We start from the raw sequence: 227,408 nt of genomic DNA on the forward strand, positions 1-227,408 counted from the left end.
CAGGACTGGGGCAGCCGCCCGTCACAGGACTGGGGCAGCCGCCCGTCACAGGACTGGGGCAGCCGCCCGTCACAGGACTGGGGCAGCCGCCCGTCACAGGACTGGGGCAGCCGCCCGTCGGTCAGTCGTCGGCCGTCAGGACCAGCCCCGAGGTGGGCACCCCGGTGCCGGCCGTCACCAGGGTCCGTCTCACGCCCGGTATCTGGTTGACCGCCGTGCCCCGCAGCTGGCGCACCGCCTCCGCCATGCCGTTCATCCCGTGCAGATAGGCCTCCCCGAGCTGGCCCCCGTGGGTGTTGAGCGGCAGCCGCTCCTCGGCCACGAAGTCCGCCGCCTCCCCCCTTCCGCAGAACCCGAACTCCTCCAGTTGCATCAGCACGAACGGGGTGAAGTGGTCGTAGAGAATCCCCACATCGATGTCGGCCGGGCCGAGTCCGGACGACCGCCACAACCGGCCGGCCACCGCGCCCATCTCCGGCAGGCCGGTCAGATCGTCCCGGTAGAAGCTGGTCATCTGCTCCTGCGCCCGGCCGGCGCCCTGGGCGGCCGCCGCGATCACAGCCGGGGAATGCGGCAGGTCCCGGGCCCGCTCCACCGACGTGACGACCAGCGCCTGACCGCCGTCGGTCTCCTGGCAGCAGTCCAGCAGCCGCAGCGGCTCCACGATCCAGCGGGACGTCGCGTGGTCCGCGAGCGTGATCGGGCGGCCGTGGAAGTACGCCGCCGGGTTGGTCGCCGCGTACGTGCGGTCCATCACGGCCACATGCCCGAACACCTCCGGCGTCAGCCCGTACGCGTGCAGATACCGCTGGGCCGCCATCGCCACCCAGGAGGCCGGGGTGAGCAGCCCGAACGGCAGCACCCAGCCGAGCGCCGCACCCTCCGCCGACGGCTCCCGGCGCTGCACTCCGGCACCGAACCTCCGGCCCGAGCGTTCGTTGAAGGCGCGGTAGCAGACCACGACATCCGCCACGCCCGTCGCCACCGCGAGCGCCGCCTGGAGCACGGTCGCGCAGGCCGCACCGCCGCCGTAGTGCACCCGGGAGAAGAAGGACAGCTCGCCCATCCCACAGGCCTGGGCCACCGTGATCTCCGGGCTGGTGTCCATGGTGAACGTCACCATTCCGTCCACGTCCGCCGGAGACAGCCCCGCGTCGTCCAGCGCGGCCCGCACCGCCTCCACGGCCAGCCGCAGCTCGCTGCGCCCGGAGTCCTTGGAGAACTCGGTGGCCCCGATCCCGGCGATCGCGGCGCGGCCGGCCAGGGTGTCGCGGGCCCGGACGCTCCGGCCACTCATGAGCGGGCCTCCACGTCCGGGTCCGGGTCCGGGTCCGTCGGGACCGTGATCGTCACCGTGCCCGTGACATGTCTGCCGAGGGCGTTGGCGCCGACGACCCGTACGGTGGCGGTGTCGCCGTCGACCGCCTCGATCGTGCCGGTCAGCACCATCGTGTCTCCCGGATAGTTGGGCGCCCCGAGCCTGATGGCGACTTTGCGGAGCGTCACCGTCGGGCCGAAGTGGTCCGTGATGTATCTGCCGACCAGGCCGTTCGTCGTCAGGATGTTCATGAAGACGTCCGGTGAGCCCTTCTGCCTGGCCGACTCGGCGTCGTGGTGCACGTCCTGGTAGTCCCGCGACGCGATCGCCCCCGCCACGATCAGCGTCCGCGTGACCGGGATCTCCAGCGGGGGCAGCTCGGCGCCCGCCGTCAGTGCCGTCGTCGGCGCCGTCCTCATGGCTCACTCCCCACTCGCAATCAACTCCCCCAGTTCTTGGAGCAGTTCGGCCTCACAGCCCAGATGGGCGTCCAGCTGTCTGCCCCACAGGAAGCGCCGGTGCACCGGATGGTCGAGATCGGCTCCCGCCCCGCCGTGCGGATGCCGACCGGTGTGCACCACCCTCTGCCTCGCCTCCTTGAGGCGTTCGTGGGTGGGAGGTCGCCGAAGATCCGCGCGGCCGGGTCACGGGCCTCGGCCTGGGCCTCGGTGGGCGTGCAGTCCATGTCAGGCCCCGCCCTCGCCGTGGCCGTCGACGACCCGGAAGACCGGGAGGACCTGCGCGCCCTCCGCGTCCTCGTAGGTGCGGAACTCCACCTGGACGGGCAACCCGATGCGCACCTTGTCGTACGGCACCCCGATCACATTGCTCACCATCCGCACGCCCTCGGCGAGTTCGATGAGGCCGACCGCGTAGGGAGGATCAAAGGCCGGGAAGGGCGGGTGGTGCATCACCACGTACGAGTGGACCGTCCCCGCGCCGCTCGCTTCGACCGTGTCCCAGTCCAGGCAGCCGCACGCGTTGCAGCCCGGCAGCCAGGGGTGGCGCAGGGTGCCGCAGTCCGCGCAGCGCTGGATGAGGAGTTTGTGATCGGCCACGCCCTGCCAGAACCCGGCGTTGTCCCGGTTGACCACCGGGCGGGGACGGGGGGCCGGGGGTTTCCGGTGGGCCGGGGCGTACTTGAGGATGCGGAAGCGGTGGGTGCCCACGAGATCGCCGTCGACGCGGATGTCCGTGCGGGTCGTGACGAAGTAGCCGGTGCCCAGCTTTGTCGTCTTGCGGTCGGAGACCGACTCGATCACCGAGTCGAAGGTGACCTGGTCACCCGGGCGCAGGGGCCGTGGATACTCCTGCTCGCAGTCGGTGGCCACCACGGCCGTACAGCCCGAGGAGTCGAGGAGGGACAGCAGTTCGTCGTAGGCACCCGTGCGGCCCTCGTGCCCCGACAGGCCCCCCATCGTCCAGGCCTGCAGCATGGTGGGCGGGGCGATGGCGTCCGGCCCGGAGTAGGCCGGGTTGGTGTCGCCCATGGCCTCGCACCAGTGCCGGATCATCGGCGCGTTCACCGGGTCCTTGCCCTTCCCGGCGACGGCGGCCGGCCGCCCCTCGTACGCCTTGAGCCGCGCGCCGAGCGGGTCGTGATCCCTCTCCGCCGTGCTCATCGCCGCCCCCTCGTCATCCCGAGCCACATCGTTTCTGACTGTCCGTCAGATTCTGTGGGGTGTCAAGGTCGCGGCGGGCGCCAAGGTCGCGGCCGGCGCGGAACGGGCGCGGGAAAACGCCTGCGCGGCGGCACCGAAGTACCGCCGCGCGGACGTGTTACGACCCCGAAGCACACCCCACGAGGCCCCTTACCGGGAGGGACCTCGCCCGAGGCTCACCACAGGCGGGTGAAGTGGATGGCCACGTTCTCGTTGCCCTGCTGGACGGCCGTCCAGACGGAGCCGTTGACCTGGGCGGTATTGCTCTGGTTCGAGGCACCGTTGCCGACCGCGTTCTGCTGCGTGGTCGACGAGTTGCCGTTGTTGTTGTGGCCGACTCCGCTGCCGATGATGCCCGCCACACCGGTGTTGGCGCTCGATCCGTTGTCCGCGAAGGAGCCGTTGTCGGCGGCCGCGACGCCGCTGAACAGGGCGACTGCGAGCGGGAGCGCGGCGACTGCGGCGAGAACGCGGGCGGTACGGATGCTTGCCATGTTGTTCCTCCAGAACCGAGAACTCTGCGGCCCTAGGGCCGGAAGTACGTGAAGTACGCCTTGCGTCAGGGCAGTTGGCCGACCGCTCTGACTGTCGTGGACGACGTCGCGAGATCAGAGTTGCCCACCGGATCCCCCGCGAACCACCCCGGAAGATCTGATTCGCACGCAAGCGTGATGACAAGTCGATAAACCCCTATCGCCCTCTTTCGTCACTTCACCTCCCATGAGGGATCAGGCGGTGCTTTCCCTCACCAAGTGACACAAGTGATGAATCGTTCCGCCACATATCCGGCCAATCGCCCCCGCCCCGGCGCGCCGCCACCGGCCCCCTTCCCTTTTTCGAACGTACGTACGAACATGAAGGCATGGCCTACACCGACCGGCAGGCCACGACGCTGGCCCTCGCACACGCTCTGTCAGCCGCCGAACGCGGACTGGCCGTCATCCCCCTGTCCCGGACGAAGCTCCCGGCTCTGCGCTCCCCCCACCGCGACGACCCCGACCCGGCCGGACCCCGCTGCCACGGCGAGTGCGGGCGCCTCGGCCACGGCGTGTACGACGCCTCGACCGACCCCGTCCGCATCCGCGAGCTGTTCGCCGCCGCGCCCTGGGCCACCGGCTACGGCATCGCCTGCGGGTTGCCGCCGTACCACCTGATCGGCGTCGACCTGGACACCAAGTCCGGCACGAACTCCTCGACCGCACTGCGCGAACTGGCCCTGCGCCATCTGTTCACCATTCCGGAGACGGTCGTCGTCCGCACCCCGAGCGGCGGGCGTCACCTGTGGCTCACCGGCCCGCCGGACGTCGTCGTACCGAACTCCGCCGGGCGTCTCGCCCCCGGCATCGACATCCGCGGCGCCGGCGGCTACCTCGTCGGCCCCGGCTCCCGCACCGACCACGGCGTGTACACGACCGCCCCCGGCACCGCGCACCTGACGCCCGCCCCCTGTCCGCCGTCCCTGCTGCGCCTGCTGGTGCCGCCACCCCGGCCCCCGGATCCGCATCCTGCGGTCCCCGGCGACCACGGCCGCGGCCTGGTCCAGTTCGTCCTCTCCGCGCACGAGGGCCAGCGCAACACCCGCCTCTTCTGGGCGGCCTGCCGCGCCTACGAGAACGGCATCGGCCCCGCCCTGGCCGACCCCCTGACCGAGGCCGCCCGCCACACCGGCCTGTCCGAACGCGAGGCCCGCGCGACGATCGCCTCGGCAGCACGGATGACGGGACACCGACCGTGACGGCGGGAAGCCGACGCAGCACGTGAAAGGGGCGCCCCCTGAGGAGGGCGCCCCTTTGCAACATCCGCGGTGGGTGTGGGATTTGAACCCACGGTGACTCGCGCCACGACGGTTTTCAAGAGCGTCGTGTTGCACAAGGGCACAGGGCTCTGACCTGCCTGTTTGTCACAACTTCCCGTCTTGCCAACCACCCTGGCCCACAGATGGCCCATGGCATCCCGGACCGCAGACGCCGTGCCGGTACTCAGCCGGCCGAGACCGCTCAGTCCCATTGAAGGCCCCTGCTGGCCGCTACGGAGGTAACGCCCCGCAGTAGGAGTCAGATTGGAGACTGCTGCCGCACAGGTCAACCCGACAAAGTCCCGACAAGTAGTCCGTGAACGGCGATCTGGACGCCAACGTCGACACCCGCCACCATGGAGTCCTCGTGTTGGGGACGGGCTGGGGGGCCCGCTGGGGGAGGACGGCACGCATGGACTGGACCGAGGTGTACACCGTCGATCAGACGGTACTGCCCGCGACGGGGTACGCGGTGTCCGACAGCGAAGCCCTGAATGCGGCTCCCACAATTCAAGGGCTGCTTGCTGACTCGAAGGGTGTCGAGGAAGTCCGCAAGTCGCTTGAGTCGATCACCCGGACAGAGTTTGACAGGACTCGACTGGAAGAAGTCCTAAATTCAGAGAGCGAATCCGAAGCGTGGCGAGTTGGGGAAGCTCTAGCCGAATACCATTTGACATCTCAATGCTTCTGCTTCTTCCCTTGGCCATCGGGCCGCGATCTAAAAAATCCGGGCACAAGCTCGGGTGGCGTTGATTTGATCGGGTTCGAAATAAGAGAGTCTGGCGAGACGGCTCTCGCTCTAGCCGAAGTTAAAACGAGTAAGCAGGAGAAAAGCCCTCCAGATTTGATGCAGGGTCGACACGGCATGAAGGGGCAACTGGAAGGCCTGCGCTCCGGAGACAATCGGAAGCTTTGGGCGATTAAATATCTGAGCATGCACGCACAGGGCAAAGCATGGTTTCAGACTTTCCAAAAGTCCATGGTAAGATACTTTGCCGACCCAACAGACATTCGTCTATACGGGACACTGGTTCGCACAGTTAGTCCAAACGTTGCCGACCTCCGCGCCCGAGCGAGATCTCTTGCAATGGACTGTCCAAGTAATACTAAGATCACTCTTGCGGCTATTTATGTGACTCCACAAGGTATGGATGTTCTGGCAGGCGCTCAAGTCACATGGGAGACCTCGCCATGACGGTAAGCAAGGCAGCGATTGACAAGCTGTCCGAACACTGGGCGGTCGCGGCCCTGGGGCCCGACCGGATCCGCACGGCGACTTCTCTTGCTTCGCGCCTATACGTAGAACGGAACGTGGGCTCCTTCATTCACGGCGCCCAGGTCGCGGAAAGCGAAGACGAGATTGTCCGTCGCGCCGCCTTGGCATACGAGATGGTTGCGGCAGAGGGAATCCCGAGTCTGTTTCGTGTCCAGCGGGGCGTAACAGACGAGCAGGCCAAGATTTCCGAGGCTGCCGCTTACAAGGCTTTCGAGCTCCGGCGATCCCTGCCACTCGAAGATACAGATCTTCGAGATTTTACCTATCAAATCCTTCAGCTAGGGTCGCTTGCCTACACCGCAGATCGCTGGGCGGAATTCCGAGCTTGGCTCCGTGACCGGGACGTAAATCCAGAGCAATTGCCCGGGGTCACTGAAGACTGGGAAGGAGAAATTCTCCGCACCCTAGCTGAGATCTGGATCAGGCTGCTGCGAAAAGAAGGATGGGCGGATCTAACTGCTGTCTGCCAGTCTGTAGTACGCCTTCGGGAGCTTCAAAGCGAAAATGAAGAAAGCTACCTAGCGGCCGCCCATGGAGATGGAACCGCAAAACCGAAGGCATGGCGCCTCATCTCCCTGTACCACTGGGCGCGTTCCAGTGAGCTCTTGGCGCAGTATCTCATGCAGGGTACTCCAGTTTCTATCCGCGCAGAACTGGACTACCACTTCGAGAGGGCTATTGAAGCGGCCGAGACAGCCCTCGATGCCCCATCTGAGGTCACACTTCGATGGCTACACCTGTTGGCAACTCGCATGACAGCAGGGTCCCTCTGGGCACTCGCTGCCGCTGGTGGAGAGACTCGGAAACTGGTCGAAGAAAAGACTAGGAATTCGCTTTTCGAATTCCTTCCACCGCAGCGATCCGCTCTCCTGGAGCAGGGCCTATTGGATCAGGCTTCCACTGCTGTAGTTGTTGATCTACCAACAAGTGCCGGAAAGACAGTCCTCGCGGAATTTAAAATCGTGCAGGCACTCGGGCAATTCCATCTGGATCGAGGCTGGGTCGCTTACGTAGCCCCCACACGTGCGCTTGTTTCACAAATTACGCGTCGGCTGCGCAAGGATCTAGGACCACTCAATCTGCGTGTCGAGCAGCTATCCGCCGCTGTGGAACTCGACGACATAGAACAGCGAATGGTCAGCGACACGAGCGCGCCCTTCGACGTTTTGGTCGCCACGCCAGAAAAACTGCACTTGCTAATTAGGAATTCATCAGTACACCGGCCGCTCTCTCTGCTGATCCTCGACGAGGCTCAGAACATCGAAGACAAGACGCGCGGCGTAAGAATCGAGTTGCTTCTTGCAACAGTGAAGCAGGATTGCCCTAGCGCCAACTTTCTACTCCTCATGCCATATGTCCCCAATGCTGACGACCTGGCTAGGTGGCTATCTCCAGAGAGTGGCAAGAGCATTAGCCTTGGCGCTACAGCTTGGCAGCCAAATGACAGAATGATCGGACTCGTCAAAGTTGCCGATCCACCAGGGTCGAACCGTAGAGCCTGGACGCTAAATTACAAGACTCTCCTAACAAGTGCCGACACGCTCGTCGTTGACCAGCTTATGCAGATTGGTAGTTCCGCGCCACTCGATCTCACACATTCAAAGGTCAAGAGTAATCTCGGGCTAATTGCTGCGGCTGCGGCACGGGCAATGTGCGCGCGAGGCACGAGCATTGTTATGGCGAGCACCATTCCGAACGCTTGGTCCATTGCGCGGACTTTGAGCGAGAGCTTCACAGAACAGGAAGTCTCGGAAAATGTCGCATTGGTACAGCGCTTCCTAGCGACCGAAGTCAGCCCAGATTTCGAGTTGATCGGTTTGCTGAAATCGGGAATCGGTGTCCACCATGCCGGCCTGTCCGATGAGGCTCGCAGCATGATGGAATGGCTGGCGGAGACAGGCGAGCTCAAGATTCTTGTCGCCACAACGGGAATTGCGCAAGGCTTGAATTTCCCGGTCTCATCGCTGTTCATTGCCAATAGGCAGATCCCGTATAAAGATCACCAGGAAGAAATGCCCATGCGCAGTTTCTGGAACCTGGTTGGTCGAGCTGGGCGAGTGGACCACGACAGCATCGGAGTGGTCGGCCTTGCCTGTCGGGACAACGGTGCAGACGAACTAGATCTCTCTCGCTATGTACAACACGCAGCCGGTTCTCTTGCCTCGCGACTGGTGACGCTGCTGAAGGATCTGTCAGCCAACGGTCTCCTCCTCCAGCTCGACAATATGATCTATTCTGAGCAGTGGGCTGACTTTCGCAGCTACGTGGCTCATCTATATAATCAGAGCGCATCCCTAGATGAAGTTCTCTCCAAAGCTGAACTGCTCTTGCGTAACACGTTCGGTTACACCTCATTGTCCGAAGGCGGAACAGTCGAACAACAGCAAGGGCGCGCTCTCCTCAAGGCTACGAGGACCTATGCGGAGTCACTGTCAGAGCATCCCGAGAATGCACGCCTAGCCGATAGTACTGGCTTCGCACCGGAATCAGTTCGCTCGGCAGCGATTGAGCTTAGAAGAATTGATGGCGGACTTTCCCTTGAGGATTGGAAACCGCAGAGCCTCTTTAGAAATGGGCCCGATAGTTCACTGCCAGAGCTCATGGGCGTACTCATGAAAGTGGATCAAGTTAAGGATGATATTGAAGCCCTAGCCCCAGGAAGGGCAGACGGGGGGACTAGGGCGGCAGAGATCGCTGCTGACTGGGTAAATGGCGTCTCAATTAAAGAGATCGCCGAACGCTACTTCCAGAAAACTGGCTCGGACGCTGTGACGAAGTCTCTGTCAGAAGCTTGTAAGTTGATCTACAAGAACCTAGCCACGGCTGGAACCTGGGGCCTCTCTGCACTAAGCAAGATGCCGACTTCCGGACTTAATTTCGATGAGATGGCTCCAGATGATGCCCGGCAGGTGAATCTGCTGGGCGCCATGCTGTATCACGGTGTTTCCACTGAGGGCGGGGTCATCATGAGAATGGCCTCAGCTCCGCGCTCAGTCGCAGAATCACTCGGTTCATCACTACTCTCGCGATCGGATGTGGTCCCCAACGCGGGTCAAGCTCGCGAGTTCTTGAGCTCACTACCTGCTTCTGACTGGGAGAGTCATCGGCCGGCAGGAGCCGCGATGTCTGGCGAGGATTACAGGCGTGCTTGGCAAGTCTTGTCTGGCGAGCCAATTGACCGATAGGCAAGCGTCAAGCATGCAGAACTAAAGCCGTGGTGACCGGCCTTTTCGGTACCGGTAAGGGACCCTCTGGCCCACACATGGCCATGGGCCCCGAAAACGGGGCCCATGCCGTCACCTCTTGCCGGGTGTCATCTGCTCCGGCGACGCCACGCACCGGAACCCTGTGTCGTCGTCGTGCATCATGTCGTTCGCGTCATTGGGAACGGACGGCACACCCCGAAAGAGAGGGCTCGTGAAGGCGCTGCCGCGGAGTTCGTACCGCCCTGGCGTGGTCGGCGTGGCAAGCCACTCCCACACGTTGCCCACCATGTCGTAGACCCCGTAGGGCGAGACACCGCTGTGGTACCGCGACACGGACGTCGTGCGCTCCACTCCGGTCTCTCTGACATTGCACTTGGCAGCAGTCTTCTGGTCACCCCACGGGAAGGTGCGGCCAGTGGTTCCGCGCGCAGCTTTCTCCCACTGGTCTGCTGTGGGCAGTGACTTCCCCGCCCAAGTCGCGTACGCGTTCGCGTCTCGCCACGTCACGTGCACAACGGGGTGGTCGTACAGTTCACGCGGACAACGGCCGTTCTCCCAGTACTCGGGCACTGGGTGCCTAGTGGCAGCACAGAATCGCGCGTAGTCGGCGTTCGTGGTCGGGAAGGTGTCGATGTGGAATTCATCCACCCACACCGGATCGTCGTCCTCTCCGGATAGGAAGATCCCTTCCGGCACGTGCGCCATGAGCTTTCCGTCACCCGGATGCTTCACGTACTCGCCGCTGCTCGTCTGGTCTTCATCGGGCTCGATGACGGCTCGGGTGGGTACGTCGTCCGCCGCGAGGATGCCGACGAAGCGGCCCTGGGCGTCCTGGTCGGCCTTGGCGAGCAGAGTGTCCAAGGCCGCTTGGTTCACCATGCGCAGGGTGGCTTGCTCGCCGTCCCCTTCCCACCGCGACACGATGCGGTCGGACACGCCGAGTTTCTCGGCGAACTCCATGAGACTCATCCGTACGGCTTCACGCAGTGCCTTAACTTCACGGCCGGTCCATTTCGTAACGAGTGGCATGGGCTACCTCTGTCGTGAATCGCCGTCCGAAGGGCCGGCGGATCGCACTTACAGTCGGTCGCCGGGAATCCCGACGTAGCCGACGCGCAGCGCTTCGAGCACGGGGTGATCCTGCGGGAACTGCACGTCGTCGATCGCGCTCACGGAGCGCACGCCGATCGTTGTGTTCGTGGCAAAAGCGGCGGCCATGTTGGGAAGGTCGGCGAGCTGTACCGGGGCTGTGACCTGCTTGGGAGCGTCCAAGCTCTGGAGAAGGAGCATCGTCGTACCGGGGAGGACAGGGGCGTCCGGCCAAATGACCGTCCCGTCCTGGTCGACGAAGCCCAGGTTCCACGTGCCGCCCTCAGAGACGCGACCGTCCGGTTCGACGAACACCGCATCGTCGAAACCGGCGAGCTGCGCATCGCGCCGAATCCGGAGCTGCGAGTGAAGACCGATGTGCTTCACCGCCGCACTGTCCCGCGTGAAGGTGTAGGACTTGGCGGTGAGCGGGGGCGGGGGCATGGCGCCCGCCGGCCGCAAGTTCACGAGAATATGGGGGTCCTTGGCGTCACTGGGACGCCCCATGTCGATCCCAGGGTCGAAGACTGTGACTCGGAGACCGGCAATCCCGGTGACGCCCTGCGCTGCCTTACGGATGTAGCTCAGCGTCCGTTCGCGGTCCAACTCCACCCCGAAGACGATGCGGCAGTCCCGCACCAGCCGATCGAGGTGAAGCGACAGACCACGAATGGTGCCGTCCTCCATGCGCATGGAGGTGAAGTGGCCGTAGTTCGTGAGGGCAAGGCTCTGGAGTTCGTCCAGGGTGACGGGTTTCCCGTTCAGTTCTGCCATGGGGCCAGTCTTACAGCCCCTGACGGGCCGCCAACACCCGGCTAAGCAGCCAAAGTTCGGATTAGTTCGGTGCGGCGGCGGCAAGAGTGCGTACTCACGGAGCCCTCGCCAGGACACGCTATGAGCATGATGGCGAACACACCGCGAGAGACGCTAAGCGTCGGGCCCCTCCTTGGCGGGACCCACGACCGCTTCAAGCTGTTTGACGCGCTCGACAAGGCCAGCCAGTTCGGTCGAGACGCGCGCGACCTCAGCTTGCAGCTCGGTCAGGCGCTGTGCGGCCTCACGGGGCGCCTGCTCGCCGGGAGCGGGGTCGCGGACGTAGGTGCCGCTCCCCGTGCGCCCTTCGACCAACCCCTCTTCCTGGAGTTGCGCATAGGCGTTCTGCACGGTCATCAGGGCTACACCGAGCTTCTTGGCGTAGGCCCGAGCGCCAGGGAGGCGGTCCCCAGGGCCGAACGTCCCTGCGGCGATCTCGTCTCGGACCCTGGCTGCAATTTCGCGGGCGTTGAGCTTCCTCTTCGGCTGTGAGTCCACCCCGAAAGCGTACTTGACCTAGGTCGTTTGCAATCAGGTCGCCAGACCGCTTGACGCATCAAAGCGACCTAGGTAGCTTTCACATCAACGGCAAGCGACCTAGGTCGCTTCGCCTTCAGGGTCATTTGACCTGCATAAACAGCGCCCGGATGCAGGGCCCGGAACCAGCGCTGCGAAGAACTCAACAGAGTGCCGACCCAGCCGCATGAACACGTGTGGTCGATGGGTGCGGGTCACCACCCCGACCGTCCATGTCGGGCCGGGTGACCTGCCCGGATCCGCCTTTCGGGGTGGTGACTGGCATTGCGTGATGTGACATCCGCAGAACCTTCGCGGGGCGTTCGACGCCCTGTCTGAGCACCAGTGCTCACGGTCCCCGACATCTCTGCCGTAGGCGGTGTGAGGTGCCGGGGAGCCGCGGTCGCTCGTGTTTCGCGAGAGGACCTGTCCCGTACGGCGGGCGGCTCCCGGGGTGCCTCCCGGGAGCCGCTGTTCGGGCCGTACCTACTGCTAGGGAGACACGACCCATGAAGCTCATCGTTGCTGTTCAGGAGGCCGTTACCGATGGCCTGCCCGACGCGGAACCGTCCTGGCGGGACCTTCACGCCATCGAGTTGGAGCGTCCGCTGATCGATGCGGAGATGGACTTGCTGGACGTCCAGATCAGCCTGTTGGACCGGCCGGCGTCGGAGCTGGATCAGCGTCGTCTGCGCCGGGCCGCGAACAAGGTCTTGGCCGCCCGCCGCACGGTCGCCAACCGGCTCGGGACGGGGGAAGCCGCATGACCGGCACTCCCGTGACGACGTCGCCGCGCAAGCTGACCCGAGGCCAAGCGCTCGTGTTGACCGCGGCGTTCGTGCCGATGGTCGCGACCGGCGGGTTCGGTGCGATCGGCACGTTCTCCAACATCAGCCACATGTACGGCAAGGGCACCGCGGCCGGTGCGGTCGCGGCCGGCGAGGGCGCCACCGCGGTACTCGCACTGGTCCTGCTCGGTCTGACGATGCTGGGCCAGGCGTCCCCGTGGCCCGTGCGCGCCGGACTGTGGGCCCTGCCGGCCGCAGCGTCGGCGATGTCGGCGATGGCCGCCCCGGATGCGAGCCGCGTGGTCATCTACGCGCTGACCCCGATGGGCATGTCCGTGTCCGCCGAGGGGGCCGCGTTCCTCGCGCGCCGCATCGTCGTCCACCGCGATGGCCGCGATCCGGAGGCCGAGCGCAAAACGGCTGAGCTTGTTCAGGCTCTCGCCTATCACCGGGCCCGTGCCGCCAACCACCCCGACGCCAAGGTGCAGGCCGAGTCGGAGCGGGAGTCCTGGAAGCTCGCGGAGAAGGTCGGCGTCGGTGACGTCACGCTCGGGGCACGGCTGGTGGACGTGCAGCGCGAGCGCGTCACCGAGGGCGCGGATGCCGCGCTGGCCGCCATGTTCGGCACGCCCGTGACGCCGACCGTCACGCCCCTGGAATCCGCCTCCGCGACTGCCCCGGCCCTGCCCCCCTCGGACACCGCCCGGGACGCGGAAGACACGCAGTTCAACGCCCTGCCGCCCGGCCCGCACAGTGAGTGTGACGACGGGCGTGACGCCACTGTGACGCCGGACGTCGAACCGCCCGCCGAGGACACCGAGCCGTCACGGGATGAGGAGATTCGTCTCCCGGCCGTGACGCTCGCGGACGTGGCGATGGTCGCGGGTGTGACGGTCCCCGAGCCGGGGGCCACGCTCTCGGACGCTCAGCTGGTCGTGGTGCTGCGGTTCCTGCGGCACTCGCAGAACCCGCCGCTGTCGTATCGGCAGGCCGCGACAGAGTTCCGCGGGCAGGGCTTCAAGGGCGCCGAGGACCGGGTGCGTGAGGCATGGACCACGCTCATGGCCGCCGAGAGCACGTCGTGACCCTGCCCGTCTACCGCTGGCGCCTGGCCCCTGAGGGCTACGCGACCTACCGGCAACTGCGCGCCCTGGGTCTGCGGCCCGGCGGGCAGGACGTCGCCGCCCAGCTCGAACGCCCGCGGCGCCGGCGTGGCCCGCTGGTCGCCTACCTGTACCGCATCGACCAGGCCAAGCCGGTGCGTCCGATGACCCCGGGTCGGTGGGCGGCTCTGGCCAAGGCCAACGCCGCCCGCCGCGTCTGCCCCGAGTGCCGGCGCGACGTCGGCTACGTCGTCCCGCCCTCGCTGGGCATGTGCGGCTCTTGTGCCGCCCCCGAGGAACAGTGCGCCGCCTGAAATCCCCCTGTCTGAACAGCGCATCCCCCATACAGGCGCAGGACCCGAACGCACCTTCTCACCAGCTCGTTCGGGTCCTGCTTTTCACTCCGGAAGGAGTGCCTTCAGCATGACCGACATCAGTACGGAAGCGGTAGTGGCCCTCGCCACCATCGACACCCCGCCCGCCCCAGCTCCTGCACAGGCTGTGGATAAGGCGGATGAGCAGAAGCACAGCCAGGTAGAGGACGCTCCGGGTGGTTGGCCGGTCGCGCCGCTGGCCCTGTCCGGGGCCAACGCCACGGTCTCCACGATCGCGGCGGCGGGGCTGGCCGGTGGGCCGATCGCCGCGGTGGTCGCCGCGACCGGCATGGTCGTGTTCGGCACCCTCGCGTCCTACCACAGCCGCAACCCGCGCCCGAAGCAGGCCGCACGCCGGGCCGCCGCGCGTACCGCGGCCCGCCAGCACGCCGCCCGACACCGCTCCGGCGGCCTCAACACCGCCGGACGCAGGACCAGTTCAGGCGGCGGTCGCACGGCTGGCGGGTCGGGCAAGGTCCCCGGTCAGAAGCGGCGCGGACCGGGCTCCGGTCTAGGGCGTGGCGCGGCTGGTCAGGGCCGGTCCGGGGCGGCCAAGCACAGTGCTCCGGTCTCCCTGAACAAGCCCGCCGGGCTCAAGAGCGGTGGTCGTGGCGGTGCGGCGGGTGCGCTGTCCAAGGTGGGGCAGGTCAGGGCGCTGCGGAAGGCGCAGAAGCAGGCCGGAGCGTCCCGCGCGCAGAGGCGGGAGCAGACCTCCGCGGCCCGGCGCGCGGTGGCCGACGCTCGCCGCAACGTCCCCAAGCCCCACAAGGCGCGGGCACGGTCGGGTGGTCTGGCGGGCCGGATGCTCGGGGGTGCGGGCCGTAAGGCGCGTGCGGTGACGCAGGCGGCCATCGCCAAGCAGCGGGCGCGCCGGGACGCGGCCACCGCGCGGAAGGTGGCCGGCGGGCGTTCGAGCCTGCGCAAGGCGCCCGCCCGGCAGGCCGCGAGGAAGGCCCTGCGCCGCTCTGCAGCGCGCTTCCACGGGCGTCGCGCCCTGGCCGCACTACTCGCGCTCCCGATCGGTCTCCTCGGGTTCCTGGCCAGCCCGTTGGGTCGGAAGTTGGGCCTGCCCTGGCTGGTCCACCCCGGCCGGCGCCTGTACCGACGGCTGACCGGCGCGGCCCGCGAGCAGCGCGCCGAGCGCGATGCGGCGATCCGTGAGGAGCAGGCCGCCGCGGAGGACGCGGCAGAGCAGGAGGCCGCCAAGGACGTCACCGACGGGCTTGGGGACCGGGTGGAGCGCCCGGCCGGGCCCGTCCCGAACAACACCGAACCCACGTCAACCAGTGAAGGAGAGCACGTGTCCGGGTTCCAGTTCGAAGAGCACGCCGCCGAGATGGAGCAGGCCGCACAGGCCTACGACCCCGAAGACGCCATGGAGATCCTCGCCATGGTCGAAAGCCTCCCCGCCGCGCTGACCAGCGTCGCGAACGTGATGAAGATCCTCGCCGAGCGCGCGGACAGCGAGTTCCCGCTGGAGAAGGAGGTGGCGGACGGCTTCAACGACATCTTCGGCGCCCTGATGAGCGCCGTCGCGGTCGCCGAGGACATGGGCCCGCTGTTCCGGCAGGCCCACGAGCAGGACATCGCCCGTCACGAGGACCCCCGCAACGGCCCGGAGGCCGAGAAGGGCTGGAACGTCTGACATGAGTGCCACCACTGCCGCGAACAAGAAGAAGCAGGCGGACAGTGGCCCGGTGCTGGACTGGAGTGCCGGTCACGGACCCGTGACCGGCGCCCTGTCCGCGACCACCGGAGCCCTCGCCGTCGCCACTACCGGCGCCGCGACCGGCATGCCGCCCCTGTGGGCGCTCGCCGTCGGTGGTGCCGGCGCCCTCGGTCACACCGTGGCCGGGCTCAAGGTCCGCAACGCGGGCCGCACCCTCGCGTTCAAGGCCGCGTCCTGGCTGGTCGGCGCCGGGTGGACCACCTGGGCCATGGCCACCGGCCCCCTGTCCTGGGCCGCCCTCGGCTCCCTCGCCACGATCGGCGTCGGGATGGGCGCCGGGGCCCGCTCCGTCGCCCTGTACGAAGAGGCCCGCGAGGAAGAGGCCCTGGCCGCGGAGCGGCGCCAGATCGCGCAGGAGATGAGTGCGGAGCGACGCCAGATCGCCGCGGAGTGGGTGGAGCGGATCCGCCGGATCTGCAACATCACCGTGCGCGTGCTGGCCGTGGAGATGTGGGAGACCGGCAACGGCTACTCCCTCGATCTCGAACCGCAGGGCGGCACCACCTACGACCGCATCGCCCAGTACGCCGCGGCCCTGTCGGCGGACGCGAAGCTGCCCCACGGCTGCACCGCCGCGGTCGGCCCCGGCGTACACCAGGGCCGGGCGATCGTGGACGTCACCACCCGCAACGTGCTTGCCGAAGCCCGCACCTACCCCGAGGACTACACACCTCTGTCGATCCTGACCGGCATCCCCTGGGGTTTCCGCACCAACGGTGACGACGTGCTCGCCTACCTGCGCGAGCAGTGCGCGCTGGTCGTCGGGCCGACCGGATCGGGCAAGACGAACATGCTGCACACGATCCTGGCCGGACTCGCCCGCGCCGAAGACGTCCTCACGTGGGTGATCGACCTGAACGCCGGATCCGCCGGCCTGCCCTGGGTGCGCCCCGCCCTGAGTGGCGAACTCAAGCAGGCGGACGGGAATCCGGTGCGGCCCGGCGTGGACTGGCTCGCCGGCACCTACGAGGAGGCGCTGAAGCTGCTGGACGCGGCGATCGCGGTCGGTCTGCACCGCAAGCGCGCGTATCAGGAGCTGATGGCCAAGCACGACACCGATCTCCTGCCGGTGAGCGCGAAGATTCCCCAGATCATGCTGGTCATCGACGAGGGCGCGGAGATCCTGGTCAGCACCGACCGGCGGATGAAGGAACTCGCCAAGCGGATCTATGAGTTCATCCGCATGCACCGCTCGATGGGCGGACGCACGATCATCACCGCGCTCGGGGCGACCGGCAGCGTGCTGGGCAACCTCCTCATCCGCCGTGAGGCCAAGGTCCGCGTTGCTTTGACCGGTGGCGAGACCGAGGGCATGGATCTCTCCAAGATGTTCCCCGGTCGGCGCGGGCTGCGGGTGGATCAGGCATCGTTCAAGGGTGCTGGCTTCATGGGCACCCCGGAGTCGCCGGGCGCGCTGTTCAAGGCGTGGCGGATCAAGCCCTCCCAGATCCGGGACATCACCGTCGCCACCAGCGACCGGCACCCGCGTCTGGACGCGGTGTCCGCGAATGCCGCGGGCGCCGACTACGCGCGGCGGTGGGACGCGGAGCGCACGGCGTGGATGCGTGACGTCACCCCGGAAGCGACCGGCACCGAGCAGTCGGCCCCCGGTGCCGGGGGTGGGCTGAACCTGTCCGCACTGCGCACCGACCGCGCCGGGACGCCGGGCGGGGACGACGACCTGCTGCGCCGGTTCCGCGAGGAGATCGACGCCCAGTTCGCCACCGCCCCCGACCCCGACACCCCGCCGCCCGCATCCTCGGGGCTGAACCTGTCCGCACTGCGCAAGGAGCAAGAGCAGGACAGCCCCGCGCAGCGCGCCGCGCTCGCCGCGCTCCTCGCCGCGGGCCCGGAAGGAACGGGCGCGTCTGCCATCGCTCGTGCACTGGCGGACGCGTACGGCACGACGCGGCAAACGGTCGTGGGCTGGCTCAAGACGTGGGCCGACGAGGGCACCGCGGTGCGGGTCGGGGAAGGCACCAAAGCCCGCTACGTCCACCGCGACCACGCCCCCGAGCCGCCCTCGGGCGACTAGTGCTTGTCGCTTGTCACCCGTCCCGCACGCACACCCCCCTCTCGGGGTGTCGTGGGGGTCGGAAACGGCTTGTGACCTGCAAGGCGACAAGCGACAAGACAAGCAAGGCGACAAGACAAGCGACAAGCCACACGACAAGTCAGACGACAAGCCATCGGCGGGCAGCACCCGGGGTCGGATGCTGCCCGCCGGCCGTTGCCCAAGGGGGCTCCTCGTGATCGTGACTCTGTCCGCCGTCGCCCTCTTCGGGCTCCTCACGTTCGTCCTCATCCGCACCCGCTACGTCGGCCCGGCCGCCGCGCTCGCGGTGTTCCTGTTCGGATTCTTCACCGCGGACACCGGTGCCTCCACCGCCATCCGCGCCGCCATACAGGCCCTCATCAACGCCGCATCCACCATCGCCTGACCCACTGGAAGGAGGCACCTGCTGTGAGTGAGACCAACACCCCGGCCGACTGGTGGCCGCGCATGAGCGACGAGGCGGCCAACGCCGAAGCCCGCCGCATCATCGACGACGTCTACCGGCCCACCCCGCCCCCGACGCCGATCCTGACGTCCTACCGCGACGACACCGAGCCCCCGAGCGTCGGGGACGCGCCGCCGGCCTGGCAGGACGACCGCCGGATCGTGCCCGCCTGGGCCGCCGGAACCGCGGTCGCCTCCATCGGCATCGGCGCCGGCACCACCGGCATCGGCTGCGGCATCTGGCTCGTGCTGAAGGGATTCGCCTCCATGAGCGTCACCGGCGTCGTCTGCATGGGCGTCCTCTTCTCCGGCATCGCGTTCGCGGCACTGTCCATCGGCGCCGCGTTCTCCCGCGCCAGGCGCTCCGTCTCCCGCGCCGTCTACACCGGGCCGGTCACCAAGAACACCCACGTCACCACCCACACCCGGGGCGCGTTCGCCCGCTCCCACACCCACTTGCACAACTGACAGGAGCCTGCCATGAGTACCGAGACCATGAAGGCCGCCGCCCTGGCCGACCAGGCCGCCGAGGCGATCCGCGGCATCAACCACACCACTCGTACGCCGGGCGAGGGGTGGCAGTACCCCGGTGACGCCTACACCCTCATCGGAACGCTCGCCCACCTGTCCCGCATGCTTCCGCAGGCCATCACCCAGGCCATCCAGCCCGTGACCGACGCGCATCAGGCCGACCGGCTCACCGTCGATGACGGCGCCGATCCCGATCAGGCCGCATCACGGGCCGTGCAGGCCACCCGCATCGCCATCAGCCGCGCCATGCACCTGTCGCAAGCCCTGGACGCCGTGCACTCCGCCCTGGCTCCCCTCGGTTGCCGGGTGGATGACGAGCCGGAGGAAGAGCCGTGCGGGGATGGCATGTGCCAGTGCTACTGCGTCGGTCTGCGGCACCCGTGCGGCTGCGACTGCCCCCACGACGACGACTGCGACTGCGACTTCTGCGACGCCCGCGACCAGTACTAGCTACGCCAAGGGCGGCCCCCGTCGTCTCGCCAAAGCCGCGGGGCCGCCCTTGTCCACCTGCCCACAACAGAGCTGTGGAGGACTCCAGCATGACCCAACAGCCCCCCTCTCGGGGAGAGCACCTGCGTACCGCATTGGCCCTGGCAGCCTCCGGCGTGCCCGCAATGCCGTTACGAGCGGGGAAGGTCCCATTCGGCAACTGCCGCCGCTGCGCGGACAACGCGTGTGGTGGGCGGCCGAACATGAAGAGCCCGGGGCCGTGCGCCTGCCCCGGACCCTGCCACGCATGGGCCGCCGCGACCACCGACCCGGACGTCATCAGCTCCGGCCCGTGGCGCCGCGCATGGATGCGTGCGAGCGCGGTTGCCTACCACCCGGGCGGGGCCGGGCTAACGGTCGTGGACCTCGACAACGCCGACGCCATCGCATGGGCCCGCAAAAACCTGCCCGCCACGCAGACCGTGCCCACCACCCGGGGTGAGCACTGGCTATACCTCGGGGCCATGCAGTCCGCGAACGCGGTCCGTCCAGGCGTGGACATCAAGTCGACCATGGCCTACGCCCGCTGGCTCGGGTTCGGCACCGGCACCATGACCACCCTGCCGGACGCCGTGCGCGCACTGGCTGCGAGCAAGCCCGCCCCCGTCGGGCCCGCGCTCCCGACCGCCACGGCGCCCGCGCCGGCCGATGGCGGTGAGTGCCGTCACCGCACGCCCGCCTTCCTGGAACGGGGCATCGCGATGGCAGAGCAGCGCATCACCGGGGCGAGCGAGGCGGTGCACACAACCGTCTACCGCACGTTCCTGGCCGTGCTCTCCACGCACGGCCGGTGCGGCTGCCTCACCGACGCTCATGTCGCGCGCCTGTTCACCGCCGCGCAGGCCAAGGGCGAAACCACCCGGCACTGCACCGACGCATGGACCAACGCCCGTACCAGGTTGGGACTGTGAGCATGGCTGACGACGAGAAGAACCCCGCTCGCGAAGTCATCACCGACTACGCCCGGGCTCACTTCAGGTACTTCCGCACCGCCGACGGCACCGTGTACGCGCAAAGGAACGGCCACCCCGTGGCCCGCCCGATGCGCTCCCAGGGCACCACGGGCAGCCATCGGCAGGAACTCATGGTCGGCCTGTTCAAGGACGGGTACGGCGTGTTCAACGGGACCGCGCTCAAGGAGGCGTTGGACCTGATCGAGGCGCTGGCGCTGAGTGAGGACGTGCAGTCCGTCCATATCCGCGTTGCCCCGGGTTTTGACGGGGCGACGTGGCTGGACCTGGGGCGCGATGACGGGCAGTCCGTGCGTATCCACCCCACCGGCTGGGAGATCGCCGTTCCCGACCCGCGTGAGGTGTGCTGGCGACGCACGCAGCTCACTGGGGAACTTCCCCTGCCGGCCAAGGACACCAACGGCAAGGGCATCGACCTGTTGATGAGGCTGTGCAACTTCGCCAACGCGGAGACCGAGTGCCTGGCCATCGCCTGGCTGATCGGCTGCCTCGGTCCCTCCGTTCCCGTGCCCGCGCCGTTCCTCACCGGGCCGCAGGGAGCGGGCAAGTCCACCGGCGGGCGCATGCTCGTGCGGATCGTGGAAGGCATGAGCGGTGACCTGCGCCGCGCGCCGAAGGATGAGGAGAACCTGCTCGCGGCGGTCGCGGCCGGGTGGGTCACCGCGCTGGACAACCTGTCCCACATGACGCCGGACCTGTCCGACGCCATGTGCTGCATCGTCACCGGAGGCGAGAACGTCAAGCGCGCTCTCTTCACGGACGGGGACGTGTTCCGCGTCGGCTTCCGCCGCCCCCTGCTCCTGACCGGTATCGACGTCGGCGTCATCCGGCCCGACCTGGCAGAACGGCTCCTGCCGCTGCGTCTGGAGCGACCGAAAGTCCGTCGCACCGAAGCGGAGCTCTGGGCGGAGTACGCGGAGGTTCTGCCAGTCGTTCTCGGCTCGCTCCTGGACCTCACGGTGAAGGTCCGCGCGGCCGAGGCGGAGACGCCGACTGACCTGCGAATGGCGGACTTCGCCCACCTGTGCGCGCAGCTCGATGTCGCGACCGGGCTCGGGGCGCTCACCGCGTACCGGGCCAGTCTGGACGACCTGAACGACGACGTGATCGAGGGCGATCTGCTCGCGCAGACCGTCCTCAGGCACGCCGACACGATCGCCCCGGGCGCGGACCAGCGGATGACGTCCACCGAGTGGCTCCACCTCCTCAGCGCCCTCTACAGCAGTGATGAGGTGCGGCCCCTGCCGAAGGGGTGGCCGACCACGGGCAAAGTCCTCTCCGACCGGCTCAAGCGCCTCCAGCCGACCCTGGCCGCCCGTGGCGTCCTCATCGACTCGGGGCGCACCAGCGCGGGCCGCTACCTCGAAATGACCCGCCTGGCCGCCCCGCCCCCACACGAGCAGCCCCGGCTGCACTGACCTGCGACCGCGCCCGCCCGGACAAGCAAGAAGAGCACCACCGGCCGGGCGTGCTCCTCTTGCTGTTCGGCGCAACGCGCCGCCCCAAGGACGCGCCGCGCAGCGGCTCCTTCTTCACGCTGTAAGGCGCGCACCACAACAGACACCCACCCCCTCTTTTGTCCTAAGAGGGAAGACGCTGCGTCATCTGCGTCACACGGGCCAAAAAGCAGCCCCTGACCTGCGGCGAAAGCCATGACGCAGACTCCAGTCGCTGCGTCATCCTGCGTCATCTGCGTCATCCGATGACGGACCCCGTGACGGGCCGATGACGCACACCCCAATCACCGCGTCACGGAAAATCGCAGGTCAGAAGCACAGATGACGCCGATGACGCAATGACGCAGAAATCCGCACCTCGGACAGCCGCGAGCCCCGTCGGGTCAACAGCCCGTCATGACCGAAGCCTCCAAGGAGTCGACCGTGGCACGCCCCCAGATGCTCAAACTCCCCGAAGTCCTCGACGAGATCGGCATGAGTCGTGCCGCCTTCTACCGCATGCGCGCCCGCGGCCAAGCCCCCCGACTCCGCAAGCTCCCCAACGGCCAGGTCCGCGTCAGCCGCGCCGACCTCGACGCGTGGTGGGAGCGCTGCGAGCAGCAAGCCGCATAAATCAGACCGCTTCACCGGGGCCCGCGCTCAGCGCGGGCCCCTCGTTCTGCCTGGAGAGACATGCTTACGTACGACGTCGATATCTGGTCCATCCGCAAGCGCGCGGACCGCCCGAAGCCGTGGGAACTGCGGTGGCGAGTGGGCGAGCGGCCGCATTCGCGGAGCTTCAAGCTCAAGCCGCAAGCGGACGGGCGGCGGGCAGAGTTGATGGCCGCTTTGCGAGAGCGGCAGCAATTCGACGAGGAAACCGGCCTGCCTGCACGTGAGTTGATGGCGCTCACCTCTCCAACCTGGTACGACCACGTGACGGAGTACGTACTCATGAAGTGGCCGCGCGCCGCCGCGAAGCACCGAGCGAGCATCGCTGAATCGCTGGCCGTGGTGACGCCCGCGCTCGTCACCAGCAAGCGGGGAGCACCCCGCCCCGCGGTACTGCGCGCCGCTCTCTACCAGTGGGCGTTCCGAGCAGTTCGTGGGCCGGAAGGGGCGTGGGTACCGCGCCACCTTGCCGAGGAGCCCCCCGCTGAAATCCTCGCCGCGCTGGAATGGGTCTCTGCTCACTCGATCAAGGTCAAGGACTTGGAGGATCCCGCCCTTCTCCGTCCAGCCCTGGAAGCCATCTCGCTCCGTCTGGACGGAGGGAAGGCCGCCGAGAACACTGCCCGACGCAAGCGCATGGTCCTGAGCAACGTGCTGCGCTACACGGTCGAGGAGAAAGGGCTACTCGCGGCCAATCCGCTTCCCCGTGTGGACTGGACGCCGCCTGAGAGCGATGACGAAATCGACTTCCGGTACGTACCGGACCCGCGTCTGGCAAGGTCCCTGCTCGGAGCCGTCCGCGATTCTGGGCCGCGCGGGCAGCACCTGCACGCGTTCTTCGGTTGCCTTTACTACGCAGCCATGCGCCCGGGTGAGATCGTCGCACTCACGGAATCGGACTGCACCCTGCCACCCAATTCACGTGAATCCGTGAAGGACTGGGGCGAACTGCTGCTCGGAGAGAGCCGTCCCGAAGTGGGCGGCGGGTGGACGGACGACGGCACGTCTTACGAGAAGCGCGGCCTTAAGAGGCGTAAGCGCGGTGCGACGCGGACCGTGCCCATCCCGCCTGTTCTCGTGCATCTGCTCCGTGAGCACATCGCCCGATACGGCACGGCTGACGACGGCCGATTGTTCCGGGCTGCGCGGGGTGGGCGCGTCCCCTCCACCGAGTACTGCGACGTCTGGGAGAGAGCGCGGAAGGCGGTGCTGTCGCCCCGTGAGGTGAAATCGGAGCTCGCCGCCGTGCCGTACTCACTCCGCCATGCCGGCGTCTCCCTCTGGATCAAATCCGGGGTGGACCCCGCCGAGGTCGCCGCGCGTGCCGGCCACAGCATCGCAGTGCTGTACCGCTTCTACGCAAAGATCCTGAAGGGTGGCCAGGAGCACTCCAACGACCTGATCTCCCGCGCGCTCGATGAGGGCGACGGGGCCTGATCCTGGCCCACAGATGGCCCATACGTACTGGTCAACGCTGGGATACCCCCGAGAAAGGGTGAGACAGGTCGAACGTGAAAGGGGTGCTCCGGAGACCGGGGCACCCCTTCTGACCAGCACCTAAGCTGACCTGCGTGCGGTGGGTGTGGGATTTGAACCCACGGTGACTCGCGCCACGACGGTTTTCAAGACCGTTCCCTTAGGCCGCTCGGGCAACCCACCTCGCTCGCGCCCACCTGGGACGGAGCGGGTACAGCGTACCGGGATCGAACGTCCGGCGGGTGGTGTGGTCCGTTGCGGAGCCCCGGGGGCCGGTACGGAACCCAGGGTGGCCGCGTGGTGACAGGTGATCGGCGTCCGAGCCGGCGCGCGTGGCCCGGCGCGGCGAGGGGCGCCGCTCTGGTGAGAGGCGCCCCCACGCGTGCGTGCGGTCGTCGGGCTTCAGTTGTCGCCGACGCGGGAGCCCAGGGTCAGGTCGGTCGTGTGTTCCTGGCCGCCGCGCTTGTAGGTGATCGTGACCTTGTCGCCGGGCTTGTGGGTCCAGATCTCGCCGATCAGGGTCGGGCCGCTGTCGATCACCATGTCGTCCAGCTTGGTGATCACGTCACCCGGCTTGAGGCCGGCCTTCTCGGCGGGGCCGCCGGACTCGACCGCGGCAGAGCCGCCCGCGCCCTGGTCGGTGATCTTCGCGCCGCCGGTGGAGTCCTCCAGCGAGACGGCGGCGCCGATCTTGGCGTACACCGGCTTGCCGGTCTTGATCAGCTGCTGGGCGACGTACTTGGCCTGGTTGATCGGGATGGCGAAGCCCAGGCCGATCGAGCCGGACTGGCCGGAGCCGAAGCCGCCGCTGCCGGTCGACTGGATCGCCGAGTTGATGCCGATGACCGCGCCGGCGGCGTCCAGCAGCGGGCCGCCGGAGTTGCCCGGGTTGATCGACGCGTCGGTCTGCAGCGCGCTCATGTACGACGCCTTGCTGGTGGAGCTGCCGTCACTGGAGGCCACCGGACGGTTCTTGGCGCTGATGATGCCGGTCGTCACCGTGTTGGACAGGCCGAAGGGCGCGCCGATGGCGATCGTCTCGTCGCCCACGGCCACCTTGTCGGAGTCGCCGAGGGCGAGGGGCTTGAGGTCGGACGGGGGGTTCTTGAGCTTGATGACCGCCACGTCGTAGCCCTGGGCGTGGCCCACGACCTCGGCGTCGTACTTCCTGCCGTTCGGGAACGTCGCGGTCAGCTTGCCGCCGTCGAGCGCGTCCGCCACCACGTGGTTGTTGGTGACGATGTGGCCCTGCGTGTCGAAGACGAACCCGGTGCCCGTGCCGCCCTCGCCGTTGGTGCTCTCGGCCTCGATGGTGACGGTGCTGGGCAGCGCCCTGGCGGCCACGTTGGCGATTGTGCCGGGCGCGCGCTTGACCTGGGTGGCGCCGTTGTCGGAGGCGGAGACGGTGGTGGAGCCGCTGTTGTCGTTGTCCTTGGCCAGGGTGTAGCCGAGGCCGCCGCCCAGGCCACCCGCGACCAGCGCCGCCACCAGGACGGCGGCCACCAGACCGCCGCGCCCGCTGCGCGGCTTGGGGGCGGGCTGCTGGTACGACGCTCCCCAGCCGCCGGCGCCGCCCGCTCCACCGAAGCCGTCGGCGGCACCGGCACCGCCGTCACCGTAGGACGCGCCCTCGCCGTAGGGCGGGTTGGCGGGCGGCGGAGGCGGCCAGGAGCCGTCGGGGGCCGAACCAGGGGCAGACGGGCCGGAGGCGTGCAGGGCGGAAGGGTGCGCGGCGGGCCCGCCTGGCCGGGGTTCGGCCACGGCGGGAGACTCCTGGGGTACTGGCGGGAGGGGAGCCGTCGGCTCGTTCCCCCCGGGAGCGCCCTGCGGGGATGTGGCGGGAGAGGCCACCGGCACAGGAGGTGCGGACGGGGCCTGGGGTACCTCGTTGCCCTCGTTCTCGGTGCTCACAGCTCTTCTCCTCGGTCCACGGCTGTTGTGTTCGGTCGCACTCGGTCACGCTCGGCAGCTGTGCATGGTGTTGTGGTCAGTCTTCACTGGTTCCGTTTGTATGCAGTCAGCTTTTCCCACGGGCCGTCAGAGCACCATAAGCGGTGGCTGTGGTTCTCCGACCAGTCTTTATATGGTGCCTTACCGGCAAAAGTTACATAAACGGGCACCTTGTGCCTCCCGAGCCGCCCCGCGCACCCCCGGACGGTGGCACCATGACGCGGTGACCCAAGCACTACAGCGCTCCGTCCAGGTCGTCGCCCACCGGGGCGCCTCCGAGGACGCGCCCGAACACACCCTGGCCGCCTACAAGAAGGCGATCGAGGACGGCGCCGACGCCCTCGAGTGCGACGTACGGCTGACCGCCGACGGCCATCTGGTCTGCGTCCACGACCGGCGCGTGAACCGGACCTCCAACGGCCGCGGCGCCGTCTCCGCGCTGGAACTGGCCGATCTCGCCGCCCTCGACTTCGGTTCCTGGAAGACGCGCGAGAGCTGGCACGGACGGGTCGAGGAACCCGACTGGGAACACCGGCCGGAGGACCGCGAGGAGACCTCGGTACTCACCCTGGAGCGGCTGCTGGAGCTGGTCGCGGACGCCGGACGGCGGGTGGAGCTGGCCATCGAGACCAAGCACCCCACGCGCTGGGCCGGCCAGGTCGAGGAGCGGCTGCTGACGCTGCTGAAGCGGTTCGGCCTGGACGCCCCGACCTCCGCCGCCGAGTCCCAGGTCCGGATCATGAGCTTCTCGGCGCGCTCGCTGCACCGCGTGCGTGCCGCCGCGCCGACGCTGCCGACGGTCTACCTTGTGCAGTTCCTCACACCGCGGCTGCGCGACGGACGGCTGCCCGCGGGCGTGCGGATCGCGGGACCCTCGATCCGTATCGTGCGCAACAACCCCGCCTATGTGGAGCGACTGCAGCGGGCCGGTCACCGGGTGCACGTGTGGACCGTGAACGAGCCCGAGGACGTCGATCTCTGCGTGGAGCTGGGCATCGACGCCGTCATCACCAACCGCCCGCACGCGGTCCTGCGTCACTTGGGACGGGTGTGACCTCAAGAGGCCGGTAAGGAGCTGTGCCCGTCCCTTGACCCCGCTGTGCGGCTGCTGAATTCTCCCGTCTCGGCCACACCAATGAAATCCAGCCATGCGACGACCACGGGAAAGACCTTCGTCACAAGGAGTGCTCCGGCGCGTTCGTTCCGTGCAGAGCTGTTGCGAATGCGTCACCGGAAGGGGATTGGCCGGTTTCCGGTACAGGCCAATGGGGCATCCACACCGTGGCGTGGGGCAAAGGAGGTCTCGGGGGTGGCGTTGGTGGTGGCACAGGAGGTGCCCACGTCGTCGAGCATGGCCGTACCCCATGGCCCTGCGGGCGTGGGGAAGGCGAGACACCGGATGCGTTCGCAGTTGCGCAGCGGTGGCGTGTCCGAATCGGTCATCGACGATGCCGTACTGATCCTTTCCGAACTGCTGAGCAATGCCTGCAAACACGGGCGGCCCCTGGGCGACGCGCCGGCCGGCGACGGCGATGTGCGCGCCGCGTGGCGGGTCGACGGGCGGGGTCGGCTCATCGTCGAGGTGACGGACGGCGGCGGTCCGACCCGCCCGGCGCCGGCCACCCCGTCGGTGACCGCGCACGGCGGCCGCGGGCTGAACATCATCACGGCGCTCGCCGACGACTGGGGCGTACGGGACGACATCCACGGCGAGGTGACGGTCTGGGTAGTGGTCCACAGGGACGTCCACGATCCCGATGCCGGGTGCCACCGAAACGGTCTCGCTACGCGCGTCACCTCCCCCGCGATCCCGCACCTGCCCGACCTGGACTTCGCGGACGCGTTCGAGGACTTGGACTGACGGACACGGCACGAGGGCCTGGGCTGATGGACACGGTCGAGGGGTCCGGACTGCTGGACACGATCGAGGACCCGGGACCGACGGACACGGCACGAAGGCCTGGGCTGATGGACATCCCGAGCAGCTGAGTCGGCGGCGTGATCGAGCGCCTGAGTCACGCAGTGACTGACACCGGCCGGCGGACGCGGGCACGGAACTGGAGCCGACGGAGATCGAGGACCAGAGCCACGCGCTGGTCGCCCCGCCGACGGACACAGCCGTTGACCTGGCCGGCGGAGGGAACCCTGGGGCTGCACCGGTGGACGGAGGCAGCGAGCCTGCCTGGGCGGACGGAGGCCGAGAGCCGCACAGGCGGACGGAGGCCGGGATCCTGGCCCCGCGGACGGAACGTGAGGCCCCGGACTGTCGGACGAAGGCCCAGTTCCAGCGCCGGCAGTCATGGACCGTACCGGCAGTCGTGGACCGTACCTGCCATCGCGCGCCCATACGTGCCGTCGCGCGCCCGTACCTGCCGTCGAGGGCCATACCGACAGGAGTGGACCGCACCGGCAGGCGTGGGCCGGACCAGCCGTCGCCCCCCCGTCGGCAAGACCTCGGCCACGCCGCAGGACGCCCCGAAGTTGTCCACAGGTTCACACCGTTGGAGTCGAGCGGGCGTGCGTTGTCCACAGGTTCCAGCCGGTCATGGCCTGAACGGCTAGGCTCCCGCCGTACGAGAAGAGCCGTAACCGGGAGACACCCACGATGGCCAAGAAGCGACCCCAGACGAAGGCCGAGCGGCCGCAGCTCAGCGATGCGGAGGTCCCGGTTGTCGGCGCCCGCGAGCCCTGCCCCTGCGGCAGCGGCCGGCGCTACAAGGCGTGCCACGGCCGGGCCGCGGCGCACGCGGCGACCGAGCTGGTGCACCGCCCGTTCGAGGGGCTGCCCGGCGAGTGCGACTGGGTGGCGCTGCGCGAGCTGGTGCCGGCGGCGACGGTCGAGCTGACCCTCAAGGACGGCCTGCCCAAGGACGTCCCGTCGGTCACGCTGGCCACGGTGCTGCCGATGGCCTGGCCCGCGCTGCGCCGAGACGACGGGTCGATCCTGCTCGGCCTGCAGAACGACACGGCGTCGGGTGACCTCAGCCGCGACCTCGCCGACACCCTCCAGCGCGCCCTCCAGGCCGCGCCCGGCACCCCGGTGCAGGGCCGCCGCGCCCCGGCCGGCGGTCCGCGGCTGCAGGATCTGCTCGACCTACAGGCACCGTTCGAGCCGGAGGTGCAGAGCGGCTTCGAGTTCTGGGTGCCGGACGCGGAGAACGCCACGCCCGAGGTGACCGCCTCCCTGGAGCGGGCCAACGCCGCCGCCATCCCGACGGCGAGGCTGAGCGGGGTGGACGCCGCGTACTGGTGCGAGACCCCGGAGAAGAACCATCTGCGCTGGGTGATGCCGCATCCGGAGGAGCAGCTTCTGGACGCTCTCGCGCGGCTGCACGCGGCGGGCCGTTCCCACCTCGGCGAGGGCACCCGGCTCGTGGGCTCCTTCCGTGCTCACGGTCTCACCGTGCCGGTCTGGGACCTGCCGAGCGGGGTCACGGCGGACGACGTGGAGAAGCCGGCCGCCGAGTTCGCCGAGCGGCTCGCCGCCGCCCTGGCCGCCACCGAGCCGCTCACGCCGGACGAGCGCCGGGCGCGCGGCGGCCTGACCAACCGGCAGGTCACGCTCAGCTGACGCCGTCGCGCGCGTCCGAGGACTGAACGGTTGGTAAGGCGCGCGCACGGCCTGCGGAACAGGTGACTCCTGTCACAACTCGCCCTTGGCGACAGGGAAATCGGTGGCCGAATGCCCCAGAGGGAATTTGCGAACCGCCGATCTCTTGTTACCGTTCCAGTAGCCCGGTTGCTGGTGCATCCCCCGTCGCCAGCAACCGGGTCTTTCCATGTCCGCGTACGGTGTACGGCACGCTGTGGAGCGTCAACTCCCGTCGACGGAGGGGGAGTTGCCGTCGGCGTCCGCCGAGTTGCTGCCCGAGCGCAGCAGCAGCGCACCGTCGGCCCCGTGCGCGGCGAACTCGGTGACGGCCGTGTAGGCGTCCATGCCGCCCCGGCTGTGCTCACGGGGTGTCTCGCAGGTGGCGGGCTCGTCGTCGACGCCGGTGACACAGCGCGTCTCCAGGCTGTGGCCGCCCGGACCCATCAGACTGAGCGCGGAGTCCAGCGACTTTCCGGAGGAGTTGCGGTAGTAGGTGCGGGCCCAGGTGTCGGTGCCCTCGGCCAGCACACAGGTCTGCGCCTCGATGCCGTCGGGGGAGGTGAGCTGGGGGCCGCACCGCGTGGCGGTGGCCAGGCCCAGCCCGAGCAGCCGAGGGGCCCCGTCGAGCGAGGACAGCTTGCCGTCCTCGTGCCCGGAGCCCTCGTCAGGCCGGCCTGAGTCCCCGTCGCTCCCTGAAGCGTCCTGCCGCCCTGAGGCCCGTACGGCGTCCGATGCCTTCCCGGCCACCACGTGCCGGACCGCCTTGCCCACCTGTCCCGCGGACGCCGCGGCCAGCGGCAGCACGACCGCGGCCGTCACGGCGGCCACGAGCGCGAGCATCCGCAGCGTTCGAGAGTCCGGTCGGCGCACGCCCACCAGCAGCACACCCGCCGACCGCACACCTGCCAGCCGCACACTCGCCGGCCACACACCTGCCGGCCGCACACCGGTCGGCCGTACGTCCGCCGACGGCGCACCCGGCGATGGCGCACCCGCCGCCCGCGCCGGCCGCGCCGCGCCCCGTGCCGATCGGCGGCCGTGCCGCCCGGAAGGCCTCCCGGAGAACCGAGTGCCCTGTCCCCCAGAATTTCGCAGCATGTGCGGAACATAACGAGCCGGCGGGGCTCGCGGCCCTGCCCGCGCCCGACACCCCTACAACTCGGGCGCGCTCACACCCGTACGAGTGAGGGCGTCGACCACGGCGTCCACCACGGCCTCCACGTCGGGCACCCAGGGCGCGGCCGAACCCGGCAGCGGTGCGCGCTCCCAGCGGACGGCGCCCTGGCCGGTCTCGGACGGGGGCAGGGCGAGATAGCCGCCCTCGCCGTGGAAGCGCAGCGAGCCGGGGACGAAGTCCTTGGCGTAGAGCAGTTCACCCAACTGCTCCATGGAGTACGGCTTCACCAGCAGCGCCCAGCGGGTCGGGGAGGCGATCACCGGGCCGAGGCGCATGCCCCGCCGGTCGAGCAGGGCGAGGGCGCGGGAGGCGGCGAGCGCCGGCAGGCTGACCGCGCAGGGCGCCTTGCCCCCGGTGGCCAGGACGACCGGCGCGCTCGGCCGGTTGGTCCACCACCAGCGCACCATCCGGGCGTCGGTCGTGGCGGCGAGCAGGCCGGGATCGAAGGGGTGCGCACCGGGCACTGTGCACTCGGGGTCGGGGCAGGCGCAGCGGGCCCGGCCCTGCGGGTCCGGGGCCACGCCCGGGAGCACCGGCCACTGCCACTCGGTCGCGAAGGTCAGGGCCGCGCCGATCAGCTCAGGCCTCTCGTCGTTCCGCCCGGGCCTCCCGTCGTTCCGCCTGGACAGGAGCCTGCGTCGCCTTCCGAGGATCTCGCGCATGAGCGCTCGTTCCTTTCCGTTGCACCGCTGGCAACACCGTGGTCCACATCACACCATGTGTCGATCACTTCACTGTGCGTACCTGTTGGCGCATCACACCCCTGCGCACGGCAGGGGGAACCCCAAGGGGTCGAGCATGGGCCGCGTCCGCGTACATAGTGCGTCTGACAAAAGCGCGGGTGCGGCGCGGGGGTGGCGAAGTATGGCGTTTTGCCGTCGCGCGTGGTTCTCTCCGCCTCCGCCGCGGGAGGATGGGGCTCGGCCGTCGGTGGTTATGACGCCCGGGTCCGTCGCCAGGTTCCGGGTGGCCCCCAACCACCCCTGGCCTTCACCGAGTACGTACCCATCACGACCGCTGTGACGCTCCGTGGAGCAAGGCCAGTCGACCGCAATGGACCGATACCTGGTGCAGTTTTCAGCCAACTTGGCGGTAAGGCAAGGGGTTCAGGGGAAACCTCGTACGGCTCATGGACACCAGGAATCCCTGCAGGACAATGCTGGACATCCCCTTACGAGTGCGTGTACATGTGGAGACACTGCTAGCGGCGCAGAATGCCATGGGGGTTCGCGATGCTTTTCAGCAATACGCACCGGTCCGAGAGCCGGACGCCATGAACGCCCCGCACCCTCCGAAAGTGGCTGGAATCGATCCAACGGTTCCGACGCCCGCACACACTGTCGCGCCCACTCCCCCCGCCGCCGGCCCCGGTCCCTCCCCCGACCCCGCTCCCGTCCCCGCGCCGAACACCCCCGCGCCCGGCACCCTCCTCCAGGACCGGCTGGCCGGCTGGGTCTCGGACCTGACGACCCTCCACGAACTCACCGAGCGTCTGTCCCGTACGAACGCACTGGAACCGGCCCTCCACGAACTCCTGCGCGCCGGAGCCGCCCTCGTCGGCGCCCGACGTGGCCTGGTCGCCCTGGAACCCGACGACGGACTCGGCCCCCGCACCACCCTCGGCCTCGGCCTCGGCCGCGCCGACCTCGGCCACATGGAGACCGTCCCACGCGGCGCGCTGCCGTACGACACCGGCACGGCCGCCGAGATCGTCCATCCCGACCTGCTCGCCGAGGCCGGCCTCGACCCACGGCACCGTGAGGTGGCCGCCCGCCTCGGCTACGCCGCCAGCTACGCCCTGCCCCTCGCGAGCGAGGCCGCCGGCCGCCTCGGCGCCGCCGTCTGGTTCTACGACGAACCGGCCGAACCCCACGAGCGGCAGCGCCACCTCGCCGGCCTCTACGTCCGGCATGCCACCGAGCACCTCGCCCGGCTGCTGGAGGTGGAACGCGCCCGCGCGCACATGGCGACCATCACGGAGGAACTGCTCCCCACCCGGCTGCCCCGCGTCCCAGGCGTCCAGCTCGCCGCCCGGCACCGCACCGGCCCGCGCGGCGGGGGTGACTGGTACGACGCACTGCCGCTGCCGGAGGCCGCGCTCGGCCTGTCCGTCGGCTCGGTCACCGGCTCCGGCCCGAGCGCCGTGGCCGCGATGGGCCGGCTGCGCGCCAGCTTGCGCGCGTACGCCGTGATGGAGGGCGAGGACCCGGTCGCCGTCCTGTCCGACCTGGAGCTGCTGCTGCGGCTGACCGAGCCCGCCCGCTCGGCCACCGCGCTGTTCGCCTACTGCGAGCCCGCCCTGGGCAAGATCACCCTGGCCGGCGCCGGACACAGCCCGCCGCTGCTGATCGGCGAGCGGCGCACCGAGTTCGCCGAGACCTCCGTCTCCGCTCCGCTCGGCATGCTCGCCTGCTGGGAGGCGCCGAGCGTCGAGATCGAGGCGGAGGCCGGGGAGACGGTCCTGCTCTACACCGACGGGCTGCTGCACCGTACCGGCGACCCGATGGACCGCGCCTTCGCCCACCTGCACGCGGCCGCCGCGAGCACCCCGCGCGCGCTGCGCCAGGACCCCGGCGCCATCGCCGACCACGTCCTGCGCACGGTCCTGCCGGACGGCCTGGACGCGGCCGACAGCGAGGAGGACGTGGTGCTGCTGGCGGCCCGCTTCGACTGAGCACCACCCCGCTGCGGCCAGCCCGCTTCCACAGACCACCACCCCGCTGCGGCCGGCCCGCTACGACCGACCACCACCCCGCAACCGACGCCCCACTTCCACAGACCACCACCCCGCAGCGGCCGGCCCGCTACGACCGACCACCACCCCGCAACCGACGCCCCACTTCCACAGACCACCACCCCGCAGCCGACAGCCCGCCTCGACCCAGCACCGACCCGCTGTCGCTTCGACCGAGCACCGGAATGCATGACCGGGCATAACAGGTCATCCGACCCGGGTCCGCCCACGGTACGAACGTACGATGATGGAGGCCCCCGCTCCGACACGATCGCGAGCAGCGCGGGCCGCCGGGGGAGATCACACGCCGTACCGAGGAGGAACACGTGTCCGACGAGCTCAACCCGGAGACCCCGGAGACTGAGTCCGAGGAGCCCATCAAGCAGCGGAAGAACGGCCTGTACCCGGGCGTCTCCGACGAGCTGGCCGAGAACATGAAGTCCGGCTGGGCCGACACGGAGCTGCGTGACCTGGAGCCGATCCCGCAGGCCGCCGAGACCGCCCGCCGCCGCGCCGCGCTCTCCGCCCGCTTCCCGGGCGAGCGCCTGGTGATCCCGGCGGGCAACCTGAAGACCCGCTCGAACGACACCGAGTACCCCTTCCGCTCCTGCGTCGAGTACGCGTACCTCACCGGCAACCAGACCGAGGACGGCGTCCTCGTCCTGGAGCCGAAGGACGGCGGCCACGAGGAGACGATCTACCTCCTGCCCCGCTCCGACCGCGAGAACGGCGAGTTCTGGCTCTCCGGCCAGGGCGAGCTGTGGGTCGGCCGCCGCCACTCGCTCGCCGAGTCCGAGGCGCTGTACGGCATCCCGGCCGCCGATGTGCGCGAGCTGGCCGGCAAGCTGCGCGAGGCCACCGGCCCGGTGCGCGTGGTGCGCGGCTACGACGCCGGCATCGAGGCCGCGCTGACCGACAAGGTCACCGCCGAGCGGGACGAGGAGCTGCGCGTCTTCCTGTCCGAGGCCCGGCTGGTCAAGGACGAGTTCGAGATCGGCGAGCTGCAGAAGGCCGTCGACTCCACGGTCCGCGGCTTCGAGGACGTGGTGAAGGTCCTCGACAAGGCCGAGGCCACGAGCGAGCGCTACATCGAGGGCACGTTCTTCCTCCGCGCGCGCGTGGAGGGCAACGACGTCGGCTACGGCTCCATCTGCGCCTCCGGCCCGCACGCCTGCACCCTGCACTGGGTCCGCAACGACGGCCCGGTCCGCTCCGGCGACCTGCTCCTGCTGGACGCGGGCGTGGAGACCCACACGCTGTACACCGCCGACGTCACGCGCACGCTGCCGGTCAACGGCACGTACAGCGAGATCCAGAAGAAGATCTACGACGCCGTGTACGAGGCCCAGGAGGCCGGTATCGCGGCGGTCAAGCCGGGCGCCAAGTACCGGGACTTCCACGACGCCGCCCAGCGCGTGCTCGCCGAGAGGCTCGTCGAGTGGGGCCTGGTCGAGGGCCCGGTCGAGCGCGTCCTGGAGCTCGGCCTGCAGCGCCGCTGGACCCTGCACGGCACCGGCCACATGCTCGGCATGGACGTCCACGACTGCGCCGCCGCGCGCACCGAGACGTACGTGGACGGCACGCTGGAGCCGGGCATGGTGCTCACCGTCGAGCCGGGACTGTACTTCCAGGCCGACGACCTGACCGTGCCGGAGGAGTACCGGGGCATCGGCGTCCGCATCGAGGACGACATCCTCGTCACCGAGGACGGCAACAGGAACCTCTCGGCGGGCCTGCCGCGCCGCAGCGACGAGGTCGAGGCGTGGATGGCCGCGCTCAAGGGCTGATCTGCGTTTCAATGGCCGGGGACCGGGAAGGTGCCCGGCCATTCGCGTGCCTGGGGGGGAAGGTTCTCGTGAACGACTTCTGGTCCGGTGTCGGTGTCGATCTGCATCTGGAGCCGGACTCGGCGGACGGGCGCCGGATCGGACTGGAGCGGGCCCTGCGGGACGCCGTACGGGACGGGCGGCTCGTGCCCGGGACCCGGTTGCCGGCCACCCGGCGGCTCGCCACCGAGCTCGGCATCTCACGCGGCACCGCCAAGGCCGCCTACGACCAGCTCGTGGCCGAGGGATATCTGACGGCGCGCCAGGGCTCGGGCACCCGGGTCGCCGAACTGCCGCCCGTCGCCTCGGCGGAGCCCGGCACGGCGGCACGCACGCGTGCCCCGCGTTTCGATCTGCGCCCCGGCAGCCCGGACGTCGGCGCGTTCCCGGCGGCGGCCTGGCTGCGCGCGCTGCGCCGGGCCATAGCGACGGCGCCCTCACTGGCGTACGACTACGGCGACCCGCGCGGCCGGATCGAGCTGCGCACGGCGCTCTCCGGCTATCTGGGCCGGGCGCGCGGGGTGCTGGCGCCGCCGGAGCGGATCGTGATCACCTCCGGGTACGTCCAGGGTCTCGCGCTGCTCACGCGCGTGCTGGACGGCGCCGCCGTCGCCATGGAGGACCCCGGGCTGCCGTTCCACCGGGAGGTCGTGCGGCGGGGTGGCGGAACGGTCCTGCCGGCGCCGGTCGACGCGCGCGGGGTGCGCCCCGAGGACCTCGGCGAGGCCGCCGCCGTGGTGGTCACACCGGCGCACCAGTACCCGACCGGGGTGACCCTGCACCCGGAGCGGCGGCGGGCGCTCGGCGACTGGGCACGCGCGCGTGGCGGGCTGATCGTCGAGGACGACTACGACGGGGAGTTCCGCTACGACCGCCAGCCGGTGGGCGCGTTGCAGGGCATGGCACCCGGCCAGGTGGTGTATCTCGGCACCGCCTCCAAGACGCTCGGCCCCGCGCTCCGCCTCGGCTGGATGGTGCTGCCGCCGCACCTGGTCGACGCGGTCGCCGACGCCAAGCTGCACAGTGACCACCACACCGAGACCATCGGCCAGCTGGCGCTCGCCGAGCTGATCGACAGCCACGCCTACGACCGGCACGTGCGCGCGTGCCGGCTGCGCTACCGGCGCCGCCGGGACCAGTTGCTGCACCGGCTGGGCGCGGGCCGGAGCGTGCACGGGATCGCGGCCGGTCTGCACGCGCTGATCGACGTGCCCGACGAGGCGGAGGTGCTGGCCCGCGCGGAGGCGGAGGGCCTAGCGCTCGGCGCCCTCGGCGACCACTGGCAGGTACCCGGCGGGCGCGAGGGCCGGCCGCAGGGCCTGGTCGTCGGCTACGGCACGCCCCGCGAGCGGGTGTATCCGGAGGCGCTGGAGGTGCTGGCGAAGGTGCTGGACGCCTGAGAGGGGCCCCTCACCAGCGCCTCACAAGGCGGGATCGTGGTCGTGCAGGATCCGCTGGAACAGCCGGCAGTCCCGCCACTGCCCGTCGATGTGCAGGTACTTCGGGGCCATGCCGATCGGTTCGAACCCGCATTTCGTCAGCACCCGCTGCGAGCCGGTGTTCCCGAGCAGCGTGGAGGCCTCGATCCGGTGCAGCCCCACCGTGTCGCGCGCGATCCGGCAGACCCGCTCCACCGCGGCCGTGGCCAGACCGCGCTTCTGCTGGTCGGCGGCCACCCAGTAACCGAGGGAGGAACTGCGGAAGGGCCCCTGGACGATCCCGGTCAGGGTGATCGTCCCGACGATCCGCCCGTCCGCCGCCTGGAACACGAGGGGAACCGCCCGGCCCTCGGAGAACACCCGCAGCAGCCCGTCGATCCGCTCCCGCTGCCCCGCCTCGGTGAAGAAGGACTCGGGCCGGCGCGGCTCCCACGGCCGCAGATGATCACGGTTGTCCACGTAGGCCGCGCTCAGCGCACCCGCGTCGGTCCGGGTCAGAAGCCGCAGCGTGACCCCGGCCGCTATGTCGCCGCTCTCGATCTCCATGCCCTCACTATGCCGTCAGCAGCGAGGGATCCTTGGTCCATTTGAGGATCTTGTCGAAGCTGACCACCGTGCCGCCCCGGCCGGGCTTGGCGCCGATGTGGACGTGGTCGGCGAGTTCCCGGATGAGACACAGGCCGCGACCGTGCTCGGCGTCCGCGCGGGCGGGCCGGATCTCCTGGGCACGGGAGAACCCCGGTCCGGAATCGGCCACTTCGATACGGCACTTCTCGCCGTCGAGATACGCGGTCACCCGGTACGCCTCCGAGACGCCGCCGTGCGACGCGTTCCCGCCGTGCTCGACGGCGTTCGCGCAGGCCTCCGACAGTGCGACGGACAGGTCGAAGGAGACCTCCGGGTCGACGCCCGCCGTCTCCATGGTGCCGATCAACAGCCTCCGGGCGAGCGGCACGCTCGCGGCCTCGCGGCGCAGATGGAGTGACCACCAGATGCTCATGCTCCAGCCTCCTGGCCGCGGCTCGACATACCGATACGTATTGCCGCCCGTAGGGGGCCGTAAGCACACAGTCGACGTGACTCCGCCCATACAGCCGATGCGCCGAGGGAGGAATCGGTGTATGAGGGACGTTTTCCCGGCCCTGCCGTGGGAGGCCCGTGAGCGCAGTGCGATGATGAGGCCGCCATGACTGCCCCCCACCCACGCACGGCGCGTCCCGGAGCCGGGCTCCGGATCCTGCGGGCCGCGGTGTTCGCCGCGGTCTGCGTCGCGCTGGCCGCGTGCGGGCACACCCTCGCCTCCTGTGCGGGCGTGCCCCTGTGGACGCTGGGCGCGGGCTTCCTCGGCTGTCTGCTGCTCGTGGTGCCGCTCGCCGGGCGGGCCCGCTCGCTGCCGGGCATCGCCGCGCTCCTCGCACTCGGCCAGACCGCGCTGCACACGCTGTTCGGGCTGGCCCAGCACGGCACCGCCATGGTCTCCGGCGGGGCGGCGACGGGGTCGATGGGGTCGATGAACTCCACCGGCTCGACGGGCTCCTCGCTCAGCGACACCGCGCTGGTCGAGCAGGCCACGCGGCTGCTGTGCGGATCGAGCCCGGCCGCCCTGACCCCGGGGCACGCCTTCCACCTGCTGGTCGCCGCGCACCTCGTCGACCGTTCGGGCCGGCCCGCGGCGGTCATGGGCGGCATGCACCACCCGTACGACGCCACCGGCGCCTCTGCCGCGCTGCTGCCCTCGCTGCCGATGCTGCTCGGCCACGTCCTCGCGGCCGTCGCTGCGGGCTGGCTGCTGCGCCGCGGCGATCTGGCGCTGCTGCGGCTGATCGACCTGTCGGCGCACGGAGTCGCGGAGGGGGCGCTCGTACGATCCCTGCGCGCCGCACTCGCGCTGGCGCGCGCCCTGTGCGCCGGACTGCCCGCCGCCGAGCCCCTCATGCGCGGCCGTCGTACCGCCCGGGACGAGGCACCCGACCCGCATACCACCGCGCTCCAGCACACGGTGATCCGGCGCGGCCCGCCCGCCGCCGGCTTCCGTCTCGCCGCCTGACGCGACGCGCGCACCACTGCACCGATCCGGTGATCCGGAGCAGAGGGCTGCCGCCGTCGCGCGGCACGCGCGCGTGCGCACCGTGAACCCACCGAAGGGCACGGCCACGCGCACGCGTACCTCTCTTCGTCACCAGAACTCTCAGAGTGGAGTGCTCCTGCCATGCAGGCTTCTCGTATCGCTTCCCGTGCCCTCGCCGCCGGCGCCGTCGCGGGCACGGCCGTACTGGCGCTGTCCGTCCCCGCCTTCGCACACGTCTCCGTGCAGCCGGAGGGCACCGCGGCCAAGGGCGGTTACGCGGTCGTCGACTTCAAGGTCCCCAACGAGCGCGACAACGCCTCGACCACCAAGGTCGAGGTCGGCTTCCCGGCCGACCACCCGCTCGCCTCGGTCATGCCCGAGTCGGTCGCCGGCTGGAACGTGCAGGTCACCAAGTCCAAGCTGGACAAGCCGCTGACCGTGCACGGCGAGAAGATCGACGAGGCCGTCACCAAGGTCACCTGGACCGCCGCCGACGGCAAGGGCATCCGGCCCGGCTACTTCCAGAAGTTCCCGCTCTCCCTCGGCGCCCTGCCCGAGAACACCGACCAGCTCGTCTTCAAGGCGGTCCAGACGTACTCCAACAAGGAGGTCGTGCGCTGGATCGAGGTGCCGCAGGCCGGCCAGGACGAGCCGGAGAACCCGGCGCCCGTGCTGCAGCTGTCCGCCGCGACCGACGACCACCACGGCACGGCGGACGCCGAGGACGCCTCCGACAGGACCGCGACCGCGGCCGCCGCCGACTCCGGCTACCACGACACCGACACCACCGCGCGCGTGCTCGCCGTGGTCGGCATCGTCGTCGGCGTCGCGGGCGTCGCCTACGGCGTCCTCGCCGGTCGCCGCCGGACCGCCTAGGCCCTTCCGGACCGCGCACCGGGGGAGCGTGCGGCGCGTGCGACGCTGTCGTGGCTGTCGTACGACCCCCGGTGCGCGCCGGATTACTCACATCTGGGACATTTTTCTATGCGCAAGAAGACGTTCGCCGCGGCCGCGCTGCTCGCCGCCGCCGCCCTGACCCTCTCCGCCTGCGGCGGCGGGAGCGACGGCAAGTCGCCGGTCTCCGTGGTCTCGGAGGAGTCCGACTCGGGCAAGGCCGCCACCGTCCTCGACCAGCCCTTCCAGAAGCCGGACCTGGTCCTCACCGACACGCACGGCAAGAAGTACGACCTCCGCCAGGAGACCCAGGGCCACCCGACCCTGCTGTACTTCGGCTACACCCACTGCCCCGACATCTGCCCGACGACGATGAGCAACATCGCCGTCGCCAAGAAGGCGCTGCCCAAGGCCGAGCAGAACGACCTGCGGGTCGTGTTCGTCACCACCGACCCCGGCCGTGACACTCCGGCCGAGCTGGGCAAGTGGCTCAAGGGCATCGACCCGCAGTTCATCGGCCTGACCGGGGACTTCGCCACAGTCCAGGCCGGTGCCCGCTCCGTCGGCATCTCCGTGGAGCCGACGACGAAGGACAAGAACGGCAAGCTCGTCTCCGTCCACGGCACCCAGGTCATCGCCTTCTCCCCGAAGACGAACGGCGGGTACGTCCTCTACGGCGAGGACGCCACGGTCGACGACTACACCAAGGACCTGCCCAAGCTCGTCAAGGGGGCGACTCCGTGAGGCGCCGCCCCGCCCTCGTGACCGCGGCCGCCGCACTCGCCGGTGCGCTGTCCCTCGCCGGCTGCTCGGGCTCGTCCGGCTCCGGCTCTTCCCAGGCCGAACTGTCGGTGAGCGGGCCGTACATGCCGCAGCCGGTCTCCGCCGACATGGCCGCCGGCTTTCTGACGATCACCAACAAGGGCGGCGCCGAGGACGAGCTGACCGCGGTGACCAGTGACGCCGCCGGCCAGGTCACCATGCACAGCACCATGGGCGGCGCCATGCAGGAGAAGAGCTCCTTCGCCATACCCGCCCATGGTCAACTCGTGTTCAAAAGCGGCGGCAACCATCTGATGTTCGAGAAGCTGAAGCGCAAGCCGAAGCAGGGCCAGACGGTCGCCGTGAAGCTCACCTTCGCCAGGTCCGGGCCCCTCACCGTCGAGATGCCGGTGAAGTCCGCCACGTACAACCCGTCGACCGGCCACTGAGGGAGGGACCGACCACCGTGACGCGGACCATCACCCCCACGGGACACCGGGGCAGCCTGCGCACCCTGGTGCTGCTGCTCCTCGCCGTGATCGGCGCACTGCTCGCGAGTGCCGGACCGGCCTCCGCGCATGCGGCGCTGACCGGCAGCGACCCCGCACAGGGGGTGGTGGTCAAGCAGGCGCCCAGCCAGGTGTCGCTCACCTTCTCCGAGAAGGTGGCGATGAACGACGACTCCCTGCGCGTCCTCGACCCCCGGGGCAAGCCGGTCCAGACCGGCACACCGGGCAACCTGAGCGGTACGACGTACGCCGTGAAGCTCAAGAGCGGCCTGGGCAAGGGCACCTACACGGTGACCTACCAGGTCGTCTCGGCCGACAGCCACCCCGTCTCCGGCGCCTACACCTTCTCCATCGGGGCGCCCTCGCCGACCGTGGTCTCCGGCACCGGGCCGGTCGCGGGCGGTGGAACCGTGGGCGCTCTCTACGCGTTCGGCCGCTATGCCTCGTACGCCGGGTTCATCGTGCTCGCCGGCGGCGCGGCCTTCGTGCTCGCCTGCTGGCAGCGCGGCGCGGGCGTACGGGCCCTGCAGCGGCTGGTCGTCGGCGGCTGGCTCACGCTCACCGCGGCCACCCTGTGGCTGCTGCTCCTGCGCGGCTCATACACCACCTCCGGGAAGTTCGCCGACGTCTTCGACCTCGGTCTGCTGGGCCAGGTGCTGCAGACCAAGACCGGCGCGGCGCTGGTCTCCCGGCTGCTGCTGCTCGCCGCCGCCGCGCTGTTCATCGCCGTCCTCTTCGGCGCCTTCACCAAGCGCGACGAGGGCGAGGAGAAGCGCGATCTGACCTTCGGGCTCGCCATCGGCGGTGTGGTCGTCGCGGCGGGGCTCGCCAGCAGCTGGGCCATGGCCGAGCATGCCTCGGTCGGGCTTCAGCCGGGCATCGCCATGCCCGTCGACGTCGTCCACCTGCTCGCCGTCGCCACCTGGCTGGGCGGGCTCACCGCCCTGCTGGTCGCCCTGTACCGGGCGCCCGCCGAGACACCGGTGGAGGCCGCCGCCGTCCGCCGCTTCTCCCGGTCGGCCTTCGGCTCCGTGGTCGTGCTCGTCGCCACCGGTGTCTACCAGTCATGGCGGCAGCTGGGCTCCTGGTCGGCGTTCACCGACACCCGGTACGGGCAGTTGCTGCTGGTCAAGATCGGGCTGGTAGCGCTGCTGATCGGCATCGCCTCGATATCGCGACGGTGGACGGGGCAGCTCGCCGACAACGCCGCCATGGTCGATGCCGACGCGGAGGCCGAGAAGGAGCGCGTCACCGCGGCGAAGGCGCCCGGAAAGCACACCGGCTCCGGCGACTCCCAGCGCGCCGCCCAGCTCGCGCGGCAGCGGGCCGCGATGGTCGCCGCCCGGCAGAAGCGGCTGCGGGACGGCGACGCGAACCGCTTCGGGCTGCGCCGTACGGTGCTCGCCGAGGCCGGTGTCGCGGTCGTGCTGCTTGCCGTCACCACCTGGCTGACCCAGACCGAGCCGGGCCGCACCGAGCTGGACGCCAAGGCGGCCTCCTCGTCCTCCTCCGCCTCGGCCACGGCGCCCTCGAACGGCGCGCTGACCCTGGACATGCCCTTCGACACCGGCGGCACGGACGGCAAGGGCGTCGTCAGCATCGACCTCGACCCCGCGCGCGTGGGCGGCAACGAGATGCATGTGTACGTCCAGCGGCCGGGCGGCCGGGCCTTCGACATCCCCGAGGTGAAGGTGGCCTTCACCCTGGAGGCGAAGAAGATCGGCCCGCTTCCCGTGACCCCCGACCACATCACCACCGGCCACTGGTCGGCGAGCGGAGTGCAGATCCCCATGGCCGGCGACTGGAAGATCGCCGTCACCGTGCGGACCTCCGACATCGACCAGGTGACCGTCTCCAAGAACGCGCAGATCGGCTGACCGACACCATGCCCGACCAGTCCATCCCTCAGGCCCGTACCGCCGCCGAGGTGTCCGAGCCGGCCGAGTCCGCGGGCAGCCACGGCATCTCCCGGCGCGCCCTGCTCGGCACCGCCGGCGCCACCGGGCTCGTGCTCGGCGCGGCCGGCGGGGCCGCGGGCTATGCCGCCGCGCCCGCCCCGGCCACCCCACTGACCTCGGTGGGCTCCGACCGGGCGATGTTTCACGGGAAACATCAGCCCGGCATCACCGAGGGGCTCCAGGCGCGCGGTCATCTCGTCGCCTTCGATCTGGCGGCGGGCGCCGGGCGCAAGGAGGCCGCGGCCCTGCTGCGCCGCTGGTCGACGACGGCCGAGCGGCTGATGGCGGGCGAGGCCGCGCCGCACGACGACACCGATGTGGCCCGCGACGCCGGGCCCTGCTCGCTGACGCTCACCTTCGGCTTCGGGCACTCCTTCTTCGGCAGGACCGGTCTGGACAAGGAGCGGCCGAGCGCACTGGACCCGCTGCCGGACTTCTCCTCCGACCACCTCGACAAGACGCGCAGCGACGGCGACCTGTGGGTGCAGATCGGCGCGAACGACGCCCTGGTCGCCTTCCACGCCCTGCGCGCGATCCAGAAGGACGCGGGCGGCGCGGCCCGCCTGCGCTGGCAGATGAACGGCTTCAACCGCACCCCGGGCGCCACCGCGCACCCCATGACCGCCCGCAACCTCATGGGTCAGCTGGACGGCACCCGCAATCCGAAGCCGGCCGACCCCGACTTCAACCGGCGGATCTTCGTGCCCGCCTCGGGCGAGCCGGCCTGGATGGCGAACGGTTCCTACGCCGTCGTACGCCGCATCCGCATGCTCCTCGACGACTGGGAGAAGCTGTCGGTACCGGCCCAGGAGGCGGTCATCGGCCGCCGGAAGTCCAACGGGGCGCCGCTGTCCGGAGGCGACGAGACGACCCCGATGGACCTGGAGAAGACCGACGCCAAGGGCGAGTACGTCGTCCCCCTCAACGCCCACGCCCGGATCACCCGGCCCGACAAGAACGGCGGTGCGGCCATGCTGCGACGCCCCTTCTCCTACCACGACGGCTTCGACGCGGACGGCACGCCCGACGCCGGTCTGCTCTTCGTCTGCTGGCAGGCCGACCCGCTGCGTGGCTTCGTCCCGGTGCAGCGCAAGCTCGACCGCGGCGACGCGTTGTCGCAGTTCATCCGGCACGAGGCGAGCGGACTGTTCGCGGTGCCGGGTGGGGCGGCGGAGGGGGAGTACGTGGGGCAGCGACTGCTGGAGGCCTGATCAGCAGGAACCGGCCCTTTCGTGGATTTCCCGGTTTCAAACCACTCGGTCGAGTGGCATTCCTGAGACGCATACGACGGGCTCCCGAACGGCCATTAGGGTGAGGACATGCCAGCGAGCTATGCGTATCTCGGCCCCGAGGGCACCTTCACCGAAGTGGCCCTCCGGACGCTCCCGGAGTCGGCCACCCGGGAGCTCGTCCCGTATGTGTCGGTGCAGTCCGCGCTGGACGCGGTGCGGGCCGGCGAGGCCGAGGCCGCGTTCGTGCCGATCGAGAACTCCGTCGAGGGCGGCATCACCACCACCCTGGACGAGCTGGTCGCGGGCGAACCGCTGACGATCTACCGCGAGGTGCTGCTGTCGATCACCTTCGCGCTGCTGGTCCGGCCCGGCACCGCGCTCACGGACATCAAGACGGTCTCCGCCCACCCGGCGGCCCAGCCCCAGGTGCGCAACTGGATGCGCAAGCACCTCCCGGACGCGCACTGGGAGTCGGCCGCCTCCAACGCGGACGCCGCCCGCCTGGTCCAGGAGGGCCGCTACGACGCCGCCTTCGCGGGCGAGTTCGCCGCCTCGCGGTACGGCCTCGAGGCCCTGGAGACCGGGATCCACGACTTCCCGGAGACCGCGCAGACCCGGTTCGTGCTGGTCGGCCGGCCGGCCCGGCCCGCCGCGCCGACCGGTGCCGACAAGACCTCGGTGGTGCTGTGGCAGCGCGACGACCACCCCGGTGCGCTCCGCGACCTGCTCGGTGAGTTCGCCTCGCGCGGCATCAACCTCATGCTGCTGCAGTCCCGGCCGACCGGCGCCGGCATCGGCAACTACTGCTTCTGCATCGACGCCGAGGGCCATATCTCCGACCGGCGGATGGCGGAGGCGCTCATGGGCCTGAAGCGGATCTGTCTGCAGGTGCGCTTCCTCGGCTCCTATCCGCGTGCGGACATCGGGCCGGCCGAGGCTCCGGCGACCCGGCAGGGGACCTCGGACGAGGAGTTCATGGCGGCGGCGGACTGGGTGGCGCGCTGCCAGGACGGCCGGTTCTGAGGCGGCCGTAGACGGCTTTCGGCCAGTACTACCTGCGTATCTTCGTTATCCACAGAAGTTATCCACAGGTCCGCTTCTCGACCTGGGGACAAGTCGACAAGGGCGTGTGAGTCGGTCGACAAATCGTCCCTCGTGCCCCCGATGCGGCCACCATCCCGCACCTCACCCTTCGTCCACTCGTTTCCGTTGATTCATCTTTTGGAGCGACCCCTTTCCACTCAAAAGTGGGCGTGAACCGGGTTTGTCCTGGGAATTCTCCCGTCCGCCACGATGTTCCGGAATGATCAATTCCGAAATCCACAGACCTTCCACACAGCCTGTGGATAACTCTGCGGAGGGGTGTGGATCGCTGTGGACAGCGGGCTCACGAAGTGCCGTTCTCCACAAGGAAATCCGGTCAACCCAGCGCCAGGACGCTGCCCCGCCCCAGGGAGTGAGACACTTTTCCTTGACAGGTTCCGACGACTGTTTCGGTACGTTCCGACACGTTCCGCAATTTGCACATAGCGGAACGTAAGCGACAAGCGGGGGCGAATCGGAGCACCAGGGAATAGGGATTCGTGAGCGGCAAGCCCGCACCGGTAGCCTTGGCCTCGTGATTGACCTTCGCCTGCTCCGTGAGGACCCCGACCGTGTGCGCGCGTCCCAGCGCGCCCGTGGAGAGGACGTCGCGCTCGTCGACTCCCTCCTGTCTGCCGACGAGCGGCGCAGGTCCTCCGGCGTCCGCTTCGACGAGCTGCGTGCCGAGCAGAAGCAGCTCGGCAAGCTCATCCCCAAGGCCACCGGCGACGAGAAGGCCGAGCTGCTGAAGCGGGCGAGCCAGCTCGCCGCCGACGTGAAGGCCGCCGACGCCGAGCGCGACGCGGCCGACGCCGAGACCCAGGAACTGCTGCTCCAGCTCGGCAACCTCGTCCACCCCGACGTCCCCGTCGGCGGCGAGGAGGACTTCGCCACGCTGGAGACGCACGGCACGATCCGTGACTTCGGCGCCGAGGGCTTCGAGCCCAAGGACCACCTGGAGCTCGGCCAGCTGCTCGGCGCCATCGACGTCGAGCGCGGCGCCAAGGTCTCCGGCTCCCGCTTCTACTTCCTCACCGGCGTCGGCGCCCTGCTGGAGCTGGCCCTGGTGAACGCGGCGATGGCCCAGGCCACCGCGGCCGGCTTCACCCCGATGCTGACCCCGGCGCTGGTCCGCCCGCAGTCCATGGCGGGCACCGGCTTCCTCGGCCAGGCGGCCCAGGACGTCTACCACCTCGACAAGGACGACCTGTACCTGGTCGGCACCTCCGAGGTGCCGCTGGCGGCCTACCACATGGACGAGATCCTCGACGCCGACAAGCTGCCGCTGCGGTACGCCGGCTTCTCGCCCTGCTTCCGCCGCGAGGCCGGCTCGCACGGCAAGGACACGCGGGGCATCTTCCGTGTGCACCAGTTCGACAAGGTCGAGATGTTCTCCTACGTCGCGCCCGAGGACTCCCAGGCCGAGCACCAGCGGCTGCTGGAGTGGGAGAAGCAGTGGCTGACCTCGCTGGAGCTGCCGTTCCGCGTCATCGACGTCGCCTCCGGTGACCTCGGCGCCTCGGCCGCCCGCAAGTTCGACTGCGAGGCGTGGATCCCGACCCAGGGCAAGTACCGCGAGCTGACCTCGACCTCGGACTGCACCGAGTTCCAGTCCCGCCGCCTGTCGATCCGCGTCCGCGACGGCAAGCAGGTCAAGCCGCTCGCCACCCTGAACGGCACGCTGTGCGCGGTACCGCGCACGATCGTGGCGATCCTGGAGAACCACCAGCAGGCCGACGGCTCCGTCCGCGTCCCCGAGGTGCTGCGCCCGTACCTGGGCGGCCGGGAGGTCCTGGAGCCGGTCGCCAAGTGACCGGATTTCCCTACCGATTGATCGCGACCGACCTCGACGGAACGCTCCTGCGCTCCGACGAGTCGGTCTCGCAGCGCACCCGAGACGCGCTCGCCGCGGCCACCGCGGCGGGCGCGGCCCACATCGTCGTCACCGGCCGCGGGGTCCCGTGGACCCGCCACATCCTGGACGACCTCGGCTACGAGGGCCTCGCCGTCTGCGGCCAGGGCGCGCAGGTCTACGACGCCGGGGCGCACCGCCTGCTGACGTCGGTGACCCTGGACCGGCAGCTGGCGGGCGTGGCCCTGGCGAAGATCGAGTCCGAGGTGGGCCCGCTGTACCTGGCGGCCAGCCGCGACGGCCTCGACGGCGAGGTGCTGGTCGGCCCGGGCTACGCCGTCACGGGCACCCTCCCCGCCACTCCCTTCACGGACGCGTCCGACCTCTGGACGGCTCCGCTGACCAAGATCTACATCCAGCATCCGACGATGGGCGACGACGAGCTGGCGGAGGCCGCCAGGCAGGCCGCCGGCGGCTTCGTCACCGTGGCCTTGGCGGGCACGGGCATCGTGGAACTCCTTCCGCTGGGCCTGTCCAAGGCCACGGGGCTGTCTCTCGCCGCCCGCCGTCTCGGCCTGAAGGCCGCGGACACCATCGCCTTCGGCGACATGCCCAACGACATCCCGATGTTCGCCTGGGCCTCCCGGGGCGTGGCCATGGCCAACGCCCACGAGGAGCTGCGCGCGGTGGCCGACGAGGTGACCTCCTCCAACGAGGAGGACGGGATCGCGGTGGTGCTGGAACGGTGGCTGAGCTGAGCCTTTTCAGCTTCTTCTGCGGAGGATGCACGAATCGAACGTGCGCGGGCTTTCCAGGCCCGACCACGGCTGCTTTTGATCAAACACAGTGCAAACCGGTGCCTTACCACTCGGCCAATCCTCCGGGTGGGCGGCCCACGCGAGAGCGACATCGCGTGCTCGAAGCGGCCGCCCCGGGCTGCCCCTCGGGCTCCTCGGTGGGGTAACTACACCGGAGCCGGCCTCGGGCTGCCCTGTCGGGAGCGGGGCGTACTGCCGTGCATGGACATCGCCCAGCTCCTCTCCCAGATCGTGGAGCCGGGACGATCCCGGCGGATGGGGCACAACCACTCTGCCCCGCCGCCGGGTTGAACGCCACTGAATTACCGGCGGCGCCACCTGCGCCTGCGCGCCTTGCTGAAGAACCAGCCCGCCGGCGGCTCGTCCGAGCGCCAGGGCTGCGGCTGCGGCCCCTCGGCCCGCCAGCGGGCGGCGAGCATCCGGGCCCGCGCGGACGGCTCGGAGGTCTCGGCGCTCCGTATGAAGGCCTCGTCCAGGACCAGTTCGTCCAAGCCGTCCCAGACGTCGCCCTCGGAGCGCGCGTGCCCGTCGTTTCCCGGTATCTCCTCTGTCATCGACGGCCTCCCAGTCATACATGCGCTCTGTCCAGTGTGCCCGGACCGGTGTGAGGTCCCCGTCAAGCCGCCGGAGGCCTACTCCTCGCCCGCCAGCTTCAGCGTCCGCAGCTTCTGCCCGGCGTACCAGGTGGCCAGCACGGTCACCGCCACCAGCAGCACCGTGGCCGTCGGCAGGCCCACCTGCGAGGTCACCAGGTCACCGCCGGCGACCTTGTGGGCGACGGCCAGCGACCACTGCTGGACGCTGAGCGTGCGCGCGCCGGGCACCAGCGAGCCGAACAGCGCCTCCCAGACCAGCGCATAGACGAGCCCGAAGACCACCGCGTGCCGGGAGACCGTGCCGAGCAGCAGGAACAACGCCGAGTAGGCGATGGAGGAGACCAGCGCGGCGACCGTGTAGGCGACGGCGACCTGCTGGCCGTTGCCGTTGAGGATCAGGCCCGCGACCAGGGTCGGTACCGCCGAGAAGACCATGGTCACGGCGATGGCGACGATCAGCTTGGTGAAGATGATCGTGGGCCGTTTCAGCGGCTTGGACAGCAGATAGACGACGGAGCCGTCGTCGATCTCCGGTCCGATCGCGCCGGTGCCCGCGATGACGCCGATGATCGGCACCATCGTGGCGATCGCGAAACCGCCGAGCACGTCGGAGGCGGTCTGGTCGTCGGCTCCGGTCAGGCCGCGTACGGCCACGGAGATGACGATCAACAGCAGCGGCAGCGCGCCGAGGATGAGGGCCCGGCGGCGGCCGAGCAGGGCCCGGTAGGTGAGCCGGGCGACGGTGGGGTCGTACATCTTCGGCCTCCTACGCCGCGACCAGATACGAGAAGACGGACTCCAGGGACTCGTCGGACGGCGAGACCGTGAGCAGCCGGATGCCGTGGTCCCGGGCGACGCGCGGCAGCAGGGCGGTGAAGCGGCCGAAGTCGACGGCCTGGACGCGCAGCGCGCCCTCGGTCAGGTCGACCTCGATGCCGGCCGTCGAAGGGTCGGCGATCAGCGCGGCCGCGAGGGCGCGGTCGTCGCTGGAACGGACCAGGTAGCGGTGCGGGCGGTCGGTCATCAGCCGGCGGATCTTGCGGAAGTCGCCGCTGGCCGCGTGCCTGCCGGCGACGACGACCTCGATGTGCCGGGCGAGCTGTTCGACCTCTTCGAGGATGTGCGAGGAGAACAGCACCGTGCGGCCCTCGTCGCCCATATTCCGCAGCAGGTCCATCAGTTGCATGCGCTGGCGCGGGTCCATGCCGTTGAACGGCTCGTCCAGCAGGAGCAGCGACGGCTCGTGGACCAGCGCGCTGGCCATCTTCACGCGCTGCCGCATGCCCTTGGAGTACGTGGAGATCCGCCGGTCCTGCGCGTACTCCATCTCGACCGTCGCGAGGGCGCGTTGGGCGGCCTTGGCGCCGAGACCGTGCAACTCGGCGTTGGCGACCACGAATTCACGGCCGGTGAGGAAGTCGTACATCGCCTCGCGCTCGGGGACGATGCCGATGTGCCGGTAGATCTGCTCGTTGCGCCACACCGGCTGTCCGTCGAGGGTGACCGTGCCGGTGGAGGGGGCGAGGAAGCCGCCCATCATGTTGATCAGGGTGGACTTTCCGGCGCCGTTGGGTCCGAGCAGGCCGGTGACGCCGGGGCCGATGGTCATGGTGATGTCGTTGACGGCGACCACGTTGCCGAACCAACGCGAGACGTGGTCGATGCTGAGCGTGGTCACAGTCCCACCTTCTTGTAGCGGCGCATCAGCAGGCCGTAGCTGCCGGCGATCAGGGCGAGCACGACCAGGACGTAGACCATGCCCTGCCCGGTCGAGGGGCTGACCGCTCCGGGGTTGCGGGCGGTCGCGCCCAGGAAGGCCGACTGGACGCCGTCGATGAGGGTGATGGGCGAGAACAGGCCGATCCAGGGGATGGCGGAGGTGTGGTTCTGCACATCGGCGATGGCCTGGAGCGTGGAGACCGCGCCGTAGGAGATGATCAGTACGGCGATCACGGCGGCGATGCCGAAGCCGCGCCGCGGGGTGACGGCGGCGATGACCAGGCCGATGCCGGCGAAGAGCAGGGAGAGCAGGGCCACGGAGACCAGTCCCTCGGCGAATTCCTTCGTCTGGTGGGCGAAGCCCAGTTTGGCCAGCAGCGCGCCCACGTACATCACGAGCAGGGGAGCGGCGGTCAGGATGAAGACCGCCGAGGCGAGCGCGGCGAACTTGGCGCGTACGTAGTCGGCGGTCTCGATGGGCCGCGAGAAGTACAGCGGTACGGTCTTGAAGCGCAGGTCGCGGGAGACGGCCTGGGGTGCCTGCGCGGCGACGTACAGGCTGATCACGGCCTGCAGCATGATCGCGTAGCGGGTGTAGGCCACCGGCAGTTCGTGCGCCTTGGTGAAGACCGCGACGGCCACCATGATGGCCGCGGGCACGCACATCACGGCGAACAGCAGCATCGGCAGCACCTTGGTCTTGGCCGAGCGGCCGAGGCCGTAGGCGCCGCGCAGGGACTGTGCGTACAGGGAGCGGCGGGCGTAGGCACGGCCGAGCCGGGGGCCGTCGTAGCCGCGGTAGCCGATGTCGTGGATGCGGGTCTGGTCGCCCGCGGGTGAGGTCAGGGGCTGCACGGGGTGCTCAACGTCCATGGCCGACGGCCTCCTTCCGCTGGTCGTCGCCGCTGTGTTCGGCGCTGCTGGTGAACACCTCGGAGATGTGGTGCCGGCGCTGCTCCATGCGGACCAGGCCGAGGCCGAGGTCGGCGACGACGTCCCGGACCAGGTCGTACGTCTCCTCGCCCTGGGCGGTCAGCAGCAGGATGTGTCCGGCGCCGGGCAGTCCGGCGCCCTCGTTCTCGGTCTCCACCCCGCGCGCGTGGAGCTCGTCGCGGACCGCGCGGGTGCCGTCGGGGTGCGTGTCGCTGTCGGTGACCTCGATCGCGAGCGTGGTCGTGGTCTGGGTGAAGTCGGTCGTGGAGCTGGAGCGCAGGAGCTTGCCGCCGTCGATGACGACGACGTGGTCGCAGGTGCGCTCCAACTCGCCGAGGAGGTGGGAGGTGACCAGGACCGAGATGCCGAACTCGGTGTGGATGCGCCGGATCAGGCCGAGCATCTCGTCCCGGCCGACCGGGTCGAGGCCGTTGGTCGGCTCGTCCAGGAACACCAGCTTCGGGTCGTGCACCAGTGCCTGGGCGAGCTTGACCCGCTGCTTCATGCCGGTCGAGTAACCGCCGATGGGGCGGTAGCGCTCCTCGTACAGACCCACATGGCGCAGGGTGTCCGCGGTGCGCTCGCGGGCGGCGGTGGGCGGCAGGCCGGACATGCGCGCCATGTGGACGACGAACTCGGTGGCCGAGACGTCGGGCGGCAGGCAGTCGTGCTCCGGCATGTAGCCGACGCGCTCGCGGATGGCGCCGCCCTTGGAGGCGACGTCGAGGCCGAGCACCTCGGCGCGGCCCTCCGTGGCGGGGGACAGACCCAGCAGGATCTTGATCAGGGTGGACTTGCCGGCGCCGTTGGCTCCGACGAGTCCGGTCACACCGGGCCCGATGTCCACGGACAGCCGGTCGAGCGCGGTCACCCGGGGGAACCGCTTGCTCAGGCTTTCGGTCGCGATCACAGTCACGGCTACGACGGTAGTGATTCAGGCCACGCCGGTCGTCAGACCTCAGAGCCGTATTGGCGTCAGACCCAGGTATTACGGGGCCCTAGGGGACGCCACGCCTAAGGGTTACCCCGGGTTCTCCACAGCCCGTCATCCATCCTATTGACGCTGTCTCTAACAACTGTCACATTCACCAGTGTCAAGTTACGGACGAGTACGGCGGTCCACAGACGAGTCGGCGCATCGACGGGACAAGTCGACGACGCGACGGGACGGGGCGGCATGACGACGGCAGTGAGCAGTGAACTCCCCGTGGACTTGCGGGGGTTCAGGCGGGTGCAGCGCCTCGCCTACGAGTGCGCGGAGGCGGTCGCGACGCGGCTGGAGCCGGGCGTGACCGAGCGCGAGGCGGCGCGGATGCAGCGGGAGTGGCTGCGCGAGCGCGGGGTACGGGACTGGTTCCACCTGCCCTTCGCCTGGTTCGGCGACCGCACGGCGTTCGTGAACTTCCGCATACCCCTGCAGTTCTTCCCCACCGACCGCGCCCTGGCGCCCGGGATGCCGTTCATCCTGGACATGGCCCCGGTGTACGAGGGATACACGGCGGACATCGGCTACTCGGGCTCGCTCGGCGTCAATCCGGTGCAGGACCGGCTGATGGCCGACCTGGAGGCGCATCGTGAGCTGATCCTGCGCGAGGTGCGCGAGCGACGGCCGCTGCGCGAGATCTACGAGGACGTGGACCGGCTCATGGTCCGCCAGGGTTACGCCAACCGGCATCGCGCGTACCCGTTCGGCGTGATCGCCCACAAGGTGGACCGCGTGAAACAGCGCCGCTTCTCCCCCCACCTGTTCGGGTTCGGCACGCAGTCCCTGAAGGGTCTGGCCGCCGACGCGCTGCACGGCCACCGCGAGGGCTGGTCACCGCTGTGGTCGCCGTACCGCTTCTCCGACCATCCGCCGCAGCCGGGCCTGTGGGCGGTGGAACCGCATCTCGGCTTCCGGGGCACGGGCGCGAAGTTCGAGGAGATCCTCGTGGTCACCGACTCGAAGGACCCCGAGCAGAGCGCGTTCTGGCTGGACGACGATCTGCCGCACGTGCGGCGCTGGGCGGAGGAGAAGTGACGGCGGACGTGATGCTGAGGGGCGCGCGGGAGCGCCGGGTGGCGACCGGCGGGGTCGAGCTGTGCGTGGCCGAGCTGGGCGATCCGGAGCAGCCCACGGTGGTGCTGGTGCACGGCTATCCGGACAGCAAGGAGGTCTGGTCCGAAGTCGCCGTCCGCCTTGCCGACCGCTTCCATGTGGTCCTGTACGACGTCCGGGGCCACGGCCGTTCGACGGCGCCCAAGCCGCTGCGCGGCGGCTTCACACTGGCCAAGCTCACCGACGACTTCCTGGCCGTCGTGGACGCGGTGAGCCCGGACCGCCCGGCGCACCTGGTCGGGCACGACTGGGGTTCGGTGCAGTCCTGGGAGTTCGTCACGGTCGGCCGCACCGAGGGCCGTATCGCCTCCTTCACCTCGATCTCCGGCCCGTCCCTGGACCACTTCGGGCACTGGATCAACGCGCGCGTGCAGCGTCCGACGCCCCGCCGGCTGGGCCAGCTCCTCGGCCAGGGTGCCAAGTCCTGGTACGTGTATCTGCTGCACACTCCGGCCCTGCCGGAACTGGCCTGGCGCGGCCCGCTCGGCAAGCGCTGGCCGAAGATCCTCCAGCGGGTGGAGAAGGTCCCCTCCGGCGACTATCCGACCTCCTCGCTGCCCTCCGACGCGGCACACGGCGCCTGGCTGTACCGGGACAACGTCCGCGCCCGGCTGCTCAGGCCGCGCCCGGACGCGTACGCGCACGCGCCCGTGCAGCTCATCACGCCCCAGCAGGACGCGTTCCTCTCGGAGCGCCTGTACGACGACCTGGAGCGGTGGGTGCCCCGACTGACCCGCCGTACGCTCCCGGCCAAGCACTGGGTCCCGCGCAGCCGGCCCGATCAGCTCGCCTCCTGGATCGAGGAGTTCATCGTGTCCGTGGACGGCGGCCGCCCCGAACCGAAGGCCACCGGCCGCCATGCCGACCGGTTCGGCGGCCAGTTGGTCCTGATCACCGGGGCCGGCAGCGGCATCGGCCGGGCCACGGCGTTCGCGTTCGCGGAGGCCGGCGCGCGCGTGGTGGCCGTCGACCGCGACGCCGAGTCCGCCGCCCGCACCGCAGAGCTGTCCCGGCTGATCGGCGCGCCCGAGGCCTGGGCGGAGACGGCCGACGTCTCCGACGAGCAGGCGATGGAGAAGCTCGCGGAGAAGGTGCACCGCGAGTACGGCGTGCTGGACGTGCTGGTCAACAACGCGGGCATCGGACTGTCGGGCTCGTTCTTCGCCACCACCTCCGAGGACTGGCGCAAGGTCCTGGACGTCAATCTCTGGGGTGTGATCCACGGCTGCCGGCTCTTCGGCGCACGGATGGCCGAGCGTGGCCAGGGCGGCCATATCGTCAACATCGCCTCGGCGGCCGCGTTCCAGCCCTCGCGAGCTCTGCCCGCGTACAGCACCTCCAAGGCGGCGGTGCTGATGCTCTCCGAGTGCCTGCGCGCCGAACTCGCCGGGCAGGGCATCGGGGTGAGCGCGATCTGCCCCGGCATCGTCAACACGAACATCACCACGACGGCCCGCTTCGCCGGAGTGGACGAGGCGGAGGAGCGCCGCCGCCAGAAGAACTCCGCCCGCCTGTACGGCCTGCGCAACTACCCGCCGGAGAAGGTCGCCGAGTCGATCCTGGACGCCGTTGCCCGCAACCGGGCGGTCGTCCCGGTGACCCCGGAGGCACGGGGCGCGCATCTGTTGTCGCGCGTCATGCCCGGGGCGCTGCGGCGACTCGCGCGCGTGGAACCGAAGTTGTAAGAGCCGTCGAGGGGTGCGGGACCGTCGCCGGTGCCGGTGCCGGTGCCGGTCCGGGTCCGGCCGGTCGCGCTCCCCGTGCCCTTCGGGGCTTTCCACAGCCCCACCCCGGTCACCTGCCGGGGAACCCCAACGTGTCCGACATTCCACCCAGAAGGCCTATCGCATAGAGGGCTTGGCCCACCAGACCCGCACCACCGTGAGAACCATCCGCGCCTACCAGGACCGCGGCCTTCTCCCCCGCCCCGAACGCCGGGGCCGCGCGAATCTCTACTCCGAGGCGAACATCACCCGGCTCCACCAGATCGCCCACCTCCTCGACCGGGGCTACACCCTGGCATCGATCAAGGAGCTGCTGGACGCCTGGGACACCGGCCGTGGCCTGGGCGGGGTCCTCGGCCTGGTCACCGAGGTGGAGGGGCCGTGGACGGACGAGCGCCCCGACCGCATCACCCGCGCTGAACTGGACGCCCGCTTCGGCGGCGCACCCGACGCCGCCTCCGTGACCGGGGCGGTCGAACTCGGCGTACTGGTGCGGATCGACGGGACCCGGACGCGTTCCTCGTGCCGAGCCCCAAGAGCTCTCCGTGGCGGTCGAGTTGCACGCGGCAGGTGTATTGCTCTCTGCGATCGCCGGTCACCTAAGGGAGTTGAGAGGGCAAGTCGAGCACATCGCCGCCCGTTTCCTGGAGTTCACCACCGAGCACGTCTTCGCCCGTTACCTGGAAGACCCCGGCCACCGTACGGACACGCACGCGGCGGAAGCCGCAGCGCTGGGGCGCCGGCTACGCCCGCTGGCGCAGCGGACGGTGGACGCCGAACTTGTCCGTGCCATGCGTGCATTGGCCACTCGGCATCTGCGCACACATGTGGTTGCGGGGCCACCCGCGCAAGACCCCTCCGGGAGCCGTCCCGTCGCGCTGCCCGCTGAGACGATAGGCGCTGTGGAAGGGCTTGTTGGACGTGCAGCTGTCTCCGAGTTCCCCGCGCTTGCAGCCGAACGCGAGGTGGGGGCCCGCGCCTTGGACCGTCTCGCCTCAAACTCTGTGTACGGAAGGGAACTTCGCGAATCACCCTAATCGGCATGCGCCTTGTCCACAGACCCATCAACTTAGCTGTGGATAACACTACTTGGTTGTGGATCAAACCTGCGAAGGAAAACAACCTGCGTGATCCATGTCTCTCCCGCAGTCTGGACACATGGACGAAAGACGCACCGTGAAGGTGTCGAAGTATCTCTCCAAACACCTGCGCCACCAACCGGAGCGCATCGGGCTCACCCTGGATCCGGGCGGCTGGGTGGAGATCGACACCCTGATCGCCGCGGCCGCCGCCCACGGCTTCCGGTTCACGCGCGAGGAACTGGACCACGTGGTGGCCGCCAACGACAAACAGCGCTTCGCGATCGAGGGCAGCCGGATCCGCGCCAGCCAGGGCCACAGCGTCGAGGTCGACCTCGGCCTGCCCCCGTCGACCCCGCCGCCGTATCTCTACCACGGGACCGTCGCCGGCAACCTGGACGCGATCCGGGCGGACGGGCTCAGGCCCATGAGCCGGCACGACGTCCACCTCTCCGCCGACCGCGAGACCGCCACCCGGGTCGGCGCCCGGCGCGGCCGCCCCGTCGTGCTCACCGTCGACGCCGGAGCCATGCACCGCGACGGCCACATCTTCCACGTCAGCGCCAACGGCGTCTGGCTGACGAAGGCCGTACCCCCGCGCTACCTGCGCTTTCCGGGCCCGCGCTGAACGTGCGACCCCGCGGTCGACGGCCCCCAGGCCTACACGGGCACCGTCCCGCCGTCATGATCCGTGGCATTGACCAAAGTCCGAGCCCACGCGCCAGTCCGTGGCTGAGCAGCCGCGTACGGTGACCGTTTGGTCCGTTGTCGGCGGGTCCCCGTACTCTCGGACGCATGAGTCTGCGTCTGAGCACCGTGATCCTGCCGTACCGCCGCTGGAGCGAGGGCGGCCGTTCGGCCTGGGTGCGGGCCGAGCAGCTCGGCTTCCACACCGCGTACACCTACGACCATCTGTCCTGGCGCAGCTTCCGTGACGGCCCGTGGTTCGGCGCGGTCCCGACGCTGACCGCCGCCGCTGCCGCCACCGAGCGGCTGCGCCTCGGCACGCTGGTGACCTCGCCGAACTTCCGGCACCCGGTGACCCTCGCGAAGGAGCTGATCTCCCTCGACGACATCTCCGGCGGCCGGATCACGCTCGGCATCGGCGCCGGCGGCACCGGCTTCGACGCGACGGCGCTGGGCCAGGAGCCGTGGAGCCCGCGCGAGCGCGCCGACCGGTTCGCCGAGTTCGTGCCGCTGCTGGACCGGCTCCTCACCGAGGACGCGGTGTCGCACGAGGGCCGCTTCTACTCGGCGCACGAGGCCCGGAACATCCCGGGCTGTGTGCAGCGGCCCCGGCTGCCGTTCGCGGTGGCGGCCACTGGCCCGCGCGGCCTCAAGCTCGCCGCGCGGCACGGCCAGGCGTGGGTGACCACCGGCGACCCGAAGCTGTACGAGAACGGCACCCCGGAGCAGTCCGTCGAGGCCCTGCGCGGCCAGCTCGCCAAGCTGTCCGAGGCCTGCGCGGACGCCGGGCGGGACGTGGCCGGCTTGGACAAGATCCTGCTCACGGGCTTCACCCCGGACCGCGCCCGGCCGCTTCGCTCCCTGGACGCCTTCGTGGACTTCGCCGGCCGGCACCGGGAACTCGGCTTCACCGAGATCGTGATCCACTGGCCCATCCCGGACTCCGACTTCGCCGCGGACCAGAAGGTCTTCGAGCAGATCGCCATGGAGGCCACCGCCCAGCTGGACTGACCGGTACAGCGGCGAGGGCCGGGCGTCATCTGTGTCTCATCTGTGCGGAGTTCCGCACGGCCGTGCGGGCATATGCGCGAGAATGACCGGGTGACCTCAGCGACGACCAGACAGCCCGGGACCCCGTCCGCCGCCGTACGGCCGCGGCTGATCGCCACCGACCTCGACGGCACCCTGCTGCGCGACGACAAGTCGGTCTCCCCGCGGACCGTGGCCGCGCTGGCCGCCGCCGAGGATGCGGGCGTCGAGGTCTTCTTCGTCACCGGCCGCCCGGCCCGCTGGATGGACGTCGTCAGCGACCACGTCCACGGTCACGGCCTGGCGATCTGCGGCAACGGCGCCGCCGTGGTCGACCTGCACGGCGGCCCCGGCGCCCACCGCTTCGTGAAGGTGCGCGAACTGGCGCGCCACAACGCCCTGGACGCCGTACGGCTGCTGCGCGAGGCGGCGCCCGGCACGGTGTTCGCGGTGGAGCAGACGTACGGCTTCCACCAGGAGCCGGACTACCCCAAGCTGCACATGGAGACACCGGACAACCTCCTGCCCGCCGAGCGCCTCCTCGCCCCCGACGGCCCGGACGCCGACCAGCCCGTGCTCAAGATCCTGGCCTACCACCCGGATCTCGACCCGGACGCCTTCCTTACCCTCGCCCGGCTCGCGATCGGCGGCCGCGCCAACGTCACCCGCTCCAGCCCCAGCGCCCTGCTGGAACTGAGCGGCCCCGACGTCTCCAAGGCCAGCACGCTCGCCCTGTGCTGCGCCGAGCGCGGTATCTCGCACGAGGAGGTCGTCGCCTTCGGCGACATGCCCAACGACGTCGAGATGCTGACCTGGGCCGGCCAGTCGTACGCGATGGGCAACGCCCACCCGGACGTCGTCGCCGCCGCGTCGGGCCGAACGGTCGCCAACAACGAGGACGGCGTCGCCGTGGTGATCGAGCAACTGCTCGCCGACCACTTCTGAAACGCCCCCTTCAACACGGCCAGTAGGGCGGATACGGCCACACGGGTCACCGCGCCCCGACCAGTGACTCCGTCTCCGCCTCCCGCCGCGCGAGCGCCCGCAGCGGCCCGTCCACCGCGAGAAGCTCCGCGTAGGTTCCCCGCTGCACCACCCGGCCCGCGTCGAGCACGATCACCTCGTCCACCGCCTCCAGCCCCGCCAGTCGGTGCGTGATCAACAGCGTCGTACGGCCCTCGGTGGCGGCCAGCAGATCCGCGGTCAGCGCGTCGGCCGTCGGCAGGTCCAGATGCTCGGCGGGCTCGTCGAGGACCAGGACGGGGAAGTCGGCCAGCAGGGCGCGCGCCAGCGCCAGCCGCTGCCGCTGACCGCCGGACAGACGGGCCCCGTGCTCACCGACCAGCGTGTCCAGACCGTCGGGCAGCCTGTCCACCCAGTCCAGCAGCCGGGCCCGGTCCAGCGCGCGGCGCAGATCGGCCTCGTCGGCGTCCTTCCTGGCCAGCAGCAGGTTCTCGCGCACCGAGCTGTCGAAGAGATGCGCGTCCTGCGCACACAGCCCGACGAGCCGCCGTACGTCGTCACCGGCCAACGCGTACGCGTCCACACCGGCGAGCGTGTACGAGCCGTCCATCGGGTCGAGGAAGCGCAGCAGCACCTGGGCGAGGGTCGTCTTCCCGGCACCGGACGCCCCGACCACCGCGACCCGCCGCCCCTCCTCCAGCGTGAGATCGAAGCCGGCCAGTGCCTCCCGCCGCTGCCCCTCGTACCGCGCGGCAAGTCCCTTGACCACCACCGGGAACGGCGATGCAGGCGCCTGCCGGGGCCGCTCGGGTTCGCGCACGGGCTCGGGAGCGTCCAGTACCTCGTGCACACGCTCCGCGCTCTGCCGCACCCGCTGCCGGTGGCGCACGGCGAGCGGCAGCCCCAGTACGGCCTCGAAGGCGGCCAGGGGGGTGAGGACGACCACGGCCATCGCCACGCCGCCGAGCCGGCCCGCGGCCACCGCCTGGGCGCCGAGCAGGGCGGCTGCCGTGACGGTCAGGCCGGAGATCAGCGCGGTGAGCCCATCGCCGAGCGCCGTCACGGCGGCGGTACGGGAGGCGATCCGGGTGAGGGTGCCGTCGGCGCGCCGGGCCGCGTCCGTACGGGCGGGCAGCGCCCCGGCGACGGTCAGCTCGGCGGTGCCGGTGAGCACGTCGGTGACGCGGGTGGCGAGGGCGCCCCGGGCCGGGGCCAGCCGGCGCTCGGTCCGCCGGGCCACGGTCGCGGTGACGAGCGGGACACCGGCGCCGGCCGCCACGAGACCCGCGGCGAGGGCGGCGCCGGCCTCGGGGAGCAGCCAGACCGTGAAGCCCACGGAGGCGGCGGAGACGACGACGGCGACGGATGCGGGCAGCAACCAGCGCAGCCAGTAGTCCTGCAGCTCGTCGACGTCCGCGACCAGCCGGGTGAGCAGATCGCCGCGCCGGGCGGACCGCAGCCCCGCAGGCGCGAGCCGCTCCAGGCGCCGGTACACGGCGACCCGGGTGTCGGCCAGCATCCGCAGCACGGCGTCATGCGACACCAGCCGCTCGGCGTACCGGAACACGGCCCGCCCGATCCCGAAGGCCCGCGTGGCCGTCACCGCCACCATCAGATACAGCACCGGAGGCTGCTGCGACGCTCGCGAGATGAGCCATCCCGAGGTCGCCATCAGCCCGACGGCACTACCGAGCGCGAGGCTGCCGAGCACCGCCGCCCACATCAGCCGCCCCCGCCGCGGCCCGGCAAGCGCCCGAACCCGCGCCAGCACACGCCGGGACCGGGCCGAGGCCACCTGCCCGCGCAGGACCGCCGCCGACCCAATCCCCACCTGCCCCAGCCGATCCCGCTCCGGCTCACCGACCCCGAAGTCCTGCGAGCCACCATCCAGCTGGCCGAACCCGGGACCTTGCGGTCCCTCTTCCAGCCCACCGAGGCGACCGGCCTCCAGGTCACCATCCAGCCCATCGAAGCGACCGGCCTGCAGGTCACCATCCAGCCCACTGAGCCCAGCGAGCGAGGGTCCACTCTCCACCCCACTGAGCCCGGACACCGACGGACCACTCTCCAGGCCACCGGGCCCGGACACCGAAGGGCCACCTTCCAGCTCACCGAGTCGGGTGGCGGGTGGGCGAGGACGGGGGTCCAGGAGGCGGAGCCCCCTGGCAGGCCGGCCGCAGCTCCGGGCACTCGACACCTCCGCGCTCAACAGCCCCGCGCTCGACACCTCCGCGCTCGACAACCCGCCGCTCTCCAGCCGCACCACCCGATCCGCAACCTCCAGCAAGGCCGGCCGGTGCACCACCACCAGCACCGTTCGGCCCACCGAAAGCTTCCGTACCGCCGCCACGACCTCCGCCTCCGTCCCCCCGTCCAGCGAGGCCGTCGGCTCGTCCAACAACAGCATGGGCCGGTCGGCGAGAAAGGCGCGGGCAAGAGCCAGCCGCTGCCGCTGCCCCGCCGACAGCCCGGCCCCGTCCTCCCCGAGCACGGTCTCTGCCCCGTCAGGCAACGCATCCACGAACTCCAGCGCACCGGCATCCCGCAGCGCCTGCCGTACGGCTCGGTCGTCCGCCTCGGGCCGCGCCAGCCGTACGTTCTCCGCGATGGTCCCGGCATACAGATGCGGCCGCTGCGGCACCCACGCGATCCGCGACCGCCACTCCTCCAGATCGAGGTCCGCAAGATCGACTCCCCCCACCCGCACTCGACCCTCGCTGGGGGAGACGAACCCGAGCAGTACGTTGAGCAGCGTCGACTTACCCACTCCGCTCGGCCCCACCAAAGCGACCGTCTCACCGGGCTCGACGCTGAACGACACCTCCGTCACGGCGTCCGCCGAACGACCGGAGTAGCGAACAGTGACCCCCTCGAAGGCCACGGCGCCAGACGCGACCGCACCCGTGCCGGACGCCGGAACCGGCGTCTGCAGCACGCTGAAGATCTCCTCCGCCGCAGCCAGCCCCTCCGCGGCCGCGTGGTACTGCGCGCCGACCTGCCGCAACGGAAGGTACGCCTCGGGCGCCAGCACGAGGATCACCAGGCCGATGTACAGATCCATGTCACCGTGCACGAGCCGCATGCCGATCGTCACCGCGACCAGGGCGACCGACAGCGTGGAGAGCAACTCCAGCGCGAAGGAGGAGAGGAAGGCGATTCGCAGGGTCCGCATAGTGGCCTGCCGGTACTCGCCAGTGATCCGGCGGATGGACTCGGCCTGCGCCTTGGCCCGGCCGAACACCTTCAGTGTGGGCAGTCCGGCGACCACGTCCAGGAAGTGCCCGGACAACCGCGACAGCAGCCGCCACTGACGGTCCATCCGGGACTGGGTGGCCCAGCCGATCAACATCATGAACAGCGGGATGAGAGGCAGGGTGCCGACGATGATCGCCGCCGACACCCAATCCTCGGTGACGATCCGCGCCAGCACCGCCACCGGTACGACCACCGCGAGCCCCAACTGCGGCAGATAGCGCGAGAAATAGTCATCGAGGGCGTCGACCCCGCGCGTGGCCAGCGTGACCAGCGAACCGGTGCGCTGCCCCGCCAGCCACCCGGGACCGAGCGCCGCCGCCCGGTCGAGGAGCCGCCCCCGCAGTTCGGACTTCACCGCCGCACTCGCCCGATGGGCGGCGAGTTCGGTGAGCCACGCGACAACCGACCGGCCCACGGCCACGACGGCCAACAGCACCAGGGGAGTGCACAGCTCAGCGACTGACTGCCCGTGCTGGAACGCACCGACGACGACCTCGGCGATGAGCATCGCCTGGCCGATGACCAGCCCCGCACCGACGGCTCCCAGACCGACGACCGCCACGAGGAAGAAGCGCGTGGCGCGGGCGTACCGCAGCAGACGTGGATCGATTGGTTTCACGTGAAACGTGCCCTTCGGCCCAGAGGGTGTGTTTCACGTGAAACACACCCTCGACGGACTCAGTGCGCGGTGCCGGCCGCAGCCTCGGGAGCGATGTGCTGCGTGCCGATCCGCTTGCGGAAGACCCAGTAGGTCCAGCCCTGATAGAGCACCACCAGAGGCGTGGCGACGGCCGCCAGCCACGTCATGATCTTCAGGGTGTAGGGGCTCGACGAGGCGTTGGTGACCGTGAGGCTCCAGTCCCCGTTGAGCGTGGACGGCATGACGTTCGGGAAGAGCGAAAGGAAGAGCATGGCCACGGCGGCCACGATGGTGACGCCGGACAGCGTGAACGCCCATCCCTCACGCCCGAACTGGTTGGCCACCAGTGCGGACACCAGGGCGGCGACCGCCACGACAAGCGCCACCAGGCTCTTGCCGTCACCGCTGTGGGCCTGCGTCCACAGCAGGAAGGCGAGCGCCACGACGGCCGTGACGAGACCGACCCACAGCGCCAGCTTCCGTGCCCGCACCCGGATGTCTCCCACGGTCTTGAGCGCGGTGAAGACCGCCCCGTGGAAGGTGAACAGCGTGAGCGTGACCAGTCCGCCGAGCAAGGCGTAGGGGTTGAGCAGGTCCCCGACGCTGCCGACGTACTCGAAGTGCTGGTCGATCTTCACTCCCCGCACGATGTTCCCGAAGGCCACGCCCCACAGGAACGCCGGGATCAGCGAGGTCCAGAAGATCGCCGTCTCCCAGTTGCGCTGCCAGTTCTCCTCGGGCCGCTTGGCCCGGTACTCGAAGGCGACACCCCGGACGATCAGGCAGACCAGGATGACCAGCAGCGGCAGATAGAAGCCGGAGAAGAGGGTGGCGTACCACTCCGGGAACGCGGCGAAGGTCGCGCCGCCGGCCGTGAGCAGCCACACCTCGTTGCCGTCCCAGACGGGCCCGATGGTATTGATCAGCACCCGCCGCTCCGGCCGGTTGCGGGCCAGCAGCTTGGTGAGGATGCCGACCCCGAAGTCGAAGCCCTCCAGGAAGAAGTAGCCGGTCCACAGGACGGCGATCAGGACGAACCAGACGTCGTGAAGTTCCATGACTGTTCCCTCGGCCTAATACGAGAAGGCCATCGGCTTGTCGGCGTCACGGGTGTCGCCGCCGATCTTCGTGGGCGGGTTGAGCTCGGCCTCGGTCAGCTCGGGCGGGCCGGCCTTGACGTACTTCGCGAGCAGCTTGACCTCGACCACCGCGAGGATCGCGTACAGCGAGGTGAAGACGATCATCGAGGTGAGGACCTCGGCCTGGGAGACACCGGGGGAGACCGCGTGCCGGGTCTGCAGGACGCCGTAGACGACCCACGGCTGGCGGCCCATCTCGGTGAAGATCCAGCCCCAGGAGTTGGCGATCAGCGGGAAGGCCAGGGTCCAGGTCGCGATGCGCCAGTACCAGGGCGTGAGCTTGGGGCTGAGCGCCTTGTTCTTGAAGAGCACCAGATGCGGCACCTCGTCCTCGCCGACCCGCAGATGCTGCGGCAGCATGAACTTCTTACGCGTCAGCCACAGTCCGGCCAGGCCGATGGCGAAGGAGGCCATGCCGAAGCCGATCATCCAGCGGAAGCCCCAGAAGGCGACCGGGATGTTGGGCCGGTAGTCGCCCGGGCCGAACTTCTGCTGCTCAGCCTTGTTGATGTCGTTGATGCCGGGGACGTACGAGGTGAAGGAGTCGTCGGCGAGGAAGGACAGCAGCCCCGGGATCTCGATGGCCACCGTGTTGTGGCCCTTCTCCACATCGCCGTAGGCGAAGATCGAGAAGGGTGCCGGCTTCTGGCCGTCCCAGAGGGCCTCGGCCGCCGCCATCTTCATCGGCTGCTGCTTGAACATGACCTTGCCGAGGGTGTCACCACTGACCGCGGTGAGCAGACCGGCGATCACCACAGTGACCAGGCCGAGCCGGAGCGAGGTCTTCATCTCACGGATGTGCTTCTTGCGTGCCAGGTGGTAGGCGGCTATGCCCACCATGAAGGCGCCACCGGTCAGGAAGGCCGCGGACAGGGTGTGGAAGGCCTGGCTGAGGGCGGTGTTCTGGGTGAGCACGGCCCAGAAGTCGGTCAGTTCGGCCCGGCCCTTCGCCTTGTCGATCTTGTAGCCGACCGGGTGCTGCATCCAGGAGTTGGCCGCGAGGATGAAGTACGCCGACAGGATTGTGCCGATCGAAACCATCCAGATGCAGGCCAGATGGATCTTCTTGGGCAGCTTGTCCCAGCCGAAGATCCACAGGCCGATGAAGGTGGACTCGAAGAAGAACGCGATCAGCGCCTCGAAGGCGAGCGGCGCACCGAAGATGTCACCGACGAAGCGCGAGTAGTCGGACCAGTTCATGCCGAACTGGAACTCCTGCACGATGCCCGTGACGACACCCATGGCGATGTTGATCAGGAAGAGCTTGCCCCAGAACTTCGTCGCCCTGAGGTACTTCTCCTTCTCCGTGCGCACCCAGGCCGTCTGCAGCCCGGCCGTGAGGGCGGCCAGGGAGATGGTCAGCGGGACGAACAGGAAGTGGTAGACGGTGGTGATGCCGAACTGCCAGCGCGCCAGAGTCTCCGGCGCCAAAGCCAGGTCCACGTCGTCACTCTCCTTACCGGCGTGGTACAGCGGCGGTTTGCCCTGTTTATCGCGCACATACAGGACAATCGCGCCGCGCTTGTGAACGCGTTCACATTCACAAGCCATTATGACTCACTGATTTTCGGCAACCAAGGGGGGGTCCCCCTTCGCCTCCGCGTCAAGGCCTTGGCAGTGACTTCAACATCTTGTTGAATTGCGCGCCATGCAGATACGTATCTCCTGGCCCGCGGGCAACATCACCGCGACCCTCGACGCAGACACCCCGACCGCCCAGGCCCTCGCCAAGGCACTGCCGCTCACCTCCAGCGCCTGCACATGGGGCGAGGAGGTCTATTTCGACACAGGTGTCTCTGTTTCACGTGAAACGGACGCACGGCAGGTCGTGGAGCCGGGCACGGTGGCCTTCTGGACGGACGGCGACGCGCTCGCCCTCCCCTACGGCCCGACACCGATCTCGCGAGGCGCCGAGTGCCGCCTCGCGAGCCCGTGCAACGTCCTGGGAAGTCTGGATGGGGACGCCCGCGTTCTGGCGACCGTACGAGCCGGCGACCCCATCCGTGTGGAACTGATCGACGAGTAGAGCCCGGGCCGGACTACAACTCCTTACGGAACGCCTCCGCCACCTTCAGGAAGATGTCGTTCGCCTCGGTCTCGCCGACCGTCACCCGCACACCCTCGCCCGGGAACGGCCGGACCACCACACCGTGCTGCTCACAAGCCTGAGCGAACGCGACCGTACGCTCCCCCAGCCGCAGCCAGACGAAGTTCGCCTGCGTCTCCGGCACCGTCCAGCCCTGGGCGCGCAGCGCGTCGACCACGCGCGTGCGCTCGCACACCAGCGAGCCGACCCGGCCGAGCAACTCGTCCTCGGCCCGCAGCGAGGCGATCGCCGCCTCCTGTGCGAGCTGGCTGACGCCGAAGGGCACCGCCGTCTTGCGCAGCGCCGCCGCGACCGGCTCATGGGCGATCGCGAAACCGACGCGCAGCCCGGCGAGCCCGTACGCCTTGGAGAACGTACGCAGAACACAGACGTTGGGCCGGTTCCGGTACAGCTCGACGCCATCGGGCACCTCGGGGTCGCGGATGAACTCGCGGTAGGCCTCGTCCAGCACCACCAGGACATCGCCGGGCACCCGGTCGAGGAACCGATCCAGCTCGGCCCGCCGCACCACCGTGCCGGTCGGGTTGTTGGGATTGCAGACGAAGATCAGACGCGTCCGGTCGGTGATCGCGTCCGCCATCGCGTCCAGGTCGTGCACATCGCCGGGCGTGAGCGGCACCTGCACCGACCGGGCGCCGCTGATCTGCGTGATGATCGGGTACGCCTCGAAGGACCGCCAGGCGTAGATCACCTCGTCGCCGGGACCGCTGGTGGCCTGGATGAGCTGCTGGGCGACACCCACCGAGCCGGTGCCGGTGGCCAGGTGGGAGAGCGGGACGCCGAAGCGCTCCGACAGCTCGGCCATCAGCCCGGTGCACGCCATGTCCGGGTAGCGGTTGAAGTCGCAGGCGGCCGCCGTCACGCTCTCCATCACGCCGGGCAGCGGCGGGTACGGGTTCTCGTTGGAGGACAGCTTGTAGGCGACCGGCCCGCCGACCGCGGCAGGCTTGCCCGGCTTGTAGGTGGGGATACCCTCCAGCTCGGCGCGCAGCTTGGGGCTCGTCTCGCTCACCGCAGTCCTCCTCGCGACCACCGGCGGACCGTCGACGCCGCCGGCTTCCAATACTCCTCACCTTATGAGGATTCGGCCTCGGTGCGTACAGCTTGCGGCCCTGCAAAACGTGAACCGCATCCGTCCCGGCGCCATCCCGGGTCATCACCGTACGAAGGCGTACGATTCAGGGGGCGCGCCGTACATATATCTATGCGCCGGTGGCTTGCGCCGTGGCGCGCATCACCCGTGCAGGTGAGTTGAGACCTCTTCGAGACATCGGGCACTTGGCAGGTCCATACGCGTCGCCACGTCACGTCTTGCTGCAGGATCGTTCAACTGGCTTTGTTTCTAATGGCGTTGACCCAGTACGACCATGCAGAAACGTGCCTGTCAACTCGTGCATATGCGTCCGCACTACCCCACCGCATGAGCCCTACTATCGGCTCGCCATGACAGCAGCAGGGAAGCACCAGGTGAGCCGCGCGGAAACCTCACGTCGAGGCAGCCGGCCGGGCCGGGCGGGCATCAGAGACGTGGCCGCCGCCGCCGGAGTCTCCATCACGACCGTCTCCGACGCCCTCAACGGCAAGGGTCGGCTCCCGGATGCCACCCGGCGCCATGTCCGCGAGGTCGCCGACCGGCTGGGATACCGTCCCTCCGCCGCCGCCCGCACCCTCCGTACCGGCAAGTCGGGCCTGATCGGCCTGACCGTGACGACGTACGGGGATGAACCTTTCACCTTCACGGAGTTCGCGTACTTCGCCGAGATGGCACGGGCCGCCACCTCGGCCGCGCTCGCCCGCGGCTACGCCCTCGTGATCCTGCCCGCGACGTCCCGCCACGACGTGTGGTCCAACGTCGCGCTCGATGGCACCGTTGTCATCGACCCCTCCGACCAGGACCCGGTGGTGACCGAACTCGTCCGGCAGGGCCTGCCCGTCGTCTCCGACGGCCGTCCGGCCGGCTCGCTGCCGGTCACCGCCTGGGTCGACAACGACCACGAGGCCGCCGTACTCGGCATCCTCGACCACCTCGCCGCCGCCGGCGCCCGCCGCATCGGCCTGCTCACGGGCACGACGACCGACACGTACACCCACCTGTCCACCACCGCCTACCTGCGCTGGTGCGAGCGGGTCGACCAGGACCCGGTCTACGAGGCCTACCCGGCGCATGACCCGTGCGCGGGCGCCGTCGCCGCTGACCGGCTGCTCGCCCGCCCCGACCGGCCCGACGCGGTCTACGGCCTGTTCGACCCCAACGGCACCGACCTGCTGGCCGCCGCCCGGCGCTACGGGCTCCGCGTCCCCGAGGACCTGCTGCTCGTGTGCTGCAGCGAGTCCATGGTGTACGCCAGCACCGAGCCGCCCATCACCACGCTCTCCCTGAAGCCCCGCCGCATCGGCACGGCGGTGGTCCAGCTCCTCATCGACGCCATCGAGGGCGTGGAGTCGGACCAGCCGGTCGAGCAGGTGATACCGACCGAGCTGATCGTGCGCACCTCCTCGCAGCGGCGCCCGCCGCGTACGACGGTCAGCCCGCCGCGGACGCCGGACGAGAAATAGCGCCGGAAAGCGGGGCGCTCACCCCGAACGCGCGCCCGCCGAGCGAGGGGGGCTCGGCGGGCCGGTGACCGGCGGGCCGGGTGTTCGGCCGGTGCGGAGCCGGCCGAACACCTGCCCAAACGGGGCGAAAGCCGCGGTGAACTGGAGTCTTGTTCCGATTCACCACCCCTGGGTCATCACACGGCGCGATGCGCATTCCTATGATGGGCCCACGACACCGCGGACCGCTGCGACCAGGCAGTCCGAAGGGGTGCAGATGCGGCGCGATGGTGGAGGGGTCTGATGACTCAGGGGGCCGGTCAGGGACCCGAAGTGGAGCGGACGGCAACGCTGCGCGACTTCCGGGTACCTGCGTACGTCCACGAGACCGGACCGTACGTCAGCACCGCCCACCCGGGCGACACCGCACCGCCCGCCGACCAGGCGTTCCCCGACGACTACACACCCACCCGGCGCGACCTCCCGGTCATCAACCGCACGGAGCCGGTCCAGGTCCCCGTCGAGACGGCACCCGCGGCCCCGGCCCCGCAGCCCGCGACCGGGCCCGGACCGCTGTTCGTCGTCGGGGACGTCCACGGGTACCTCGACGAACTGATGGCCGCACTGCAGGAGCAGGGGCTGATCGACGCCTCGGGCCAGTGGTGCGCCGGCACCACCCGGCTGTGGTTCCTCGGCGACTTCACCGACCGCGGACCCGACGGCATCGGCGTCATCGATCTCGTGATGCGGCTGTCCGCCGAGGCCGCGGCGGCCGGCGGTTACTGCAAGGCCCTCATGGGCAACCACGAGCTGCTGCTGCTCGGCGCCAAGCGGTTCGGCGACACCCCGGTCAACTCCGGCGCGGGCACCGCCACCTTCCAGGCGGCCTGGCTGCTCAACGGCGGCCAGAAGACCGACATGGACCGCCTCCAGGACCACCATCTGCAGTGGATGGCCCGCCTGGACGCCGTCGAGGAGGTCGACGGCTATCTGCTCGTGCACTCGGACACCACCGCCTACCTCGACTACGGCGACTCCATCGAGGCGGTCAACGACACTGTCCGCGAGACCCTCACCCGCAACGACGCGGACGAGTGCTGGGATCTGTTCCGCAAGTTCACCAAGCGCTTCTCCTTCCGCGACGAGGGCGGCGCCGACGCCGTGCGCTCCCTCCTCGATACGTACGGCGGCACCCGCATCGTTCACGGGCACAGCCCGATCCCCTACCTCCTCGGCGAGGTCGGCTCCGAGGACGGCGAGGACAGCACCGGCCCGGTCGTGGAGGGCCCGCACGTCTACGCCGACGGGCTCGCCATCGCGATGGACGGCGGGGTGACCATGGCCGGAAAGCTACTGGTCCGGCAACTCCCCCTGCCAACCTGACCGTTCGGCGGGCCGACTTCCCCGGCGGAGTACTCGCAGGCCGGAGGGCAATTTCCGGCAACCCCCTGTCACCGTGTGCCGTCACGGCTCTACCATCGGCTTATCCGTAGCAGGCTCCCCTCCGTTTCTGCCCGACGGCTCGCCGGCGTGCGAGCCCCAAGCCCTACGGAGCATCGGGGGATGCACATGAACAGCGTTCCGCAGCACCTGCAGAGCGAGGACCGCCAGGAATTCGAGCGGCTCCTCGATGAGGCGCTGCGCTCCGCACCACGGCGACCGGAACTGGCCGCTGTCGGACAGCGGCTCAATCCCGAACAACTGCGCACCATGGCGCTCGACGCCACCGCACTGATAACGGCCGCCGCCGCGGCCGAATACCAGCACTTTGTGAAGATCCGCCAGGAACTGCGCCAGCCGGCGATGACCCCCTCGGCCTCCGGTGACTCCGCTCCCGCGGACCGGAGTTCGGCCACCACCGAGATCGTGACCACCTTGGGCGAGGCGGCCGAGAGCACCGGCGCGGGCGCCGTCGCGGTCATCGCCGTACTGGCTCCCGTCCTCTCCGGAACCGCCGCGGTGATCTTCCTGCTCTTCGGCTACATCCTGAGGACACTGAGCCCCGGACAGGCCTTCGCCCAGACCATGCTCACCGCCGGCTGGGTGTTCGGCGCGGTCACCGCGGCCACGGTCCTCGTCGCCGCCGTCGGCCTGCTCCTCACCGCCCTGCGCAACGGCAACTCGCCGCAGGCCCAGGCACTGGACGCGGCGCACCGGGAACTGGACAGCGCCAGAGAGGCCTGGCGGGACGCCCTGCTGGAGCGCGGCATCCTGCCGTTCCTCACGGAGGCGCTCGCCGAGCCCCGACCGGCCGCCCCCGTGCACCGCACGACCCCGCCCGCCCCCCGCGGCCGTATGCCCCGCCTGGGGTACGACCGCCCCGGTTTCAGCAGCCCCGACGACGGCACGCAGTCGGGCCGGCCGAGCTTCACCAGCCCGGACTACACGAGCCCCGACTTCGGCGGCCCGGAGCACCAGCCCGAGTAACCCCACCGGCAGCCCGGCCACGGCTCGCGCCCCGAGCGACGTGGGCCCGACCGGGCGGCCCACCGGTGCGCCACCGCCGACCTCTGGAGGGCCGTGGCTCCGGTGGACGCAGCACTGACCGGACGCCAAGCGGAGTCCGCGCCTCACGTGGTGCCTCACGGCGGCTCGGAAACGCGGACCGCTTGCTCCTGGCCCTCAGTCCGCGATCGGCAGATACACCCGGTTCCCCGCCTCGGCGAACTCCTTCGACTTCTGGAGCATCCCCGCGGCGATCTCCTCCTGTGACGCACCCTCGGCCGCCGCACCACCGAACCGCTCTGTGATGGTTTGACTGATCTTCATGCTGCAGAACTTCGGCCCGCACATGGAGCAGAAGTGGGCGGTCTTGGCGGGCTCGGCCGGCAGGGTCTCGTCGTGGAACTCCCGTGCCGTGTCCGGGTCCAGGGCGAGGTTGAACTGGTCCTCCCAACGGAACTCGAAGCGGGCGTCGGACAGTGCGTCGTCCCACTCCTGGGCGCCCGGGTGCCCCTTGGCCAGGTCGGCCGCATGCGCGGCGATCTTGTAGGTGATGACGCCGGTCTTGACGTCGTCACGGTTGGGCAGGCCCAGGTGCTCCTTGGGCGTGACGTAGCAGAGCATCGCGGTGCCCCACCAGGCGATCATCGCGGCGCCGATACCGGAGGTGATGTGGTCGTACGCCGGCGCGATGTCCGTGGTCAGCGGGCCGAGCGTATAGAACGGAGCTTCATCGCAGATCTCCTGCTGAAGGTCGATGTTCTCCTTGATCTTGTGCATCGGGACGTGTCCCGGGCCCTCGATCATCGTCTGTACGTTGAAACGCCTGGCGATCCGGTTGAGTTCCCCGAGCGTCCTCAACTCCGCGAACTGCGCCTCGTCGTTGGCGTCCGCGATCGACCCCGGCCGGAGGCCGTCGCCCAGCGAGTACGTGACGTCGTAGGCGGCGAGGATCTCGCAGAGTTCCTCGAAGTTCTCGTACAGGAACGACTCCTTGTGGTGCGCCAGGCACCACGCGGCCATGATCGAGCCGCCGCGCGAGACGATTCCCGTCTTGCGGTTGGCGGTGAGCGGCACGTACGGCAGCCGGACGCCCGCGTGGACGGTCATGTAGTCCACGCCCTGCTCGGCCTGCTCGATGACCGTGTCCTTGTAGATCTCCCAGGTCAGTTCCTCGGCCTTGCCGTCGACCTTCTCCAGGGCCTGGTAGAGCGGCACCGTGCCGATGGGGACGGGGGAGTTGCGCAGCACCCACTCGCGCGTGGTGTGGATGTTGCGGCCGGTGGACAGGTCCATGACCGTGTCGGCGCCCCAGCGGGTCGCCCAGGTCATCTTCTCCACCTCCTCCTCGATGGAGGAGGTCACCGCCGAGTTGCCGATGTTGGCGTTGACCTTCACCAGGAACCGCTTGCCGATGATCATCGGCTCGATCTCCGGGTGGTTGACGTTGGCCGGCAGCACCGCCCGACCCGCCGCGATCTCCTCGCGGACCACCTCCGGGGAAACGTTCTCCCGGATGGCCACGTACTCCATCTCCGGGGTGATCTCACCCCGGCGGGCGTACGCGAGCTGCGTCACCGCCTCGCCGCCGCGGCCCCGGCGCGGCTGGCGCGGCCGTCCGGGGAAGACCGCGTCCAGGTTGCGCAGCCCGCCGCGCGGCGAGGTGTGCTTGATCCCGTCGTCCTCGGGACGGACGGGACGGCCCGCGTACTCCTCGGTGTCACCGCGGGCGATGATCCAGTTCTCCCGCAACGGCGGCAGGCCCCTGCGGACATCGGTGTCGACGAGCGGATCGGTGTACGGGCCCGATGTGTCGTACAGCGTGACCGACTGCCCGTTGGTGAGGTGCACCTGACGGACCGGCACGCGCAGATCGGGGCGCGAACCCTCGACGTACGCCTTGTGCCATCCGGTGGACTTCCCGGCCTCCTGGGACTTCTCGTCCTGGACGGAGGCAGGCGTGCGTGCGTCCTTGTTGGTCATGAGACCTACTCCCTACGCCGGCATTACCCGGTAACAGGTTCGGCGGTCGACGCAGCGGTTTCCGTCTGGCGGCATTCCGTGCGGAACATCACTTGTTCCACGTGAAACATCGCGTGTACGGAGGTCAGCGCCCTCTCAGCCCGGTGCTCCGAGCTCCCGCGTGTGCAAAGGTGCCTCCACGCTAGCGTCATATGTGGCGCGGTGAACAGTGGGCCCCTGCCGTTGTTGCGATGATCGGGCGGTGACCAGGATGCAGCAGTACCCATATCGGCCGCCCGAGCCGCACCGCTCACCGGCCTCAGGGCAGGGTCACGACCACGCCCCCGAGCAAGAGGGCAGCCGGGACGACGGCCGTGGTCATGGCCACCGGCAGGCACACGGTCACGGCCACAGGCAGAGCCATGGGCACGACCGTGAGCACGACCACGGGCAGGACCATGGCCATGGGCACGGCCACAGCCACAGCCATGGGCCCGCCGCCCCGGTCTCCAAGCACCTGCGCAAGGTCATCGCCGCGATCCTGGTCCCCTTCACCGTGGCGGTCGTCGTCGGCCTGGTGGTGCTCTGGCCCGGGGGAGCCCCGCCCCATAAACGCAGCGGCGTCGGCTTCGACCGGGAGACCCAGCAGGCCACGGTCACCAAGGTCGTCGAGGTGAGCTGCAAGTCGGTGAACGCCGCCGGTGGCGCCCTCACCGGTGACACCTCCACCGCCTCGGGCACCTCGGCGGATCAGGGGGCGAAGGGAAGCTGCAAGAAGGCGACCGTCCGGGTCGACACCGGTAAGGACCGGGGCCGCACGTTCATCGAGATCGTGCAGCCGGACCAGAGCCGGCAGCTGCACCAGGGCGAGCAGGTGGTGGCCGCCTACGAGCCCTCGGCGCCGAAGGACCTGCAGTACTCGGTGACCGATGTGAACCGGAAGTTCCCGATGACGCTGCTCGCGGGCATCTTCGCGCTCGCCGTCGTGGTGGTCGGCAGGCTGCGTGGCGTGATGGCACTCGTCGCCCTGGCCGTGAGCTTCCTGGTGCTGACCCAGTTCATCCTGCCCGCGATCCTCCAGGGTTCGAACCCGCTGCTCGTGGCGGTCGTCGGGGCGAGCACCATCATGCTGCTCGCCCTGTACATGTGCCACGGCCTGTCGGCCCGCACCTCGGTGGCGGTGCTCGGCACCCTTGCCTCGCTGCTGCTGATCGGCTTCCTCGGATCGCAGTTCATCGGCTGGGCCGAACTCACCGGCAACACGGACGACAGCACCGGCCTGATCCACGGTCTGTATCCGTCGATCGACATGAGCGGTCTGCTGCTGGCCGGTGTCATCATCGGCTCGCTCGGCGTCCTGGACGACGTGACCGTGACGCAGACGTCGGCCGTCTGGGAGCTGCACGAGGCCAACCCGACGATGGGCTGGCGCGGGCTGTACCGGGCCGGCATCCGGATCGGCCGCGACCACATCGCCTCCGTGGTCAACACCCTCGTCCTCGCCTACGCCGGTGCCGCGCTGCCGTTGCTGCTTCTGTTCTCGATCGCGCAGAGCAGCGTCGGGACCGTGGCCAACAGCGAGTTGGTGGCCGAGGAGATCGTGCGCACGCTGGTGGGCTCGATCGGTCTGGTCGCCTCGGTCCCGGTCACCACCGCGCTCGCCGCCCTCGTGGTCTCGGCCGACCGCCCCGGCCCGAACATCCCGGCACAGGCAGGGACACAGCCCCTCCCGGCACGCGGCGGCAGGGGGCGGCGCCGGAAGAGGTAGGTCCGCCGGGCCGTCACGCGGGACCGGCGCGCTGGGACGCACGGGCCCGCCCCTTCACCCCAACGCAGAAGCGTTCCTGCACGCCTCCGTGCGGCGCTGCGGAGCATCCGGCGCCCCGTGCCGTAACGCTTCAGCCGGCGCTCTGTTCCTCGGCCAGGATGCGGTCCAGGGCCTCTTCCAGATGCGCGTCGAAGTCGGCCAGCGCGCCCTCCTGGCCGAGCGGCACGAGCTTGTCCGTGCGGTCGAGGAAGGCCACGAGCGGCGGCGCGGAGGAGCGGAACAGCGCCTGATCGCCGCCGACCTGAAGCCTGATCAGTACCTCGCCCAGCACCTCGGGGTCGACGGGAGCGATGTGCACATCCCCTTCCCCGCACGGCCGGCCGACGCCGTCGATCAGCAGCTCGCGTCCGAACGCCCAGGTCACCGGGGCGTCACCGGGCAGATGGAAGGTGAGCCGCACGGCATAGGGATCACTGGTCTCGTAGCGCAACTCCACGGGGATGCGGAAGGAGAGCTCCTCCGACACGAGAAAGCTCATCATGACTTCTGCCTGTACGGACTCGCGCATCGTCTACCCCGTCATATGGACGTCGACTGGCCGGGATTGATCCCTGTAACCGTGGTCAAATCTTGCTGAACGTACACAGCAGATCACAAGGAGTAAGTTTTCACATACTGATAGAGAGAGTGAGCGTCCCCAGATGCCGCCCGATCTCCGTCTGCAGCCGGCGCGCCGCCGGCAGCAGCCGGTCGGCCTGGTGGACGGGCAGCGACATGGCCACCGTGGCCACGGTGGTGCCGACCGTGATCGGCACCGCCGCGCACACCGTCCCGAGCGCGTACTCCTGACGCTCCACGACCGGCTCCATGCGCGGCATCCGGGCCAGCCGCCGCAACAGGGCGTCGTTGTCGCGGACCGTGTACGGCGTGATGGACTGCACGGGGTAGCGCGCGAGATGGTCGCGGCGGGCGTCCTCGTCCAGCTGGGAGAGCAGACACTGCCCGATGGCGTGCGCGTGGCCGGTCTCGCGGAAGTCGGCCCATTCCTCGACCGCCGGCGCCTCGGGGGAGTCGGAGACGCACATGACGTCGATATCGCCGTCCTGGTACATCGCGTAGTACACCGGCACACCGATGGAATCGCGCCAGTGCGCGAGCGTGTCCGCCACCGCGCTGCGACGTTTCTGCTGGGCTCCGCTGCTGCCCAGCCGTTCGGCCGCCTCGCCGAGGAAGAACAGCCCCTTCTCACGCCGGAGATAGCCCTCGTGCACCAGGGTGCGCAGCAGGTGGTACGTCGTCGGGAGGGCGAGGCCGGTCTCGCGGGCGAGTTGTTTGGCGGGGGCGCCGTACATATGTGCTGCTACGGACTCCAGCAGGCGCATGGCGCGCTGGACGGATCCGATGAGCGTCGCGGCGGCCGGGGACCCGTGGGCGTCCGTGGGGTGCGGTGGGCCAGGGGCGCCGGCGGCGCGCGGTGGCCCGGAGACGTCGGTGGGGTGCGGTTGTTCGGGGACCGCGATGGAAGGCGGCCGCTGGGTGGGCGGGGCGCAGGAACGCGGTGGGTCGGGGGGTGCGTGCGGTACTGCCGGTGGGGTGTCAACCGTGGCCAAGGGTCACTCCGGGAGCGGGAGGGGCAGCCCGTGCCGGGGAGAGCACGGAGGGGTCTGCGCCGTCCGCGGGGCCGGACCCCGCGGGATCTCCGGACTCTAATCCTGCGCCGCCGCATACTGACGGCCGCACGGGGAAACTTCCCTCGCCCGAGGGAAGCCACGGGTTCACCTTGCCGGGAGCCGGTGATCCCGTTGCCGCACACCGGACCCCGGGTCGGTCACCAGTCGCCGCGCGACGAGGAGTTCGACATGAACTTGCGCACGACGTAGATGAGTCCGCCGACCAGGGCGACGAAGACCAGCGCCTTGAACAGCAGGCCGATCACGATCTGGACCACGGTCGCTATCAGGCTGCCGAAGACGACCAGGGCGATGACCGGCACCGCGACCCACTTCACCCACCACGGCAGTCCCGCGAAAATCTCTCGCATCGCCCTCGTCCTTTGCCTTCTCGTACGTCCGAGTGCTCGTACGCGCTTGTCACGTACGGCCTTGATGTTCTGCACTCGATGCTAGGGCCGACAAGGGGGTCCGCGGGGGCCTCGCGCCCCTTGTCCTCCCCTGACCCGTCCCCTAGGGAACCCCGGGGTCCGGTCTCACGCCTCGGGCGGAGAGAAGACGACGAGAACCCTGAGGTCCTCGCTGATGTGGTGGAACTTGTGCGCGACCCCGGCCGGCACGTACACCACGCTGCCCCTCGCCACCTCGGTCGTCTCCAGTCCCACCGTGATGGACGCCCGGCCGCTGACGACGAAGTACACCTCGTCCTGCTTGTGCGGCGTCTGCGGGTCGTGCTCACCTGCATTGAGGGCGTACAGGCCGACGGACATGTTCCGCTCCCGCAGGAACTGAAGGTAGGCCCCCTCGTTGGCGGCGCGCTCCGCCTCCAGTTCGTCCAGCCGGAATGCCTTCATCGCCGCTGTCGCCCTCGCCTCTGCTCTGTTCCGATCCTGTCTGCCACGATCAGACACATGAAGAATTTCGTAGTCAAGACGATCGCCAACGCGGGCGCCCTGGCGGTTGCCGTGTGGCTGTTGGACAAGATCACTCTGACGGGTGACAGCACGGCCAAGAAGGCCGGCACGCTGATCGTCGTCGCCCTGATCTTCGGCCTGGTGAACTGGCTGGTCAAGCCGATCGTGAAGGTGCTCACCTTCCCGCTGTTCATCCTGACCCTGGGCCTGATCACCCTGGTCGTGAACGCGCTGATGCTGCTGCTGACCTCCTGGGTCTGCGGCAAGCTCGACCTGAGCTTCCACGTACAGGGCTTCTGGACGGCCGTCATCGGCGGCCTGATCGTCTCCGTCGTCTCCTGGGCGCTGCACGTCGTCCTGCCCGACGAGGACTGAGCGCACCATGACCTACCGCGTCTGCTTCGTGTGCACCGGCAACATTTGCCGCTCCCCGATGGCCGAGTCCGTCTTCCGCGCGCGCGTTGCTCGGGCCGGCCTCGAGGACCGGGTGGCGGTCGACAGCGCCGGCACCGGCGGCTGGCACGAGGGCGAGCCCGCCGACCCGCGGACCGTCTCGATCCTCGAGGAGCACGCCTATGACAGCGATCACGTCGCGCGCCAGTTCCAGTCGTCGTGGTTCTCCCGCCTCGACCTGGTGATCGCCCTCGACGCCGGTCATCTCAAGGCCCTGCGCCGCCTCGCGCCGACGGAGGAGGACGCGCGCAAGGTCCGCCTGCTGCGTTCGTACGATCCCACCGCCGGTGACGACCTGGACGTGCCGGATCCGTACTACGGACACCGCGACGGCTTCGAGGAGTGCCTTGAGATGGTGGAGGCGGCGAGCGTCGGTCTGCTCGCCGCCGTTCGCGAGCAGCTGGAAGGACGGGCCGCATGAGCGACACCCCCGAGGACCCGGGCCGTACCGGCGACGGCACGCGCGCGGTACGCGCCGGACTGCCCGAACCGGTCAAGCACGAGCCGACCCTGCCCGGACCGGTGTTCGCGGCACATTTCCATCTGCCCGGCGAGGCGACGGGCCCGTATCTGTACGGCCGTGACGAGAACCCGACCTGGACGCTGCTGGAGCGGGCCATCGGCGAGCTGGAGGCGCCCGGGCGGGACGACATCGAGACGCTGGTCTTCGCCTCCGGCATGGCGGCGATCTCCTCCGTGCTGTTCTCCCAGCTGCGCGCCGGGGACGCGGTCGTGCTGCCCTCCGACGGCTATCAGGTGCTTCCGCTGGTCCGCGCCCAGCTGGAGGCGTACGGCGTCGAGGTGCGCACCGCCCCCACCGGCGGCGATGCCCAGTTGGAGGTGCTCGAGGGCGCCCGACTGCTGTGGATCGAGTCACCGTCGAACCCGGGGCTCGACGTGTGCGACATCCGGCGGCTGGCGGCGGCGGCCCATGCGCAGGGCACCCTGGTGGCCGTCGACAACACCCTCGCCACCCCGCTCGGGCAGCGCCCGCTGGAGCTGGGCGCCGACTTCTCCGTGGCCAGCGGCACCAAGCAGCTCACCGGCCACGGTGACGTGCTGCTGGGCTATGTCGCCGGCCACGGTGCGGAGGCCATGGCCGCCGTACGGCGCTGGCGCAAGATCGTCGGCGCGATCTCCGGCCCCATGGAGGCCTGGCTCGCGCACCGGTCCATCGCCACGCTCCAGCTGCGCGTCGACCGGCAGAACGCCACCGCCCTCGCGGTCGCCGAGGCGCTGAAGCAGCGGCCCGAGGTGTCCGGTCTGCGCTATCCCGGACTGCCCGACGACCCCTCGCACAAGAACGCCGCGCAGCAGATGCGCCGCTACGGCTGCGTGGTCTCCTTCACGCTGCCCACGCGCGCGCGTGCCGAGCGTTTCCTCGATGCCCTGCGCCTGGTGGAGGACGCCACGAGCTTCGGCGGGGTGCGTTCCACGGCCGAGCGCCGTCGCCGCTGGGGCGGGGACGCGGTACCGGAAGGCTTCATCCGTATGTCCGTCGGCGCCGAGGACCCCGAGGACCTGATCGCCGACCTGCTGCGGGCCCTGGACGAGTCCGCCGAGTGAGCCGGTGGCCGTCCGGCCGACGGCGCACGACGGTCCGAGCCTCCCCCCTCGTGGCTCGGACCGTCTTCGGTTCCTGCGCGCGAAGAACCGCGCGAACAAGGCTAGTTGACTCTCCGTCAGTGTCCAATCACGCTAACGACAGAGACCTATCGACTTATTTATAGTTGGGGCCTGCCTAGGGGGCCACAGGAGGCAGAGATAGGGGAGGGCACACCATGGACCTGGCCTTGTTGCGCACCTTCGTCACTGTGCACCGGGCTGGTTCCTTCACTCGCGCCGCCGCTCTGCTCGGCCTCTCCCAGCCGGCCGTCACCTCGCAGATCCGCACGCTGGAACGGCAGCTCGGCAAGCCTCTCTTCCTCCGCCAGGCGCGCGGGGTGACCCCGACGACCATCGGCGACGAACTCGCACACAAGGCCGCTCCCCATCTCGATGCCCTGGTGGAGATAGCCGAGAGCGGCCTGGACGACGAGTCCTCACTCAGAACCCTGCACCTCGCCGGCCCGCCCGAGTTCACCGCCGAACGCGCCCTGCCGGCCCTGACGGAGCTGACCGGCGACGACGGCCAGGGATTCGCGCTCCGCGCCTCCTTCGGCACGGCGGAGGAAACACTGGAGGGGCTGGCCTCCGGACACCATGATCTGGCCATCAGTACGGCCCGTCCGCGCGGCGCCCTGCTGACCGCGACTCCGCTGTGCGACGAGGAACACGTACTGGTCGCCGCGCCTCGCTGGGTCGAGCGGATCGGTGCGGAGGCGCTGCGGCTGAAGGGGGCGCCCGCGCTGGAGGATCTCCCCGTCGTCGAGGTCCACGAGTCGCTGCCCTTCGTCTCGCGCTACTGGGCCTCCGTCTTCGATTCCCGTCCGGCCGCCTCGGGCACGGTCATCGTCCCAGATCTACGCGCGGTGCTCGCATGCACCATCGCCGGTGCGGGGCTCGCCGTGCTTCCCCGCTATCTGTGTGCCGCGGCCTTCGACGACGGCACGATCGCGACGCTGCACGATCCCGCGGTGCCGCCGCTGCGCACGTATTTCCTGGTGGTGCGCACCGGCACCCTCGCCATGCCCCATATCGCGCGGGCCCACGAGTGGCTTCAGCGGGCGGCCACGACCTGGTGCTGAGGCCCTCCGACACAGCAGCCACGCGCGGCGATCGCATGGTGACTCTTTGCGATGTTTCACGTGGAACCAGCCGGGCCACATTTCTCCCATGACCGTCCGACCCGTGGTCAAGCGCACCGCCCGTGCCGTTCTCCTCGACGGTGACGACCTGATCCTGATCAAGCGCACCAAGCCTGGCGTCGATCCCTACTGGGTCACTCCCGGTGGCGGGGTCGAGCCCGGGGACCCGACCGTCGTGGATGCCCTGCACCGGGAGGTGTCAGAGGAACTCGGCGCCAAGATCACCGATGTGGTTCCGTGCTTCGTGGACACCGTCGAGCACATCGGTGAGGACGGCGGCGCGACCGGTGTGAAGGTGCAGCACTTCTTCGTCTGCCGGCTGGATTCCATGGACCCGGCGCTGCGGCACGGCCCCGAAGTGGACGAGCCGGCCGGCGAGTACGAGATCGTCCGCGTCCCGTTCACCCGCGTCGGCATCGCCTCCGTCCACCTGGTCCCGCTGTCGCTGCGCCACTATCTGGACGGCAACATCGAGGGGGTGCGCGCCATGCACGCTCCCGACCTCGGTTAGCGCGCTCAGTTCCCGACGACGAGCAGGTCCTCCACCGAGTCATGCCGTATGCGGCTCGATGGAACACCGATGTCCCGGAGCGTGTCGATGCTGCTGCGGACCATTCCGGGCGGGCCCGAGAGATAGGCGTCGTACTCGTTCCAGGGGCCATAGTCGCGCACGGCATCGGGGAGCTGGATGTGGGCCCGCTGGTCTATGACCGCCCGTACCGACAGCCAGGGATGGCTCTGTTGGAGCCGCAGCATGGTGTCGATGTCGTAGAGGTCGTGGTCGGTGCGGGCGCCGTAGAACACCTCGACGGGCCGACGCTCTCCACGCTCGGCGACGTCCTCGACCAGAGCCTTGATGGGCGCTATGCCGGTGCCGCCGCCCAGACAGAGCAGTCCGCTGTTGGTCGTATGGTCGACGGTCATGGAGCCGCTCGGCGGCCCGAGGCGAATGACGTCTCCGGGCCGGGCGCGGTGCACCAGCGCATTGGAGACCCAGCCGGCCGGTACGGCCTTCACGTGAAACGTCAGCAGACCGTCCGAGCGGGGCGCGGACGCGAATGAGTAGTGCCGCCACACCCGTGGCCACCAGGGCGTCTCCACGCTCGTGTACTGGCCTGCGAGGAAAGGATAGGGCTGGTCGGGGCGGACGGTGAGGACCGCGACGTCGGGGGTTCTGAGGTCGTGGGAGACGATCTGGGCGTACCACCAGGCCGGAGAACGCAGTTCGTCCGCCGCCGCGGCGTCGATCATGATCTGGGAGATCGTCGTGTACGCCCGCACCCAGGCCGCCTCGGCCTCCGGGCTCCAGACGGTGGCGGCGTACCTGCTCAACGCGCCGATCAGGCATTCCCCGACGGCCGGATAGTGCTCGGCGCGCGTCCCGTACTTGCGGTGTCCACGGCCCAGGCTCTGCAGGTAGTCGACGAGGACCGATGTGTTGTCCAGATGCTCGGCCGCGGTGAGCAACGCCTTCAGCAGACGCTCCCGCTGGAGGTCCATCGCGGCCGGGAACAGCGCCCGCAGCTCGGGGTGGCGGACGAACAGCAGCGCATAGAAGTAAGAAGTGACCTTGTCGGCGATCGGTGCTATCTCGGCCATCGTGCGGCGTATGAGGATGGCGTCCGGGGACCCTTCCTGGACGGCCGGTGCCGGCCGCTGAGCCGGAATGGGCTCGGGGCTGTCCGGCGGGGGTGCCGACGATGCAGTGAGCGGAGTGAACCAGCCGCCTCCGCCCGGCGTGCCGTTCTCCCCCGACGTGGTGGTCGGAGCGTCCATGGTGTGCCTCGCCTCGAACGTCTTGCGGTCGGTCTGCGCACCTCCTCCTCTTGGAGAAGGTGCATGCTTTCCCCCGGCGGGCGGCCAGCCGTAGCACCCCGCAGCGTTGCATCCCGATCGGCTGCCGCGGTCACATACCCGGAAACACGGATCTCGCGCCCTTTGTCCCGTTAGGCTGCTTGCCCTTTGCTCTCGGCCCGCACGGGATCTGTGGATTCCATCCCGGACATGAACCGGAGTCGACCCTACCGGCCGTCGCCGCACACACAAGTCCCCCCCTGCTTCCTCACGAATCGGGCAAGAGTACGAACCGCGAAGTCCGACAACTACCGGGCAGGTCGAACCAATTCATAGGCATCCCACAGATCCCGCCCCGTGTAGGAGTGCGTTGCGAGTCCTGCCAGGCGGGCGTCCGCATTGACCGCCACGGAAACCGGTACGACAGCAAACAGGTCCTTGTCCGACATCGAGTCGCCGTACGCCACACAATCCGCCCGGGCCACGCCGAACTCCTCGCAGAGCCGATCTGCGATGGCCACCTTGGCCGCGGCACTGAGCACCCCGGACGGATCCACGGGCTCGGTGAACGGAACGGCCGGGAAGCGGGATCCATGCGCCGCATGAGCGCCCCAGCCAAGAAGGCGTTCGACGAAGAAGGACGGCGAGAGCGACACCACCGCGCAGTATTCGCCCGCGTCTCTGATCTCTGCCCAGACCTCACGGATGCGGTCCAGCCAGGGAGCCGCCTCGAATGCGGCGCTCACATGCACCTCGGTCAGACCGGACCACAGGTCGTATGCCTGTGCCGAATACTCCGGCGGACCGATCCGGCCCTCCGCGATCGCCCGGTCCAGGGCCACGGTCTCCGCTTCCAGCCCCAACTGGCGGGAAATCTCCACGGGAGCCGTACTGCCGTGCAGCAATGTGCCGTCAAGATCGAAGAGATGAAGTCTTGCCATGGCCCCCGAGGCTAACCGGCTGTCGATGTTTCACGTGAAACGCTTCCCGCTGTCCGCAGGCTGTGCATTGGGTCGCGACATGACCAAAAGCACGTGTGCCCGCGTGGAAACGGGTGGACGTCGGGGGTGCCGGTCGGACAGCCTGACCTGCGTGTCGACTCCTTCCCTCGCCGCTCTGCCCATCCGTCGTCTGACGCTTCGTGATCTCACCGCCTGCGCCGACTTGTCCGAGGACCGGGGGTGGCCACGCGAGGAACACAAGTGGGGATTCCTGCTCACCGCCGGAAAGGGCTTCGGTATCGACGACCCAGAGGGTGGTCTCGTCGCCGCATGCGTCATCACGGAGTACGGCCCGTGGGGGCGCCCGGATCTCGGGGCCGTCGGCATGGTCCTGGTGGCCGGACGCCATGCCCGTCAAGGAGTCGGGCGCCGCCTGATGCGCCATGTCGTGTCGACCATGGGGACCACTCCCCTCACCCTGCACGCCACACCCAACGGCCGCCCCCTGTACGAGGAACTGGGCTTCAAGGTGACGGGGCGGGCGGAGATGTTGAAAGGCCGCTTCACTCCCGGCGGGCCGGAATCGGGTGTGTTCACCCGTGCCGCCGCCGCTGAGGATCTGCCCGCGATCCTGCGTCTCGACGAGGAGGTGTTCGGCGCCGATCGCACTCCCCTGATCACCCGGCTGCCGGCCTTCGCCGACCAGTTGCGGGTGGCCGAGGAGGACGGCCGGATCATCGGCTACGCAACCGCGTGGCCCAACATGGACACCCATGTCGTCGGCCCCCTGGTGGCCCGGGACGCGGAGACGGCCAAGGCCCTGATCAGTTCGCTGGCGGCCCATACGGACCGTCCCCTGCGCACCGACATCGATGTGCGCCATGAGGCCCTGCTGACCTGGGCGAAGGCGCGGGGGCTTGCCTCCGTGGCCTTCAACGCCGTGATGACGTACGGCATCCCGGATCTTCCGGGGGACTGGACCCGCCGGTTCGCACCGCTGACGGTGGCCGCGGGCTGAGCCGTCGTACGACGAACGCCGGTGCCGCCGCGTCGTGCGGCGGTACCGGCGTTGTCCCTGTGGGGGCTTAGCTCAGGCGAGCGCCCGCACGGCCGCGGTGGCGAAGCCGTGGTCCTGCTCCGGCGCACCCCCGCCGACGCCGATCGCGCCGATCAGACGGCCGTCCCGGTGGACGGGCACTCCGCCCGCGATGAACAGCAGGGGCCGCTCCAGGGCCGTGGGCAGCGTGTGGAAGAGGCCGCCCGGCTGCACGGCGTCGACCAGGTCGGCGGTGGGGGTATTCAGCTGGAGTGCCGTGTAGGCCTTGCGTGTGCTGGTCTCGCCGGAGATCAGCACGGCCCGGTCGTCCCGGCGGAAGGCGAGCAGATGGCCGCCCGCGTCCAGGACGGTGACGCTGACGGTGACCCCGGCCTCCTCGGCCGCGCGGCGGGCCGTGGCGACGAGCAGTTCGGCGTCCTCGATGGACAGCGGGGCGACGGCGGTGGTGCTCATGGAAACTTTCTCCTCGGGTGTAGCTCGGAGGGGGTGTTTGCCGTACCGGGGATGAGAGCCCCTGCACGGAAGGTCTTGGGGATTCGGGTGCGGCACCCAGTGGTGTATGGGATTCAGTGGTGGACCGGCGTCTGCCGGCCGGCGGACGTCCCGGCGGCGACCAGGGTGCTGCGGGCGCCGTCGCGGCGCTCCAGCGCCGCCGACAGGACGGCGAGGACCAGGGCGGCCGCGGCGAGGGCGGCGCCGACCCAGTTCGGAGCCATGTAGCCGAAACCGGCGGCGATCACGATGCCGCCGAGCCAGGCGGACAGCGCGTTGCCCAGGTTGAAGGCGCCGATGTTCACGGCCGACGCCAGGGTCGGCGCACCGTGCGCCTGGTCGAGCACGCGCTTCTGCAGCGGCGGTACGGTCGCGAAGCCCAGGGCGCCGATCAGGGCGATGGTCACGGCTGCCGCGATCTTGTTGTGCGAGGTGAGTGTGAAGAGCGCCAGGACGAGGGCCAGGGCGCCCAGCGAGACGTACAGCATCGGCATCAGGGCGCGATCGGCGAACTTGCCGCCGATGAGGTTGCCGCCGACCATCCCGAGGCCGAACAGGACCAGCAGCCAGGTCACCGAGCCGTCGGCGAAGCCCGCGATGTGGGTCATCATCGGGGCGATGTAGGTGATGGCCGCGAAGACGCCGCCGAAGCCGAGGACAGTCATCGCCATGGCGAGCAGGACCTGGGCGTTCTTGAACGCGGCCAGCTCATGGCGCAGGTGCACACCCTCGGGCCGCGGCATCTCGGGCACCAGCCTGGCGATGCCGGCGAGGCCGACGACCCCGAGGGCAGCGACGATGCCGAACGTGACGCGCCAGCCGACGTGCTGGCCGATGAGCGTGCCCAGCGGAACGCCGATGACATTGGCGACGGTCAGGCCGGTGAACATCATGGCGATGGCGCCGGCCTTCTTGTGGGGCGCCACCAGCTCGGCCGCCACAACGGAGCCGATACCGAAGAAGGCACCGTGCGCGAGCGAGGCCACCACGCGTCCGATCAGCATGATCACAAAGGTGGGGGCGACGGCGGAGAGCAGGTTTCCGGCGATGAAGAGACCCATCAGCAGCATCAGCATGCGCTTGCGCGAGACCTTGGTGCCGAGCACGGTCATCAGCGGGGCGCCGATGACCACGCCGAGCGCGTAGCCCGTCACGAGCAAGCCTGCCGTGGGGATGGAGACCCCGAAGTCACTCGCGACCTCGGGCAGCAAGCCCATGATCACGAATTCGGTCGTTCCGATTCCGAAGGCCCCGATCGCGAGGGCCAGGAGCGCGAGAGGCATGGAGGGGGTACACCTTCCAGACGATTGCATGTGCGCTTTGCGTGCCTCCACAATAGTTGCAGACGCGGGTTAAACGCAACCGCACACTATTGCGGACTTGCTCTACCCTTGATGCAGCCGCTCCGGGACGGAGGAGAACACCCATGACAGCGACGGACCCCGCGCTCACTGCTCTCGCACAGGGCTGGTGCGCCCTCTCTGCCCTGCATGGAAGGATCGAGGGGCACATCGAGCGCGCCCTGCAGGCGAAGCACGACCTGAGCGTGCGCGAGTACTCGCTGCTCGATGTACTGAGCCGCCAGCACGACGGCGAAGGGGGCCATCTGCAGATGAAGCAGGTCGCCGACGCGGTCGTCCTCAGCCAGAGCGCCACCACACGCCTGGTGACCCGGCTTGAGGACCGCGGCCTGCTGGAGCGCTACCTGTGCCCCACCGACCGGCGCGGCATCTACACCAACGTCACCGATGCGGGTCTGCGACTGTTGGAAGAGGCCCGCCCCACCAATGACGCCGCCCTGCGCGAGGCTCTGGACGAGGCCGCCAGGAACCCCGAACTGGCCCCGCTGGTGCGGGTAGTGGAGACGCTGAACGTACCGGCATAGGGTGCGCGCATGGGAGATCTTGAAATACGGCATGCGACCGCAGCCGACCTTCCCGCGATCGTCGCGATGCTCGCCGACGATCCGCTCGGTGCCCAGCGCGAGTCCCCCGACGACATGACCCCGTACCGGGCCGCTCTGGGACGCCTGGAGACCGACCCGAACCAGCACCTCGTCGTCGCCGTTCGCGACGGCCGTGTGATCGGGACGCTCCAGCTCACGATCATTCCGGGGCTCTCCCACAAGGGAGCCACCCGCGCGCTCATCGAGGCCGTCCGCATCCACACGGATGAGCGGGGCAGTGGGCTGGGCAGCCTATTGATCGAGTGGGCCATCGACACCGCCCGCAGGCTGGAGTGCCGGATGGTGCAGCTTACTTCCGACAAGACACGCACCGATGCCCATCGCTTCTACGAACGGCTCGGTTTCAGCGCCACGCACGAAGGCTTCAAACTGCCGCTCTGACAGTGCCGACGGGCCAGGGACACCACAGGGGTGTGTTTCACGTGAAACACACCCCTGCGCCGTGGAGGTCTAACCGATCCCCCGCCACCCCTCGGGGTCCACACCGCCGGGGACCGGCGCCTCCGGGTCGTACGGCTGCCGTGTGAACACGAACGAGCCGAGATCGAGATGGCTCAGGGATCCGTCCGCGCGTCGTACCGGCCGCAGCAGCTCTCCGGCGAAGTAGCTCTCCAGTCCCGTCCAGGTGCCGTCACCGTTGGAGCGGAAGCGGGAACGCCGACCGCTTCCGGTCAGCGGACCGAGCGCGAGAAGGCCGTCGGCATTCACCCGAAGACCGTAGCCATTGGTCCCCCAGTACCACTGTCCCGCCAGCTCCAGGACCGACGGGTCGACCTCACGCAGCGGGCTCCAGGGCTCCGGGATCCGCGGCTCCGCCTCGGCCACGATCCGCACCAGGTCGGCGCCCACCGCTCCCAGCAGCGGTCCACTGGTGCAGTTGGCAAGCAGCACGGCGGCCACGTCGTCCTCGACGCTGAGCGTGAGGTTCGCCAGGAAGCCCGGCAGCGAACCGGAGTGGCCGACCAGGAGCCGGCCGTCACGGCGCTGAATCTGCAGACCGAGCCCGTACGCGGCCCCGTCCAGCACGTCCGCCGCCTCGGCCGGCGCCGCAGGTGTGCGCATCTCCCGCACCGACTCCGCGCTCAGCACCCGGTCGTCACCCGCGGCCAGAAACGCGGCGAACCGCGCCAGGTCCCCCGTGGTCGACCACAGCTGGCCGGCCGGTGCCATCCTGCCCAGGTCCTCCAGCGGCTCCGGCAGCATCGCGTCCACCCATGGATGCACGGCCCATCCCCCGGCATGCGGAGCCTGCGGCTGCGTGCTCGTACGGTGCAGCCCGAGCGGCTCGAGGATCTCGCTGCGCAGCACCTCATCCCAGGGAGCGCCTCGCAGCTCCTCCACCAGTGCGCCGAGCACCGTATAGCCGGGGTTGGAGTAGTGGTGCCGTCGGCCGACGGGATGCAGCAGGGGCTGCTCGCCGAGCACATCGCTCAGCTCCGGGCGCAGGGTGCCCGGGGTCCGCTCCCACCAGGGCGCGGGCGACTCGGCCGCCAAGCCAGCGGTGTGCGCGAGCAGTTGGGCGATCGTCGCCTCGCCCGCACCGGTGCCGGGCATATGCTTCTCCAGCGGGTCACCGAGGTCGAGCAGGCCCTCGTCGCGCAGTCGCATCACCAGGATGGCGGTGAAGGTCTTGGTGATGGACCCGATCCTGTACTGCACGGTCTCGTCCGGTCCGTGCCCGTCCACCGAGGTCCGCGCCCCGTGCCATACGGCCTGTCCGCCCCGCACCACGGCCGCGACCAGCGAGGGCGCCCGCCCTTCGGCCTGGGCGACGGCGATCCGGTGCAGCAGGGCGCGGTGCGTTCCGGGGAGCAGCTCTTCCTGAGATGACGTCATGCGCCCAGTCCACCTGCTGTGACGGCGGACGTCGAGTTCATTTGCGCGGACGGAAGCCGTTCGATGTCGTGGGGCGGGGTGGTCCATCGCATCACCGTCTCGTCCGCCTCGTCGGCTTCGAGCGTGACCGGATACACCTGGCCGCCATCGTGTTCACCGCGGTGCCTGATCGAGTGATCACCCAGGCCGCCTCGCCAGGCGGTGAGCTCAGTGAAAGAGCGGCCGCCTCGGCCACCGGGAGGTCGAGCCATCCGTGCGGTCCAGCGCAGCCGTGCTGCGCGATCCGCTCGCCGCCGTACTGCGCGTGCGCGTCGTCCGCGTATCGGCCCCAGTAGGTGACGTCAGCGAGCCCGTCGGCCGGCAGCGACCGATCCGAGCGCGACCCGTCAGCGACGTCGGCGGGCGTTGAGCCGGGCGGCCTGGCGCGTCAGGTGGTCGCGCTCGTCGAGGTTGGGGGCCTTGTGGGCCGCCTCGGCGTACAGCCGTGCCGCCGTCGCCAGGTCGCCGTCGCGCTCATGGAGATACGCCGCCACCGCGGCGTGGCGCGGCAGTGAGGCGTCCAGCGCCGCGAGCGCCGCCAGGCCGGCGCGCGGTCCGTCGGCCTCCCCGACGGCGACCGCGCGGTTGAGCCGGACGACCGGGCTGTCGGTCAGGCGCGTGAGCTCGTCGTACCACTCGACGATCTGCACCCAGTCGGTCTCCTGGGCGGTGGGCGCGTCAGCGTGGAGTGCCGCGATGGCGGCCTGCGCCTGGAACTCGCCCAGCCGGTCACGGGCGAGGGCCGCCTGGAGGATCCCGATGCCTTCGGCGATCAACGCGGTGTCCCACCGGCCGCGGTCCTGCTCGGCGAGCGGCACCAGGCTGCCGTCGGACGCGGTCCGGGCCGCACGCCGGGCATGGTGGAGCAGCATCAGGGCGAGCAGCCCCGCCGCCTCGGGGTGGTCGACGGCGGCCGCGAGCTGCCGGGTGAGCCGGATGGCCTCGGCGGCGAGGTCGACATCGCCGGAGTAGCCCTCGTTGAAGACCAGGTAGAGGACGCGCAGCACGGTGGCGACATCGCCGGGCTGATCGAATCGCACGTCGGAGACGGTGCGCTTGGCCCGGCTGATGCGTTGCGCCATGGTCGCCTCGGGCACCAGGTAGGCCTGGGCGATCTGGGGGGTGGTCAGCCCGCCGACGGCGCGCAGCGTGAGCGCGACGGCGGACGACGGCGTCAGCGACGGGTGGGCGCACAGAAAGTAGAGCTGGAGCGTGTCGTCCACCGCGGACGCGGGCCCGGGCGCCGGCTCCTCCTCGACGCGGTCCTCACGCCGGCGGCGGGCGGCGTCGGCGCGCATCGCGTCGAGGTAGCGGCGCCAGGCCACGGTGACCAGCCAGCCCTTCGCATCCCGAGGAGGGTCGGCCGGCCAGACGCGGAGCGCCTCGACGAGCGCGTCCTGCGCGGCGTCCTCGGCCGCCGCGAAGTCAGCTCCGCGGCGGACGAGGATGGCGAGCACGCTCGGCGTGAGGCTCCGGAGCAGGACCTCGTCCATCGATCAGGTCACTCCGTGATGGCGCAGTGCCCGGCCAGGAACGGGCGCACCTCGAGCCACTCATGGATCGGCTTCCCGCCCGCCCCAGGGGCGGCCGACAGTTCCCCGGCCAGCTCGACGGCGCGCTCGTAGCTGTCGACGTCGATCACCATCCAGCCGGCGATGAGGTCCTTGGTCTCGGCGAACGGGCCGTCGGTGACCGGCGGGCGCCCCTCACCGTCGTACCGGACGAAGGTCCCCTCGGGGGCGAGCGCCTGGCTGTCGACGAACTCACCGGTCTGCTCGAGGCGGGCCGCGAAGTCGCGCATGTACTGCACGTGGGCCGAGATCTCCTCCGGCGTCCACTGCTCCATCGGCACGTCGTTGACCGAAGCCGGGGCGCCGCGGTAGTGCTTCAGCAGCAGGTACTTGGCCATTGTGGTACTCCTCGGTACTCGTGCGACCCATTGTGGGCGCGTTCACCCCGGGGACGGAGCCGGAGGCGGGTTCTCGACATCGCCGTCCGATTTCTTTGGATCGCACGGGCCGGGCGGTGGCGGAACTGCCGCGGTACGGCCGTCCGGTTGCGGAGCGTCAGCGCCGACCTGGTGCTATGGGCGGTTCGGTCCTTCGGCCGCACGTCGCATCGAGATGCGGGCTTCGATGCCGTCGAGCAGGAAGTCGAGGCCGATCCGGAAGGTGTGGTCAGCGTCCAGGTGGGCGGCGTCGCGCACCACCGTGGCCAGCGCGGGGAATCGGCCGGTGGCGAAGGTCCGCTCCAGATAGGGCCCGAGTGAGGCCTGCCAGCGCTTCTCGTCCATCCCGGTGGCCCGCTCGGCACGCCGCTCGGCGATCTCCCGACGCACCGCGCCGATCACGTACGCGTTGACCGCCGCGACCACCGGCATGATGGCGTCCACGTCGATGCCGGCCAGTGCGGCCACCACGGTCTCCCCACTGGCCAGCGCGTGCGGCCCGAGCTGGGGTCGGCCACCCAGTAGATCGGCGAGCCATTCGTGCTCGTGCGCGGCGTGCCGAGTGGCTTCGGCAAGGGACCGGAGCACCTCCCGCCAGCCGTCTCCGACCGGCCGGATCTCGGCGTAAGCGGCGTCGACCATCAGGTCGAGCAACTCCGCCTTGCTGGCGATGTAGCCGTACAGCCGCATCGGACGGACGTCCAGCGCGGTGGCGACCTTGCGCAGCGACACCGCGTCCAGGCCGTCCGCGTCGGCCAGCTGGATCGCCGCTCGCACGATCCGGTCCCGGCTCAACGGGGCCGGGACGGGTCGATTCGGTGGCTCCGGCCTCTCCCACACCAACATGCCGCTAACAATACATCGCATCGAACGATACAGTGTATTGATCAGTACGACGTATCGAGGGGGGAGCAATCATGACCATTGCCATCGTCGGAGCGGGCCTCGGCGGCCTGGCTCTCGCCCGTGTGCTGCACGTGAACGGCATGGATTCCGTCGTGTACGAACGTGAATCGTCACGCGATGCCCGCGGTCAGGGCGGCATGCTCGACATCCACTCCGGCCAGCGGGCGCTGCGCGAGGCCGGTCTGATCGACCAGTTCCACGCGATTGCCCGCGGTGAAGGCCAGGACATGCGGCTTCTCGAGCCGGACGGCACCCTGCTGCTGCAGGAGGACACGCCCGAGGGCGCCCCGCTTGAGCGACCCGAGGTGGACCGTGTCGATCTGCGCGACCTGCTGCTGGACTCTCTTCCTGAACACACGGTGCGCTGGGGGCACGCGTTCGAATCCGCCGACAACGGCGTGCTGCACTTCGCTGACGGCAGCAGTGCGACGTTTGACCTGCTGGTCGGCGCTGACGGCGCGAACTCCCGGGTTCGCCCGCTGCTCACCGACGCTCGACCAGAGCACATCGGCCAGAACGTCGTCGAGCTCTGCATTTCCGACATCGACCGCACCTACCCCGACCTCGCGGCGATGGTCGGGCGCGGCAACTACTGGGTGCTCGGCAACGGAAGATCCCTGGCGGCGCAGCGCAACGGCGACGGCCGCGTACGCATCGGCCTCAGCTTCTACAACACCGCCGAGGACTGGTTCGCCACCAGCGGGATCCCGTTCGACGACCCAGCCGCCGCCCGGGCGCGGCTGATCGAGGAGTTCACCGGCTGGGACCCACGGTTCACCGCACTGATCGCAGCCTGCGACGACTCGGTCGTGCCACGGTCGATCACTTCCCTCCCGGTCGGCCTGACCTGGCCGTCGACACCAGGCGTCACGCTGCTTGGCGATGCCGCGCACCTGATGCCGCCGGTAGGGGAGGGTGCCAACATGGCGCTGCTCGACGGCGCCCTGCTCGGCCTCGGGCTGGCCACGCACCCGGACGACTTTCCCGCCGCCGTCAATGAATTCGAACGCGAGATGTTCGAACGCACCAGCGCTGCCGCCCGGATGTCCGCGGACATGCAGGAATTGCTGACGTCGCCGGACGCCGCGCAGAAGATGCTCGCATTCTTCCAACCTGACGGAATCTGAGCCGTACAAGCTTCGGATCAGGTCTGGGCCATGTCCACGAAGCGGGAGTAGTGGCCCTGGAAGGCCACCGTGATGGTGGCCGTGGGGCCGTTACGGTGCTTGGCCACGATCAGGTCGGCCTCGCCCGCGCGCGGGGACTCCTTCTCGTACGCGTCCTCGCGGTGCAGCAGGATGACCATGTCGGCGTCCTGCTCGATGGAGCCGGACTCACGCAGGTCGGAGACCATCGGCTTCTTGTCCGTGCGCTGCTCGGGACCACGGTTGAGCTGGGAGAGCGCGATGACCGGGATCTCCAGCTCCTTGGCGAGCAGCTTGAGGTTACGGGACATGTCCGAGACCTCCTGCTGACGGCTCTCGGCGCGCTTGGAGCCGCCGGACTGCATCAGCTGGAGGTAGTCGATGACGACCAGCTTCAGGTCGTTGCGCTGCTTCAGGCGCCGGCACTTGGCGCGGATCTCCATCATCGACAGGTTGGGGGAGTCGTCGATGTAGAGCGGTGCGGCCGAGACGTCCGGCATACGGCGGGCGAGCCGGGTCCAGTCCTCGTCGGTCATCGTGCCGGACCGCATGTGGTGCAGGGCGACCCGGGCCTCGGCGGACAGCAGACGCATCGCGATCTCGTTGCGGCCCATCTCGAGGGAGAAGATGACGCTCGGCAGGTTGTGCTTGATCGAGGCGGCTCGCGCGAAGTCCAGGGCGAGCGTCGACTTACCCATGGCGGGCCGGGCGGCGATGACGATCATCTGGCCCGGGTGCAGACCGTTCGTCAGCGAGTCGAAGTCGGTGAAGCCGGTCGGCACGCCGGTCATCTCGCCGCTGCGCGAGCCGATCGCCTCGATCTCGTCGAGGGCGCCCTCCATGATGTCGCCGAGCGGGAGATAGTCCTCACTGGTGCGCTGCTCGGTGACGGCGTAGATCTCGGCCTGGGCGCGGTTGACGATCTCGTCCACATCGCCGTCGGCCGCGTATCCCATCTGTGTGATGCGCGTGCCCGCTTCGACCAGGCGGCGCAGCACCGCCCGCTCATGGACGATCTCCGCGTAGTACTCGGCGTTGGCCGCCGTCGGCACCGTCTGGACGAGGCTGTGCAGATACGCGGCGCCGCCGACCTTGTTGATCTCGCCGCGCTTGGTGAGTTCGGCGGCGATGGTGATCGGGTCGGCCGGCTCGCCCTTGGCGTAGACGTCCAGGATCGCCTGGTAGGTCGTCTCGTGTGCGGGCTTGTAGAAGTCGTGGCCCTTGAGGATCTCGACGACGTCGGCGATGGCGTCCTTGGACAGCAGCATGCCGCCCAGCACCGACTGCTCGGCGTCCAGGTCCTGCGGCGGCACCCGCTCGAAGGAGGAACCCCCGCCGTCCCAGGAGGCGTTCTCCCGGCCCCGGTCGTGCTGTTCGTCACGACCCCGGCCGCCGTCACCCCGTCGACGGGAGGCCGGCAGACGATCACTGGGTCCGGCGTCGGCCCACGGATCGTCCAAGGGCTCGGAAATGCTCACCGAGCCACCTCCTCCCGTCCGCGCGGCGGACCTCGCCGTGTCCTCTTTTGTACGGCACGACACTGACAATTGAGAGGCCCGGCTCCGGTTACCACGCGTCGGATTTGTGACGGTTCCCGGACCGCGGAAGGGGAGCTTTCCGGGCCGGCGGAAGGAGCGGGCGCCGGACAACGGTAGGCCCGTCGGCACCGTCAGCCAATCTGGTTATCCACAGGCCATGTGGACGACGGCCCGGATGCTGTGGAGAACTCACCGAAACCTGTGCACGACCCGGTGGACAGCCCTGTGAACAAGCCCTCCCTCCCACGCACAAGATCGCCTTGACCTGCACCTTTACCGTCCACCGGCTGTGCAGAAGAAAAACTTCCCCAGTCGGGCCAAGTTCTCTTCGAACGGTGCGCGAAAGGACACACCCGGAGAGGAGAGGTAAGGGCCAGTCGCGCGTTGCATCTCTTACCTGTGGACGATTACATTAGCGCTCATGACACAGGCTCCCGCGATACCCCAGGCCACCCGACGACGGCACGACAGAGAGATCGTCGCGCTGGCCGTCCCGGCCTTCGGCGCACTCGTCGCCGAGCCTCTCTTCGTCATGGCGGACAGTGCCATCGTCGGCCACCTAGGGACCGCACAACTCGCCGGTCTCGGCGTCGCCTCGGCCCTGCTCACCACCGCGGTGAGCGTCTTCGTCTTTCTCGCCTACGCCACCACGGCCGCCGTGGCCCGGCGCGTCGGCGCCGGCGATCCGCAGGCCGCGATCCGCCAGGGCATGGACGGCATCTGGCTGGCGCTGCTGCTCGGCACCGCCGTCATCGCCGCCGTTCTTCCGCTGGCGCCCGGCATCGTGGACCTGTTCGGCGCCTCCTCGACCGCAGCCCCTTATGCCACGACGTATCTGCGTATCTCCTCGCTGGGCATCCCGGCGATGCTGATCGTCCTCGCCGCGACGGGAGTGCTCCGCGGGCTGCAGGACACCAGGACCCCGCTCTATGTCGCCGTCGCGGGCTTTGTCGCCAACGGTGCCCTCAATGCGGCACTCGTCTACGGCGCCGGGCTCGGCATCGCCGGTTCGGCGTGGGGCACGGTCATCGCCCAGTACGGCATGGCGGCCGTCTATCTGACCGTGGTCGTCCGCGGGGCCCGTCGGCACGGTGCTTCCCTGCGCCCGGACACCGCCGGAATCCGGGCCTCGGCTCAGGCAGGCGTTCCGCTCCTGGTCCGCACCCTGTCGCTCCGGGCGATCCTGGTGATCGCGACGGCGGTCGCGGCACATCTGGGCGACGCCGACATCGCCGCCCACCAGATCATCCTGTCCCTGTGGAGTCTGCTGGCCTTCGCCCTCGACGCGATAGCGATCGCGGGACAGGCCATCATCGGCCGCTATCTCGGTGCCAACGACGCCCAAGGAGCGCATGAGGCCTGCCGTCGCATGGTCCAGTGGGGCATCGCGACCGGAGTGGTCCTCGGTCTGCTCGTGGTGGCCACCCGTCCGCTGTTCCTGCCGCTGTTCACCAGTGACTCCGTGGTCAGGGATGCGGCGCTGCCCGCGCTGCTGATGGTGGCGCTCTCGCAACCCATCTGCGGGATGGTCTTCGTGCTGGACGGAGTCCTGATGGGGGCCGGCGACGGGCCCTACCTGGCCGGGGCCATGGTCGTCACCCTCGCGGTGTTCGCGCCGGTCGCCCTGCTCGTGCCCACCCTCGGCGGCGGTCTCACCGCGCTCTGGGCCGCGATGACCCTGATGATGACCATCCGGATGCTGACCCTCTGGCTGCGCACACGCTCGGGTCGCTGGATCGTCACCGGCGCCACCCGCTGAACGGATCGGCAGGCGTCACCGCTGAACGGATCGGCAGGGCTCCCTCGTCCCTGTTTCACGTGAAACATGCCGCGCCTGCGCGCAGCGCATCCCGGCACCGACGCGAAGAGGGGCCGCCCCGCAAGGGACAGCCCCTCTCTCAGCTGCTCAAGCCGAGCGCAGCGTTACGCCGCGACGACCTCGATGTTGACCTTGGCGGCAACCTCGGGGTGCAGACGCACGGACGTCTCGTGGGCGCCCAGGGTCTTGATCGGCGCGGACAGCTCGATGCGGCGCTTGTCGACCTCGGGGCCACCGGAAGCCTTGATCGCGGACGCGATGTCGGCCGGGGTGACGGAACCGAAGAGACGGCCGGCGTCGCCGGAGCGGACGGCCAGGCGGACCTTGACGCCCTCGAGCTGGGCCTTGACCTGGTTGGCCTGCTCGATGGTCTGGATCTCGTGGATCTTGCGAGCGCGACGGATCTGCTCGACGTCCTTCTCGCCACCCTTGGTCCAGCGGATAGCGAACTTCCGCGGGATCAGGTAGTTGCGAGCGTAACCGTCCTTGACGTCGACGACGTCGCCCGCGGCACCGAGGCCGGAGACCTCGTGGGTGAGGATGATCTTCATGAGTCGGTCACCCTTCCCTTAGCGCGCGGTGGACGTGTAGGGCAGCAGCGCCATCTCACGGCTGTTCTTGACGGCCGTGGCGACGTCACGCTGGTGCTGCGTGCAGTTGCCGGTCACGCGGCGGGCACGGATCTTGCCGCGGTCGGAAATGAACTTCCGCAGCATGTTCGTGTCCTTGTAGTCCACGTACGTGACCTTGTCCTTGCAGAAAGCGCAGACCTTTTTCTTCGGCTTGCGCACAGGCGGCTTCGCCATGGTGTTTCTCCTGTGTGATCAAGAAGTTTGGGTACGACCCGCCCTCGGCCGGACCGGTCCCTGAGGACCGGGAAGGACCTAGAAGGGGGGCTCGTCCGAGTAGCCGCCACCGCCGCCGGAGCCTCCGCCCCAGCCGCCGCCACCCTGCTGGCCGCCGGCGGGAGCGCCGGTCGCCCACGGGTCGTCGGCCGGAGCGCCGCCGCCCTGCTGGCCGCCACCGGGGCCTGAGCCCCAGCCGCCGCCACCCTGGCCGCCACCGCCACCGCCACCGAAACCACCCTGGGCTCCGCGACCGCCACCGGCGGTCTTGGTGACCTTGGCCGTGGCGTTGCGCAGGCTGGGGCCGACTTCCTCGACGTCCAGCTCGTAGACCGTGCGCTTGACGCCCTCACGGTCCTCGTAGGACCGCTGCTTCAGGCGGCCCTGCACGATGACGCGCATGCCTCGCTGGAGCGACTCGGCGACGTTCTCCGCCGCCTGACGCCAGACCGAGCAGGTCAGGAAGAGGCTCTCGCCGTCCTTCCACTCGTTCGTCTGGCGGTCGAAGGTGCGGGGAGTGGACGCGACGCGGAACTTCGCGACCGCCGCACCGGACGGGGTGAAGCGCAGCTCGGGGTCGTCGACAAGATTGCCGATGACCGTGATGACGGTCTCGCCTGCCATGGGGGAACCTCTCGGCGGGTTTGCTGCTGGCTGCTTGGTGCTGCTACTCGAATCCCGGGATCAGCTGAGCGCGAAGGCTCAGTGCATCTCGGGGCGGAGGACCTTGGTCCGGAGGACCGACTCGTTCAGGTTCATCTGGCGGTCGAGCTCCTTGACGACCGCAGGCTCGGCCTGCAGGTCGATGACCGAGTAGATGCCCTCGGGCTTCTTCTTGATCTCGTAGGCGAGACGACGACGGCCCCAGGTGTCGATCTTCTCTACCTTGCCGCCACCGTCACGGACGACGGACAGGAAGTTCTCGATCAGCGGGGAGACAGCACGCTCCTCGAGATCGGGGTCGAGGATGACCATCACCTCGTAGTGACGCATGTGGAACCCACCTCCTTTGGACTCAGCGGCCACGGTCGTTCCGTGGCAGGAGGGTCGTGATGCGTACGCAACGGTATCGGCCGCCACTGACAATCGGGGGCCTCTGAGGGATCCCGCAGTGTTACCTGGGCAGGCGTGGGCAGACACCGGTGCAGACGGTACAGACTACCCGCACACCCGCTTCCGGTTGAAATCCGGCCGTGAGGACCGTCACCCTGTACACGTCGGGTGTGTACGGCGCTACTGTGCGCCGCCTTCCGCAGGAGGTGCCCATGGCACAGGCTTTGCATCCCAACATCGCCGGTTCCCTCTTCGCCACGGACGGCAAGCGCCGTCCGCTCCAGGACGCACTGACGGGGGCCACGCTCGTCCTCGGCGTGCTGGCCTTCATCACGTCCTTCTTTCACGGCCTGCACCTGCTGTCCTCGTGGACGGGCCTGGTGGGGCTGGGCGTCGGCATCTACGGACAGTGGATCTCGGTGACCACGCGAGAGCGCTTCGGGCTGGTGGTCGGCATGGGCGCCGCGGGAGTCGGTTTCCTCATCAGCATGGCGAACGGCGGATTGTTCGGCGGCCTCTTCTAAGCCGTACGCCCAGTCGGGGCGCCCGGACGGCGCAGTAGGCTTCGGCGCGAGAGCCGGAGCCCCTGTACCCATGGGGACACACCAGCCCGAGGAGCGCCCCGACATGAGCCTGACCCTGAGGACCATCAGCCGCGAGCAACATCTGGCCTACATCCAGAGCCTGCCGGCGGCGAGCCACATGCAGGTCCCGGCCTGGGCCGATGTGAAGGCGGAGTGGCGCTCGGAGAACCTCGGCTGGTTCGACGACCGCACCGGCGAGCTGGTCGGTGTGGGCCTGGTCCTCTACCGCCAGCTGCCCAAGATCAAGCGCTACCTCGCCTATCTCCCCGAGGGCCCGGTCATCAACTGGTTCGCGCCGAATCTGGACGACTGGATCCAGCCGATGCTGGCGCACCTGAAGCAGCAGGGCGCCTTCTCCGTGAAGATGGGCCCGCCGGTGATCATCCGGCGCTGGAACGCCGAGACCATCAAGAAGGGCATCCAGGACCAGGACGTCAAGCGTCTGCGGGACCTGGAGGCCGACTTCATCGAGCCGCGCGCCTTCGAGGTGTCCGACAAGCTGCGCCGTATGGGCTGGCAGCAGGGCGAGGACGGCGGCGCCGGCTTCGGCGACGTGCAGCCGCGCTATGTCTTCCAGGTGCCGCTGGCGAACCGTTCCCTGGAAGAGGTCCACAAGAACCTCAACCAGCTGTGGCGGCGCAACATCAAGAAGGCCGAGAAGGCCGGCGTCGAGGTCGTCCAGGGCGGCTACCAGGACCTGGCCGAGTGGCAGCGGCTGTACGAGATCACCGCGGTGCGCGACCACTTCCGGCCGCGCCCGCTGTCGTACTTCCAGCGCATGTGGACGGCCCTCAACACCGAGGACCCGAACCGGATGCGGCTGTACTTCGCGCGGCACAACGGTGTGAACCTGTCCGCGGCGACGATGCTGATCGTCGGCGGACACGTCTGGTACTCCTACGGCGCCTCCGACAACATCGGCCGTGAGGTCCGGCCCTCGAACGCGATGCAGTGGCGAATGCTGCGCGACGCCTACGCGCTCGGCGCCACCGTCTACGACCTGCGCGGCATCTCCGACTCGCTGGACGAGACGGACCACCTCTTCGGTCTGATCCAGTTCAAGGTCGGCACCGGCGGTCAGGCCGCCGAGTACCTCGGCGAGTGGGACTTCCCGCTGAACAAGCTGCTCCACAAGGCGCTCGACATCTACATGTCGCGTCGCTGAGCCATGGGCGTTTGATTCCATAGGGTTCACAGCTTTCCCACCTCAGATACACCGCAGCCACGAGAAAGGTTCCGGGTCCGGCCATGGCGCTCACGCTCTACGTCGACACCGCGCGCTGGCGGGCGCACCACAAGCACGTGCAGGAGCAGTTCCCGGGAGTCGTCCCGGTCTGCAAGGGCAACGGCTACGGCTTCGGGCACGAACGGCTGGCGGAGGAGGCCACGCGGCTGGGCGCGGACCTGCTCGCCGTCGGCACGACCTACGAGGCCGCGCGTATCAAGGACTTCTTCGGCGGTGACCTGCTGGTGCTGACGCCGTACCGGCGCGGCGAGGAGCCCGTGCCGCTGCCCGACCGGGTGGTGCGCTCGGTGTCGTCCATCGACGGGGTGTACGGCCTTGTCGGCGCCCGTGTCGTCATCGAGGTGATGTCCTCGATGAAGCGGCACGGCATCAGCGAGCAGGATCTGCCGCAGTTGCACCAGGCCATAGAGAACGTCCGGCTGGAGGGCTTCGCCATCCATCTGCCGCTGGACCGCACCGACGGATCGGACGCCGTCGAGGAGGTCATCGGCTGGATGGACCGGCTGCGCGCGGCCCGGCTGCCGCTGCACACGATGTTCGTCAGCCACGTCAAGGCCGATGAACTAGTCCGGCTCCAGCAGCAGTTCCCGCAGACCCGGTTCCGCGCCCGCATCGGCACGCGGCTGTGGCTGGGGGACCACGAGGCCACCGAGTACCGCGGTGCCGTCCTGGACGTCACGCGCGTGTCCAAGGGCGACCGGTTCGGCTACCGGCAGCAGAAGGCGGCCTCCGACGGCTTCCTGGTGGTCGTGGCGGGCGGTACGTCGCACGGGGTGGGCCTGGAGGCCCCGAAGGCCCTGCACGGCGTCATGCCGCGCGCCAAGGGCGTCGCACGGGCCGGCCTCGCCACGGTCAACCGGAACCTTTCTCCGTTCGTCTGGGGCGGCAAGCAGCGCTGGTTCGCCGAGCCGCCGCACATGCAGGTGTCGATCCTGTTCGTCCCCTCGGACGCCCCGGAGCCGAAGGTCGGCGACGAGCTGGTGGCCCATCTGCGGCACACCACCACGCAGTTCGACCGGCTCGTGGACCACTGATCCCGGGCCGGGACAGCGACGAGGCCGTACACGCACCCCGCGTGTACGGCCTTCTCCATGGCCTTCCGGCAGTGCGTTCGCTCAGAGCGAACGGTCCTCGAGGGACGGCGACTCGGGCCTGCCCCAGTCCACCTGTGGCCCCTCGAAGTGGGCGGCGTGCCGCGGCGGATGGGCTGCCGCGCCGAGCACGAAGACGTCCTGCGCGCCGTCGAGCACCCCGCCCGAGGGGTCGTCGTCGCCCGACCGGCGCACCACGTCCCGCTCCGGCATGAGGATGTCCCGCACGACGACGGCGCACAGGTAGAGCGTGCCCACCAGGTGCAGCACGATCGACCAGTGATAGCCCTGCATCGGCAGCCCCTTGTGGGCGTCGCCGCTGGTCGTGTAGGCGAGGTACATCCAGATGCCGAGGAAGTACGCCACCTCGCACGCCTGCCAGATCAGGAGGTCCCGCCACTTGGGCCGGGCCAGGACCGCCAGCGGGACCAGCCACAGGACGTACTGCGGGGAGTAGACCTTGTTGGTGAGGATGAAGGCCGCCACCATCAGGAGGGCCAGCTGGGCGAAGCGCGGCCGGCGCGGCGCGGTGAAGGTCAGCGCGGCGATGCCGAGGAAGCACAGCACCACCAGAACCATGGCAGCGGCGTTCACGAAGCCGGTGCTGGGCGGGTTGGTGGAGTTCTGCGCCCAGATCAGCCAGAACGAGCCGAAGTCGATGCCCCGTTCCTGGCTGAACGTGTAGAACTTCGACCAGCCCTGAAAGGCGAAGAGCATCACCGGCGCGTTCACCACGAGCCAGGCGATGGCCGCACCGCCCACGGCCTGGGCGTACTCCCGCCACTTGCCGGCCCGCCAGCACAGCACGAGCAGCGGGCCCAGCAGGAACACGGGGTAGAGCTTCGCGGCCGTGGCGAGGCCCAGCAGGACACCGAAGGCGACGGGACGGCTCCGGGACCACATCAGCATCGCGGCGGCCGTGAGCGCCACCGCCAGCAGGTCCCAGTTGATGGTCGCGGTGAGCACGAAGGCGGGCGCCAGAGCGACCAGCAGGCCGTCCCAGGGGCGCCGCCGGTGGGTGCGGGCCACACAGACGGCGATGACGGCCGCGCACACCATCAGCATCCCGGCGTTGACGAACCAGTACCACTGCTCCTGCTGCTGGATGCTGCCGCTGTGCGGGGTCAGCCAGGACGCCACCTCCATGAACACACCGGTGAGCACCGGGTATTCGAGGTAGCCCATGCCGCCGGAGATGTCGTCCGGGAGTCTGTCGAAGTACGGCACGAGATGGTCGGCGAACCCGCGCCCCTGGTAGAGGTGCGGAATGTCCGAGTAGCAGGCCTTCGTGTACTGGCTGCTCGCGCCGAAGAACCAGGCGGTGTGGTAGCAGGGCGCCTTCTGGACCAGACCGAGGGCGAACATGCCGATCGCCACGAGCACGACGACCCGGACAGGGGTCCACCAGGAGGTCCCGAGGAGGGCGCGCTGCCCCAGGGGACCGCCGATCAGCTCGCTGCCGGCCCGGGCGATCTCGTCCTCATTGGTCGGCCGCACCGGTTCTGCCGTGGCGGGCAGCACGGGCTCGGGCTCGTGCCTGCTCGCGGGCGTCATCTCTGCACTGGGCATGGGGCACATCCTGCCGTACCTGTCTGAGAGCGGCGCGAAGCACAGCGAACTCTGCTCCAACGGCACCGGAAGACCAGACGCTCCCAGCGTACGCACAACGCAAGAGGCCGGTGTTCGCCGCGCGAAAGGCGCCGAACACCGGCCTGCAGCGTGGTCGGCCATCAGCCTCCCTGTCCGCCCAAGAAGCCTCCGTTGCCGTTGCCCCGGGTGTTGCCTCCGGTCCCGGTCGTGTCGGTAACGGTCGGCGTCGGCGTCGTGCCTCCGTCGGTGCCGCCGGTGTTCGTGCCTCCGCCGTTGTCACAGTTCCAGCCCCAGCCGTTGCACGACTGGCTCGGCGAGGGCGAAGGAGTGACGGACGACTGGCTGGGCGACGGGCTGGGCGACGGGCTCGGCGACGGGCTCTGGGTCGCCGACGGGGACGGCGTCGGGCTCGGCTCGGCGTTGATCACCGTACCGATGGGCTGCGGCGGCGGGAAGTCCTTCACCGGCTGGCCCTTCAGCGCCTCGGCCATGTAGTCGTGCCAGATCTCGGCCGGGAACGAAGCACCGTGGATCTTCTCCTGGCCACCCGTTCCGTACATCTCCAGGAAGGTCCGCGCTTTGTTGTTCGCGTTGTCGTCCAGGCGGAACATGGTGATCGAGGTGGACAGCTGCGGGGTGTAGCCCACGAACCAGGCGGACTTGTTGCCGTCCGTCGTACCGGTCTTACCGGCCACCTCACGACCCGGAAGCTGGGCGTTGGTACCCGTTCCCTTGTCGACCACGGACTTCAGGACGTCGGTGACGTTGTCCGCCACCAGCGGGGTGAAGGCTTCCTTGGGCGCTGCCTCGTGCTTGAAGACCTGCCCGTCCTTGTTCTCGACCTTTTCCACCGAGTACGGGTCGTTCTGCTGGCCGCTCGCGGCGAAGGTGGCGTAGGCGCCGGCCATGCGGATCGCGCTCGGGTCGGACGTACCGATCGAGAACGACGGGTAGTTGGCGCTGGCGAGACTGCCCTTGAGGAGACCCGCGTCCAGTGCCGTCTGCTCGACCTTGTCCAGGCCGACGTCCATGCCGAGCTGGACGTACGCGGAGTTGACCGAGAGCTGCATGGCCTCACGCAGGTCGATCTTGTAGCTGGGCGGATTGACGGACTCGTTGCCGTCGTTGGTCTGGAGCCACTCCTTGCCGTCCTTGTCCGTCCAGACCCTCCCGTTGTACTCCTTGATCTTGAGCTTGTTCTTTCCGCTGTACAGGCTCTTGGGGGAGACCTGGGTGCGCTCGTCCTGAGCCTGCTCGGGGCCCAGATTCGGGTTCCGCACGCCCCACTTCATGGCCGCCGCCAGCACGAACGGCTTGAAGGTCGAACCCACCTGGGCGCCGGTCGCGTCGGCGTTGTCGGTGAAGTGCTTGGTCGCGTCCTCACCGCCGTAGATGGCCTTGATGGCACCCGACGACGGGTCCACCGAGGCGCCGCCGAACTGGACGTGGGTGTCGGTCTTCGGTCGCAGCTTGGGCTTGATGTTCGCCTTCTGGACGTTCGTGACCGCGTCCTCCAGCGCCTTGACCTTCTTCTTGTCGAAGGTCGTGTAGATCCGGTAGCCGCCCTGCTGGAGCTTGTCCGCGGTGATCCCGGTCTTGTCGCTGTTGTTGACCAGGTAGGACTTGGCGAGGTCTACCAGATAGCCGATCTGGCCCCCCAGCTGGCCGTTCGACCGGGGGTTCTGAATCTTGGGGAGGGTCGTGTACTTGGCGCGCTCCGCAGGGCTCAGGTGGCCGTACTTGACCATCTTGTCCAAGGTGTCCTGCATCTGTGCCAGGGCCCGCCTGCTGTTGGCCTCCGGAGTCGCAGAGGGGTCGAGGGAGGTCGCGCCCGCCGGGTCGTAGTACGTCGCGCCCTTCACCATCGCCGCGAGGAAGGCGCACTCGCCCGGGTTCAGCTCCGTCCCGTCCTTGTTGAAGTACGCACGGGACGCGGCCTGGAGCCCGTAGGCCCCGCGGCCGAAGTACGTCGTGTTGAGATAACCCTCCATGATCTTTTGCTTGGGGACCTTGGCTCCCACCTTGATCGCGACGAAGATCTCCTTGAACTTCCGGGACAACGTCTGTGCCTGGTCGTTCAGCATCGCGTTCTTGACGTACTGCTGGGTGATGGTCGAGCCACCCTGTGTCTGACCGCCGCGGGCCATGTTCAGGAGGGCACGCGCGATACCGTTGGGGTCGATACCGCTGTCGGTCTCGAAGGTCTTGTTCTCCTGCGAGATGACGGCGTAGCGCATCTCTTTGGGGATGCTGGCGTAGCTCATGTTCTGGCGGTTGATCTCACCGCCGGTCGCGACCATCACCGAGCCGTCGGACCAGTAGAAGACGTTGTTCTGCGCCTTGGCGACCGCGGCCTCATTGGGAACGCTCACCATCGAGTACGCGATGCCCGCCACCGCCACCAGGCTGCCGACGAAGCCGATGAACAGCCCGGAGACGAGCTTCCAGGAGGGCACCCAGCGGCGCCAGCCGTACTTTCCGGCGCGGGGATAGTCGATCAGCCGCTTCCTGCCGGGAGCGGTCGATGCACGCCCTCTGCCACGCCCGGGACCGGTCGGGCCGCCGGGGCCGCCGCGCTGGCCACCCGGGCCCGCGTTGTCGGCGCCTCTGCGGCGGCTGCCTCTCTGCGCCGCCCGGCGGGCCTCGGCACGGCCGCCGTAGGAACGCTCCTCACCTCCCTGACCACCTGAACGCGACCCATAGGAACTGGGCCCATAGGAGTCGGCTGGAGACTCGGTGGCGCCTCGCGGTGCCGCACGGCGACCGGAGGACGAGCCGGACTGGCCGCGTCGGGCCGCGGCACGTCCGCCTCCCTGCGGCTGCGGCGGTTTGCGACGGTGCTCGCTCATCGAACGACTACTCCTCGGGCAGGCGCACCCGTGCGCGCCTGAAACGGCGGCTGGTTTCCGGTCCCCCCGAAGTACGGATGTGGTCGGTTCTGTATTCACCCGTACTGCACCGGGGACGAGGACGTTCCCCCGGCGTCACTTGGTTCCCGGTGCTGTGCATGCCGCACAGACTACGCACCGCCAAAACCCACCGAGCCCTGAAGTTCACCCCAAAACAGGAAACATGCATCGTATGAATCGGTGATGTGATCCCGTTCACCACCGTCCCTCTTGCTCGCCCGCGGAAGGCCGTTCTATCGTCATGATGTATCGAGTCGATACATCAGCGCGAGATAAAGACGCTGAGAGGCACTGCGAGACCCGCGTGAGCGATCAGCGGACCGAGAGGAGGCGACGATGAGCCGACGTTCCGGCATCCTCGAGTTCGCCGTGCTCGGCCTGCTGCGCGAGTCCCCGATGCACGGCTATGAGCTGCGCAAACGACTCAACACGTCCCTGGGTGTGTTCCGCGCATTCAGTTACGGAACCCTCTATCCCTGCCTCAAGACGCTGGTCGCCAACGGCTGGTTGATCGAGGAGCCGGGCAGCACCCACGAGGACGCCGCTCCGCTCGCCGGACGCCGAGCGAAGATCGTGTACCGATTGACGGCAGAAGGTAAGGAACACTTCGAGCAGCTGCTCTCGCAGACCGGCCCCGACGCGTACGAGGACGAGCATTTCGCCGCACGCTTCGCCTTCTTCGGGCAGACGTCGCGCGATGTGCGCATGCGCGTACTGGAGGGCCGGCGCAGCCGCCTGGAGGAGCGCCTGGAGAAGATGCGCGCCTCCCTGGCGCGCACGCGGGAGCGCCTCGACGACTACACACTCGAGCTCCAGCGCCACGGGATGGAGTCCGTGGAGCGCGAAGTGCGCTGGCTGAACGAGCTCATCGAGAGCGAGCGGGCCGGGCGGGACCTGAAGGGTTCCGCGTCCGGGGAGTCCGCTCAGCAGGACACCACCACTGGATCGACGGGCGGCCTGCCCCGTCCCGGGGACACCCCCCGGACGGATACGCCCGGAGACACCGCCACGTGAGTCCCACACAGGGACTCACTCGTACACACAGGGAGCAACCGGAATGGGTTCGGTTCGCGTAGCCGTCGTCGGCGTGGGCAACTGCGCGGCGTCGCTGGTGCAGGGAGTCGAGTACTACAAGGACGCCGACCCGGCGTCCAAGGTCCCCGGCCTGATGCACGTGCAGTTCGGTGACTACCACGTGCGCGACATCGAGTTCGTCGCCGCGTTCGACGTCGACGCCAAGAAGGTCGGCCTCGACCTCGCGGACGCGATCGGCGCCTCCGAGAACAACACCATCAAGATCTGCGACGTGCCCAGCACCGGTGTCACCGTGCAGCGCGGCCACACCCTCGACGGTCTCGGCAAGTACTACCGCCAGACCATCGAGGAGTCGGACGCCGAGCCCGTCGACGTCGTCCAGGTCCTGAAGGACAAGCAGGTCGACGTCCTGGTCTGCTACCTGCCGGTCGGCTCCGAGGACGCGGCGAAGTTCTACGCCCAGTGCGCCATCGACGCCAAGGTCGCCTTCGTCAACGCCCTCCCGGTCTTCATCGCCGGCACCAAGGAGTGGGCGGACAAGTTCACCGAGGCCGGTGTGCCGATCGTCGGTGACGACATCAAGTCCCAGGTCGGCGCCACCATCACGCATCGCGTCATGGCGAAGCTGTTCGAGGACCGCGGTGTCATCCTGGACCGCACGATGCAGCTGAACGTCGGCGGCAACATGGACTTCAAGAACATGCTCGAGCGCGAGCGCCTGGAGTCCAAGAAGATCTCCAAGACGCAGGCCGTCACCTCCCAGATCCCCGACCGGGACCTCGGCGAGAAGAACGTCCACATCGGCCCGTCCGACTACGTGGCCTGGCTGGACGACCGCAAGTGGGCCTACGTCCGCCTCGAGGGCCGTGCCTTCGGTGACGTCCCGCTGAACCTGGAGTACAAGCTCGAGGTCTGGGACTCCCCGAACTCCGCGGGTGTCATCATCGACGCCCTGCGCGCCGCGAAGATCGCCAAGGACCGCGGCATCGGCGGCCCGATCCTGTCGGCGTCCTCCTACTTCATGAAGTCCCCGCCGGTCCAGTACTTCGACGACGAGGCCCGCGAGAACGTCGAGAAGTTCATCCGCGGCGACGTCGAGCGCTAGCTCGACCAGGCGCGGTGGGCCGGCTCGACCAGGTACGGCGCGCCGCGTCGCCCGAGGCGATCGCTCGCCCGAGAACGCTCCTGCCAGGGCGGTGAAGGTCCCCGGGTTCCCTGACCCGGGGACCTTCCGCATGTGTGAGGCTGTGCCCCATGCCCGTCGTCCGTGACCTGCGCGTCCTGTTGCGCCTGCGGTACTTCCGACGCCTGCTCTCCATCCGCCTCCTGTCCCAGGGCGCCGACGGCGTCTACCAGGTCGCGCTCGCCGCATACGTCGTCTTCTCCCCGGAGAAGCAGACCTCGGCCACCGCCGTCGCCTCGGCGATGGCGGTCCTGCTGCTCCCCTATTCACTGGTCGGCCCGTTCGCGGGTGTCCTGCTGGACCGCTGGCGCCGCCGGCAGGTCTTCGTCCACGGCAATCTGCTGCGCGCCCTGCTGGCCGCTGTCACCGCCGTGCTGATGGTCAGCCAGGCCCCGGACTGGCTCTTCTACGTCTCGGCGCTGTGCGTCACGGCCGTCAACCGCTTCATCCTCGCCGGCCTGTCCGCGTCTCTGCCCCGGGTGGTGGACGCCGAGCGTTTGGTGCTCGCCAACTCCTTGTCCCCGACGGCCGGAACACTCGCCGCGACCGCGGGCGGCGGTCTCGCCTTCGCCGTACGGCTCGTGGCGTCCGACTCCGACGCGGCCGTGGTACTCCTCGGCGCCTTCCTCTATCTGTGCGCCGGTCTGACATCCCTGACCATGCCTCCCACGCTCCTCGGTCCCGACCGGCAGCCGACACGGCCGCACATGGCCACCGCCCTCACCGAGACGGCGCGCGAGCTCAGGGCGGCCGTGCGTCATCTGGCCGCGCCGCGACGCAGGGAAGCCGCATGGGCGCTGACCTCGATGACGCTGATGCGCTTCTGTTACGGCGCGCTCCTCGTTCTGCTGCTGATGCTGTGCCGGTACGCCCTCTCCACGAGCCCCGAGGGCGGGCTCCGGCTGCTCGGGCTCGCGCTGGCCCTGTCGGGTGCGGGATTCTTCGCGGCGGCCGCGGTGACGCCGTGGGCGGCAGGACGACTCGGGCCCGGGCGCTGGATCGTGGTGTGCTCCGGCGCCGCCACCGTGCTGGAGCCGGCTCTCGGCCTCCCGTTCGCCACCGGACCCCTCCTGGTCGCGGCCTTCGTCCTGGGGCTGATCACCCAGGGCGCGAAGATCTCCACGGACACGATCGTCCAGGCCGCCGTCGACGACGGCTTCCGCGGCCGGATCTTCTCCGTGTACGACGTCCTGTTCAACGTGGCCTTCGTCGGAGCGGCCGGCGTGGCGGCCCTGATGCTGCCCCCGGACGGACGCTCGGCAACGCTGGTCATCACAGTCGCCGTCATCTACGGGGCAGTTGCTAGGGCTATGGCCCGCTTTGAACACCGGTGAGGGTCACGTCAAAGCCACAGAGTCCCCCTCGGTCACAGAAGTGTCAGTGGAGCCCGGTAACTTACGTGCGTCTTACGCGCCGCTTATGTGCGCTGCTCACCAACTCTCCTAGGGGGACACCCAAGTGACGACTCCGCCGCCCCAGGGCCAGAACCCATTCGCACAGGGCCAGCAGGCGTACGGCCAGCCCCAGGCTCCGTACCCTCCACAGGGCGGCTACCCGCAGCAGCCGGGCCAGCCTGGCTTCCCCCAGCAGGGGGCGGCACCGTACGCGCCGGTGCCGCCTCAGCGGCCGAAGCGCAACGTCAAACTGTACGTGCGTATAGCCATCATCGTCGTCGGCCTTATCGCGGCGGCCGGCGGCTACCTCAACAGCCACAACGACGACACCCAGAAGCTGGCTGTCGGCGACTGCCTGACGAACAAGGGGACCGACAGCGACCCGAAGATCGAGCAGCTGGACTGCAGCGACTCGAAGGCGGACTACAAGGTGCTCAAGAAGGACGGCAGCACTAGTCTTGCTCAGCTCGCCTGCCAGTCGGTCCAGGGGACGACCGCTGCCATCGAGTGGAAAGAAGGCGGCGACTCGTTCGTCCTCTGCCTGGGAGACAACAAGTAGCGCGTGAACGTGCGAAGGGGCGATGTTTCACGTGAAACATCGCCCCTTCGTTGTGCTCGGCCTGGCCGGTGTTTCACGTGAAACATTGCCGAGCCCGGCCAAGCAGAGATCAGTTCTGCTCGGCCCACCAGTCCTTGAGAGCCGCCACCGCCGCGTCGTACTCCATCGGACCGTTCTCCAGACGCAGCTCCAGCATGTGCTTGTACGCCTTGCCGACGACAGGACCCGGGCCGACCCCCAGGATCTCCATGATCTGGTTGCCGTCGAGGTCCGGGCGGATCGCGTCCAGCTCCTCCTGCTCCTGCAGCTGGGCGATGCGCTCCTCCAGGCCGTCGTAGGCCCGGGACAGCGCGGCCGCCTTGCGCTTGTTGCGGGTGGTGCAGTCCGACCGGGTCAGCTTGTGCAGGCGGTCCAGCAGCGGGCCCGCGTCACGGACATAGCGGCGCACCGCCGAGTCCGTCCACTCCCCGGTGCCGTAGCCGTGGAAGCGCAGGTGAAGTTCGACCAGCCGTGAGACGTCCTTCACCAGCTCGTTGGAGTACTTCAAGGCCGTCATGCGCTTCTTGGTCATCTTGGCGCCGACCACCTCGTGGTGGTGGAACGAGACCCGGCCGTCCTTCTCGAAGCGGCGCGTGCGCGGCTTGCCGATGTCGTGCAGCAGCGCGGCCAGCCGCAGCGTGAGGTCGGGACCCTCCTGCTCCAGCGCGATCGCCTGCTCCAGGACGATCAGCGTGTGGTCGTAGACATCCTTGTGCCGGTGGTGCTCGTCCCGCTCCAGGCGTAGCGCCGGCAGCTCGGGCAGCACATGATCGGCGAGCCCGGTCTCGACGAGCAGGCCCAGGCCCTTGCGCGGGTGCGCGGACAGGATCAGCTTGTTCAGCTCGTCCCGGACCCGCTCGGCCGACACGATCTCGATACGGCCGGCCATGTCCGTCATCGCGGTCACGACCTCGGGGGCGACCGCGAAGTCCAGCTGGGCGGCGAACCGGGCGGCACGCATCATCCGCAACGGATCGTCCGAGAACGACTCCTCGGGCGTGCCCGGCGTCCGCAGCACGCGCGCCGCGAGATCCTCCAGGCCTCCGTACGGGTCGATGAACTCCTTCTCCGGCAGCGCGACGGCCATCGCGTTGACCGTGAAGTCCCGGCGGACCAGATCCTCCTCGATGGAGTCGCCATACGACACCTCGGGCTTGCGTGAGGTGCGGTCGTAGGCCTCCGACCGGTAAGTGGTGATCTCGATCTGAAACTGCCAGTCCGTGTCCCCGACACGGGCGGCTTTCTGCGCGCCGACGGTGCCGAAGGCGATGCCGACCTCCCAGACGGCATCCGCCCAGGGACGGACGATCTTCAGTACGTCCTCGGGGCGGGCGTCGGTCGTGAAGTCCAGGTCGTTGCCGAGCCGGCCGAGCAGCGCGTCGCGTACCGATCCGCCGACCAGGGCGAGGGAGAACCCGGCTTCCTGGAATCGGCGGGCGAGATCGTCGGCGACGGGGGCCACCCGCAGCAGCTCGGCGACCGCGCGCTGCTGCGCCTGGCTCAGGGCAGAGGGAGTGTCTTCGTTGGGGTTCGGCACAACAGAACAGGGTACGTGCCCCGGCGACCAGGGGCGCCTCCATTTGGCCGAGGTGCGGCCGGCCGGCAGGCACCGCGGACAGCTCCCTGCATACCGTCGCAAGCCCTGCTCTCACGGCGTACGGAAGCTCTCCGCTCGATACTGGATATAGAGGACGGGACGCCGCTGTTCTTCGATCTTGTGACGTAGACCGCGGCACTTCACCTCAGCGCGCATCGTTACCATGCGTGGACGCACATTCCGACGACCACTGACGACGAGGGACGGGCGAGCGCGTGGCCGAGGCGGCTGAATTCCAGAGGACCAGTGCCTCATCTGCCCGCCGGTGGCTGCGACGCACCGGCGCGCTGCTCGCTGGTGCGCCGCTGCTGGCCGGGCTGCTCCAGCTGCCCGCGGCGGCGCCCGCCCAGGCCGCCTCCTCGGACAGGGTGTCCGTCTCCCTGGACTCACTGACCCCCAGCGCCCCCACGGACGGGGACACGGTGACCGTGACGGGCACCGTGACCAACAACGGCAAGCAGAGCGTCACCGGCGCCCATGTGGGCCTGCGGGTGGGCCCCATGCTGGACACCCGCTCGGGGATCGACTCCGTCGCCCAGCACTCCGACGACCTGACGGGCGGAACCGGCTCCGAGGTCGGCGGCAAGTACGTGGAGAAGTTCGCCAAGCTGTCCCCGGGCGTCGCGGAGCAGTTCAGCATCTCCGTCCCCGTGGACAAGCTCGACCTCGGCAACGACGGCGTCTACGAGTTCGATGTCACCCTCTCCGGCCAGACCGCCGCCCAGCCCTGGGACCAGGTGCTCGGCATCCAGCGCACGTTCCTGCCGTGGCAGCCGTCCGAGGCCGACACCAAGACCAAGACGACGTACCTGTGGCCACTGATCTCCACGGTCCACATGACGGCCAAGACCGGCGCCGGCGAGCTTCAGACGCCGGTGTTCCGCAACGACAACCTGGCCAAGGAACTCGCGCCGGGCGGCCGGCTGGCGCAGATGGTGGACCTGGGCAAGGACCTGGACGTCACCTGGGTGATCGACCCGGACCTGCTGGCCTCGGTGGACGCGATGGCGACCGGCAACTACCGGCTGCCGGGCAGCGGGGGCACCACCACACCCGGCCCGAAGGACCACCAGGCGCTCGCCAAGCAGTGGCTGGCGAACCTGCAGGACGCGGTGGCCGGCAAGGAGGTCGTCGCGCTGCCCTTCGCCGACCCGGACCTGGCGTCCCTGGCTCACAACGGCACCAGCGTCACCGGCTCCCTCAGCCACCTCAAGGACGCCACCGACGTGGCCGCCACCACCGTCAAGACCGTGCTCCACGTCACACCGACCACCGACTTCGCCTGGCCGGTGGAGGGCGCCGTGGATCCGGCGATCATGAAGGTCGCGACCTCCGCCGGGGCCGACCACGTGATCGCCCGCAGCGACAGCCTCCAGGAGACCGCCGGGCTGCCGTACACGCCCTCGGCCGCCCGACCGGTCGGCGGAGGCATCACAGCGGTGGTCTCCGACGCCCGGCTGTCCACGGCCTTCGAGGGCGATCTGACGAAGGCGGATTCGGCCACGCTCGCCGTGCAGGAGTTCCTGGCGCAGAGCCTCGAGGTGAACGCGCAGACGGACAAGCAGCGCAGCCTCGTGATCGCCCCGCAGCGCATGCCCACCGCGAGCCAGGCCCAGGCGATGGCGGCGGCGCTGAAGGCGCTCGAGGGCGGGAACTGGTCTCAGTCCCAGGACCTCTCCGCGGCGGCCAAGGACAAGCCGGACCCGAACGCCACCACGCACATCCCTTCGGCATCCGCCTACCCCTCCTCGCTGCGCTCGCAGGAACTGCCGCGGACGGCCTTCGAGCAGATCGCGCGCACCCAGGACAAGCTCGACAGCTTCCAGGTGATCCTCTCCGACCAGTCCCGCGTCGTCACCCCGTTCGGGCGGGCCATAAACCGTGAGATGTCCACGTCGTGGAACGGCGGCAGCTGGCACGCGCAGAACTACCGAGACGGCGTGGAAGGCTGGCTCGACGAGCTGGCCGACCAGGTCAAGCTGATCGACAAGTCGGAGACCAAGCTCTCCGGACGCAGCGCCACCATCCCGGTGACCGTCCAGAACAACCTCGTCCAGCCGGTCGGCCATCTGATTCTGCGCCTCACCTCGACCATGCCGACCCGTCTGAAGATCGGCGGCAAGGCCTACTCCGAGCAGCCGGTGGAGATCTCCGGCGGGCACAGCCAGTCCGTGAAGTTCACCACGTCGGCCAACGCCAACGGCCGGGTCACGGTGATCGCCCAGCTGTACACCGAGGACGGCCAGAAGTACGGTGACGCCGTCAGCTTCGATGTGAAGGTCACCGAGATCACGCCCACGGTGATGCTGGTCATCGGCGGCGGTGTGCTTCTCCTCGTCCTCGCCGGATTCCGGATGTACACCCAGCGCAAGCGCGCATCCGCCCGCCAGGCGGAGGAGGACGGCCCCGACGCGGAAGCGCAGGACGCCGACGAGCCCGGGAACCCCGAGGCCCCCGCGGACCGTCTCCCGGAGGACCCGGAGGATTCGGTCTCTCGGGCCGGGGCAGACGACCGGAAGCACCCGAGTGACCCTGCGCCGGACACCGCACCGGAAAGCCCCGACCCGTCCGGGACGGGTGAGAGAGTGGACCGTTGAGCGATGTCGTGGCCGGTGGGCCAGGGACGATGAGGTGGGGTAAGCATGAACGCGCCGTACGACGGTGATCGCGGCCAGGGCGCGGCCGGCTCGGGCTACCCCGAGACACCGCCGGAGCCCGGCCAGGTACCGCCGCAGCCGGCGGCCGACATGTACCTCCAGGACGCCTACGACCAGGATCCCTACCGGGGACACGACCTCGCCGCCCAGGATCCCGTCGCCGAGGCGCTCTACGACCGCGCCGCGCACCCGCCGCCCGCTCAGGACGGCTACGGACAGCAGCCGCTCTACGGTCAGCCCGCCCAGTCTCCGCACGCGCCCGACCCGCGGGTGTGGGCGCAGACGCCGGCGCCCGAGCCCGAGGGTGCCACCCCGCACCTGCCGTACGGCGACGACCCGCGCACCACCCAGTACGTGGGCGTCGACGACCTGGTCACGCACTCCGGCGAGGAGTACCACGAGCCGGACGCCTTCGCGCATCTGTTCAAGGACCAGCAGCACAGCGGTGGGCACGCACCCATGGATCCGCCCGGCTACGCGCAGCCGGCCGCCGCTCAGGGCACCGGGTACGGCCCCGCCGGCCAGTACCCTCCGGCACCCGGCCAGGGACCCCAGCAGGGCAACCCGTACGCCGAGGCGTCCTACCAGGCTGTCCCGGGGAACCCGGCGCAGCCGCCGGTGCCCGCCCCGGCCGAGGCGCCGGAGCCCGCCGACCCGTACCGGGACGCGGAACCCGAGCCGGCGACGGCTCCCGCTCCCTCCGCCGCGCCCGCGAAGAAGGGCGGCAAGGCCGCCGGGCTGCTGAAGTCCAGTGCCGTGATGGCGGCGGGCACGATGGTCTCCCGCCTCACCGGTTTCATCCGCTCGGCGCTGATCGTCTCGGCGCTCGGCCTCTACTTCCTCGGCGACTCCTTCCAGGTCGCCTACCAGCTGCCGACGATGATCTACATCCTCACCGTCGGCGGTGGTCTCAACTCCGTCTTCGTGCCGCAACTGGTGCGGGCGATGAAGGAGGACAACGACGGCGGCGAGGCCTTCGCCAACCGTCTGCTGACCCTGGTGATGGTGGCTCTGGCCGCGCTGACCGGTCTCGCGATGTTCGCGGCACCGCTGCTGGTGCGCATGCTGTCCAACTCGGTCGCCTCCAACCCCGCGGCCAACGACGTGGCGGTCACCTTCACCCGCTACTTCCTGCCCTCGATCTTCTTCATGGGCATCCATGTGGTGATGGGTCAGATCCTCAACGCCCGCGGGAAGTTCGGCGCGATGATGTGGACGCCGGTCCTGAACAACATCGTCATCATCGTGACGCTCGGCATGTTCATCTGGGTCTACGGCACCGCCGCCAATTCCCACATGACCGTCACGAACATCCCGCCGGAGGGCCAGCGGCTGCTCGGCATCGGTGTGCTGCTCGGTCTGGTCGTCCAGGCCCTGGCGATGATCCCGTACCTGCGCGAGACGGGCTTCCGGATCCGGCTCCGGTTCGACTGGCGCGGCCACGGCCTGGGCAAGGCGGCGATGCTCGCCAAGTGGACGGTCCTGTTCGTCCTCGCCAACCAGGCCGGCGCCATGATCGTCACCCAGCTGTCCACGGCGGCCGGTAAGGACTCCGGCGTCGCCGGCACCGGGTTCGCCGCCTACGCCAACGCCCAGCTGATCTGGGGCCTGCCGCAGGCCATCATCACGGTGTCCCTCATGGCCGCCCTGCTGCCGCGCATCTCGCGCTCGGCCGCCGAGGGCGACGGCGGCGCGGTCCGCGACGACATCTCCCAGGGCCTGCGGACCACCGCGGTCGCCATCGTGCCGATCGCCTTCGGCTTCCTCGCGCTCGGCATCCCGATGTGCACACTGATCTTCGGCTCCTCGGGCACCAGCTCGGCCACCAACATGGGCTACATGCTGATGTCCTTCGGCCTAGGCCTGATCCCGTACTCGGTGCAGTACGTCGTCCTGCGCGCCTTCTACGCGTACGAGGACACTCGCACGCCCTTCTACAACACCGTCATCGTCGCCGTCGTCAACGCGGGCGCCTCGGCGCTGTGCTACTTCCTGCTGCCCGCCCGCTGGGCGGTCGCCGGCATGGCGGCCGCGTACGGCCTGGCCTACGCGATCGGTGTGGGTGTCGCCTGGCGGCGGCTGCGCAAGCGGCTCGGTGGTGACCTGGACGGTGCCCGGGTGATGCGGACGTACGCGCGCCTGTGCATCGCCTCGGTGCCGGCGGCCCTGCTCAGCGGCGCGGTCTGCTACGGCATCGGGCGCACCCTCGGCCAGGGCGTCATCGGTTCCTTCGCCGCGCTGCTCGTCGGCGGGGCCGTTCTGCTCGGCATCTTCTTCGTCGCCGCCCGGCGGATGCGCATCGAAGAACTCAACTCGCTCGTGGGCATGGTCCGCGGGCGTCTGGGCCGCTGAGGCGGGGGTAGGCGCACAACCATCGTCCGCCGCTGTGTGTCGTGCATAGCGGCGGACTGTGGGCACAATTGGTTTCGGCGTCGGACAGCGCGCAACGGATGGGGAGGCAGGGACGACGGTGGCGGAACGGAGCACGGCTGCCGTCGACGTGGCAGACAACAGCGGCGAGCAGCCGCTGACCGCCAAGGCGGACCAGTCCACGGCCGACGGGGTGGCCAAGAACCCGGAGCGGGACACGGACAGCGACGAGGCACAGGGGAGCGGCAACGAGGGTTCCGGAAAGAAGGCCTCGCCTCCCGAACTGCACAGCGGTCACAAGCTCGCCAGACGCTACCGGCTGGAGGAGTGCGTCACCCGTCTGGACGGATTTAGCAGCTGGCGTGCGGTCGACGAGAAGCTCCGTCGTGCCGTCGGCGTCCACATCCTGCCCGCGCAGCACGTACGGGCCCGTTCCGTCCTTGCCGCCGCCCGTTCCTCCGCGCTGCTCGGCGACCCCCGTTTCGTGCAGGTCCTCGACGCCGTCGAGGAGAACGACCTCGTGTACGTCGTGCACGAGTGGCTGCCCGACGCCACCGAGCTGACCACGCTGGTCGCGGCAGGCCCGCTGGAGCCGCACGACGCCTACCAGATGGTCAGTCAGGTCGCCTCCGCCATGGCCGCAGCGCACCGCGAAGGCCTCGCCCATCTCCGGCTCAATCCCAACGCCGTCCTGCGCGCCTCGACCGGCCAGTGGCGCATCCGGGGCCTCGCCGTGAACGCCGCGCTGCGCGGCATCAGCTCCGACACCCCGCAACGCACCGACACCGAGGCGATCGGCGCCCTGCTGTACGCGGCGCTGACCCAGCGCTGGCCGTACGAGAGCGACGCGTACGGCCTGTCCGGGCTGCCCAAGGGCGTCGGCCTCATCGCTCCGGACCAGGTGCGGGCCGGTGTTCACCGGGGCCTGTCCGAACTGGCCATGCGCGCACTCGCCAACGACGGGGCCACCGCCTCCCGTCACGAGGCCCCGTGCACCACGCCGGAAGAGCTGGTGAAGGCGATCGGCGAGATGCCGCGCATCCGCCCGCCGGAGCCGGCCTTCACGGCCCTGCCGGAGTACCAGCGCACGACCTACCAGCAGGGCACGTACGGCCGTCCCGCGCCGCGCCCCGGCGCCACCCAGCCGATCGCGACCCCACCGCCCCCGCTGCAGAGCCGTACCGGCAAGGTGCTGAAGTGGACGGTGTCCGCCCTCCTCATCGCCGCCCTCGGTCTGGGCAGCTGGCAGTTGGCGGACGCACTGATGGACAAGAGCGGCAAGTCCGAAGACACCAACAAGAGCCAGACGACGGACGACGGGGACAAGGGGTCCAAGACTTCGGCTTCCGGCAAGCCCATCGCCATCCAGAAGGCGCGTGACTTCGACCCGTTCAGCGCAGACCACTCCGAGAAGCCCGAAGACGTGGGAAAGGTCTACGACAACAGTCCTTCCACCTACTGGCAGACGGACTTCTACCTCAGCCCCAAGTTCGGAAACCTGAAACCAGGCGTCGGGGTCATCCTCGACCTGGGCCAGGTCCAACAGGTCGGAAAGGCAACCGTCACCTTCCTGGGGGAGACCTCGGTCGAGCTCCGTGCCGCGAGTGCTGACGCCGGATCGGAACCGACATCGTTCGACGCCTACAGCAAGGCTGCCAGCGGCTCGGGCACGACGGTGACACTCAAGCCCGACAAGCCCCTCAAGACCCGGTACCTCCTGGTGTGGCTGACTGAGCTGCCCTCGGACGGGGCGGGCCACTGGCGGGGCAGAGTGGCAGACGTCAAGGTGACCAGCTGAGGTCTCCACTCGGGAGGGGCAGATGGCGGAGGGCGCCGGATACGACCGGGTGAGCGACAAGGATCTCCTCGCCCGTCATGTGGAAGGCGATCCCGATGCCTTCGGTGAGATCGTGCGGCGGCATCGGGATCGGCTGTGGGCGGTCGCACTGCGGACGCTGGGGGACCGTGAGGAGGCCGCCGATGCGGTCCAGGACGCCCTGGTGTCGGCCTTCCGGGCTGCGCATACCTTTCGGGGGCAGTCGGCGGTCACGACCTGGCTGCACCGGATCACGGTGAACGCCTGCCTGGACCGCGCCCGTAAGGCAGCCTCGCGGAAGACCGCGCCGGTCGACGACACCGAGCGGCTCGAGCAGCTCCTGGAGCCGCACGAGTCGGCCTCGGCTCCGGCCGAGAGGAACGACGTCCAGCGCCAGCTCCTCGAAGCGCTCGGCACCCTGCCGCACGACCAGAGGGCCGCGCTGGTCCTCGTGGACATGCAGGGCTATCCCGTGGCCGAGGCCGCACGGATCCTGGACGTGCCGACGGGCACGGTGAAAAGCCGGTGCGCCCGGGGCAGAGCCCGGCTGCTGCCTCTGCTCACTCATCTACGGCCCGAAGGTTCCGGAAGCGGAAAAGAACCCGGCGGGGGACGGAACCGGGTGGAGGGGACATCCGTCCCACCGGCAACGGGGGCTCCGAACGGAAGCCCCGAGGACGCGGGACCGAGCGATTCAGCCGTAGTGAAGGGCGGAGGTGGGCGAGCGTGAGTTCCACGACAGACACGGCCGGGCACCCGGACGTCGCGGAGATCTCCGACCTCACCGAAGGCCTGCTGACTCCGGATCGCAGCGCGGACATACGGCGTCATCTGGAGACGTGTGAGCTGTGTGCGGACGTCCATACCTCGCTCGAGGAGGTCCGGGGGCTGCTGGGATCCGTATCAGAAGCGGAGCGAATGCCGGCCGACGTGGCCGAGCGTATTGATGCCGCACTCGCCGTTGAGGCACTGCTCAGCCCCTCCACCCCGGAACCGCTGAGCGCCCAGCTCTCCAGTGAGACCGAGCCGGGGCATGGGGACGACGAGGGTCATGTTTCACGTGAAACATCGCTCCCCTCGGATCGGCCCGCCGGCCGTCCTCAGGCTGCGACCGGTCCGGGACGCAAGGGGCGTCAGCGGGGCTGGCGCCGGCGGCGTGTGGTCCTGGGGACCGTCCTGACCGCGGCCGTCCTGGGGGTGGGGTCACTGGTGCTGCAGTCGCTCGGCGATCACTCCTCCGACACCACGGCCCATGGAAAGCCGACGCCTTCCGTCGGTCCCTTCTCCGGCGCGAGTGTCCAGAGCCAGGTGAAGGATCTGCTCACCAACAAGAAGAACTCCCCCCTGGGCCAGCGACCTCGATCGGGCCTCGAGTCCGAGCACAACACCCCTCACTCGACCGAGAGCGCTAACACCTTGATCCAGACCGATGTCGCAGTTCCCGACTGCGTCCGGGCCGCGCTCCACCGGGGCGACGACGTCCTGGGCGCCAAGACAGGAACGTACGACGGGAAGTCCGCCTATCTGGTCGTGGTGCCCGATGCCGCCGACAGCGCACGCGTCACGGTCTACATCGTCGACGCGGCCTGCATCCGGCAACAGCCCGGCTCCACCGGCACGCTTCTTCTGAAGCAGTCCCTCGCCCGCCCCTGAGTCTGCTCGACATTCTGCTCGACCGCTCCTTCCGTGTCTCGACGCACGCGTGTGCCCCGGCACACCGGGAATGCGCGCCCCGTAGGATCCGTTGGGTGGGGTGAGAGTCCTGAAGGGGTCTCCCACCGGTCGACTGACACAGACCAGAGACGAGGAATCAAGCCGTGAGCGACGTCCGTAACGTGATCATCATCGGCTCCGGGCCCGCAGGCTACACGGCGGCGCTCTACACCGCGCGCGCGTCGCTGAAGCCCCTGGTGTTCGAGGGAGCCGTCACCGCCGGTGGCGCGCTGATGAACACCACCGAGGTCGAGAACTTCCCGGGCTTCCGCGACGGCATCATGGGCCCCGAGCTCATGGACAATATGCGGGCGCAGGCAGAGCGCTTCGGCGCCGAGCTCATTCCGGACGACATCGTCTCCGTCGACCTGAGTGGTGAGATCAAGACCGTCACCGACACCGCCGGCACCGTTCACCGGGCGAAGGCCGTCATCGTCGCCACCGGCTCCCAGCACCGCAAGCTGGGCCTGCCCAACGAGGACGCGCTGTCCGGTCGCGGTGTCTCCTGGTGTGCGACCTGCGACGGCTTCTTCTTCAAGGGCCAGGACATCGCCGTGATCGGCGGCGGTGACACCGCGATGGAGGAGGCTACCTTCCTCTCGCGGTTCGCCAAGTCCGTGACGATCGTCCACCGCCGGGACACGCTGCGTGCCTCCAAGGCGATGCAGGAGCGTGCCTTTGGCGACCCGAAGATCAAGTTCGTGTGGGACAGCGAGGTCGCCGAGATCCAGGGCGAGCAGAAGCTCTCCGGTCTGAAGCTGCGCAACGTCAAGACCGGCGAACTGTCGGAGCTGCCCGCGACCGGTCTGTTCATCGCGATCGGCCACGACCCGCGCACCGAGCTGTTCAAGGGCCAGCTGGACCTGGACGAGGAGGGCTACCTGAAGGTCGCCTCCCCATCCACCCGCACCAATGTGACCGGCGTCTTCGCCGCTGGTGACGTGGTCGACCACACCTACCGCCAGGCGATCACCGCGGCCGGCACCGGCTGCTCCGCCGCTCTGGACGCCGAGCGCTTCCTCTCCGCCCTGGCGGACGAGGACAAGGCCGAGCCCGAGAAGTCCGCCGCCGTCTGACCTTCCCCTTCCCCCCGCCCCACCGCACGATCGAGTTAAGGAGCCCGCCGTGGCCGGCAGCCTGAAGAATGTGACCGACGATTCCTTCGAGCAGGACGTCCTCAAGAGCGACAAGCCCGTCCTGGTGGACTTCTGGGCCGCCTGGTGCGGTCCGTGCCGCCAGATCGCTCCGTCCCTGGAGGCGATCGCTGCCGAGTACGGCGAGAAGATCGAGGTCGTCAAGCTGAACATCGACGAGAACCCGGGCACAGCCGCCAAGTACGGCGTCATGTCCATCCCCACCCTGAACGTCTACCAGGGTGGCGAGGTCGCCAAGACCATCGTCGGTGCCAAGCCGAAGGCCGCGATCGTTCGCGACCTCGAGGAGTTCATCGCCGAGTAAGGCGGAGAACCGTGCTGTCCGCGCGGCGGCGCATGTTTCACGTGAAACACGAATGGGCCAACCCTTCCGGGTTGGCCCATTCGCTTATGTCACCGTGCTGACACTACAGCGGCCTCAGCGCCGGCTCCTTCTGAACCGCTCCGAGAAGCCGGTCGAGCGCCATCTCCACGTCTTCCTTCCAGGAGAGGGTCGACCGCAGCTCCAACCGCAGCCGGGGATGCGTGGGATGCTGCCGGACCGTTTTGAAGCCGACGGCCAGAAGATGATCCGCCGGCAGCAGGCAGACGGGTTCCTTCCAGCGAGCGTCGCCGAAGGCTTCGATGGCCTTGAAGCCTCGGCGCAGCAGATCCTTGGCGACCGTCTGCACGAGCACTCGGCCCAGCCCCTGTCCCTGATAGCCGGGCATGATGAACGCCGTCATCAGCTGCACGGCATCCGGTGAGACGGGACTCGTGGGAAAGGCCGTCGAGCGCGGTACATAAGCCGGAGGGGCATAGAGAACGAAACCCACCGGTACATCATCGACGTACACCACCCGGCCGCACGATCCCCAGTCCAGCAGGACTGCCGAGATCCAGGCTTCCTTCTCCAGTGCCGACGTCCCCGCCCTTACCGCCGCTTCGCCGCTGACGGGGTCCAGCTCCCAGAAGACACACGACCGACAGCGTTGGGGAAGGTCCTGAAGGTTGTCCAGCGTGAGCGGCACGAGCCGACGCCCCATGAAGGCTGTTCCTCGCTTCCTTCGCCCGCCGCATCACGCGCGGCTGTCAGAGCGCTCCGCTCCCTGATCAGGCTGCCGACGAATCCGCCGACTGCTCCAAGGCTCAGGCCCGCGCTCACCAGTCCGGTGCGGCTCATCGATCGCATGGCCCCGTCTCCCCACTCAGAGATGCAGATGCTGTCCGGTGGATGCGCCATACCCGTTCGCATCGTATCCGCGATGCGATTCGCTCGATACCGCCTCAAAGCAAAGAGCGAGCCGTGTTCCGGCATACACCGGACACGGCCCGCTCTGTGCATGGCCGAGTGGGTCGGGCCAGGATCAGTCCTCCTGGTCGTCCGTCGCGTCCTGCAGCTCCTGATTCAGCACCGGACCCTCACCAGGAGCGAGCGTGCTCAGGATCCGCTGCAGATCGTCCACCGAGGCGAACTCAACGGTGATCTTGCCCTTCTTCTGGCCGAGGTCGACCTTCACCCGTGTCTCGAAGCGGTCCGACAGGCGGGTCGCCAGCTCGTTCAGGGCCGGGGACAGCCGGGAGCCGGCGCGGGGCCCCTTGGGACGCTGAGGCTTCTGGGGCCGCGAACCCATGAGGGTCACGATCTCCTCGACGGCTCGTACCGACAGCCCCTCGGCCACGATGCGGTGAGCCAGCCGGTCCTGCTCCTCGGAGTCCTCGATGGACAACAGTGCCCGGGCATGCCCGGCGGAGAGGACACCGGCAGCCACCCGCTTCTGGACGGCCGGCGAGAGCTTCAGCAGACGCAGCGTATTGGAGACCTGGGGCCGGGAGCGACCGATCCGGTCGGCAAGCTGGTCGTGCGTGCAGTTGAAGTCCTTCAGCAGCTGGTCGTAGGCAGCCGCCTCTTCCAGCGGGTTCAGCTGTGCACGGTGGAGGTTCTCCAGCAGCGCGTCCAGGAGGAGCTTCTCGTCCTCCGTGGCCCGGACGATCGCCGGGATGGCCTCCAGACCGGCCTCGCGGCAGGCCCGCCAGCGGCGCTCGCCCATGATCAGCTCATAGCGGGCGGGACCCAGCTGCCGTACGACGACCGGCTGGAGGAGCCCGACCTCCTTGATGGAGGTGACCAGCTCCTGGAGCGCGTCCTCGTCGAAGACATCGCGCGGCTGGCGTGGGTTGGGCGAGATGGCGTCAAGCGGGATTTCGGCGAAGTGCGCGCCCATGGGAGCAGTCGGCGTCTCCATTACGGGGCTTGCCGGAGGCTCCTCGGTTTCATGTGAAACAGGCGGCAGTGTGGCCACCTTCGCCGCGGCAACCCCGCGGTCGTTCGTCAGCGCCGGGACGGCTGCGGGGGAGGCGGAGGCCCCTCCTCCTCCCAGCGCGGCCGGAGCCGGCGTCTTCTCCGTCGGGGCAGCGGGGATCAGTGCGCCGAGACCACGCCCCAGCCCCCTCCGTCGCTCACTCACTGGATCCCCTCCACCATGCTCGGATCGTTCTGGGCGCCGATGTGGGCCTGGCTCGCGTCATAGCTGATGCCGATGCCCTTCAGCGCGATTTCTCTGGCCGCCTCAAGATACGAGAGAGCACCGCTCGATCCAGGATCGTAAGTCAACACTGTCTGCCCGTAACTCGGCGCCTCGGAGATACGGACCGAGCGGGGAATGCTTGTCCGCAGTACCTCGTCGCCGAAGTGGGTGCGCACCTCTTCCGCGACCTGGGAGGCGAGACGCGTCCGGCCGTCGTACATGGTGAGCAGGATGGTCGACACATGCAGCGTGGGGTTGAGGTGCCCCCGCACCAGGTCGACGTTGCGCAGCAGCTGGCCCAGACCCTCCAGTGCGTAGTACTCGCACTGGATCGGGATCAGGACCTCCTGCCCCGCCACCAGCGCGTTGACCGTCAACAGGCCGAGCGAGGGCGGGCAGTCGATGAGGATGTAGTCCAGCGGCTGTTCATAGGCCTGGATCGCCCGCTGCAGTCGGCTCTCACGGGCCACCAGGGACACCAACTCGATCTCCGCACCGGCGAGATCGATGGTGGCGGGAGCACAGAAGAGTCCCTCGACATCGGGGACCGGCTGGACAACCTCGGCGAGAGGCTTGCTCTCCACCAACACGTCGTAAATGGAGGGAACTTCTGCGTGGTGGTCGATTCCGAGGGCGGTGGACGCGTTGCCCTGCGGGTCGAGGTCAATCACCAGGACCCGGCCGCCGTGCAGAGCCAGCGAAGCAGCAAGATTGACGGTGGTCGTCGTCTTACCCACGCCGCCCTTCTGGTTGGCGACCACGATGACTCTGGTCTGCTCGGGCCGTGGCAGGCCTTCGCCGGCGCGGCCCAGAGCCTCTACCGCCAGTTGGGCCGCACGACCGATCGGAGTGTCGTCCATCGGAGGCGGTGTTTCACGTGAAACATCCACCCCCATCGACTCGGTACGGGGACCGGGGACCGGATCGGTCATCGGTCCCGCGATGTTGGCGTCGGACCGCAAGGATTCACTCTCCTCGACTTCAGGCTCGCAATGAACAGAGCCTCCCATGTCTTCGGGGTCGTGAACCAGTGAGGCCTGGTGTTCTGTGGAGAAATCCACCTCCGTGGACAACTCCATGCCCCTGGAGAGGGACGAAGTGCCCTGTGGCAAAGGTGGAGAGCCCTGGGACAGCGACGGGGTTCCCCGGGAGACGGAATCCTCCCCCAGGGAACCGAGGGGCTTGCGGTCGCGCGGTTCGGCCGCAGCGCGGCCACGACTGATGATCCCGTGCAGAAGTGAGCGACGTTTCACGTGAAACACGATGCACAGCGACGGCGATCGGACCTTCGCGACACTCCGGCCTGCGTAGGTTTGGCAGCTTGTGTGGAGTACGTCTCACCGTCAGGACGGATCAGAGACGCGCCTGCTCCTGCTCAACGTCGACGGCGGGCACGACCAGTCCGGGCCGCCTTGGCACGCTTGGCCGCGAACCGCACGCCGCCCGGGCTCTCCCCGACCTCGACCCGCACCACCGTGGACATCGGGTCCACGATGCCCTCACCCACATGCAGGATCGACGTCTCCACCGCACCGAGCTTGCTGAGTGCCGTCGCCGCGGCCTTCAGCTCCTCCTCGGCGGTGTCTCCCTTCAGCGCGAGCATCTCGCCGTAGGGACGCAGTAGCGGGATGCCCCAGGCGGCCAGGCGGTCCAGTGGGGCCACGGCTCGGGCCGTCACCACATGGACCGGCGGCAGCTTGCCCAGGACCTCCTCGGCACGGCCCCGCACCACCGTGACGTGATCCAGGCCAAGCAGCTCGACGACCTCGGTGAGGAAGGTGGTGCGCCGCAGCAATGGCTCCAGAAGGGTGATGTTCAGGTCGTCCCGGACCAAGGCCAGCGGGATACCGGGCAAGCCTGCACCGGAGCCGACATCGCAGACCGTCACTCCCTCGGGGACGGCCTCGGAGAGCACCGCACAGTTCAGCAGGTGCCGCTCCCACAGGCGGGGCACTTCCCGCGGGCCGATCAGGCCACGCTGCACGCCCGCCTCGGCGAGCAGCTCCGCGTAGCGAACCGCATCGGCGAAGCGATCACCAAACACTTCCCGCGCCTGCTCGGGCGCGGGGGGAAGCTCCGCTGCCTCCGTCACGGGGACCGTCCTTCCGTACAGCGCCGGCGCTTCGCGCACCGGCCACCAGAACTACCAGGCTGACAAACTTCGGCCCCGTCTGCTCAACAGACGGGGCCGGTGATACGTGGGGACCGATCAGGCGGGCAGCACGACGACGAACCGCTGCGGTTCCTCGCCCTCGGACTCGCTGCTCAGTCCCGCGGCCTTGACCGCGTCGTGCACGACCTTGCGCTCGAACGGGGTCATCGGCTTGAGCTTGACGGGCTCGCCGGTGTTTTTCGCCTCGGCGGCGGCCTTGGCACCGATCTCGGACAGCTCGGCCCGCTTCTTGGCCCGGTAACCCGCGATGTCCAGCATGAGCCGGCTGCGGTCGCCGGTCTCCCGGTGCACGGCCAGGCGCGTCAGCTCCTGCAGTGCCTCCAGCACCTCGCCGTCCCGGCCGACCAGCTTCTGCAGGTCCCGGCCGCCGGTGTCGCTGATGATCGACACGGAGGCGCGGTCGGCCTCGACGTCCATGTCGATGTCGCCATCGAGGTCGGCGATGTCCAGCAGACCCTCCAGGTAGTCCGCCGCGATCTCACCCTCCTGTTCCAGGCGGGTCAGGGCGTCTGCACCCTCGGCAGCGGCAGAGGTGGTGCCTTCCGTCACGGGATGGGCTCCTTCTTACTTCTTGGACGGGGACTTGGGCCGCTGCGGGCCACCCTTGCGCTGGCCGGACTGGGCCTTGCTGCGGGTGCCGGAGCCGGGCTTCGGGGCCTGCTGGGCAGCGGTGGGCTTGGCGTCCTGCGGCTCGTCGGACTTCTCCAGCGAGGTGGACCCGCCCGTCTGCTTGGGCCCGCCGGACTGACGCTGTGACTTGGACTGGCGCTTGGGCTGCTGGCGCCGGGGCGCGGTGCCGGCCTCCGAGGTGGTCTCCACACCGTCCGCGGTCTGCGCCGTGTCCTGGGCCACGCTCTTCACCACGGTGCCGTCGGACTGGGCGGCGAGACCGGCCTTGTTCACGGCGTTGATGAACTTGCGCTCGAACTCGTTGCGGTCCCGGCCCTTGGCGACGATCGCCTTGACGATGGCCTTCTCGCTGCGCCGGCGGACCTTGCCGTGCTGCGTGACGTGCTTGGTCAGGCGCTCCAGGTAGGCGGCCTGGGCCTTGGAACCCGGGGTCGGGTTGTTGTGGATGACGTACATCTGCTGGCCCATGGTCCACACGTTGGTGGTCAGCCAGTAGACGAGGACACCGACCGGGAAGTTGATACCGAAGACGGCGAACATGACCGGGAAGACGTACATCAGCATCTTCTGCTGCTGCATGAACGGCGTCTTCACCGTCGTGTCGACGTTCTTCGTCATCAGCTGGCGCTGCGTGTAGAACTGCGAGAACGACATCAGGATGATCATGACCGCGGTCACGACCCGGACGTCGGTCAGCGTGGCGCCCAGCGCCGCGACCTTGTCCGAGCTGTCCATGAACTTCGCGGCCAGCGGGGCGCCGAAGATGTGCGCCTTACGGGCGCTGGCGAGCAGCGGCTCGTTGATGACGCCGATCGGCTTGGCCGTCGCGATGCCGTTGAGCACGTGGTACAGGGCGAAGAAGAACGGGGACTGCGCCAGGATGGGAAGGCACGAGGAGAGCGGGTTGGTACCCGACTCCTTGTACAGCTTCATCATCTCTTCGGACTGACGCTGCTTGTCGTTCTTGTAGCGCTCCTGGATTTTCTTCATCTCTGGCTGGAGCGTCTGCATGGCCCGGGTCGCCTTGATCTGCTTCACGAAGAGCGGGACTAGGCAGATGCGGATCAGGATCACCAGGGACACGATGGACAGGCCCCAGGCCCACCCGGTGTCAGCACCGAAGATCGCGCCGTACACCTTGTGGAACTGGACGATGACCCATGAAACGGGTGTCGTGATGAAGCTGAAGAGGCTGGCAATCGTGTCCACTAATCATGCTCCTTGGGCATGGGACGAGGTCTCTGCGGCCGGGCTCGAAGGAGGACCGGAAAGAGGCTTCGCTTCGGTGGCCGGTTCGGCGGCGGAGGGCCCGCCCTTGCGTGCGCGCCAAGCGTTGCGCAGCATTTCGTGCCACCGCGGTCGCTTGCGCGGCGGGACGTGGTCCACACCGCCCAGCGACCACGGATTGCACCGGAGGATGCGCCAGGCGGTGAGTGCCGTTCCCTTGATCGCACCGTGCCGGTCGATGGCCGTGTAGCCGTAGTGGGAGCACGACGGGTAGTACTTGCACACCGGCCCCAGCAATGGACTGATCGTCCACTGGTACAGCTTGATCAGAGCCAGCAGCGGGTACTTCATCGCGCGCCCCCTCCCAGCAGCCGCTGAACGGCGGCGTCCAGGTCTCGGGCCAGCTGTGCGTGGTCTGCGTCGCCCGCTCCGGGCAGCGCTCGTACGACTACCAGGCTACCGGGGGGAAACAGGGCGACTCGGTCACGCATCAGATGACGCAGTCTGCGCTTCACTTTGTTGCGCACGACCGCGCCACCCACGGCCTTGCTCACGACGAAACCCGCACGCGTCGAGGGAGCGCTCTCCCCAGGCGCGTGCGGGTCCGTGGCACCGCTACGAAGGTGGACGACGAGGGTCGGGCGTCCTGCCCGGCGACCTCGTCGGACCGCGGTCGCGAAGTCCTCGCGCCGCCTCAGCCGGTTCTCGGTGGGCAGCACGACGTCATGACCCGATCGGGATCAGGCGGACAGACGGGCGCGACCCTTGCTACGGCGGGACGCGAGAATCGCGCGGCCGGCACGGGTGCGCATACGCAGCCGGAAGCCGTGGGTCTTCGCGCGACGACGGTTGTTCGGCTGGAAGGTGCGCTTGCTCACTCGGGGGCTCCAGAAAGAAATCGGTAGTTGCGGGGTGCCGTCTTGGCTGTCACCGTGCGCCCACGAGTAGCTCGCGTCACGCCCGAGTGCACCGCTTCCCGATCACCTGACGTGACCTGTGCCCATCGGAGGCAGGCGGCAGCAGCCATCGACAACTCGACCTGGTTACGGTACGCGGGGCTGCGCCATCCGGTCAAACCGAGAGTCACGGGGAGACACTATCCACAGGCTGGGGACAACAACTTGAACCGCACCCGCCGCGCTGACTACCGTGGCTGAACTCCGATTCGTTCTTTTGTCCCCCGCCCCGGCGGGTTTGACCCACACGACCACCCGAAGTACCCCCCGACCCGTCCCGCGATCACACGTTCGTGGGACCTGTGAGAGAGCGTGCCCTGTGGCTGACGTACCCGCCGATCTTGCCGCAGTGTGGCCGCGAGTACTGGAGCAGCTCCTCGGAGAGGGCCGCGGACAGGGTGTCGAGGCGAAGGACGAGCACTGGATCCGGCGCTGCCAGCCGCTCGCGCTGGTCGCGGACACCGCTCTGCTCGCCGTACCGAACGAATTCGCGAAGGGCGTACTGGAGGGCCGTCTCGCGCCGGTCGTCAGCGAGACACTGAGCCGCGAGTGCGGCCGCCCCATCCGTATCGCCATCACCGTGGACGACTCCGCGGGCGAGCCGCCGGCGCCGGTGCCGCAGCCGCCCAAGCCGCGCTACGAAGAGCCCGAGCTGCCGTCCGGCCCGTCCTACGAGGAACGGTCCTACGAGGAACGGTCGTACGAGGGCTACGGCCGCCACCGTGCCGTCGAGCAACCGCCGGCCGAGCAGCAGCCCCGCCCCGACCAGCTGCCCGCCGGCCGCGCGGACCAGCTTCCCGTCGTACGCCCGGCGTATCCCTCCGAGTACCAGCGCCGCGAACCCGGCGCCTGGCCGCGGCCCACCCAGGACGAGTACGGCTGGCAGCAGCCGCGGCTCGGCTTCCCCGAGCGCGACCCGTACGCATCACCGTCGTCCCAGGACGCCTACGGCTCCGGACCGGAGGGCTACGGCTCGCCGTCCCCGGACTACCGCTCGCCGGGCCGGGACCGGCCGTCGTACGAGCAGCAGCGCGGCGACTACGACAATCCGCGCGCCGACTACGACTCGGGGCGTCCGGACTACGACTCCGTGCGCCCGGAGTACGACCCGTCCCGCACCGAGTACGACCAGCGCGACCCCGTCCGCCGTGAGCTGCCCGAGCAGCCGACGGGCGGCGGCCCGGCGCACCGCGGCGGCCCCGGCCGCCCGGACCTGCCCGCGACAGGCGCCCCCGGCCCGCTGGCCGCACAGCCCGCGCCGGCGAGCGGTCCCGGCGAGCCGACGGCACGGCTGAACCCGAAGTACCTCTTCGACACGTTCGTCATCGGCGCCTCCAACCGGTTCGCGCACGCGGCCGCGGTCGCCGTCGCCGAAGCACCGGCGAAGGCCTACAACCCCCTCTTCATCTATGGGGAGTCGGGGCTCGGCAAGACGCATCTGCTGCACGCGATCGGGCACTACGCGCGAAGCCTCTACCCGGGCACGCGCGTGCGCTATGTGAGCTCGGAGGAGTTCACCAACGAGTTCATCAACTCCATCCGCGACGGCAAGGGCGACAGCTTCCGCAAGCGCTACCGCGAGATGGACATCCTGCTCGTCGACGACATCCAGTTCCTCGCGGACAAGGAGTCGACGCAGGAGGAGTTCTTCCACACCTTCAACACGCTCCACAACGCCAACAAGCAGATCGTGCTCTCCTCCGACCGGCCGCCGAAGCAGCTGGTCACGCTGGAGGACCGGCTGCGGAACCGTTTCGAGTGGGGTCTGATCACCGATGTCCAGCCGCCCGAGCTGGAGACGCGTATCGCGATCCTGCGCAAGAAGGCGGTGCAGGAGCAGCTGAACGCGCCGCCGGAGGTGCTGGAGTTCATCGCCTCCCGGATCTCGCGGAACATCCGTGAGCTGGAGGGCGCGCTGATCCGGGTGACGGCGTTCGCCTCGCTCAACCGGCAGCCGGTCGACCTCGGCCTGACCGAGATCGTCCTGAAGGACCTGATCCCCGGTGGCGAGGACTCCGCCCCCGAGATCACGGCCACGGCGATCATGGCGGCCACCGCGGACTACTTCGGGCTGACGGTGGAGGACCTGTGCGGCACCTCGCGCGGTCGCGCGCTGGTCACCGCGCGGCAGATCGCCATGTACCTGTGCCGGGAGCTGACCGATCTGTCGCTGCCGAAGATCGGGGCGCAGTTCGGCGGGCGTGACCACACCACCGTCATGCACGCCGACCGCAAGATCCGGGCGCTGATGGCCGAGCGGCGGTCGATCTACAACCAGGTGACCGAGCTGACGAACCGGATCAAGAACGGCTGACGGCGGCTGCGCCTGGCCTCCGCCGACATCGAGGGCGCCTTAGGGACACATGTCCCGGGGGCGCCCTTTGGCATGCGCCCCGTGCCGCGCGCGAGGTCTCCCGGGCCCCTGAGGCACCGGGGGAGGTACGGCTGCCCGCCGCTGCATGGGCACGGCCGAGGGCTGTGGAGTGTTCCTCGTTCGCCACCGGGTGTTCGATTAAGTGCCGGGTTACGGCCATCCTCCACAGATTCGCCGGGTTTCTTCCGTCCACATGCTGGGGACTGTCGAGTTGTCCCGAACGGCGTCCACAGGGAGCCCGTTCATACGACGTTCGCCCAGCTCAGCTGCCTGTGGAATCGTGGATGAACGATCTCCACAGACTGTGGACGAAGGAAAGATCCACAGGCTGTGCACGAAGTTTTCCACCGACGCCCCACAGGCTGGAGCCGGTTGTCCCCAGTGATCACCGGCTTCTCCACATGGCTGTCCACTGTTCGGCAACGCGACGCACCGGCTCACCTCGTCGAGTGAAAGCCGTCACACGAAGGTGCCGGATTGGGGTGTGGGAAACGTGGGTAAACCTGGGGACGCAGCTGGGGAGAACTGCCCTCAGGCTGTGGGCGGGGTGTGCAGAACTTCCCGTTCTCCACAGATGCACCCGGTTGTCCACCGCCGCCACCCACAGGCCCCGTGGACAAAATCTCGGCTCTGAGCTGGGCAAACGAGGTTATCCACGGTATCCACAGGCCCTACTACTACTCCCGACTAGAGAGAGTCCGGCAATCGTTTTGAAGCGGGGCCTGTGCACAACTCGCCGTCTCGTGCCCGGCTGCCTCCCGGAGCGACTTGACCCCGACGGGCACCTACTGTCAGTGCGGTGCGTCAGACTGGTCCCCGGTGTCCTTCCCTTCGCAGCGGGCGGTGACACCGAGTCGGAGGACTCAGTAGCAACAGCAGGAGGCGGCTTACGGTGAAGATCCGGGTGGAACGCGACGTACTCGCGGAGGCAGTGGCGTGGGCGGCACGCAGCCTCCCGGCCCGTCCGCCGGCGCCTGTCCTCGCCGGCCTTCTCCTCAAGGCCGAGGACGGCCAGCTGAGCCTGTCGAGCTTCGACTACGAGGTCTCCGCGCGGGTGTCCGTGGAAGCCGAGGTCGAGGAGGAGGGCACCGTCCTCGTCTCCGGCCGGCTGCTCGCCGACATCTCCCGCGCTCTGCCCAACCGGCCGGTGGAGATTTCCACAGACGGTGTACGGGCGACGGTGGTCTGCGGGTCCTCCCGGTTCACCCTGCACACCCTGCCGGTGGAGGAGTACCCGGCGCTGCCGCAGATGCCCAACGCCACCGGCACCGTCCCCGGCGAGGTCTTCGCGGCCGCCGTGTCCCAGGTGGCCATCGCGGCCGGCCGGGACGACACGCTGCCCGTCCTCACCGGTGTGCGCATCGAGATCGAGGGCGACACGGTCACCCTGGCCTCCACCGACCGCTACCGCTTCGCCGTCCGCGAGTTCCTGTGGAAGCCGGAGAACCCGGACGCCTCCGCGGTCGCCCTGGTCCCGGCCAAGACGCTGCTGGACACCGCCAAGTCGCTCGGCGCCGGTGACAGCGTCACGCTGGCGCTGTCCGGCTCGGGCGCGGGCGAGGGCCTGATCGGTTTCGAGGGCGCCGGGCGGCGTACGACCACCCGGCTGCTCGAGGGCGACCTGCCGAAGTACCGCACGCTGTTCCCGACCGAGTTCAACTCCGTCGCCGTGATCGAGACCGCGCCCTTCGTGGAGGCCGTCAAGCGCGTGGCGCTGGTGGCCGAGCGGAACACTCCGGTGCGGCTGAGCTTCGAGCAGGGCGTGCTGATCCTGGAGGCGGGCTCCAGCGACGACGCACAGGCTGTGGAAAGGGTCGACGCCCAGCTGGACGGTGACGACATCTCCATCGCCTTCAACCCGACGTTCCTGCTGGACGGTCTGAGCGCGATCGACTCCCCGGTGGCTCAGCTGTCGTTCACGACGTCCACGAAGCCGGCGCTGCTCAGCGGGAGGCCGGCGCTGGATGCCGAGGCCGACGACGCGTACAAGTACCTGATCATGCCGGTGCGGCTCAGCGGCTGACCGTTCGTCCACAGCTGTGCACAGCGCCGGGTGCCTGGTGTGGGCGCCCGGCGGTCTGTGGAAAAGCGCAGGTCGCAGGCCCCACGCATGAGCGCGTATGCCCACAGCTGTGCGTGAAGGGGCGGGTTTAGGCTCGCCTTCGGCACCTCGTGCCTCTCACGCCACACAGCGACCTAAGGAACACAACTGATGGAGCTCGGTCTCGTCGGCCTCGGCAAGATGGGCGGCAACATGCGCGAGCGGATCCGCCGCGCGGGCCACACCGTCATCGGATACGACCGCAACGCGGACCTCGCGGATGTCCACAGCCTGGAAGAGCTTGTGGGCAAGCTCAGCGGTCCGCGCGTGGTCTGGGTGATGGTCCCGGCCAGCGAGCCCACCCAGTCGACCATCGACCAGCTGGCCGAGCTGCTGGAGCCCGGCGACGTGGTCGTGGACGGCGGCAACTCCCGCTGGACGGACGACGAGAGGCACGCCGAGGAGCTGGCGGCCAAGGGCATAGGCTTCGTCGACTGCGGCGTCTCCGGCGGCGTCTGGGGCCTGGAGAACGGGTACGCGCTGATGTACGGCGGCGACGCCGAGAACGTCGCCAAGGTGCAGCCGGTCTTCGACGCGCTGAAGCCGGAGGGCGACTTCGGCTCGGTGCACGCCGGCAAGGTCGGCGCGGGCCACTTCGCGAAGATGGTCCACAACGGCATCGAGTACGCCATGATGCAGGCCTACGCCGAGGGCTGGGAGCTGCTGGAGAAGGTGGACTCCGTGGAGAACGTCCGCGAGGTCTTCCGCTCCTGGCAGGAGGGCACCGTCATCCGCTCCTGGCTGCTCGACCTCGCGGTCAACGCGCTGGACGATGACGAGCACCTGGAGGGCCTGCGCGGTTATGCACAGGACTCCGGTGAGGGACGCTGGACTGTGGAGGCCGCGATCGACAACGCGGTGCCGCTGCCGGCGATCACCGCGTCGCTGTTCGCGCGGTTCTCCTCCCGCCAGGAGGACTCGCCGCAGATGAAGATGATCGCCGCGCTGCGCAACCAGTTCGGCGGTCACGCCGTAGCGAAGAAGTAATCCACAGATCCACCGGGGCGCCCGGCGCGTCCTGTGGATCCACAGCTCATCAGCACTCTGGGGAAGGCCGGCGAAACGACCATGCACGTCACGCATCTTTCGCTGGCCGACTTCCGCTCGTACGCCCGGGCCGAGGTTCCGCTCGACCCGGGCGTCACCGCCTTCGTCGGCCCCAACGGGCAGGGCAAGACCAACCTGGTGGAAGCCGTCGGATACCTCGCGACCCTCGGCAGCCACCGGGTCGCCTCCGACGCGCCCCTGGTCCGCATGGGCGCCGAGCGGGCCGTCATCCGGGCGCAGGTCCGGCAGGGCGAGCGGCAGCAGCTGGTCGAGCTGGAGCTGAACCCCGGCAAGGCCAATCGCGCCCGCATCAACCGGTCCTCGCAGGTCAGGCCCAGGGACGTACTGGGGATCGTACGGACCGTGATGTTCGCGCCCGAAGATCTCGCCCTCGTCAAAGGCGACCCGGGCGAACGGCGGCGGTTCCTCGACGAGCTGATCACGGCCCGGTCGCCGCGCATGGCCGGGGTGCGCTCCGACTACGAGCGGGTCCTCAAGCAGCGCAACACCCTGCTCAAGACGGCCGCCCTGGCGCGCCGGCACGGCGGGCGGAGGGGGGCACCTCCCGGGCGAGCGGATTCGAGCCTGGGGGCGGATCTGTCCACGCTCGACGTGTGGGACCAGCATCTCGCGCGCGCGGGCGCCGAACTGCTCGCGCAGAGGCTGGACCTGATCGCCGCGCTGCAGCCGCTGGCCGACAAGGCGTACGAGCAGCTGGCCCCCGGCGGTGGGCCGCTGGCGCTGGAGTACAAGCCGTCCGCGCCCGGCGACGCCCACGCGCGTGAGGATCTCTACGCCCAGCTGATGGCGGCGCTGGCGGAGGCGCGCAAGCAGGAGATCGAGCGCGGTGTCACCCTCGTGGGCCCTCATCGGGACGATTTGATTCTCAAACTCGGCCAGCTGCCCGCCAAGGGGTACGCCTCCCACGGCGAGTCCTGGTCCTACGCGCTCGCCCTGCGCCTGGCCTCCTACGACCTGCTGCGGGCCGAGGGCAACGAGCCGGTGCTGGTCCTGGACGACGTCTTCGCCGAGCTGGACGCGCGTCGGCGGGAACGGCTCGCCGAGCTGGTCGCACCCGGCGAGCAGGTGCTGGTCACCGCGGCCGTGGACGACGACGTACCCGAGGTGCTGACCGGGGTGCGGTACGCCGTGGCCGACGGGACGGTGGAACGCGTATGAGCACCGACGAACCCGCCCCCCGCAACCCGAAGAAGGACGGGGACGAACCCTCCGGTGTCGACCTCGCGCGCGTGGCGTTGCGCGCTGCGAAGGAGCAGGCACGCGCGCGTGGGGACGCGGCGCGGCAGAAGAAGCAGGCCCGCCGCGGTGGCGGGCTGCGCTCCGGCGCGCGCGCCGACGGCCGCGACCCGATGGCGTTGGGCGCCGCGATCAACCGGCTGCTGACCGAGCGCGGCTGGGAGACCCCCGCGGCGGTGGGCGGGGTGATGGGCCGCTGGCCGCAGATCGTCGGCGAGGACCTGGCCAAGCACTGTGTGCCGCAGCGGTACGACGAGGACGAGCGCGTGCTGGTCGTCAGCTGCGACTCGACGGCCTGGGCGACCCAGCTGCGCCATCTCGCGCCCGCGCTGGTCGCCCGCCTCAACGAGGATCTCGGGCACGGCACCGTACGGATGATCAAGGTGCTGAATCCGGGCGGCCCGGCCCGGCGCTACGGCCCGCTGCGGGCGCCGGGGAGCTCCGGGCCCGGCGATACGTACGGGTGACGTACATCACGTCGAAGAGTGGGGCCGTGCCGTCGGGGCGGCGCCGTATCACACGTGTGGAGAGCCGCCGCGGCACCGGCGGATCGTCATCTGACCCCCCAGTAGCCAAGGGTTGACGGCTCGAAGCGCTGAGTGCCGCTGTGAGCCCCTCGGAGCCCCCATCCGTATATCGGGACCCGATCGAGGCCGGTTCAGGGCGGCACATGGGGACTCAGGTACCGGCAAACCCCCATCGATGTCAGAGCTACCGGTAGACTGGAAGACAATCCCGCCCCATCGTGGGGACCGCCCGGGAAAAGCTGAGCAACGCTGATCAAGGCTTACCACCGCAACATGCCGCAGCCGCTCCGGCAAACCCGCCGACGAGCCCGGCTCGTGCTGTGCCAGAAAGGGCGCTTCGTGGCCGATTCCGGCAACCCCAACGAGAACATCCCGTCCACCGACGCCGGCGCGAACGGCGAGCCCGCCGGGGCCACCGTGAACGCCGAGGCCGCGGCCTCGGCTTCCTACGACGCCAGCGCCATCACCGTGCTCGAAGGGCTGGACGCGGTCCGCAAGCGGCCCGGCATGTACATCGGTTCCACGGGCGAGCGCGGTCTGCACCACCTGGTGTACGAGGTCGTCGACAACTCGGTCGACGAGGCGCTGGCCGGGTACGCGGACACGATCGACGTCACGATCCTCGCCGACGGCGGCGTCCGGGTCGTCGACAACGGCCGCGGCATCCCGGTGGGCATCGTGCCCTCCGAGGGCAAGCCGGCGGTCGAGGTCGTGCTGACCGTGCTGCACGCGGGCGGCAAGTTCGGCGGCGGCGGTTACGCCGTCTCCGGCGGTCTGCACGGTGTGGGCGTGTCCGTCGTGAACGCGCTGTCCACGAAGGTCTCCGTCGAGGTCAGGACCGACGGGTACCGGTGGACGCAGGACTACAAGATGGGCGTTCCGACCGCCCCCCTGGACAAGCACGAGGCGACCGAGGAGACCGGCACGTCGGTCACCTTCTGGGCCGACCCGGAGATCTTCGAGACCACCGAGTACTCCTTCGAGACGCTGTCGCGGCGTTTCCAGGAGATGGCGTTCCTCAACAAGGGTTTGACGATCAAACTCACCGACGAGCGCGAGTCGGCGAAGGCCACCAGCGGCGCGGACGAGGCGGGCGCGGACGAGAAGGCCGAGGTCAAGGCCGTCACGTACTACTACGAGGGCGGCATCGTCGACTTCGTGAAGTACCTCAACTCCCGCAAGGGGGAGACGGTGCACCCCACCGTCATCGACCTGGAGGCCGAGGACAAGGACAAGAGCCTGTCCCTCGAGGTCGCGATGCAGTGGAACAGCGGCTACACCGAGGGCGTGTACTCCTTCGCGAACATCATCCACACCCACGAGGGCGGTACGCACGAAGAGGGCTTCCGCGCCGCGCTGACCTCGCTGATCAACAAGTACGCGCGCGACAAGAGGCTGCTGCGCGAGAAGGACGACAACCTCACCGGTGACGACATCCGTGAGGGTCTGACCGCGATCATCTCGGTGAAGCTGAGCGAGCCGCAGTTCGAGGGCCAGACGAAGACCAAGCTGGGCAACACGGAGGCCAAGACCTTCGTGCAGAAGGCGGTCTACGAGCACCTCAACGACTGGCTGGACCGCAACCCGGTCGAGGCCGCGGACATCATCCGCAAGGGCATCCAGGCGGCCACCGCGCGCGTGGCGGCCCGCAAGGCCCGCGACCTGACCCGCCGCAAGGGCCTGCTGGAGTCGGCGTCCCTGCCGGGCAAGCTCTCCGACTGCCAGTCGAACGACCCCACCAAGTGCGAGATCTTCATCGTCGAGGGTGACTCCGCCGGCGGCTCGGCCAAGTCCGGCCGGAACCCGCAGTACCAGGCGATCCTCCCGATCCGCGGCAAGATCCTCAACGTGGAGAAGGCCAGGATCGACAAGATCCTGCAGAACCAGGAGATCCAGGCGCTGATCTCGGCCTTCGGCACGGGTGTGCACGAGGACTTCGACATCGAGAAGCTCCGCTATCACAAGATCATCCTGATGGCGGACGCCGACGTCGACGGCCAGCACATCAGCACCCTGCTGCTGACCTTCCTGTTCCGCTTCATGCGGCCGCTGGTCGAGGCCGGGCACGTGTACCTGTCCCGTCCTCCGCTGTACAAGATCAAGTGGGGCCGGGACGACGTGGAGTACGCGTACTCCGACCGCGAGCGCGACGCACTGATCGAGATGGGCCGCCAGCGCGGCAAGCGCGTCCGCGAGGACTCGATCCAGCGCTTCAAGGGTCTCGGCGAGATGAACGCCGAGGAGCTGCGCGTGACCACGATGGACCAGGAGCACCGGGTCCTCGGCCAGGTCACCCTCGACGACGCCGCCCAGGCCGACGACCTGTTCTCGGTCCTCATGGGCGAGGACGTCGAGGCCCGCCGCCAGTTCATCCAGCGCAACGCCAGGGACGTCCGCTTCCTCGACATCTGAGTCGGTCTCAGCTGACCGCACCAGGAAGGATCTTCACCAGCTATGGCCGACGAGAACACTCCGCAAACCCCTGAGACCGAGGGCGGCGAGCTCGCGATGCGCGTCGAGCCCGTCGGGCTCGAGACGGAGATGCAGCGCTCGTACCTGGACTACGCGATGTCCGTCATCGTGTCGCGTGCGCTGCCCGACGTCCGGGACGGCCTCAAGCCCGTCCACCGGCGCGTGCTGTACGCGATGTACGACGGCGGCTACCGCCCCGACCGCGGCTTCTACAAGTGCGCCCGTGTCGTCGGTGACGTCATGGGCAACTACCACCCGCACGGCGACAGTTCGATCTACGACGCGCTGGTGCGCCTCGCGCAGCCGTGGTCGATGCGGATGCCGCTGGTGGACTCCAACGGCAACTTCGGCTCCCCGGGCAACGACCCGGCGGCCGCCATGCGGTACACCGAGTGCAAGATGGCGCCGCTGTCGATGGAGATGGTCCGCGACATCGACGAGGAGACCGTCGACTTCACGGACAACTACGACGGCCGCTCCCAGGAGCCGACCGTCCTGCCGGCCCGCTTCCCGAACCTGCTGATCAACGGCTCGGCCGGGATCGCGGTCGGCATGGCGACCAATATCCCGCCGCACAACCTGCGCGAGGTCGCGGCCGGTGCCCAGTGGTACCTGGAGAACCCGGAGGTCTCCCACGAGGAGCTGCTCGACGCGCTGATGGAGCGCATCAAGGGCCCGGACTTCCCGACCGGCGCCCTGGTGGTGGGCCGCAAGGGCATCGAGGAGGCGTACCGCACCGGGCGCGGCTCCATCACGATGCGCGCGGTCGTCGAGGTCGAGGAGATCCAGGGCCGGCAGTGCCTGGTGGTGACCGAGCTGCCGTACCAGGTCAACCCGGACAACCTGGCGCAGAAGATCGCCGACCTGGTGAAGGACGGCAAGATCGGCGGCATCGCGGACGTCCGTGACGAGACCAGTTCCCGTACGGGCCAGCGGCTGGTCATCGTCCTGAAGCGGGACGCGGTTGCCAAGGTCGTGCTGAACAACCTGTACAAGCACACCGACCTGCAGACGAACTTCGGCGCCAACATGCTGGCGCTGGTCGACGGCGTGCCGCGCACGCTCTCCCTGGACGCGTTCATCCGCCACTGGGTGACGCACCAGATCGAGGTCATCGTCCGCCGTACCCGCTTCCGGCTGCGCAAGGCCGAGGAGCGGGCGCACATCCTGCGCGGTCTGCTGAAGGCCCTGGACGCGATCGACGAGGTCATCGCGCTGATCCGGCGCAGCGAGACCGTCGAGATCGCGCGCGGCGGCCTGATGGACCTGCTGGAGATCGACGAGATCCAGGCCAACGCGATCCTCGAGATGCAGCTGCGGCGCCTGGCGGCCCTGGAGCGGCAGAAGATCGTCCAGGAGCACGACGAACTCCAGGCGAAGATCAGCGAGTACAACGAGATCCTCGCCTCCCCGGTCCGTCAGCGCGGGATCGTGAGCGAGGAGCTGGCCGCGATCGTCGAGAAGTACGGCGACGACCGTCAGACCAAGCTGATCCCGTACGAGGGCGACATGTCCATCGAGGACCTGATCGCCGAGGAGGACATCGTCGTCACGGTCACCCGCGGCGGCTATGTCAAGCGGACCAAGACGGACGACTACCGGGCGCAGAAGCGCGGCGGCAAGGGCGTGCGCGGCACGAAGCTGAAGGAAGACGACATCGTCGACCACTTCTTCGTCTCCACCACCCACCACTGGCTGCTGTTCTTCACCAACAAGGGCCGGGTGTACCGGGCGAAGGCGTACGAGCTGCCCGAGGCCGGCCGGGACGCGCGCGGGCAGCACGTGGCGAACCTGCTGGCCTTCCAGCCGGACGAGGCGATCGCCGAGATCCTGGCGATCCGGGACTACGAGGCGGCGCCGTACCTGGTGCTGGCCACCAAGTCCGGTCTGGTCAAGAAGACGCCTCTGAAGGATTACGATTCGCCCCGCTCCGGCGGCGTGATCGCGATCAATCTGCGCGAGCGCGAGGACGGTTCGGACGACGAGCTGATCGGTGCCGAGCTGGTCTCGGCGGACGACGATCTCCTTCTGATCAGCAAGAAGGCCCAGTCGATCAGGTTCACGGCCACGGACGACTCCCTGCGCCCGATGGGCCGCGCCACCTCCGGTGTGAAGGGCATGAGTTTCCGTGAAGGCGATGAACTTCTGTCGATGAATGTTGTTCGACCCGGTACGTTCGTGTTCACTGCCACCGACGGCGGGTACGCGAAGCGGACCGTTGTCGACGAGTACCGCGTCCAGGGCCGCGGTGGCCTCGGTATCAAGGCCGCCAAGATCGTGGAGGACCGCGGTTCGCTCGTCGGGGCGCTGGTCGTCGAGGAGACCGACGAGATCCTCGCGATCACCCTCTCCGGCGGCGTGATTCGTACGCGAGTCAATGAAGTCAGGGAGACGGGCCGTGACACCATGGGCGTCCAACTGATCAACCTGGGCAAGCGCGATGCCGTGGTCGGTATCGCACGTAACGCCGAGGCGGGGCGCGAGGCGGAGGAGGTCGACGGCGAGGAGGCCGTCGATGCCGCCGAGGGTGCTCAGGCCGGCGGCATGGACGAGGGTGAGGCGCCCTCGGCCGAGTAGCACGAGGAGAGAGTCATCGTGAGCGGAGCCACGGGCGCCGGATCGGCCGGTACCCCCACGGGTACGGAAACGGACGGCGGCGGCCGTGGCTCCGCCGCGCACGGGGCGGGTGCGGGGAGCGTGACCGACCCGCACACGACCAACCTGAAGCCGGTGAAGGTGTCCGCCAAGGACTCCGCCGGCACGTCTGGATCCCAGGGGGGAACTGTGACGGACACCCGAGGCCCGGCCGCGGCCGGCGAGGCGCAGTCGTCGTCTCCGCTCCCCGGGGAGCGGAGCCCGGAGCAGCCCTCCGGGCCGTACCACCCGCCGCAGGCGTATCCGGCGCAGCCGCCCGCCGACGCCGTACGACGGCCCCGTACCGGCGCGCGTACGGCGCCACGCACCCGTAAGGCGCGGCTGCGGGTGGCCAAGGCCGACCCCTGGTCGGTGATGAAGGTCAGCTTCCTGCTCTCCATCGCGCTCGGCATCTGCACGATCGTCGCCTCGGCGGTGCTGTGGATGGTCATGGACGCAATGGGCGTGTTCTCGACGGTGGGCGGCACGATCTCCGAGGCGACCGGTTCGAACGAGGGGAACGGTTTCGATCTCCAGTCGTTCCTGTCGCTCCCCCACGTCCTGATGTTCACGACGATCATCGCGGTCATCGACGTGGTCCTGGCCACGGCGCTCGCGACGCTCGGCGCGTTCATCTACAACCTCTCCGCCGGTTTCGTGGGCGGCATCGAGCTGACGCTGGCAGAGGACGAATAGGCCCTCCGGAGGGCGTACGGACACCCTGCGGGTCCCCTGACCTGACGGTCCCCCGACAACCGATTTTGGGACTGACGTGGTCGTGCGCTAATCTTCAGGAGTCAGCGCGCGGGACACACACCGCACAGCGCGGCGGGGCTATAGCTCAGTTGGTTAGAGCGCATCCCTGATAAGGATGAGGCCACAGGTTCAAATCCTGTTAGCCCCACCAGCACGAAGACCCCCGGTCCGGATGGATCGGGGGTCTTTGGCGTTCGTGGCGTACATGTGTCTGTGGCGCACAAAGGGAACAGAAAAGGCCCGACCGCTGGCGACGGGGGATGCACCAGCGATCGGGCTGTGGCCAAGGGTAACAAGACCGGAGGCCTTGCGGGGCGAAGTCGGGCAGGAATAAGTCAGGTTGGCCGATCAGTGGTCACACGGAGGGTCGTAGGAGAGACGGGGCAGGTACTCGTGCCACTTCTGCGGGGTCAGTACGCCCCGGGTGACCGAGCAGATGTGGTCGATCGCCGCGTCGGACTCCAGGCTCCACAGGCGGACCGTGTCCGTGCCGCTGGAGACGCCGAGGACGCGGCTTCCGGGGCTGAAGGACAGGAACGTGCCCGACTTGGCGTTGGGGCTCATCGACTGGCCGATGGGGGTCGCCGAGTCGGGGTGGCTGACGTTCCACAGCCGTACCGTGTTGTCGTTGCCGCCGCTGGCCAGAACGTGCCCGTCCGGGCTGAATGTCAGCAGTTTCACCGCCTCGGTGTGGCCGCTGAGCGGCCCGCCCAGCGCGGCTGCCGAGGCGGGGTGGCTGATATTCCACAGCCGGACCGTGTCGTCGTCGCTGCCGCTGGCCAGAACGTGCCCGTCCGGACTGAAGGCGATCGCGTTGACCGGGCCCGAGTGCTCGGTGAGCCGGCCGAGCCCGGTCGGCCGGGCCGGGTTGGTGACGTTCCAGAGGCGGATCGTGCTGTCCGCGCTGCCGGAGGCCAGGGTGCGGCCGTCGGGGGAGAACGCGAGCGCGTTGACGTAGCCGCGGTGGCCGGTCAGTGGTCTGCCGAGCGCCACGGGGTGCGCGGGGTCGGTGACGTTCCACAGCTGAATGGTGGCGTCGTCGTAGGCGGTGGCCAGGGTGCGGCCGTCCGGGCTGAAGGCGAGCGTGTCGGGCCCCGCGAAGCGCGTCCGCAAGCGGATGGGCGGGCCGGCGGCGACCGGGTGGGACGGGTCGCGGACGTTCCACAGGTACACCGACTGGTTGTTGGTGAGGACGGCCAGGGTGCGGCCGTCGGGGGAGAACACCGGTGCACGATGGCCGCCGTCCGCTTGCATGAACGGTTCCCCCAGCGGCGCGGGCCGCGCGGGCCGCGTCACGTTCCACAACCGGAGCCTGCCGTCCCGGTCTGCCGTGGCCAGCACCCGTCCGTCCGGCCGGAACGCGCCGGTGCGGCCGATGATGTCCGAGGTCGACAGCGACCACAGGCGCACCTTGCTGTCGCCGCTGCCGGTGGCCAGGGTCCGCCCGTCGGGGCTGAACCCCAGCGCGTACATCTCCCCGCTGCTGCCCGCGAGCGGCCCCCCGACCTGTGAGGGGGACGACGGATCGGTCACGTTCCACAGGCTGGCGGTGCTGTCCGCGCTCGCGGCGGCGAGCCGGTTGCCGTCCGGACTGAAGGCCACCGACCAGATCGGGCCGGTGTGCCCGGCCAGCGGCGAGCCGAGCACGGACGGGTGCGCGGGGTCGGTGACGTTCCAGAGGCGGATCGTGTCGTCCGCGCTGCCGGAAGCGAGGGTGTGGCCGTCGGGGCTGAACGCCACCGAGTGCACGAGGTCCGTGTGGCCCTTGAGCGCGGTGGGGTACTGCTTCGGCCGGCGGGGGTCGGCCGTGTTCCACAGCAGGATCGTGTTGTCGTCGCCGCCGGCCGCGAGGGTGTGGCCGTCGGGGCTGAACGCGACGCTGCGCACCGCGGCGCTGTGCCCGCGCAGGGCGGTGAGCTCGCTCGGCCGGCGCGGGTCGGTCACGTTCCACAGCCGTACCGTGTGGTCCTCGCCGGCGCTGGCGAGGGTGCGGCCGTCCGGGCTGAAGGCGACCAGATAGATCGTGCCCCGGTGGCCGGTGAGCGGACTGCCGAGCGGTCTCGGGCGGGCGGGGTCGGTGACGTCCCACAGCCGGATCGTGCCGTCGTCGCCGGCGCTGGCGAGGGTGCGGCCGTCCGGGCTGAAGACGGCGCTGCTCACCCAGCTGGTGTGGCCGGTCAGCGGCCTGCCCAGCGGCCTGGGATGGCGTGGGTCGGCCACGTTCCACAGCCGGACGGTCCGGTCGTAGCTGGCCGTGGCCAGCGTTCTGCCGTCGGGGCTGAAGGAGGTGAGGTAGACGGCACCGGTGTGGCCGGACAGGGGGGTGGCCAGCGGCGCGCTCACGATCGAGATCAGCCTGCTGTACGTGCCCTCGTCGGCCGGGCGCAGATGGTGCGCGACCAGGTCGAGCTGGGCGGCCAGGGACGGATCCGTGTGCTGGACCCGGTCGGCCTCGGCGAGCACCTGCTCGAAGACGGCGTCGTCCCGCTGCTGCCAGGCGATCACCGCCGACCCGCCCGCGACCAGGGACAGCACCACCAGCGCCGCGACGGCGGCCCGGCTGATCCACACCGTGCGCTTGCGCAGCCGGACGGCCGCGGCCAGGAACTCCATCGCGCTGCGGGTCAGATACGTGTCCCCGGCCGACCGCGCCCAGTTGCGTGCCTGCTCCAGCCGGGAGCCCCGGTAGAGCAGCGAGCTGTCCCGGCCGGAGTCCTCCCAGGCCCGGCCGTCCTCCTCCAGGCGCTGGCGCAGCAGCTGGTCGCCCCGGTCGTCGTCGATCCAGTGCCGCAGCCGGGGCCAGGCGTGCAGCAGCGCCTCATGGGTGATCTCCACGGTGTCCGCGTCCAGCGTCACCAGCCGGGCCTGTACGAGGGCCTCCAGGGACTCCTCCGTCTTGCCGGGGTCCGCCGACTCCTCCGCCAGCTGCCGCCGGGTGCCCCGCCGCCGTGTGGCCTGGGTGTCCTCGCCCAGCCGGACCAGCCGCAGCAGGAGCAGCCGGGCGGCCGTACGGGCCGCGGGGTCCAGCCCCGACCAGGCACGCTCGGCGGTGGCCGCGACCGCCCCCTGGATCCCGCCGGCCGCGCGGTAGCCGGCCAGCGTCAGCCGTCCGGCCTTGCGGCGCTGCCAGGTGGCGAGCAGGGCGTGCGAGAGCAGCGGGAGCACGCCCGCGTCGTGTGCCCCGCGCGGTCCGTCGGCGCTGACCTCGCGGACGATCAGCTCGGCGAGCCCCGGTTCCAGCTCCAGACCCACCGCCTTGGCCGGACCGGTCACCGCCTCGCGCAGCTCGGCGCTGGTCAGCGGGCCGAGCACCATATGCCGGTGCTGGAGCGCGTCGGCCAGTTCCGGATAGCCGAGGCACTGCTCGTAGAAGTCGGCGCGGATGCCGAGGACGACGAGCACCGGTGCGGGCTCGTCCGAGTCGGGGGGCGGGGTGCAGGCGGCGTGCAGGAGCTGGAGGAACGTGCGCCGGTCCGCCTCGTCGGAGCAGAGCGTGAACGCCTCCTCGAACTGGTCCACGACGACGACCGGGCGGCATTCGGCGGTCGTCTCGCGGCGGGCCCACTCCGACACGGCCTCGCGGGCGGCCCGAGCCACCCATGGGGCGTCGGAGCCGGGAACCACCGGATTCTCCGTGGCCTCCTGTTCGGCCCGACGCGCGTCGGCGGCGACCGTGCCGAGATCGGGGATACGGCGGACCAGCTCACCGAGGGGGTCGGCACCGGGGACCAGGTACAGGACGCAGTCGGCGGTGGTTTCCTGCGGAGCCCGGGGTGGTGCGGCGCTGGTGTGAGGTGCGACGCTGGTATGCGGTATGCCGGTGCGTCCGTCGTGGAGCGCGCCGCCGCGTACGGCGGGGACCAGGCCGGCGTTCAGCAGGGAGGACTTCCCCGCTCCCGAGGCGCCCACCAGCATCACCAGGCCGCCGGTCCGCTCGGCCGCGCGGAGCTGGGCGATGAGTGCGCTCGTGCTCCGTTCCCGGCCGAAGAACCACCGGGCGTCCTCCTGCCGGTAGGGCGCGAGCCCTCGGTAGGGGCAGACGCCTCCCGTGACGGGCGGGTCCTGAGCGGGAGGCCGCCGGTCGTCTTCTGAGGGCGGCGCGGGCCGGTCGCCCACCGGGTCGGCCAGCGCCCGTTCCCACAGCCGCTGCCAGTGCACGAGGTCGTACAGTCCTGTGGACACCGGCGCGGGCCGCAGTCGGCGTGCCTCCGGTATCAGGATGTGCAGCACCGCCGCCAGGGCGGTGAACTGGGCCGGCACGTTCTTGGCCCGGCGCCAGTCGCTGATCCGCTGCGCGGACACCCGCACGGGCCGCCCGCGCTCGTCGACCCGCTGCAGTCGTACGACCGCCTCGGAGACGCTCTTGAGGGGAGGGTTTCCAGCCTCCTTGTACAGCAGCGCGAGGCGCTCGGCGAAAGCTGTGCGTGCCCCTGAGTCGGAACTCAAGGCCCCACCCCTTTACGTTCCCCCGCATCTGGACGTCCGGACCGGAAAACCCACCCTATACGCCTGACCTGCGACTAAGCACCGGACCAGAGGTCGCGGTCTCCTCGGCGTGAGCAACAGATGGCAGGATCCGGACCCGGTGGTGGAACCGTCACACACCGTCCGGACAGGCCACGGCCCCGTGCTCGGACGGAGAGCCCCTGATGCCGAAGGATCTCGGCCAATTTCCATCGAACACCTCTGCCCGTCCGCTACCGGTCCCCACGAGGGGAGGGACCGGTACCGGACGGGCAGAGGGGTGTGGTCCGGGAGCGGGGGGATGTTTCACGTGAAACACCGCCCACGCCGCCGCTTCAGCCGGTTGTCGTGTTCACCTTGAGCCATCCGGCCGCGCGGGCCATGACCACGGCGTGGCGTTCGGCCTCCTCGGCTGAGGCGTTCAGGGCCGCATCCCGCCCCAGCGCACCGCCACCGGCCGCGAGAGCGGCGGCCTGGGACGCCGCCAGCGCCGCACGCAATGCTGCGGCGGACGCGGTGGCTGACGGCATGACTGACCTTGTGACGTCGGCGTCGTCCCGTGTCGCGGCCACCTGGGCGGCCAGCGCTGCGGTGGCGGCGGCGTTGCGGGCACAGCGGGCGTCCGCAGCGGGGTCAGGGGCGGCCATGGTGAGCGCGGCGAGCGACTCGGCCGACAGCCGCAGCGCGTTGGCGGCCCGGCCGACGGGACCTGTCGGGACGACCTCGGCCGCGTCCTGGCCGACACCGGCGTACCGGCACGCGGCGACGGCACGGTCGTAGGCGCTCTGCGCACGCGCCCCGTGGAGCCTGCGCAGCGCCTCGGCCTCCTCCGTGGCCGCTGCGGCCGCCGCTTCTTCCCGTCCGCTCATCCTCGGCCTCCCTCGTCCGGGACGACACCGCACCACACCCCTGGTCCTGGGTGCGGGCAGGGTGCCACGTCGGCCTCCAAGAGGCCAGAAGCACGCGGCCGAGAGTCCGGAGGGCGCTGGATATCTGATTAACCGTCAGATACGGTGTCGGCGGCTGTTCCCGATGGTGAGCGACCGGTTCCCGAAGGGGTGAGTGTCATGCACAAACGTCCCCCGTGTCCGCGACCGCCCGGTGCTCCGCGCTGGGTCGCGATGTTCCATCAGCCCTCCCGGAACTCCTGGACGGTGGGCGCCGAGTCCCCCGACCGGGCGCCCGTGCTGTACGCCGTCGGAGACATGACCCAGACCGTGCGGGCGCGCGGCGAGGAGGTGACGGTCGCGCTGTGGGGGCCCAAGGACGGCGCCTGGCATCTCTTCGACGCCGCGGCAGGCGAGGCGTCCGCTCCCGCCCGGGCCACCTCGGCCGGCCCGGCCGCCGCGCAGGGCGCCGGTGAACCGGCCAAGCTCGCGGAACGCATGACGGACCGCCGGCACCAGGTGCTCATGGCCGGCCTGAGCAGGGCGGGCCTGTACGACCTGAGCGCCGAGGACGGCGAGGCGGTGCGGACGATGGCCGACCTGCTCGACGAAGCCACGGTCCGCCGGGTGGCCCACTGGCTCTCGGTGGCGGGCCGGGAGGGCTAGCGCCGACCGGGCCGAAACGCGATCATCAGCGTCGACAGGGCCGGTTCAGCGGGCGGTTCGCCGGGCAATGACGTCCAGGAAGCCACCGTCCAGGGCTGGAGGATGCATGAAGGTCTCCGTCGACCGCTCCCTGTGCTACGGCTCTGCCGAGTGCGCGCACCGGGCGCCGGCCGTGTTCGCGTTCGAGGACGGCTACGGCGTCGTACGGCCCGGCAGGGGGGAGTCCGGCGACGACCCGCAGGTTCAGGAGGCGGCCGAGAAGTGCCCCTCGCAGGCGATCGCGATCACGGACCAGGGGCCCCGGTGAGCACTCCTGGAGCGGCTCAGGCGGTGGACGACGTGCCGGCCGGCCCGGCCGGGTAGGACCACCCGAGGTCGGCCAGTGCGCGCGCCCGGGCCTCGGCGACCGCCATCCGGGCCGTGCGCTCGACAGGGTCGACGTGGGACACCTGGCCCGTGACCTGGCCCTCCCACTTGCGGTACAGCAGGCCGACCTCCGCCGAGAACCAGCCACGGCTCACCGCGTCCAGCGCCAGCAGCAGGCCCGTGTCCTCGGACGCCGGCAGGGCCATCCAGCCGCCGAGCGCGATGAGCAGCTCACGCCGGACGCACAGGGTGGCCGGATGGACCGGTGCGCGGAAGTCGTGCCGCTTCCAGTGATCGAGCACGGCACCGCGTTCGAGCGGGCCGTCGTCCGGGTTGCCGGGGAAGCCCACCGTCGAGCCGTCCGGCAGCAGGTCCAGAGCCTGGGACGTCGTCCAGCCGACGCTGTGGTGCGCCTCCAGCACGGCCACATCGCGGGCCAGCGCGCCGGGCGCCAGTCGGTCGTCGGCGTCCAGCACCTTCACATACGCGCCCCCGGCGCGCGCCAGTGCGATCGTGCGGGCGACTCCGGGCCCGCCCGGCCGGCCCTGGCCGAAGCTCACGCGGGTGTCGACCGGGACATGGGGGTGGACCTCGTCCGTCGTACCGTCCTGCTGGATCACCCACTCCCACTCCCAGCCACCGGGAAGCCGCTGCTCGCACAGGGACGCGTAGGCGTCCGGCAGGAAGCGCGCGGACGGGCCGTGGACAGCGGTGACAACGGTGACGCGCCGGGTCACGGCAGCACTCACCACCTTTCCGGGGGTGTTGTCGGTCATCCTCCCAGGTCATACACCCCATACAGCTGGTAACAGCGCGAGACCCCCGGCCGAACCCGGCCGGGGGTCTTTCCGTGTCGACTGGTGCGTACGCAAGTCGCCTTGGTGTCGAGACGTTGCGGTACTGCGTGGAGGCTGGAGATCAGCAGTCGAGCGTGGACGCCGAGTGCTCCGCGGGGGTGATCGTGGTCTCCGCCTCGGTGTCGATGAGGGGACGCTGCCGGCAACGGGGGGACTTTCCGTGGGCCTCGGCCCGGATCCGCTGTTTCATCGTGGGGGGCAGGGCCCTGGTGTGGGACCAGGACCAGTGTCGTGGCGCCGGGATCGTCGGGATGGTCTTGTGCGCGGTGCCGGTGCTCGGGTTCTCGGGCCGGGGTGCGGCCGCCGCGGTCGTGGCGGTCGTGGTGGTGACGAGTCCGAGCGCCGTGCACAGCGCGAGGAATGCGGTGACGATGGCGGTCCACAGCTTCATGACCTTGTTCTGGGTCATGGCCCCTCACTTTCGGGTTGGGCGATTTGCGTACTTTGCTCATGATGTGTATGTGGGCCGCGAAGTGGTGGACCGACGCCCGCTGCACGGCGATGTTCCGATGAACACCACTCGGATGGCCGTAAGAGGGTCGGAAAACCCCAAAACCTGGTGAGAGGGAGCGAAGGTGGAGCAAAGCAACCGTCCGTGGGGGTGTGATCACCCTCCGATCGGAATGGCGCCGGACCTGGGCTATTGCGCTGCCGGAGGCGGGAGTTGGGGCCCGGCGCAGGTCACCGATCGGTATCGGTCGGTGTGTATAGTCGGGCGCCAGAGGTCCCCTACGTCAAGGAAAGACGAGGTCGCGCGGTGAAGAAGCTGCTCCTGGTCGCACTGGCCGCCATCGGCGGGCTCCTCGTGTACCGCCAGATCCAGGCGGATCGCGCCGAGCAGGATCTGTGGACGGAGGCGACTGACTCCGTGCCCACGGGTTCGTGAGTGCCGATAACAGAATCTGAAACAGGCCCCGACCGCCTTCGCGGTCGGGGCTTTGTGCTGCACGCCCTCCGCCCGTGCCGGGCGTGGCGGGCGTTTCGGACGGCTGTACGCGTTGTCCGGGTGGCGCAGGGGCTTACGGGGCAGGATGGAGCGCGGTCCGTACGACTGGGGAGGGCAGCAGGTGCGGAAGCGTACGGCGTGGTGGCGGCGGTACCGCCGGGCGGTCCCCGGTGTCCCGCGGACGGCCCTGCTGCCGCGGCTCCTGCTGCCGGGGCTGTGCGCGCTGCTCGTCCTGCCCGGCGGTACGGCGGCCGCGTACGGGAGCGGCACTGCATCCGCCCACGGGAACGCGGCCCGCGCCGAGCACGGGCCGCCGGCGTCGTACGCCTTCGCGCCCGGCGCCCGTACCGTCGCGGGCACGGCGGGCACCGCGACGGCACCACGGCTGGACCCGGGCCGCACCTACCGCAGCTCCCTCCCGAGAAACGGCCGGCTCTACTACCGGCTCGACCTCGGCGCCACCGACACGGCCTACGTCCCCGTCACCGCCGTACCCCCGGCGGACGCCACCGTCTCCGCCACCGACGGCATCAGCGTGTCGGTCCAGGACGCCACCGGCACGCCCTGCTCCTTCGCGGGCGCCCGCTTCGGCGCCGGGCTCAGCCCGCGCCCGGTCACCGCGCTGGGGCAGCGGGAGGCCGGAAGGGCGGTGTGCCAGGGCAGGGGGACGTACTACGTGGTCGTCCGGCGCCTCGACGCCCAGGGCTCCGGTACGGCCGCCCCCACGCAGCGCTGGGACCTGGAGATCGCGCCCGTCACGGAACCGCGTACGGCGCGGGCCGGGGCCACCACGCCGCCGCAGGCCTGGGACTCCGCCACGCCCGAGCCGCTCACCGGTGAGCCCCGCGACCGCACCGGCGGCGCCGGTTTCGCCTCCGCGAGCCCACTGGGCCAAGGGGTCTGGCGGACATCCCTCGTGCCCGGCGAGACGCGGTTCTACAGGGTGCCGGTCGACTGGGGCCGACAGCTCCACGCCTCCGCCGAACTGGCCGGCGCCACCGGGCACGGCTATGTCGGCGGCGCCCTGAACCTCTCCCTCTACAACCCCGTCCGCGGCCTGGTCGAGGACACCGCCCTCGGCTACACCGGCACACAGAAGCCCGCCGTACTCGCCCCGCTCCCGCCGGTGGAGTACGCCAACCGCTACGCCGTTCCAGCCGGCGTGACCTCCGTCCGCTTCGCCGGCGACTACTACCTGGTGCTGCATCTCAGCGAGCAGATGACCGGCACGTTCGGGCGGGGGCCCTTCGGGGTGACGCTGCGGGTCCGGCTGGCCGGGCGGGCGCACGCCGGCCCGGAGTACACCGGGCGGCCCGTGCCGGGGGCGGTGTTCACGGTCACGGAGCGGGACCGGGAGGCGGCGCTCACCGGGAGCACTGGGGGCGGGGACGACCCCGTGATGTGGCTGGTCGCGATCGGCGGGATCGGCCTGGGGACAGCGCTGCTGCTGGTCCTCGCCGGGTGGACGGTGACGGCGCGGCGCGCTCGGCGGAGCCAGTGGGCTCAGCGGGCTCAGCGGGCTCAGACGCGGGTCAACGCCCAGAAGCCCACCGCGTAGCAGGCCAGGGCCAGCAACAGGATCGGGATCGCGACCCTGGCCGGCGGCCCGGGCCGCCGCTTCCGCCTGGCCCGGCGCGCCGCACGCCCTCGCACGGCCACGCCTGAGATCGGCTGAGCCGGAGAGGGAACCTGCGCGGCCTGAGCGGTGTACGCGGCGGTGGAGGCATCGACACGATGGCCCGCCATCGCGCCGGGGGCGTGGGGAGCGGGGGGTTGCGGCTGTTCGGCGTACGGGGGGTAGACGTACGAGGGGTATGGGGAGGGACTTACGACCTGCGGCGCCTGCGGCTCGGAGACCGGAGGCCCCTGGGACGGCGCCTGGGGTTCCTGAACGGAGGCCGGGAGCTCCTGGGGCGGCGGCAGACGGAAACTGCCGGTGTCCGAGAGCGAGCCGGTACCGCCACCGCCGCCCCCCGCCAGGCTCGTATCCGTGTCCTTGGTCAGGTCCAGGGCGACTCCGGAGGCCCTCCTGTGGGGGCCGTCGGGGCCGAACCCGGGCGGGAGCGGGCCGAGTTGGTCGAAGATCTCGATCAGCTCGTCGTCGGGCTCGGGCTCCGGCAGGAGTTCCGCCGCGGAGGCGAGCGCCTTGCGCGCACCCGTGGCGGTGCGGAAGCGCGCGGCCGGGTCGGGCTGGAGCAAGGTGGCCGCGACCTGCCAGAGCGGTTCCGGGATGCCCTTGGGCGGTCCAGGCGTCCCGTTCTCCGCGAAGTGCTGCACGAGCGCCTTGGTGTCAGGCTTGGCGCCTTCCAGCAGATACAGCGCGACCAGGCCCACGGCGAACAGGTCGGCGGGAAAGTCGGGTTCGGCGCCGAGCAGCTGCTCCGGGGCGAGGTAACCCGGCGTGCCGACCACGAGGTTGGTCTCCGTGAGACGGGGCTCGCCGAGCCGCATGGCGATGCCGAAGTCGGACAGCCGCAGCCGCGGCCGCCCGGTCCCGGTCGCCTCCAGGAGGAGGTTGGCGGGCTTGATGTCGCGGTGGACGACGCCCTCGGCGTGCACGGCGGCGAGACCGGACAGGAGCTGGTCGAGCAGGGTGCACACGAACGCCGGCGGCAGGGGTCCGTAGTCACCGACGAGGTGGACCAGGGAGCCGCCGGCGACCAGGTCCATGGTGAAGAGCACCTTGTCGTCGTCGGCGGCCCAGCTGGCCGGGGCGAGGACATGGGGATGGTCGATCCGCAGGGCCTGCTCCCGGACGAAGCGCAGCAGGGAGTGGGCGTCACGCTGCTGGAGCACCTTGGCGGCCACATAGCGCCTTCGGCGGTGGTCCCAGGCACGCCATACGGCGCCCACGCCCCCGCGTCCGATCGGGTCGGCCAGCTCGTACCGGCCGGCGAACACCTCACCCATGGCAGCCCATCGCTCCTCCCCCGGAACCCGCGCCGGTCACCCTGCCCCTTTGTTTCCCCGCTCCCCCTCGGTTCCCCCTGATCCCCCCCCCGTGATGAGTGATACAGCCCCCGTGATGAGTGATACGACCCCTCTCCGCGTTCGAGAACCGGTCCACCCCCATGGACCGCCCCTCGCGCCCGGTCGCCCGGACTGTCACCGGACTGTGCCCCGGCCCGGCCCCCGGACCCCCTCCGTGGACCGGGCCGTGGGTCCTAGTTCTGGTGGGACTGATAGTGCGCGACGGCGTCGGAGGTGCGGCCGGCGCCGTAGACGCGCAGGAACTCCGCCAGCTCGGGATGCGCCGGCGCGAGGCTGTCCGCGGCGTCGATGATGTCGCCCGCGGCGGCCACCGAGCGCAGCAGCGACTGGATCTCGCGGACCACCCGCTTGACCGTCGGTGCCCCGGAACCACTCGTGGTCTGGGTGGTGTTGTTGAGCACGGAGCCCCCCTGCGACTTCTTGATCTCGTCCATGCGCTCGGTCGCCTCGGCGGCGCTCACACTGCCGTCCGCGACCTGCGCCGCCAGCTCCTGCAGCAGCTGCACCCGCTGGACCACGGCAGGATTGCCGATCTTCGCGCGCTGGCCGCTCATCAGCTGCGAGAGCATCGGAGCGGACAGCCCCAGCACCGCGGCGAGACGGGCCTGGTTGAGCCCGAGATCATCGATGAGCTTACGGAAGAGCGCCCCCAACGGCTCCCCGTACCAGTTCCGCTGCAGCTCCCGCGCTCTCGCGGTGGCTTCCTGCTGTGCGGCGTCCATTGCGTCTCCCCATCGCTTCCCCTAAAAGACCGCGCGGTTCGCTGTAGCGAACCACGTCGAGCATCTTACGGAGCGTGGTCATTCGCGGGGACCCCCAATCTTTTTGCGGGAAACCGGGGGTGACCCGGTACTCTGGTCTGCGGCGCCCGCCGGAACGCGGTTCCTCCGGCCGGCCGCTGCATCCCGGGGCCTTAGCTCAGTTGGTAGAGCGCCGTCTTTGCATGGCGGATGTCAGGGGTTCGACTCCCCTAGGCTCCACCCCAAAAAATGCCTCCCGACCTGCGGAAACACAGGTCGGGAGGCATTTTTTTCGCCGACAGGCCGCGCCGTGGGACGGGCCGTGGGCAAGCGAGCGTCAACTCGACTGTCCCACGGCCCGCTTGACGACCGACGTCATGCGATCGTTTCCGGTGCTACTGCTCGTCGTCCTCGTTCGAGGCATCCTCCTCGGCCTGCTTCGCCTGCACCTCGGGGTCCAGGGCCGAGGTACCGCTGCCGTCCACCGAACTGATCCGGCCGCCCGACTCCGGTACCTCCGTCGCGGCCGGCGGTTCGACCAGCCAGTCGGGGTTGGCCTGCTTGTCCCACCACTTCCAGGCGGCGAAGGCACCACCGGCCAGCACGGCCAGCAGCGCCAGCGCCTTCACGCTCCGGCCGGCCCTGGACCGGCGCTCGTGCCGACGGACCAGCTTCTGGATCTCCTCCGCCGAGACTTGACCGCGCAGGGCGGCCAGGGCGGCTGCGCCACGCGCGGCGGCCTCCTCACGGACCGGAGCCGTCGCGGCCACGGCCTGCTCGATCCTCGGACGCGAGTACTCGGCGGCCTGCCGGGCGGCCTTGCGGGCGCGGACGGCGGCCTCCTGAGCCGCCAGATCCACCTTCGGCGGCACATGCGCACGAGCCTGCTCCAGACGCGGGGCGAGCCGGGCGTCGTACTGCACGCGGGCCTGTTCGGCTGCCTGGGACACCACGGGCGCCAGCCGTACGCGTGCCTCCTGCGCGTAGAGCGCGGCACGCTCCCTGGCTGTGTCCGCGTAGGGCGCCACCACTTCCGCGGCGTGCAGCACGCTGTCCTTCGCCGAGCCGGTCGCGGCGCGCACGCTGTCGATGCGGGTCACGGGTTCCTCCTCCTCGGTGGCGTACGGTATTTCGACTTTCCACCCTTTTAAGGATCATGCCTGCCGATGGTCCGCGCGGCATGCGAGGGCGGGCATATGGGTGCTGATTGCTCCCTTCGGAGCCATTCCCGGTAATTCCCGGGCAACCCGATCCTGCGGTCGACACTGCCACGAATCGGCGCCGCGCGCTGCCTTCCGGGCGGAACTCGTGGCTGCCGGGCGACGTACGGGCCCGGCCGTGCGAGGATCGGGGAGTCACAGAAAGACAACGGAAGGCAGATCGTGGCTGAGCAGCTTTACGCCACCCTGAAGACCAACCACGGCGACATCGTGGTCCAGCTTTTCCCGAACCACGCGCCGGAAACGGTCAAGAACTTCGTCGAGCTGGCCCAGGGCGAGCGCGAGTGGACCCACCCCGGCACGGGTGAGAAGAGCAGGACGCCGCTCTACAACGGCACGATCTTCCACCGTGTCATCAGCGGCTTCATGATCCAGGGCGGCGACCCGCTGGGCAGCGGCATCGGCGGCCCCGGCTACAAGTTCGGGGACGAGTTCCACCCGGACCTGTCCTTCAACAAGCCGTACCTGCTGGCCATGGCCAACGCCGGCCCGGGCACCAACGGCTCGCAGTTCTTCATCACCGTCGCCCCGACGACGTGGCTGAACCGCAAGCACACCATCTTCGGCGAGGTCACCGACCCGGCCAGCCAGAAGGTCATCGACGCCATCGCCGCCGTCCCCACCGGCCGCAACGACCGCCCGGTCAAGGACGTCGTCATCGAGTCGGTCGTCGTCGAGAAGCGCGAGGGCTGAGCCCACCGCCAGAGGGAACAAAACGCCCCGCTCGTCCGTAACAAGGATGAGCGGGGCGGGGCATTGCCGGGGTGCAGTCCCATGACCGACAAGGGGAACCGATGGACCACGCCGAAGGCAGTACGCAGGACGCCGCCCACCGCGTACCCGTGTGCTACCGGCACCCGGACCGCGAGACCGGTGTGCGCTGCACCCGCTGCGAGCGCCCCATCTGCCCCGAGTGCATGGTCAGCGCCTCGGTAGGGTTCCAGTGCCCCGAGTGCGTGCGCGGCGGAAGCGGCACCGGACACACGCCGACGGCGTCCCGGCCCCGCACGATCGCCGGCGGCTCGGTCACAGCCGACCCACGGCTGCTCACCAAGGTGCTGATCGGCATCAACCTCGCCGTGTTCCTGGCGCAGATCGCCCTGGGCAACACCCTCACCGACCGGTTCGAGCTGATCGGCCGGGCCCAGTTCTCCCTGTTCGGACCGCTCGAAGGCGTCGCCGAGGGGCAGTACTACCGCCTGCTGACCTCGATGTTCCTGCACGGCGGCTACGCCCACATCCTCTTCAACATGCTCAGCCTCTGGTGGATCGGCGGCCCCCTGGAAGCGGCCCTGGGCCGCGCCCGCTATGCCGCGCTGTACTTCGTCTCGGGCCTGGCGGGCAGCGCGCTCACCTACCTGCTCGCCGACCCAACCCAGCAGTCCCTCGGCGCCTCCGGAGCGATCTTCGGCCTCTTCGGCGCGACCGGCGTGCTGATGCGCCGGCTCAACTACGACTTGCGCCCGCTCGTCGCTCTGCTGGTGATCAACCTGATCATCACCTTCACCCCGGCCATGCACATCGCCTGGGAGGCCCACATCGGCGGTCTCGTCGCCGGTGTCGCCGTCGGCTACGCGATGGTCCACGCGCCGCGCGAGAAGCGGACGCTGGTCCAGTACGGCACCTGTGCGGTCGTACTCGCCGTCGTGGTGGTCCTCACGCTGGTCAGGACCGCTCAGCTCACCTGATACCGAACCGTTGTCCACAGGCTGTGCCGGATCTTGTGCACCGTGTGCGGGCACAGCTGTGCCCCCTGTCGCTCGGATGTGTTTCCGCAGGTCGGGCAGGGGGCCAACAGGTGTATGAGGGGTGGTGCGCCAGTCATACCGGCGTCAACGCCCGATGGGTTATCCACAGATCGTCGTTCTTTTCCCCATGTGGACAACCCTGTGGATAACTCGGTGGACAGCCCTGGGCAGAGCTACTTCCACTGCGTGGAGACACCGAAGCCCGCGGCGATGAAGCCGAAGCCGACCACGATGTTCCAGTTGTCCAGCGCGTCGATGGGCAGCGAGCCGTCGGTCACATAGAAGACGACGATCCAGGCCAGGCCGATGATGAACATGGCCAGCATGACAGGCGCGACCCAGCCACGGCTGTTCAGCTTGATCGCCTGGGCCTGCTTCGCCGGCGGCGGCGTGTAGTCGGCCTTCTTGCGGATACGTGACTTCGGCACGAGGGTCTCTCCTGTCGATGCGCTGCGTGGCCGCGCAGGTAACCGGTTCGGGGCTCGGGGCAGCGTACAAGTGGTCGGCATGACGACTGTGTGTGCTCCCCCGGGCGTCCGTTAGCGTAGTGCTTCCGTGGCGCCGAAGGAGATAAGGGTACGTTGAGCAATTCTGCCGACTCCCCCGGGACGCAATCAACGGGCTCCGGCCCTGGCCGCCGCATGCGTGTCCGCCCCGCACGGATGCTCACGGCGGCCGTCTTCGCGCTCGCGGGACTGATCTTCTTCACCAGCTTCGACACGGCCAAGGGCACCGACATCCGCCAGGACGGCTCCCTGCTGAAGCTGTCGGACCTGATCCAGCAGCGCAGCCGCAAGAACAAGGAACTGGACGAGTCCGACGCGGCCCTGCGCGGCAGCGTAGAGTCCCTCGCCGAGAGCGACGACGGCAGCAGCAAGGCGCAGGACCGCAGGCTGAGCGGGCTGGAGAAGAGCGCCGGCACCCAGAAGCTCACCGGTCACGCCATCACCGTCACCCTGAACGACGCCCCGCCCAACGCCACTGCCAAGCTCCCCGGCTATCCCGAGCCGCAGCCCGACTATCTGGTCATCCACCAGCAGGATCTGCAGGCCGTGGTGAACGCGCTGTGGCAGGGCGGCGCCCAGGGCATCAAGGTCATGGACCAGCGGCTGATCTCCACCAGTGCAGTGCGCTGTGTCGGCAACACGCTGATCCTCCAGGGCCGGGTCTACTCACCGCCGTACAAGATCACGGCGGTCGGAGATCCGGACAAGCTGCAGCAGGCCCTCGCGGCGAGCAAGGCGATCCAGACCTACATGGTGTACGTCAATGTCTACGGCCTCGGCTGGAAAGTCACCGACGACGGGACGGTGACTCTTCCCGGCTACTCGGGCACAGTGGATCTGCACTACGCGAAGCCCGTGCAGTAGCCGGCAGCAGCCCTTGGCCGGCCGTCCGCCAGCCGTCCGTCAACGGAGGCGCCGGTGCGCGTGATCGTCCGGACCGTCAGCGAGCTGTGCATCACCGTCGGCAGCCTGACCGTGCTCTTCGTCGCCTATGTGCTGTTCTGGACGGGTGTGCGGGCCGACAGTGCCATGAATGACCAGATCGACCAGCTGCACCGGCAGTGGTCGCAGGGAAGCATGCGGCCGCCGGCCCCGGGCAAGAAGGCGGCCGCCGCGGGCGAGCAGACGGTCGCCGTGACGAAACCGGCGCCGTACCACTACGGCAAGGCCTTCGCGATCATGTACATCCCGCGGCTCGGTTTCACGTGGAACAAGCCGGTCCTGGAGGGCACCGGCCGGGACGTGCTGGCGAAGGGACTCGCCCACTACGCGGGCACCGCCCAGCTCGGCCAGGAGGGGAACTTCGCGGTGGCCGGTCACCGGCGCACGTACGGCGACCCGTTCAAGGAATTCCCCGAGCTGCGGCCCGGGGACGCGGTCGTCCTCACGGACGGGACGACCTGGTTCACGTATCGGATCGACAAAGGGCCCTACAAAACCGTGCCGACGGACGTTGAGGTCATCGACCCTGTGCCACGTAAGTCCGGGTATACGCGTCCGGGCAGGTATCTGACGCTGACCACCTGCGATCCGGAATGGGGGCACAGTCACCGGCTGATCGTCTGGGCGCACCTGGACGCCACACAGTCCGTGGAGGCAGGCGAACCGAAGGCTCTGCGCCGTTAGTCTGGTGGCGTACGGCGTGAGTCAGGTGCCGTGGGGATACGGAAGGAACGGCATGTACGGCTGGATCTGGCGGAATCTGCCGGGGAACGCGTGGGTGAAGGCGTTCATCTCACTCCTACTGATCCTGGCCGTGGTCTACATCCTCTTCCAGTACGTCTTTCCGTGGGCCGAACCGCTGATGCCCTTCAACGATGTGACGGTGGACAACCAGTGAGTGCGCGGATTCTCGTCGTCGACAACTACGACAGCTTCGTCTTCAACCTCGTCCAGTACCTGTATCAGCTGGGTGCCGAGTGCGAGGTGCTACGCAACGACGAGGTGTCGACGGCGCATGCCCAGGACGGGTTCGACGGGGTGCTGCTCTCGCCCGGACCGGGGACGCCCGAGGAGGCCGGGGTGTGCGTGGACATGGTCCGCCACTGTGCGGCCACCGGTGTGCCGGTCTTCGGGGTGTGCCTCGGCATGCAGTCGATGCAGGTGGCGTACGGCGGTGTGGTGGACCGGGCGCCGGAGCTGCTGCACGGCAAGACCTCGCTGGTGGAGCACGAGGGCAAGGGTGTCTTCGCGGGCCTGCCCTCGCCCTTCACGGCGACCCGTTACCACTCCCTGGCCGCCGAGCCGGCGACGGTACCGGCCGAGCTGGAGGTGACCGCCCGCACCCACGACGGCATCATCATGGGCCTGAGGCACCGTGAACTCCCGGTCGAGGGCGTGCAGTTCCACCCCGAGTCGGTGCTGACCGAGCACGGGCACCGGATGCTGGCCAACTGGCTGGTGGAGTGCGGCGACCAGGGCGCCGTGGCGAGGTCGACGGGGCTGGCCCCGGTGGTGGGCAGGGCCACGGCGTGACCGCGTTGCGCCCGGAGCGCGAGACCGATGCCTCGTACGGGGATCAGTCGTACGAGGCTTCCGGTGCGCTTGGGGACTGGGACGCGGCGGGTGCTGCGTACCAGGGGTCCTACGAGGGGTCGTACGACGAGCCGTACCGGCCCGTGCTGGACGACGAGACGATGGCGCTGCGGATCCCCGGTGATCTGCCGCCGGGCACGAAGAGGGAGCCCACAGGCGCCTCTGCGGCCTCTTCCGCCTCGTCTGCCACCGCACCCGCGGTCGGTGGTCGTGCGGCCCGCAGAAAGGCCGCCAAACGCCGTGGAGGCCGTGGTGGACGCCATGGCGGCGGGCGGGAAGCGGCACCCGCGGGCCGGGGGGAGCCTGCGGATCCCGGCCGGCCGTTGTCCCGGATGGAGGCGCGGCGGCAGGCGCGGCTGCGCAAGCCGGGCCCGGGCGTCATCGCGAGCCGGGCGATCGGTGAGGTGTTCATCACCACCGGTGTGCTGATGCTCCTGTTCGTCACCTATCAGCTGTGGTGGACCAATGTCCGCGCCAACGCGCAGGCGGGCAGCGAGACGCACCAGCTCCAGAACGACTGGGCGAGCGGCAAGCGCAACCCGGGGGTCTTCGCGCCGGGGCAGGGTTTCGCCATACTGCACATCCCCAAGCTGGACGTGGTGGCGCCGATCGCGGAGGGCGTCAGCACGGAGAAGGTGCTCAACAAGGGCATGGTCGGGCACTACGGCGAGCCTCCCCTGAAGACGGCGATGCCGGACGCCAAGACCGGAAACTTCGGACTGGCCGCCCACCGCAACACGCACGGCGAGCCGTTCCGGTACATCAACAAGCTCCAGCCCGGTGACGCGGTCGTGGTCGAGACGCAGGACACGTACTTCGTGTACAAGGTGACCTCGACGCTGCCGGTGACCTCGCCGGCCAACACGAGCGTGCTGGATCCCATCCCGAAGGGCTCGGGCTTCACCAAGCCCGGCCGCTACATCACCCTCACCACCTGCACGCCGGAGTTCACCAGCAAGTACCGGCTGATCGTCTGGGGCAAGATGGTCGAGGAACGCCCGCGCAGCAAGGGCAAGCCGGACGCGCTCATCGAGCAGGGCTGACGCGAGTAAGGGCAGAGGCAGAGGAAACTGTGGCAGCGACCGCCGACGACACCGAAGAACACACGGACGCGTTCGATTCGAGTCCCGCCCGGCGGGGCCGGCGTCCGGGCCGTATAGCGACGGCGGTCAGCGTCCTCGGTGAACTCCTCATCACGGCCGGGCTGTTGCTCGCCCTGTTCGTCGTCTACTCCCTGTGGTGGACGAACGTGATAGCGGACCGCAAGGCGGAGAAGCAGGCCGAGAAGGTCCGCCAGCACTGGGCGCACGCCACGGACTCCGGTCCGGGCGCGCTGGACACCAAGGACGGCATCGGTTTCCTGCACGTTCCGGCCATGAAGAACGGCGTGGTGCTGGTCGAGAAGGGCACGGGCACGGACGTCCTCAACGACGGCGTGGCCGGCTACTACACGGACCCGGTCAAGGCCGCGCTCCCCATGACCGGCAAGGACGGCAACTTCACCCTCGCCGCCCACCGGGACGGGCACGGCGCCAAGTTCCACAACATCGACAAGCTGAAGAAGGGCGACCCGATCGTCTTCGAGACGCGGGACGACTGGTACGTCTACAAGGTCTACTCGGTCCTGCCGGAGACCTCGAAGTACAACGTCAAGGTCATCGACCAGGTCCCGAAGGAGTCCGGCAAGAAGAGGCCGGGCCACTACATCACACTGACGACATGCACGCCGGTGTACACCTCGGAATACCGGTACGTGGTGTGGGGCGAACTGGTCCGGGTGGAGAAGGTGAACAGCGAGCGGACGCCACCGAAGGAACTGCGGGGCTGACAGAGGGCTCCCTAGGAGACCTGTCCTCTAGCATGGCGAAGGCCCGAAGCCGCAATCTTCCCTTGCGGCTTCGGGCCTTTGAAGTGTGCCTGGACCGCCGTTACTCCAGGACGGCCAACGTGGTCCCAGCGCTCCACGTCTCCAGGAGCCCACGAGGTACGGCGGTGATGCCGCTCTGGCCGGCGATGTTCAGGGCGTCACGGGTGAAGGGGCACGTCGCCACGAACAGAGCCACGTCGGAGCCGTGCAGCACCTTGGCGGCTCCGATGAACTTCCGGATCTCGGGACTGGTGATGGAGATGTGGGGTGCGAAGCGCTTGCACTGGGCGGCCAGGCTTCGTCCGTCGCTTGTGAGCGCGGTGATGTCGACGCCTCCGTCGTGACTGCCGCCCCGCACGACGACCTTGGTGCAGCCGTCGCGACGCAGGAGTTCCGCGATGTGCTCCTCGAATTCACGTCCGTTCATGGCGTCCATGGAGGCCATCACTCCGGCGAGCGGCCGGTCTGGGCGGGGGCTTTCCAGCCGCTGCAGCCGGGCGTGATGCTGCCTGAGCCGCTCCTCGACCCGTTGGACGTCGGTGCGGAGTGAGATGAGTTCCCGCCGGTGCTCGCCTGACGTTTCGATCAGGGCGTTGAACATCGGCACGACCGTCTTGCCGAGGATGCGGGTGATGCGTTGGTCGATGCGGTCGTCGAGGGACAGCGGCGCTGCGTGGACCGGGTTTTCCACAGGCTGGGTACGGGCCAGGTACTCCATGTCGAGGAGGTACACCCGCACCTGACGTGCGACTTCGCTGTCGCGGAGCAGCATGGCGACGTTGAGGACGGCGCGCCGGGGATACAGCGCGAGTGATCGGGAGCGTGAACGGATCCCACAGACCTCCTTGAAGGAGGTCAGTTCTGTACCTGCCAAAACTCGGTACCCGCTGGCTTCCAGTTCTTCCCGATGGTCGACGACTACCGATTCGATGGCTTTGAGGCCGACCTCGAAGTACGCCGCCACCATCGCCGTCGTCACATGCATCCCGTCCGGCAGCAGCGACAGTGCCTTGACTCTGTCGAGCACGTCCGTGCGGTCCAGCACGGTGCTGCGGAGTGTCTTCGATTCCAGCAGCGCCGATTCGTTGATCACGTTCTCGATTCCCCACCCCAATCGATCAACGAGCCGTGCGATATGAAGGCACGATCGGTAGAGGCACTGCTGTGCGGTCACGGCGGATGTGAAGCTGAAGAAGGGCGATCCGATCGTCTTCGAGACGCGGGACGACTTGTACGTCTACAGGGTCTACTCGGTCCTGCCGGAGACCTCGAAGTACAACGTCAAGGTCATCGACCAGGTCCCGAAGGATCCGGAATACCGGTACGTGGTGTGGGGCGAACTGGTCCGGGTGAGAAGGTGGACAGCGAGCGGACGCCGCCGAAGGAACTGCGGGGCTGACAGAGCATATGAGTGGGCCCCTGCCGGAAAGTACCGGCAGGGGCCCACTCGGGTGTGCGGGGTGTCAGCCGTTGAAGCCGCCGAGGAGGCCGCCGTTGTCGTTGCCGCCGCCGACGTCGACGGTGGTCAGGACGATCTGGGTGTTGCTCGGGTCGGCCGGGGTGCCCGGGGTCGGGGTCTGGCTGGTGACCCGTGCCTTGTCGTCCTGGGGTCCGTTGACCTGGATCTGGTTGAAGCCCTGCTGCTGCAGGGTCTGCACGGCCTGCTTCAGGGTCTGGGTCGTGACGTTCGGCACCGGGGTCTGCTGGCTCTGCTGGAACACGCTGACGGTGAGGGCGATGGGCGTGTTCTTGTCGACCTGCTGGCCCGGCTGCGGGTTGGACGCGGTGACCTTGCCGTTGTCGTCCTGGTTGGTGGTGGGGGTGTTGTTGCAGGTCGGCACCAGGCCCAGCTGCGTCAGCTCGGCCTTCGCTTCGTCACAGGACTTGCCGATGACGTCGCCGGGGATTGTGACCTTGTCCTCGGGCTTGGCGACCGTCAGGGTGATCTTGGAACCCTTCTGGACCTCCGCGCCGAGATCGGGGTTCTGCTTGATGACCGTGCCGGCCGGCTGCGTCGAGACCTCGTCCTTGCGGACGACGTCGAACTTGTACTTGTCGCCTTCGAGCGTCGCCTTGGCGTCGTCGAAGGTCTGTCCGAGAACGTTCGGCACGGCGACCTTCGGCGCGCCCGTCGACACCGTCAGGTCGACCGTGCTGCCCTTGTCCACGTTCGTCTTGGGCTGCGGGTCCTGGTCGCAGACATTGCCCTTGGCCTGGGCGTCGCAGGGCTTCCTCGTGATCGACAGCTTCAGGTCGACGTTGTCGGCCATCTTCTTGGCCGAGTCCTCGGTCTGGCCGACGAACGTCGGCACCGCCACCTTGCCGTTGCCCGTGTTGCCGCCGCTGGCGACCCACTTGCCGATCAGGATCGCGCCGATCAGGACGAGGATGCCCGCGACCACCAGGAGGATCGTGGAGGTGTTGGACTTCTTCTGCTGCTGGCGACGGCGGCCGGACGGCTCGTCGTAGCCGTAGCCGCCGTCCGGGTTCATCGGCGGGAGCATGCTGGTCGCTCCCGCGCCGGAGTCCGGGCGCAGGGCCGTCGTCGGCTGGTCGTCCGGGTAGCCGCCGTAACCCACCGCGCCCATCGCGGCCGTCGCCGCGACCGGCTGGCCGTCCAGGCAGGCCTCGATGTCGGCGCGCATCTCGTCGGCCGACTGGTAGCGGTAGTCCGGGTCCTTGACCAGCGCCTTCAGGACGATCGCGTCCATCTCGGGCGTGATCTCGGGGTCGAAGACCGACGGGGGCTGCGGCTCCTCACGGACGTGCTGGTAGGCCACCGCGACGGGGGAGTCGCCCACGAAGGGGGGCCGTACCGTCAGCAGCTCGTACAGCAGGCAACCCGTCGAGTACAGGTCCGACCGGGCGTCGACCTGCTCGCCCTTCGCCTGTTCCGGCGACAGGTACTGGGCCGTGCCGATGACCGCGGCCGTCTGGGTCATGGTCATGCCGGCGTCGCCCATGGCGCGGGCGATGCCGAAGTCCATGACCTTGACCTGGCCGTTGCGGGTCAGCATGACGTTGGCCGGCTTGATGTCGCGGTGGACGATGCCGTTGCGGTGGGCGTACTCCAGGCCCTGGAGGATGCCGATGGTCATCTCCATCGCGCGCTCCGGCAGCAGCTTGCGGCCGCTGTGAAGAAGCTCACGCAGGGTGGAGCCGTCGACGTACTCCATCACGATGTACGGGATGGAGACCCCGTCGATGTAGTCCTCACCCGTGTCGTAGACCGCGACGATCGCGGGGTGGTTGAGCGAGGCGGCCGACTGGGCCTCCCGGCGGAACCGGGCCTGGAAGGAAGGGTCGCGTGCCAGGTCGGCGCGCAGGGTCTTCACTGCCACGGTGCGGCCCAGGCGGGTGTCATGCGCGAGGTAGACCTCCGCCATGCCACCACGGCCGAGCACCTGGCCCAGCTCGTACCGGCCGCCGAGGCGACGCGGCTCTTCCATAGCTACCTACCAGCCCTCTCCGTCGGTCTCGGCCGCACAGTGGTGTGCGGCCGGAGGCTGCCGTCCGGGCCTACCGTACCCGGCTCGCTTTGTGTGACCTGGCCAAGCCAGTAACCCGATACAGGACCGGTATCGCAACGTGCGCCGATGTGAAGGAGACGTGAGCGGTGTCACTTCCTGGTGGCGAGGTCACTTCTTGGACTTGATGACTGCCTCCATGACGTTCTTCGCGATCGGTGCGGCCAGGCCGCCACCGGAGATGTCGTCGCGGTTGGCGCTCTCGTCCTCGATGACCACGGCGACCGCGACCGGCGAGCTGCCGTCGGGCAGCTTGGCGTAGGAGACGAACCACGCGTACGGGTTGGCGCTGTTGGCCACACCGTGCTGCGCGGTGCCCGTCTTGCCGCCCACGGTGACGCCGGGGATCTGCGCCTTCGTACCGGTGCCCTGCTTGACGACCGTCTCCATCATGGACTGCAGGATCTGCGCGTTGGCCGGCGACAGCGGCCGGCTCATCTCCTCCGGCTGGGTCTTCGCGACCGGGTCGAGGTTGGAGGACTGCAGCTCGTCGACCATGTACGGCTTCATCAGCTTGCCGTCATCGGCGACCGCCGAGGCGACCATGGCCATCTGCAGCGGGGTGGCGGCGGTGTCGAACTGGCCGATCGAGCTGAGCGCCGTCTGCGGGCGGTCCATCTCCTTGGGGAAGACGGACGCGTTCGACCGCACCGGGACGAACTGCTCGGAGTTGAAGCCGAACTTCTCGGCCTCCTTCAGCATCTTGTCCTTGCCGAGCTGGGCACCGATGTGACCGAAGACCGTGTTGCAGGAGATGCGCAGCGCCTCCCGGAGGGACACGTTCTTGCACTGGATGCTGCCCTCGTTCTTCAGCTCGCGCGTGGTGTCCGGCAGCGTGTAGGGCTGGGGGGAGTCGGTGGCCTGGTCCGCCGAGTTGTACAGCCCGTTCTCCAGCGCGGCCGCCGCGGTGACCAGCTTGAACGTGGAGCCCGGCGGGTAGGTCTCGCGCAGCGCGCGGTTGAGCATCGGGTCGGCCGGGTTGTTCGCCTTCTGGAGGCTGTTCCAGGCCTTGGCGTCGCTGTCGGAGTAGCCCGAGAAGGACGAGGGGTCGTACGACGGGTAGGAGGCCAGCGCCAGGATCTTGCCCGTGGACGGCTCCAGCGCGACCACCGCGCCCTTGCCGCCCTGTGCCTTCAGCCCGTCGAACGCGGCCTTCTGCGCGGCCGCGTTCAGCGTGGTGACGACGTTGCCGCCCTGCTTCGGCTTGCCCGTGACCATGTCGAGGGTGTTGCGGAAGAAGAGCCGGTCGTCGTTGCCGGTCAGGATGCCGTCGTCGAGCTTCTCCAGCTGGCTGCCGTCGAAGGCCTGCGAGGAGTAGCCGGTGACCGGGGCCCACATGGGCCCGTCCTTGTAGGTCCGCTTGTACTTGAAGTCGCCGCTCTTGGACTCCACGGAGCCGGTTATCGGGTTGCCGTCGACGATGATGTCGCCGCGCGGGTGGGCGTAGCGCTCGATGGCGACCCGGCGGTTGTCCTTCTCGGTGGCGAGCTGGTCGGCCTTGACGTACTGGAGGTAGTTGTCCCGGATCAGCAGGGCCAGCACGAGCAGGCCGCAGAAGATCGCGATCCGGCGCAGGGGCTTGTTCATGACGGGCGGACCACCTGGGTCATCTCGGCGTCGGGGTTGGTGGCGGGGCTGGGCGCCGGGCGGCGGGCGGTGTCGCTGATGCGGATGAGGATGCCGATCAGTGCCCAGTTGGCCAGCACGGAGGAACCGCCGTACGCGACGAACGGCATCGTCATACCGGTCAGTGGGATGAGGCCCATCACACCGCCGGCCACGACGAACACCTGCAGCGCGAAGGCGCCGGACAGGCCGACGGCGAGCAGCTTGCCGAACGGGTCGCGGGCGGCGAGGGCGGTGCGCAGGCCGCGTTCCACGATCAGGCCGTAGATCAGCAGCATGGCCATGATGCCCGCGAGGCCCAGCTCCTCGCCGAAGGTGGCGAAGACGAAGTCGGAGTTGGCGGCGAACTTGATCAGGTCCGAGTGACCCTGGCCCCAGCCGGTGCCGAGGGTGCCGCCGGAGCCGAACGCCCACAGGGACTGCTGCAGCTGGTCGGAGTGGAGGATGCCGTCGTGGGTGACCTGGCGGCTGAGCTGGTACTCGCGCATCGGGTTGAGCCAGGCGTGCACACGTGTCTGGATGTGCGACTCGAAGCTCGCCACGCCGACGGCGCCGACCGCGGACATCAGCAGACCGAAGACGATCCAGCTGGTCCGCTCGGTGGCGACGTACAGCATGATGACGAACATTCCGAAGAACAGCAGCGAGGTGCCGAGGTCGGTCTCGAAGACGAGGATGAGGATCGACATCGCCCAGACGACCAGAATGGGGCCGAGGTCGCGGCCGCGCGGCAGGTACAGGCCCATGAAGCGGCGGCTGGCGAGGGCCAGGGCGTCGCGCTTCACCATCAGATAGCCGGCGAAGAAGACGGCGAGGACGATCTTCGCGAACTCACCGGGCTGGAGGGAGCCCAGGCCGGGGACGCGGATCCAGATCTTGGCGCCGTAGATGTCGGCCCCGAGGCCCGGCACCAGCGGCAGGAGCAGCAGGACCAGGGCGCAGACCATGGAGATGTACGTGTAGCGCTGCAGGACGCGGTGGTCCTTCAGGAAGATCAGCACCGCGGCGAACATGGCGATGCCCAGCGCGCTGTACAGCAGCTGGCGGGGCGCGGCCGCGGCGAAGTGGGGCAGCGACTGCAGCAGCTTCGACTGGTCCAGCCGCCAGATCACCACGAGTCCGAGCCCGTTGAGCAGCGTGGCCAGCGGCAGCAGCAGCGGGTCGGCGTACGGGGCGAACTTCCGTACGGCGAGATGGGCGACGCCGGCCAGCAGACCGAGACCGAGGCCGTAGGACAGCAGCCCGGCGGGCACCGAGTTGTTGATGGCCAGGCCCACGTTGGCGTAGGCGAACACCGGGATGGCCACGGCGAAGACCAGCAGGGCCAGCTCGGTGTTGCGGCGGCTCGGCGCGCCGATCGCGCCGATCGTGGACGTGTGGTGCGTCGGCGAGTTAGTCGTACTGCTCATCGTGTGACAGGGCCTCTCGCGGCTCGGCTACTGCTTGCCGCACTGATCGACGACCTTCTTCTCATCCTCGGAGAGGCTCGGGCCGGGGTTGGGGGTGGTGGACGCGGACGGCGGCTTCGAAGGGTTCTTCGTAGCGGGCGCCGAACCGGATGGGTGCGGTGTCGGTGTGGCCTTGGACGTGAAAGCGGTGCGGGTGGTTCCCGTGGTGCCCCCGGCCTCGCCCTGGCCCGTCTTCGCGTTCTGCCGGGATGCGACGGCCGTGCGCTCCGCCTGCTTCTTGCACGCGGAGGCCTGTACCGAGAGCGCCTGGATCTTCGCCTGCGCCTGCTGCAGACCGCCCGCCGCGATCGTGTTCTTGACCTGCTTCTGCTGGTAGGGCGGCAGGTACTTGAGTTCGATCTCGGGGTGGTCCTTCTCCACCTTCGACAGCGACACCCAGGCCAGGTCCTGGCTGATGCCGCGGTACAGCGCCACGTGCTCGTCCTTCGCGCCGACGTAGTACTGCGACTGGGTCCAGCGGTAGCCGCCGTAGAGGCCGCCGCCGATCACGGCGAGGGCGAGCACGCTGTAGAAGGATCTCTTCAGCCACCTGCGCCCGCCGCGCGGCTTGGTGAAGTCGCCGTCGGCGTAGTCGTCGAAACTGCCCGCCGGGATGTACCCGGTGGTGTCGCCGGAGCCGGGCGGGCCGAACTCGCCGCCGCCGTGCCCGGCTGCCCGGCGGCCCAGGTGCGAGGCGCGGCCGGCCGGGGTCTGCATGATGCCGTTGTCGTGCAGATGGTGCTGGTTCTCGGCGACCGCGCCGACCACGACCGGCTGGTCGGACAGCTGCCCGGCGAGGGTGTCACCGGTGTCCAGGTCGAGGACGTCGGCGACGATGACGGTGATGTTGTCGGGGCCGCCGCCGCGCAGCGCGAGCTGGATCAGCTCCTGCACGGTCTCCTGCGGGCCCTGGTAGCTGGCGAGGGTCTCCTCGATCGTCTGGTGGGAGACGACGCCGGACAGACCGTCGGAACAGATCAGATAGCGGTCGCCGGCCCGGACCTCGCGGATGGACAGGTCGGGCTCGACGTGGTCGCCGCTGCCGAGGGCGCGCATCAGCAGGGAGCGCTGGGGGTGGGAGGTGGCCTCTTCCTCGGTGATCCGGCCCTCGTCGACGAGCCGCTGCACCCAGGTGTGGTCCTGCGTGATCTGCGTGAGCACCCCGTCACGCAGCAGATAGGCGCGGGAGTCGCCGACGTGGACGAGCCCGAGCCGCTGCCCGGTCCACAGCAGTGCGGTCAGCGTGGTCCCCATGCCCTCCAGCTGGGGGTCCTCCTCGACCATGGCGCGCAGCTGGTCGTTGGCGCGCTGCACGGCGACGCCGAGGGAGGTGAGGATGTCGGAGCCGGGCACGTCGTCGTCGAGGGTGACCAGGGTGGAGATCACCTCGGAGGAGGCGACCTCGCCGGCCGCCTGGCCGCCCATGCCGTCGGCGATCGCGAGCAGCCGCGGACCGGCGTAGCCCGAGTCCTCGTTGCCCTCCCGGATCATGCCTTTGTGCGATCCGGCGGCAAAGCGCAGTGACAGACTCATGCGCACCTCGCCCGTCGGCTCCGAATGCAGCCGGTCGTGTCGAGCCACACTGCCCACCCTCCGGTCGGGAGCGCGCCGGAGGCCGGGGTGCGGCCTGCTTCCGCGTGCTCGCTCCGCTCGCTCATTGTCGTACTACTTCCGCAGCTCGATGACGGTCTTGCCGATGCGGATCGGCGCGCCCAGCGGGATCGGCGTGGGAGTCGTCAGCCGGGAGCGGTCCAGGTAGGTGCCGTTGGTGGAGCCGAGGTCCTCGACGATCCACTGACCGTCGCGGTCCGGGTAGATCCTGGCATGACGGCTGGAGGCGTAGTCGTCGTCCAGCACGATCGTGGAGTCGTGCGCCCGGCCCAGCGTGATCGTCTGCCCCTGCAGCGCGACCGTCGTGCCGGTCAGTGTGCCCTCGGTCACCACCAGCTTGGCGGGGGCGTTGCGGCCGCGCCGGCCGCCGCCCTGCTGGCCGCGCTGCTGCGGGGGCGCCGACTGCTGCCGGGCCGCCTGCTGCCGGCCCTGCGCTTGCGCACGCCCGGCCTCCCTGCGCGATCCGCGCTGGGTGACCCGCGTACCGAACAGGTCGCTCCGGATGACCTGCACGGCCACGATCACGAACAGCCACAGTACGGCCAGGAAACCCAGCCGCATGACCGTGAGGGTCAGCTCTGACATTGCCCCCGCTTCACCCTTCGGCTTGCCTATAGATAACGGTGGTGCTGCCCACGACGATCCGCGAGCCGTCGCGGAGCGTAGCGCGGGTGGTGTGCTGCCCGTCCACCACGATGCCGTTGGTGGAACCGAGATCCTGGATCGTCGAGGGCGTTCCGGTCCGGATCTCGCAGTGCCGGCGGGAGACGCCGGGGTCGTCGATCCGCACGTCGGCGTCGGTGCTGCGGCCCAGCACCAGCGTCGGGCGGGAGATCTGGTGGCGGGTGCCGTTGATCTCGATCCAGTAGCGGGTGCGCCCGCCGCTCGCCGGGGCGGCCGCGGGCCGCTGGGTGGCGGGCTGGGGGTATCCGTAGCCGCCGGGACGGGCGCCGGGCGGCGGTGCGGCCGGCATCGGGGGCGCGCCGGCGGGCGCGGCGGGCGGATAGCCGTACCCGCCCGGGCCGCCCTGCCCGGGACGGCCGGGGGCCGGGGCCGTGGGGGCCTGCTGTCCCTGCTGGTTGCTGGAGGAGGCGAGGGTGCGCGAGCGCACCCGGTACAGGCCGGTGTCGAGGTCGTCGGCCTTCTCCAGGCTGACCTTGATCGGGCCCATGAAGGTGTAGCGCTGCTGCTTGGCGTAGTCGCGCACCATGCCGGCCAGCTCGTCGCCGAGCTGCCCGGAGTACGGGCTGAGGCGCTCGTAGTCCGGCGCGCTCAGCTCCACGATGAAGTCGTTCGGTACGACGGTCCGGTCACGGTTCCAGATCGTGGCGTTGTTGTCGCACTCACGCTGGAGCGCGCCGGCGATCTCCACGGGCTGGACCTCGGACTTGAAGACCTTGGCGAAGGTGCCGTTCACCAGACCTTCGAGACGCTGCTCGAACTTCTTCAGGACTCCCATGGGGCACCTCCTCCGTCCTTGCCGTTGCCTTGCCCTGCTGTGTGGCCGCTGTCTTGCCTGTACTGCCGGTTCCGCTGGTGCTGCGCACTGATCGTATCTACGCGTCCGGCAATCAGCCGGTTCCCCCAGCGGCTCCCCTTCGAACTCCCGGTGCGCAGTCCCGCTGCCATGGATCGTAGAGGGGGGCGAAGACCAGTGTCCCGCACCTGGCTGTGGACCCGGCCCGGCTCCTGGGGAGATGCCGGGGAACGGTACGAGGTTGATACGTGAACCGAGTCTCCTTGATACGTGGGGGAGGGATGGGGCGGGTAGGAGGGGGCGGTTGGGGGCGTTGTGGGGGTGGGGCTTGGTCTCGGGCGCGGTGGGGGGACGGGTTTGGGGGATCGGGGCGGGGCGGTGGATGGGGTGTTGTGGGCTTGGGGCGGGGGTCGGTGGGGAGTTGGTGGTTCGGGTGGGGGCTGACGGGGGTCGTGGCGGGCCTGGGTGGGGGCCTGGCGGGGTCGTGGCGGGTCCGGGGCTGTCTCGGGGGTCCGGGGCTGTCTCGGGCCGGAGGGAAGCGATGTGAACCCACCCCGTACGACGTGCTAATGTTCTGGGTGTCGGAAGGGGCTGGCCCGAAAGGGCGGGAACCGGAAGACGCACCCAATGCGCGGGTGGCGGAATAGGCAGACGCGCTGGATTCAGGTTCCAGTGCCCGCAAGGGCGTGGGGGTTCAACTCCCCCCTCGCGCACAGAGACGAGACGGGTCTCTGTCGGTGACGGAAGTCACCGGCAGGGGCCCGTTTCGGCGTTGTGGGCCCGTTTCTTATTGTGTCCCGGTTTGTGATGAATCGCACAGACTGGTGGCGGACGTAGGGGACCCATCCGTGAGCTATCTCACGAGCGAGGCCGGCGATGCCTCCTGCCGCCGCCGGCTCCCTCACCGCAAGCACGGCGTCGTCTTGCCTGCGCTGAGGCAACTTCTCGCCATCTCGTGGTCCATTCTTCCGGACGCTTGGCAATGATTGTTGGCAACTACTTGCCAATAACTGGGCAATCGCCCTACCGTTGCTGTCGTTCGCCGCACGGACCCATCGCGGCCGACCCGAAAAGCCACGGGAATAGGAGCGCACGATGCAGAAGTTCGACACCCCCGCCCCGGTCTCCGTCGTCCTGGACATCCCCGCCGGACGCGTCCGGTTCATCGCCGCCGACCGTGCCGACACCACCGTCGAGGTCGGGCCCGCCGACCCGGCCAAGAGCCGCGACGTGAAGAGCGCCGATCAGACAGAGGTCGCCTACGCCGACGGCGTCCTGCGGATCCGCGTCCCCGAGCCCCGCAACCAGTTCTTCGGCCCGTCGGGATCCATGGAGGTCACGGTGCAGTTGCCTGCCGGCTCCAGCGTCGAGGCCAAGACCGGCAGCTGTGAACTGCTGACCGTCGGCCGTCTCGGCGACGTCGCCTTCGACGGCGCGTACCGGCGGATCGAGATCGACGAGGCGGCAGGCGTGTGCCTCAGGGCGGTCGACGGCGACGTCCAGATCGGCCGGCTCACCGGCCCCGCGGAGATCAGCACCGCACGGGGCGACATCCGGATCACCGAGGCCGCGCGCGGCACGGTCGTGCTGCGCACCGGCTCCGGCGACATCACCGTCGGCGCCGCCGCCGGGGTCTCGGCCGTCCTGGACGCCGGCACCACCCACGGCCGTATCAGCAACGCCCTGAAGAACGACGGCACCGCCGAACTCGACATCCGCGCCACCACCTCCCACGGCGACATCACCGCCCGCAGCCTCTGAAGGAACAGAACCAGGGCCGTCCGGCTCACAGCCTGTGGACGGAGGGGGCCGGCCGGGTCGTGCGGGGCCGGTCCCCGGTTCTCCCGAGGTTCAGGTATCCGGGGGTTCAGGACCGGCTCGGCTGGCACCGCGGGCACCACACGGTGCCCCGGCCCCCCAGCCGGGAGCGGCGCAGGTGGGTGCCGCAGCGGGGACAGACAGGGTCGGGGTCGTCGCGATGGCCGGTGAGCCACCCGTCGCGCGGTGGCACGCAGCCGGCGTTGACCGAGGAACGCAGCGTGCGCCGCATGTGGGAGTACAGGTGCCGGCGTTCGCTCTCCGTCAGATCACCGGCCCGGGTGCCGGGGTGCAGCCCGGCACGCCACAGGATCTCGTCGGCGAGCAGATTGCCGAGACCGGCCAGGACGGACTGATCGGTCAGCGCGGTCTTGATGTGACCGCGGCGCGCGCGTAGCCCGGCCTCGAAGTCCTCACGGTCCACTGCCAGCGCATCGGGACCCTGACGGTCCAGCAGCCGGGCGACGCCGGAGTCGTCGTCGGCCAGCCACAAGCCCTGGAGCTTGCGCTGGTCGCGGTAGCGGAGCTGGCGGCCGCCACCCAGGTAGAACAGGACGCGGTCGTGGGCCTCGACGGCGTCGTCGGGATCGGCGCAGAGCAGCCGACCGGTCATACCGAAGTGCAGCAGGACGGTCGGGCCGCCGGTGTGAGCGAGCAGCCACTTGCCGTGCCGCTCCGGCTCGGTGAACCGCCGGCCCTCCAGTGCCTCGCGCAGCCGCCGTGCGCTCACCCCGTGCAGGACGCCCGCGTCGCACACGTCGACGCGGCGGATCTCCCTGCCCTTCGCGCAGGACACGAGCACCCTGCGGAAACCCTCGACGTCCGGCAGCTCAGGCACGGCGGACGCCACCCTGCCGACTGAGGACGCCCTGCGCTTGACGGGGGCACAACGATCGAGCCGGAGCCGGAGCCGGAGCCGGAGCCGGAGCCGGAGCCGCAGCCGTAGCGGCTGGGGGCGCGGTCCCTCGTTTCTGTCTCGGGGCCATGGCAGCCTCCTCGCTGCGCCGGGCCTGTGCCGACACGGATGGCGATTCCGAAGGCGGGGGTGTCATGGGGCGCGTCGCGCCGGGCTCGCGGGGACCGTGGGTACGACGCTGCCGACGGCCGTCCACCCGAGTGCCCTCCGCGTCGCCGTTCGTACCGTGTCAGGCCGTCATCCACAGGGTCTGACGCGTTCCGGGCGTCCGCTGTACCGTCTGCACGAGTTGATGTTCGTGTGGATGTTCGTGCCGAAGGGCGTTCGGGGGAGGCGGTCGCGGTGACCGGAACCGGTGGGGAAGTGCTGGCGGACACGGTGGACCAGGAGACGCGCCGGCTGCCGCGGGTGCGCGGGTTCGCCCAGTGGCCGCGGCAGGGCTCGCCCAGGGACGAGGGCAAGGCGCTGCGGACGAGCGTGCCGCGCGGCGCGCACCGCACGCTCGACCTGGACCCCTCCCGCCCCGACGCGGTGAGCGCCGTCATCGTGTCCAACGCCGGCCGTATCGAGGAACTGACCCCCATCCGCGTCGGACGGATGGCCGCGACCCCGTTCGCCTTCCTGCGCGGCTCGGCCGGACTCATGGCGTACGACCTGGCCCGCACCCCCATGACCAGGATCGGCACCCAGATATGCGGAGACGCGCACGCGGCCAACTTCGGCCTGTACGGTGACCATCGCGGCGACCTCGTCATCGACCTCAACGACTTCGACGAGACCGTGTACGGCCCCTGGGAGTGGGATCTGAAGCGGCTCGCCGCCTCCCTGGTGCTCGCCGGGCGGGAGGCCGGCGCCGACGAGGACACCTGCCGTACCGCCGCGCGGGACGCGGTCGGCGCCTACCGCCGCACCATGCGCCTGCTCGCCAAGCTGCCGGCGCTGGACGCGTGGAACGCCATCGCGGACGAGGAACTGGTCTCCCACACCGACGCCCACGATCTGCTCGGCACCCTGCAACGGGTCTCCGAGAAGGCCCGGGCCAACACCAGCGGTCGGTTCGCGGCGAAGTCGACCGAGGAGGCGGCGGACGGCGGACGCCGTTTCGTGGACGCCTCACCGGTCCTGCGCCGCATCCCGGACGCCGAGGCGGCGGCGGTCGCCGCGTCCCTGGAGGAGTACCTGACGACGCTGCCCGAGGACCGGCACCCCCTGCTCGCCCGGCACGCCGTCCACGACGTGGCCTTCCGCGTGGTCGGCACCGGCAGCGTCGGCACCCGGTCCTATGTCGTCCTGCTCCTCGACCACCGCGAGCAGCCGCTGGTCCTCCAGGTGAAGGAGGCCCGCCCCTCCGCGCTCGTCCCGCCTCTGGCCACGGCCGGGTTCGAGACGCCGCCGGTGGCGCACGAGGGCCGCCGGGTCGTCCTCGGCCAGAAGCGGATGCAGGTGGTCAGCGACATCCTCCTCGGCTGGACCACGGCCGGTGGCCGGCCCTTCCAGGTCCGCCAGTTCCGCAACCGCAAGGGCAGCGTCGACCCCGCCGCCCTCGCCGCCGACCAGATCGACGACTACGGCCGGATGACCGGCGCCCTGCTGGCCCGCGCCCACTCCCACAGCGCCGACCCCCGCCTGATCGCCGGCTACTGCGGCAAGAACGAGGAACTGGACGAGTCGATAGCCACGTTCGCGGTCACCTACGCCGACCGCACCGAGGCCGACCACGCGGAACTGGTGACGGGCATCCGAACGGGACGCATCGCGGCGGAGCTGGGCGTGTGAGGCGGGGGCTGGGCTTCCCACCCGGCAGACCACCGACAGCCCTACGGCACCCCGCCGCATCTCCACCCCCTACCCTGTTCGCGTGACGACCCCCGATGCCGAACAGTCCCCGCGCCCCGAGGAGCGGCTCGAACAGGCCGTACGGGCCGCCGAGCAGGCGTTGATCGAGTACGAGATCGCCGTGGAGACGTTCCGCGTCGAGGTCGAGAACTTCTCCCGGCTGCACGAACAGCGGCTCGGCCCGCTCTACGCCCGCATCGAGGTGCTGGACGCCGAGATCGCCGAGGCCAGGGCCGCCCGCACCGGCGACCCGGAGGACATCAGCCGCGCCGAGGAGGCCCGCGCGCGGATCCTGCCGATCCCCGGCGTGGAAGAGCTGCTGCACGGCTGGATGGACGGCCACGGCCTCTTCCCGGAGGCCGCCGCCATGCTGACCGACCAGGCCGTACGGCCCCCGGAGCGGGTGCGGCCCAGCGAGGAGGCCCGCAAGCTCTACCGCGAGCTGGCCCGCAAGGCGCACCCCGACCTGGCACAGGAGGAACCGGAGCGGCAGCGGCGTGAGGAGTTCATCACCCGCGTCAACGCCGCCTACGCCCGCGGCGACGAGACCCTGCTGAAGGAGCTGGCCGAGGAGTGGGCGGCCGGCCCGGTGCCGCCCGAGCGGCGCCCGAGCCCCGCCGAGGAGCTGTACGCCCGCCTCGAATGGCTCGCCCAGCGCAAGGAACTGCTCACCCTCGTCGCCCGTGAACTGGAGGAGGGCGCCATCGCCGGCATGCTCCGGCTCGCCCCGGACGACCCCGACGGGTTGCTCGAGGAGATCGCCACCAAGCTGCGCTCCGACATCGCCCAGCGCGAGGCGGAACTGGCGGCCCTGCTGGAGCAGGGCTGAGCCTGGAGCAGGGCAGGCCGAGCCGCGGCTCGGCCCGGCCGGCTCCGGGCAGCTTCGGGTAGCGTCGGGGGCATGAGTTTCGGAGCTGGTGTGCCCACGGTCGAGGTCACGGACCTCAAGGACAGCGACTTCCTGCTGGACGTCCGCGAGGACGACGAGTGGCAGGCGGGCCACGCCGAGGGGGCGCTGCACATCCCCATCAGCGAGTTCGTGGCCCGCTACGGCGAGCTGACCGAGGCCGCCCCGCAGGGCGGCCGTGTCCACGTCATCTGCCGCTCCGGCGGCCGCTCGGCGCAGGTCACCATGTACCTGGTCCAGCAGGGCATCGACGCGGTGAACGTCGACGGCGGCATGCAGGTCTGGCAGGCCGCGGGCCGCCCGGTGATCACCGACGACGGCCGGCCCGGCTTCGTGCTGTAGCCGCTTCCCCGTGTCCCCGGGGGCCGCGCGGTCAGCCCAGCGGATGGGCGGCCAGCAGATCCCCGAGCCTCTCCTCGTGCGCCGCCGCCGGGCCGAGCGCCAGCTCCAGGTGCTTGGCCCAGGCGTGATAGCGGTGCAGCGGACAGTCGGTGTCGGCGCCGAACCCGCCGTGCAGATGCTGCGCCGTCTGCACCACCCGGCGCACCCCCTCCGCCGCCCAGATCTTCGCGATCGCGACATCCCCTGAGGCGGGCAACGCCCCCGGCGCCCCTGAGGCGATCCGCCAGGCGGCCTGCCAGAGGGTGGCCTCCATGGCGCGCAGATCGATGTACCGGTCCGCGGCCTGCACCGCCACCGCCTGGAAGGTCGCGAGCGGGTACCCGAACTGCTCCCGCTTTCCCGTGTACTCGGCGGTCATTCTCAGCACTCGCTCGCCCAGCCCGAGAGCCAGCGCGCAGTTGCCGGTGACAAGCAGCGCGTACAGCCACTCCCAGGCGCCGTCGGCCTCGATGACGTCGTCCGCGTCGATCCGCACGGACGTGAGCCGCAGCTCGGCCAGCCGCTCCCCACTGGTGGACACCTGCTCGGCGAGCACCACCCCGTCCTGCTCGCGCGCCACCAGCGCGAGCACGGTCCGCTCGGCAGCCGCGCTCCCGAGGTGCGCCGGTACGACGACGAGATCCGCGTCGTACGCCCACGGCACCGCCGTCTGCACCCCGTCCAGCACCCAGACCGGACCGTCCCGCCGCGCCCCGACGGCCAGTTCGGCCGGGTCGTGGCCACTGCGGCCGTTCACCGCGACGGTCAGCACCAGCTCACCCCGTCCGGCCCGCGCGAGCACGTGCCCCGCCAACTCCGCGCCACCGTAGGCCTGTACGGCCGCCGCCGCCGCGCTGTGCTCCAGCAACGGCACCCGGGCGAGCACCTTGGCGGACTCCCGCAGCACCAGGCACAGCGCGATCGCGTCCAGACCGGAACCGCCGTGCGCCTCGTCGAGCAGCAGACTCAGCAGGTCCGCCTCGGCCAGCCGGGACCACAACTCCCGGTCGAAGCCCTCGGCCACGGCACCGGTGGTGAGCGCCGGGCTGGGCACCGCGTCCGGTGCCACCCCGGCGAACACCCCGCACGCCGCCTCGGCCGCCGCCCGCTGCTCCTCGCTGAAGGTGAAGTCCACGGCCTGTCCTTCCGACGGGGTGGGTGTCGGTGATCTGACGGAGCGTCAAGATAGAACAGGTTCTAGAAGAAGGGAATGGGTGTGGAGTCTTCGGTGTTCCTGGGGGCCCCTCCCCCTCCCCCCACCCTCCCCACCCCCGCCGATCGTGCCCGCCGAGTCGGCCCACGCCCCCCCTCAGCGATCGAAGTCCAGCTCCACCTGCTCTGTCAGCGGATGCGACTGGCAGGCCAGCACATAGCCGGCTTCCGTCTCCTCCGACTCCAGGGCGAAGTTGCGGTCCATGCGGACCTCGCCGGAGACCAGGAAGGCACGGCACGTCCCGCACACGCCGCCCTTGCACGCGTAGGGCGCGTCGGGGCGGTTGCGCAGGACCGTCTCCAGCAGCGTCTCGCCGTCGCGCACCGGCCAGGTGCCGCCACGTCCGTCGAGCCGGGCGGTGACCGTGCTGTGCGCGGGTGCCTGGGCGGTGGCGGCCGGGGGCGAACCCGCATCCACGTGGAAGATCTCCTGGTGGATGCGGGACCGGTCCACACCCAGTTCCCGCAGCGCCTGCTCGGCGCCCCGCACCAGCCCGTACGGCCCGCACAGGAACCAGCCCGCGACCTCACCCACCGGCAGCAGCGCGGGCAGCAGCCCGGTGAGCCGCTCGCGGTCGAGCCGGCCGGACGGCGGACCCGCCTGCTGTTCCTCGCGGGAGAGCACGGTCACCAGCTGAAGCCGCTCCGGATAGCGGTCCTTCAGGTCGGCGACCTCCTCCAGGAACATCGTCGTGGCGGCCGTGCGGTCGCTGCGTATCAGGCAGAACCGGGCGGCCGGCTCGCGGGCCAGCAGTGTGGAGACGATGGACAGCACCGGGGTGATGCCGCTGCCGCCGACGACCGCCGCGTACAGTCCCGGCGCAGGTTCCAGGGTGAAGCGGCCGGCCGGGGTCATCACCTCCAGCACGTCGCCGACGTTGATCTCCTTCAGCGCGTAGGCGGAGAAGGCTCCGCCCTCCACGAGCCGCACGCCCACCCGTAGGGTGCCGGGGCCCGCGCCGGCCGGGTCGGGCGCGGGGGAGCAGATCGAGTAGGTGCGCCGTATCTCGGTGCCGTCGACCTGTCGGCGCAGCGCCAGGTGCTGGCCGGGTGAGTGCCGGTACTCCTCGCGCAGTTCGGGCGGGACGGTGAAGGTCAGGGCGACGGAGTCGTCGGTGATCCGGTCGACCTCGGCCACCGGGAGCGGGTGGAAGCGCGCCATCACAACTCCTTGAAGTGGTCGAAGGGTTCACGGCAGGCGAGGCAGCGGCGCAGTGCCTTGCACGCGGTGGAGGAGAACCTGCTGAGCAGCTCGGAGTCGGCGGAGCCGCAGTGCGGGCAGCGGACGGGCTCGGCCTCCGTCGATGCTGGGCGTGTCGGTCCGAGGGTCAGCGGCACCGGGCCGGAGGCGCTGCGCACCCGTGGGGGAGCGATGCCGAACTCCTGGAGTTTGCGGCGCCCTTCGGGGGTGATGTCGTCGGTGGTCCAGGCGGGGCTGAGCACCGTGCGGACCGTGACCTCGTGCATGCCGTGGGCGCGCAGCACCCGTTCGATGTCCACGCTCATCGCCTCGATGGCGGGGCAGCCGGTGTAGGTGGGGGTCAGGTCGACCTCGACCGTGCCGGGGCCGTGGAGACGCACCGCGCGCACCACGCCCAGCTCCTGGAGCGTGAGCACCGGCAGTTCGGGGTCGGGCACCGAGCCGGCCAGCTCCAGCAGTTCCGTCTCCAGGGCGGTGGTGGTCACCATGTCGCCCCCGGGTGGCTGCGGTGCAGATGCTGCATCTCGGCGAGCATCCGCCCGAAGGGTTCGGTGTGCAGGCCCTGGCGGCCGGCGCCGGCCGACCACGCGCCGGTGCGCGGTCCGTCGGGGAGGGGGAGTGTGGCCCGGCCGAGGACGTCCTGGACGGACTCCTGCCAGCGTTTGTCCAGGCGGGTCCAGTCGGCGTCGAGGCCTTCCACCGGCTGGAACATCTCACCGGTGAACTTCCACAGGGCCTGGCAGGCGCGGCGCATCCGCTCGTGGCTGGTCTCCGTGCCGTCGCCGAGGCGGAGGGTCCACTGCTCGGCGTGGTCGCGGTGGTAGGCGACCTCCTTGACCGCCTTGGCGGCTAGGGGCGCGAACGGCCCGTCGCTCATCGCCAGTTCGGCGTAGAGCAGGTGCTGGTAGGTGGAGAAGTACAGCTGGCGGGCGATCGTGTGGGCGAAGTCGCCGTTCGGCTGCTCGACCAGCTGGAGGTTGCGGAAGGCCCGCTCCTCGCGCAGGTAGGCCAGTTCGTCCTCGTCGCCGGCCATGGACAGCAGGACCCGGGCCTGGCCGAGCAGGTCGAGGGCGATGTTGGCGAGAGCGACCTCCTCCTCCAGGACGGGGGCGTGCCCGGCCCACTCCCCCAGCCGGTGGGAGAGCACCAGGGCGTCGTCGCCGAGGGCGAGGGCGGCTGTCACCGGGACGGTGGCGGGGCCGGTGGCGGTCACAGGTGCTTCACCCCTTCCGGGATCTCGTAGAAGGTCGGGTGCCGGTAGGGCTTGTCGGCGGCCGGCTCGAAGAAGGGGTCCTTCTCGTCCGGTGAGGACGCGGTGATCGCGGTGGCCGGGACGACCCAGATGGAGACTCCCTCGCCGCGGCGGGTGTACAGGTCGCGGGCGTTGCGCAGGGCCAGCTCCGCGTCGGGGGCGTGCAGGCTGCCGGCGTGGGTGTGGGAGAGGCCGCGCCGGGAGCGCACGAAGACCTCCCACAGGGGCCAGTCGGTGGTGCTCATGCTCGCTCCGCTCCTGTCGCGTGTGCTGTGTCGCTGCCTGTCTCAGCGGTGCTGGTCGCGCCGGGTGTGCTGCCAGTGCCGCCGGTGCGCTTGGCCGCGTAGGCGGCGGCCGCTTCCCGCACCCATGTGCCCTCGTCGTGGGCGCGCCTGCGCTGGGTGATCCGCTGTTCGTTGCACGGGCCGTTGCCCTTGAGGACCTCCCAGAACTCCGTCCAGTCGATCGGGCCGAAGTCGTAGTGGCCGCGTTCCTCGTTCCACCGCAGGTCCGGGTCGGGGAGGGTGAGGCCCAGGGACTCGGCCTGGGGGACGCAGATGTCGACGAAGCGTTGGCGCAGCTCGTCGTTGGAGTGGCGCTTGATCTTCCACTCCATCGACTGCGCGGAGTGCTGGGACTCGTCGTCGGGTGGGCCGAACATCATCAGGGAGGGCCACCACCAGCGGTCGACCGCGTCCTGAGCCATCGCGTGCTGTTCCGGTGTGCCCTTGCTGAGGGCCAGCAGCAGTTCGTAGCCCTGGCGCTGGTGGAAGGACTCCTCCTTGCAGATCCGCACCATCGCGCGGGCGTACGGGCCGTAGGAGCAGCGGCACAGCGGGACCTGGTTGGTGATCGCGGCGCCGTCCACGAGCCAGCCGATGGCGCCGACGTCGGCCCAGGTCAGGGTCGGGTAGTTGAAGATCGAGGAGTACTTCTGGCGGCCGCTGTGGAGCTTGCCGAGCAGTTCGTCTCGGCTGGTGCCGAGGGTCTCGGCCGCGCTGTACAGGTAGAGGCCGTGGCCGGCCTCGTCCTGGACCTTGGCCATGAGGATCGCCTTGCGGCGCAGGGAGGGCGCACGGGTGATCCAGTTGGCCTCCGGCTGCATGCCGATGATCTCGGAGTGTGCGTGCTGGGCGATCTGCCGGACCAGGGTGGCGCGGTAGGCGTCGGGCATCCAGTCGCGCGGTTCGATGCGTTCGTCGGCTGCCACGGCCGCGTCGAAGGCGTGCTGGAAGGCCGCCGTGTCGGCGGTGTCCGGTGCGCCGTCCGCCTGTGTGCGGGCCGTGTGCTGCGCGGCTGCTGTGGCCATGCGGTCCCCCTGACCTCGGGCTCTGCGGTGGACTGTCCCGACCGATCGTTCGGTCCGTGCGCATCAATGGTGTGCTGGGCCGGCGTGGGGTGTCAACCGCTGTGGAAAACTCCGGTGGGCAGCCTGTGGACAACGTGCGGAAGCGGGGGTAGGGCGGGGTGCCGGGCCGTACACGTGGTGAGGACCACGGCCGTGGCTCGTACCCAGGGCTGCGCCCGGCGGCCGGGGCTGAGTACCGTTCCGTGCTGACGCCGAGTGTGGCGCACGTGAAAAGTGGGGCACGTGGCGGACACCGCATCACAGAGGTGGACGACCGAGCCGGGCCACTGAACCGAAAGACTGAGCCGAAACGGGGGACGGGGCGGAATGGACGCGTACGACAAGGACCCGGGGGCCCGACCCGACCCCGGCGGGTCGGCCCGGGCGCGTCTCCCGGAGCCTTCCCCGACCGGCGTGGATTCCAGGGAAGACGTGGATTCCAGGGAAGGCATGGAGTCCTCGGCCGACATGGATGCGCGGGCCGACGAGGAGTCCTCTCTCGATGTGGGTCCTCGGGCGGGCAAGGATTCCCGGGCGGGCGCGGCTGCCGTCCGCGGTGAAGGTGCCGGGGCTTTCGGGGCCGAGGGCGCCGTGCCGCCCGCCGCGCCCCGTACCGGCGTGGCAGCCCTCTCCCCCGGCTATCAGGTCGCCGCGGCGCTGGCGCTCGCGGTGGTCGGTGTCGCCGCCTGTGTGCATCTGCTGATGGTTTTCCTCAGCCTCGCCCCCACGAACACGGTGACCAAGCAGCACGGCAACGCCGTCGCCGAGTGGGTGTACCCGGAGTTCGAGCAGAACTGGAAGCTGTTCGCGCCCAACCCGCTGCAGCAGAACATCGCCGTCCAGGTGCGCGCCGTGGTGCGGGCCAAGGACGGCGGGCTGCGCACCATCGGATGGACCGACCTGTCCGCCCAGGACGGCGCCGCGATCGACGGCAATCCGGTGCCGAGCCACGCGCAGCAGAACGAGGTGCGCCGCGCCTGGGACTTTTTCACCGCCACGCACAGTGCCGACAACCGCCCCGACCGCATGCGCGGCGCCCTGTCCGAGCAGTACCTGCGCCGGATCGTGGTGATGCGCCTGTACCGGACCTATCCGGCCGACCGCGACGGCGTCATACAGCGCGTGCAGATCCGTTCCAGCACCACCAATGTGCAACCACCCGAGTGGAGCGGTGAGCGCGTGTCCGACAAACCCGTCTACCGCGTACTGCCCTGGTGGACCGTGACGGCCGACGAGGCAGCGGGAGGTGTGCGGTGAACAGGTTCTCCCTGACCCTCTCGCGCGGTGTCGCCAAAGTCACCGAGTCGGCTCTCGGGCCGTACCAGAGCGCCGTCATGCGCATTGGGTTCGCCGCGACCTGGCTGCTGTTCCTGCTGCGTGAGTTCCCGCACCGCCAGGAGCTGTACGGCCCGGCCGGGCCCTGGGGCTGGAACCTCGCCAAGGAGCTGACCGCCGACAACCACGCCTTCACTGTCCTGCTGTGGTCCGACGGGCAGCTGTGGTTCGAGTGCTGCTACCTGCTGGCGATCCTCGCCAGTGCGGCGCTGCTGCTCGGCTGGCGCACCCGGACCGCGTCCGTGCTGTTCATGGTGGGTGTGCTGTCGCTGCAGAACCGCAGCGTCTTCGTGGGCGACGGCGGCGACAACGTCCTGCACCTGATGTCCTTCTACCTCGTGTTCACGCGCTGCGGGCAGGTGTGGTCCCTGGACGCGCGGCGGGCGGCGCGCCTCCAGGCGGCACGCGCGCGTGGGGAGCGGCTCTCCGTCGACCCGGTGGGCTCGTCCCTGTGGGCGGTGTCCGGCCTGGCGCTGCTCATGGCGGCGTTCACCGGCCGGTTCGACAACGGCTGGCTGGTCCCCGCGCTACTGTGGACCGCCTGGGCGGTGCTCGGTGTGTGGTGGGCCGTCGGCCGCTGGACGAAGTCTCCGCAGCCGCGGATCCTGCTGGACGTCGTCACCAACGTCCTGCACAACGGAGCCCTGTGCGTGATCATGGCGGAGGCCTGCCTGATCTACGCGACGGCCGGCTGGTACAAGATCCAGGGCTCGCGCTGGCAGGACGGCACCGCCGTCTACTACCCGCTCCACCTGGACTACTTCTCGCCCTGGCCCGGGCTCGCCGACCTGATGTCCTCCAGCGGCACGGTCATGATGATCGTGGCCTACGGCACGGTCATGGTGCAGGTCGCCTTCCCGTTCACCCTGTTCAACCGGCGGGTCAAGAACGTCCTGCTGGTGCTGATGATGACCGAGCACGCGATGATCGCGGTCGTGCTCGGCCTGCCGTTCTTCTCGCTGGCAATGATCACCGCGGACGCGGTCTTCCTGCCGACGCCGTTCCTGCGCCGCCTCGGTGCGCTGGTCGCACGCGCGCGTGGGCCGCTCGTCCCGCGTGAGGACCGTACGGTGCCCGCGCCCCGCTCCCCCGAAAGCAGCCCCGAGGAGAGCCCGCAGGGCCGCGTAGGGTTCACGGCATGACCGATCCGCTGACGCGCTGGCGCGAGCACGCCGATGACGCCGTGCTGCTCGACGGCTTCCACGCCCTCAAGCACGCGCTGCGCTTCGGGGCCGAGGTCCCGGTGGCGGTCACCATCGACCGGCGGGCCGCGCTCGCCCTCGCCGAGGACCTGGCCGCGGACGTACGGGACGCGCTCGACGCGCTGCTCACCGAGGTGCCCACGCAGGCGTACGCCTCGCTCGTCCCGCGGCCCCATCCGACCGGCGTGGCCGCGCTCGCCGTACGGCCGTCCCGCGAGGCCAACCTGCGCAGGCTCACCCACACGCCCCGCACCGCGCCCGTCGTGGTCCTGGACAACCCGCGCAACCTGGGCAACGCCGGTGCCGTGATCCGGCTGGCCGCCGGTTTCGGGGTGACCGGCGTGGTCACTACAGGCACCCTCGACCCCTGGCATCCCACGGTGGTGCGCGGTGGCGCCGGCCTGCACTTCGCGACGGCCGTGGAGCGGCTGGCGGTCGACGAGCTGCCCCCGGGACCGGTGTTCGCACTGGACCCCGAGGGCGACGACATCCGGGGCGTGAAGCTCCCGGACGACGCCGTCCTCGCCTTCGGCTCGGAACGCAGCGGACTGTCGGCGCAGCTACGCGCGCGTGCAGACCATCTGCTGCGACTGCCGATGCGCCCCCAGGTCTCCAGCTACAACCTCGCCACCAGCGTGGCGATGACGCTGTACCACTGGAGCGCGACCGGGGGCGCGCTCCAGGGTTCCTAGGCCTCCCGGCGCACCTCGACGACCCGGAACCGGTTCGCGACGAACGCGCCGTCGCACAGCGCTGCGTTCGCCGCCGGGTTGCCGCCCGAGCCGTGGAAGTCGGAGAACGCGGCGGTCTGGTTCACGTACACCCCGCCGGTCAGGTTGAGCGACAGCTGCGCCGCCTCCTCCAGGCACACCTCCTCGACGGCCCGCTCCACCTCGCTGTCGGTGGTGTAGGCGCCGACTGTCATCGCGCCCTTGTCACGGACCGTGCGGCGCAGCAGCTCCACCGCGTCGTTCGCCGAGTCGACCGCGACGGCGAAGGAGACGGGGCCGAAGCACTCGCTCATGTAGGCGGCCTCGTCGTCCGGCTTGGCGCCGTCCAGCTTGACGATGACCGGGGTGCGCACGACCGCCCCCGGGAAGTCCGGGTTGCTGATCTCCCGCGAGGCCAGAGCCACTTCGCCGAGGCCGGCGGCGGCCTCCAGACGGGCCTTGACGTCCGGGTTGACGATCGCGCCCAGTAGGGCGTTCGCGCGGGCGTCGTCGCCGAGGAGGCCGTCGACCGCGCGGGCGAGGTCGGCGGTGACCTCGTCGAAGGTCTTGGGGCCCTCGTCGGTGCGGATGCCGTCCCGGGGGATGAGCAGGTTCTGCGGGGTGGTGCACATCTGGCCGCTGTACAGGGACAGCGAGAACGCCAGGTTGGACAGCATGCCCTTGTAGTTGCCGGTGGAGTGCACGATCACCGTGTTGACGCCGGCCTTCTCGGTGTAGACCTGCGCCTGGCGGGCGTTGGCCTCCAGCCAGTCGCCGAAGGACGTCGACCCGGTGTAGTCGATGATCCGGACCTCGGGGCGGGTGGCGAGCTTCTTGGCGATGCCCTCGCCGGGGCGCTCGGCGGCCAGTGCCACCAGGTTCGGGTCGAAGCCCGTCTCGCTGAGCACCTGGCGCGCGGTCTGCACGGTGAGCGCGAGCGGCAGGACCGCGCGCGGGTGGGGCTTGACCAGGACCGCGTTGCCGGTGGCGAGGGAGGCGAACAGGCCCGGGTAGCCGTTCCACGTCGGGAAGGTGTTGCAGCCGATGAGCAGGGCGAGGCCGCGCGGGACCGGGGTGAACTGCTTGGTGAGGGCCAGCGGGTCGCGCTTGCCCTGGGGCTTGGTCCACTCGGCCGTCTCGGGCGTGCGGACCTGCTCCGCGTACGCGTACGCCACCGCCTCCAGGCCGCGGTCCTGGGCGTGCGGGCCGCCGGCCTGGAACGCCATCATGAAGGCCTGGCCGCTGGTGTGCATGACCGCGTGCGCGAACTCGTGCGTCCGGTCGCTGATCCGCTTGAGGATCTCCAGGCACACCAGCGCCCGGGTCTCCGCGCCCGCGTCCCGCCACGCCCGCTGCCCGGCCTTCATCGCGGGGATCAGCACGTCCACGTCCGCGTGCGGGTAGCCGACGCCCAGCTCGATGCCGTACGGCGAGATCTCGTCGCCCACCCAGTCGTCGGTGCCGGGCTGGCCGAGGTCGAGGCGGGTGTGCAGCAGGGCGTCGAAGGCGGCCTTGCCCGCCGCCGCGTCCAGGCTGCCGTTCTCGCCGTAGGCCTTGGGGTGCTCGGGGTGCGGGGACCAGTACGCGCGCGTGCGGATCGCTTCCAGTGCCTGGTCCAGGGTGGGCCGGTGCTTCGCGATGAGCTCATGGGTGGTCAGTTCGGCGGCCATGCGGGACCAACTCCTCGTCTGGAGAACTCTTCGTCGAGTTCATTGACCTGGCAGAAAGAGCAGCGGGATCGGGCGGTCAGAGCTAGAGTAACCGAACGATCGGTCGGGACAAGGGGGCCTGCCGCATCTGTGGAAAACGCCGTGCGGGAGGATCGCGGACATGACAGCACTCGACCTCAGCAGCCCCGTGGCCGTCGTCGGCACCGGCACCATGGGCCAGGGCATCGCCCAGGTCGCTCTGGTCGCCGGCCACCCCGTGCGGCTGTACGACGCCGTCGCCGGGCGCGCCCGGGACGCGGCAGCGGCGATCGCCGCGCGCCTCGACCGGCTCGTGGACAAGGGCAGGCTCGGGGCCGCCGACCGGGATGCGGCCCGCGCCCGCCTGACGCCCGCGGAGAACCTCGCGGAGCTGGCGGACTGCGCCCTGGTCGTCGAGGCCGTCCTGGAGCGGCTGGACGTCAAGCAGCAGCTCTTCGGCGAGCTGGAGGACATCGTCGCCGAGGACTGCCTGCTCGCCACCAACACCTCCTCGCTGTCGGTGACGGCCATCGGCGGCGCCCTGCGCCGGCCCGGCCGTTTCGTGGGCCTGCACTTCTTCAACCCGGCCCCGCTCATGCCGCTGGTCGAAGTCGTCTCCGGGTTCGCCACCGACGTCACGTCGGCCACGCACGCGTACGAGACCGCCCGAGCCTGGGGCAAGACCCCGGTGGCCTGCGCCGACACCCCGGGTTTCATCGTCAACCGCATCGCCCGGCCGTACTATGCCGAGGCCTTCGCCGTCTACGAGGCCCAGGCCGCCGATCCGGCCACGATCGACGCGATCCTGCGTGAGTCCGGCGGCTTCAGGATGGGCGCCTTCGAGCTGACCGACCTCATCGGGCAGGACGTCAACGAGTCCGTCACCCACTCGGTGTGGCAGTCCTTCTTCCAGGACGTGCGCTTCACCCCGTCCCTCGCTCAGCGCCGGCTGGTGGAGTCCGGCCGCCTCGGCCGCAAGACGGGCCACGGCTGGTACGACCACGCCGAGGGCGCCGAGCGGCCCGAGCCGCACACCGCCGACAAGGAGCAGCCGCCCGCCTACGTCGTCGCCGAGGGCGGCCTCGGCCCGGCGGCCGAACTGCTCACGCTGATCCGCGAGGCGGGCATCCAGGTCCGCGAGGAGGCCGAGGACAACGGCACCCGCCTGGTGCTGCCCGGCGGCGGCCAGCTGGTGCTCGCGGACGGCCAGACCTCCGTGGAGTTCCGCGACGTCGTCTACTTCGACCTCGCCCTCGACTACCGCACCGCCACCCGCGTCGCCCTGTCCGCCTCCCAGGACACCTCGCCGCGCACCCTCGCCGAGGCCGTCGGCCTCTTCCAGGCCCTCGGCAAGGACGTCAGCGTCATCGGCGACGTCCCCGGCATGATCGTCGCACGCACGGTCGCCCGGATCATCGACCTGGCCCACGACGCCGTCGCCAAGGGCGTCGCCACCCAGGAGGACATCGACACGGCCATGCGCCTCGGGGTGAACTACCCGCTCGGCCCCTTCGAGTGGGACCGCAGGCTCGGACGTGAGTTCGCCTTCGACGTCCTGGACGAGATGCACGAGCGGGACCCCTCCGGACGCTACGCGCCCTCCCTCGCCCTCTACCGCCACGCGTATGCCATCGACGACAAGCGGGAGGGCACCTCATGACCACGGCCAAGCGCGACACCTACACGCCCGAGACGCTGCTCTCCGTAGCCGTCCAGGTGTTCAACGAGCGCGGATACGACGGCACCTCCATGGAGCACCTGTCCAAGGCGGCCGGCATCTCCAAGTCGTCGATCTACCACCACGTCAGCGGCAAGGAGGAACTGCTGCGCCGTGCCGTCAGCCGCGCCCTGGACGGGCTGTTCGCCATCCTGGATGAGGAGTACGCGCGCGTGGGGCGGGCCACCGACCGGCTGGAGCACGTCGTACGGCGCATGGTCGAGGTGCTCATAGGCGAGCTGCCGTACGTGACGCTGCTGCTGCGGGTGCGCGGCAACACCGCCACCGAGCGGTGGGCGCTGGAGCGGCGGCGCGACTTCGATCACCGGGTGGCGGAACTGCTGAAGGCCGCGGCGGCCGACGGGGACGTACGCGGCGACGTCGAGGTCCGGCTGGCCACCCGGCTGGTCTTCGGAATGATCAACTCGATCGTGGAGTGGTACCGGCCGGACCCGCGCGGCGTCGGCGAACGCGAGGTGGCCGACGCCGTGGTCAGGCTGGTCTTCGGGGGCCTCAAGCAGAGCTGAGTCAGTCTCCCCTGCTCACGTCTCCGGCTCCAGATCCTCCTCCTCGAACACCAGCAGCGTGCGGGTGCTGAGCACCTCGGGGATCGCCTGGAGCCTCGTGAGCACCAGCTCGCGCAGCGCCCGGTTGTCGGGCGTGTGCACCAGCAGCAGCACGTCGAAGTCACCACCCACGAGCGCGATGTGTGAGGCACCGGGCAGCTGCCTGAGCTGCTCGCGGACCGTGCGCCAGGTGTTCTGGACGATCTTCAGCGTGATGTACGCCGAGGTGCCGTGCCCCGCCCGCTCGTGGTCGACGCGCGCGCTGAAACCCCGGATCACCCCGTCCTCGACGAGCCGGTTGATACGCGCATAGGCGTTGGCGCGCGAGACGTGGACGCGCTCGGCCACGGACCGTATCGAGGCACGGCCGTCCGCCTGGAGGATTTTCAGGATGTCCTGATCGATGGCGTCGAGCGGGCGCGGCGGTGGCAGCGCCGTGCCGTCCAGCGGGCGTGACAGCGGGAACGTGGTGCCGTCCTGCGGTCCGTCGGCCATTTGTTCAGATGCCATTGCCCCCCGCTCCCTCGCCGTGGACGTCCTGCGTTCATTGCAGGCTCTGGAGAACCGTTTGTCCACAGCCTGGAGGGGGCTGTAGCCAAAATGTGCCAACGACCGAACAATCGGTTGGTGAGGCGCCTCACAGCCGACGCGCCTCCCGTAGCCGCTCCCACGAGGAGGTGCCGTCATGACGGTCATGGAGCAGCGGGGCGCGTACCGGCCATCGCCGCCGCCCGCCTGGCAGCCCCGTATGGACCCCGCGCCGCTGCTGCCCGACGCCGAGCCCTACCGCGTCCTCGGCACCGAGGCGGCCACCAAGGCCGACCCGGACCTGCTGCGCCGGCTCTACGCCCAGCTGGTGCGCGGCCGCCGCTACAACACGCAGGCCACCGCGCTCACCAAGCAGGGCCGCCTCGCCGTCTACCCCTCCAGCACCGGCCAGGAGGCCTGCGAGGTCGCCGCCGCCCTGGCCCTGGGAGAGCGCGACTGGCTCTTTCCCAGCTATCGCGACACCCTCGCCGTCGTCGCTCGGGGCGTGGATCCCGTCGAGGCCCTCACCCTGCTGCGCGGCGACTGGCACAGCGGCTACGACCCCTACGAACACCGGGTCGCCCCGCTCAGCACCCCGCTGGCCACCCAGCTGCCGCACGCCGTCGGCCTGGCGCACGCCGCCCGCCTCAAGGGCGACGACGTCGTCGCGCTCGCGATGGTCGGCGACGGCGGCACCAGCGAGGGCGACTTCCACGAGGCCCTGAACTTCGCCGCCGTCTGGCAGGCGCCGGTCGTCTTCCTCGTGCAGAACAACGGCTTCGCCATCTCCGTCCCGCTCGCCAAGCAGACCGCCGCGCCCTCCCTGGCCCACAAGGCCGTCGGATACGGCATGCCGGGCCGGCTGGTCGACGGCAACGACGCGGCGGCCGTGCACGAGGTCCTCAGCGACGCGGTACGGCACGCGCGCGCGGGCGGCGGACCGACCCTCGTGGAAGCGGTGACGTACCGCATCGACGCCCACACCAACGCCGACGACGCCACCCGCTACCGAGGCGACGCCGAGGTCGAGGCCTGGCGCGCCCACGACCCGATCGACCTGCTGGAACACGAGCTGACCGAGCGCGGGCTGCTCGACGAGGCCGGCATCGAGGCCGCCCGGAAGGATGCCGAGGCCATGGCAGCCTCGTTGCGCGAACGCATGAACCGCGACCCCGAACTGGACCCCATGGCCCTCTTCGACCATGTCTACGCCGAGACCACCGCCCAACTGCGCGAACAGCGCGCCCTGCTGCGGGCCGAGCTGGAAGCCGAGCAGGAGCGGCACGGCGAGCAGGAAGGCGGCGCCCGATGACCACCGTCGCCGTCAAACCCGCCACCATGGCGCAGGCCCTCACGCGCGCGATGCGCGACGCGATGGCCGCCGACCCGGCCGTGCACGTCATGGGCGAGGACGTCGGCACCCTCGGCGGTGTCTTCCGGGTCACCGACGGCCTCGCCAAGGAGTTCGGCGAGGACCGCTGCACCGACACCCCGCTCGCCGAGGCCGGCATCCTCGGCACCGCCGTCGGCATGGCCATGTACGGCCTGCGCCCGGTGGTGGAGATGCAGTTCGACGCCTTCGCCTACCCGGCGTTCGAGCAGCTCATCAGTCATGTCTCCCGGATGCGCAACCGCACGCGCGGCCGGATGCCGCTGCCCATCACCGTTCGCGTCCCCTACGGCGGCGGCATCGGCGGCGTCGAGCACCACAGCGACTCCTCCGAGGCCTACTACATGGCCACGCCTGGACTGCACGTGGTCACGCCCGCGACCGTCGCCGACGCCTACGGCCTGCTGCGCCAGGCCATCGCCTCCGACGACCCGGTCGTCTTCCTGGAACCCAAGCGGCTGTACTGGTCGAAGGACTCCTGGAACCCCGAGCACCCCACGGACGTGGAGCCCATCGGCCGTGCGGTGGTGCGCCGGCCGGGCCGCAGCGTCACGCTGATCACCTACGGCCCCTCCCTGCCGGTCTGCCTGGAGGCCGCCGAGGCCGCCCAGGCCGAGGGCTGGGACCTGGAGGTGATCGACCTGCGCTCGCTGGTGCCGTTCGACGACGAGACGGTCTGCGCGGCCGTACGACGCACCGGACGCGCGGTCGTCGTCCACGAGTCCACCGGGTTCGGCGGGCCGGGCGGCGAGATCGCGGCCCGGATCACCGAGCGCTGCTTCCACCACCTGGAGGCGCCGGTGCTGCGCGTGGCCGGCTTCGACATCCCCTACCCGCCGCCCATGCTGGAGCGGCACCACCTGCCCGGCGTCGACCGTATCCTGGACGCCGTGGCCCGGCTGCAGTGGGAGGCCGAGGGCTGATGGCACAGGTGCTGGAGTTCAAGCTCCCCGACCTCGGCGAGGGACTCACCGAGGCGGAGATCGTCCGCTGGCTGGTCCAGGTCGGTGACGTCGTCGCCGTCGACCAGCCGGTCGTCGAGGTCGAGACGGCCAAGGCGATGGTCGAGGTGCCCTGCCCGTACGGCGGTGTGGTCACCGCCCGCTTCGGCGAGGAGGGCACCGAACTGCCCGTCGGAGCACCCCTGTTGACAGTGGCGGTGGGACCGCAGGCCCCGGCCGGGGACGGCGAGGGGTCGGGCAACGTCCTGGTCGGATACGGCACCTCGGAAGCTCCGGCCCGGCGCCGGAGGGTGCGGCCGACGCCGCTGGTGACGGGTGCCGCGAACACCGGTGTGGACGGCGCACGGAGCACGAGCGCACCCTCCGGCACGGTCTCGGCCGGGCGGCAGCGCCCGGCTGCGGCCTTCGGGACGGCGCGACCGGACGGACCGGCCGCCTCCAACGGCACGGCGCCCACCGGGACGGCCCACGCGCGTGTGGACGCGTTCCGCGCCGAGGGCCCGGTCCCCGTGATCTCTCCCCTGGTCCGCCGGCTGGCCCGCGAGGGCGGCGTGGACCTGCGTCAGCTGGCGGGCTCGGGCCCGGACGGGCTGATCCTGCGCGCGGACGTCGAGGGCGCCCTGCGGGCCAGGGCCACCTCGGCGCCCGTGGCGCAGGAGCCGGTCCGCGCCGCGAGCCCGTCGGCAGCCGCAGCCTCGGCCACGCGCGCCGGGGGCACCCGCATCCCCCTCAAGGGCGTGCGCGGTGCCGTCGCCGACAAGCTCTCCCGCAGCCGCCGGGAGATCCCGGACACCACCTGCTGGGTCGACGCCGACGCGACCGAACTCATGCGCGCGCGTGCCGCGATGAACGCGGCCGGCGGACCGAAGATCTCCCTGCTCGCGCTGCTCGCCCGCATCTGCACGGCCGCGCTCGCCCGATTCCCCGAGCTGAACTCCTACGTCGACACCGAGGCCCGCGAGATCGTCCAGCTCGACCAGGTCCACCTCGGGTTCGCCGCGCAGACCGAACGCGGGCTCGTCGTGCCGGTCGTCCGGGACGCCCACGCGCGCGACGCCGAGGCACTGACCGCGGAGTTCGCCCGGCTCACCGAAGCCGCCCGCACCGGGACGCTCACCCCCGGGGAACTCACCGGCGGGACCTTCACGTTGAACAACTACGGCGTCTTCGGTGTCGACGGCTCCACGCCGATCATCAACCACCCCGAGGCGGCGATGCTCGGCGTCGGCCGGATCGTCCCCAAACCATGGGTCCACGAAGGCGAGCTGGCCGTGCGTCAGGTCGTGCAGCTCTCGCTCACCTTCGACCACCGGGTGTGCGACGGCGGCACGGCGGGCGGCTTCCTGCGGTACGTGGCGGACTGCGTGGAACAGCCGGCGGTGCTCCTGCGCACCCTGTGACGCACGCGGGGCCCGGAAGAAGGGCCCCGCGGAAGATATGACCCACGCCCCTCGGGACATACTCGGGGGGTGACCGACAATGCCCTCGCCGCTCCCGGGACGCCCGTGCCGTACGACGCCGTCGTGCTGGCCGGCGGCGCCGCCCGGCGGCTCGGCGGCGCCGACAAGCCCGGTCTGCGGGTCGGCGGCCGGGCGCTGCTCGACCGGGTGCTCGCGGCCTGCGCGGGCGCCGGCACGACCGTCGTGGTGGCCGACCGGCGGCCCACCGCGCGGCCGGTGCGCTGGGCGCGCGAGGAGCCGCCGGGTGCGGGACCGGTCGCGGCGCTGGACGCCGGCCTGCGGCACACCACCGCCGAACACGCGGTCGTCCTCTCCGCCGACCTGCCCTTCCTCCGGCCGGCGACGCTGCAACGCCTGTTGACCGCCCTCGGCGACACCGGCGCCGATGGTGCGCTGCTCACCGATGCCGACGGCCGCGACCAGCCGCTCGTGGCCGCCTACCGCACCGCCGCGCTCCGCCGCGAACTGGCCGCCCTCGCGGCCGGACCCGACGGCCTGACCGGACTGCCCCTGCGCCGGCTGACCGGCGCCCTCAGCCTCACCCGCGTCCCGGACCCCCTCGCGTCCTTCGACTGCGACACCTGGGACGACCTCGTCAACGCCAGGGCACGCATCAGGGAGCATGGGCACGTGCTGGATGAATGGATCTCCGCAGTCAAGGACGAGCTGGGCATCGACCTGGACGTCGACACCGGCGTGCTGCTCGACCTGGCCCGTGACGCCGCGCACGGCGTGGCCCGGCCCGCAGCCCCGTTGACCACCTTCCTCGTCGGCTACGCCGCGGCCCAGGGCAAGGGCGGCCCCGACGCGGTCGCCGAGGCCGCCCGCAAGGCGGCCGCGCTCGCGCTGCGCTGGGGGGAAGAGAACGGCGGGGGCGGGAAAGAGAACAGCGGGGGCCCGAGCGCCCCGGACGCCGGATGACCGCCCCCGGAACCCGGGCCGGAGCGCCCGCCGAGGACAGCCACGACCTCGACGTCGAGGAGGCCCTGGCTCTCGTGAGGGAAGCCAAGGACGACCGCGCGGGCCAGGTCCCCGCTCCGGCACCCGAAGCGCACGGCGAGCGGCACCGGGCCACCCCCTGGGCCGGGGCCCGCGAGATCGCCGCCCGCGCCGCACGCGCCCGGACCCGCCGCGCCCCCGTCTCCATGCCGCTCGGCGACGCCCTCGGCCTGGTCCTGGCCGCCCCGCTCGACGCGCTCACCGACCTGCCCTCCTTCGACACCTCCGCGATGGACGGCTGGGCGGTCGCCGGACCCGGACCCTGGGACGTACGGGACGAGGGCGTGCTCGCCGGGCACGCGCAGCCCGAGCCGCTCACCGACGGCGAGGCGGTCCGGATCGCCACCGGTGCCCGCATCCCGGCCGACACCACCGCCGTCCTGCGCAGCGAGCACGGCCGTACCGACGCACAGGGGCGGCTCCACGCCACGCGCGAGATCGTGCACGGCCAGGACATCCGCCCGCGCGCCCAGGAGTGCCGCAGCGGCGACCAGCTGCTGCCGGTCGGCACCCGGGTCACCCCCGCCGTCCTGGGGCTCGCTGCGGCGGCCGGATACGACACCGTCACCGCCGTACCGCGGCCCCGCGCCGAAGTCCTCGTGCTCGGCGACGAACTGCTGGCCGAGGGACTGCCGCGCGACGGGCTGATCCGGGACGCGCTCGGCCCCATGCTGCCGCCGTGGCTGCGCGCGCTCGGCGCCGAGGTCGTTGCGGTGCGCCGGATCGGCGACGACGCCGAGACCCTGTGCCGGGCCGTCACCGGCTCCGCGGCCGACCTCATCGTCACCACGGGCGGCACCGCGGGCGGACCCGTCGACCACGTCCACCCCATCCTGGAACGCATCGGCGCCGAACTCCTCGTCGACGGCGTCAAGGTGCGGCCCGGCCATCCCATGCTGCTCGCCCGCACCAAGGACGCCCAGCACCTCGTCGGCCTGCCCGGCAACCCCCTCGCGGCCGTCTCCGGCCTGCTCACGCTCGCCGAGCCCCTTCTGCGCACGCTGGCCGCCCACCCGGCCCCCGAGCGGTACACGCTGCCGCTCAGCGAGGCGGTCCAGGGGCATCCGTACGACACCCGGCTGATCCCCGTGGTGCTGCGCGGCGACCGTGCCGTACCGCTGCACTACAACGGGCCGGCCATGCTCCGCGGCATCGCCGCCGCCGATGCGCTGGCCGTCGTACCGCCGGGCGGAGCACGGCAGGGTGAGGAGACGGAACTCCTGGATCTGCCGTGGGCGACCGCCGGAATCGAGGTGTGTTTCACGTGAAACGTCCGGTGTTGCACGGGATGAGGTGGGCCGGCGGGTGACCATCGTGCGGGCGTATTCGCGCTAGCGGGTCTGCCCCGGAGACGCCATCCCCGAGGAGTAGCGTCACGGGCATGTATGCGATCACGATTCCCGAACCTGGTGGTCCCGAGGCGCTGGTGTGGGCGGAGGTCCCCGATCCGGTGCCCGGCGAGGGCGAGGTGCTGGTCGAGGTGGTGGCCAGCGCCGTCAACCGAGCCGACATCCTGCAGCGGCAGGGCTTCTACAACCCGCCGCCCGGTGCCTCCGCCTACCCCGGCCTTGAGTGCTCCGGCAGGATCGCCGCGCTCGGGTCCGGAGTGTCCGGCTGGGCCGTCGGCGACGAGGTGTGCGCTCTGCTCTCGGGCGGCGGGTACGCCGAGAAGGTCGTCGTACCGGCCGGGCAGTTGCTGCCCGTGCCCGAGGGGGTCGACCTCAAGCGGGCGGCCGCGCTGCCCGAGGTCGTCTGCACGGTCTGGTCCAACGTGTTCATGATCGCCCATCTGCGGCCCGGTGAGACACTGCTTGTGCACGGCGGGTCCAGCGGCATCGGCACCATGGCGATCCAGCTCGCCAAGGCCGTCGGGGCCAAGGTCGCGGTGACGGCCGGCACGAAGGAGAAGCTGGAGCGGTGCGCCGAGCTGGGCGCGGACATTCTCATCAACTACCGCGAGCAGGACTTCGTCGCCGAGATCGAGCAGGCCACTGGGGGTGCGGGGGCCGACGTCATCCTCGACAACATGGGCGCGAAGTATCTGGACCGCAATCTCCAGGCGCTTGCCGTCAGTGGGCGGCTCGCCATCATCGGTATGCAGGGCGGGGTGAAGGGGGAGCTGAACATCGGCACGCTGTTGAGCAAGCGGGCCGCGATCAGTGCCACCTCCCTGCGGGCGCGTCCGCTGAGCGAGAAGGCGGCGATCGTGGCCGCGGTGCGGGAGCATGTGTGGCCGTTGCTGGCCGGGGGGCATGTGCGGCCGGTGGTGGATCGGGAGGTGCCGATGGCCGAGGCGGCCGAGGCGCATCGAGTGGTGGAGGCCAGCGGGCATGTGGGGAAGGTGCTGCTGGTGGCGGCGTAAGGCCGGGGACGTCTTAGCGCTGGGGAGTCCATGACGCCGGCGAGCTGGAGCGGTGCTGGGTGCCGGGCTCGGGGTTGTCGCCGGGTGCCCGAGTGCCGGTTCGGCGGTGCGGCCGGCAGCGGCCGGGCCGGTCAGTCTCTGCGGAGTCGGAGGCCCAGAAGGGCCAGGGCCAGGCCCAGGCCTATGAGCACCAGACCGGTGCCCAGGGGCAGTATCTGGAAGACCGGCCCCGAGGTGTTCTCGTGCTGGGGGGCGGCGTTCCGGGGCGGGGGGTGGTCGAGGCCCGCCTCGTCGGGGACCGTCGAGGCCGTAGGCGTCGTGGTCGGGAGCTGTGCGGTCTCCGGTTCCTCCGCCCGACCGGCGCCCGGGGCCCGGGTGGGGACGGGGTCGTCGTCGCCCTCCACCTCGGCCGCGGGGCCGTCCGGCCGGCCCGGCCGCATCCGCCCCTCGCCGGCCCGGCTGCCCGCACGGGTCGGCTCGACGACCGTCGGACGGTACGAGGCGGAGGCGGAATCGGAGGGTATGGGGGGGATCGGGATCATGGGGGAGACGGGCGAGGGCCCGACAGCCGGGGAATGGCTGTGACGGTGACCGTGAACGGGAATCCGGCCGTGATCGGGGCCGCTGGAGTATGGGGGCTCCGGGGTGGCGCCGGTCATGGGTTCGCGGCCTCCGTGCGCCGAGTGTCCGGGGCGGTCCGCGGTTCCGCGTGCGGGGTGGTCCGCGCCGTAGGGAGTCGGCTGGTCCGCGGGCCCGGGTGTGGCGGATCTTCTTGGGCCGGGGTGGGTGGTGTACGCCGTCGTGGTGTGCTCGGTGAGCGCGTCGTACGCGGGCAGGGCCACCGCGAGGACGAGAAGCAGCCGTATGCAGAGGCGTGTGGTGCGCAGCCATGGAGTCACGTCGGTGACCTCCCGGAGCCCGGATGTCGTGATCGATGGTTGACCGACGGAGATAAGCCTCACATTCAAGGGCGATCGGGGCATTTCAGAGTGGGCCGTCGGGTCTAAACGGTGGATCAGCCCTAAGAGGGGGCACGACGGTGATGAGGTATACGGGTGCGAGAGAATGGCGGCATGGAGATGCCGAGGAACGAACGGTCGCCGGAAAACCCTCAGATCCTCGTCGTAGGCCAGGACGGGATGGCGCTCGGCGGCGGCAACGGGGACATGGAGTCCCGTGAGACCCCGGTGACGGAGCAGGTGGAACAGCCGGCCAAGGTGATGCGGATCGGCAGCATGATCAAGCAGCTCCTGGAGGAGGTGCGCGCGGCTCCTCTGGACGAGGCGAGCCGGGTGCGGCTGAAGGAGATCCACGCCAGCTCGGTGAAGGAGCTGGAGGACGGCCTCGCGCCGGAGCTGGTCGAGGAACTCGAGCGGCTGTCCCTTCCGTTCACCGACGACGCCACCCCGAGCGACGCGGAACTGCGCATCGCGCAGGCGCAGTTGGTGGGCTGGCTGGAAGGCCTCTTCCACGGGATCCAGACGACGCTGTTCGCCCAGCAGATGGCCGCGCGGGCCCAGTTGGAGCAGATGCGCCGCGCACTTCCGCCCGGGGTGACGGGACACGAGGGCGGCGACGACCCGCGCGCCGGCGGCCGGGCCGGCGGCCCGTACCTTTAACGACCCAGGCCGTACCCGAAACGACCGGGGCCCGGCACGGAAAGTGCCGGGCCCGACCTTGTGCGAGAGGCCTGTCACACGTCAGTCCCGGGTTGAGCGGGCCGACGGATCTCGCGGCGTACTCAGCTGGGATTGCCCGTCGAGACGCTCAGCTCGATGGTGCCCGGGTTCTTCGGGTCGATCTCCGCGCCGGCGGCGGGGAATTGGTCCAGCACGGTGCCGTCGCCCCAGGTGTTGTCGGCCTCGGGCTTGACCTTGTACTGCCATTTCGCGGCCTGGAAGCACGCCTTCACCGAGTCGATGTCCTTGTACCGGAAGTCGGGCAGTTGCACTTTCTTCGCGTCGTTCCAGGACTCCGTCGGGTCCGTGCACTTGGTCTTGTCGATCACCCGGGTCCGGTCCGGCCCGCGGTAGCCCGCCTGGTGGGAGGCGGACGCCGAGGCGCTCGCGCCGCCGCCCCCGCCCTTGTCGTCACCGCCGCTGTTGTTCAGCGTCAGCGCGACGATCAGGGCGACGACCGCGACGAGCGACACCGCGACCGAGCCGATGATCACCGGCCTGTTGCTCTTGCCACCGCCGGAGCCCGGAGCGGACGGCTGCCCGGCCGTCTGCGGCGACATGACGTACGGCGGCGGGGTCGGCGCGGCCTGCGGAGCCTGCGGGCCGTACCCCATCGAGGGCGGCGTCTGGTAGCCGCCCGGCTGCCCGTGCTGGGGATAGCCGTAGGCCGGGGCCGGCGTCTGCGGGGCGCCGTACGGGCCCGGCTGGTACGGCGCCTGGACCGGGCCGGGGGCCGGCTGGGCGGTCCGGTCGACCGGCGGGAAGACCGCGGAGCCGACGCCCGCGCCGCTCTGCGTCGGCCCGGCGCCCGGCACGATGCTCGGCGCGGCCGCCTGGAAGGACGCGGCGACGCGCAGACACTCGTCGCGCATGGCCTCGGCGGTCGGGAAGCGCTCGTTCGGGTTCTTCTTCAGCGCGCGGGCGACCAGCGCGTCCACCGCGGGCGGCAGCGCACGATTGATCGAGGAGGGCGCGACCGGCTCCTCCTGCACATGCGCGTACGCGATCGCGAGCGGCGAGTCCGCGTCGAACGGCAGCCGCCCGGTGACCAGCTGGAACAGCATGATGCCGACCGAGTACAGGTCGGAACGGGCGTCCACGCCACGGCCGAGGGCCTGCTCGGGCGACAGATACTGCGGGGTGCCGACGACCATGCCGGTCTGCGTCATCGACGTCACACCGGACTGCATGGCGCGGGCGATGCCGAAGTCCATGACCTTGACCACGCCGCGCTTGGTCACCATCACGTTGCCCGGCTTGATGTCGCGGTGGACCAGCCCCATCTCGTGGCTGATCTCCAGCGCGGCCAGCACGTCCGCGGTGACCTTCAGCGCCCTGTCCGCGGGCATCGCGCCGTACTGCCGGATGTCCTGCTCCAGGACCGAGCCCAGCGGGCGGCCCTCGACGTACTCCATGACGATGTACGGAGTCGTCAGACCGCCGAGATCGTCCTCGCCGGTGTCGAAGACCGACACGATGTTGGTGTGCGTGAGCTTCGCCACGGCCTGGGCCTCACGGCGAAAGCGCTCACGGAAGGCCTGTTCCCGGCCGAGTTCCGTGTGGAGGGTCTTGATCGCGACCTGGCGGTCGAGCACGGCGTCGTACGCCAGGTGCACCGAGGCCATGCCGCCCTCGCCGAGCAGGTCCCGCAGCTGGTATCGGCCGCCGGCCAGCGACTGCCCCGTGTACCGGCCGTGTGCGCCGTCCTGGCTCATCTCTCCGTGTCCCCCACTGGCCGTCCGGCACCTTCGCTCATCGCACGGGCCTTGATCGAATGTGTCATTCCCGGCCAAGTCTGCCCCAGGGCACTGACACGTCAAGCTCGGTGCCCGTTCCGTGACCGTACGCGCAAGAAGCGCCGTGCAAGCGTTACAGGGGGCGTACGACCGCCACACAGAATTTGCACGACAGCGCGTGCTACAGGTTTCATGGCCGGTCAGGCTTCGGCCGGTCCCGGTTCCGGTTCCGGACCGGTGGCTCATGCCGAGGCTGTAGCGTGGCCGACGGAGACCGTGACAACACCGCGCATACCGCGGGCAGAAACGACGGCGAGGACTGATGGACCAGACGCAGCGCGCCCAGGGCCCGTCCGACCCCGAGGCGAGTGGCGGCGGTATGTCGGATGCGCCGGAGATGTGGGGCAACGGAGGGCTCGTCGGCGACGGCCGGTACCGGCTGACCCACCGGCTGGGCCGGGGCGGCATGGCCGAGGTGTTCGCGGCCGAGGACGTACGGCTGGGCCGTACCGTCGCGGTCAAGCTGCTCCGCGCGGACCTGGCCGAGGACCCGGTCTCCAAGGCCCGCTTCACGCGTGAGGCGCAGTCCGTCGCCGGCCTCAACCACCACGCGATCGTCGCCGTGTACGACTCCGGCGAGGACTTCGTCGGCGGCCAGTCCGTGCCGTACATCGTGATGGAGCTGGTCGAGGGCCGCACCATCCGCGATCTGCTGCTGAACGCCGAGGCGCCGGGTCCCGAGCAGGCCCTGATCATCGTCTCCGGGGTGCTCGACGCGCTCGCCTACTCGCATCAGCACGGCATCGTGCACCGCGACATCAAGCCCGCCAACGTGATCATCACGAACAGCGGCGCCGTCAAGGTGATGGACTTCGGCATCGCGCGCGCCCTGCACGGCGCGTCGACAACGATGACACAGACCGGCATGGTCATGGGCACGCCGCAGTACCTCTCCCCGGAGCAGGCGCTCGGCAAGGCCGTGGACCACCGCTCCGACCTGTACGCGACCGGCTGCCTCTTGTACGAACTCCTCGCGCTGCGGCCGCCGTTCACCGGCGAGACCCCGCTGTCCGTGGTCTACCAGCACGTCCAGGACATCCCCACCCCGCCCTCCGCGGTTTCCGACGGCTGCCCGCCGGAGCTGGACGGCCTGGTCATGCGCTCGCTCGCCAAGGAGCCGGACGACCGCTTCCAGACGGCCGAGGAGATGCGCGGCCTGGTCCAGTACGGTCTGCAGATGCTGTACGACCAGGGCGGGCACACCGGCACCTGGAACACCGGCCCGGTGGAGGCGCACGACGGCCGGCACACCCCGGCGGGCGGCTTCACCGGGACGACCGTGATGCAGCACCCGGGCGACTTCGGCTCCGGGACGGCGCAGATCCCGCAGCCGATGCTGCCGCACGGTTACGGCAACGGCGACGACGGCGGCTTCGAGGGGCACGGCAACAAGGGCAGCGGCCGCGGCAAGCTGTGGATCCTCGCCGTGCTCGCGGTGATCGCGATCGCGGCCGGTGTCGCGTTTGCACTGAACCACAACACCGGCGGCACCGGTACGGGCACCGACACCACGCCGCCGGCGACGCAGTCCCAGAGCACCAAGGACGACACGACCTCACCGACCCCGTCGGACAACACCACGGACCAGCCCTCGGACACGGCCACCGACAACGGCTCGGGCTCGACCTCGGGCGGTTCCGACTACACCCCGTCGGACCCGCAGACCTCGCAGTCGCAGAGCACGGGGCCGACGGACCAGCCGACGGACACGCAGACCGCGCCGTCGCAGTCCCAGAGCCCCACTGGCGGCGGCACGGACAGCGGCACGACCACCGGCGGCACGAACACCGGTGGCACCGGCCCCACCGGCCCCACCGACCCCACCGGCACCACCAACGGCGGTACCACCGTCGGGAACGCGGCGGACGGCGGCGTGGGCAACACCACCGGCTGAACGACTCCGGCACCGCCCTCCACGGCGTCCTGCTGAGCCGGCCCTGGCAGGGCAGGCGCCGTCACTCGGTGAACGCGTCGCACACCGCGTCGTACTCGCGTGTCCACCACACCACGAGCGCCGACGCGGCCGGGAACTGGCAGTCCGCGCGCGTGTCACCGCGTTCGTAGTGCCAGCGCAGCATCCAGAAGTCGTTCAGCCGCTCCCACCACACCCGGTGCACGGCCGCCGCCAGCTCGGCGGCCCTGGCGCCGGCCGCGCGCCGGTACGCGCGCGCGTACGCGCGTACCTTCGGCAGGTCCAGGGTGCCCGCGGGGCGTACGAAGAAGATCGCCGCGGCGCGTACGGCCTCCTCCGCGCGGGGCTGCACACCCAGCCGGTCCCAGTCGACGATGGCCGCCGGGGTGCCGTCCTTGTAGAGCACGTTGAACGGGTGGAAGTCGCCGTGCACCCAGCCCACCGGCCCGCCGCGCGGCGGGCGCCGGTCCGTGTGCTGCTCCAGGAGCGTCCGGCGTTCCAGCAGCCGGTGCCGGGCCAGCTCGTCGAAGGCGTCGGCGGGGCGGTGCCGGCGCACATGGGCGAGCAGGTCGTCGATGAGCATGAAGGTGTCGGCGGGGTCCGCGCTCTCCACGGGGTGGGGGCTCGTGGCCGGACGTGTGCGCCCCTTGGGTGGCATCACACGCTCAAGGCAGGCGTGCACGGCGCCTAGGAGCGCCCCGAGGCGTGCGCTCTCCCCCCGCGTGAGCTGTCCGCCGTGGCGGTGCCTGCCGTCGATCCAGGGGTGCAGGGCGTAGGCGTGGCCGCCGACGACGGCGACCGTACGGCCCTCGCGGTGCGCGAGCGGCACGGCGACGGGGACGCCGAGGTCGGCCAGGCGCTGGGTGGCGCGGTGCCGGCGCTCGATGGCTGCCGGGTCGGCGGTGTCCGGATCGAAATGGTGCTTGAGGAAATAGCGGCCGCGGGTGGTGCGCAGCCGGTAGCCGCGGTTCAGCAGGCCCTGGTCGACCGGCTCACAGGTGAGGGCGGTACCGGCGGCGTACAGGCGCAGCAGGGCGCCCAGAGGGGGCGCGAGGGACACAAGGGGTGGTACACATGAGCGCGGCACGCCGCAGATGTTAGGGCACGAAAAACCGCCGTGAGCTGGGGCTTGTCACAGACGGTCGCCGGTGATCGCTTTCGGTCACTCGATGAGCATGCCGTGGGCTTTTGTCAAACGGTTCCGCTGCTTCCGTCCTTCTCGCCCTGGATACGGATGACATAAGCGGCGCAGCCGGGTTCACACGCAAACAATTCGACTCTTCCCGTGACACGGGTGAGCGGGTTAACGTTCCGTTGCTTCGGCGTTGAAGCAGGGCTGTGACCAGCACGCTTCCACACCTCCCCGATTTACTTGGAAATCCAAGCAAAATCGCAGGTCAGGTGGGGTTTCACAGAAATGTGGAGCACTGGGTAACGTGATGGTTGCAGGGCGCTCGCCGGGGCACCTGTCACGCCTGTACCCGGCCGAGTGGCACCCACCCCGTGCCCGGTGGTCGAAACAGGTGAGCCGCACTGGCCTACCGGCAACCCCGGGGGCCGGAACGACGGAGGAGCACACGTGACCGTGGACAGCAGTGCCGCGCGCAAGCCGCGACGCAGCGCCGCAGGCAAGGCCGGCACCACCGGCAGCAAGACCACCCGCACCACCCGCGCCGCCGCGAAGAAGAGCACCGAACCGGAGCTCGTACAGCTGCTGACGCCGGAGGGCAAGCGGGTCAAGAACGCCGAGTACGACGCCTACGTCGCCGGCATCACCCCCGAAGACCTGCGCGGCCTGTACCGCGACATGGTGCTCACCCGCCGCTTCGACGCCGAGGCCACCGCCCTGCAGCGCCAGGGCGAGCTGGGACTGTGGGCCTCCCTGCTGGGCCAGGAGGCCGCCCAGATCGGCTCCGGCCGGGCGCTGCGCGACGACGACTACGTCTTCCCGACCTACCGTGAACACGGCGTCGCCTGGTGCCGCGGCGTCGACCCGACCAACCTGCTCGGCATGTTCCGCGGCGTGAACAACGGCGGCTGGGACCCCAACGGCAACAACTTCCACCTGTACACGATCGTCATCGGCTCCCAGACGCTGCACGCCACCGGCTACGCGATGGGCGTGGCCAAGGACGGCGCCGACAGCGCGGTCATCGCCTACTTCGGCGACGGCGCGAGCAGCCAGGGCGACGTGGCCGAATCGTTCACCTTCTCCGCGGTCTACAACGCGCCCGTCGTGTTCTTCTGCCAGAACAACCAGTGGGCGATCTCCGAGCCGACCGAGAAGCAGAGCCGTGTGCCGCTCTACCAGCGCGCGCAGGGCTTCGGTTTCCCGGGCGTGCGCGTGGACGGCAACGACGTGCTGGCCTGCCTCGCGGTCACCAAGTGGGCGCTGGAGCGCGCCCGCAGCGGCGAGGGCCCCACCCTGGTCGAGGCGTACACCTACCGCATGGGTGCCCACACCACCTCCGACGACCCCACCCGCTACCGCGGCGACGAGGAGCGGCTGGCCTGGGAGGCGAAGGACCCGATCCTGCGCCTTCGCCGGTACCTGGAGGCCTCAAACCACGCGGACGAGGGATTCTTCGCGGAACTCGAGGCCGAGTCCGAGGCGTTGGGCAAACGAGTGCGCGAAGCGGTCCGTGCCATGCCCGACCCGGACCACTTCGCCATCTTCGAGAACGTGTACGCGGACGGGCACGCGCTCGTCGACGAGGAACGAGCGCAGTTCGCCGCCTACCAGGCGTCGTTCGCTGACGCAGCTGAAGGGGGTCGCTGAGATGGCCGAGAAGATGGCGATGGCAAAGGCCATCAACGAGTCGCTGCGCCGCGCCCTGGACGAGGACCCCAAGGTCCTCGTCATGGGTGAGGACGTCGGCAAGCTCGGCGGCGTGTTCCGGGTGACGGACGGCCTCCAGAAGGACTTCGGCGAGAGCCGCGTCATCGACACCCCGCTGGCCGAGTCCGGCATCGTCGGCACCGCGATCGGTCTGGCGCTGCGCGGCTACCGCCCGGTGGTGGAGATCCAGTTCGACGGCTTCGTCTTCCCGGCCTACGACCAGATCGTCACTCAGCTCGCGAAGATGCACGCGCGCTCGCTGGGCAAGGTCAAGATGCCGGTCGTCGTCCGCATCCCCTACGGCGGCGGCATCGGCGCGGTCGAGCACCACTCGGAGTCCCCCGAGGCGCTGTTCGCGCACGTGGCGGGCCTGAAGATCGTGTCTCCGTCGAACGCGTCGGACGCGTACTGGATGATGCAGCAGGCCATCCAGAGCGACGACCCGGTGATCTACTTCGAGCCCAAGCGCCGCTACTGGGACAAGGCCGAGGTGGACGTCGAGGCGATCCCCGCCCCGCTGCACAAGGCCCAGGTCGTCCGCGAGGGCACCGACCTCACCCTGGCGGCGTACGGCCCGATGGTGAAGCTCTGCCAGGAGGTCGCGGCGGCCGCGGCCGAGGAGGGCAAGTCCCTGGAGGTCCTGGACCTGCGCTCGGTGTCGCCGCTGGACTTCGACGCCATCCAGGCCTCGGTGGAGAGGACCCGCCGTCTGGTCGTGGTCCACGAGGCACCGGTGTTCTTCGGCTCCGGCGCGGAGATCGCCGCCCGGATCACCGAGCGCTGCTTCTACCACCTGGAGGCACCGGTCCTGCGGGTCGGCGGCTACCACGCCCCCTACCCGCCGGCCCGCCTGGAGGAGGAGTACCTGCCGGACCTGGACCGCGTGCTCGACGCCGTCGACCGCTCGCTGGCGTACTGAGGAGAAGGTCGTGACGACGATGACGGAAGCGTCCGTACGCGAGTTCAAGATGCCGGACGTCGGCGAGGGACTCACCGAGGCCGAGATCCTCAAGTGGTACGTCCAGCCGGGTGACACGGTCACCGACGGTCAGGTGGTGTGCGAGGTCGAGACCGCCAAGGCGGCCGTCGAACTGCCCATCCCCTACGACGGGGTGGTCCGCGAACTCCACTTCCCCGAGGGCACCACGGTCGACGTGGGCACGTCCATCATCGCGGTGGCGGTGGCCGGCGCGGAAGCCGCCGAGGCCCCGGTCGAGCAGCCGCAGACAGCTGTTGAGGAGCCCGAGCCCGAGGCCAAGCCGCAGGGCCGCCAGCCGGTCCTGGTCGGGTACGGCGTGTCGACGTCCTCCACCAAGCGCCGCCCCCGCAAGGGTCCCGAGGTCACGGTCCCGGCGCCGGCCCAGGCGATCCAGACCGAGCTGAACGGCCACGGCCATGGCGCGGTCGCCGAGAGGCCCCGCCCGCTGGCCAAGCCGCCGGTGCGCAAGCTGGCCAAGGACCTCGGCGTCGACCTCGCCACGATCACCCCGTCCGGCCCGGACGGCATCATCACCCGCGACGACGTCCACGCGGCGGCCACGCCGAAGCAGGCGGAGCCGACGCCGACCCCGGTCGCCGCGGCTCCGGTGACGCCGGCCCCCGTCGCGTCCTACGACGGCGCTCGCGAGACCCGCATCCCGGTCAAGGGCGTCCGCAAGGCCACGGCGGCGGCGATGGTCGGCTCGGCCTTCACCGCGCCGCATGTCACGGAGTTCGTGACGGTCGACGTGACCCGCACGATGAAGCTGGTCGAGGAGCTGAAGCAGGACAAGGAGATGCAGGGCCTGCGGGTCAACCCGCTGCTGCTGATCGCCAAGGCCCTGCTGGTCGCCATCAAGCGCAACCCGGAGATCAACGCGTCCTGGGACGAGGCCAACCAGGAGATCGTGCACAAGCACTACGTCAACCTGGGCATCGCGGCGGCCACCCCGCGCGGCCTGATCGTGCCGAACATCAAGGACGCGCACGACAAGACGCTCCCGCAGCTGGCGGAGGCGCTCGGCGAGCTGGTCTCGACGGCCCGCGAGGGCAAGACGTCCCCGGCGGCCATGCAGGGCGGCACGGTGACCATCACCAACGTCGGCGTCTTCGGCGTCGACACCGGCACGCCGATCCTCAACCCGGGCGAGTCGGCGATCCTCGCGGTCGGCGCGATCAAGCTCCAGCCCTGGGTCCACAAGGGCAAGGTCAAGCCGCGTCAGGTGACGACGCTGGCGCTGAGCTTCGACCACCGCCTGGTCGACGGCGAGCTGGGCTCGAAGGTGCTGGCGGACGTGGCGGCGATTCTGGAGGAGCCGAAGAGGCTGATCACCTGGGCGTGACGGCTCCGGGTGGGTAGCGTTGGCGCCTGGGGGCGGCGGCCGCAAATTCGTCTTGCGGCCGCCCCCTCTGCTCTTCGGAGTTGTTCAGGGCTGGTTCAGCACGTACACCGGCGCCCCGTCCTCGGCTCCGCCGCGCGATCGGATGCAGGCGTGTTTGCGCAGCAGCCGCAGACATTCGTTGACGCGATGCACCGAGAGGCCCGTACGGGCCGCGATCGATTCGAGCGACTCGCGCAGCTCGCCCTTCTCCACGAGAACCGGGGCGATGACCACGGCCACGGTCCATACGTCGGTCGTGACGGAGAGGCGTTGCCGCCAGTCGGCCAGTACGGAAGCCGTGGCGGGCAGCACACCGGCGTGCCCACCGGGCGTCCGAGAGCTCGACACCAGGGCGTCGAGCCGGTCCGCGATCCGTTCCATCGCCCGGACCATGGCCTGCTGCACGGCGAGGGTGGCTTTCTGCGTGGCCGGCATCTCGCGCTGCAGAGCCAGCTTTTCCCTCCGCAGAACCAGCGTTTCCTCCTGCAGCCCGATCGATTTGTGCTGACCGTTCGCCAACTCCTCGTCCAGCTGAAAATCGTGCGCCTCGAGGCGGACGATGGCCTCGGCGACCTGCGCGGGCATGGCGTACGCGATCGGAGCGCCCGGCTCGAGGGGCTGCACCTCGGCCTCTTCCAGGGTGTAGGAACCCTCCCGCTGCACGGTCTCGATCACTTCCACGGCCCACTGCTTGAAAGGGGCGGCAGCAGGTTTCGTGCATGCAGTGACGAGATGGAGCAGCCCTTGAAGGTCGAGGAGATTCAGGTCTCGACGCCACTCCCTGCCTGCGGGAATGCCGAGACCGTATCGTCCGCTCACGGTCTCGAGACTGTCTCGGTGCTCTTGGGGAACGTGATCATAGAGTGCCTTGGTCGGACTGGTGTGCCCCAGTTCCCTGCACACATCCACCGCCGGAAACCAGTGACTTCCGTCCGGCATGGTCAGCCGCCGCACACGGGCTCCGGTCGCCGCGTACACGAAGTCGCTGATGTCGATCGCCTCGTGCCGTTCGGACGAGTCGGGTCGCTTGCTGGGTTCGCTCATGTGAACCACCTCCGCAGCGGAACGTAGAGCGGAGAAATTCGAATATGCCAGCTGCAACAGTGATGTTCACGATTGGGGGTGAAATCTGCGGGAAACTCCGGACACCTGCGGCTCAACACGTTTGGGGGAGCAGCCGGCACGGCACCCCGCGTTCCTTGGCTCCGCCGTTTCCGTCCGGTTTCAACCGGTACAAGTGGGCCTTCGGTGCACGCGTCACCGCCTCCGTCAGGGCGCCACCGGTGAAAAGCGCGCCGACGCCGTCCTCCACCGCCCAGCCGGCCGACAGCTCACCGGTGGCCACTGCCGCTTGGTAGCCGGAGCGCCGGCCCGGCTCGCTGTCGTAGTGCGGGCAGACCGAGCCTGGCAGCAGGCCGAGTCCGTCCGGCAGAAAGGTGAGCGGACCGAAGGAGTCGGTGTGTGAGCCCTCGGCCCAGCAGTTGGCGCCGGCGCTGATGCCGCACAGCAGTGTTCCGCGGTCGTAGGCCTCGCGCAGCAGTCGGTCCACGCCGTGCACTCGCCACACCGCCAGCAGGCTCGCGGTGTTGCCGCCCCCTACATATACGACGTCCTGGGAGAGGAGGAAGGCCCGTAGTGCCTTGTCGTCGTGTTCCCGTTGGAACAGCGGCAGAACGCCGGGCTCGCAGGCGCGTGACCGGAATGCGGTGAGGAATCGGTCGATGTAGGCCGGGGCGTCTCCGCTTGCCGTGGGGATGAAGCACACCTTGGGCCGTGAAGCGCGCGCGTGACCCAGCAGCCAGTCGTCCAGCAACCCGTCGTCATCGGTGGAGAAGCCACCGCCGAGAAGAGCCAGACGGGGTGTGGTTGCGACAGACACGGATGCGCCTCCTCGGCCGGTCACGAAAGCGGACGGTGCCTCGGACCATGCCCTGCCCTCGAAGGTCTTTGCCATCGATATAGAAGCCGTACCTTCCTCGCAGCCGTTGATCGTCAACTGCCGTAGATTTGGCGCATGGTAACGGGGGAGAAGGCCGCAGCTCGGCACGCGAGACCCACAGCGGAAGCGGGCGTCGGGCGGGCCTCTGTGCTCATGGCCGGGGGGACCGTCGTATCGCGGGCCAGCGGGCTGATCCGTCAGGTGCTGCAAGGAGCCGCGCTCGGGACGGGGCTGCTCGCGACCACGTACAACACCGCCAACACCGTGCCGACCAGCCTGTACACCCTGCTGATCGGTGGGGCGCTGAACGCCGTGCTGGTGCCGCAGCTGGTGCGCGCCCGGGCCACCCATGCCGATGGCGGGCGGGCGTACGAGCAGCGGCTCGTGACTCTCGTCGTCAGTGTGCTGGCCGTTGGGACCGTGCTCGCCGTGTGGGCGGCGCCGGAGATCGTGAGCCTGTACATAAGGGACACGCCCAAGGAGCACGCGGCGTACCGGCTGACCGTCGTCTTCGCCCGGTTCCTGCTTCCGCAGATCTTCTTCTACGGGCTGTTCGCCATCCTCGGCCAAGTGCTGAACGCTCGTGAGAAGTTCGGCGCCATGATGTGGACGCCCGTGCTCAACAATGTCGTCCTCGTGGCGATGTTCGGCGTCTACCTCGGGATGATGACCGTCCCGCACTCGGTCGCCGACGTCACCGACGCCGAGGTCCGCTGGCTCGGCATCGGCACGACTCTCGGGATCGCCGTGCAGGCCCTCGCGCTCATCCCCTTCGCCCGCGCCGCAGGCTTCCGCTTCCGGCCCCGTTTCGACTGGCGCGGCGCGGGACTCGGCTCCGGGATCCACGCGGCCAAGTGGACGCTGCTGTTCGTGCTGACCAATCTGGTCGCCCTCACCGTCGTCACCAACTACGCCAACGCCGCCGACCAGCGGCTGCCGAAGGCGGGCGTGGGCTACACGGCGTACAGCTACGCGCAGACCATCTGGATGCTGCCCCAGTCAATCGTCACCGTCTCGCTCGTCACCGCTCTGCTGCCGCGCATGAGCAAGGCGGCGGCCGAGGGACGGATCGCTGATCTGCGTGCCGATCTGTCCCGGGCGCTGCGGGTCAGCGGAGTCGTGATCGTCCCGGCGGCCTTCCTGTTCACCGCACTCGGACCGGACATCGCCGTCCTCCTCTTCGCCCACGGCGCCGCCGACGCCGCCACGGCCCAGCCCCTGGGGCACATGCTCCAGGCCTTCGGGCTCGGCCTGATCCCGTTCTCCGCGCAGTACCTGCTGCTGCGTGGCTTCTACGCCTTCGAGGACACCCGTACGCCGTTCTTCATGGCCGTGTGGATCGGGGTCGTCGACATCGCGCTCGCCACCGCCTGCCATGTGCTCCTGCCCGCGCGGTGGGCGGTCACCGGCATGGCCGGCGCCTACACCGTCTCCTACTTCGCCGGGCTCGTCCTCACCGCCCGTCTGCTGGGCCGCCGCACCGGCGGCCGGCTGGACGATGGCACCCTGCGCGGCACCTACGGCAAGCTGCTGTGCGCCGGAGGCGTCGCGGCGGTCGCAGGCTGGGCGGCGGCGCGGGGCTGTGCCGGGGTGGTGGGGCACGGCACGGCGGGGGCGGTCCTGGCAACCACCACCGGCACGCTGGTACTCGCCGTTGTCCATCTGCTGCTGGCCAGGGTGTTGAGGATTGGCGAGCTTCGGCGGATTCCCGGCTTTCGCTGACAGTGCATGCCACTAATTGCCGTATCGCGCACCATCCCTGATGTCGCATCAGGGAGTGATCAGGGTGCCGTCGGGGAGGTCACGGATGATGACGGAGGGACCGCGGCGGCACGCTGGTGACATGACGAAATCCGCTGCCGTTCGCCCCGGTTCCTCCCCTTCGCCTGACGTGGCTTCCTCCGCCTCCCCACCCTCCTCACCATCCTCAGTCTCATCCACCTCCGTCCGCCGTGTGGCCGCCATCGCGGGCGTCGCCGTCCTGGCCGGTACGGCGGCGGTGTGCGCACCTGGTGTGGCTTACGCGGCGCCTCGCGTCACCGCCGCCTCCGCGACCGACTTCGGCGACTGCCCGGCACTGCCCGACCGCGTCGACCCGAGGCGATGGAGATGCGAAGTGCATACGGCCGCCCCGCGGTTGACCCTCGGCAAGGTTGCGGTGAACCTCGCCCCGATCACCATGACGCATGCCGAAGGTCCGATGCCGGACGGCAGCAAGGGCCAGGTGTGGGGTGCGATGCACAGCTCCCCCACCGCTGTGCCGGGAGGACTGACCGGCACACCGGCGGGGGATCGCGCGGCCGTCCTGGGACTGGCGATACAGCCGGAGTACGGCGGGCGGTCCGACTTCTACACCGGGCGGTTCAGCCTCCGCTTCGGGCTCCTCGGCCCGTTGGTGCCGCGGGGCTGCACCATCGGCGCGGGCGAACCCGTCGACTTCCAGCTGAAGCGCTCCGGTCCCTCCAAGTGGGTCTCCCAGGACCCTCCGGTGATCGAGTTCTCTGCCTACGACGACACCTTCACCGCCCCGGCCGCCGAACACTGCGGACCCCTCACCGCACTCCTCAACCGCCGTCTCGGCCTGCCGGCGGCCGAAGGGAACCTGTTGTCGTACGACGCCTCGTATACCTTCAAGACCTACGACCAGCTCCCCGTCCGTGACGACGACAAGGAACAGAAAGGAGGGAACCTTTCGCGCTGACGCCGACTCCTGACCCGGCGACGCGGGCGCGACGGGGGACCGCACCGGCCCGATAGGGGTCAGGCATGGCACCGCACACCGACCGTCCAGACCGTCCACTGCCGAGGGACGAGCGTGCCGAGCACCGTCTGCTGGACGTGCGCTCCACCCGGATGCATCTCGCCGAGTACGGCGGCACCGGCACCCCGCTGCTGATGCTGCACGGCTTTCCGCAGCACTGGTACGCCTGGCACAAGGTCGCCGGGCAGCTGGCCGACGCATACCGGCGCGACGGATACCGGCTGCTCTGCCCGGACCTGCGCGGCTTCGGCTGGTCGCGGATCACGCCGGGCGGCTACGACATGGCCGGCCTGGCGGACGACGCGCTCGCGCTGCTCGACACCCTCGGGCTGGAGCGGGTCGGGCTGGTCGGGCACGACTGGGGAGCGCATCTCGGCTTCCGGCTGTGCCTGAGGGCGCCGGAGCGGTTCACCGGCTACCTCGCGCTGAACATGACCCACCCCTGGCCCCGGCACCGCGCGGTCCTGCCCAACCTGTGGCGGCTGTGGTACACCGCGTTCGTCGAGTACCCGGTGCTGGGGCGGGCAGTGCTGCGGTACTGGCCCGGCTTCACCCGCTTCCTGCTGCGCCACCAGGTCGCCGACCCGGCGGCCGTGTGGACGCAGGCGGAGATCGCCGAGTACGCCACCGCCACCTCGGAGAGCGCCCCCGCCGTCCAGTCCCTGTTCTGGCAGTACGTCCTGCACGACATCCCCGCGCTGCTACGGGGCACCGTGCGGCGGCAGCGGCTGACCGTGCCGACGCTGCTGCTCGGCGGGGAGCGGGACAACGTGGTCGTGCCGTCGATGCTGGCGGGCGCCGAGCCGTACGCCGACGAGCTGCGTGTGCGGCTGGTGCCGGGGACCGGTCACTTTATGGCCAGGGCGTTCCTGTCCTGGGCGGCCCGGACCAGTGCGGCGGCCGTGTCCCAGGGTGCCGTCCCGCCGTCGTCCTCCCCCTGGATGTCCATGGCCGGCTCAGTCCCGCGACCGCAGCGCGTTCAGCAGGGCCGCGCCCCGTTCGGCGTCGTCCACGCTCACGGCGAAGTCCGTGCGGCGGCCGCGGGGGCGTATGACCAGGCAGTCGCCGGCGCGGAGCATGACCGTCGTGCCGAGGCCGCTGAGGCGGTAGCCCCAGCCGCCGACCTGGGAGGGCTGCCGGTGCTCGGCGCGGGCCGACTCGACGGCGGTCGGCGACCAGTGGCGGGCGGGCCAGCCGAGCGGGCCGAACGACACCTCCAGGCCGGCTTCCGACACCTTGGCCTGGACGGAGGAGGAGAGGGCACCGGTGAGGGAGACGGTGGCGCAGACGACGCACAGCGGGACCAGCACGGTGGTACTGGCCAGACCGGCGACCAGTGCCACCAGCGCGCCGGCGGCGATCAGGCCGGTCAGTGCGGCCAGCAGCTGCAGCCAGGGGTTGGCCGTGCGGGAGAACCACACCAGCCGCTCGCCCTCGGGCAGGTTCAGCGCGGGGGTCGGGGCGGCCGGCGGGGTGGAGCCGGTGCGGGTGGTCAGCCACCAGGCCACCACCCCGGCGACCACCGCGAGAGCTAGGGGGAGCACTACTCCGAGCGCCGGTTCGCGGGCCTCGTGCCAGTCGGTGCGGTCCAGGTTCGCGCGGACGACGGAGGCCTGTGCGCCGACGAGCACCGCCGCCGTGGGCGCCAGGGCGATCGCCCGCCAGGGGCGTGCGGCCGGCCAGGAGCGGCGCCATCGCACGCTCAGCGCGAGGGCGATCAGCAGCCAGATGCCGGCCGGGAACGGGGAGGCCTGCCAGAGCGGCATCGAGCCGTCGGGGGCGGCACCCCCGCTCCAGTGGGTCGCCAACCGGTCGGGCAGCCGGCCGCGCGCGGCCCAGGGCAGGCCCGCGAGCAGCGCGGCGACGGCCACCGTGCATCCCGCGAGCGCCCAGCGCCCGGCGCGCCTTCGGGCACCCGTCCACTCGTATCCGCCGCGGTCCCGGTCGTATTCGTCCCGGGCCCGTTCGTCCCCGTCGGTCATGTCGTGGTCCCCCGGATCATCTCGATGAGGTCGGTGCGGCTGTAGCCGAGCCGGGATGCCTCCGCGACCAGCTCCCGCACTCTGATCTGCAGTCCGGAGCGCCGGGCCGCCCCTTCGGCGACGGTGATCCCGCGGCCGCGGCGGAACTCCAGCAGGCCCTCGTCCCGCAGTTCGCGCAGGCCGCGCAGGACGGTGTTGACGTTGATGTCCAGGGCCGTGGAGAGATCGCGGGCCGAGGGCAGCCGGTCGCCGGTGCGGCACTCGCCCTCGGCGATGGCCCGCCGGATCGCCGCCGCGACCTGCTCGTGCAGGGGGCGGGTGTCGGTCTTGTCCAGACGCAGCAACATGGTGCCAATGACACTAGCACCATCGGCTTCATTGTGCGCCCGGGCAGCGGAACGGGCCCGCCGCTGGCGTGCGACGGGCCCGTGGGTGTCCGGTGAGGTGTCAGCCGAGCTTGGCGAAGCCGTAGTCGAGGAGCTTCTTCGCGTCCGCCTCGCGCTGGGGGATGGAGGTGGAGGCGAGGACGGTGCCGATGATCGTCTTGTTGTTGCGGGTGGCGGCGAAGACCAGGCAGTAGCCGGCCTCCGGGCCGGAGCCCGTCTTCACACCGATGGTGCCGCTGTAGCTGCTGAGCAGACCGTTGGTGTTGGTCCACGGGGCCATCGTGCGGATGCTGCCCGTCTTGGTGATCGTCTTCGCGGTGTACGACTTCGTCTTGACGACCGCGCGGAACGTGGAGTTCTGCATCGCGCTGCTGGCGATTTTCGTGAGGTCGCGCGGCGTCGAGTAGTTGTTGCCGTTGCCGATGCCGTCGAAGGAGTCGAAGTGCGTGTTCGTGAGCTTGAGGCTCTTGGCGGCGGTGTTCATCTTGCTGATGAAGTTCGACACGCGCGCGGCGCGGGTGGTGCCGGTGCCGTACGTGTCGGCGAGCGCGTAGGCGGCGTCGCAGCCGGACGGCAGCATCAGGCCGTACAGCAGCTGGCGGACGGTGACCTTGTCACCGACGATGAGGTGCGCCTGGGAGGCGTTGTTCGCGACCACGTAGTCGCTGTACGCCTTCTGGATCGTCACCTTCTTGTCGAGGTTGAGGTTCGACTGCGCGAGCACGACCTTGGCGGTCATGATCTTGGTGGTGGAGCCGGTGGAAAGCCGGGTGTCCGCCGCCTTGGTGTAGAGCGTCGTACCGCTCACGTTGTTCATCACGTAGCCGCCCTTGGCCACGATCGTGGGCGTCGTGAGGGCCTGAGCGGGCGTCGCGGTGAGGGCACCGGTCGCGAGCAGCGCGCCGGAGGTGACGGCGACGGCGGTGGCTCTGCGGATGCGGGTGGTGCGGGTGCCCTTAATGCCGGTAATCAAAGTGATGTACCCCGATTGTCGTGAATGCCCCTGAAGTGCGGCCGAGTTGAGGTGGCAAGAGCAGAGGGCCGCACGTGTGAGACACGTAAGTAGCACAGAAGGTTGCGCGGTTGCTGTGTGCGATCTTCGTCACATCCACCGCCGCGTCCGCCGCCGCGTCCGGATGCTGGACGCCGCTGCCGCATGCGTACGTGTTGTATCTATCCTGTGGACATGGAGACGGCCGTACAACAGCACACCCGCCGAGACCCCAAGCCCCCGCCCGCCGCCGACCGCGTGTACGCCCACGTCAAGCAGGGCGTTCTCGACCGGCGCTACGAGGGCGGCACCCTGCTCACCGAAGGGGAGCTGGCCGAGGCCGTCGGGGTCTCGCGCACGCCTGTGCGGGAGGCGCTGCTGCGGCTGGAGGTCGAGGGCCTGATCCGGCTCTACCCGAAGAAGGGCGCGCTGGTGCTGCCGGTCTCCGCGCAGGAGATCGCGGACGTGGTGGAGACCCGCCAGCTGGTCGAGGAGCATGCCGCCCGCAAGGCCGTACCCGCCCCGCCCGGGCTGCTCGAGCGCCTGACCGAGCTGCTGGAGCTGCAGAAGGCGCAGGCCGCCGCCGGTGATCTGGCCGCGGCCGCGGTGACCGACCGCAACTTCCACGCCGAGATCGTGCGCAGCGGCGGCAACGAGATCCTGTCCCGGCTCTACGACCAATTGCGCGACCGGCAGCTGCGGATGGGCGTCGCCGTCATGCACTCCCATCCCGACCGGATCGCCAAGACGCTCGCCGAGCACGAGGAGATCCTGGACGCGCTGCGCGCCGGGGACGCGGAGGCGGCCGTCGGGGTCGTGCACCGGCATGTGAGCTGGTTCGAGCACCTCGCGCGGGGTGAGGTCCGATGAGCGCTCCGGCGCGCAACCTCACCCTTCCGGGTGATCCACCGGGCGGCCGACGCGCCGTCACCGTGTGGTCCATAGGCGTCGCCGTCTACTTCGTCGCGGTCATCTTCCGTACGTCACTGGGCGTGGCGGGGCTGGACGCGGCGGACCGCTTCCATGTGAACGCGTCCGCCCTGTCGACGTTCTCCATCCTCCAGCTGCTGGTCTACGCCGGTATGCAGATACCCGTCGGCCTGCTCGTCGACCGGCTCGGCACGAAGCGGGTGCTGAGCATCGGGGCGGTCCTCTTCACGGCCGGTCAGCTGGGCTTCGCCTTCTCGCCTTCGTACGGCACCGCCCTCGCCTCCCGTGCCCTGCTGGGCTGTGGTGACGCGATGACCTTCATCAGCGTGCTGCGGCTCGGCACCCGCTGGTTCCCGGCCCGGCGCGGGCCGCTGGTCGCGCAGCTCGCGGGGCTGGTCGGTATGGGGGGCAACCTGGTCTCCACACTGGTCCTCGCCCGGCTGCTGCACGGCATCGGCTGGACCCCGGCGTTCGCCGGCAGCGCGCTCGCGGGTGTCGTCGTCCTCGTGCTGACGCTGCTGTTCCTGAAGGACCATCCCGAGGGGTACGAGCCGGAGCCGGCGCCGCACCAGGGCGCGGCGTATGTGCGCCGGCAGATCGCGGCGGCCTGGCGGGAGCCGGGGACCCGCCTCGGACTGTGGGTGCACTTCACCACCCAGTTCCCGGCGATGGTGTTCCTGCTGCTGTGGGGCCTGCCGTTCCTGGTCCAGGCGCAGGGGCTCGGCCGGGCCACGGCCGGTGAGCTGCTGACCCTGGTCGTGCTGTCCAACATGGTGATCGGGCTGGTCTACGGCCAGATCATCGCCCGGCATCACGCGGCGCGGCTGCCGCTGGCGCTGGGCACGGTCGGGGCGACCGCGCTGCTGTGGGCCTCGACGCTGCTGTATCCCGGTGCGCATGCGCCGATGTGGCTGCTGGTGGTGCTGTGCACGGTGCTGGGGGCGTGCGGGCCCGCCTCGATGATCGGGTTCGACTTCGCGCGGCCGGCCAATCCGCCCGAGCGGCAGGGGACGGCGTCCGGTATCACCAACATGGGTGGTTTCATCGCCTCGATGACCACGTTGTTCGCGATCGGGGTGCTGCTGGACGCCACCGGGGACGACTACGCCGTGGCGTTCTCGGCGGTGTTCGTGCTGCAGGCGCTGGGCGTGTCCCAGATCCTGCGGCTGCGGGGGCGGGCGGCCCGGCGTGAACGTGAACGGCTGGTGGCGAGCCGGGTGGAGACGGTGCACGTTCCCGCATAGGTGCCCTGTGCCGGTGCGGGCCTCACCGGGGACTGCCGCCCTCAGCCCCCGCATCCACCGGCACTACGGCGTCACCGTGAAGTTGCGCAGGATCGCCGCCGTCAGGTCCGGATCGCCCTCGGTCTTCACCCGGTCGGCCACCGCCTCCGGGGTCACCCGGCCGCAGGCGAGGCGGACGTAGGTCTCCCAGTCGAGGGTGAGGGCGGCGGCGGGGCCGAGGGCCGGGGCGGTTTCCAGGGTGCCGCGGCCCTGGATGTCGACGCGGATGGTGCGCAGGAACTCCACCGGTCCGTGGACGTCGAAGACGATGGCCGAACTGCGCGGTGCGTCCGCGTCCTTCGCCACGACCTTGGGGAGTGCGTCCAGGAGCACGTCCCGGGTCACGTGCGCGCCCGGCGAGTCCAGGTTGCCGGGGCGGCCGAGGGCCGTACGCAGGTCCTGCTCGTGCACCCATACGTCGAAGGCGCGGGCGCGGTAGGCCTGTTCCACCGTGATCTCCGCGCCCAGCGGGCCGCGGACCGTGGTGCCCGGGTCACGCGACTCGTTGCGCAGCTGGCGGTTGCGGCGGATGACCGTGTACTCCAGCTCGGCCGTCATCTCCGGCGCCGTGTGGTGGCGGCGGACGTCGACCTGCACCTCCGTGTACCGCTGGTGCTCGGTGGTGACGTGGAAGAGGTCACGGGGGAGGGAGTGGATCGGGCGCGGGTCGCCGAGCATCTCGCAGTCCATGCCGATGACGTGCGACACGATGTCCCGGACCGACCAGCCGGGGCAGGGGGTCCGCCGGTTCCACTCGCCCTCCGCGAGCGACTGGACCATCTCGGATATCGCGTCGATGGAGTGCGTCCAGGCGTCGGCGTAGGGCTGGAGGGTGGGATGCAGACTCACGGAACGGGACCCCTCGGCGGTCGGTACACGGGCAGGTTGTGGCGGCGTTGCCAGCGGGCGGCGGCGGCACTCGGCGGGTGTCTGGGAGGCTAAGTTACGCTGCCCGCAGGCACCCCGGCAGTGCTTTCGTGTGACGATCGTAGGCCTGTGTGGACGACTCGAATGCCAGGACGGTGGTAGTGTGCGCGCCTCGCTGATCCAGATCGCCGTGAACGAGGACGAATCGGTCGACACCCGGCGGCAGCGGGTGGCCGCGCTGGTCCGGGAACAGGCCGGTGCCGACCTGGTGGTCCTGCCCGAGCTGTGGACCACCGGCGCCTTCGCCTACGAGGAGTTCGGCCGCGAGGCCGAGCCACTCGAAGGGCCGACGTACGAGACGATGGCCAAGGCCGCGAGTGACGCGGGTGTCTGGCTGCACGCGGGCTCGATTCCCGAGCGTGACCCTGACGGGCCCCTCTACAACACCTCTCTCGTCTTCTCCCCCTCCGGTGAGCTTGCCGCCGCCTACCGCAAGATCCATCGCTTCGGCTTCGACAAGGGCGAGGCCGTGCTGATGGGCGCCGGGCGGGACCTGGTGACGGTCCGGCTGCCCGGGACCACGCTCGGCGTGGCCACCTGCTACGACCTCCGTTTCCCCGAACTCTTCCGGTCACTGGTCGACGCCGGCGCCGAGACACTGGTGGTCCCGGCGGGCTGGCCCGAGCGGCGACGCGCGCACTGGACGCTGCTGGCTCAGGCGCGGGCGGTGGAGAACCAGGCGTTCGTGCTCGCCTGTGGAACGGCCGGGACGCACGCCGGAGTTCCGCAGGCGGGTCACTCGATCGTGGTGGATCCGTGGGGCGAGGTGCTCGCCGAGGCGGGCCCGCACGAGGAGGTCCTCACCGTCGACTTCGACCCGGCGAAGGTCGCCACCACCCGCGAGCAGTTCCCGGCGCTGAAGGACCGCGTGCTGGGCCTGGAACCGCCGCGCCGCTGAGGCCTCTCGGCCGGCCTCAGTCCCCTTCCCGCTCCTTCTGCGCGAGGTGGATCACACACACCGCCACCGCGATCAGCAGGGCCGGGTCCGCGTCCTCGCGCACGATGTCGACACCGTAGGTGTCGCGGAGGGTCAGCCGGCGGCGGGAGATCACGGCCAGGAGTTCGCCGTCGTACTCGATGGCGAACTCGTGGTCGAGGATCTTGCCGCTGACGTCCAGTTCGGTGCCGTCGACCAGGGACACCCGGTAGTGGTTGCGCAGCAGGGACAGCCGTTTGCGCTTGATGGTGGCCAGGCCCTCGCCGTCCCGCTCGATCACCATCGTGTCGCGCAGCGCCAGCATCTTCTGGTGGATGTCGATCAGCACGCGCCCGTGGGCGTCCTTCAGCTGGAAGGTGTCCCGCAGCCGCATGGCCTTGCCGTCGACGAGAAAGACCTTCCGGCCGTGCTCGTCCTCGATCCAGTAGTCGTCACCGATGCCGAGCAGCCGGTCGTGTACGAGGAGTCTCATGCGGGTACCGTTCCCCGCCGCGCGTTGATCATCACGGTCCCGCCAAGGGCGCCTGCCCGTTGCGCTCGGCACGGCCCTCCGGAGCGAGTCGCCTGCTGACCGCGCTCATCAGGACCTTCCGGACCGAGCCGCCCGCCGGTCGGACTCGCCAGGCCCCGTCGGCCCGAACCGCCTGCGGTACGCCGATGGGCTGAGCCCCGTCTCCCGGCGCAGCCGGGCCCGCAGGTTGGCCGCCGTACCCAGGCCGCAGCGGGCCGCGACGACGTCCAGGCGCTCCTCGCCGCGCTCGATCAGCCGGCAGGCCAGCGCCACCCGCTCCCCGGTGAGCCAGGCCAGCGGGGTCGTACCCAGCTGCGCGCGGAAGCGGCGGTGCAGGGTGGCGGGGCTGACGGCCGCGCGGGCGGCGAGGTCCGCCACGGTCAGCGGTTCGCCCAGCCGCTCCTGCGCCCAGGCCAACAGCGGGCCGAGCGACTCGTCGGGCACCTCGGGCACCGGCCGCTCCACGAACTGCCGCTGGCCGCCGTCGCGGTGGGCGGCGAAGACCAGGCGCCGGGAGACGGCGTTGGCGAGTTCGGCGCCGTGGTCGCGGCGCCAGAGGTGCAGCCCGAGGTCGAGCGCGGCCGCGCTGCCGGCGGCGGTGAGGATGTCGCCCTCGTCCACGAACAGGACGTCCGGCTCCAGCAGCACCTTGGGATGCAGGTCCCGGAAGGTGTCCGCCCACATCCAGTGGGTGGTGGCCCGGCGCCCGTCGAGCAGTCCGGACTCGGCGAGGGCGAAGCTGCCCGTGCAGAAGCTGACGATGCGCGCCCCGCGCGCGTGGCTGCGCCGGATGGCCTCCAGGACGTCGGCGCCGCGCGGTACGACGTTGTCGGGGCGTCCGGGGACGACGAGGGTGTCGGCCTCGTCCACCGCCTCCAGGCCGGGTACGCCGGTGAGGGTGAAGAAGCCGTGGTTCATCCGGATCCGCGGGCTGGGCGTGCACAGCGTGACCGTGTACAGCGGCCCCCGGTCGCCCAGTTCGGGCCGGGGCAGTCCGAACAGTTCGGTCGCGACACCGACCTCGAAGGGGTTGGTGCCCGCGTCCACGATCACGACGACCCGGTGCGGCGGCACGACCCGGTGCGGGGGCTGAGAGGATCCTTGCGGCATATGCGATTCCTAGCACTCGTGGGGTGGTACCGGAACCCCGCACGATGACCCCATGGAACCCATCTGCGAACCCATCGCCCTGGACAAGGCGTTCGCCTCCTTCACCGAGTGCTGGAGCCCGCGCATCGTCGCCGCCGTCAACGACTACGACGTTCGGATCGCCAAGTTCGAGGGCGAGCACGTCTGGCATGTGCACGAGAACACCGACGAGTTCTTCCTGGTCCTCGACGGCGAGGTGCACCTCGGTCTGCGCGAGCCGGCCGGTGAGCGCACGCTCGTGCTGACCAAGGGCTCGGTGTTCACCGTCCCGCGCGGCACCTATCACAAGCCGTCCGCGCCCCGCCGCGCCGAGGTCCTCCTCTTCGAGCCCACCGGCACGCTCTCGGTCGGCGACCGGCACGAGGAGGTCCCGGACCATGTGGATGTCACGACGGGCCGCGCGCTGACGTAGGCACGCGCCGAGTTCAGCGTTTGGGACGAGGAGCGCGGCTTCCGGGAGTACACGAGTGTCGTCCGTCCGTACCTGGATCCGCACACCGGCTGTCCCGTCTTCGTAGGTGAGGGAATCGTCACGGTGGAGGAGCGGCAGCGGATCGTCGCTGCGCTGGAGTCCAGGACCCGACTTCGGGGCGATGGTGTCAGACGTCCGGTCCGCGGGGCTGCTCATCTCCTTACTGGACTGCTGTTCTGCGCCGTCGACGGCTGCGGTACACGCATGAGCAAACGGCACCTCGTACGTGTGTCAGGGCGTGCGGCTGGGGCACACCTGCCCGGGAGCCAGGGCGATGGCCGCCCGTGTCGAGGAAGCGGTGGTCGACGCCTTCCTGCTGGGTGACCAGGGCTCCGGGCCGGGGGCGACGGTTCGATCCCGAGAAACGGCTTCGGATCGTCCGGGCGCGCGAAAGCCACGAGGAATAGCCTGGGCTCATGCGTGGTTGGTCTGGATCATGGCAAAGCACGCGCGCGTTCGGGCCCCCGAACTGATCGGCAAGGGTGGCTGGATCAATACGGGTGACAAGGAGCTCGGTCTCGCTGAGCTCCGAGGACGCATCGTAATTGTTGATTTTTGGACATTTTGTTGCGTGAACTGCCTTCACGTCCTGGACGAGCTGCGCGAGCTGGAGGAGAAGCACCGGGACACGGTGGTGATCATCGGTGTGCACTCCCCGAAGTTCGTGCACGAGGCCGAGCACCAGGCGGTCGTGGACGCCGTGGAGCGGTACGGGGTCGAACATCCGGTGCTGGACGATCCCGAGCTCGCCACCTGGAAGCAGTACGCGGTGCGCGCCTGGCCGACCCTCGTCGTGATCGACCCGGAGGGGTACGTCGTCGCCCAGCACGCGGGCGAGGGGCACGCGCACGCCATCGAGCGGCTGGTCGAGGAGCTGGAGGCGGAGCACGAGGCGAAGGGCACCCTGCGCCGCGGCGACGGGCCGTACGTGGCGCCGGAGCCCGAGCCGACGACCCTGCGCTTCCCCGGCAAGGCCCTGCTGCTTCCGTCCGGGCACTTCCTGGTCAGCGACACCACCCGGCACCAGCTGGTGGAGCTGGCCGAGGACGCCGAGACCGTCGTACGCCGTATCGGCTCCGGCACGCGCGGCTTCGCGGACGGCGGTCCGGAGGAGGCCGCCTTCAACGAGCCGCAGGGCCTGGCGTTGCTGGAGGACGGAGCGGTGGTGGTGGCCGACACCGTCAACCACGCCCTGCGCCGTCTCGATCTGGCCACGGGCGCGGTGACCACCCTGGCCGGCACCGGAAGGCAGTGGTGGCAGGGGTCCGCCACCTCCGGTCCGGCCCGCGAGGTCGACCTCTCCTCGCCCTGGGACGTGGCGGTGTTCGGCGGCCGGGTGTGGATCGCGATGGCGGGCGTCCACCAGTTGTGGACGTACGACCCTGTGGCGGGCACGGTCGCCGTGGCGGCGGGCACCACCAACGAGGGTCTGGTCGACGGGCCCGGGGCGGAGGCCTGGTTCGCCCAGCCCTCCGGTCTCGCGGCGACCGCCGAGCGGCTGTGGCTCGCCGACTCCGAGACGAGCGCCCTGCGCTGGGTGGACCTCGACGGGCATGTCCACACGGCGGTCGGCACCGGCCTGTTCGACTTCGGCCACCGGGACGGCGCGGCCGGCCAGGCCCTGTTCCAGCACCCGCTGGGCGTCACCGCCCTGCCCGACGGCTCGGTGGCGGTCGCCGACACCTACAACCACGCCCTGCGCCGCTACGACCCGGCGACCGGCGAGGTCACCACGCTGGCCACCGACCTGCGCGAGCCCAGCGACGCCGTGCTCGTGGGTGAGGACATCGTGGTCGTGGAGTCGGCCCGGCACCGGCTGACCCGGCTGCGGCTGCCCGAGGAGGCGGTGCGGGTGGAGTCGGTCGCCCACCGCACCCGGCGCGCGGCGACCGAAGTCGCCCCCGGCAGACTCCGGCTGGACGTCGTCTTCCAGGCCCCCGCGGGTCAGAAGCTGGACACCAGATACGGTCCCTCGACGCGTCTGCTGGTCTCCTCGACCCCGCCCGAGTTGCTGCTCAAGGGCGAGGGAGCGGACCCGGACCTGAGCCGTGACCTGGAGCTGAACCCGGAGGTCACGGAGGGCGTCCTGCATGTCTCGGCGATGGCCGCGAGCTGCGACGACGATCCTGCGAACGAGTACCCGGCCTGCCATGTCCACCAGCAGGACTGGGGGGTCCCGGTCCGTCTCACCGAGGGCGCGCCGGACCGCCTGCCGCTCGTCCTCGCGGGGATGGACGAGCAGTAGGCAGGCGCACTCGTCGGATCAGGCGCTCGCGTCAGACGCCGTACCCGTCGGTGTAGCCGTCGTCGCGGTAGTGGTGGTGATGGTGCGGGTCCTCCTCCACCACCGGTGCCGACGGGACCACGACCCGCCGGCGCCGTGCGATGCCGCTGAACGTGGCGACGCCGATCAGGCCCACGGCCATCAGGATCACGCCGACGACGTCGAGGTTGACGCCGCGCATGTGCCAGTCGGTCGCGAATGTGAGGATGGCTCCCACGGCTATGAGGATGATGCATCCGCCGAGCCCCATGAGACCTCGCCTCCCCTTCCGGTACCGGAATCTCCGGTATCGGCCGGGTACCCGGCGAGGTCCCGGCTAGCCCTCCAGAAAGGCAGTCAGGGCGTTCGCCAGCAGGAACGGATCGTCGGCACCGCACAGTTCGCGGACGCTGTGCATGGAGAGGACCGCGACGCCGATGTCGACCGTGCGGATGCCGTGGCGGGCCGCGGTGATGGGGCCGATCGTCGTGCCGCACGGCATGGAGTTGTTGGAGACGAACGACTGGAAGGGCACGTCCGCCTTCTCGCAGGCCGCCGCGAAGATCGCCCGGCCCGAACCGTCCGTGGCGTAGCGGTTGTTGACGTTGACCTTGAGGATCGGGCCGCCGTTGACCCGCGGGTGGTGCGTGGGGTCGTGCCGCTCGGCGTAGTTGGGGTGCACGGCGTGGCCGGTGTCGGAGGACAGGCACACCGTGCCGGCGAAGGCCCGGGCCCGGTCCTCGTACGAGCCGCCGCGGGCGAAGACCGAGCGCTCCAGCACGCTGCCGAGCAGCGGGCCGTCCGCGCCGGTGTCCGACTGGGAGCCGTTCTCCTCGTGGTCGAAGGCGGCCAGCACGGGGATGCGGGTGAGCGGGGCGCCGGAGGCCGCGGCCGAGACGAGTGCGGCCGTGGCCGCGTGCACCGACAGCAGGTTGTCCATGCGCGGGCCGGCGACCAGCTCCCGGTCCCGGCCGAGGTAGGCGGGGGCCTCCACCGGGTGCGTCATCAGGTCCCAGCCGGTGGCCGAGCCGGCCGGGAGTCCCGCCTCCTGCTCCAGGAAGGCGATCAGATCGCCGTCGCGCACATCGTCGCCGAGGCCCCAGACCGGCTGCAGATGACGCTGCTTGTCGAGCTTGAGCCCCTCGGAGCTGACCGAGCGGTCCAGGTGGATGGCCAGTTGGGGCACGCGCAGCAGCGGCCGGTCCACGTTGACCAGGACCGTGGAGCCGTCCCGCAGGCTCAGCCGGCCGGCCAGGCCCAGGTCGCGGTCCAGCCAGGAGTTCATCAGCGGGCCGCCGTAGATCTCGACGGCGACCTGACGCCAGCCGTGCGCCCCGCTGTCCGGCCGCGGTTTGACGCGGAGGTTCGGGGAGTCGGTGTGCGCGCCGACGATGTGGAACGGCGTGTGCGGCTCGGCGCCCTCGGGGACGTACCAGGCGATGATCGCGCCGCCGCGCAGCACGAACCTGCCGCCGCTCGCCGAGTCCCATGCGTCCGTCTCGGCGACCTGCCGGAAGCCCGCCTTCTCCAGCCGCTCGGCGGTGTTCGCCACGGCGTGGTACGGCGTCGGGCTCGCCGCCAGGAAGGACATCAGGTCGTCGGTGTGGCCGCGGTCGAAGCGGGCTGGTGCGCTCATGGGTTCACCTTAACGACGTGCACGGGCCCGCTCCCGGAAAGGGAGCGGGCCCGCACAGGGAATCCGCAGGAATCCGCAAGTACCTCAAGAACGCGGCCTGGTCCTAGAACGCGGCCTCGTCCAGCTCCATCAGGTCCAGCTCGACACCCGAGGCGACCTTGCGGGCGAGGGTGACGCCCGGCAGGACGTTCGCCGCGAAGAACTTCGCCGCGGCGATCTTGCCGGTGTAGAACGCCTGGTCCTTGGCGGAGGCCGTGGCCAGCTTCTCGGCGGCGATCGCGGCGCCCTTCAGCAGCAGGTAGCCGACGACGACGTCACCGGAGGCCATGAGCAGCCGAGTGGTGTTCAGGCCCACCTTGTAGATGTTCTTGGTGTCCTGCTCGGTGGCGGCGAGGTCGGTCAGCATCAGGCCGACGATCGCCTCCAGCTCCACGGCCGCCTTGGCCAGGTGCTCACGGGCGCCGGCCAGCTCGTCGCCGCCGGTGCCGAGCGCCAGGAACTTCTTGATGTCCTCGGCGAGGGAGTTCAGCGCGGCGCCCTGGTTGCGGACGATCTTCCGGAAGAAGAAGTCCTGGCCCTGGATCGCGGTGGTGCCCTCGTAGAGGGTGTCGATCTTGGAGTCCCGGATGTACTGCTCGATCGGGTACTCCTGCAGGAAGCCGGAGCCGCCGAAGGTCTGCAGCGACTGGGCGAGCTGCTCGTAGCCCTTCTCGGAGCCGTAGCCCTTGACGATCGGCAGCAGCAGGTCGTTCAGCGCGTGCTCGGCGGAGGCGTCCTCGCCGGCCGCCTCCTTGAGCTGGATCGCGTCCTGGACGGAGGCGGTGTACAGCACCAGGGCGCGCATGCCCTCCGCGTACGCCTTCTGCGTCATCAGCGAGCGGCGCACGTCCGGGTGGTGGGTGATGGTGACCTTGGGCGCGGCCTTGTCCATGAACTGCGCGAGGTCGGGACCCTGGACGCGCTCCTTGGCGTACTCCAGCGCGTTCAGGTAGCCGGTGGACAGCGTGGAGATCGCCTTCGTGCCGACCATCATGCGGGCGAACTCGATGATGCGGAACATCTGGCGGATGCCGTCGTGCTTGTCGCCGATGAGCCAGCCCTTGGCGGGGTGCTGGTCGCCGAAGGTCATCTCGCAGGTGTTGGAGGCCTTCAGGCCCATCTTGTGCTCGACGTTGGTGGCGTAGACGCCGTTGCGCTCGCCCAGCTCGCCGGTCTCGAAGTCGAACTCGTACTTCGGCACGAGGAAGAGGGAGAGCCCCTTGGTGCCCGGACCGGCGCCCTCGGGACGCGCGAGCACGTAGTGGAGGATGTTCTCGGACATGTCGTGCTCACCGGAGGTGATGAAGCGCTTCACGCCCTCGATGTGCCAGGAGCCGTCCTCCTGCTGGATCGCCCTGGTACGGCCGGCGCCCACGTCGGAGCCCGCGTCGGGCTCGGTGAGCACCATCGTGGAGCCCCACTGCTTCTCCACGGCGATCTTGGCTATGTGCTTCTGGACCTCGTTGCCCTCCTCGAAGAGGATGCCGGCGAACGCCGGGCCCGAGGAGTACATCCACACGGCCGGGTTGGCGCCCAGGATCAGCTCGGCGTAGGCCCAGATCAGGGAGCGCGGCGAGGTGGTGCCGCCGATCTCCTCGGGCAGGCCGAGCCGCCAGTACTCGGAGTCCATGAAGGCCTGGTAGCTCTTCTTGAAGGACGCCGGGACCGGCGCGGTGTTGGACTCGGGGTCGAAGACCGGCGGGTTGCGGTCGGCGTCGGCGAAGGACTCGGCCAGCTCGTTCTCGGAGAGGCGGGTCATCTCCTCCAGGATGCTCTTCGCGGTGTCGACGTCCATCTCCTCGAACGGGCCGGTGCCGTACACCTTGTCGCGCCCCAGTACTTCGAAGAGGTTGAACTCGATGTCGCGGAGATTCGACTTGTAGTGCCCCATGGCGACGGCTCCGTAGAGGGATCGGCGAGGCACTGACTCCTCGCACCTAGTTCACGTACCAACAAGTGGCCACGATGATGCTACCCGTCGGTAATAAGAAGCAACCCCTGCCGGGCCAAGTGTGAGAAGGGTCTACTCCGGCGTGTCCTCCGGCCCGTCCGTGAGCAGGGCCGCCCAGTGCTCCGCATGCTCGGCGAAAGCAAGGTGACCGCCTGGTATCCCCGCCGGCCGGGCTCCCGGGCCACCAGCTCCACGTGCTCCGGTGTCCCCTCCGGCACCGCCGCCCCCTCTCCTTCACCGCCGCCTCCAGTTCCTCCGGGGTCATCGCCTCCAGTGCGGCCGGACTCAGCGCGTGGGCGAACAGGAACCCCCCGGCCGG

General features: G+C 69.9%; 200 protein-coding genes, 5 tRNA genes, 4 pseudogenes and 1 riboswitch. Of the genes and pseudogenes, 117 read left to right on the forward strand and 92 right to left on the reverse strand.

The window, feature by feature from the left end:
• Positions 1 to 121: 121 nt before the first annotated feature.
• The 5 genes and pseudogenes from ACFYOH_RS08670 to ACFYOH_RS08690 all read right to left on the reverse strand — a co-directional run bounded on the left by ACFYOH_RS08670 (position 122) and on the right by ACFYOH_RS08690 (position 3,473).
• Positions 122 to 1,297, reverse strand: a complete 1,176-nt coding sequence (locus ACFYOH_RS08670) for a lipid-transfer protein (RefSeq protein ID WP_388622551.1) — start codon at positions 1,295 to 1,297, stop codon at positions 122 to 124.
• Positions 1,294 to 1,713, reverse strand: coding sequence for a MaoC family dehydratase (locus tag ACFYOH_RS08675; RefSeq protein ID WP_388623825.1), 420 nt, complete (start codon positions 1,711 to 1,713; stop codon positions 1,294 to 1,296). The genes ACFYOH_RS08670 and ACFYOH_RS08675 overlap by 4 nt, the downstream gene beginning before the upstream one ends.
• A 27-nt stretch (positions 1,714 to 1,740) precedes the next feature.
• Positions 1,741 to 1,914, reverse strand: a pseudogene (locus ACFYOH_RS08680) (acyl-CoA dehydrogenase); the annotation flags it as partial.
• 90 nt (positions 1,915 to 2,004) lie between these two features.
• Entirely contained in the window at positions 2,005 to 2,940 is a 936-nt protein-coding gene (locus tag ACFYOH_RS08685) for a bifunctional MaoC family dehydratase N-terminal/OB-fold nucleic acid binding domain-containing protein (protein WP_388622553.1), read from the reverse strand.
• Positions 2,941 to 3,155: 215 nt separating this feature from the next.
• Positions 3,156 to 3,473, reverse strand: coding sequence for a hypothetical protein (locus ACFYOH_RS08690; RefSeq protein WP_388622555.1), 318 nt, complete (start codon positions 3,471 to 3,473; stop codon positions 3,156 to 3,158).
• A gap of 368 nt (positions 3,474 to 3,841) precedes the next feature.
• Here ACFYOH_RS08690 and ACFYOH_RS08695 point away from each other — a divergent pair, with 368 nt between their 5' ends.
• The 3 genes from ACFYOH_RS08695 to ACFYOH_RS08705 all read left to right on the forward strand — a co-directional run bounded on the left by ACFYOH_RS08695 (position 3,842) and on the right by ACFYOH_RS08705 (position 9,235).
• Complete coding sequence (locus tag ACFYOH_RS08695; protein WP_388622557.1) at positions 3,842 to 4,714, forward strand: bifunctional DNA primase/polymerase; 873 nt, start codon at positions 3,842 to 3,844, stop codon at positions 4,712 to 4,714.
• 472 nt (positions 4,715 to 5,186) lie between these two features.
• Entirely contained in the window at positions 5,187 to 5,969 is a 783-nt protein-coding gene (locus ACFYOH_RS08700) for a hypothetical protein (protein ID WP_388622559.1), read from the forward strand.
• The gene (locus ACFYOH_RS08705; protein ID WP_388622561.1) at positions 5,966 to 9,235 is read left to right on the forward strand and encodes a DEAD/DEAH box helicase; all 3,270 of its coding nucleotides are present in this window, start codon (positions 5,966 to 5,968) and stop codon (positions 9,233 to 9,235) included. Before ACFYOH_RS08700 ends, ACFYOH_RS08705 begins: the two co-directional genes overlap by 4 nt.
• Before the next feature lie 111 nt (positions 9,236 to 9,346).
• On the opposite strand, the gene ACFYOH_RS08710 is transcribed toward ACFYOH_RS08705, so the two are convergent.
• The 3 genes from ACFYOH_RS08710 to ACFYOH_RS08720 form a co-directional block, all read right to left on the reverse strand.
• Complete coding sequence (locus ACFYOH_RS08710; RefSeq protein WP_388622563.1) at positions 9,347 to 10,216, reverse strand: SUMF1/EgtB/PvdO family nonheme iron enzyme; 870 nt, start codon at positions 10,214 to 10,216, stop codon at positions 9,347 to 9,349.
• Positions 10,217 to 10,333: 117 nt separating this feature from the next.
• Positions 10,334 to 11,119, reverse strand: a complete 786-nt coding sequence (locus tag ACFYOH_RS08715) for an aminotransferase class IV family protein (protein WP_388622565.1) — start codon at positions 11,117 to 11,119, stop codon at positions 10,334 to 10,336.
• A 153-nt stretch (positions 11,120 to 11,272) separates the two neighbouring features.
• A complete protein-coding gene (locus tag ACFYOH_RS08720) occupies positions 11,273 to 11,656 on the reverse strand; it encodes a GntR family transcriptional regulator (RefSeq protein WP_388622567.1) in 384 nt (127 codons plus the stop codon).
• 527 nt (positions 11,657 to 12,183) lie between these two features.
• On the opposite strand from ACFYOH_RS08720, the gene ACFYOH_RS08725 reads away from it, so the two are divergent.
• The 12 genes from ACFYOH_RS08725 (at position 12,184) to ACFYOH_RS08780 (ending at position 23,704) form a co-directional block, all read left to right on the forward strand.
• Entirely contained in the window at positions 12,184 to 12,441 is a 258-nt protein-coding gene (locus ACFYOH_RS08725) for a DUF6284 family protein (protein ID WP_388622569.1), read from the forward strand.
• Entirely contained in the window at positions 12,438 to 13,547 is a 1,110-nt protein-coding gene (locus tag ACFYOH_RS08730; protein ID WP_388622571.1) for a hypothetical protein, read from the forward strand. The genes ACFYOH_RS08725 and ACFYOH_RS08730 overlap by 4 nt, the downstream gene beginning before the upstream one ends.
• The gene (locus ACFYOH_RS08735) at positions 13,511 to 13,879 is read left to right on the forward strand and encodes an RRQRL motif-containing zinc-binding protein (protein WP_388622572.1); all 369 of its coding nucleotides are present in this window, start codon (positions 13,511 to 13,513) and stop codon (positions 13,877 to 13,879) included. The genes ACFYOH_RS08730 and ACFYOH_RS08735 overlap by 37 nt, the downstream gene beginning before the upstream one ends.
• A gap of 109 nt (positions 13,880 to 13,988) precedes the next feature.
• A complete protein-coding gene (locus ACFYOH_RS08740; protein WP_388622574.1) occupies positions 13,989 to 15,584 on the forward strand; it encodes a hypothetical protein in 1,596 nt (531 codons plus the stop codon).
• A gap of 1 nt (position 15,585) precedes the next feature.
• Complete coding sequence (locus tag ACFYOH_RS08745; RefSeq protein WP_388622576.1) at positions 15,586 to 17,703, forward strand: FtsK/SpoIIIE domain-containing protein; 2,118 nt, start codon at positions 15,586 to 15,588, stop codon at positions 17,701 to 17,703.
• A 214-nt stretch (positions 17,704 to 17,917) separates the two neighbouring features.
• Positions 17,918 to 18,109, forward strand: coding sequence for a hypothetical protein (locus tag ACFYOH_RS08750; RefSeq protein WP_359401934.1), 192 nt, complete (start codon positions 17,918 to 17,920; stop codon positions 18,107 to 18,109).
• A 23-nt stretch (positions 18,110 to 18,132) separates the two neighbouring features.
• Positions 18,133 to 18,636, forward strand: a complete 504-nt coding sequence (locus ACFYOH_RS08755) for a hypothetical protein (protein WP_388622578.1) — start codon at positions 18,133 to 18,135, stop codon at positions 18,634 to 18,636.
• A 12-nt stretch (positions 18,637 to 18,648) separates the two neighbouring features.
• Entirely contained in the window at positions 18,649 to 19,149 is a 501-nt protein-coding gene (locus tag ACFYOH_RS08760; protein ID WP_388622580.1) for a hypothetical protein, read from the forward strand.
• Positions 19,150 to 19,238: 89 nt separating this feature from the next.
• Positions 19,239 to 20,099: a DNA primase gene (locus ACFYOH_RS08765; RefSeq protein WP_388622582.1), complete on the forward strand. Its 861-nt coding sequence runs from the start codon at positions 19,239 to 19,241 to the stop codon at positions 20,097 to 20,099.
• Between the two features lie 2 nt (positions 20,100 to 20,101).
• The gene (locus tag ACFYOH_RS08770) at positions 20,102 to 21,577 is read left to right on the forward strand and encodes an ATP-binding protein (protein ID WP_388622583.1); all 1,476 of its coding nucleotides are present in this window, start codon (positions 20,102 to 20,104) and stop codon (positions 21,575 to 21,577) included.
• A 462-nt stretch (positions 21,578 to 22,039) separates the two neighbouring features.
• Entirely contained in the window at positions 22,040 to 22,228 is a 189-nt protein-coding gene (locus ACFYOH_RS08775) for a helix-turn-helix transcriptional regulator (protein WP_385314315.1), read from the forward strand.
• Between the two features lie 60 nt (positions 22,229 to 22,288).
• Positions 22,289 to 23,704, forward strand: a complete 1,416-nt coding sequence (locus ACFYOH_RS08780) for a tyrosine-type recombinase/integrase (protein WP_388622585.1) — start codon at positions 22,289 to 22,291, stop codon at positions 23,702 to 23,704.
• A 137-nt stretch (positions 23,705 to 23,841) separates the two neighbouring features.
• On the opposite strand, the gene ACFYOH_RS08785 is transcribed toward ACFYOH_RS08780, so the two are convergent.
• Positions 23,842 to 23,926 (reverse strand) — tRNA-Ser (locus ACFYOH_RS08785).
• Positions 23,927 to 24,145: 219 nt separating this feature from the next.
• Positions 24,146 to 25,654 (reverse strand): trypsin-like peptidase domain-containing protein, encoded by a 1,509-nt coding sequence (locus tag ACFYOH_RS08790; RefSeq protein ID WP_388622587.1) that lies wholly within the window; start codon positions 25,652 to 25,654, stop codon positions 24,146 to 24,148.
• Between the two features lie 262 nt (positions 25,655 to 25,916).
• Here ACFYOH_RS08790 and ACFYOH_RS08795 point away from each other — a divergent pair, with 262 nt between their 5' ends.
• The 3 genes from ACFYOH_RS08795 to ACFYOH_RS08805 all read left to right on the forward strand — a co-directional run bounded on the left by ACFYOH_RS08795 (position 25,917) and on the right by ACFYOH_RS08805 (position 29,264).
• The gene (locus ACFYOH_RS08795) at positions 25,917 to 26,747 is read left to right on the forward strand and encodes a glycerophosphodiester phosphodiesterase (protein WP_388622588.1); all 831 of its coding nucleotides are present in this window, start codon (positions 25,917 to 25,919) and stop codon (positions 26,745 to 26,747) included.
• A 168-nt stretch (positions 26,748 to 26,915) separates the two neighbouring features.
• Positions 26,916 to 27,554: an ATP-binding protein gene (locus tag ACFYOH_RS08800; RefSeq protein ID WP_388623828.1), complete on the forward strand. Its 639-nt coding sequence runs from the start codon at positions 26,916 to 26,918 to the stop codon at positions 27,552 to 27,554.
• Positions 27,555 to 28,298: 744 nt separating this feature from the next.
• Positions 28,299 to 29,264 carry a DUF5926 family protein gene (locus ACFYOH_RS08805; RefSeq protein ID WP_388622591.1) on the forward strand — a complete coding sequence of 322 codons (966 nt, stop codon included), beginning with the start codon at positions 28,299 to 28,301 and terminating at the stop codon, positions 29,262 to 29,264.
• Positions 29,265 to 29,507: 243 nt separating this feature from the next.
• On the opposite strand, the gene ACFYOH_RS08810 is transcribed toward ACFYOH_RS08805, so the two are convergent.
• Entirely contained in the window at positions 29,508 to 30,125 is a 618-nt protein-coding gene (locus tag ACFYOH_RS08810; protein ID WP_388623831.1) for a hypothetical protein, read from the reverse strand.
• 312 nt (positions 30,126 to 30,437) lie between these two features.
• Positions 30,438 to 31,124 carry a bifunctional DNA primase/polymerase gene (locus ACFYOH_RS08815; RefSeq protein ID WP_388622592.1) on the reverse strand — a complete coding sequence of 229 codons (687 nt, stop codon included), beginning with the start codon at positions 31,122 to 31,124 and terminating at the stop codon, positions 30,438 to 30,440.
• 494 nt (positions 31,125 to 31,618) lie between these two features.
• On the opposite strand from ACFYOH_RS08815, the gene ACFYOH_RS08820 reads away from it, so the two are divergent.
• From ACFYOH_RS08820 to ACFYOH_RS08830, 3 genes are all read left to right on the forward strand, one after another.
• A complete protein-coding gene (locus ACFYOH_RS08820; RefSeq protein WP_388622595.1) occupies positions 31,619 to 33,136 on the forward strand; it encodes a PP2C family protein-serine/threonine phosphatase in 1,518 nt (505 codons plus the stop codon).
• A 386-nt stretch (positions 33,137 to 33,522) separates the two neighbouring features.
• Positions 33,523 to 34,983 (forward strand): aminopeptidase P family protein, encoded by a 1,461-nt coding sequence (locus ACFYOH_RS08825; protein WP_388622598.1) that lies wholly within the window; start codon positions 33,523 to 33,525, stop codon positions 34,981 to 34,983.
• Between the two features lie 68 nt (positions 34,984 to 35,051).
• Positions 35,052 to 36,422, forward strand: a complete 1,371-nt coding sequence (locus ACFYOH_RS08830) for a PLP-dependent aminotransferase family protein (RefSeq protein ID WP_388622601.1) — start codon at positions 35,052 to 35,054, stop codon at positions 36,420 to 36,422.
• 21 nt (positions 36,423 to 36,443) lie between these two features.
• On the opposite strand, the gene ACFYOH_RS08835 is transcribed toward ACFYOH_RS08830, so the two are convergent.
• Entirely contained in the window at positions 36,444 to 37,007 is a 564-nt protein-coding gene (locus tag ACFYOH_RS08835; RefSeq protein ID WP_388622604.1) for a GNAT family N-acetyltransferase, read from the reverse strand.
• Between the two features lie 7 nt (positions 37,008 to 37,014).
• On the reverse strand, positions 37,015 to 37,461 hold the full coding sequence (locus ACFYOH_RS08840) for an ATP-binding protein (RefSeq protein ID WP_388622606.1): 447 nt from the start codon (positions 37,459 to 37,461) through the stop codon (positions 37,015 to 37,017).
• A gap of 186 nt (positions 37,462 to 37,647) precedes the next feature.
• Here ACFYOH_RS08840 and ACFYOH_RS08845 point away from each other — a divergent pair, with 186 nt between their 5' ends.
• The 9 genes from ACFYOH_RS08845 to ACFYOH_RS08885 all read left to right on the forward strand — a co-directional run bounded on the left by ACFYOH_RS08845 (position 37,648) and on the right by ACFYOH_RS08885 (position 47,577).
• The gene (locus ACFYOH_RS08845) at positions 37,648 to 38,508 is read left to right on the forward strand and encodes a hypothetical protein (RefSeq protein ID WP_388622609.1); all 861 of its coding nucleotides are present in this window, start codon (positions 37,648 to 37,650) and stop codon (positions 38,506 to 38,508) included.
• 162 nt (positions 38,509 to 38,670) lie between these two features.
• Positions 38,671 to 39,405, forward strand: coding sequence for a YcnI family protein (locus tag ACFYOH_RS08850; RefSeq protein ID WP_388622612.1), 735 nt, complete (start codon positions 38,671 to 38,673; stop codon positions 39,403 to 39,405).
• Positions 39,406 to 39,513: 108 nt separating this feature from the next.
• A complete protein-coding gene (locus ACFYOH_RS08855; protein WP_388622614.1) occupies positions 39,514 to 40,167 on the forward strand; it encodes an SCO family protein in 654 nt (217 codons plus the stop codon).
• Positions 40,164 to 40,634: a copper chaperone PCu(A)C gene (locus ACFYOH_RS08860; RefSeq protein WP_388622617.1), complete on the forward strand. Its 471-nt coding sequence runs from the start codon at positions 40,164 to 40,166 to the stop codon at positions 40,632 to 40,634. Before ACFYOH_RS08855 ends, ACFYOH_RS08860 begins: the two co-directional genes overlap by 4 nt.
• Positions 40,635 to 40,651: 17 nt before the next feature.
• On the forward strand, positions 40,652 to 42,571 hold the full coding sequence (locus ACFYOH_RS08865; protein WP_388622619.1) for a copper resistance CopC/CopD family protein: 1,920 nt from the start codon (positions 40,652 to 40,654) through the stop codon (positions 42,569 to 42,571).
• A gap of 8 nt (positions 42,572 to 42,579) precedes the next feature.
• A complete protein-coding gene (efeB, locus tag ACFYOH_RS08870; protein ID WP_388622622.1) occupies positions 42,580 to 43,863 on the forward strand; it encodes an iron uptake transporter deferrochelatase/peroxidase subunit in 1,284 nt (427 codons plus the stop codon).
• Positions 43,864 to 43,971: 108 nt separating this feature from the next.
• Positions 43,972 to 44,907, forward strand: a complete 936-nt coding sequence (gene pheA, locus ACFYOH_RS08875; RefSeq protein ID WP_388622624.1) for a prephenate dehydratase — start codon at positions 43,972 to 43,974, stop codon at positions 44,905 to 44,907.
• A 595-nt stretch (positions 44,908 to 45,502) separates the two neighbouring features.
• Positions 45,503 to 46,780 (forward strand): serine--tRNA ligase, encoded by a 1,278-nt coding sequence (gene serS, locus ACFYOH_RS08880; RefSeq protein ID WP_388622627.1) that lies wholly within the window; start codon positions 45,503 to 45,505, stop codon positions 46,778 to 46,780.
• On the forward strand, positions 46,777 to 47,577 hold the full coding sequence (locus ACFYOH_RS08885) for an HAD family hydrolase (protein WP_388622630.1): 801 nt from the start codon (positions 46,777 to 46,779) through the stop codon (positions 47,575 to 47,577). Before serS ends, ACFYOH_RS08885 begins: the two co-directional genes overlap by 4 nt.
• Before the next feature lie 19 nt (positions 47,578 to 47,596).
• On the opposite strand, the gene ACFYOH_RS08890 is transcribed toward ACFYOH_RS08885, so the two are convergent.
• The 6 genes from ACFYOH_RS08890 to ACFYOH_RS08915 form a co-directional block, all read right to left on the reverse strand.
• A tRNA-OTHER gene (locus ACFYOH_RS08890) sits at positions 47,597 to 47,701 on the reverse strand.
• A 238-nt stretch (positions 47,702 to 47,939) separates the two neighbouring features.
• A complete protein-coding gene (locus ACFYOH_RS08895) occupies positions 47,940 to 48,191 on the reverse strand; it encodes a hypothetical protein (protein WP_388622633.1) in 252 nt (83 codons plus the stop codon).
• Between the two features lie 78 nt (positions 48,192 to 48,269).
• Positions 48,270 to 48,989: an ABC transporter permease subunit gene (locus tag ACFYOH_RS08900; RefSeq protein WP_388622635.1), complete on the reverse strand. Its 720-nt coding sequence runs from the start codon at positions 48,987 to 48,989 to the stop codon at positions 48,270 to 48,272.
• Positions 48,990 to 48,999: 10 nt separating this feature from the next.
• Positions 49,000 to 49,911, reverse strand: a complete 912-nt coding sequence (locus ACFYOH_RS08905; RefSeq protein WP_388622637.1) for an ABC transporter ATP-binding protein — start codon at positions 49,909 to 49,911, stop codon at positions 49,000 to 49,002.
• Positions 49,908 to 50,825 carry an ABC transporter permease gene (locus ACFYOH_RS08910; RefSeq protein WP_388622640.1) on the reverse strand — a complete coding sequence of 306 codons (918 nt, stop codon included), beginning with the start codon at positions 50,823 to 50,825 and terminating at the stop codon, positions 49,908 to 49,910. The genes ACFYOH_RS08905 and ACFYOH_RS08910 overlap by 4 nt, the downstream gene beginning before the upstream one ends.
• Complete coding sequence (locus ACFYOH_RS08915; RefSeq protein WP_388623834.1) at positions 50,815 to 51,795, reverse strand: ABC transporter ATP-binding protein; 981 nt, start codon at positions 51,793 to 51,795, stop codon at positions 50,815 to 50,817. Before ACFYOH_RS08915 ends, ACFYOH_RS08910 begins: the two co-directional genes overlap by 11 nt.
• Positions 51,796 to 52,062: 267 nt before the next feature.
• On the opposite strand from ACFYOH_RS08915, the gene ACFYOH_RS08920 reads away from it, so the two are divergent.
• The 6 genes and pseudogenes from ACFYOH_RS08920 to ACFYOH_RS08945 all read left to right on the forward strand — a co-directional run bounded on the left by ACFYOH_RS08920 (position 52,063) and on the right by ACFYOH_RS08945 (position 58,447).
• Positions 52,063 to 52,905, forward strand: coding sequence for a M24 family metallopeptidase (locus ACFYOH_RS08920; RefSeq protein ID WP_388622643.1), 843 nt, complete (start codon positions 52,063 to 52,065; stop codon positions 52,903 to 52,905).
• Between the two features lie 11 nt (positions 52,906 to 52,916).
• Positions 52,917 to 54,668, forward strand: a complete 1,752-nt coding sequence (locus tag ACFYOH_RS08925) for an SDR family oxidoreductase (RefSeq protein ID WP_388623837.1) — start codon at positions 52,917 to 52,919, stop codon at positions 54,666 to 54,668.
• Positions 54,669 to 54,831: 163 nt separating this feature from the next.
• Positions 54,832 to 55,744, forward strand: a pseudogene (locus tag ACFYOH_RS08930) (MerR family transcriptional regulator).
• A 121-nt stretch (positions 55,745 to 55,865) separates the two neighbouring features.
• Positions 55,866 to 56,414, forward strand: a complete 549-nt coding sequence (locus tag ACFYOH_RS08935) for an RNA 2'-phosphotransferase (protein ID WP_388622645.1) — start codon at positions 55,866 to 55,868, stop codon at positions 56,412 to 56,414.
• A 167-nt stretch (positions 56,415 to 56,581) separates the two neighbouring features.
• The gene (locus ACFYOH_RS08940; RefSeq protein ID WP_388622647.1) at positions 56,582 to 57,484 is read left to right on the forward strand and encodes an LLM class flavin-dependent oxidoreductase; all 903 of its coding nucleotides are present in this window, start codon (positions 56,582 to 56,584) and stop codon (positions 57,482 to 57,484) included.
• 72 nt (positions 57,485 to 57,556) lie between these two features.
• Positions 57,557 to 58,447: an HAD-IIB family hydrolase gene (locus ACFYOH_RS08945; RefSeq protein ID WP_388622650.1), complete on the forward strand. Its 891-nt coding sequence runs from the start codon at positions 57,557 to 57,559 to the stop codon at positions 58,445 to 58,447.
• A gap of 46 nt (positions 58,448 to 58,493) precedes the next feature.
• Here ACFYOH_RS08945 and cydD read toward each other — a convergent pair whose 3' ends face one another.
• Genes cydD through ACFYOH_RS08960 form a run of 3 tightly spaced genes read right to left on the reverse strand, consistent with a single transcriptional unit; the run spans position 58,494 to position 64,942 of the window.
• On the reverse strand, positions 58,494 to 62,339 hold the full coding sequence (gene cydD / locus ACFYOH_RS08950) for a thiol reductant ABC exporter subunit CydD (RefSeq protein ID WP_388622653.1): 3,846 nt from the start codon (positions 62,337 to 62,339) through the stop codon (positions 58,494 to 58,496).
• Positions 62,340 to 62,398: 59 nt separating this feature from the next.
• Positions 62,399 to 63,418: a cytochrome d ubiquinol oxidase subunit II gene (gene cydB, locus ACFYOH_RS08955; protein WP_388622656.1), complete on the reverse strand. Its 1,020-nt coding sequence runs from the start codon at positions 63,416 to 63,418 to the stop codon at positions 62,399 to 62,401.
• Between the two features lie 15 nt (positions 63,419 to 63,433).
• A complete protein-coding gene (locus tag ACFYOH_RS08960; protein ID WP_388622659.1) occupies positions 63,434 to 64,942 on the reverse strand; it encodes a cytochrome ubiquinol oxidase subunit I in 1,509 nt (502 codons plus the stop codon).
• Between the two features lie 205 nt (positions 64,943 to 65,147).
• On the opposite strand from ACFYOH_RS08960, the gene ACFYOH_RS08965 reads away from it, so the two are divergent.
• A complete protein-coding gene (locus ACFYOH_RS08965; protein WP_388622662.1) occupies positions 65,148 to 65,525 on the forward strand; it encodes a cyclophilin-like fold protein in 378 nt (125 codons plus the stop codon).
• A 13-nt stretch (positions 65,526 to 65,538) separates the two neighbouring features.
• Here the strand turns inward: ACFYOH_RS08965 and hisC are convergent, their stop codons facing one another.
• The gene (hisC, locus tag ACFYOH_RS08970; protein ID WP_388622664.1) at positions 65,539 to 66,618 is read right to left on the reverse strand and encodes a histidinol-phosphate transaminase; all 1,080 of its coding nucleotides are present in this window, start codon (positions 66,616 to 66,618) and stop codon (positions 65,539 to 65,541) included.
• A gap of 431 nt (positions 66,619 to 67,049) precedes the next feature.
• Here hisC and ACFYOH_RS08975 point away from each other — a divergent pair, with 431 nt between their 5' ends.
• From ACFYOH_RS08975 to ACFYOH_RS08985, 3 genes are all read left to right on the forward strand, one after another.
• Positions 67,050 to 68,162, forward strand: a complete 1,113-nt coding sequence (locus tag ACFYOH_RS08975; protein ID WP_388622667.1) for a LacI family DNA-binding transcriptional regulator — start codon at positions 67,050 to 67,052, stop codon at positions 68,160 to 68,162.
• Positions 68,163 to 68,444: 282 nt separating this feature from the next.
• Entirely contained in the window at positions 68,445 to 69,524 is a 1,080-nt protein-coding gene (locus ACFYOH_RS08980) for a metallophosphoesterase (RefSeq protein ID WP_388622670.1), read from the forward strand.
• A 180-nt stretch (positions 69,525 to 69,704) separates the two neighbouring features.
• Positions 69,705 to 70,568: a hypothetical protein gene (locus ACFYOH_RS08985; protein ID WP_388622672.1), complete on the forward strand. Its 864-nt coding sequence runs from the start codon at positions 69,705 to 69,707 to the stop codon at positions 70,566 to 70,568.
• 195 nt (positions 70,569 to 70,763) lie between these two features.
• Here ACFYOH_RS08985 and thiC read toward each other — a convergent pair whose 3' ends face one another.
• Positions 70,764 to 72,566: a phosphomethylpyrimidine synthase ThiC gene (gene thiC, locus ACFYOH_RS08990; protein ID WP_388622674.1), complete on the reverse strand. Its 1,803-nt coding sequence runs from the start codon at positions 72,564 to 72,566 to the stop codon at positions 70,764 to 70,766.
• Positions 72,559 to 72,736, reverse strand: a riboswitch (TPP riboswitch). Its footprint overlaps the gene before it by 8 nt.
• Positions 72,737 to 72,807: 71 nt before the next feature.
• Between thiC and ACFYOH_RS08995 the strand changes: the two genes are divergently transcribed.
• Positions 72,808 to 74,313, forward strand: a complete 1,506-nt coding sequence (locus tag ACFYOH_RS08995) for a YibE/F family protein (RefSeq protein WP_388622677.1) — start codon at positions 72,808 to 72,810, stop codon at positions 74,311 to 74,313.
• 130 nt (positions 74,314 to 74,443) lie between these two features.
• On the opposite strand, the gene ACFYOH_RS09000 is transcribed toward ACFYOH_RS08995, so the two are convergent.
• The 4 genes from ACFYOH_RS09000 to ACFYOH_RS09015 all read right to left on the reverse strand — a co-directional run bounded on the left by ACFYOH_RS09000 (position 74,444) and on the right by ACFYOH_RS09015 (position 76,837).
• On the reverse strand, positions 74,444 to 74,881 hold the full coding sequence (locus tag ACFYOH_RS09000) for an SsgA family sporulation/cell division regulator (protein ID WP_388622680.1): 438 nt from the start codon (positions 74,879 to 74,881) through the stop codon (positions 74,444 to 74,446).
• 100 nt (positions 74,882 to 74,981) lie between these two features.
• A complete protein-coding gene (locus tag ACFYOH_RS09005) occupies positions 74,982 to 75,716 on the reverse strand; it encodes an IclR family transcriptional regulator (protein WP_388623840.1) in 735 nt (244 codons plus the stop codon).
• Positions 75,717 to 76,141: 425 nt separating this feature from the next.
• On the reverse strand, positions 76,142 to 76,354 hold the full coding sequence (locus tag ACFYOH_RS09010) for a DUF5326 family protein (protein ID WP_388622683.1): 213 nt from the start codon (positions 76,352 to 76,354) through the stop codon (positions 76,142 to 76,144).
• A gap of 165 nt (positions 76,355 to 76,519) precedes the next feature.
• Complete coding sequence (locus ACFYOH_RS09015) at positions 76,520 to 76,837, reverse strand: cupin domain-containing protein (RefSeq protein ID WP_388622686.1); 318 nt, start codon at positions 76,835 to 76,837, stop codon at positions 76,520 to 76,522.
• A gap of 57 nt (positions 76,838 to 76,894) precedes the next feature.
• On the opposite strand from ACFYOH_RS09015, the gene ACFYOH_RS09020 reads away from it, so the two are divergent.
• The 5 genes from ACFYOH_RS09020 (at position 76,895) to ACFYOH_RS09040 (ending at position 80,608) form a co-directional block, all read left to right on the forward strand.
• Positions 76,895 to 77,272, forward strand: a complete 378-nt coding sequence (locus tag ACFYOH_RS09020; RefSeq protein ID WP_388622688.1) for a phage holin family protein — start codon at positions 76,895 to 76,897, stop codon at positions 77,270 to 77,272.
• Between the two features lie 7 nt (positions 77,273 to 77,279).
• Positions 77,280 to 77,771: a low molecular weight protein-tyrosine-phosphatase gene (locus ACFYOH_RS09025; protein ID WP_388622691.1), complete on the forward strand. Its 492-nt coding sequence runs from the start codon at positions 77,280 to 77,282 to the stop codon at positions 77,769 to 77,771.
• A complete protein-coding gene (locus tag ACFYOH_RS09030) occupies positions 77,768 to 78,916 on the forward strand; it encodes a cystathionine gamma-lyase (protein ID WP_388622695.1) in 1,149 nt (382 codons plus the stop codon). Before ACFYOH_RS09025 ends, ACFYOH_RS09030 begins: the two co-directional genes overlap by 4 nt.
• Positions 78,917 to 79,131: 215 nt before the next feature.
• Positions 79,132 to 80,037, forward strand: a complete 906-nt coding sequence (locus ACFYOH_RS09035) for a LysR family transcriptional regulator (protein ID WP_388622697.1) — start codon at positions 79,132 to 79,134, stop codon at positions 80,035 to 80,037.
• An 88-nt stretch (positions 80,038 to 80,125) separates the two neighbouring features.
• Positions 80,126 to 80,608 (forward strand): NUDIX domain-containing protein, encoded by a 483-nt coding sequence (locus tag ACFYOH_RS09040; protein ID WP_388622699.1) that lies wholly within the window; start codon positions 80,126 to 80,128, stop codon positions 80,606 to 80,608.
• A gap of 5 nt (positions 80,609 to 80,613) precedes the next feature.
• Here ACFYOH_RS09040 and ACFYOH_RS09045 read toward each other — a convergent pair whose 3' ends face one another.
• Both ACFYOH_RS09045 and ACFYOH_RS09050 read right to left on the reverse strand, forming a co-directional pair.
• Complete coding sequence (locus ACFYOH_RS09045; protein ID WP_388622702.1) at positions 80,614 to 81,873, reverse strand: globin domain-containing protein; 1,260 nt, start codon at positions 81,871 to 81,873, stop codon at positions 80,614 to 80,616.
• 326 nt (positions 81,874 to 82,199) lie between these two features.
• Entirely contained in the window at positions 82,200 to 82,832 is a 633-nt protein-coding gene (locus ACFYOH_RS09050; protein ID WP_388622705.1) for an HAD family hydrolase, read from the reverse strand.
• A gap of 151 nt (positions 82,833 to 82,983) precedes the next feature.
• Here ACFYOH_RS09050 and ACFYOH_RS09055 point away from each other — a divergent pair, with 151 nt between their 5' ends.
• Positions 82,984 to 83,850: a GNAT family N-acetyltransferase gene (locus ACFYOH_RS09055; protein WP_388622707.1), complete on the forward strand. Its 867-nt coding sequence runs from the start codon at positions 82,984 to 82,986 to the stop codon at positions 83,848 to 83,850.
• Positions 83,851 to 83,922: 72 nt separating this feature from the next.
• On the opposite strand, the gene ACFYOH_RS09060 is transcribed toward ACFYOH_RS09055, so the two are convergent.
• On the reverse strand, positions 83,923 to 84,342 hold the full coding sequence (locus ACFYOH_RS09060; protein WP_388622709.1) for a heme-binding protein: 420 nt from the start codon (positions 84,340 to 84,342) through the stop codon (positions 83,923 to 83,925).
• Between the two features lie 113 nt (positions 84,343 to 84,455).
• Positions 84,456 to 85,664 (reverse strand): MFS transporter, encoded by a 1,209-nt coding sequence (locus ACFYOH_RS09065; protein ID WP_388622711.1) that lies wholly within the window; start codon positions 85,662 to 85,664, stop codon positions 84,456 to 84,458.
• A gap of 143 nt (positions 85,665 to 85,807) precedes the next feature.
• On the opposite strand from ACFYOH_RS09065, the gene ACFYOH_RS09070 reads away from it, so the two are divergent.
• Entirely contained in the window at positions 85,808 to 86,266 is a 459-nt protein-coding gene (locus ACFYOH_RS09070; RefSeq protein WP_388622714.1) for a MarR family winged helix-turn-helix transcriptional regulator, read from the forward strand.
• A gap of 9 nt (positions 86,267 to 86,275) precedes the next feature.
• Positions 86,276 to 86,728, forward strand: a complete 453-nt coding sequence (locus ACFYOH_RS09075; RefSeq protein ID WP_388622717.1) for a GNAT family N-acetyltransferase — start codon at positions 86,276 to 86,278, stop codon at positions 86,726 to 86,728.
• Between the two features lie 69 nt (positions 86,729 to 86,797).
• Here ACFYOH_RS09075 and ACFYOH_RS09080 read toward each other — a convergent pair whose 3' ends face one another.
• From ACFYOH_RS09080 to ACFYOH_RS09095, 4 genes are all read right to left on the reverse strand, one after another.
• Positions 86,798 to 88,183, reverse strand: a complete 1,386-nt coding sequence (locus tag ACFYOH_RS09080) for a serine hydrolase domain-containing protein (protein ID WP_388622720.1) — start codon at positions 88,181 to 88,183, stop codon at positions 86,798 to 86,800.
• A gap of 386 nt (positions 88,184 to 88,569) precedes the next feature.
• Positions 88,570 to 89,715 (reverse strand): RNA polymerase sigma factor, encoded by a 1,146-nt coding sequence (locus tag ACFYOH_RS09085; protein WP_388622722.1) that lies wholly within the window; start codon positions 89,713 to 89,715, stop codon positions 88,570 to 88,572.
• A gap of 8 nt (positions 89,716 to 89,723) precedes the next feature.
• Positions 89,724 to 90,131, reverse strand: a complete 408-nt coding sequence (locus tag ACFYOH_RS09090; protein ID WP_388622725.1) for a YciI family protein — start codon at positions 90,129 to 90,131, stop codon at positions 89,724 to 89,726.
• 174 nt (positions 90,132 to 90,305) lie between these two features.
• Positions 90,306 to 91,016 carry a TetR/AcrR family transcriptional regulator gene (locus ACFYOH_RS09095; RefSeq protein WP_388622728.1) on the reverse strand — a complete coding sequence of 237 codons (711 nt, stop codon included), beginning with the start codon at positions 91,014 to 91,016 and terminating at the stop codon, positions 90,306 to 90,308.
• A 71-nt stretch (positions 91,017 to 91,087) separates the two neighbouring features.
• Here ACFYOH_RS09095 and ACFYOH_RS09100 point away from each other — a divergent pair, with 71 nt between their 5' ends.
• Complete coding sequence (locus tag ACFYOH_RS09100) at positions 91,088 to 92,203, forward strand: FAD-dependent oxidoreductase (protein ID WP_388622730.1); 1,116 nt, start codon at positions 91,088 to 91,090, stop codon at positions 92,201 to 92,203.
• A gap of 17 nt (positions 92,204 to 92,220) precedes the next feature.
• Here the strand turns inward: ACFYOH_RS09100 and dnaB are convergent, their stop codons facing one another.
• Entirely contained in the window at positions 92,221 to 93,699 is a 1,479-nt protein-coding gene (dnaB, locus tag ACFYOH_RS09105) for a replicative DNA helicase (RefSeq protein WP_388622733.1), read from the reverse strand.
• Between the two features lie 481 nt (positions 93,700 to 94,180).
• On the opposite strand from dnaB, the gene ACFYOH_RS09110 reads away from it, so the two are divergent.
• Positions 94,181 to 95,518: an MATE family efflux transporter gene (locus tag ACFYOH_RS09110; RefSeq protein WP_388622736.1), complete on the forward strand. Its 1,338-nt coding sequence runs from the start codon at positions 94,181 to 94,183 to the stop codon at positions 95,516 to 95,518.
• 164 nt (positions 95,519 to 95,682) lie between these two features.
• On the opposite strand, the gene rplI is transcribed toward ACFYOH_RS09110, so the two are convergent.
• The 4 genes from rplI to rpsF form a co-directional block, all read right to left on the reverse strand.
• A complete protein-coding gene (gene rplI, locus ACFYOH_RS09115; protein ID WP_189984877.1) occupies positions 95,683 to 96,129 on the reverse strand; it encodes a 50S ribosomal protein L9 in 447 nt (148 codons plus the stop codon).
• 18 nt (positions 96,130 to 96,147) lie between these two features.
• Positions 96,148 to 96,384, reverse strand: coding sequence for a 30S ribosomal protein S18 (gene rpsR, locus ACFYOH_RS09120; protein WP_003949403.1), 237 nt, complete (start codon positions 96,382 to 96,384; stop codon positions 96,148 to 96,150).
• 78 nt (positions 96,385 to 96,462) lie between these two features.
• Positions 96,463 to 97,047 carry a single-stranded DNA-binding protein gene (locus ACFYOH_RS09125; protein ID WP_388622740.1) on the reverse strand — a complete coding sequence of 195 codons (585 nt, stop codon included), beginning with the start codon at positions 97,045 to 97,047 and terminating at the stop codon, positions 96,463 to 96,465.
• Positions 97,048 to 97,125: 78 nt separating this feature from the next.
• On the reverse strand, positions 97,126 to 97,416 hold the full coding sequence (gene rpsF, locus ACFYOH_RS09130; protein WP_351601015.1) for a 30S ribosomal protein S6: 291 nt from the start codon (positions 97,414 to 97,416) through the stop codon (positions 97,126 to 97,128).
• 272 nt (positions 97,417 to 97,688) lie between these two features.
• On the opposite strand from rpsF, the gene ACFYOH_RS09135 reads away from it, so the two are divergent.
• From ACFYOH_RS09135 to ACFYOH_RS09145, 3 genes are all read left to right on the forward strand, one after another.
• Positions 97,689 to 98,000: a hypothetical protein gene (locus ACFYOH_RS09135; RefSeq protein WP_388622743.1), complete on the forward strand. Its 312-nt coding sequence runs from the start codon at positions 97,689 to 97,691 to the stop codon at positions 97,998 to 98,000.
• 103 nt (positions 98,001 to 98,103) lie between these two features.
• The gene (femX, locus tag ACFYOH_RS09140) at positions 98,104 to 99,225 is read left to right on the forward strand and encodes a peptidoglycan bridge formation glycyltransferase FemX (protein ID WP_388622746.1); all 1,122 of its coding nucleotides are present in this window, start codon (positions 98,104 to 98,106) and stop codon (positions 99,223 to 99,225) included.
• An 83-nt stretch (positions 99,226 to 99,308) separates the two neighbouring features.
• Complete coding sequence (locus ACFYOH_RS09145) at positions 99,309 to 100,340, forward strand: alanine racemase (protein WP_388622749.1); 1,032 nt, start codon at positions 99,309 to 99,311, stop codon at positions 100,338 to 100,340.
• An 81-nt stretch (positions 100,341 to 100,421) separates the two neighbouring features.
• Here the strand turns inward: ACFYOH_RS09145 and ACFYOH_RS09150 are convergent, their stop codons facing one another.
• Both ACFYOH_RS09150 and ACFYOH_RS09155 read right to left on the reverse strand, forming a co-directional pair.
• Positions 100,422 to 101,966 (reverse strand): glycosyltransferase family 87 protein, encoded by a 1,545-nt coding sequence (locus ACFYOH_RS09150; RefSeq protein WP_388622751.1) that lies wholly within the window; start codon positions 101,964 to 101,966, stop codon positions 100,422 to 100,424.
• A gap of 161 nt (positions 101,967 to 102,127) precedes the next feature.
• A complete protein-coding gene (locus ACFYOH_RS09155) occupies positions 102,128 to 104,836 on the reverse strand; it encodes a transglycosylase domain-containing protein (protein WP_388622754.1) in 2,709 nt (902 codons plus the stop codon).
• A gap of 396 nt (positions 104,837 to 105,232) precedes the next feature.
• Here ACFYOH_RS09155 and ACFYOH_RS09160 point away from each other — a divergent pair, with 396 nt between their 5' ends.
• From ACFYOH_RS09160 to ACFYOH_RS09175, 4 genes are all read left to right on the forward strand, one after another.
• Positions 105,233 to 105,910, forward strand: coding sequence for a helix-turn-helix transcriptional regulator (locus ACFYOH_RS09160; protein WP_388622756.1), 678 nt, complete (start codon positions 105,233 to 105,235; stop codon positions 105,908 to 105,910).
• Between the two features lie 43 nt (positions 105,911 to 105,953).
• Positions 105,954 to 107,036: an inositol-3-phosphate synthase gene (locus tag ACFYOH_RS09165; protein WP_388622759.1), complete on the forward strand. Its 1,083-nt coding sequence runs from the start codon at positions 105,954 to 105,956 to the stop codon at positions 107,034 to 107,036.
• A 149-nt stretch (positions 107,037 to 107,185) separates the two neighbouring features.
• Positions 107,186 to 108,448 (forward strand): MFS transporter, encoded by a 1,263-nt coding sequence (locus ACFYOH_RS09170; protein ID WP_388622762.1) that lies wholly within the window; start codon positions 107,186 to 107,188, stop codon positions 108,446 to 108,448.
• Positions 108,449 to 108,572: 124 nt separating this feature from the next.
• Entirely contained in the window at positions 108,573 to 109,067 is a 495-nt protein-coding gene (locus ACFYOH_RS09175) for a hypothetical protein (RefSeq protein ID WP_388622765.1), read from the forward strand.
• Positions 109,068 to 109,176: 109 nt separating this feature from the next.
• Here ACFYOH_RS09175 and ACFYOH_RS09180 read toward each other — a convergent pair whose 3' ends face one another.
• Positions 109,177 to 110,643 carry a CCA tRNA nucleotidyltransferase gene (locus ACFYOH_RS09180; RefSeq protein WP_388622768.1) on the reverse strand — a complete coding sequence of 489 codons (1,467 nt, stop codon included), beginning with the start codon at positions 110,641 to 110,643 and terminating at the stop codon, positions 109,177 to 109,179.
• 275 nt (positions 110,644 to 110,918) lie between these two features.
• On the opposite strand from ACFYOH_RS09180, the gene ACFYOH_RS09185 reads away from it, so the two are divergent.
• The 7 genes from ACFYOH_RS09185 (at position 110,919) to trxA (ending at position 120,717) form a co-directional block, all read left to right on the forward strand.
• Positions 110,919 to 113,300, forward strand: coding sequence for a DUF6049 family protein (locus ACFYOH_RS09185; RefSeq protein ID WP_388622771.1), 2,382 nt, complete (start codon positions 110,919 to 110,921; stop codon positions 113,298 to 113,300).
• Positions 113,301 to 113,345: 45 nt separating this feature from the next.
• The gene (gene murJ / locus ACFYOH_RS09190) at positions 113,346 to 115,712 is read left to right on the forward strand and encodes a murein biosynthesis integral membrane protein MurJ (RefSeq protein WP_388622773.1); all 2,367 of its coding nucleotides are present in this window, start codon (positions 113,346 to 113,348) and stop codon (positions 115,710 to 115,712) included.
• A gap of 118 nt (positions 115,713 to 115,830) precedes the next feature.
• Entirely contained in the window at positions 115,831 to 117,528 is a 1,698-nt protein-coding gene (locus ACFYOH_RS09195; protein ID WP_388622775.1) for a protein kinase family protein, read from the forward strand.
• A gap of 22 nt (positions 117,529 to 117,550) precedes the next feature.
• A complete protein-coding gene (sigM, locus tag ACFYOH_RS09200) occupies positions 117,551 to 118,276 on the forward strand; it encodes an RNA polymerase sigma factor SigM (protein ID WP_388622777.1) in 726 nt (241 codons plus the stop codon).
• Positions 118,273 to 119,199, forward strand: coding sequence for an anti-sigma factor family protein (locus ACFYOH_RS09205; protein WP_388622779.1), 927 nt, complete (start codon positions 118,273 to 118,275; stop codon positions 119,197 to 119,199). The genes sigM and ACFYOH_RS09205 overlap by 4 nt, the downstream gene beginning before the upstream one ends.
• A 164-nt stretch (positions 119,200 to 119,363) precedes the next feature.
• Positions 119,364 to 120,335: a thioredoxin-disulfide reductase gene (gene trxB, locus ACFYOH_RS09210; protein ID WP_388622781.1), complete on the forward strand. Its 972-nt coding sequence runs from the start codon at positions 119,364 to 119,366 to the stop codon at positions 120,333 to 120,335.
• 49 nt (positions 120,336 to 120,384) lie between these two features.
• A complete protein-coding gene (gene trxA, locus ACFYOH_RS09215) occupies positions 120,385 to 120,717 on the forward strand; it encodes a thioredoxin (RefSeq protein ID WP_388622784.1) in 333 nt (110 codons plus the stop codon).
• A gap of 103 nt (positions 120,718 to 120,820) precedes the next feature.
• Here the strand turns inward: trxA and ACFYOH_RS09220 are convergent, their stop codons facing one another.
• The 9 genes from ACFYOH_RS09220 to rpmH all read right to left on the reverse strand — a co-directional run bounded on the left by ACFYOH_RS09220 (position 120,821) and on the right by rpmH (position 127,828).
• Positions 120,821 to 121,438, reverse strand: coding sequence for a GNAT family N-acetyltransferase (locus ACFYOH_RS09220; protein ID WP_388622786.1), 618 nt, complete (start codon positions 121,436 to 121,438; stop codon positions 120,821 to 120,823).
• A gap of 321 nt (positions 121,439 to 121,759) precedes the next feature.
• On the reverse strand, positions 121,760 to 122,860 hold the full coding sequence (locus ACFYOH_RS09225; RefSeq protein ID WP_388622789.1) for a ParB/RepB/Spo0J family partition protein: 1,101 nt from the start codon (positions 122,858 to 122,860) through the stop codon (positions 121,760 to 121,762).
• Positions 122,857 to 123,930: a ParA family protein gene (locus tag ACFYOH_RS09230; RefSeq protein ID WP_388623843.1), complete on the reverse strand. Its 1,074-nt coding sequence runs from the start codon at positions 123,928 to 123,930 to the stop codon at positions 122,857 to 122,859. Before ACFYOH_RS09230 ends, ACFYOH_RS09225 begins: the two co-directional genes overlap by 4 nt.
• 365 nt (positions 123,931 to 124,295) lie before the next feature.
• Entirely contained in the window at positions 124,296 to 125,012 is a 717-nt protein-coding gene (rsmG, locus tag ACFYOH_RS09235) for a 16S rRNA (guanine(527)-N(7))-methyltransferase RsmG (protein WP_388622792.1), read from the reverse strand.
• A gap of 117 nt (positions 125,013 to 125,129) precedes the next feature.
• Positions 125,130 to 125,642, reverse strand: coding sequence for a protein jag (locus tag ACFYOH_RS09240; protein ID WP_388622795.1), 513 nt, complete (start codon positions 125,640 to 125,642; stop codon positions 125,130 to 125,132).
• Between the two features lie 15 nt (positions 125,643 to 125,657).
• Positions 125,658 to 126,932, reverse strand: coding sequence for a membrane protein insertase YidC (gene yidC, locus ACFYOH_RS09245; RefSeq protein ID WP_388622798.1), 1,275 nt, complete (start codon positions 126,930 to 126,932; stop codon positions 125,658 to 125,660).
• 3 nt (positions 126,933 to 126,935) lie between these two features.
• Positions 126,936 to 127,301, reverse strand: coding sequence for a membrane protein insertion efficiency factor YidD (yidD, locus tag ACFYOH_RS09250; protein WP_388622800.1), 366 nt, complete (start codon positions 127,299 to 127,301; stop codon positions 126,936 to 126,938).
• Positions 127,298 to 127,669, reverse strand: a complete 372-nt coding sequence (gene rnpA / locus ACFYOH_RS09255; protein WP_388622802.1) for a ribonuclease P protein component — start codon at positions 127,667 to 127,669, stop codon at positions 127,298 to 127,300. The genes yidD and rnpA overlap by 4 nt, the downstream gene beginning before the upstream one ends.
• A gap of 21 nt (positions 127,670 to 127,690) precedes the next feature.
• Complete coding sequence (gene rpmH, locus ACFYOH_RS09260; RefSeq protein WP_003956500.1) at positions 127,691 to 127,828, reverse strand: 50S ribosomal protein L34; 138 nt, start codon at positions 127,826 to 127,828, stop codon at positions 127,691 to 127,693.
• Between the two features lie 397 nt (positions 127,829 to 128,225).
• On the opposite strand from rpmH, the gene dnaA reads away from it, so the two are divergent.
• The 9 genes from dnaA (at position 128,226) to ACFYOH_RS09305 (ending at position 141,225) form a co-directional block, all read left to right on the forward strand.
• Positions 128,226 to 130,220 carry a chromosomal replication initiator protein DnaA gene (gene dnaA / locus ACFYOH_RS09265; RefSeq protein ID WP_388622805.1) on the forward strand — a complete coding sequence of 665 codons (1,995 nt, stop codon included), beginning with the start codon at positions 128,226 to 128,228 and terminating at the stop codon, positions 130,218 to 130,220.
• A gap of 952 nt (positions 130,221 to 131,172) precedes the next feature.
• Positions 131,173 to 132,303 carry a DNA polymerase III subunit beta gene (gene dnaN, locus ACFYOH_RS09270; protein ID WP_388622807.1) on the forward strand — a complete coding sequence of 377 codons (1,131 nt, stop codon included), beginning with the start codon at positions 131,173 to 131,175 and terminating at the stop codon, positions 132,301 to 132,303.
• Positions 132,304 to 132,492: 189 nt separating this feature from the next.
• Positions 132,493 to 133,368, forward strand: a complete 876-nt coding sequence (gene gnd / locus ACFYOH_RS09275; protein ID WP_388622810.1) for a phosphogluconate dehydrogenase (NAD(+)-dependent, decarboxylating) — start codon at positions 132,493 to 132,495, stop codon at positions 133,366 to 133,368.
• Positions 133,369 to 133,449: 81 nt separating this feature from the next.
• Positions 133,450 to 134,607, forward strand: a complete 1,158-nt coding sequence (gene recF / locus ACFYOH_RS09280; protein ID WP_388622813.1) for a DNA replication/repair protein RecF — start codon at positions 133,450 to 133,452, stop codon at positions 134,605 to 134,607.
• The gene (locus ACFYOH_RS09285; RefSeq protein WP_388622815.1) at positions 134,604 to 135,152 is read left to right on the forward strand and encodes a DUF721 domain-containing protein; all 549 of its coding nucleotides are present in this window, start codon (positions 134,604 to 134,606) and stop codon (positions 135,150 to 135,152) included. Before recF ends, ACFYOH_RS09285 begins: the two co-directional genes overlap by 4 nt.
• Before the next feature lie 375 nt (positions 135,153 to 135,527).
• Complete coding sequence (gyrB, locus tag ACFYOH_RS09290) at positions 135,528 to 137,624, forward strand: DNA topoisomerase (ATP-hydrolyzing) subunit B (RefSeq protein WP_388623846.1); 2,097 nt, start codon at positions 135,528 to 135,530, stop codon at positions 137,622 to 137,624.
• A gap of 42 nt (positions 137,625 to 137,666) precedes the next feature.
• Positions 137,667 to 140,261 (forward strand): DNA gyrase subunit A, encoded by a 2,595-nt coding sequence (gene gyrA / locus ACFYOH_RS09295; RefSeq protein WP_388622817.1) that lies wholly within the window; start codon positions 137,667 to 137,669, stop codon positions 140,259 to 140,261.
• Positions 140,262 to 140,279: 18 nt separating this feature from the next.
• Positions 140,280 to 141,014 (forward strand): DUF3566 domain-containing protein, encoded by a 735-nt coding sequence (locus ACFYOH_RS09300; RefSeq protein ID WP_388622819.1) that lies wholly within the window; start codon positions 140,280 to 140,282, stop codon positions 141,012 to 141,014.
• A gap of 134 nt (positions 141,015 to 141,148) precedes the next feature.
• A tRNA-Ile gene (locus ACFYOH_RS09305) sits at positions 141,149 to 141,225 on the forward strand.
• 197 nt (positions 141,226 to 141,422) lie between these two features.
• Here ACFYOH_RS09305 and ACFYOH_RS09310 read toward each other — a convergent pair.
• On the reverse strand, positions 141,423 to 145,520 hold the full coding sequence (locus ACFYOH_RS09310; protein WP_388622821.1) for an AAA family ATPase: 4,098 nt from the start codon (positions 145,518 to 145,520) through the stop codon (positions 141,423 to 141,425).
• Between the two features lie 353 nt (positions 145,521 to 145,873).
• Positions 145,874 to 146,407, reverse strand: coding sequence for a hypothetical protein (locus ACFYOH_RS09315; RefSeq protein ID WP_388622822.1), 534 nt, complete (start codon positions 146,405 to 146,407; stop codon positions 145,874 to 145,876).
• A gap of 252 nt (positions 146,408 to 146,659) precedes the next feature.
• On the opposite strand from ACFYOH_RS09315, the gene ACFYOH_RS09320 reads away from it, so the two are divergent.
• Together ACFYOH_RS09320 and ACFYOH_RS09325 are read left to right on the forward strand one after the other, a co-directional pair.
• Positions 146,660 to 147,091: a hypothetical protein gene (locus tag ACFYOH_RS09320; RefSeq protein WP_388622825.1), complete on the forward strand. Its 432-nt coding sequence runs from the start codon at positions 146,660 to 146,662 to the stop codon at positions 147,089 to 147,091.
• Between the two features lie 106 nt (positions 147,092 to 147,197).
• A complete protein-coding gene (locus ACFYOH_RS09325; protein ID WP_388622828.1) occupies positions 147,198 to 147,398 on the forward strand; it encodes a ferredoxin in 201 nt (66 codons plus the stop codon).
• A gap of 16 nt (positions 147,399 to 147,414) precedes the next feature.
• Here the strand turns inward: ACFYOH_RS09325 and ACFYOH_RS09330 are convergent, their stop codons facing one another.
• Both ACFYOH_RS09330 and ACFYOH_RS09335 read right to left on the reverse strand, forming a co-directional pair.
• Positions 147,415 to 148,233 carry a glycosyltransferase family 2 protein gene (locus ACFYOH_RS09330; RefSeq protein ID WP_388622831.1) on the reverse strand — a complete coding sequence of 273 codons (819 nt, stop codon included), beginning with the start codon at positions 148,231 to 148,233 and terminating at the stop codon, positions 147,415 to 147,417.
• A gap of 142 nt (positions 148,234 to 148,375) precedes the next feature.
• Complete coding sequence (locus ACFYOH_RS09335; RefSeq protein ID WP_388622834.1) at positions 148,376 to 148,723, reverse strand: DUF6344 domain-containing protein; 348 nt, start codon at positions 148,721 to 148,723, stop codon at positions 148,376 to 148,378.
• Positions 148,724 to 149,071: 348 nt separating this feature from the next.
• Between ACFYOH_RS09335 and ACFYOH_RS09340 the strand changes: the two genes are divergently transcribed.
• Complete coding sequence (locus ACFYOH_RS09340) at positions 149,072 to 149,200, forward strand: DLW-39 family protein (RefSeq protein WP_003999697.1); 129 nt, start codon at positions 149,072 to 149,074, stop codon at positions 149,198 to 149,200.
• Between the two features lie 145 nt (positions 149,201 to 149,345).
• The gene (locus ACFYOH_RS09345) at positions 149,346 to 150,818 is read left to right on the forward strand and encodes a hypothetical protein (RefSeq protein WP_388622836.1); all 1,473 of its coding nucleotides are present in this window, start codon (positions 149,346 to 149,348) and stop codon (positions 150,816 to 150,818) included.
• On the opposite strand, the gene ACFYOH_RS09350 is transcribed toward ACFYOH_RS09345, so the two are convergent.
• Complete coding sequence (locus tag ACFYOH_RS09350) at positions 150,782 to 152,170, reverse strand: serine/threonine-protein kinase (protein ID WP_388622839.1); 1,389 nt, start codon at positions 152,168 to 152,170, stop codon at positions 150,782 to 150,784. The genes ACFYOH_RS09345 and ACFYOH_RS09350 overlap by 37 nt on opposite strands.
• 254 nt (positions 152,171 to 152,424) lie before the next feature.
• Positions 152,425 to 152,973, reverse strand: a complete 549-nt coding sequence (locus tag ACFYOH_RS09355; protein WP_388622841.1) for a helix-turn-helix domain-containing protein — start codon at positions 152,971 to 152,973, stop codon at positions 152,425 to 152,427.
• Between the two features lie 185 nt (positions 152,974 to 153,158).
• On the opposite strand from ACFYOH_RS09355, the gene ACFYOH_RS09360 reads away from it, so the two are divergent.
• Positions 153,159 to 153,231 (forward strand) — tRNA-Ala (locus ACFYOH_RS09360).
• Between the two features lie 155 nt (positions 153,232 to 153,386).
• Here the strand turns inward: ACFYOH_RS09360 and ACFYOH_RS09365 are convergent.
• On the reverse strand, positions 153,387 to 154,091 hold the full coding sequence (locus ACFYOH_RS09365; RefSeq protein WP_388622843.1) for a DUF5324 family protein: 705 nt from the start codon (positions 154,089 to 154,091) through the stop codon (positions 153,387 to 153,389).
• A gap of 282 nt (positions 154,092 to 154,373) precedes the next feature.
• Between ACFYOH_RS09365 and ACFYOH_RS09370 the strand changes: the two genes are divergently transcribed.
• Positions 154,374 to 154,904 (forward strand): peptidylprolyl isomerase, encoded by a 531-nt coding sequence (locus tag ACFYOH_RS09370; protein WP_388622845.1) that lies wholly within the window; start codon positions 154,374 to 154,376, stop codon positions 154,902 to 154,904.
• Between the two features lie 101 nt (positions 154,905 to 155,005).
• Positions 155,006 to 155,899 carry a rhomboid family intramembrane serine protease gene (locus ACFYOH_RS09375; RefSeq protein WP_388622848.1) on the forward strand — a complete coding sequence of 298 codons (894 nt, stop codon included), beginning with the start codon at positions 155,006 to 155,008 and terminating at the stop codon, positions 155,897 to 155,899.
• Between the two features lie 233 nt (positions 155,900 to 156,132).
• Here ACFYOH_RS09375 and crgA read toward each other — a convergent pair whose 3' ends face one another.
• A complete protein-coding gene (crgA, locus tag ACFYOH_RS09380; protein WP_365720215.1) occupies positions 156,133 to 156,387 on the reverse strand; it encodes a cell division protein CrgA in 255 nt (84 codons plus the stop codon).
• 153 nt (positions 156,388 to 156,540) lie between these two features.
• Between crgA and ACFYOH_RS09385 the strand changes: the two genes are divergently transcribed.
• From ACFYOH_RS09385 to ACFYOH_RS09410, 6 genes are read left to right on the forward strand one after another with little or no spacing between them, the layout of a single operon-like run.
• Complete coding sequence (locus ACFYOH_RS09385; protein ID WP_388622851.1) at positions 156,541 to 157,329, forward strand: DUF881 domain-containing protein; 789 nt, start codon at positions 156,541 to 156,543, stop codon at positions 157,327 to 157,329.
• A 54-nt stretch (positions 157,330 to 157,383) separates the two neighbouring features.
• Complete coding sequence (locus tag ACFYOH_RS09390; protein ID WP_388622853.1) at positions 157,384 to 158,091, forward strand: class E sortase; 708 nt, start codon at positions 157,384 to 157,386, stop codon at positions 158,089 to 158,091.
• A 16-nt stretch (positions 158,092 to 158,107) separates the two neighbouring features.
• On the forward strand, positions 158,108 to 158,305 hold the full coding sequence (locus tag ACFYOH_RS09395) for a hypothetical protein (RefSeq protein WP_388622856.1): 198 nt from the start codon (positions 158,108 to 158,110) through the stop codon (positions 158,303 to 158,305).
• Positions 158,302 to 158,940, forward strand: coding sequence for an aminodeoxychorismate/anthranilate synthase component II (locus ACFYOH_RS09400; RefSeq protein WP_351601151.1), 639 nt, complete (start codon positions 158,302 to 158,304; stop codon positions 158,938 to 158,940). Before ACFYOH_RS09395 ends, ACFYOH_RS09400 begins: the two co-directional genes overlap by 4 nt.
• A complete protein-coding gene (locus tag ACFYOH_RS09405) occupies positions 158,937 to 160,043 on the forward strand; it encodes a class E sortase (RefSeq protein ID WP_388622859.1) in 1,107 nt (368 codons plus the stop codon). Before ACFYOH_RS09400 ends, ACFYOH_RS09405 begins: the two co-directional genes overlap by 4 nt.
• A 29-nt stretch (positions 160,044 to 160,072) precedes the next feature.
• On the forward strand, positions 160,073 to 160,828 hold the full coding sequence (locus tag ACFYOH_RS09410) for a class E sortase (RefSeq protein ID WP_388622862.1): 756 nt from the start codon (positions 160,073 to 160,075) through the stop codon (positions 160,826 to 160,828).
• A 100-nt stretch (positions 160,829 to 160,928) separates the two neighbouring features.
• On the opposite strand, the gene ACFYOH_RS09415 is transcribed toward ACFYOH_RS09410, so the two are convergent.
• Complete coding sequence (locus ACFYOH_RS09415) at positions 160,929 to 162,041, reverse strand: restriction endonuclease (protein WP_388622864.1); 1,113 nt, start codon at positions 162,039 to 162,041, stop codon at positions 160,929 to 160,931.
• Between the two features lie 10 nt (positions 162,042 to 162,051).
• Between ACFYOH_RS09415 and ACFYOH_RS09420 the strand changes: the two are divergent.
• Positions 162,052 to 162,266 (forward strand): annotated as a pseudogene (locus tag ACFYOH_RS09420) (class E sortase); the annotation flags it as partial.
• A gap of 64 nt (positions 162,267 to 162,330) precedes the next feature.
• Here ACFYOH_RS09420 and pknB read toward each other — a convergent pair.
• From pknB to ACFYOH_RS09450, 6 genes are all read right to left on the reverse strand, one after another.
• Entirely contained in the window at positions 162,331 to 164,316 is a 1,986-nt protein-coding gene (gene pknB, locus ACFYOH_RS09425) for a Stk1 family PASTA domain-containing Ser/Thr kinase (RefSeq protein WP_388622867.1), read from the reverse strand.
• Between the two features lie 189 nt (positions 164,317 to 164,505).
• A complete protein-coding gene (locus tag ACFYOH_RS09430) occupies positions 164,506 to 165,981 on the reverse strand; it encodes a peptidoglycan D,D-transpeptidase FtsI family protein (RefSeq protein WP_388622870.1) in 1,476 nt (491 codons plus the stop codon).
• Positions 165,978 to 167,429, reverse strand: a complete 1,452-nt coding sequence (locus ACFYOH_RS09435; RefSeq protein ID WP_388622872.1) for an FtsW/RodA/SpoVE family cell cycle protein — start codon at positions 167,427 to 167,429, stop codon at positions 165,978 to 165,980. Before ACFYOH_RS09435 ends, ACFYOH_RS09430 begins: the two co-directional genes overlap by 4 nt.
• 27 nt (positions 167,430 to 167,456) lie before the next feature.
• Entirely contained in the window at positions 167,457 to 169,001 is a 1,545-nt protein-coding gene (locus ACFYOH_RS09440; protein ID WP_388622875.1) for a Stp1/IreP family PP2C-type Ser/Thr phosphatase, read from the reverse strand.
• A 132-nt stretch (positions 169,002 to 169,133) separates the two neighbouring features.
• Positions 169,134 to 169,664, reverse strand: coding sequence for an FHA domain-containing protein (locus ACFYOH_RS09445; protein WP_388622877.1), 531 nt, complete (start codon positions 169,662 to 169,664; stop codon positions 169,134 to 169,136).
• A 10-nt stretch (positions 169,665 to 169,674) separates the two neighbouring features.
• Positions 169,675 to 170,538, reverse strand: a complete 864-nt coding sequence (locus ACFYOH_RS09450; protein WP_388622880.1) for an FhaA domain-containing protein — start codon at positions 170,536 to 170,538, stop codon at positions 169,675 to 169,677.
• Positions 170,539 to 171,185: 647 nt separating this feature from the next.
• On the opposite strand from ACFYOH_RS09450, the gene ACFYOH_RS09455 reads away from it, so the two are divergent.
• Positions 171,186 to 171,269 (forward strand) — tRNA-Leu (locus tag ACFYOH_RS09455).
• Between the two features lie 382 nt (positions 171,270 to 171,651).
• A complete protein-coding gene (locus ACFYOH_RS09460) occupies positions 171,652 to 172,317 on the forward strand; it encodes a DUF4097 family beta strand repeat-containing protein (protein WP_388622883.1) in 666 nt (221 codons plus the stop codon).
• Positions 172,318 to 172,423: 106 nt separating this feature from the next.
• Here ACFYOH_RS09460 and ACFYOH_RS09465 read toward each other — a convergent pair whose 3' ends face one another.
• A complete protein-coding gene (locus ACFYOH_RS09465; protein WP_388622886.1) occupies positions 172,424 to 173,212 on the reverse strand; it encodes an Fpg/Nei family DNA glycosylase in 789 nt (262 codons plus the stop codon).
• 420 nt (positions 173,213 to 173,632) lie between these two features.
• Here ACFYOH_RS09465 and ACFYOH_RS09470 point away from each other — a divergent pair, with 420 nt between their 5' ends.
• The 3 genes from ACFYOH_RS09470 to ACFYOH_RS09480 all read left to right on the forward strand — a co-directional run bounded on the left by ACFYOH_RS09470 (position 173,633) and on the right by ACFYOH_RS09480 (position 176,375).
• Positions 173,633 to 175,066, forward strand: a complete 1,434-nt coding sequence (locus ACFYOH_RS09470; protein WP_388622888.1) for a DUF2252 domain-containing protein — start codon at positions 173,633 to 173,635, stop codon at positions 175,064 to 175,066.
• Positions 175,067 to 175,148: 82 nt separating this feature from the next.
• Complete coding sequence (locus tag ACFYOH_RS09475) at positions 175,149 to 175,955, forward strand: hypothetical protein (RefSeq protein ID WP_388622891.1); 807 nt, start codon at positions 175,149 to 175,151, stop codon at positions 175,953 to 175,955.
• Between the two features lie 90 nt (positions 175,956 to 176,045).
• Complete coding sequence (locus ACFYOH_RS09480; protein WP_388623849.1) at positions 176,046 to 176,375, forward strand: rhodanese-like domain-containing protein; 330 nt, start codon at positions 176,046 to 176,048, stop codon at positions 176,373 to 176,375.
• A gap of 31 nt (positions 176,376 to 176,406) precedes the next feature.
• Here ACFYOH_RS09480 and ACFYOH_RS09485 read toward each other — a convergent pair whose 3' ends face one another.
• The 6 genes from ACFYOH_RS09485 to paaA form a co-directional block, all read right to left on the reverse strand.
• The gene (locus ACFYOH_RS09485; protein ID WP_388622894.1) at positions 176,407 to 177,549 is read right to left on the reverse strand and encodes an acyl-CoA dehydrogenase family protein; all 1,143 of its coding nucleotides are present in this window, start codon (positions 177,547 to 177,549) and stop codon (positions 176,407 to 176,409) included.
• 174 nt (positions 177,550 to 177,723) lie between these two features.
• A complete protein-coding gene (locus tag ACFYOH_RS09490) occupies positions 177,724 to 178,788 on the reverse strand; it encodes a 2Fe-2S iron-sulfur cluster-binding protein (RefSeq protein ID WP_388622897.1) in 1,065 nt (354 codons plus the stop codon).
• Positions 178,788 to 179,315 (reverse strand): 1,2-phenylacetyl-CoA epoxidase subunit PaaD, encoded by a 528-nt coding sequence (paaD, locus tag ACFYOH_RS09495; RefSeq protein ID WP_388622901.1) that lies wholly within the window; start codon positions 179,313 to 179,315, stop codon positions 178,788 to 178,790. Before paaD ends, ACFYOH_RS09490 begins: the two co-directional genes overlap by 1 nt.
• The gene (gene paaC / locus ACFYOH_RS09500; protein ID WP_388622904.1) at positions 179,309 to 180,040 is read right to left on the reverse strand and encodes a 1,2-phenylacetyl-CoA epoxidase subunit PaaC; all 732 of its coding nucleotides are present in this window, start codon (positions 180,038 to 180,040) and stop codon (positions 179,309 to 179,311) included. Before paaC ends, paaD begins: the two co-directional genes overlap by 7 nt.
• Positions 180,037 to 180,324 (reverse strand): 1,2-phenylacetyl-CoA epoxidase subunit PaaB, encoded by a 288-nt coding sequence (paaB, locus tag ACFYOH_RS09505; protein ID WP_190016117.1) that lies wholly within the window; start codon positions 180,322 to 180,324, stop codon positions 180,037 to 180,039. Before paaB ends, paaC begins: the two co-directional genes overlap by 4 nt.
• Positions 180,321 to 181,388, reverse strand: coding sequence for a 1,2-phenylacetyl-CoA epoxidase subunit PaaA (paaA, locus tag ACFYOH_RS09510; protein ID WP_388622907.1), 1,068 nt, complete (start codon positions 181,386 to 181,388; stop codon positions 180,321 to 180,323). Before paaA ends, paaB begins: the two co-directional genes overlap by 4 nt.
• A 366-nt stretch (positions 181,389 to 181,754) precedes the next feature.
• Between paaA and ACFYOH_RS09515 the strand changes: the two genes are divergently transcribed.
• The 3 genes from ACFYOH_RS09515 to ACFYOH_RS09525 are packed head-to-tail and all read left to right on the forward strand — an operon-like array spanning position 181,755 to position 184,656.
• Positions 181,755 to 182,684, forward strand: a complete 930-nt coding sequence (locus ACFYOH_RS09515; protein ID WP_388622910.1) for a DUF5819 family protein — start codon at positions 181,755 to 181,757, stop codon at positions 182,682 to 182,684.
• Complete coding sequence (locus tag ACFYOH_RS09520; protein WP_388622912.1) at positions 182,681 to 183,904, forward strand: HTTM domain-containing protein; 1,224 nt, start codon at positions 182,681 to 182,683, stop codon at positions 183,902 to 183,904. The genes ACFYOH_RS09515 and ACFYOH_RS09520 overlap by 4 nt, the downstream gene beginning before the upstream one ends.
• Positions 183,901 to 184,656 (forward strand): TrmH family RNA methyltransferase, encoded by a 756-nt coding sequence (locus tag ACFYOH_RS09525; protein WP_388622915.1) that lies wholly within the window; start codon positions 183,901 to 183,903, stop codon positions 184,654 to 184,656. Before ACFYOH_RS09520 ends, ACFYOH_RS09525 begins: the two co-directional genes overlap by 4 nt.
• Here the strand turns inward: ACFYOH_RS09525 and paaN are convergent.
• Positions 184,653 to 186,344, reverse strand: a complete 1,692-nt coding sequence (paaN, locus tag ACFYOH_RS09530) for a phenylacetic acid degradation protein PaaN (protein WP_388622917.1) — start codon at positions 186,342 to 186,344, stop codon at positions 184,653 to 184,655. The two genes, ACFYOH_RS09525 and paaN, sit on opposite strands and share 4 nt — an antisense overlap.
• Positions 186,345 to 186,504: 160 nt before the next feature.
• Between paaN and ACFYOH_RS09535 the strand changes: the two genes are divergently transcribed.
• Together ACFYOH_RS09535 and ACFYOH_RS09540 are read left to right on the forward strand one after the other, a co-directional pair.
• The gene (locus ACFYOH_RS09535; RefSeq protein ID WP_388622920.1) at positions 186,505 to 188,022 is read left to right on the forward strand and encodes a 3-hydroxyacyl-CoA dehydrogenase; all 1,518 of its coding nucleotides are present in this window, start codon (positions 186,505 to 186,507) and stop codon (positions 188,020 to 188,022) included.
• Positions 188,019 to 188,606: a TetR/AcrR family transcriptional regulator gene (locus ACFYOH_RS09540; RefSeq protein ID WP_388622922.1), complete on the forward strand. Its 588-nt coding sequence runs from the start codon at positions 188,019 to 188,021 to the stop codon at positions 188,604 to 188,606. The genes ACFYOH_RS09535 and ACFYOH_RS09540 overlap by 4 nt, the downstream gene beginning before the upstream one ends.
• Before the next feature lie 15 nt (positions 188,607 to 188,621).
• On the opposite strand, the gene ACFYOH_RS09545 is transcribed toward ACFYOH_RS09540, so the two are convergent.
• Complete coding sequence (locus ACFYOH_RS09545; RefSeq protein WP_388623852.1) at positions 188,622 to 189,140, reverse strand: Lrp/AsnC family transcriptional regulator; 519 nt, start codon at positions 189,138 to 189,140, stop codon at positions 188,622 to 188,624.
• A gap of 190 nt (positions 189,141 to 189,330) precedes the next feature.
• Between ACFYOH_RS09545 and pdhA (ACFYOH_RS09550) the strand changes: the two genes are divergently transcribed.
• The 6 genes from pdhA (ACFYOH_RS09550) (at position 189,331) to ACFYOH_RS09575 (ending at position 196,346) form a co-directional block, all read left to right on the forward strand.
• Positions 189,331 to 190,485: a pyruvate dehydrogenase (acetyl-transferring) E1 component subunit alpha gene (gene pdhA / locus ACFYOH_RS09550; protein ID WP_388622925.1), complete on the forward strand. Its 1,155-nt coding sequence runs from the start codon at positions 189,331 to 189,333 to the stop codon at positions 190,483 to 190,485.
• Positions 190,482 to 191,486, forward strand: coding sequence for an alpha-ketoacid dehydrogenase subunit beta (locus ACFYOH_RS09555; protein WP_388622928.1), 1,005 nt, complete (start codon positions 190,482 to 190,484; stop codon positions 191,484 to 191,486). The genes pdhA (ACFYOH_RS09550) and ACFYOH_RS09555 overlap by 4 nt, the downstream gene beginning before the upstream one ends.
• The gene (locus ACFYOH_RS09560) at positions 191,486 to 192,925 is read left to right on the forward strand and encodes a dihydrolipoamide acetyltransferase family protein (RefSeq protein WP_388622931.1); all 1,440 of its coding nucleotides are present in this window, start codon (positions 191,486 to 191,488) and stop codon (positions 192,923 to 192,925) included. The genes ACFYOH_RS09555 and ACFYOH_RS09560 overlap by 1 nt, the downstream gene beginning before the upstream one ends.
• Positions 192,926 to 192,994: 69 nt before the next feature.
• On the forward strand, positions 192,995 to 193,906 hold the full coding sequence (locus ACFYOH_RS09565; RefSeq protein WP_388622934.1) for an NTP transferase domain-containing protein: 912 nt from the start codon (positions 192,995 to 192,997) through the stop codon (positions 193,904 to 193,906).
• A complete protein-coding gene (locus ACFYOH_RS09570) occupies positions 193,903 to 195,252 on the forward strand; it encodes a molybdopterin molybdotransferase MoeA (RefSeq protein WP_388622936.1) in 1,350 nt (449 codons plus the stop codon). The genes ACFYOH_RS09565 and ACFYOH_RS09570 overlap by 4 nt, the downstream gene beginning before the upstream one ends.
• Before the next feature lie 113 nt (positions 195,253 to 195,365).
• A complete protein-coding gene (locus tag ACFYOH_RS09575; RefSeq protein WP_388622938.1) occupies positions 195,366 to 196,346 on the forward strand; it encodes an NAD(P)H-quinone oxidoreductase in 981 nt (326 codons plus the stop codon).
• A gap of 131 nt (positions 196,347 to 196,477) precedes the next feature.
• On the opposite strand, the gene ACFYOH_RS09580 is transcribed toward ACFYOH_RS09575, so the two are convergent.
• Positions 196,478 to 197,245, reverse strand: a complete 768-nt coding sequence (locus ACFYOH_RS09580) for a hypothetical protein (protein WP_388622941.1) — start codon at positions 197,243 to 197,245, stop codon at positions 196,478 to 196,480.
• 174 nt (positions 197,246 to 197,419) lie between these two features.
• Here ACFYOH_RS09580 and ACFYOH_RS09585 point away from each other — a divergent pair, with 174 nt between their 5' ends.
• Positions 197,420 to 197,965: a bacterial proteasome activator family protein gene (locus tag ACFYOH_RS09585; protein WP_388622944.1), complete on the forward strand. Its 546-nt coding sequence runs from the start codon at positions 197,420 to 197,422 to the stop codon at positions 197,963 to 197,965.
• Positions 197,966 to 198,087: 122 nt separating this feature from the next.
• Here ACFYOH_RS09585 and ACFYOH_RS09590 read toward each other — a convergent pair whose 3' ends face one another.
• Positions 198,088 to 199,740, reverse strand: coding sequence for a protein kinase (locus tag ACFYOH_RS09590; RefSeq protein WP_388622946.1), 1,653 nt, complete (start codon positions 199,738 to 199,740; stop codon positions 198,088 to 198,090).
• 343 nt (positions 199,741 to 200,083) lie between these two features.
• Here ACFYOH_RS09590 and ACFYOH_RS09595 point away from each other — a divergent pair, with 343 nt between their 5' ends.
• On the forward strand, positions 200,084 to 201,715 hold the full coding sequence (locus ACFYOH_RS09595) for a protein kinase (RefSeq protein WP_388622949.1): 1,632 nt from the start codon (positions 200,084 to 200,086) through the stop codon (positions 201,713 to 201,715).
• A gap of 61 nt (positions 201,716 to 201,776) precedes the next feature.
• Here the strand turns inward: ACFYOH_RS09595 and ACFYOH_RS09600 are convergent, their stop codons facing one another.
• The gene (locus ACFYOH_RS09600) at positions 201,777 to 202,793 is read right to left on the reverse strand and encodes a phosphotransferase (protein ID WP_388623855.1); all 1,017 of its coding nucleotides are present in this window, start codon (positions 202,791 to 202,793) and stop codon (positions 201,777 to 201,779) included.
• A gap of 519 nt (positions 202,794 to 203,312) precedes the next feature.
• On the opposite strand from ACFYOH_RS09600, the gene pdhA (ACFYOH_RS09605) reads away from it, so the two are divergent.
• Genes pdhA (ACFYOH_RS09605) through ACFYOH_RS09615 form a run of 3 tightly spaced genes read left to right on the forward strand, consistent with a single transcriptional unit; the run spans position 203,313 to position 206,893 of the window.
• Positions 203,313 to 204,512, forward strand: a complete 1,200-nt coding sequence (gene pdhA, locus ACFYOH_RS09605; RefSeq protein WP_388622952.1) for a pyruvate dehydrogenase (acetyl-transferring) E1 component subunit alpha — start codon at positions 203,313 to 203,315, stop codon at positions 204,510 to 204,512.
• 1 nt (position 204,513) lies between these two features.
• A complete protein-coding gene (locus ACFYOH_RS09610; RefSeq protein ID WP_388622954.1) occupies positions 204,514 to 205,491 on the forward strand; it encodes an alpha-ketoacid dehydrogenase subunit beta in 978 nt (325 codons plus the stop codon).
• Positions 205,492 to 205,501: 10 nt separating this feature from the next.
• Positions 205,502 to 206,893 carry a dihydrolipoamide acetyltransferase family protein gene (locus ACFYOH_RS09615; RefSeq protein ID WP_388622957.1) on the forward strand — a complete coding sequence of 464 codons (1,392 nt, stop codon included), beginning with the start codon at positions 205,502 to 205,504 and terminating at the stop codon, positions 206,891 to 206,893.
• 84 nt (positions 206,894 to 206,977) lie between these two features.
• Here the strand turns inward: ACFYOH_RS09615 and ACFYOH_RS09620 are convergent, their stop codons facing one another.
• A complete protein-coding gene (locus ACFYOH_RS09620; protein ID WP_388622959.1) occupies positions 206,978 to 207,976 on the reverse strand; it encodes a Bro-N domain-containing protein in 999 nt (332 codons plus the stop codon).
• Positions 207,977 to 208,088: 112 nt separating this feature from the next.
• Positions 208,089 to 208,811 (reverse strand): Type 1 glutamine amidotransferase-like domain-containing protein, encoded by a 723-nt coding sequence (locus ACFYOH_RS09625; RefSeq protein WP_388622962.1) that lies wholly within the window; start codon positions 208,809 to 208,811, stop codon positions 208,089 to 208,091.
• Positions 208,812 to 209,024: 213 nt separating this feature from the next.
• Here ACFYOH_RS09625 and murJ (ACFYOH_RS09630) point away from each other — a divergent pair, with 213 nt between their 5' ends.
• From murJ (ACFYOH_RS09630) to ACFYOH_RS09640, 3 genes and pseudogenes are all read left to right on the forward strand, one after another.
• Positions 209,025 to 210,593: a murein biosynthesis integral membrane protein MurJ gene (murJ, locus tag ACFYOH_RS09630; RefSeq protein ID WP_388622965.1), complete on the forward strand. Its 1,569-nt coding sequence runs from the start codon at positions 209,025 to 209,027 to the stop codon at positions 210,591 to 210,593.
• 232 nt (positions 210,594 to 210,825) lie between these two features.
• The gene (locus ACFYOH_RS09635; RefSeq protein WP_388622968.1) at positions 210,826 to 211,572 is read left to right on the forward strand and encodes a hypothetical protein; all 747 of its coding nucleotides are present in this window, start codon (positions 210,826 to 210,828) and stop codon (positions 211,570 to 211,572) included.
• A 194-nt stretch (positions 211,573 to 211,766) separates the two neighbouring features.
• Positions 211,767 to 212,429: pseudogene (locus tag ACFYOH_RS09640) on the forward strand (alpha/beta fold hydrolase); the annotation flags it as partial.
• Between the two features lie 159 nt (positions 212,430 to 212,588).
• Here the strand turns inward: ACFYOH_RS09640 and ACFYOH_RS09645 are convergent.
• From ACFYOH_RS09645 to ACFYOH_RS09655, 3 genes are all read right to left on the reverse strand, one after another.
• Positions 212,589 to 213,614: a DUF1648 domain-containing protein gene (locus ACFYOH_RS09645; RefSeq protein WP_388622971.1), complete on the reverse strand. Its 1,026-nt coding sequence runs from the start codon at positions 213,612 to 213,614 to the stop codon at positions 212,589 to 212,591.
• A complete protein-coding gene (locus ACFYOH_RS09650) occupies positions 213,611 to 213,961 on the reverse strand; it encodes a GntR family transcriptional regulator (RefSeq protein ID WP_388622974.1) in 351 nt (116 codons plus the stop codon). The genes ACFYOH_RS09645 and ACFYOH_RS09650 overlap by 4 nt, the downstream gene beginning before the upstream one ends.
• A gap of 100 nt (positions 213,962 to 214,061) precedes the next feature.
• A complete protein-coding gene (locus ACFYOH_RS09655) occupies positions 214,062 to 214,973 on the reverse strand; it encodes a D-alanyl-D-alanine carboxypeptidase family protein (protein WP_388622977.1) in 912 nt (303 codons plus the stop codon).
• 213 nt (positions 214,974 to 215,186) lie between these two features.
• Here ACFYOH_RS09655 and ACFYOH_RS09660 point away from each other — a divergent pair, with 213 nt between their 5' ends.
• Both ACFYOH_RS09660 and ACFYOH_RS09665 read left to right on the forward strand, forming a co-directional pair.
• Positions 215,187 to 215,861, forward strand: coding sequence for a GntR family transcriptional regulator (locus ACFYOH_RS09660; RefSeq protein WP_388622980.1), 675 nt, complete (start codon positions 215,187 to 215,189; stop codon positions 215,859 to 215,861).
• Positions 215,858 to 217,165: a nitrate/nitrite transporter gene (locus tag ACFYOH_RS09665; RefSeq protein ID WP_388622983.1), complete on the forward strand. Its 1,308-nt coding sequence runs from the start codon at positions 215,858 to 215,860 to the stop codon at positions 217,163 to 217,165. Before ACFYOH_RS09660 ends, ACFYOH_RS09665 begins: the two co-directional genes overlap by 4 nt.
• Positions 217,166 to 217,228: 63 nt before the next feature.
• Here the strand turns inward: ACFYOH_RS09665 and ACFYOH_RS09670 are convergent, their stop codons facing one another.
• Positions 217,229 to 218,053, reverse strand: coding sequence for a maleylpyruvate isomerase family mycothiol-dependent enzyme (locus ACFYOH_RS09670; protein ID WP_388622986.1), 825 nt, complete (start codon positions 218,051 to 218,053; stop codon positions 217,229 to 217,231).
• Between the two features lie 181 nt (positions 218,054 to 218,234).
• Here ACFYOH_RS09670 and ACFYOH_RS09675 point away from each other — a divergent pair, with 181 nt between their 5' ends.
• Complete coding sequence (locus ACFYOH_RS09675; protein ID WP_388622988.1) at positions 218,235 to 219,029, forward strand: carbon-nitrogen family hydrolase; 795 nt, start codon at positions 218,235 to 218,237, stop codon at positions 219,027 to 219,029.
• A 16-nt stretch (positions 219,030 to 219,045) separates the two neighbouring features.
• On the opposite strand, the gene ACFYOH_RS09680 is transcribed toward ACFYOH_RS09675, so the two are convergent.
• Positions 219,046 to 219,540 (reverse strand): LURP-one-related/scramblase family protein, encoded by a 495-nt coding sequence (locus ACFYOH_RS09680; protein WP_388622991.1) that lies wholly within the window; start codon positions 219,538 to 219,540, stop codon positions 219,046 to 219,048.
• Between the two features lie 108 nt (positions 219,541 to 219,648).
• Positions 219,649 to 220,689: a helix-turn-helix domain-containing protein gene (locus tag ACFYOH_RS09685; RefSeq protein ID WP_388622994.1), complete on the reverse strand. Its 1,041-nt coding sequence runs from the start codon at positions 220,687 to 220,689 to the stop codon at positions 219,649 to 219,651.
• Positions 220,690 to 220,741: 52 nt separating this feature from the next.
• Between ACFYOH_RS09685 and ACFYOH_RS09690 the strand changes: the two genes are divergently transcribed.
• Together ACFYOH_RS09690 and ACFYOH_RS09695 are read left to right on the forward strand one after the other, a co-directional pair.
• Positions 220,742 to 221,140 (forward strand): cupin domain-containing protein, encoded by a 399-nt coding sequence (locus ACFYOH_RS09690; RefSeq protein ID WP_388622997.1) that lies wholly within the window; start codon positions 220,742 to 220,744, stop codon positions 221,138 to 221,140.
• Between the two features lie 496 nt (positions 221,141 to 221,636).
• Positions 221,637 to 223,445, forward strand: a complete 1,809-nt coding sequence (locus tag ACFYOH_RS09695) for an NHL domain-containing thioredoxin family protein (RefSeq protein WP_388623858.1) — start codon at positions 221,637 to 221,639, stop codon at positions 223,443 to 223,445.
• Between the two features lie 31 nt (positions 223,446 to 223,476).
• Here ACFYOH_RS09695 and ACFYOH_RS09700 read toward each other — a convergent pair whose 3' ends face one another.
• The 3 genes from ACFYOH_RS09700 to ACFYOH_RS09710 form a co-directional block, all read right to left on the reverse strand.
• The gene (locus ACFYOH_RS09700; protein WP_388623000.1) at positions 223,477 to 223,734 is read right to left on the reverse strand and encodes a DUF6458 family protein; all 258 of its coding nucleotides are present in this window, start codon (positions 223,732 to 223,734) and stop codon (positions 223,477 to 223,479) included.
• Positions 223,735 to 223,800: 66 nt separating this feature from the next.
• A complete protein-coding gene (locus ACFYOH_RS09705; RefSeq protein WP_388623003.1) occupies positions 223,801 to 225,099 on the reverse strand; it encodes a M18 family aminopeptidase in 1,299 nt (432 codons plus the stop codon).
• A 103-nt stretch (positions 225,100 to 225,202) separates the two neighbouring features.
• Complete coding sequence (locus tag ACFYOH_RS09710; protein ID WP_388623861.1) at positions 225,203 to 227,029, reverse strand: acyl-CoA dehydrogenase; 1,827 nt, start codon at positions 227,027 to 227,029, stop codon at positions 225,203 to 225,205.
• Positions 227,030 to 227,408 lie beyond the last annotated feature (379 nt).

It is taken from the genome of Streptomyces sp. NPDC007856, assembly GCF_042868225.1.
Classification (GTDB): Bacteria; Actinomycetota; Actinomycetes; order Streptomycetales; family Streptomycetaceae; genus Streptomyces.

Excerpts from the sequence above, each read along its gene's own strand:
- ACFYOH_RS09660 (WP_388622980.1), top strand. The coding sequence starts at position 215,187 with ATGGAGACGGCCGTACAACAGCACACCCGCCGAGACCCCAAGCCCCCG.
- ACFYOH_RS08920 (WP_388622643.1), top strand. The coding sequence starts at position 52,063 with ATGACGACGGCAGTGAGCAGTGAACTCCCCGTGGACTTGCGGGGGTTC.
- ACFYOH_RS09010 (WP_388622683.1), bottom strand. The coding sequence starts at position 76,354 with ATGCGAGAGATTTTCGCGGGACTGCCGTGGTGGGTGAAGTGGGTCGCG.
- ACFYOH_RS09085 (WP_388622722.1), bottom strand. The coding sequence starts at position 89,715 with ATGGACGAGGTCCTGCTCCGGAGCCTCACGCCGAGCGTGCTCGCCATC.
- ACFYOH_RS09330 (WP_388622831.1), bottom strand. The coding sequence starts at position 148,233 with ATGACCGACAACACCCCCGGAAAGGTGGTGAGTGCTGCCGTGACCCGG.
- ACFYOH_RS09230 (WP_388623843.1), bottom strand. The coding sequence starts at position 123,930 with ATGGGAGGCTCTGTTCATTGCGAGCCTGAAGTCGAGGAGAGTGAATCC.
- yidD (WP_388622800.1), bottom strand. The coding sequence starts at position 127,301 with ATGAAGTACCCGCTGCTGGCTCTGATCAAGCTGTACCAGTGGACGATC.
- ACFYOH_RS09220 (WP_388622786.1), bottom strand. The coding sequence starts at position 121,438 with ATGGGGCGTCGGCTCGTGCCGCTCACGCTGGACAACCTTCAGGACCTT.
- ACFYOH_RS08670 (WP_388622551.1), bottom strand. The coding sequence starts at position 1,297 with ATGAGTGGCCGGAGCGTCCGGGCCCGCGACACCCTGGCCGGCCGCGCC.
- ACFYOH_RS08710 (WP_388622563.1), bottom strand. The coding sequence starts at position 10,216 with ATGGAGTTCGCCGAGAAACTCGGCGTGTCCGACCGCATCGTGTCGCGG.
- ACFYOH_RS09030 (WP_388622695.1), top strand. The coding sequence starts at position 77,768 with ATGAGCGACACCCCCGAGGACCCGGGCCGTACCGGCGACGGCACGCGC.
- ACFYOH_RS08935 (WP_388622645.1), top strand. The coding sequence starts at position 55,866 with ATGGACGAAAGACGCACCGTGAAGGTGTCGAAGTATCTCTCCAAACAC.
- ACFYOH_RS08945 (WP_388622650.1), top strand. The coding sequence starts at position 57,557 with ATGCGCGAGAATGACCGGGTGACCTCAGCGACGACCAGACAGCCCGGG.
- ACFYOH_RS09145 (WP_388622749.1), top strand. The coding sequence starts at position 99,309 with ATGGCGCTCACGCTCTACGTCGACACCGCGCGCTGGCGGGCGCACCAC.
- ACFYOH_RS09320 (WP_388622825.1), top strand. The coding sequence starts at position 146,660 with ATGTTCCATCAGCCCTCCCGGAACTCCTGGACGGTGGGCGCCGAGTCC.
- ACFYOH_RS09035 (WP_388622697.1), top strand. The coding sequence starts at position 79,132 with ATGGACCTGGCCTTGTTGCGCACCTTCGTCACTGTGCACCGGGCTGGT.
- rplI (WP_189984877.1), bottom strand. The coding sequence starts at position 96,129 with ATGAAGATCATCCTCACCCACGAGGTCTCCGGCCTCGGTGCCGCGGGC.
- ACFYOH_RS09015 (WP_388622686.1), bottom strand. The coding sequence starts at position 76,837 with ATGAAGGCATTCCGGCTGGACGAACTGGAGGCGGAGCGCGCCGCCAAC.
- ACFYOH_RS09435 (WP_388622872.1), bottom strand. The coding sequence starts at position 167,429 with ATGAGCAGTACGACTAACTCGCCGACGCACCACACGTCCACGATCGGC.
- ACFYOH_RS08910 (WP_388622640.1), bottom strand. The coding sequence starts at position 50,825 with ATGGACGTTGAGCACCCCGTGCAGCCCCTGACCTCACCCGCGGGCGAC.
- gnd (WP_388622810.1), top strand. The coding sequence starts at position 132,493 with ATGGAGCTCGGTCTCGTCGGCCTCGGCAAGATGGGCGGCAACATGCGC.
- ACFYOH_RS08765 (WP_388622582.1), top strand. The coding sequence starts at position 19,239 with ATGACCCAACAGCCCCCCTCTCGGGGAGAGCACCTGCGTACCGCATTG.
- ACFYOH_RS08850 (WP_388622612.1), top strand. The coding sequence starts at position 38,671 with ATGCAGGCTTCTCGTATCGCTTCCCGTGCCCTCGCCGCCGGCGCCGTC.
- ACFYOH_RS09325 (WP_388622828.1), top strand. The coding sequence starts at position 147,198 with ATGAAGGTCTCCGTCGACCGCTCCCTGTGCTACGGCTCTGCCGAGTGC.
- ACFYOH_RS09560 (WP_388622931.1), top strand. The coding sequence starts at position 191,486 with ATGGCACAGGTGCTGGAGTTCAAGCTCCCCGACCTCGGCGAGGGACTC.
- ACFYOH_RS09645 (WP_388622971.1), bottom strand. The coding sequence starts at position 213,614 with ATGACCGACGGGGACGAACGGGCCCGGGACGAATACGACCGGGACCGC.
- ACFYOH_RS08770 (WP_388622583.1), top strand. The coding sequence starts at position 20,102 with ATGGCTGACGACGAGAAGAACCCCGCTCGCGAAGTCATCACCGACTAC.
- ACFYOH_RS09590 (WP_388622946.1), bottom strand. The coding sequence starts at position 199,740 with ATGAGCCAGGACGGCGCACACGGCCGGTACACGGGGCAGTCGCTGGCC.
- ACFYOH_RS09025 (WP_388622691.1), top strand. The coding sequence starts at position 77,280 with ATGACCTACCGCGTCTGCTTCGTGTGCACCGGCAACATTTGCCGCTCC.
- ACFYOH_RS09155 (WP_388622754.1), bottom strand. The coding sequence starts at position 104,836 with ATGAGCGAGCACCGTCGCAAACCGCCGCAGCCGCAGGGAGGCGGACGT.
- ACFYOH_RS09110 (WP_388622736.1), top strand. The coding sequence starts at position 94,181 with ATGACACAGGCTCCCGCGATACCCCAGGCCACCCGACGACGGCACGAC.
- ACFYOH_RS09690 (WP_388622997.1), top strand. The coding sequence starts at position 220,742 with ATGGAACCCATCTGCGAACCCATCGCCCTGGACAAGGCGTTCGCCTCC.
- ACFYOH_RS09070 (WP_388622714.1), top strand. The coding sequence starts at position 85,808 with ATGACAGCGACGGACCCCGCGCTCACTGCTCTCGCACAGGGCTGGTGC.
- ACFYOH_RS09450 (WP_388622880.1), bottom strand. The coding sequence starts at position 170,538 with ATGGGAGTCCTGAAGAAGTTCGAGCAGCGTCTCGAAGGTCTGGTGAAC.
- efeB (WP_388622622.1), top strand. The coding sequence starts at position 42,580 with ATGCCCGACCAGTCCATCCCTCAGGCCCGTACCGCCGCCGAGGTGTCC.
- paaN (WP_388622917.1), bottom strand. The coding sequence starts at position 186,344 with ATGGCCGCCGAACTGACCACCCATGAGCTCATCGCGAAGCACCGGCCC.
- ACFYOH_RS09620 (WP_388622959.1), bottom strand. The coding sequence starts at position 207,976 with ATGAGCGAACCCAGCAAGCGACCCGACTCGTCCGAACGGCACGAGGCG.
- ACFYOH_RS08740 (WP_388622574.1), top strand. The coding sequence starts at position 13,989 with ATGACCGACATCAGTACGGAAGCGGTAGTGGCCCTCGCCACCATCGAC.
- ACFYOH_RS09610 (WP_388622954.1), top strand. The coding sequence starts at position 204,514 with ATGGCCGAGAAGATGGCGATGGCAAAGGCCATCAACGAGTCGCTGCGC.
- ACFYOH_RS09060 (WP_388622709.1), bottom strand. The coding sequence starts at position 84,342 with ATGAGCACCACCGCCGTCGCCCCGCTGTCCATCGAGGACGCCGAACTG.
- ACFYOH_RS08715 (WP_388622565.1), bottom strand. The coding sequence starts at position 11,119 with ATGGCAGAACTGAACGGGAAACCCGTCACCCTGGACGAACTCCAGAGC.
- ACFYOH_RS09335 (WP_388622834.1), bottom strand. The coding sequence starts at position 148,723 with ATGACCCAGAACAAGGTCATGAAGCTGTGGACCGCCATCGTCACCGCA.
- ACFYOH_RS09705 (WP_388623003.1), bottom strand. The coding sequence starts at position 225,099 with ATGAGCGCACCAGCCCGCTTCGACCGCGGCCACACCGACGACCTGATG.
- rpsF (WP_351601015.1), bottom strand. The coding sequence starts at position 97,416 with ATGCGTCACTACGAGGTGATGGTCATCCTCGACCCCGATCTCGAGGAG.
- ACFYOH_RS09545 (WP_388623852.1), bottom strand. The coding sequence starts at position 189,140 with ATGGCCGACGGACCGCAGGACGGCACCACGTTCCCGCTGTCACGCCCG.
- ACFYOH_RS09680 (WP_388622991.1), bottom strand. The coding sequence starts at position 219,540 with ATGAGACTCCTCGTACACGACCGGCTGCTCGGCATCGGTGACGACTAC.
- ACFYOH_RS09710 (WP_388623861.1), bottom strand. The coding sequence starts at position 227,029 with ATGGGGCACTACAAGTCGAATCTCCGCGACATCGAGTTCAACCTCTTC.
- ACFYOH_RS09125 (WP_388622740.1), bottom strand. The coding sequence starts at position 97,047 with ATGGCAGGCGAGACCGTCATCACGGTCATCGGCAATCTTGTCGACGAC.
- ACFYOH_RS09585 (WP_388622944.1), top strand. The coding sequence starts at position 197,420 with ATGGAGATGCCGAGGAACGAACGGTCGCCGGAAAACCCTCAGATCCTC.
- ACFYOH_RS09650 (WP_388622974.1), bottom strand. The coding sequence starts at position 213,961 with ATGTTGCTGCGTCTGGACAAGACCGACACCCGCCCCCTGCACGAGCAG.
- ACFYOH_RS09160 (WP_388622756.1), top strand. The coding sequence starts at position 105,233 with ATGAGCCGACGTTCCGGCATCCTCGAGTTCGCCGTGCTCGGCCTGCTG.
- ACFYOH_RS09075 (WP_388622717.1), top strand. The coding sequence starts at position 86,276 with ATGGGAGATCTTGAAATACGGCATGCGACCGCAGCCGACCTTCCCGCG.
- ACFYOH_RS09020 (WP_388622688.1), top strand. The coding sequence starts at position 76,895 with ATGAAGAATTTCGTAGTCAAGACGATCGCCAACGCGGGCGCCCTGGCG.
- ACFYOH_RS08695 (WP_388622557.1), top strand. The coding sequence starts at position 3,842 with ATGGCCTACACCGACCGGCAGGCCACGACGCTGGCCCTCGCACACGCT.
- ACFYOH_RS09525 (WP_388622915.1), top strand. The coding sequence starts at position 183,901 with ATGACCGATCCGCTGACGCGCTGGCGCGAGCACGCCGATGACGCCGTG.
- ACFYOH_RS09355 (WP_388622841.1), bottom strand. The coding sequence starts at position 152,973 with ATGGACGCCGCACAGCAGGAAGCCACCGCGAGAGCGCGGGAGCTGCAG.
- ACFYOH_RS09100 (WP_388622730.1), top strand. The coding sequence starts at position 91,088 with ATGACCATTGCCATCGTCGGAGCGGGCCTCGGCGGCCTGGCTCTCGCC.
- ACFYOH_RS09170 (WP_388622762.1), top strand. The coding sequence starts at position 107,186 with ATGCCCGTCGTCCGTGACCTGCGCGTCCTGTTGCGCCTGCGGTACTTC.
- cydB (WP_388622656.1), bottom strand. The coding sequence starts at position 63,418 with ATGGAACTTCACGACGTCTGGTTCGTCCTGATCGCCGTCCTGTGGACC.
- pknB (WP_388622867.1), bottom strand. The coding sequence starts at position 164,316 with ATGGAAGAGCCGCGTCGCCTCGGCGGCCGGTACGAGCTGGGCCAGGTG.
- murJ (WP_388622965.1), top strand. The coding sequence starts at position 209,025 with ATGGCCGGGGGGACCGTCGTATCGCGGGCCAGCGGGCTGATCCGTCAG.
- paaD (WP_388622901.1), bottom strand. The coding sequence starts at position 179,315 with ATGGTGACCACCACCGCCCTGGAGACGGAACTGCTGGAGCTGGCCGGC.
- ACFYOH_RS08725 (WP_388622569.1), top strand. The coding sequence starts at position 12,184 with ATGAAGCTCATCGTTGCTGTTCAGGAGGCCGTTACCGATGGCCTGCCC.
- ACFYOH_RS09000 (WP_388622680.1), bottom strand. The coding sequence starts at position 74,881 with ATGCGCGAGTCCGTACAGGCAGAAGTCATGATGAGCTTTCTCGTGTCG.
- ACFYOH_RS08840 (WP_388622606.1), bottom strand. The coding sequence starts at position 37,461 with ATGAGCATCTGGTGGTCACTCCATCTGCGCCGCGAGGCCGCGAGCGTG.
- ACFYOH_RS08685 (WP_388622553.1), bottom strand. The coding sequence starts at position 2,940 with ATGAGCACGGCGGAGAGGGATCACGACCCGCTCGGCGCGCGGCTCAAG.
- ACFYOH_RS08760 (WP_388622580.1), top strand. The coding sequence starts at position 18,649 with ATGAGTACCGAGACCATGAAGGCCGCCGCCCTGGCCGACCAGGCCGCC.
- ACFYOH_RS08820 (WP_388622595.1), top strand. The coding sequence starts at position 31,619 with ATGCTGGACATCCCCTTACGAGTGCGTGTACATGTGGAGACACTGCTA.
- ACFYOH_RS09375 (WP_388622848.1), top strand. The coding sequence starts at position 155,006 with ATGGACCACGCCGAAGGCAGTACGCAGGACGCCGCCCACCGCGTACCC.
- ACFYOH_RS09695 (WP_388623858.1), top strand. The coding sequence starts at position 221,637 with ATGGCAAAGCACGCGCGCGTTCGGGCCCCCGAACTGATCGGCAAGGGT.
- ACFYOH_RS09045 (WP_388622702.1), bottom strand. The coding sequence starts at position 81,873 with ATGGACGCTCCGACCACCACGTCGGGGGAGAACGGCACGCCGGGCGGA.
- ACFYOH_RS09080 (WP_388622720.1), bottom strand. The coding sequence starts at position 88,183 with ATGACGTCATCTCAGGAAGAGCTGCTCCCCGGAACGCACCGCGCCCTG.
- pheA (WP_388622624.1), top strand. The coding sequence starts at position 43,972 with ATGCCAGCGAGCTATGCGTATCTCGGCCCCGAGGGCACCTTCACCGAA.
- ACFYOH_RS08925 (WP_388623837.1), top strand. The coding sequence starts at position 52,917 with ATGCTGAGGGGCGCGCGGGAGCGCCGGGTGGCGACCGGCGGGGTCGAG.
- ACFYOH_RS09040 (WP_388622699.1), top strand. The coding sequence starts at position 80,126 with ATGACCGTCCGACCCGTGGTCAAGCGCACCGCCCGTGCCGTTCTCCTC.
- paaA (WP_388622907.1), bottom strand. The coding sequence starts at position 181,388 with ATGGCCACAGCAGCCGCGCAGCACACGGCCCGCACACAGGCGGACGGC.
- ACFYOH_RS09535 (WP_388622920.1), top strand. The coding sequence starts at position 186,505 with ATGACAGCACTCGACCTCAGCAGCCCCGTGGCCGTCGTCGGCACCGGC.
- ACFYOH_RS08895 (WP_388622633.1), bottom strand. The coding sequence starts at position 48,191 with ATGACAGAGGAGATACCGGGAAACGACGGGCACGCGCGCTCCGAGGGC.
- ACFYOH_RS08700 (WP_388622559.1), top strand. The coding sequence starts at position 5,187 with ATGGACTGGACCGAGGTGTACACCGTCGATCAGACGGTACTGCCCGCG.
- ACFYOH_RS08745 (WP_388622576.1), top strand. The coding sequence starts at position 15,586 with ATGAGTGCCACCACTGCCGCGAACAAGAAGAAGCAGGCGGACAGTGGC.
- ACFYOH_RS08815 (WP_388622592.1), bottom strand. The coding sequence starts at position 31,124 with ATGCGCGAGATCCTCGGAAGGCGACGCAGGCTCCTGTCCAGGCGGAAC.
- ACFYOH_RS09095 (WP_388622728.1), bottom strand. The coding sequence starts at position 91,016 with ATGTTGGTGTGGGAGAGGCCGGAGCCACCGAATCGACCCGTCCCGGCC.
- ACFYOH_RS08705 (WP_388622561.1), top strand. The coding sequence starts at position 5,966 with ATGACGGTAAGCAAGGCAGCGATTGACAAGCTGTCCGAACACTGGGCG.
- ACFYOH_RS09570 (WP_388622936.1), top strand. The coding sequence starts at position 193,903 with ATGACCGCCCCCGGAACCCGGGCCGGAGCGCCCGCCGAGGACAGCCAC.
- pdhA (WP_388622925.1), top strand. The coding sequence starts at position 189,331 with ATGACGGTCATGGAGCAGCGGGGCGCGTACCGGCCATCGCCGCCGCCC.
- ACFYOH_RS09050 (WP_388622705.1), bottom strand. The coding sequence starts at position 82,832 with ATGGCAAGACTTCATCTCTTCGATCTTGACGGCACATTGCTGCACGGC.
- ACFYOH_RS08900 (WP_388622635.1), bottom strand. The coding sequence starts at position 48,989 with ATGTACGACCCCACCGTCGCCCGGCTCACCTACCGGGCCCTGCTCGGC.
- ACFYOH_RS08730 (WP_388622571.1), top strand. The coding sequence starts at position 12,438 with ATGACCGGCACTCCCGTGACGACGTCGCCGCGCAAGCTGACCCGAGGC.
- ACFYOH_RS09700 (WP_388623000.1), bottom strand. The coding sequence starts at position 223,734 with ATGGGGCTCGGCGGATGCATCATCCTCATAGCCGTGGGAGCCATCCTC.
- ACFYOH_RS08845 (WP_388622609.1), top strand. The coding sequence starts at position 37,648 with ATGACTGCCCCCCACCCACGCACGGCGCGTCCCGGAGCCGGGCTCCGG.
- ACFYOH_RS08940 (WP_388622647.1), top strand. The coding sequence starts at position 56,582 with ATGAGTCTGCGTCTGAGCACCGTGATCCTGCCGTACCGCCGCTGGAGC.
- ACFYOH_RS08835 (WP_388622604.1), bottom strand. The coding sequence starts at position 37,007 with ATGGAGATCGAGAGCGGCGACATAGCGGCCGGGGTCACGCTGCGGCTT.
- ACFYOH_RS09460 (WP_388622883.1), top strand. The coding sequence starts at position 171,652 with ATGCAGAAGTTCGACACCCCCGCCCCGGTCTCCGTCGTCCTGGACATC.
- ACFYOH_RS08780 (WP_388622585.1), top strand. The coding sequence starts at position 22,289 with ATGCTTACGTACGACGTCGATATCTGGTCCATCCGCAAGCGCGCGGAC.
- ACFYOH_RS09515 (WP_388622910.1), top strand. The coding sequence starts at position 181,755 with ATGGACGCGTACGACAAGGACCCGGGGGCCCGACCCGACCCCGGCGGG.
- ACFYOH_RS09090 (WP_388622725.1), bottom strand. The coding sequence starts at position 90,131 with ATGGCCAAGTACCTGCTGCTGAAGCACTACCGCGGCGCCCCGGCTTCG.
- ACFYOH_RS09065 (WP_388622711.1), bottom strand. The coding sequence starts at position 85,664 with ATGCCTCTCGCGCTCCTGGCCCTCGCGATCGGGGCCTTCGGAATCGGA.
- paaB (WP_190016117.1), bottom strand. The coding sequence starts at position 180,324 with ATGAGCACCACCGACTGGCCCCTGTGGGAGGTCTTCGTGCGCTCCCGG.
- ACFYOH_RS09490 (WP_388622897.1), bottom strand. The coding sequence starts at position 178,788 with ATGGCGCGCTTCCACCCGCTCCCGGTGGCCGAGGTCGACCGGATCACC.
- ACFYOH_RS08855 (WP_388622614.1), top strand. The coding sequence starts at position 39,514 with ATGCGCAAGAAGACGTTCGCCGCGGCCGCGCTGCTCGCCGCCGCCGCC.
- ACFYOH_RS08810 (WP_388623831.1), bottom strand. The coding sequence starts at position 30,125 with ATGCTCGCGCTCGTGGCCGCCGTGACGGCCGCGGTCGTGCTGCCGCTG.
- thiC (WP_388622674.1), bottom strand. The coding sequence starts at position 72,566 with ATGACCAACAAGGACGCACGCACGCCTGCCTCCGTCCAGGACGAGAAG.
- rpsR (WP_003949403.1), bottom strand. The coding sequence starts at position 96,384 with ATGGCGAAGCCGCCTGTGCGCAAGCCGAAGAAAAAGGTCTGCGCTTTC.
- ACFYOH_RS09685 (WP_388622994.1), bottom strand. The coding sequence starts at position 220,689 with ATGCCGCAAGGATCCTCTCAGCCCCCGCACCGGGTCGTGCCGCCGCAC.
- ACFYOH_RS08800 (WP_388623828.1), top strand. The coding sequence starts at position 26,916 with ATGCGTCACCGGAAGGGGATTGGCCGGTTTCCGGTACAGGCCAATGGG.
- ACFYOH_RS09315 (WP_388622822.1), bottom strand. The coding sequence starts at position 146,407 with ATGAGCGGACGGGAAGAAGCGGCGGCCGCAGCGGCCACGGAGGAGGCC.
- ACFYOH_RS09575 (WP_388622938.1), top strand. The coding sequence starts at position 195,366 with ATGTATGCGATCACGATTCCCGAACCTGGTGGTCCCGAGGCGCTGGTG.
- ACFYOH_RS09440 (WP_388622875.1), bottom strand. The coding sequence starts at position 169,001 with ATGAGTCTGTCACTGCGCTTTGCCGCCGGATCGCACAAAGGCATGATC.
- ACFYOH_RS09555 (WP_388622928.1), top strand. The coding sequence starts at position 190,482 with ATGACCACCGTCGCCGTCAAACCCGCCACCATGGCGCAGGCCCTCACG.
- ACFYOH_RS09345 (WP_388622836.1), top strand. The coding sequence starts at position 149,346 with ATGGAGCGCGGTCCGTACGACTGGGGAGGGCAGCAGGTGCGGAAGCGT.
- ACFYOH_RS09165 (WP_388622759.1), top strand. The coding sequence starts at position 105,954 with ATGGGTTCGGTTCGCGTAGCCGTCGTCGGCGTGGGCAACTGCGCGGCG.
- ACFYOH_RS08980 (WP_388622670.1), top strand. The coding sequence starts at position 68,445 with ATGACTCAGGGGGCCGGTCAGGGACCCGAAGTGGAGCGGACGGCAACG.
- ACFYOH_RS09350 (WP_388622839.1), bottom strand. The coding sequence starts at position 152,170 with ATGGGTGAGGTGTTCGCCGGCCGGTACGAGCTGGCCGACCCGATCGGA.
- recF (WP_388622813.1), top strand. The coding sequence starts at position 133,450 with ATGCACGTCACGCATCTTTCGCTGGCCGACTTCCGCTCGTACGCCCGG.
- ACFYOH_RS09665 (WP_388622983.1), top strand. The coding sequence starts at position 215,858 with ATGAGCGCTCCGGCGCGCAACCTCACCCTTCCGGGTGATCCACCGGGC.
- ACFYOH_RS09150 (WP_388622751.1), bottom strand. The coding sequence starts at position 101,966 with ATGCCCAGTGCAGAGATGACGCCCGCGAGCAGGCACGAGCCCGAGCCC.
- ACFYOH_RS08805 (WP_388622591.1), top strand. The coding sequence starts at position 28,299 with ATGGCCAAGAAGCGACCCCAGACGAAGGCCGAGCGGCCGCAGCTCAGC.
- gyrA (WP_388622817.1), top strand. The coding sequence starts at position 137,667 with ATGGCCGACGAGAACACTCCGCAAACCCCTGAGACCGAGGGCGGCGAG.
- ACFYOH_RS08690 (WP_388622555.1), bottom strand. The coding sequence starts at position 3,473 with ATGGCAAGCATCCGTACCGCCCGCGTTCTCGCCGCAGTCGCCGCGCTC.
- sigM (WP_388622777.1), top strand. The coding sequence starts at position 117,551 with ATGGCGGAGGGCGCCGGATACGACCGGGTGAGCGACAAGGATCTCCTC.
- ACFYOH_RS09595 (WP_388622949.1), top strand. The coding sequence starts at position 200,084 with ATGGACCAGACGCAGCGCGCCCAGGGCCCGTCCGACCCCGAGGCGAGT.
- murJ (WP_388622773.1), top strand. The coding sequence starts at position 113,346 with ATGAACGCGCCGTACGACGGTGATCGCGGCCAGGGCGCGGCCGGCTCG.
- ACFYOH_RS09430 (WP_388622870.1), bottom strand. The coding sequence starts at position 165,981 with ATGAACAAGCCCCTGCGCCGGATCGCGATCTTCTGCGGCCTGCTCGTG.
- ACFYOH_RS08985 (WP_388622672.1), top strand. The coding sequence starts at position 69,705 with ATGCACATGAACAGCGTTCCGCAGCACCTGCAGAGCGAGGACCGCCAG.
- ACFYOH_RS09285 (WP_388622815.1), top strand. The coding sequence starts at position 134,604 with ATGAGCACCGACGAACCCGCCCCCCGCAACCCGAAGAAGGACGGGGAC.
- ACFYOH_RS09540 (WP_388622922.1), top strand. The coding sequence starts at position 188,019 with ATGACCACGGCCAAGCGCGACACCTACACGCCCGAGACGCTGCTCTCC.
- ACFYOH_RS08965 (WP_388622662.1), top strand. The coding sequence starts at position 65,148 with ATGCAGATACGTATCTCCTGGCCCGCGGGCAACATCACCGCGACCCTC.
- femX (WP_388622746.1), top strand. The coding sequence starts at position 98,104 with ATGAGCCTGACCCTGAGGACCATCAGCCGCGAGCAACATCTGGCCTAC.
- ACFYOH_RS08735 (WP_388622572.1), top strand. The coding sequence starts at position 13,511 with ATGGACCACGCTCATGGCCGCCGAGAGCACGTCGTGACCCTGCCCGTC.
- ACFYOH_RS09135 (WP_388622743.1), top strand. The coding sequence starts at position 97,689 with ATGGCACAGGCTTTGCATCCCAACATCGCCGGTTCCCTCTTCGCCACG.
- ACFYOH_RS08975 (WP_388622667.1), top strand. The coding sequence starts at position 67,050 with ATGACAGCAGCAGGGAAGCACCAGGTGAGCCGCGCGGAAACCTCACGT.
- ACFYOH_RS09445 (WP_388622877.1), bottom strand. The coding sequence starts at position 169,664 with ATGTCAGAGCTGACCCTCACGGTCATGCGGCTGGGTTTCCTGGCCGTA.